We start from the raw sequence: 228,701 nt of genomic DNA, 5'->3' as shown, positions 1-228,701 counted from the left end.
GGCTGTTGGGATTGGCACGCATGACCGGGCTGTTGTACGGGTTGTTCGGCGAGGCGGCCAGTTGCAATGGCTCGTCCGCTGGCGCGGCCTGCAGCGGCAGACTTGCCAGCAAACCTAGTGTCAGGCCGGCCAGGCTCAACAGGGAACTGTTCACGGGTATTCCTCCTGCGCGAATCGACGCGCCCAAGCATTGGATAGCCTAAGGCGCGTCAGGTTCGACAGGAAACCGCGAATTGCCCTACAGGTAATTCATGATGTTTCCACTCAGCGATCGACCTTATGCCGCGCGGCATACACGCAGAGCATTTCCATGGCCAGCGTCGATCCGGCCAGCGCCGTAATATCAGCATGATCGTAGGCAGGCGCCACTTCAACCAGGTCCATGCCCACCAGGTTGATGCCGCGCAGGCCACCGATGATCTCCAGCGCCTGCACCGTGGTCAGCCCGCCGCACACCGGGGTACCGGTTCCGGGCGCATAGGCCGGGTCAAGGCAGTCGATGTCGAATGTCAGGTACACCGGGTGATCCCCCACGCGCTGACGGATGGCTTCGATAATGGCCTGGCAGCCACGCTGGTGCACCTGGCGCGCATCCAGCACGGCAAAGCCCTGGGTATCGTCATTGGTGGTGCGCAGGCCGATCTGCACAGAACGTGACGGATCTACCAGGCCTTCGCGCGCGGCATGCCAGAACATGGTGCCGTGGTCGACCCGCCCTGCTCCTTCCTCGCACGGCCAGGTGTCACTGTGGGCATCGAAGTGGATCAGCGACAGCGGGCCATGTTTAGCGGCATGCGCCTTGAGCAGCGGGTAACTGATGAAATGGTCGCCGCCCAGGGTGAGCATGGCGCAACCGGCCTGCAGAATCTGTTCGGCATGGGCCTGGATGCTGTCCGGGATGGTATGGGGGCTGCCGTAGTCAAAGTTGCAGTCGCCATAGTCGATCACCGCCAGGTGGTCGAACGGATCGAACTCCCACGGCCAGTGCCGGGCCCAGGCCTGCTGCACCGAGGCGGCGCGAATGGCGCGTGGACCAAAGCGCGCCCCGGGGCGGTTGCTGGTAGCGGTATCGAACGGCACACCGCTGACCACCACATCGACTCCGCGCAGGTCACGGGTGTAGCGGCGGCGGGAAAAACTGGTGATGCCGGCAAAGGTGTTCTCGGCAACGGTGCCATACAGGCTGTCGCGGGTCATGGCCTGGTCGTTATCGGGGGCGAGGTCCATCATCGGGCTCCTTGTTCAGGTTGTTATTGGCGGCTACGGAACGTGGTCCACAGGCGGGTGCGCTGGCGCATGTCGGCCAGGGCCATGCTGCGGTCGGCAAACAGCCGGGCGCGGACCTGGTCTGAGGGGTAGATATCGGGGTCACTACGTACCGCCTCGTCTACCAGCGCAGTGGCGGCCTTGTTGGCGTTGGCGAAGAACAACGTGTTGGTCAGCGGGGCAACCGACTCGGGGCGGAGCATGAAGGCTATGAACGCCCGCGCCGCTTGCGGGTGCGGCGCGTCCTTGGGGATCACCAGGTTGTCCTGCCAGATCAGGGTGCCTTCGCGGGGAATCCGGTACACCACCTGATACGCCTTGCCGGCCTGACGGGCCTGCTCGGCGGCCATGGCGGCATCGCCGTTGTAGGTCAGCGCCAGGCACACGCTGCCGTTGGCCAGGTCGCTGATCTGGCGGCCGTTGGCGACATAGCTGACCGACGGCTGCAACTGTTTGAGCAAGGCCTGGGCAGCGGCCAGGTCGTCCTTGTTGCGGCTGTAGGGATCCTTGCCCAGGTAGTTCAGGGCCACGCCGATCACTTCCTGGGGCGAGTCGGACATGGCGATGCCGCAGTCCTTGAGCTTGCTGGCGTACTCGGGTTTGAACAGCAGGTCGAGGCTGTCGAGCGGCGCATCGCCGATACGCTGGCGCACGGCTTGAAGGTTGATTCCCAGGCCGAGTGTGCCCCAGGTATACGGCACCGCGTACTGGTTACCCGGGTCGACCTCGGCCAGCTTGGCCAACAGATCTGCGTCGAGGTTGCTGTAACCCGGCATCGTTTGCGCCTGCACCGGTTGCAGGGCACCGGCCGTCAGGGCTCGCGCCAGCAGGCTGCTGGAAGGCACCACCACGTCGTAGCCGCTACCGCCGGTGAGCAGCTTGGTTTCCAGCACCTCAGTGGTGTCGAAAGTGTCGTAGCGTACGGTGTAGCCGGTTTCCTTCTCGAAGCGCTGCAGGGTTTCCGGGGCTACGTAGTCGGCCCAGCTGTAGAGGTTGAGCACCTTCTCTTCGGCGTGCACCGGCAACGCCAGCAGCAACGGGAGCAACAACAGGGATGTACGCATGACGGGCACCTTATTCAGTGGATGCCCGGAGCATGCCTGCTGGGTTACATTGCAAAAATGACAAGTTAGTTATCCTGACATGCACCAGGAGCAATGTTTGATGCTAGGGCAATTGCACGACCTCGACCTGCACCTGCTGAGGCTGTTCGTCACCGTTGTCGAGGCCGGCGGGTTCAGTGCCGCCCAGGGTGTGCTGGGCCTGAGCCAACCGAGCATCAGCCAGCAAATGGCACGCCTGGAAACACGCCTGGGCTATCGCCTGTGCAGCCGCGGCAAAAGCGGCTTTAACCTGACCGCCAAGGGTGAGGTACTGCTCAAGGCCACGCGGGAGTTATTGGTGCAGATCGACGCCTTCCGCCATCAGGCCAACGGCGTCGCGGGACGCTTGCTGGGCGAGGTACGCGTGGGCATTTCGGAAGCCCAGGACAGCAGTGTGACCCTGCGCCTGGCCCAGGCTATCGAGCGTTTTCGCCAACGTGATGAATCTGTGCGCCTGGAACTGGTCAGCGCGATGCCGGCCGACCTTGAGCGATTGCTGTTGCAGCAACGCCTGGATTTGGCCATCGGCTATTTCTCCGGCAAGCAAACGGCATTCGATTACACGCCGTTGTTTGAAGAAACCCAGCGCCTGTACTGCGCCAGTCACCACCCCTTCGCCAGCGCTACCCTGGTGAGCCGGCAGATGCTGCTGGAGGCCGATCAGGTCGAGCATCCCTACCGTTTTCTGGAGAATCCGGAGCCGCTCAGCGGCGGTCGTGCGTCGGCGGTTTCCGAACAGGTGGAAGGCGCCTTGGCGTTCATTCTGTCCGGCCGCCATATCGGTTACCTGCCCTGCCACTTTGCCGCGCCTTGGGTCGAGCGCGGGCTGTTGCACGCCCTGGACCCGGCGTTGAACTTTCAGGTGCCGTTCGTGCTGGCACGGCACCGCGCCCAGGTGCCCAGCGACGCCCAGCAGGCGTTCAACGCCGACCTGCTAAGCGCCTTCGCCTGACTCAGTAGGCCATCGACCAGGTCAGGGTGTAGGTACGCCCGCGGCCCTGATAGTCATACAGGTAGGCCGGGCCGTAGGTCGGCGAGTAGAACAGCGTCGCGCGCTGGCCCCAGACGGTGCTGTACTGCTTGTCCAGGAGGTTCTGGATACCGGCACTGAAAGTGCCGAAGCCGGTGTCCTGGCTGCCGAGCAGATCGAAGGTGGTGTAGCCGCTGATCTTGTGGTCGGCATCGTCTTTCAGGGTGAAGGCATGGTTGGCCTGCAAGCGCGCACTGCGGCCCTCGTCCTTCCAGCCGACAAACGCGGTCGATTTCGACAGCGAGGCGTAACGCGCATCGCGCTTGATCCAGTCGCCGTCCTTGTCCTCTTCTTCCGAGCGCACCAGGTGCAGGGTGCTGCCAGCTTCCCAGCCGCTTTCGAAGTGACGGGTCAATGCGCCTTCAAAGCCGAAATCGCGGCTCTTCTGGTCTTCGACATTGATGGTCAGGGTGGCCATGTCGGTGGTGATGATCTTGTCCGACCAGATGTAGTACACCGCCGCCTGCGCATCCCAGTCCAGGTCGGCGTAACGCCAGCCCAGTTCCACCTGGCGGCTCTTGATACCCGCCAGCGGATTGTCGTCGACGCTCAGGCCTGGCTTGCCGTAAAACTTGGCCGGGTCCGGCAGATCGAAACCTTCGCCGTAGTTGGTCCAGACCTGGTGACCGTTCTTGAAGTCGTAGATGGCGCCGAGGTTGAACAGGTTGACCTGATAGTCGTTGCTGCCACCGGGCACGCCTTTGAAGTTGCCGACGTCGACATCCATCTGCTGGCGGCGCGCGCCACCGGAAAAGGTCAGGTTGTCCGTTGCGTGCCAGTCCAGCTGGGCGTAGTACGACAGGCCATCGACGCGGTAGCTGGGGTAACGCGGGGCCTTGCTCGCCTCTTCCAGGTCCAGGCCACCGCTTTCGGAGGACGTCAGCGCATCAAAGGTGGTCTGGTCGGCGTTGAAGCGCTCACGGTCAAGGTCCACGCCATAGGTCAGCTTGAGTGTGTCCCACTGCTTGGCGAACAGCGCCTTGAGGCTGGTGACTTCGAAGTTCTGTTGCGAACCGGCAAAGTACACGCCTTTGGCGCCGACCGGCTTGGCGGTGTTGTAGTAAGGAAACGGGTAGAAGTTGTCGTCTTCCTTGCGGTACGACGCCTGCAGATAGAAGTCCTGGCCGAGCACATCGCTGTGGTGGTAGTTGGCGTTGAGCAGCAGGCGCTTGGTCCGCGGCTCGAGGTCGGAGGAGTAACCGCCGCGCAGTTCGGCGTCTTCCAGGTCCGAAGGCTTGTTGTAGTTCAGGTTGGGAAAGTAGATCCCGGTGCTGCCGTGGTTGCCCGAATCATAGTACTGAGCGAGCAGGTCGAGGCTTTGTTCGTCGTTGAAGGTCAGGCCCAGGCTGCCCAGCACGTCGATCGTGCGGTTGTATTGCAGGTCGGTCTGGGTGTTGTCGATGAAGATCTGGTCGCCTGCGCCATCGTAGAAGGCTTCGTTCTGCTCGCCGGAAACGCCCAGGCGCGCGGTGACCCGTTCGTTGCCGCCACTGACCGACTGCGCGATGCGCGTCGACAGGTCGTCACTGTTGTTGAAGCCGCTGCTGGCACCGAGCTGGGTCTCGAAACGGGCCGGGCCGGCCTCACCCTTCTTGGTGACAATGTTGATGATGCCGCCGGTAGCGCCGCCGCCATAAATGGCGCTGGCGCCCGAAAGCACTTCGACGCGCTGGACGTTGAACGGCGAGATGCTGTCGAACTGTCGCGACAGGCCGCGGGAGCTGTTCTGGCTGACGCCATCGATCATCACCAGCACGTTGCGCCCACGCATGTTCTGGCCGTAGTTGGTACGCCCTTCCGGCGCCAGGTCCAGACCGGGCACCAGCTTGCCGATAGCTTCCTTGAGGCTGACACCGCTGTTGATCTGTTCCTGCAATTGCTGCTGGTCGACCACCCAGACGGTGCCAGGGATTTCACTGATCGAGGTGCTGGTGCGCGATGCCACGCTGACTTCAATCGGCTTGAGGCTGACACTGGCCGGGGCGGCCGTCGCCTTGCGCAGGATCACCGTGCGCGCATCGCTGAACTGCCAGCTCATGCCGCTGCCGGCCAGCAGGTTCTGCAAGGCCTCGGCAATGCTGTAGCGGCCATCGAGCGCCGGGCTCTGCCGGCCAGCGACGTCGGCGGTGGTGTACAGCAGGTGCAGGCCGGCCTGGTCGGCAAACGCGGTCAGGGCCTGGTCGAGGTCCTGTGCAGGCAGCGCAAGGGTCACTTCGCGCGCTTGCTGGGCGCTGACTTGCGCCGGGCTCGCGGTGTCTGCCGCCCATGCCCCTACAGGGCCGAGCAGCGCAGCGACGGCGGTCGAGGCCAGCAGTGCGTGTTTGAAACAACCGGTGGAGCGGGCGATGGGCTTGAGCGTAGCCTTCACAATGTTCTTCCAGGCAAAGGTGTAAATGAGAATGGATTGCTGATCAGTCTCACTACGACGATTGGGCGAAGAAGAACTTGCAGTACCAAAATGAAAATAATTTCTTTTCTGTTACGCCGCGGGTGCTGGCAACGCCGCTCAGTACACCACCGCCAGCCACGGCAGGTAGGTCACCTTCAGTGCATAACGCTGTTCCAGCGTGCGCAACAACCCGTGAGGGTCATCCAGGTCGAATACGCCGCTGACCTGCATGGCGGCCAGTTGCGGGTCGGACAAGACAATGCGGCCGTGCTGATAACGCTCAAGCTCCGCCAGCACTTCACGCAACGGCTTGCCGTTGAAGATCAGTTTGCCACGTTGCCAGGCCGTCAACGCCCGCGCATCCGCAGTCACCGGCAATACACGCTCACCAACCCGTGCTTCGCCCTGAGCCACCACTACACGGTTGCTGCTGCCGTCGCGACGGACACTGAACACCGCCCCGCTGCCCTGCAGGGTTTCATTGCCGGCCTCGACCACAAACGGCCGCGAATCGCTGGCCGGCTCGAACAGGGCTTCGCCCGCCTTGAGCATGACGCGGCGCTGGTCATTGCTGAAGTCCACGGACAGCGCGCTGCCACTGTTGAGCAAAACCTGCGAGCCATCGGCGAGGGTAATGCGCTGCTGTTGGCCAACACTGGTGTGGTAGTCAGCGAGCAAAGCCGGGGCTTGCTGCCAACCGCCATAGCCCACCAGCGCCAGCACCAGCGAAGCCGCCATGGCGGTGCCCCAGCGGCGTCGGCGTGGCGCGGCAGTCTTCAATTCGGCAGCCGCCTGGGTATGCCCGAGGTCGCCCCACAAGGCTTGTGCCTCCCGCGCCGCTTCGGCATGCGCCGGGCTCAGCTGGCACCAGCGCTGATAACGGGCGCGGTCGGCCTCGCTGGCGTTGCCAGAATGCAACAGCACTTGCCAGTCGAGGGCATCATCGGACAGATCGCTGATAGGCTGCGCTGCAGGCATGGCGTGGGCATCAATCATGGTTGTGTTTGAGCCAGTCACGGCAGTGGCGCAGTGCCTGGCCGATGTATTTTGCCACCATGCTCTCGGAAACACCCAATTGTTGTGCAATTTGCGCCTGGGTCAGGCCTTCAACCCGGTTGAGCAGCAGCGCCTGACGGGCATTGGGCGGCAGTTGCAGCAACGCTTCGTCCAGTTGCGCCAGGCGTTCACGCGCCAGCAAGGCCGCTTCCGGCGCCGGCGCCGGACACGGCAACTCACGCGCCGCTTCATTATCGTCGAGGTTGCCGGCCATGCGCTGTTCACGGCGCAGGGTATCGATGGCCAGATTGCCCGCCACACGGAAGATGAAACTGCGCGCATGCAGTACCGGCGGGTCCTGCTGATCGATCTTGACCAGCTTGAGGTAGGTTTCCTGCGCCACATCGGCCGCGCGTTGACGGTCGCTCATGCGCCGGGTCAGAAACTGCAGCAGGTCATCGTAATGTTCCTGAAAGCTGGCAAGCAGCCCGGACATGGGAGGCGTCAACATGAAGGAATTCGATGGGCCTTGAGAAAGGGAAACAGGCGTTAATGAGAAACAGTATCGTTCAAAACGCCAGCAGCTTTCAACGTCGCAGTGCATTTGCCACACTGAGGGCCCATTGCCTGCAAGGAACTGCGCTGATGATTCGTGCTTACCGCCACGTGTTACGTACAAGCCTGGTGCTGGCGATGCTGCTGGGCTTGAGTGCCTGCGCGCTGTTTCAGAGCCGCGATCCGCTGAGCATCAGCGTGATCGGCATCGAACCCATGCCTGGCCAGGGCCTGGAAATGCGCATGAAGGTGAAACTGCGGGTGCAAAACCCCAACGAGACGCCGATCGACTACAACGGCATCGCCGTTAACCTGGAGGTCAACGGCCAGCCACTGGCCGCCGGCGTCAGCAACCAGAGCGGCAGCATTGGCCGTTTTTCCGAAGGTGTAGTGGAAGTGCCGATGAGCATCACCGCGTTCTCGATGATGCGCCAGGCGGTGGGCCTGGGTCAGGTGCAGAACCTCGACGGCATGCCCTATGTGCTGCGCGGCAAACTGGCCGGCGGGGTATTTGGCACGGTGCGCTTCAGCGACAATGGCCAGTTGAGCCTGCCGAAACCGGCCAAAATCACCTGGTAAACCCTGCGCGGTTTACTTGGCCGCAGCCATCAGTTTGTTGACTTCACTGCGCACCATGTTGGCGAACTCGGGCGGCGACATGCCGTCCAGTTCCGCGCGTACCCACTCGGCCCACTTGCCTTTGCGCCGGGGCTTTTCGGCAATCAGCCGCGCGGCTTCACCCTTGGCTTTGCCCAGGTTGGTCTGCCAGAGCTCGAACAGTCGCGCTTTCTCGTCCTCGATCTGCGCCCGTTCGGCGAAGCTCTTGTTGGCCAGATTGAAACTCATGGGGGTGTCCTGCCACTTGAAAATAGGCGCTATCTTACACTGTAGCCGCGAAGGGCCGACAATCCGCTGCAACTTTCCGCGCCCACCGGTATCCACTATTGACTGCCCAACCAATGACGAGGAAGTGCCCATGGCCAGGAAATCCAGCGTGCAAACCGAAGTCGAGCAAATCAAGGATCAAGCGTTCAGCGAACTGCAGGTACTGATCGAAGAGTCGGAAAAACTGCTTCGCGACAGCGCGGCGCTGGTAGGCGACGAGGCCGAAACCCTGCGCGACCAGGTCCGGCTCAAGCTCAAGCGCGCCGGTGAGGCAGTCAGCCAGGCACGTAGCAAGGCGCAACCGGTCGTCGACGCCACCCAGGACTATATTGGCGGCCACCCTTGGCAAACCGTGGCGATCTCCGCCGGGTTCGGTCTGGTCGTCGGGCTGTTGCTGGCGCGTCGTCCCTGAGTAAGGCTTTGAGCCTGCGCTGTATTCAGCGCAGGTTCAAAGCCTGTACCACGCCGCAGGCAATCGCCATACCCACCAGCGCCGGCAGGTGCTCGGCCTCCATGCGCTTCATCACCCTGCCCCGGTACAGGTCGACGGTCTTGACGCTGACCTCGAGCTGTTCGGCGATTTCGCGGTTGCTGTAGCCCTGTACCAACGGCACGAACACATCACGTTCGCGCGGCGTCAGACTGTCAATCCGCGCTTGCACAGCGGCACGCGGGCCGCTGCCTGCCAAGGCCTGACGCGAACCGTCGAGGGCAGCCTGCACGGCATCCAGCAGCAGTTGCTCGTTATAGGGCTTTTCGATGAAATCGCAGGCGCCGGCCTTGAATGCCCGCACTACAATCGGCACATCGGCATGCCCGCTGAGGAAGATCACCGGCAGCTCGATGCCGCGTGCGCGCATGGCCTCCTGCACGCTCAACCCGCCCATGCCGGGCATGCGCACATCCAGCAACACGCAGGCCGGCCGCTGCTCGTCGCACGCCTCGAGAAATGCCTGGCCACTGGTGAACGGTATGGCCTGTACGCCGACCGACTCGAGCAGCCACACGGTCGAATCGAGCATGCCCTGGTCGTCATCGACCACATAGACTTTCGGTTGCTGCATTACACGTCCTCTATCCCGGCACCGGCCACTGGCGTCAAGCGGCAGCATAGGGTCAATCCCCCCGCCGCCCCCGGTTGCGCCTGCAAGGTGCCGCCAAAGCCTTCAATGATACTGCGGCTCATGCTCAACCCCAGCCCCAGGCCTTCCGGCTTGCTGGTGGTGAACGGCGTGAAGATGCCATCGAGCCGATCCGCTGCAACCCCCGGGCCCTGATCGCTGACCTGAATCAGCAACAGCCCGGCGTCCAGTTCGGCGCTGAGCACGATACGCGAAGGTTGCCCCTTGTGCTGCTCGCGATTGGCGTCAATGGCATTGCGCAGCAGGTTGAGCAGCACCTGTTCAAGCAACACCCGGTCGGCATACACCGCCGGTAGCGACGGGTTGACGTGCTGCTCGATGCGCACCTGATCCTGTGCCGCTTCCCAGTCACACAGGCGTACCGCTTCGCTGGCCACATCGGCGATGGACAACGCCTGCAGGCGGCGCGGTTCCTTGCGCAGGAACGCCCGCAAGCGCTTGATCACTTCCGCGGCGTGCGTGGCCTGCTCATTGATACGCTGCAGCCCTTGCGACACCCGCCCCGCCGCCTGCGGATCACGGTCCAGGGCCTGCAGGTAACGCTGACTGGCACTGGCATAGTTGACCACTGCCGCCAGCGGCTGGTTGATTTCATGGGCGATGCCCGAGGCCAGTTCACCCAGGGTCACCAGGCGCGCACTGTGCGCCAGTTCGTCCTGATGCCGGCGTTGCTGGGCTTCACGCAGTTCACGCTCGGTCATGTCACGGGCCACCAGTGAATAGTAACGCTCACCACCGGCAGCCCGGTGCGCCAGCAGCACCAGCGACACCGGAAACGCCACACCGCCCTGCCAGGGAGTCAAGCGTGTCTCCACATGCCAGACGCCCGTTTGCTCGGCACACTGCCAGCCGTGTTCCTGCAATTGCTGCTGCAACGCCGGATCGAGCAGGGCCTGCAGCGGCGGCAACGCCTGCACCTGTTGCAAGCCCAACGCGCGGCGCGCCGAGCGGTTGAGGTAACTCAACTGCCCTTCACGGTCAGTGAACAGCACCAGGTCGGTATTGGCCTCTACCACTTCCGCCAGGCGCCGGCGGTTCTCCTGGGCCTCGATGCGGGCGGTGATTTCTCTCGAAACGCTGACAATTTCCACCACGGCCCCGGTGTAGGTCTCACGGATTGCCCGGCTGGCAATCTCGAACCAAAGGTCGCGACCATCGCGGTGACGGACCCGACAGGTCATGGTCTGGTAGCCGTCCTGTTCCAGCGCCTGCGCGGCCTGCAGCAGTGATTGCTGGCGGTCCTGGGGATGAAACAGCGACTGTACGGCCACCCCGCGCAGCTCTTCGGGCCAATAACCCAGCAAGCGGTAGGACGCCGGCGAGGCATCGAGAAAGCAGCCATCCGGACTGTGCCGGGAGATCAGGTCAGTGGTGTTCTCGGTAATCAGGCGATACAGCCGTCGCGCCTGACTGGCGTCACGTTCAGCCGAACGCTCGGCGGTGGCATCGCGGCAGCGTACCAGGACCTGGCCGTTGTCGCCGTCGGGAATGAAGGTCCAGAGCAGGATCTGACCTGCCACTGCAGCCTCGACATCGCTGATTGCCCGCCCCTGGCGCAGGCACGCGCTCACCAGTGCAACGTAGTTACTCGGCAACCAGTAGTCGACCGCACGCTGCGGCCAGGGGCCGAGCATGGCCTGCAGCGCCGGGTTCACGGCCAGCACTGCGGCAGATGCATCCAGAAGCAGGCTGGGCTGGGGGTCGCTGGCGAGCAGAGTGGTCATGGGTGCGTTCACAGAATGCCATCGGGGCACATATAGTACTTCTACCATATTGCTATAGTCTATCTTCCAAGTAACATGGCGATTAGCGTAAATAAACACAAATGCGAAGGCTTGCCCTTCACGACACCTGATCAGAGCTAACAATCAGCCACCGGGGGTTGCAGTACGCCATTTTGGCCGCCCCCTGCACAGGAACATTTCATGTCGATTTTCTCCCAGGGCCTGGCGCCCGCCCCTGTGAATCACCAGGCCCTGAGCCCGCTGAGCTTCATCGAACGTACCGCAGCCGTCTACGGCCAGTACCCGGCGGTGATTCACGGTGCCATCCGGCGCAACTGGCAACAGACTTATGAACGCTCCCGCCGCCTGGCCAGTGCCCTGGCCGGGCGCGGCATCGGCCAGGGCGATACCGTCGCGGTGATGTTGCCGAACATTCCGGCGATGCTCGAAGCGCACTTCGGTGTGCCGATGATCGGTGCGGTGCTCAATGCCCTGAACGTTCGCCTCGACGCCGAGGCCATTGCCTTCATGCTCGAGCACGGTGAGGCCAAAGTGCTGATCACCGACCGCGAGTTCCACAAGGTCATCGCCGGGGCGCTGGCGCTGATGGAGTTCCCGCCGCTGGTAGTCGATGTCGACGATCCCGAATACGGCGAAGGCCAGGCGGTCAGCGACCTCGACTACGAGGCCTTTCTCGCCGAAGGCGATCCGGAGTTTGCCTGGCAATGGCCTGAAGACGAGTGGCAGGCAATCTCGCTGAACTACACCTCCGGCACCACCGGCAACCCCAAGGGCGTGGTCTATCACCACCGCGGCGCCTACCTGAACGCACTGGGCAACCAGATGACCTGGGCCATGGGCAACCACCCGGTGTACCTGTGGACCCTGCCGATGTTCCATTGCAACGGCTGGTGCTACCCCTGGACCGTCACCGCACTGGCCGGCACCCATGTGTTCCTGCGCCGGGTCGACCCGCAAAAAATCCTTACCCTGATCCGTGAGCATCAGGTCAGCCACCTGTGCGGTGCACCGATCGTCCTCAATGCCCTGATCAACATGCCCGAGTCGGCCAAGGCCGCCATCGATCACCCGGTCAACGCCATGGTGGCCGGCGCAGCGCCCCCGGCCAAGGTGATTGGTGCCGTGGAAGAAATGGGCATCAAGGTCACCCACGTTTACGGCCTGACCGAAGTCTACGGCCCGGTGACCGTCTGTGCCTGGCACGCCGAGTGGGACGAGCAACCGCTGGCAGAGCGCGCGCGGATCAAATCGCGCCAGGGCGTGCGCTACCCGACTCTTGAGGGGCTGATGGTCGCCGACCCGCAAACCCTGGAACCGGTGCAACGCGACGGCAACACCCTGGGTGAAATCTTCATGCGCGGCAACACAGTGATGAAGGGCTACCTGAAAAACCCTGAAGCCACCGCCGAAGCCTTCCGTGGCGGCTGGTTCCATACCGGCGACCTGGCGGTATGGCATGCCGATGGCTATGTGGAAATCAAAGACCGCCTGAAGGACATCATCATCTCCGGCGGCGAAAACATCTCCACCATCGAAGTCGAAGACACCCTCTACAAGCACCCTGCCGTGCTCGAAGCGGCGGTGGTCGCCCGTCCGGACGAAAAATGGGGCGAAACCCCCTGCGCCTACATCACCCTCAAGGCCGGCTTTGAACAGACCCGCGACAGTGAAATCATCAGCTTCTGCCGCGAGCACCTGGCCGGTTTCAAGTTGCCGAAGACCGTAGTTTTCAGCGAGTTGCCAAAAACCTCTACCGGCAAGATCCAGAAGTACCTGTTGCGTGACTGGGCCAAGGCGCTCTGACCCCTTTAGACAGCGAGAACTCCATGCCTGAATTCAATGCTCCGCTGCGCGACATGCGCTTTGTCCTTCATGAAGTGTTCCAGGGCCCGGCGCTCTGGGCGCGGCTTCCGGCCCTGGCCGAACGGGTGGACGCCGACACCGCCGATGCCATTCTGGAAGAAGCGGCGAAAATCACCGGTCAGTTGATCGCCCCGCTCAACCGCAGTGGCGATGAACAAGGCGTGGTGTTCGATGCCGGTGAAGTGCGCACCCCCGACGGCTTTGCCGAAGCCTGGCAGACGTACCGTGAAGGCGGCTGGGTCGGCCTTGCCGGCAACCCCGAGCACGGCGGCCTGGGCATGCCGAAAATGCTCGCGGTGCAGTTCGAAGAAATGCTCTATGCCGCCAACTGCAGTTTCAGCCTGTACTCGGCCCTGAGCGCCGGTTGCTGCCTGGCCCTCGACGCCCATGCCAGCGACGACCTCAAAGCCACCTACCTGCCGCCGCTGTACAGCGGCCAGTGGGCCGGCACCATGTGCCTGACCGAACCGCATGCCGGCACCGACCTCGGGATCATCCAGACCAAGGCCGAGCCCCATGCCGATGGCAGTTACCGCATCAGTGGCACAAAGATTTTCATCACCGGTGGCGAGCAGGACCTGACCGACAACATCATCCACCTGGTGCTGGCCAAGCTGCCCGATGCCCCCGCCGGGCCCAAGGGCATCTCGCTGTTCCTGGTGCCCAAGTTCCTGGTCAACGCCGATGGCAGCCTGGGCGCGCGCAACCCGGCGCACTGCGGTTCGCTGGAACACAAAATGGGCATCAAGGCCTCGGCCACCTGCGTGATGAACTTCGACGAGGCCAGCGGTTACCTGATCGGCGAACCGAATCGCGGCCTGGCGGCAATGTTCACCATGATGAACTACGAGCGCCTGTCCATCGGCATCCAGGGAATCGGCTGCGCCGAAGCCTCGTATCAGAACGCTGCGCGCTACGCCCGGGACCGCCTGCAAAGCCGCGCGGCCACTGGCGCGCAAGCCCGTGAGAAGATTGCCGACCCGATCATTGTTCACCCCGATGTACGTCGCATGTTGCTGACCATGCGCGCCCTGACCGAAGGTGGTCGGGCGTTTGCGACCTATGTAGGCCAGCAACTGGACATCGCCAAATACGCCGAGGATCGCGAGGAACAAGCCTCCGCGCAGCGCCAGGTTGCCCTGCTGACCCCGGTGGCGAAAGCGTTCTTTACCGACAATGGCCTGGAAAGCTGCGTGCTCGGCCAGCAAGTGTTCGGCGGTCACGGCTACATTCGCGAATGGGGTCAGGAACAACTGGTGCGCGATGTGCGCATTGCCCAGATCTATGAAGGCACCAACGGCATTCAGGCCCTGGACCTGCTCGGGCGCAAAGTGGTGGCTGACGGTGGCAAGGCCCTGGCCGAGTTCACCGGCGAAATCCGCAGCTTCTGTGCGCACGGTACGCCTTACGCGCAGGCCCTGCTCGACGCCACCGCCGAACTGGAAAACCTCAGCCAGTGGCTGTGCACCCAGGCTGCCGAAGACGCCAATACCATCGGTGCCGCCTCGGTGGAGTACCTACAGGTATTTGGCTATGTGGCTTACGCCTACATGTGGGCACGCATGGACCAGGTCGCCGAACAGCAATTGGCTCACGACCCGGTGTTCTATGGAGCCAAGCGTGCCAGCGCCGCGTTCTTCTTTGCCCGCTTGTTGCCACGTACCCTGTCGCTGCAGGCCAGCATCCGCGCCGGTAGCGGCTCGCTGTTCGGCCTTGACGCCGAGCAGTTCTGAAATACCGTCAGTCGGCGCCGAACGCGCAGTCATGCCCTGCTGAAAACGGGGTATGGCTGCGAATTCAGTGTTTTTACGGCACTTTTCACGGTAAAAAAACTTACAACTGATAGTCATTCGCCATTATCTCGGGTTCTCGCCGCCTACGCTCAAGGGTAGAATGGGCAAAACCGGGAGTCTCGATGAATCACACCAGCCACAGCGCCGAAGAATACGATGCCATCACCGATGCCGCCGCGCATTGGTGCCTGCGTTTGCAGGCTGAGGACTGCACCGCAGATGAGCGTCTGGCCTTCGAGCAATGGCTGGCAGCGGACCCTCTACACGCCCGGGAATACCAGGCCATGCTGGAGATTTGGCACACCGCCGATCACCTGCCCCGTAGCCCGGTCCCCGGCAATGTCATCAACCTGCCCCTCGCCCCGCGCCGCCGCAGTACCTGGCGCCACTATGCCTCGGCCGCCGCCGTTGCCCTGGTGGCCTTGCCCGTGGGTGGCTGGATCGGCTGGGAACAGGGCTGGCTGCCCAACAGCTACCAGCACGTAGAGAGCACCGACGCGATCAGCCGCGTGGTCCTCGGCGACGGCAGCCAGGTCGAATTGAACCTGGGCACCGAACTGCGTTTCACCAACTACAAGGACGAGCGCCGGGTCACCCTGATCAAGGGCGAGGCGTTTTTCAGCGTCTACCACGACAGCCAGCACCCGTTCATCGTCCACGCCGCCCAGGGCCAGACCCGGGTCACCGGCACCCAGTTCAACGTGTGGAAGTATGAAGACCAGGTCAAGGTCACCCTGGTGGAAGGCTCGGTACTGGTGAGCAGCAACAGCAGCACCAGCGTCGAGGGGGGATACCGCCTTGGCCCGGGGATGCAGGCCAGCTACCAGGCCGGCGATTTCGAGCCGCGCCTGAACCAGACCTACGCGCACGACAACAGCCTGGCGTGGCGCAACGGCAAGCTGATCCTCGACAACCTGAGCCTCGCCCAGGCCCTGCCGCAGATCAACCGTTACCTCGAACACCCCTTGGTGCTGGCCGACGAAAGCACCGGCAGCATTCGCATCAGCGGTATTTACGACACCCGCCAGATCAATCGTCTGGTCAGCAACCTGCCCAAAGTGCTACCGGTCTACCTGACCCGCAGCAAGGACGGCAGCATGCTCCTCAACCGTATCTCGCCGCCACCGGCACGGGGCTGAGCCTTTTGCTCAACCCCTCTTTCGCGCGTTCTAAAGCGTCATCGCCGCCAGCCAGCCAAAGGCCAGCAACGGCAAGTTGTAGTGGATGAACGTCGGCACCACAGTGTCCCAGATATGGTGGTGCTGACCATCCACGTTCAGTCCCGAGGTCGGGCCCAGGGTCGAATCCGAAGCGGGTGAGCCCGCATCCCCCAACGCGCCAGCGGTGCCAACGATGCACACGGTGGCCACCGGGTCGAAACCCAGCTGCACGCACAGCGGCACGAAAATCGCGGCAAGGATCGGCACGGTGGAAAACGACGAGCCAATGCCCATGGTCACCAGCAAGCCGACCAGCAGCATCAACAGTGCACCGACGCCCTTGCTGTGACCAATCCAGCTGGCCGAGACCTCGACGAGGTTCTTGACCTCGCCGGTGGCCTTCATCACTTCGGCAAAGCCCGATGCGGCAATCATGATGAAGCCAATCATGGCCATCATCTTCATGCCCTCGGTGAACAGGTCATCGGTTTCCTTCCAGCGCACGATGCCGGAGACCGAGAAAATCAGAAAGCCGGCCATGGCACCGATGATCATCGAGTCCAGCCACAGCTGAATGATAAATGCCGCGGCGACGGCAACACCCGCAACCATCAGCGTCAGCGGGTTGTAGCGCACAGCGACCTGCTCGACCTGCTCGATTTTTTCCAGGTCATAGACGCGCTTTTTCCGGTAGCTGAAAAACACCGCCACCAACAGGCCGAAGAGCATGCCGGCAGCCGGAATGGCCATGGCGTGGGTGACATTGACACCACTGACATCCACCCCGCTACGGCTGACGTTGGCCAGCAGAATCTCGTTGAGGAAAATGTTGCCGAACCCCACCGGCAAGAACATGTACGGCGTGATCAGGCCAAAGGTCATCACACAGGCCACCAGCCGGCGGTCAATGTTCAGCTTGGTCAGCACATAGAGCAGCGGCGGCACCAGCAGCGGAATGAAGGCGATGTGGATCGGCAGTATGTTCTGCGAAGAAATCGCCACCACCAGCAACAGGCCGATCAGCAGCCATTTGACCTTGCCGCCATCGGCATGCCCCTGCCGGTCGACCATGGCCAGGGCGCGGTCCGCCAGGGCGTGGGCCATGCCCGACTTGGCAATGGCCACGGCAAAGGCGCCGAGCAAAGCATACGACAACGCAACCGTCGCGCCACCGCCCAGGCCGCCGTTGAACGCCTTGAGCGTGCCCTCGATACCCAGGCCACCGACCAGCCCGCCGGCCAGTGCACCGACGATCAGGGCGATCACCACATGCACGCGGGACAGACTCAGTATCAGCATGATGCCGACCGCGGCAATTACTGCATTCATTCCTGTGACCTCTAAAAACCAGACAAAAAGCGACCGCATCGGCGACAGACTGCTCGTAAGCAGAGGCCGAACGACAGGTAATTTTTATGGGGGCGCACACTCTGAAGCAGACCCCCTTGCTTGTCAAAGCACGGGGCGAGGCATTCTGCAAAAAAGCCCTCTAAATCAACCGAAATAAATCCTTTGAAATAAGTTTTTTTAGTAAAGAACGTCGTGTTGCCGCCGATATGTTCGACAGCCTCAGACTTTCAGATCAAAGGACTTCGCCATGTCGTTCAGACAACTTTCCATTCAATGGAAGATCACCCTGCTGGCCGGGCTGTGCCTGGCCAGCATCGTCACCCTGCTGGTCGGCCTCTCGTTGTACCGCATGGAGCATAGCTCAGAGCTGGTCAAAGCCAGCAGCACGCAAATGCTCACCGAAGCGGCCCAGCAACGCATCGAGTCACAGGGCGAAGTCCAGGCGTTGAGCATTCGCCGCCAGTTCATGGATGCCTACCAATACGGCGCGGGCTTTTCCCGTCAGGTGCTGTTTTTGCGCGAACAGGCTGAAAAGCGCTTCATCGACGCCTTCGATCTGCGCGAAGACCTGACCCGCCAGGTGTATTCCGCGTTGCAGGCCAACCCCGACCTCCTCGGCCTGTCGCTGGTATTCGAGCCCAATGCGCTGGACAACAAGGACGAACTGTTCGCCAATCAGGAAAAGCTGGGCAGCAACGAAAAAGGCCGCTTCTCGTTGTACTGGTCACAACCGACCCCCGGTCAACTGACCTCCATGAGCCTGCCTGAGCGCGACCTGGCCGACACCAGCGTCGGCCCGAGCGGCGAGCCGGCCAACACCTGGTCGATGTGCCCACGCAGCACGCGCAAGGTGTGCGTGATCGAGCCGTACTTTTACGAGATCAACGGCCAGCAGGTGCTGATGACCAGCATCGCCTTCCCGCTGATGGTCGCCGACAAAGTCGTTGCCACGCTGTCGGTGGACATCAACCTGAACAGCCTGCAGGCCCTGAGCCAACAAGCCAGCCGCAACCTGTACCAGGGCCAGACGCAAGTCAGCATCCTCAGTCCTGCCGGCTTGCTCGCAGGCTACAGCGCGGACGCCAGCAAGCTGGCCAAGCGCTTTGACCAGGTCGACCCAGAAAAAGGCGCTGAACTGATCCGTCTGTTGTCCGAAAGCACAACGCTGCACAGCATCCATCACGAACAGCGCCTGAAAGTGCTGGCTTCGTTTACTCCGATCCCCGGGGGCAAATCCTGGGGTGTGTTGCTTGACGTACCGGAAAGCGCCCTCACCGGCCCGGCCGACGCCTTGAAGCAGGAACTCGACCAGCGCAGCACCAGTGGCACCCTGATCGAACTGGGCCTGGGTGGCCTGGCCGCCATCGTCGGCCTGCTGTTGATCTGGCTGATGGCCCGCACCGTGACCCGGCCGATCCTCAACGTGGCCGCAATGCTCAAGGATATTGCCAGCGGTGAAGGCGACCTCACCCGCCGCCTGCAATACGACAAGCACGATGAGCTCGGTGAACTGGCGGGTTGGTTCAACCGCTTCCTGGACAAACTGCAGCCGACCATTGCCGAAGTCAAACGCTCGGTGCAGGCGGCCCGTGATACCGCTGACCAGTCCTCTGCCATTGCCAGCCAGACCAGCGCCGGCATGGAGCAGCAGTACCGCCAGGTGGACCAGGTGGCAACAGCCTCCCACGAGATGAGCGCAACCGCCCAGGACGTGGCCCGCAGCGCCGCGCAAGCCGCCCAGGCCGCTCGCGACGCCGACCAGGCCACGCGTCAGGGCCTGGCGGTGATCGACCGCACCACCGCCAGCATCGATACACTGGCCGCCGACATGAATACCGCTATGACCCAGGTCGAAGGCCTGGCCGAGAACAGCGAGAAAATCGGTTCGGTACTTGAAGTGATCCGCTCCATCGCCGAACAGACCAACCTGCTGGCGCTCAACGCCGCGATTGAAGCCGCGCGCGCCGGTGAAGCGGGCCGTGGCTTTGCCGTGGTGGCCGATGAAGTACGCAACCTCGCCCGCCGCACCCAGGAGTCGGTGGAAGAAACCCGTCAGGTCATCGAGCATCTGCAGGCCGGTACCCGCGAGGTGGTGGGCGCCATGGACAGCAGCCATCGTCAGGCCCAGGGCAGCGTTGAGCAAGTCGGTCAGGCGGTGACCGCACTGCAGCAGATCGGCGATGCCGTCACCGTGATCAGCGACATGAACCTGCAGATCGCCAGCGCCGCCGAAGAGCAAAGTGCCGTGGCCGAAGAGATCAACAACAACGTCGCCACCATCCGCGACGTGACCGAGTCGCTCTCGGGCCAGGCCAATGAGTCTGCACGGGTCAGCCAGTCGCTCAACAGCCTGGCCAACCAGCAGCAGGGCTTGATGGATCAGTTCCGCGTCTGACCCTTGTGCCAGTGGAGCCGCCCCGGCTCCACTGGCCTCGCCTGACGGTCACTCCGTCAAAGTTCGTCCTTCACCGTATGGAACTTGCCGCCGCCCAGAATGCGATCCAGCAACACCAGCGCGCCATGGACATCGGGCCGCGCGCCCATGGGCAGCACATCCGTGTGAGGCAGCGTAGCGTCTTTGTAGCCGGACTCCATGACCAGAAGATGCATCTGGTTGGCATTGAGATAAACATGGTGGTGCTCGATGGCATAGGACTGGATCAACGCCAGTGCGCCGGTCACCAGCGGCGTTGCGCTTGAGGTACCCCCGTAGTTGTCGGTGTAATCGCGATCGTTGCCGTCCTTGTCCTGCAATGCCCCGTAGCCCAAAGTCGCGACACTGTCGCCCCAACTGTTGAGCATGCGGTAGCGATAGTTGTAGTTCGAATATTGATGAGGTTTGCCATCCCAGGAGTGGCAGGCCCCGATCAGGATGGCATCCGCATCGCCGTGGTCGAGAAAGTACGGCCACTCGGACAGATCAACACCAAAATTTGCGACTGCGCGCTTGTTGGTGTCTGTTTTGTAGCTGCCGTTACACGCGGCATTGACCACGACCGCACCACGTTCTGTCAGCTGGCGCGTTGCGTCCCACCAGAGTTGGTCGTGCAGTGAAGGAAGAAAAGTGGTCATCGCATTGATGTTGGCAGTTTGCCGGTTGATACCAACAATGTCACCGGGCCTCACATACCGCAAAAGATCCTTCGGGGTTTGCGCATTGTGGTGCTTGGTTGCCCTGTTGTTGTACACATACAGCTCACTGGCATGGCAGATGCCCGACATTCCCAGAGAGTTAGCACGGGCCACGAGCAGTCCAACCGACGCAGTGCCGTGGTCTGGGTCAGTGTTGGGGATATGGCTGATGATGTTGAGATCCGGGTTGCCTCGCAAATCTTCATGGTTGGGGTGCAGCCCACCATCGGAAAAGTGAACCCTGACTCCGCTGCCCACCACCTGCTTTTCCCAGACCTTGCGGATGTTCATGCCCTGGTGTCTGGAGCCCGGTTGATCCAGGTAGGTCTGCAGCGCTTCAAAGTCGGGCGTCGGCTGCGCTTCATCATACGCGTGGTTCCCGGCTGCCACGGCAACACCGGTGATAAGCGTCGCCACCACCGCTGCCGCCCCGGCAAGCACAAACGGAGTGTGCTCGGTCTGCGGCGCCGCAAAGTGCAGGGTTTCGAGATAGTCCAGTGGCGCCAGCACCCTGATCAGTTCGACAAACATCTCATTGCTCATGCCTTCGGGCTGCTCGATCACATAAAAGTGGCGAAGCACACTCAGCGCGCTGTCCTGCCGTTCCTGCTCGCTCAATAACGACTGCGGGGCAAGCACCTGTTTCAGGTTCGGCCATTGGCGCACCAGGATCGAGTAGGAGTCAGGTTCAAGGTCAGCCAGAAACTGTTCAACGCCACCGGGTATGAATTTCACCAGCAACGGGGGGAAACGCTCGCCGTTCTCCAGGACCGGAAGCTGCGCATGCATGTCGCCATAGGGGTCATCAATTACAGGTAAACCCGAAGACTCGTCGGTGTCGCCGAGATCAGCCACATCGCGCCTGCGCCGGCCTGCCGAGGCAGGCAGAGGCACTTTGTCGAGAACGCTTCTGCTTGATTCATCCGCTCCAACGACGATGATCAACGGTTTGAGCACCAACTCCCCACTGGCAAAGTGAGGAAGATTTCTCTTGAGGACCTCTTCGTCTGTCAACGTCACCTGAGGGGTGATGTGGTAAGTCCCTGGAACCTGCCCGCTCGCCAGGGTTGCCGGACAACCATGGTGTTCCAGAGCACCGCTCTGGCTTTGCGACAGCACGGTTATGCCATCCACAGGCACCGGCCCCTGCGCCTCGAGCCGCTCCAGCGAGTAGTAAATATGCTTTACCTTGCATAAGTCGTTACCGCTACAGCGGACGTGGAACTGCCCATCGAAGCGGAAGTTCCTGAAGTACGCAAAACTGATATCGAGACTCATCATTACCCTTCCTTGTGCTGGATTGCGTGCGCGCCTGGCGCACGCCCCATCCTTGCAGCGCCCATTCACCTGATGCAGCCCGAAGCACTTCCCGCTACCAGCCTCGGCCGAAACGGCCATACCGTCGTCTACACTTGCCCGAAACCCGGGATTGGCAACCTACGAGGCTAAGATGAAGACCCTTCCAAGGCTGCTGGTCGGCCTGCTGCTCACCGTTGGCCTCGTGGCAACAGGCACCGCCATGGCCGCCGACAAACAAACGCCCATCCACTTCGGTGACATCACCTGGGAAAGCGGCAGCCTGACCACGGAAATCCTGCGCCTGATCGTCGAGAAGGGGTATGGCTATGCCACTGACACCCTCCCCGGCAGCACGGTGAGCATGGAGGTGGCACTGGCGCGCAACGATATCCAGGTGATTGCCGAAGAGTGGGCCGGTCGCAGTCCCGCATGGGTCAAGGCGGAGCAAGCCGGCGAGGTGTTTGCGCTCGGCGACACGGTGAAAAATGCCGATGAAGGTTGGTATGTACCCAAGTTCGTGATCGAAGGCGATGCCAAGCGTGGCATCACGGCCGAGGCGCCGGACTTGCGCACAGTCGATGACCTCAAGCGCTATGCCCAGGTCTTCCGCGACCCCGAGGAGCCGAAAAAAGGCCGCTTTCTCAACAGCCCCAGCGGCTGGACCTCGGAAATCGTCAACAGTCAGAAGCTCAAGGCCTATGGCCTGGATGAGCTGTACGTGAATTTTCGCAGCGGTTCCGGCGCGGCGCTGGATGCCGAAGTCACCTCATCGATTCAGCGCGGCAAACCAGTGCTGTTCTACTACTGGTCGCCCACTCCGCTGATGGGACGTTTTCAGCTGGTACGCCTGGAAGAACCACCCTTCAACGAAGCCGCCTGGAAGACCCTGACCGACGCCAGCAATCCCAAGCCGCAGGGCAGCCGCTCGTTGCCGGCAAAACTGTCAATTGGCGTCTCGGCCGCGTTCAGGCAGCAATACCCCGAACTGGTCGAGATGTTTACCAAGGTCGATCTGCCGATCGAGACCCTCAACCAGACGCTGGCGCACATGAGTGAAAAGCGCCAACCGCCAAAAGATGCCGCGCAGCAGTTCCTCAAGGACCACCCCGACATCTGGAAAGCGTGGTTACCTGCAGCACAGGCCAGCAAGGTCGAAGCGGCCCTGTAGCTTTTCATCACGGTGAATCGACGCCATGATGACAACCCGTCCCCCCCTTGCTGCCGGAGCCCTGCTTGTCGCTCAAAGCCCTGCGTACCCTGGTCACCATCGCCCGGCATGGCACCTTTGCCCGTGCCGCCGATATCCTCAGCCTGACCCCCTCGGCGGTGAGCCTGCATATCCGCAGCCTGGAAGAAGAGCTTAACGTCAGCCTGTTTGACCGCAGCCGGCGCCAGGTCAGCCTGACCGAAGCGGGACATCTGGTCGTCGAGCGCGCCGAGGGCATTCTTGCTGCCTATGACGAAATGGCCGATGCCCTGGTGAGCGGCCCTGGCCTGCATGGGCGACTGAAGATCGGCGCCATCCAGACCGCCTTGGCCGGGCGCCTACCGGCGGCATTGGTACGGATCAAGGCCGAGCATCCGCACCTGCATATCAGTGTACTCTCGGGCATGTCCGCCGAGTTGGCCAGGCGCGTTGAAGACGGTGAACTGGATGCCGCCATCACTACCGAACCGGTAGCGCCCTACCCGGCCAACCTGGACTTTACTCCGCTCTACCAGAGCCGCTTCTGGGCCGTTGCCGGTCCTGCTTTTGCGGGTTTGAGCCTGAGGGAGCTGCTGGCCAGCCAACCGTTTTTGCGCTTTGACAAGCGTGCCTGGGCCGGACGCATGATCGAGCAGGAACTGCGCAAGCAACAGCTTCCTGTCAGCGAGCAGATGGAACTGGACAGCCAGCAAGCGCTCACGCACATGGCTTCGATGGGCCTGGGTGTAGCCATCGTCCCGCTGTCCGACGAAGACCTTGAGGCCCTGCCTGCCGTGACCTTGCTGCCCTTTGGCGAGCCGCAGCGCACCCGCGCCGTCGGCCTGCTCGAACATGTCAGCAGCCGCCGCCGGCACCTGACGGCAGTACTGAAAGCAGTACTGTGCAACCCTTGAGTTTTTCTCAACGGTTAATTGAGTATTAAACGTTTTTTTCTTTCAGTGCCAACCGCTAGCCTGATGTCGACACCTACCCAGGGGCGTCGACACTTACGGAAAATGCCTGATGCTGAATCTGATCCTTGCCACCATTGTGCCGATTGCCTTGTTGATCGCGCTGGGACGCTGGCTGCGCGCCTGCGACTTTCTCGGCGATAACTTCTGGCCGGCGGCCGAACGCCTGAGCTACTTTGTGCTGCTGCCCGCACTGTTCGTCCATAGCCTGGCGACCGCTGACCTCAGCGGCCTGCCGGTGTTCGACATGGTCACGGTGCTACTGATCTCGACCCTGATCGGCGCTGTCTTGCTGGTGCTGTGCAAGGGCATCATCGCCGGCGATGGCGCCAGTTTCACCTCGGTGTTCCAGGGCGGTATACGCTTCAACAACTACATTGGCGCCACCCTGGCAGCCGGCATCTATGGCACCGGCGGCATCGCCCTGGCGGCGGTGGCCAACGCCGCCATCGTGCCCACGGTCAACGTGCTGTGTGTCCTCGCCTTTGCCCGCTACAACGGTGCGCAAAGCTCGGCCCGCGCCGTCGCCAAGGCAATCTGCAGCAATCCGTTGATCGTCGGCTGCGCCCTGGGTATTGCCCTGCGCCTGACCGGGATGGGGTTGCCTGCCGGCATCGAACCGACCATCAAGGCGCTCGGTCAGGCCGCCTTGCCGCTCGGCCTGCTGTGCGTCGGTGCAGCGCTGGCAGGCAGCGCTCGCGGCTTGGGACCACGGCCCTTGCTGGCGGCTTCGTTGTTCAAGTTCGTAGTGCTGCCACTGACGACCTACGGGACCTGTCGCGTGCTGGGGTTGAGCGGCCAGGCGGCAACCGTCGCCATCCTGTTTCAGGCACTGCCGACCGCTTCATCCTCATACGTGATGGCACGGCAAATGGGTGGCAATGCACCGTTGATGGCCAACATCATTGCCTTGCAGACCCTGCTGGCAGCGCTGACGCTGCCAGTGATGCTGAGCCTGACTTTGGCGTGAGCCCGCTACTTGTCCGACTTGATGCTGGTCCAGACGCGGGTGCGCACACGCTCAAGCTTTTGCGGCAGTGGCTGAACTACATACAGTTTGGCCAGGGCGTCCTGTGTCGGCGTCAGGTTCGGGTTTTCGGTAATGGCCGGGTTGATCAGCGCCAGCGAGTCTTTGTTGGCATTGGGGTAACCGAGAAAATCACTGATCGGCGCAATGACTTTCGGCTCCATCAGGTTGTTGAGAAACGCATGGGCTTCGGCGACATTCTTCGCGCTTTTCGGAATGGCAAATGTGTCGAACCAGATCGGCGCCCCTTCTTTGGGCAAGCGCCAGTCGACGACCACACCGTTGCCCGCCTCTTTGGCGCGATTGCCAAACTGGTAGAAGCTGCCGGAGTAACCGATGGCAACGCAAATGTCACCGTTGGCGATGTCGGTCATGTATTTGGCGGAGTTGAAATAGGTGACATAGGGGCGCACCTTCAACATCAGCGCCTTGGCTTTTTCGTAGTCATCCGGATTCTGGCTGTTGGGGTCCAGGCCCAGGTAGTGCAGGGCCAAGGGCAGAATTTCCGAAGGCGAGTCGAGCATGGCTACTCCGCACGACTTGAGCTTCTCCATGTTCTCGGGCTTGAACACCAGGTCCCAGCTGTCCACCGGCGCCTGATCACCCAGCGCCGCCTTGACCTTGGCCGGGTTGAAGCCGATCAGCACCGTGCCGTACATGTAAGGCACGCCATACTGGTTACCCGGATCGTTGCTATCCAGCAGCTTGAGCAGTACCGGGTCCTGGTGACTCCAGTTGGGCAACTTGCTTTTATCCAGTTTCTGGAAAACCCCCGCCTTGATCTGGGTGTCGAGAAACTGGTTCGACGGCACCACCAGGTCGTACCCGGAGTTGCCGGTAAGCAATTTGGCTTCCAGCGACTCGTTGGTGTCGAAGGTGTCCCAGGTCACCTTGATGCCGGTTTGTGCGGCAAAGTCCTTGGGCACGGAAGGCAGGATGTAGTCCGCCCAGTTGTACACCCGCAAGGATCGTGTTTCGGCCTGCACGGTGCCAGACAACAGCGTCAGTGCCCCGACACTGACGGCCAGCATGCGTTTGAGTGTGGTCATTGATTGTTCCCCCGAGTGTGGCGTGAGCTCACTGTTTTTATGGTTTGTACACGGCAGGCGGCCTGAATGAACAACCAAGGCCAAGGAGAAATACGGCTGAGAATAGGCGTCGGCCAATGCAGCTGCATCGCCTGATCGCGTCTGATTTTTGCTGAGCGCTTGTGCGGCTCACAGTGTGTGGCTGGCCAAAAAGAGATCGAAGTGGCCAATTTTTCTCGCAATCAGCGCTTAGCGGCCAACCTTGCGCGGCAGCTCGATGCACACCCGCAACCCGCCCAAGGGGCTTTCCTGCAGCGTCATCTGCCCGCTCCAGGCCTCGACGATATCGCGAACGATGCCCAATCCCAGGCCATGCCCTTCGATCTGCTCATCCAGGCGGGTGCCCCGCTCCAGGACCTGCTCGCGCTCACTGACCGGGATGCCCGGACCGTCGTCGTCAATGAGCAGCCGGTAACGCTCCGGGTGATCCTCGATACTCAACCGCACCTCGCTGTCCGCCCATTTGCAGGCGTTGTCCAGCAAGTTGCCGAGCAGTTCGAGCAGGTCTTCCCGGTCCCAGGGCAACAACAGCCCTGGCGGCACCTGCTGGCTCAAGGTCAGGCCCTCACCATGGATCATGCTCAGGGTGCCGAGCAGCCCGGGTAACTCGGCATCACAATCGAATTGCGCCCCAGGCAAGGCATCACCGGCCAGACGGGCCCGGTTGAGTTCACGGCTCAAGCGTTGCTGAATCTGCTCCAGCTGTTCGCGCAGTTGTACACGCACCTGCGGCTTGTCGTGGAGTTGCTCGCTGGAAGCCAGGCTCAGCAGCACAGCCAGCGGTGTTTTCAAGGCATGGCCCAGATTGCCCAAAGCATTGCGTGATCGGCGCAAGCTGTCTTCGGTATGCGCCAGCAAGTGGTTGATCTGTTCAACCAGCGGTTCCAGCTCGCTGGGCACTTGCGTGTCGAGCTGCGAACGCTTGCCCTGCTGCAGCTGGGCAATCTGCTCGCGGGCGCGCTCCAGTGGTCGCAGCGAACGAGTAACGGTGATGCGCTGGGCCACCAGCACCAGGATCAGCGCCAGCAGGCCAAGGCCCAGGCCGATCTGTTGCATGCGACGAAACTGGTCGCGCACCGGGGTGTAGTCCTGGGCGACACTGATCGCTATCGCTTGGCCGAAACGCCGGTAGTCACTGCGCAGCACCAGCAATTGCTGATTCTCAGGCCCCAATTCCAGATCGGTGTGCAGGCCGCTGGTGGCGGGTGCCGGCAGGTCCAGGTCCCAGAGTGAGCGGGAGCGCCAACTGCCACCGTCAAAATCGATACGGAAATAGTACCCGGAGAACGGCCGCTGATAGGCGGCGGACACCCGACGCTCATCCAGCTCAAGCCCCGATTGCCCGCGCACCATCGCGATCAACAGGTTTTCGCTTTCCTTGCGCAGGCCGGTCTCCAGGTAGCGCTGCAGGCCCACTTCGAACAGCCACAGGCTGAGCTGTGCCAGCGCCAGGCCCACCACCACCAGCACTGCAATCAGGCCGAGGCTCAAACGTGCCTGAATCGATTTCACCCAGCACTCCCGGCATAGCGATACCCCTGGCCACGGTGCGTTTCGATGACGCTCCGGCCCAGTTTGCGGCGCAGGTGATTGACGTGCACTTCCAGCACGTTGGAGTCGCGCTCGGTTTCACCGTCGTAAAGGTGTTCGGCCAGATGGCTCTTGGACAGGATCTGCTGCGGGTGCAGCATGAAGTACCGCAGCAGGCGAAACTCTGCAGCGGTGAGCTGGATGTCGACGCCATCGCGGGTGACGCACTGGCGTCCTTCATCCAGTTGCAGCCCCGCTGCCTCCAGGGTTGGCTGATTGGCCAGGCCGCGGGCACGGCGCAACAGCGACTGCACGCGCAGCATCAGCTCTTCCGGGTGAAAAGGCTTGCTCAGGTAGTCATCGGCACCGGCCTTGAGGCCCTCGATGCGCTCTGCCCAGGAGCTGCGTGCAGTGAGGATCAGCACCGGCGTCGACAGGCCGCTGGCGCGCCACTGCGCGAGTACTTCAAGCCCGGAAAGCCCAGGCAAGCCCAGGTCGAGAATGATCAGGTCATAGGGTTCGCTGCTGCCCTGATAGACCGCGTCACGGCCATCGGCCAGCCAGTCGACCGCATAGCCCTGGCGCTGCAGCCCTTGGGTCAGTTCATCCGCCAGCGGCACGTTATCTTCGACCAGTAACAGGCGCATCAATCATCTTCCTCATCTTTGAGCAACACGCCATTGGATGCGTCCAGTTTGATCTCGCGCACCGTCCCTTGCGGGGTCAACAGCTCGACCTCGTATTCGTAGCGGCCGTGTTTCTCTTCCAGCTCCGCCTCCAGCAACTTCGCCCCGGGATAGCGTCCCAGGGCATCGTTGAGCAGCTTTTCCAGCGGCAGGATGACGCCCTGCTGCCGTAGCTGCAGGGCTTCGTCCTGATCAAGGTCACGGGCCGATGCCAGCGAACAGAGTGCCAACAGCGCAACGAGAACGGTCTGGGCTGTTCGCGTGCAAACGCTCATTACTTGTCCTGTACGTCCTTGAGGATTTCACCGGTCTTGGCGTCCAGGTCCACGTCCCACTCGACGTTCTGGGCATCACGCAGGTCGATTTTGTAAACCAGACGACCGTAGACATCTTCAAGCTCGGACTCTTTGATCGTGGCGCCCGGGTGCTTGGCCAGCGCTTTGGCGTTCAGGTCGTCCAGGGACAGAATGGTCTTGTCCTGAACCATCTTGGTGACTTCGTGCATGGGAATGTCTTTGGCCAGGGCGACATTGGCGCTCAGGGCAAGGGCGGCAGTAACAAACAGGGCAGTCAGTGCTTTCATGGTATGTCTCCGTTGAGATCAATAATGTGTCTACGGGGCCTAGATTAACCAACCGAACTTAACTGAAGCTGAAAACAACTGGCGACATGATAGCGCACCCCCGCCCCACAACCGGACCTCTGTTCTTTATAATTGCCGGCTACAGACAGTGAGGCCCGTATGAGCGCAATCCATATCAAGTACCCGGCCCTGACGCTCAAGGCTGGCCGTCACGCCTTGCAGCGCATCCGCGAACGCGGATTGCAGGCGGCCGATGTCGGTGTGCTGCCGGGCGCTGCAGGCGGCCCCAAGGCTCTCGGCATACAAGGCCTGGACCTGGCATTGTTCGGTCATTGGCTGCCAAGCGCGCCACGTGAACGGGCGTTGATTGGCGCCTCTATCGGTTCCTGGCGCTTTGCCAGTGCCTGCCTGCCCAATCCCGCCGAGGCCTTGCAACGTCTCGGGCTGCTGTACACCGAACAGGACTTTGCCAAGGGTGTCACCCAGGCCGAAGTCAGCCGCAGCTGCCAGCGCATGCTCGATGAGCTGTTGCAGGGCCGCGATGCGCAGATCCTCGAGAGCCCTGATTACCGGCTCAATATCATGGTGGTCAAAAGCCATGGGCTATTGGCACATGACCAGCGCACACGCCTGGGCATGGGCCTGTCATCAGTAATTGCCGACAACCTGATCGGCCGCTCCCGGCTGGCGCGACACTTCGAGCGGATCATCCTTCACGATGCGCGCAGTGCCCCGCCGCTACAGCCCCTGACTGACTTTCCTTCACGCTGCCTGCCGCTGGATGTGGCCAACCTGCGCCATGCCCTACTGGCTTCCGGCTCCATTCCGATGGTCATGGAGGGGGTACGCGACATCCCCGGCGTCGGCCAGGGCACCTACCGTGATGGCGGGCTGCTCGACTACCATCTCGACCTGCCCTACCACGGCGACGACATCGTGCTGTACCCGCACTTCACCGACAAAGTGATCCCCGGCTGGTTCGACAAGGCCTTGCCATGGCGACGCGGTGACGGCGATCGCTTGCGCAACGTGCTGTTGCTGGCGCCCTCCAGCCAGTACCTGGCCAGCCTGCCCTTCGGCAAGCTGCCCGACCGCAGCGACTTCAAGCGCTTCATGGGAGACGCCGGCAGCCGCCAGCGCTACTGGCACAAGGCAATGGCGGAGAGCCAGCGCCTGGGCGACGAGCTGCTTGAGCTGATAGAAACCGGCAGGCTGCACGCGCACCTGCAACCGCTGTAATGACCACAGGGTAAGGTAGTCTGCTTGCAGATGCACCCTGCCCTTGCGATCTGGCTATTACCAATCGTGTGTGTACGTTGCTGTCAGCACGGTGCCCGGCGCTGGCAGGTGGCTGGTATTGTTGCTGTTACGCATCAATTGGCTGTAGAGCGGGTAGTAGCTGCGGTTGAACAGGTTCTGGATACCTACACTTATCTGATCGTCTTCGCTCAATTGGTACTGACTGATCAGGTCTACGGTGGTGTAGCCATCGACCTTGCGCCGACCGAAGCTGGCAACGCCATCGAGACGATAATCATCACCATCGAAATAGGTGGCTTGCACACGGTTGCTCCAGACGTCGCTGGGTTTGAACTGCAGGTAAGCGGTCAACTTGAGTGGCGGGATGCGATACCCGGTCATGTCTTGCCAGTCACCGCCGTCCGGCTGTTCACGGCCCTTCATCCAGGTAAAGGTGCCACCTGCGCCCCAACGCTCATCGTCGGTCAGCCAGTCGGCGCTGCCTTCCACACCATAGATCCGCTCTTTGGTGCGCGTCAGGATCAGGCCGTTATTGAAGCTTTGCACATCCCCCAGTTTGGAGGTGGTGTAGAACACCGCCAGCGACGCCAGTGTCTGCTCACCCAACGCGCCACGCCAGCCCAGCTCGTAGTTGTTGGTTTTCACAGGCTCCAGGTTCGACGCGTCGATATCGAATCCGCGACGGGCGTTACGTAGCTGCACGCCGATATCGGGTAGCTGGAACCCCTGGCTGAAGGCTGCATAGATTTCCTGGCCCGCCACCGGTGAGTAGGTCACGCTGATGTTGGACAACACCGAATCGTAATGAACCTCACCACCCTGGACGGTAGCCGGTTGAGCGGCGCTCGACTCCGACAGCGGGATGAAATCATCGTATTCAGCAGTGGCGTATTCGTAACGCACACCGCCTTCCATCGACCATTGATCGTTGAACTTGTGCTGAAGCTGCGCAAAGCCACCGACACTGCGCGAGGTCAGGTCGGGCATATAGGTCAGCTTGCCGATCTTGTCGAACACCCTGCCACCGCTAGCGTCATAGACCTGCGGATCGAAGATGTCGATGGGCATGTCGCTGCGTTCCTGACTGAAGTCTGCGCCCCACAGCAGCTCCGTATTGCCTTCGTCGCCTAGCGGGGTGCGCAGGGTGATCCGGCTGCCGTACACCTCGCTGTTCTGCATCACTTGGTCGACATTGCGTCCGCGCGTGGCCACCGCCCGTGCGTCAAACGGCGTGAAGCGAGTGAAGTAGTCGCGGTAGTAGAGCTGCGCATTCAGCGTGCCGCCAAGAATGTCGGAGTGCGCGTATTCGAGGTTAAGCAGGGTGTTCTTGATCTGGTTCTGCTCGTCCAGCGACAGGCCTGACAGCGGCCTCGCAGGCACCGAACCGGGCGGGAGCCTTGCCACGGACGGGTCGGAGGTATAGTCGGAATCCTGCTCGGCGTTGTAGTGGCTGGCAGACAGCTGGATACGCTGCACGTCATCGATACGCAAACCGAGTTTGCCGCCAATGTTGTAGGTGTTGGCGTCAAACAGATCGCCCTGGCTGGGTTCTGGCGCGATGCGATGCCCGTTGGCGTCGTAGGACGCGCCAATGTGCCGGGCGCCAAAGTCCAGGGCGTAATCGACCTGCCCTTGGGAACCGGAGAGGTGATGCTGTAACTGGCCACCAAGGCCGTCACTGTCCAGCTCGCTTAGCGGCGAGACGGCGCTGAGGCTGGTTTGCGCGCGCGGCTCACCCCCGGCCGGGCGAGTGGTAATGGAGATGATGCCACCCGTTGCCCCCGCGCCGTAAATGGCGCTGCTACCACGGATCACTTCGATGCGCTCGATCAGCGCCGGGTCGATGTTCGCCAGGTTGCGTGAGGAGTCGCGGTTGGTATTGAGCGGTACACCATCGACCAGCACCAGCATGGTACGTCCACGCAGTGTCTGGCCATAGTCGGTGATGGTGCGGCTGGAGTCGGCCATGCCGGGAATGCTTTTCGCCAGCAAGGTGGCCAGGCCATCGGAGCCCTGGCGCAACTGCTCCAGTTGTTCGCGCTCGATCACGTTGACCTGCCGGGCCTGCGGTACTACATCGCTGTTCAGACGCGACGAACTGATTTCCAGGCTGGCCAGTTCCACCGCTGACGATTCGCTAACGGCAGCGTCGGTGACATTCGCAGGCTCGCCCGGCACTACCAGGTAGGTGTGTTCGTCGCGCTCCTGCGCAGTCAGCCCGCTTTTGCCCAGCAGCCGTTCAAGCGCTTCCTGCAAGGTATAACGGCCACGCAGCGCGGGGGCTGTCTTGCCGGCAGTGATTTCACTGGCGAACAGGATCTGCGCCGAGGATTGGCGCGCGACGGCATTGAGGGACTTCTCCAGCGAGGTAGCTGGAACATCGAAATCGACGGGTGCAGATTGCGCCAATGACCATTGGCTGAGCAGCAGGCTGCCGGTCAGCAAGGACAGGCGCACAGGCGCACGCAGGAAGGGCTGACTCACGTTCTTGTTCTCCACATAGTAAGGTTGCATGGAGATAGCCGTCAGCACAGCCGCGTAACCCTACCTCGGTCGGCAACTATTTTTTTGTGTCGCGCGATTTGATCCGCACCGCACCATCGGGGGCGGTGGCAACGTTTACCGGCAGAATGCCCGGCAACAGCGCCAACAGGCGATCAACATGCCCGCTGTCAAACACACCGGATACCGGCAAACCGGCAATACCCGGATCCTGTAGCGTGATTGGCTGAGGGTAATAGCGCTGGAGCGTGCCGATGACCTCGGCGAGCGGCGTACTTTCAAACACTAACCGGCTGTCCGTCCAGGCGGTGACATCATCGGCGCTGACCCGCGTTACCTCACCCGGGATGCCCTTTTGAACGCGCAGTTGCTGGCCTGGTTCGAGCAGCGCAACGGTGTCGGTGGCATCCCCCCGGACAGCCACCTTGCCTTCGGCCACGGTGACCTGAACATCCTGCTCGTGCCGGTTGACGTTGAAGCGGGTGCCAACCACGCGTACCCCTGCCCGCCCTGCGTCGACCAGGAACGGGCGATACACCATTGGCGAGACCTGGAACAGCGCCTGCCCTCGTTTCAGTTCAACCTGTCGCGTGCGCAGGTGCCAGCTGATGGTCATCTCGCTGTCGCTGTCGAGCAGCACCTCACTGCCATCAGCCAGCTGCAGCGTACGGCGCTGGCCGACCTCGCTGACAAGGTGTTGACTGTGGTAAGCGGGGTCGACCCAGACTGCGCCTGCAGTGATTGCCAACAGCAGCACCCCGAGCGCTTTTGCGGCTGTGCGCTTGGGCTTGGCTGGCGTGCAAGGCGGTAACGGAAAACGCTGCTTGAGGTCCTCGCGAAATCGGGCAATCGCCTCGTCTTCCTGGCTGTAATCCTTGGGCTTGTGCGAATTGCGCGTCATGGCAGTAGCTCCGTACCCAGGTACTCTCGGCAAGCATTCATGCCCAGACGCAGGTGTTTTTCTACGGTTTTGAGCGAAATGCCCAGGCGTTCGGCCACTTCGGCTTGCGGCAATTCATGCAGCTTGTGCATCACGAATACCGCCTGACAGCGGGGAGGCAAATTGGCAATCGCCTCGGTCAGCAGCTGCAAGGTGCGTTCACCGCCGATATGACGCTCCTGACCGGGAGCGCCACTGCCAACTTCAGGCAATGTCGGAACGCCAATAACCCAGGCCTGGCGTCGACGCTCGCTACGGTAGCGAGTGATCGCAATATCGTGGGCGATCTTGCGCAACAAGGCCACGGGTGTGCGCACCCCTTGCTTTTCATCCTGCTCAAGCAACTGCACACACAAGTCGTGTACGACCTCACGCGCAAACACCCGCTCGCCGAAGCGCCGGCGTACGTGATCCACCAGCTCGTCATAATGCCGGACCAATGCTGCCAGGAGTGTGGGTTTGGGGGGCTCGACCTGCACGATGACCTGCGCGTGGGGAGGAACGGATGCCATGGGAATGGCGTGACCGCGCAGTATAAATACGAATACTTTACATTTAAAGCAAATACAACGGCCCGTATAGCGCAGAATCAAAGCGGGCACATTCTTAAAACAGGTTAGAATAGGACCCAACTCGGTCGCGTGGCGGCAAGCGGATATCCCGGTTTGGATGTCCTCGGCGCCACTGGCAACGACCCCTCAGTACATCGAGCAGTACACCAGACACCCGTGGCCTGCTCCAGCCCTTACACCATCAGCTATACAGGCCACACCGTGGAAATTTTCAAAGAGTTCACCTTCGAGTCGGCACACCGGCTGCCGCACGTTCCTGAAGGCCACAAGTGTGGCCGTCTGCACGGCCACTCGTTCAAGGTTGCCCTGCACCTGACCGGCCCGCTGGATCCGCATACCGGCTGGATTCGCGACTTTTCCGAGATCAAGGCGATCTTCAAGCCGCTGTATGAGCAACTGGATCACAACTACCTGAATGACATCCCAGGCCTGGAAAACCCGACCAGCGAAGTGATCGCCAAATGGATCTGGGAGCAGGTCAAGCCGTTGCTACCTGAGCTGTCGAAGGTGCGTATCCATGAGACGTGCACTAGCGGTTGTGAATATTACGGCGACTGATCCTGTACGCGACCGAAGGAAACCACCCTGCGGGGTGGTTTTTTTTGGGTCTGGGTTTTGGTGGTTGAGACAGAAGCTAGCCGGGGACCGCGCAACGGCTTTTCGCGGCGGTCCGGCGCCCCGGTAAACCCGCTCCCAGAGGATCGAGGGAGAGCTGCACCGGTGGCGGGCCGGAAAAGACAAAACCCCTACCTGCGTACGCAGATAGGGGTTTCGGAATTTAATCTTGACGATGACCTACTCTCACATGGGGAAACCCCACACTACCATCGGCGATGCATCGTTTCACTGCTGAGTTCGGGATGGGATCAGGTGGTTCCAATGCTCTATGGTCGTCAAGAAATTCTGTTGCCAGAAGGTCTTGTTAGACACTCCAGCGAATCGGGTATGTGACAATTTGTGGTTTTACGAACTTTCGGTTCATTTCGTCTTCACCACCACAATCTGCAAGGCAGATTGCTTGGGTGTTATATGGTCAAGCCTCACGGGCAATTAGTATTGGTTAGCTCAACGCCTCACAGCGCTTACACACCCAACCTATCAACGTCGTAGTCTTCGACGGCCCTTCAGGGAGCTCAAGGCTCCAGTGAGATCTCATCTTGAGGCAAGTTTCCCGCTTAGATGCTTTCAGCGGTTATCTCTTCCGAACATAGCTACCCGGCAATGCCACTGGCGTGACAACCGGAACACCAGAGGTTCGTCCACTCCGGTCCTCTCGTACTAGGAGCAGCCCCTCTCAAATCTCAAACGTCCACGGCAGATAGGGACCGAACTGTCTCACGACGTTCTAAACCCAGCTCGCGTACCACTTTAAATGGCGAACAGCCATACCCTTGGGACCGGCTTCAGCCCCAGGATGTGATGAGCCGACATCGAGGTGCCAAACACCGCCGTCGATATGAACTCTTGGGCGGTATCAGCCTGTTATCCCCGGAGTACCTTTTATCCGTTGAGCGATGGCCCTTCCATACAGAACCACCGGATCACTAAGACCTACTTTCGTACCTGCTCGACGTGTCTGTCTCGCAGTCAAGCGCGCTTTTGCCTTTATACTCTACGACCGATTTCCGACCGGTCTGAGCGCACCTTCGTACTCCTCCGTTACTCTTTAGGAGGAGACCGCCCCAGTCAAACTACCCACCATACACTGTCCTCGATCCGGATAACGGACCTGAGTTAGAACCTCAAAGTTGCCAGGGTGGTATTTCAAGGATGGCTCCACGCGAACTGGCGTCCACGCTTCAAAGCCTCCCACCTATCCTACACAAGCAAATTCAAAGTCCAGTGCAAAGCTATAGTAAAGGTTCACGGGGTCTTTCCGTCTAGCCGCGGATACACTGCATCTTCACAGCGATTTCAATTTCACTGAGTCTCGGGTGGAGACAGCGCCGCCATCGTTACGCCATTCGTGCAGGTCGGAACTTACCCGACAAGGAATTTCGCTACCTTAGGACCGTTATAGTTACGGCCGCCGTTTACCGGGGCTTCGATCAAGAGCTTCGCGTTAGCTAACCCCATCAATTAACCTTCCGGCACCGGGCAGGCGTCACACCCTATACGTCCACTTTCGTGTTTGCAGAGTGCTGTGTTTTTAATAAACAGTCGCAGCGGCCTGGTATCTTCGACCGGCATGAGCTTACGGAGCAAGTCCTTCACCCTCACCGGCGCACCTTCTCCCGAAGTTACGGTGCCATTTTGCCTAGTTCCTTCACCCGAGTTCTCTCAAGCGCCTTGGTATTCTCTACCCAACCACCTGTGTCGGTTTGGGGTACGGTTCCTAGTTATCTGAAGCTTAGAAGCTTTTCTTGGAAGCATGGCATCAACCACTTCGTCGCCTAAAGGCAACTCGTCATCAGCTCTCGGCCTTAAGATCCCGGATTTACCTAAGATCTCAGCCTACCACCTTAAACTTGGACAACCAACGCCAAGCTGGCCTAGCCTTCTCCGTCCCTCCATCGCAATAACTAGAAGTACAGGAATATTAACCTGTTTTCCATCGACTACGCTTTTCAGCCTCGCCTTAGGGACCGACTAACCCTGCGTCGATTAACGTTGCGCAGGAAACCTTGGTCTTTCGGCGTGGGAGTTTTTCACTCCCATTGTCGTTACTCATGTCAGCATTCGCACTTCTGATACCTCCAGCAAGCTTCTCAACTCACCTTCACAGGCTTACAGAACGCTCCTCTACCGCGTCACCTAAGTGACACCCGTAGCTTCGGTGTATGGTTTGAGCCCCGTTACATCTTCCGCGCAGGCCGACTCGACTAGTGAGCTATTACGCTTTCTTTAAAGGGTGGCTGCTTCTAAGCCAACCTCCTAGCTGTCTAAGCCTTCCCACATCGTTTCCCACTTAACCATAACTTTGGGACCTTAGCTGACGGTCTGGGTTGTTTCCCTTTTCACGACGGACGTTAGCACCCGCCGTGTGTCTCCCATGCTCGGCACTTGTAGGTATTCGGAGTTTGCATCGGTTTGGTAAGTCGGGATGACCCCCTAGCCGAAACAGTGCTCTACCCCCTACAGTGATACATGAGGCGCTACCTAAATAGCTTTCGAGGAGAACCAGCTATCTCCGAGCTTGATTAGCCTTTCACTCCGATCCACAGGTCATCCGCTAACTTTTCAACGGTAGTCGGTTCGGTCCTCCAGTCAGTGTTACCTAACCTTCAACCTGCCCATGGATAGATCGCCCGGTTTCGGGTCTATACCCAGCGACTAATCGCGCTATTAACACTCGCTTTCGCTACGCCTCCCCTATTCGGTTAAGCTCGCCACTGAATATAAGTCGCTGACCCATTATACAAAAGGTACGCAGTCACCTAACAAGTAGGCTCCCACTGCTTGTACGCATACGGTTTCAGGTTCTATTTCACTCCCCTCTCCGGGGTTCTTTTCGCCTTTCCCTCACGGTACTGGTTCACTATCGGTCAGTCAGTAGTATTTAGCCTTGGAGGATGGTCCCCCCATATTCAGACAAAGTTTCTCGTGCTCCGTCCTACTCGATTTCATGACTAAGAGATTTTCGCGTACAGGGCTATCACCCACTATGGCCGCACTTTCCAGAGCGTTCCGCTAATCTCAAAGCCACTTAAGGGCTAGTCCCCGTTCGCTCGCCACTACTAAGGGAATCTCGGTTGATTTCTTTTCCTCAGGGTACTTAGATGTTTCAGTTCCCCTGGTTCGCCTCTTGCACCTATGTATTCAGTACAAGATACTCAGCTTATGCTGAGTGGGTTCCCCCATTCAGAGATCTCCGGATCAAAGTCTGTTTGCCGACTCCCCGAAGCTTATCGCAGGCTACCACGTCTTTCATCGCCTCTGACTGCCAAGGCATCCACCGTATGCGCTTCTTCACTTGACCATATAACCCCAAGCAATCTGGTTATACTGTGAAGACGACATTCGCCGAAAATTCGCAATACTCTTAAAGACTTAAGAGAAACTCACAAATTTTACCTTAGCCTGAACACACACCAGTGAAAGTGTGGCCCAGTCTATCTTTCTATCACATACCCAAATTTTTAAAGAACGATTCTGAAAAAGTTCAGAAATCAATATTCGATGCGAATATTCATTTCTAAGCTTTGACACGGTAAAGATGGTGGTGGAGCCAAGCGGGATCGAACCGCTGACCTCCTGCGTGCAAGGCAGGCGCTCTCCCAGCTGAGCTATGGCCCCAACAAGAAACTGGTGGGTCTGGGCAGATTCGAACTGCCGACCTCACCCTTATCAGGGGTGCGCTCTAACCAACTGAGCTACAGACCCAGTTAAGAGCTGTTACCGATATCGTCTTCTTCAATGAATCAAGCAATTCGTGTGGGAGCTTATGAAACAGCTGATGTCGTCGATTAAGGAGGTGATCCAGCCGCAGGTTCCCCTACGGCTACCTTGTTACGACTTCACCCCAGTCATGAATCACACCGTGGTAACCGTCCCCCCGAAGGTTAGACTAGCTACTTCTGGTGCAACCCACTCCCATGGTGTGACGGGCGGTGTGTACAAGGCCCGGGAACGTATTCACCGCGACATTCTGATTCGCGATTACTAGCGATTCCGACTTCACGCAGTCGAGTTGCAGACTGCGATCCGGACTACGATCGGTTTTGTGAGATTAGCTCCACCTCGCGGCTTGGCAACCCTCTGTACCGACCATTGTAGCACGTGTGTAGCCCAGGCCGTAAGGGCCATGATGACTTGACGTCATCCCCACCTTCCTCCGGTTTGTCACCGGCAGTCTCCTTAGAGTGCCCACCATAACGTGCTGGTAACTAAGGACAAGGGTTGCGCTCGTTACGGGACTTAACCCAACATCTCACGACACGAGCTGACGACAGCCATGCAGCACCTGTGTCAGAGTTCCCGAAGGCACCAATCTATCTCTAGAAAGTTCTCTGCATGTCAAGGCCTGGTAAGGTTCTTCGCGTTGCTTCGAATTAAACCACATGCTCCACCGCTTGTGCGGGCCCCCGTCAATTCATTTGAGTTTTAACCTTGCGGCCGTACTCCCCAGGCGGTCAACTTAATGCGTTAGCTGCGCCACTAAAATCTCAAGGATTCCAACGGCTAGTTGACATCGTTTACGGCGTGGACTACCAGGGTATCTAATCCTGTTTGCTCCCCACGCTTTCGCACCTCAGTGTCAGTATGAGCCCAGGTGGTCGCCTTCGCCACTGGTGTTCCTTCCTATATCTACGCATTTCACCGCTACACAGGAAATTCCACCACCCTCTGCCCTACTCTAGCTTGCCAGTTTTGGATGCAGTTCCCAGGTTGAGCCCGGGGATTTCACATCCAACTTAACAAACCACCTACGCGCGCTTTACGCCCAGTAATTCCGATTAACGCTTGCACCCTCTGTATTACCGCGGCTGCTGGCACAGAGTTAGCCGGTGCTTATTCTGTCGGTAACGTCAAAACACTAACGTATTAGGTTAATGCCCTTCCTCCCAACTTAAAGTGCTTTACAATCCGAAGACCTTCTTCACACACGCGGCATGGCTGGATCAGGCTTTCGCCCATTGTCCAATATTCCCCACTGCTGCCTCCCGTAGGAGTCTGGACCGTGTCTCAGTTCCAGTGTGACTGATCATCCTCTCAGACCAGTTACGGATCGTCGCCTTGGTGAGCCATTACCTCACCAACTAGCTAATCCGACCTAGGCTCATCTGATAGCGCAAGGCCCGAAGGTCCCCTGCTTTCTCCCGTAGGACGTATGCGGTATTAGCGTTCCTTTCGAAACGTTGTCCCCCACTACCAGGCAGATTCCTAGGTATTACTCACCCGTCCGCCGCTGAATCGAAGAGCAAGCTCTTCTCATCCGCTCGACTTGCATGTGTTAGGCCTGCCGCCAGCGTTCAATCTGAGCCATGATCAAACTCTTCAGTTCAATACTGCTTGGGTTTTGAGAAAACCCTAAACTTGGCTCAGCAATCTCAAATGACTAATTCGAAGTCTTTCGACTTCTCGTGCAGTCACTTGTGATGCTGATAATCTTTCTGACTATCAGTCTGAGTCACAAGCACCCACACGAATTGCTTGATTCGATTGTTAAAGAGCGGTGGCTGAAGTCTTTCGCTTCAACCGAGGTGCGCATTCTACGCTTTCCTCAGTGCCTGTCAAGCGTTTATTTTGAGGTTTTTCAGAATTTCTCTTTCAACTTCAACCGCTTAACTCGCTGCGATCTCTCGTCAGCGGGAGGCGAATTCTACAGCGTTTCAATCCGCTGTCAACCACCTTTTTCACCGCTGCCGATCTTTCGATCGAAGCCCCTCCGGCACTACCTGGAACATCTAACTCGTTGAATCTCAAGGAGTTTTCCGTTCCGACTGCGCCGGAAGTGGGGCGAATTATAGAGAGATCTGCAGGGGCGTCAAGAACTAATTCAGAAAACCATGAAAGAAAAGAAATTGCGCACTATATTGCTCAATTTCCAGGTAATCGCGCATCATACCCCGCCTACGCTGAACGTGTGCACCACCTCTATATATAAGGAACACCCGACCGCAATGAACGCCCAACCCCGCAGCCTGGCCGCAACGCTGTTCCCCATTGGCTTGCTGATGATTGCCATGGCCTCCATTCAATCCGGCGCTTCCCTGGCAAAGAGCATGTTCCCCATAGTAGGCGCACAAGGCACAACGACGCTGCGACTGGTATTTGCCAGCGTCATCATGCTGTTGCTGCTACGCCCCTGGCGTGCCCGCCTTACTGCCAGCACGCTACGCACGGTAGTGATCTACGGCATGGCCCTGGGCGGCATGAATTTCCTCTTCTATATGTCGTTACGCACCGTACCGCTGGGTATCGCCGTAGCCCTGGAGTTCACCGGCCCCTTGGCCGTCGCTATCTATGCGTCACGCCGTGCCGTGGACTTTGTCTGGATCGGCCTGGCCATTGTCGGGTTGTTGCTGCTGATCCCAGTAGGTCAGACCAGCAGTGGAATCGATCTAGTCGGCGCAGGCTATGCGCTTGGCGCTGGCGTTTGCTGGGCGCTCTATATTCTTTACGGTCAGAAGGCCGGCGCCGAAAACGGCATTCAAACCGCAGCCCTGGGCGTGATGATCGCCGCGCTCTTCGTTGCACCGATCGGAATCGTGCATGCCGGCAGTGCATTGCTCACACCGTCCCTGATACCGATTGCCCTGGGCGTTGCCATCCTGTCCACCGCCCTGCCCTACAGCCTGGAGATGGTGGCGCTGACCCGTATGCCTGCCCGGACTTTCGGTACATTGATGAGTATCGAGCCGGCCTTTGGCGCACTGTCCGGGCTGCTGTTTCTCGGAGAAGTATTGTCCGCTGCACAATGGCTGGCCATCGCAGCCATTATCACCGCATCAGTGGGCGCTACACTGACCATGCGCAAAGAGAGCCCCGCCTTGGTCGCCGCTGACTGATTTGAGAATTATTTCCATTTAAAGCGAGGATTATCATTGTGCCGGACATCTTCGGTCTTTAAGCTGTAATGCAACGACAACCTTGATGTTATCTAATAGGACGAGACAGGGACGCAAGGGAGCATCAGGACGACGCCACAGCTATCGGACCCGGATGAAAGATCCGGCACGAATGTAAGGACGGGAATGAAACGAATTTTGCTCATCCTGGCCATATTGGCCATTGCTGGATGCGCGGCGACTGCCAAAACCGAAGTCAAGCGCGGCAAGAAAGGCCTGCACATCAGTTGCTCCGGCCTCTCGTCATCCTGGGAAAAGTGCAACGAAAAGGCGACGACTGCCTGCGGCGCCAAAGGCTACAAAGTGATCGCCCGCTCTGGCAACGACGATGAAGAAGCCGGCGACTTCCTGTTCGGCCTCAATCCCGCCGGCTACACCAGCCGTAGCATGATCGTGATCTGCAAGTAACGAACTCCCCACTCAAAGGGCAGCCACCAGGCTGCCCTTTGTGCACAGGCTACCCTCCTCAGATCGAAAGTGCTGCAGTTCGCTCATGCAACCATTGCAATGCCGCCCCGCTGAGCAATGGCGAAAGTCGTTCGCGCACCTGCTGGTGGTAGCCGTTGAGCCAGCCCAGCTCCTGCGCACTCAACAACTCTGGCAACAGGCAACGGGTATCGATCGGACACAGTGTCAGGGTCTCGAACTCCAGGAAGTCGCCAAATTCGCTGCGCCCCGCCTCTCGGTTAAAGACCAGGTTCTCAATACGAACACCCCAATGCCCAGGTCGGTAGGTCCCCGGCTCGATCGACGTGATCATCCCGGCCTGCATCGCCGTCTGAGGCGCAGCCAGCGCCTGATAGGCAATCACTTGCGGACCTTCATGGACATTCATGAAGTAGCCCACGCCATGCCCGGTACCATGACCATAATCGACGTGCCCAGCCCAGATCGGTGCCCGTGCGATGGCATCGAGCATTGGTGAAAGAATGCCGCGCGGGAAGCGGGCCGCCGACAATGCAATCACCCCTTTGAGCACCCGGGTACAGTCCTGCTTCTGCTCCAGGCTAGGGGTTCCCACCGGCACCATGCGCGTGATGTCTGTGGTACCGCCCAAGTACTGACCGCCTGAGTCAATCAGCAACAGACCATTACCTTCGATGCGCGAGTGAGACGCTTCGGTCGCACGATAGTGCGGCATCGCACCATTGGCATTGAACGCCGCGATGGTCGAAAAACTCAGTGACACGAAGCCTGGACGTCGGGCCCGGGCGGCGCTTAGCTGCTCATCGATGGTCAACTCGGTGATTGTTTCCCGGCCTTGCGCCGCCTCCAGCCAGGCAAAAAACTCACACAACGCGGCACCGTCCTGCTCCATCGCGTTGCGGATGTGCAGCAGATCCTCTGTGCTCTTTTTCGACTTGGCCAGCGTCGTGGGGTTAAGCCCTTCAACCCATCGAACGTCGCCCGGCAAACTGTCAATCAACCCCCGGGTTACCCGAGCTGGATCCAGCAGCAGGTTGCTGCCCGCCGGCACCTCGGACAAGCCCCTGTGTATATCCGCATAATCGCGTACAGCAATGCCGTCGGCTTCCAGCACCTGGCGTAACGCTGCATCGAGCTTGCCAGGTGCAACGTAGAGCGTCGCCTGCGACGTGCTGATCAGGGCGAATGCGACAAACACCGGATTGTAGGAAACGTCACTGCCACGCAAGTTGAACAACCAGGCGATATCGTCAAGGGTGGCAATGAAATGCCAATCGGCATTCCGCTCGCGCATGACAGCACGTAGCTGTTCGAGCTTTTCGCTGCGGCTCACGGTCGCTTCGGGAGGCAGGTGCTGATAGACAGGACTCTGTGGCAAGGACGGACGCTCCAGCCACACCTGGCCAAGCAGATCCCTGGTGGTGAGCAATCGTGCATTGCGGGCCTGAAGGCGCTCTTCCAGTTGACGTGCTGAAGCCAGTGCCATTACCTCACCATCAACGGCCACCACGCCTGCCTCTGGTGTCTGCTCGGCCAGCCAGTCCAGCGCACCCGGTTTTCCGGGCTGCAGCTTCATAAGATCGATGCTGCTGCCGGCAAGCTCCTTCTCGGCCTGCTCCCAATAACGGCTATCAACCCACAGGCCGGCGAAATCTGCTGTCACGATCAAGGTGCCGACCGACCCATGGAAGCCGGACAGCCATTCGCGCCCTTGCCAATAGCCAGGCAAGTATTCGGAAAGGTGGGGATCGGCTGAAGGCACCAGCAAGGCGCTAACCCCTTCTTGCTGCATCACCTGACGAACTGCCGCCAGGCGTTCTTTCACCGCTCCCTGCGTTGAAGACTGAGTGTTCATGCTGACTCCTGCTACCACGGCATCCATCGATTAGGCGCAGATAATGGAACAGGTGTCAGCCTCCGGCAACTGCCCAGAACGGCTGCGGCTGCAACGAGGCCTTGATTGCCTGCACGGCCTGATCAACATCCTCTATTCGGGTGTAGCGACCCAGGCTCAGACGAATGCTCTGCCGTGCAGCCTGCGGTGTAAGTCCTAATGCAAGCAGCACATGCGAGGGCTGGCTACTGGAGGAGTTGCACGCCGACGTCGAGGAAAATGCCAGGCGTTCGGCAAGGGCTTCAAGGTCCGGCGCTTCGCCAGTAAAGGTCAGGCTCAGGGTGTGCTCAATGCGTTGTTGGGGGCTGCCGTTGACGACCAGCCCGGGAATATCGCCAAGCAGGTTGAGCAAGTGTTGGCGCAACCGACCTATACGCAGGACTTCGACTTCGAGCAAATCGCCGGCGAGTTCGAAAGCGGTTCCAAGACCGACAATCTGGTGAGTGGCCAGGGTTCCAGAGCGCAGGCCGCCTTCATGGCCACCGCCATGAATCTGCGCACAGAGCAACGGCCTGGCACGCTCACCGACATACAAGGCACCAATGCCCTTGGGACCGTAGACCTTGTGGGCCGAAAACGACATCAGGTCCACAGGCCACTGCTTGAGGTCGATGCGCAGTTTGCCAACGCCTTGAGCAGCATCCACATGCAGCAACGCCCCATGCTTGCGTACCACTTCGCCAATGGCGGCAACATCGTTGACGCTACCCAGCTCATTGTTAACCAGCATCAACGAGACAAGCACGGTGTCATCGCGCAATGCTGCGGCCACCACCTGCGGACTGATGACACCGTGGGCGTCGGGGGCCAGGCGCGTCACCGAGAATCCGGCCTGTTCAAGCTGAAAGGCCGTATCAAGCACCGCCTTGTGTTCAATCTGGCTAGTGATGATGTGTCCACGCTGATGCCTCTGAGCCACCCCCTTCAACGCCAGGTTGTTGGACTCGGTAGCACCCGACGTCCAGACTATCTGCCCGGCCTCGGCCCCCACCAATGCAGCAACCTGGGCGCGCGCCTGCTCGACGGCCGCGCGTGCCTGCTGACCATAGCGGTGCGAAGCCGATGCCGGGTTGCCAAAGTTACCCGAGGCACCCAGGCACTCGACCATCACCTGTATGACGCGCTCGTCGACCGGTGTCGTGGCGGCGTAATCGAAATACAACGGGAGCGTGTTCATTGCTGCAGGCCTCTGGTTGTCCATGCCTATAAGAGAAGACGCTGCCTGCATAAAAGCAGGCACGTAAAGCCCATAGTGCCTCACCGCCAATAGAACTATTAATTATAAATTTCCATATAAATATAACCAAAACAAAATAATGCCCACTCGTTGAACTTCCGGGCGATGCGGCCTTCACAACAATACAGCCCGCCGAGGAAATGCCATGCGCCGCGCCACCGACCATAAACAGGGTGTCGTGCTGCTTGATACGCGCGACCATACCCCTGAGCACGAACACAGTGTGCACCTCAAACTTGCCGAACGCCTGGCACAATTGCTCGGTACACAGGTTGCTGATCCCGCGCGCCCTGCCACGCATCACGACAACTTCTATTTCCTGCCCACAGAAACCCTGATCGACCCGAACCACTACCGGGATATGGGCATTACGTCGGCCCAGGATCTGTTTGGCGGAATGGTGAAAGCGCCTTACATGGCCACCAAGGCCATTTCTCATCCACTGCCGGCCAATGGTCGCTACCCGCTGGGCTGGACCGACGAATTTGCTCGTCGCGCGAGTGATGCGTTACTCAGTGGCTATACCGTATTCAGCCTTGAGGATGCCCACCGCGCAGCGGCACTGTTGTTGCGCGACGGACCGCTGCGGATAAAGCCGGTGCGGGCCACGGCCGGACGAGGACAGACAGTGATCACCTCGACCACCGACGTCGAGCAGGCGCTGGCAGGCCTGGACGAACGGGAACTGGCAGTCTGGGGCCTGACACTTGAAGAAAACCTGACCGAGGTTCAGACCTTCAGTGTTGGCCAGGCCTTGGTCGCCGGCATTCTGTGCAGCTACTACGGCACCCAGCAATTGACCCGCGACCATGCCGGCGAAGAGATCTACGGAGGCTCGGACCTGGTGCTGGTCCGCGGCGACTATGACGCTTTGCTGCAACTGGAGCTCGACGACCCGCTGCGCCTCGCCATTACCCAGGCCAGGACCTACGAGCAGGCGGCACTACAGAGTTTCCCAGGCTTCATCGCGTCACGCCGAAACTATGACGTGGCCCGAGGCCTGAACAGTCGCGACAAGCCACGCAGCGGCGTGCTTGAACAATCCTGGCGAATAGGTGGCGCCAGCAGCGCCGAGATTCTGGCCCTGCAGGCATTCGCCGCCGACCCGGCGCTCAATCGGGTGCGCGCCTCCACCCATGAAGTTTTCGAGGAGCCGGATCTGCCCGCAGATTCGACCATTTTCTATCAGGGGGACGACAGTGAGCTCGGACGAATCTGCAAGTACGCACGCCTGCGCGACTATGACCATCCATAGCGAGTCCATCGAAATTCTGGTCGACGACGAACACATCGCCGCGACCATTGTCAGCCCCGGCGACAAGGTGCCCGGCATTTTATTCGTGCATGGTTGGGGCGGTAGCCAGCAACGCGACCTTGCGCGGGCAAAACAGATCACCGGCCTTGGCTGCGTGTGCATGACCTTCGACCTGCGTGGCCATGAAAAAACCGAGTCCCAGCGTCTGAGTGTGACCCGTGAGCAGAATCTGGCGGACCTGGTGGCAGCCTACGACCGACTGGTCAGCCACCCGGCAGTCGACACCAGTGCCATTGCAGTAATCGGCAGCAGCTATGGCGGCTACCTGGCAACCCTGTTAACCGCCTTGCGGCCGGTAAAGTGGCTGGCCTTGCGGGTGCCAGCGCTGTATTGGGACGATGAGTGGACAACACCGAAACAGGGCCTGGACCGGCAGAAGCTGAGCGATTATCGCCGTCGCCCCCTGGGGCCCGGCGATAATCGCGCGCTAGGGGCCTGTGCCGAGTTTGCCGGTGACGTCCTGCTGGTTGAGTCGGAACAAGACGACTACGTCCCGCATAGCACACTGATGAGTTACCGTTCGGCGTTCGTCAGCGCCCACTCGCTGACCCATCGCACCGTCGATGGTGCGGACCATGCGCTGTCCAGCGACCGCAGCCAGAAAGCCTACAGTTCGATTCTCAGCGCCTGGGTCAGCGAAATGGTTATCGGTGCGCGCCTTGATCGCTATCCTCATCATTCACCCTGGTATTCCTGAACCTACGGCAGTTGGCAATGCAGTCCATCAGTGGCGCTACGTGCCAGGCTGCTCAGGGTTTGAAAGGCAGCGAAATTCACACCTTTGGCCTGGTGTTGACGAATCAGCTGCAAAAAGGGTTCCTGCGCAAAACTGCTGGCCGCCCTTTCCCAGGCATTGCGCGATTGCCACTGCAGATACTGCAGCACGCGACTGCCGTCATCGCTGGCCTGGATACTTGCGCCGATCAGACCGGCGTGCTGCAAGGCCAACTGCTCGCTGCGTTCAGCCAAGGCTTGGGCCAAGGCAAGCTGATGCGCGGGCACGACCTCGAATTCAATCATCTGGGTAAAGCTCAAGCTGCGCTCTGGAACCATCATCGGCATTTTCTCCCTGCCAGTGAACTTGCGATGCAACGGCAGGCAGGGTAAAACCTCTAGTTAACTCAAGGTCAAGCGGATTTTTGCCATGATTACGTCCTGTACCGCCGAGAAGGTCCTGACCGTCGGCCAACTGGCAACCCGCAGCGGAGTGGCGGTGACCGCCCTGCACTTTTATGAAAGCAAGGGACTGATCCACAGCACCCGCAGCAGTGGAAATCAACGGCGCTACCCGCGTGAAACCCTGCGCCGCGTGGCGGTGATCAAAATGGCTCAACGCCTGGGCATCCCCCTGTCAACCATTCATGCTGCATTGCAGACGTTACCCGTGGACCGCGCGCCCAGCGTCAACGACTGGCAACGGCTGTCAGCCCAGTGGCGCGAGGACCTGAACCAGCGCATCGACAGGTTGCTGGCGCTGCGTGACCAGCTTGATGGCTGCATCGGTTGCGGTTGCCTGTCATTGCAGAGCTGTCCGCTACGTAACTGCAATGATGAACTGGGCGAACACGGTCCTGGCCCGCAACTGCTTGAGCCTGGTGGCGAGGCTACGCCCTAGACGCATTTGCATCAGCCGGCACTGGCGACGCGTCGGCGATAGTCGCTGGGGGCAAGCCCGGTGATTTTCAGGAAGACTTTGCGAAAGGCGCCGGGGTCCTGATACCCCACCCCCCAGGCAATCTGATCAATGCTGCGATTGGTAAATTCAAGCATGCGGCAGGCACGACCAACACGTACTTGCTGACAGTACTCAGTGGGTTTGAGGCCAGTGGCGCTTCGAAAACGGCGCAGGAAAGTGCGCGATTCCAACCCGGCACATTCCGACATAGCGGCCAGATCGACATCGCGCGCACCACTGCTTTGCAACCAGTGCTGAACCCTGAGCACGGCTTCGTCACCATGATCCAGGCGCGGACTGAATACACTGCCCGGCTGATTACCGGCGCTGACCCGCTCCACCGCCAAAAAGCGCGCGGTCTCCATCGCCAAGGTATCGCCCAGGTAGCGCTCGACCAGCTTTAGCCCCAGGTCGGTCCAGGCCATCAATCCGGCGGACGTAATGATATCGCCGTCATCGAGCAGCGGCAGATTGGCCTCAACCTTGATCCTGGGAAAGCGCTCGGCCAGTGATTGGGCGAAATTCCAGTGAGTTGTAGCAGGCCGGCCATCCAGCAAACCACTGGCGGCGATGAAAAACACACCGACGCACACAGAAACCAGCAACGCCCCATCACGGTGCCACTGGCGCAGATCCTCGCAATAACGCTCGAGTAACGCCGGGGACGGCGCCTGGGTCAAACTCGGCGGGATGATCATCACCCGCAGCATACGATGATCGTCAGGATGGCTGTCGAACTGCGCGGCCAGTTTGCCATCCACCCCATCGCTCCAGTGACTCACGCGCAGCAGCGGCCGTTCCAGCGCGCCAAGGTCATCACGCAGACGATTGGCAATACTGAACAGATCGGTCAACCCATGCACCGCTGCCATTTGCGCGCCGGGATAGACCAGCAGCCCGATTTCCAGGGTGTCGCGCCCGTGAGTCATTGTCAGTTTTTCCCGCCAATTTGTCGTTCGCGCCAATCCACAAGCGCACGGCTAAAGCCTATAACTTTACCCACACCACAACCACTCTCTCCAAGAGGCACCTGCAATGAGCAAGCACGCCCTGATTGTCATCGATATCCAGAACGACTACTTCCCCGGCGGTAAATGGACACTGGTTGGCGCAGAACGCGCCGCCGATAATGCGGCACGCATCCTTGCCGCAACGCGTGGCAAGGGCGACCTGGTGGTGCATGTGCGCCATGAGTTCGAGTCGAGCGATGCGCCGTTTTTCACCCCGGGTTCGGAGGGCGCGCAGATCCACCCCAAAGTCGCACCGCAGGACAACGAGCCGGTAGTGCTCAAACACAAGGTCAATTCGTTCCTGAACACCAACCTCAAGGCCGTGCTGGATGAGCACAAAGTCGAGGCAGTGACCGTCATCGGTAGCATGAGCCATATGTGCATCGATGGCTTCACTCGCGCTGCCGCTGATTTGGGCTACAGCGTTACGGTGATCCATGACGCCTGTGCCAGCCGCGACCTGGAATTCAACGGGCAAACGGTGCCAGCTGCCCACGTGCATGCTGCCTATATGGCTTCACTGGCATTCGCCTATGCCCAGGTCGTTTCAACCGCAGACTACCTGAAGGGTTGAACGTAACGCAGCGGGCTGGCCTCAACGCCAGCCCAGCTAGATCACCACATTGCGCACGAACCGCGTAGCCACCTCGCCGTCGTTGCGGTAGGCGTGCATGCGGTTGCTGGCAAAGCTGAAGAAGTCACCGGTCTGCAGGCGCTGCTGCTGGTCTTCGATGATCAGTGTCAGGCAACCCTCAAACACATAGACCTGCTCACTCCAGCCATCGGCATCCGCTTCGGACAGATAAGTCTCGCCCGGTTCCAGCCGCCACTCCCACAACTCGACCTCGCGCGTGGCAACGGAACTGGCCAGCAACACGGCTTTACTCCCCGGCTGAACGCCGGTCCAGGCCAATTCGTTGATCCGGCTCGGGTCGCGATTGTCGGGGGCCTGGATCAAGTCGGTGAAGGCAACATCGAGCGCCTCGGCAACACGATCGAGGGTTGTCAGGCTAACGTTCTTCTCACCGGCCTCGATTGCCACCAGCATGCGCCGACTGACACCGGATTTTTCCGCCAGGGCAATCTGGCTCAGATCAGCAGCATGCCGCAGACGGCGAACATTCTGGCTGACATGTTGCAGCACCGACGCGCGTTGATTGAAATCTTTGTGCACTATATTGCTCACTGTCAGGGTTTGCGCAGTATACTGCTCACTCCTCGCAATTGTGCGTTCCCTCTCTTTTGTGTGCAAGACCATGCCTCCAATCACTCCTCCTGAACGCCCTTCCGTCTCCTTCCGGCTGAGCAAGGCTGAACTGGTCCTGGTGTTTATCACCATGCTCTGGGGCGGCACCTTCCTGCTGGTGCACAACGTCATGACCGTCAGCGGCCCGATGTTCTTCGTCGGCCTGCGTTTTGCCGCCGCGACCCTGTTCGTTGGCCTGGTATCGGCACGTGTACTGTCGGGGCTCACCGCCACCGAATTCAAGGCCGGGGTGTTGATTGGTGTCTCGATCATGCTCGGCTACGGCTTGCAGACCTACGGCCTGCAAACCATCAGCAGTAGCCAGTCGGCCTTCATCACCGCGCTGTACGTGCCCTTCGTGCCGTTGTTGCAATGGTTCGTGCTGGGACGCCGCCCGGGCCTTATGCCAAGCCTGGGCATCGGCCTGGCGTTTGTCGGGCTCATGCTGCTGGCCGGCCCCGAGGGGGGCTCACTGCAGTTCAGCGCAGGCGAAATCGCCACCCTGGTCAGCGCCGTGGCAATTGCCGCAGAAATCATCCTGATCAGTCGCTACGCGGGCAAGGTCGATGTACGCCGGGTGACTGTGGTGCAATTGGCAACAGCGTCGCTGCTGTCGTTCATGATGGTGGTGCCAACCCAGGAACCTTTACCTGACTTTTCCTGGCTGCTGTTGCTCAGCGCCCTCGGCCTGGGCGCCATGAGCGCAGCCATTCAAGTGGCGATGAACTGGGCGCAGAAGTCGGTATCACCGACCCGCGCTACGCTGATCTATGCCGGAGAGCCGGTGTGGGCGGGGGTCGTGGGGCGCATAGCCGGCGAGCGTCTACCCGGGATTGCCCTGTTTGGCGGGCTGTTGATCGTTATCGCCGTGGTGGTCAGCGAGCTGAAAATCAAACGCCGCGAACACGTCGCCAAAACCCTGGAGGTTCACGAACAGGGACGAGAAGCCTGAGCCATTGGCCAATATCCGTCTATTCTTTGAAAAAAACTGTTATAAAAAAAATGTTTGATACACCGCGTTTGTAGGATTCTGCCACAGCTTCTTTGTTGGTGATCGACGGTACGCCACGTATGATCCCTTACAAACTCCTGCAGATTAGAAATCTATGTCCTTGATAGTGCTACTGCTTCTGCCGTTCATCGGCAGCTGCCTGGCGGCTGTCTTGCCGCACAACGCACGCAACAGCGAGTCGCTGCTTGCCGGGCTTGTCGCCCTGGCGGGCACCGTTCAGGTCGCTTTGATGTACCCGCAGATCGCCCACGGCGGCGTGATCCGCGAAGAATTCCTCTGGCTGCCAAGCCTGGGCCTGAACCTGGTCCTGCGCATGGACGGTTTTGCCTGGCTTTTCTCGCTGCTGGTCCTGGGCATCGGCACGCTGGTGTCGCTGTACGCACGCTACTACATGTCCCCGCAGGATCCGGTACCACGGTTCTTCGCGTTTTTCCTGGCTTTCATGGGCGCAATGCTCGGCCTGGTGATCTCCGGCAACCTGATCCAGATCGTTTTCTTCTGGGAACTGACCAGCGTTTTCTCCTTCCTGTTGATCGGTTACTGGCACCATCGCGCCGACGCCCGCCGCGGTGCCTACATGGCCCTGATGGTCACTGGCGCGGGGGGCTTGTGTCTTCTGGCGGGGGTGCTGCTGCTCGGCCATGTGGTCGGCAGCTATGACCTCGACAAGGTCCTTGCTGCCGGCGAGCAGATTCGCAACCATGCCCTGTATCCCGTCCTGCTGCCGCTGATCCTCATCGGCGCACTGAGTAAAAGCGCACAATTCCCGTTCCATTTCTGGCTGCCTCACGCCATGGCGGCACCCACCCCAGTCTCGGCCTACCTGCACTCGGCAACCATGGTCAAAGCCGGGGTATTTCTACTGGCGCGTTTGTGGCCGGTGCTCTCCGGCAGCGAAGAGTGGTTCTGGATCGTCGGCGGGGCCGGCGCCTGCACCCTGCTGCTGGGCGCTTTTGCCGCCATGTTTCAGAACGATCTCAAGGGTTTGCTGGCCTATTCGACTATCAGCCACCTGGGCCTGATCACTTTGCTGCTCGGCCTGAACAGCCCGCTGGCAGCGGTTGCCGCAGTATTCCACATCCTCAACCATGCCACCTTCAAAGCCTCGTTGTTCATGGCCGCCGGCATCATTGACCACGAAAGCGGCACACGGGATATCCGGCGACTCAGCGGCCTGTTCCGGTTGATCCCGTTTACTGCAACATTGGCCATGGTGGCCAGTGCCTCCATGGCCGGTGTGCCACTGATGAACGGTTTCCTGTCCAAAGAGATGTTCTTTGCCGAAACCGTGTTCATCAGTTCCAGTGCCTGGATCGAAGCCTCGCTGCCGGTCATTGCCACCCTGGCGGCCACCTTCAGCGTGGCTTACGCGTTGCGCTTTACCGTCGATGTGTTCTTTGGCCCACCCGCCACCGACTTGCCGCATACTCCACACGAACCCCCGCGCTGGATGCGCGCGCCGGTCGAACTGCTGGTGCTGACCTGCCTGGTGGTCGGCATGTTCCCTGCCCAGTCAGTCGGGCCGCTGCTGGCTGCCGCAGCGTTGCCGGTGGTGGGCGGTACGCTGCCGGAGTACAGCCTGGCGGTCTGGCATGGCTGGAATGCCCCACTGATCATGAGCCTCATCGCCATGTGCGGTGGCGTCCTGCTTTATCTGCTGTTGCGTAAGCAGCTCAAGCTGGGGCGCTTCCCATATCCGCCATTGATCGAGCGCTTCAATGGCAAACGTCTGTTCGAACACGGGCAAGTCCTGTTGATGCGTGCAGCCCGCCGCTTCGAGCGGGTGATGACCACCCGCCGCCTGCAAAAGCAGCTGTTCATGCTGGTCCTGGTGGCATTTCTGGCCGGCCTGCTGCCGATGCTGCACAGCGGACTGAGCTGGGGTGACCGGCCAAAGATTCCGGGCTCCGGGGTATTTGTCACACTCTGGTTGATCGCAATTGCCTGTGCCCTGGGCGCCGCCTGGCAAGCCAAGTACCACCGACTGGCAGCGCTGACCATGGTCAGTGTCTGCGGGCTGATGACCTGCATCACCTTTGTCTGGTTCTCTGCGCCGGACCTGGCGCTGACCCAGCTGGCAGTTGAAGTAGTCACTACCGTATTGATCCTGCTTGGCTTGCGTTGGTTGCCGCGACGGATCGAGGGCGTCTCGCCAGTGCCTGGCAGCCAGGAACAGGCACGCCTGCGGCGCCTGCGCGACCTGATTCTCGCCGTGCTGGTAGGCGGCGGTATGGCGCTGCTGTCCTACTCGATGCTGACCCGTCCGACACCTAACGATATTTCTTCCTTCTACCTGAGCCGGGCCTTGCCCGAAGGTGGCGGCAGCAACGTTGTCAACGTCATGCTCGTCGACTTCCGCGGCTTTGACACCCTCGGTGAGGTGACTGTGCTGGTCGCCGTGGCGCTGGCGGTGTTCGCGCTGCTGCGTCGCTTCCGGCCGCCCCGCGAGAGCATGCAGTTGCCTGCCCAGCAGCGCCTGCTGGCACCTGATGTCGTCACTGACCTGGTCAACCCGCGCCAGGCAGCCGACACTGCCCTGGGCTTCATGATGGTCCCGGCAGTGCTGGTGCGCCTCCTGCTGCCGATCGCCCTGGTAGTCTCCATGTACCTGTTCATGCGGGGGCACAATCAGCCGGGCGGCGGCTTTGTTGCCGGCCTGGTGATGTCGGTGGCGTTCATTCTGCAATACATGGTTGCCGGCACACAGTGGGTCGAAGCGCAGATGAGCCTGCGACCACTGCGCTGGATGGGTACCGGTTTGTTGTGTGCCACCCTCACCGGCGGCGGCGCAATGATGCTTGGCTACCCTTTCCTGACCACACACACGGCCCACCTGCACCTGCCGTTGCTGGGCGACATCCATATCGCCAGCGCACTGTTCTTCGATATCGGCATCTTCACCGTCGTGGTCGGCTCGACGCTGTTGATCCTCACTGCCCTGGCTCACCAGTCAGTACGTGGACACCGTCCGGCCAGCCAACCCAAAGCCAACCCGACAGGAGCCGCCTGATGGAAGAAGTCATCGCAATAGCCATTGGTGTGCTCGCGGCCTCCGGTGTCTGGTTGATCCTGCGACCGCGTACATTCCAGGTGGTGATGGGTTTATGCCTGCTGTCCTATGGCGTCAACCTGTTCATCTTCAGCATGGGTAGCCTGTTCATCGGCAAGGAGCCGATCATCAAGGATGGCGTACCACAAGACCTGCTCAACTATACCGACCCGCTGCCTCAGGCCCTGGTGCTGACAGCCATTGTCATCAGTTTTGCCATGACCGCGCTGTTCCTCGTGGTACTGCTGGCATCGCGCGGGTTAACCGGAACCGACCATGTGGATGGCCGGGAGCCCAACGAATGAGCTTCATGAACCAACTGATCGTTGCCCCCATCCTGCTGCCGCTGCTCACGGCGGCACTGATGCTGCTGCTGGGCGAAAAACGCAGGCCGCTCAAGGCTCGCCTGAACCTGCTTTCCAGCCTTCTCGGGCTGGCGATCTCGATTACCTTGCTGGTGTGGGTGCAAGCCCAGGGCCAGGCCAGCTCGATCGGTGTCTACCTGCCGGGTAACTGGCAAGCGCCGTTTGGTATCGCCCTGGTGGTTGATCGACTGTCGGCGCTGATGCTGGTACTCACCGGGATCATCGGCGTCAGCGCGCTGATCTTCGCCATGGCCCGTTGGGATGGAGCCGGGGCGAGCTTCCATGCGCTGTTCCAGATCCAGCTGATGGGCCTGTATGGCGCCTTCCTGACCGCCGACCTGTTCAACCTGTTCGTGTTCTTCGAGGTGTTACTGGCGGCCTCCTACGGCTTGCTGTTGCACGGCTCCGGCCGGGCCCGGGTCAAGGCCGGGCTGCACTACATCGCGATCAACCTGTTTGCCTCGTCGCTGTTTCTTATCGGTGCCGCAATGCTCTATGGCGTAACCGGCACTCTGAACATGGCCGACCTGGCGCTGAAAATTCCGCTGGTGCCGGAAGCCGACCGTGGCCTGCTGCATGCCGGTGCGGCGATCCTGGCCATCGCGTTCCTGGCCAAGGCGGGGATCTGGCCACTGAACTTCTGGCTGGTTCCGGCCTACTCGGCGGCCAGTGCCCCGGTGGCCGCGCTGTTTGCGATCATGACCAAGGTCGGCATCTATACCGTGCTTCGTCTGTGGACCTTGCTGTTCTCCGGTCAGGCCGGTGCCTCCGCGTTCTTTGGTGGCGAATGGCTGGTTTATGGCGGTCTCGCGACCCTCGGTTGTGCAGCCGTGTCGATCCTGGCCGCCCAACGTCTGGAGCGCATGGCCAGCTGGAGCATCCTGGCATCGGCCGGTACGCTCATCGCCGCCATTGGCTTTGGTCAAGCGGCACTGACAGCCGGGGCGTTGTTCTATCTAGTCAGCTCGACCCTGGCGCTGTGCGCCCTGTTCCTGCTGGCCGAGCTGATCGAACGCTCGCGCTCGGCCAACGAACAGCCGCTTGAAGATGACGAATGCCAACCCTCGCCGCTTGAATCACTGCATCCACCCAAGGGTATCAACCTCGATGACGAGCAAAAAGCCGTGATCGGGCAAGTGATCCCCTGGACCATGGCCTTCCTCGGCTTGAGTTTTATCGCCTGCGCGCTGCTGATCATTGGAATGCCTCCGCTGTCGGGCTTCATTGGCAAGATCAGCCTGATTGTCGCACTGTTCAACCCCCAAGGCCTGGGCGTCGCCGCCGAGCAGCCGCTGTCGATTCAGGGCTGGGCCCTGGTGGCGCTGCTGGTACTGTCGGGGATGGCCACGATGATTGCCCTGACCCGTGTCGGCATCCAGCGTTTCTGGACACCCCAGGAACGCCCATCGCCCGCCCTGCGTCGCTATGAATGCATCCCCATCGTGCTCCTGCTCGGGCTGTGCATTGTCCTGAGCGTGCGCGCCGAGCCGCTGCTGCGCTATACCCAAGACACTGCGGCCAGCCTCCAGGACCCCGAGCAGTATGTGAACGCGGTACTCGGCACCCGCCCCATACCTGGCCCTACCAGCCAGACAGCCAGCGCGAAGGTGCAACCATGAAGCGCCTGTTCCCCGCACCGTTACTGTCACTGTCCCTGTGCCTGCTGTGGTTGCTGCTGAACCTCTCGGTCAGCCCCGGCAACCTGTTGCTCGCCGTGCTGCTTGGCGTGCTGGCGCCCTTGCTGATGGCACCACTGCGGCCCGTGACGGTACACATCCGCCACCCCTGGACCGTTGTTCGCCTGATCGTGCGCGTCGGTATCGATGTACTGATTTCCAACCTGCAGGTGGCGCGCAGTGTCTGGACACTCAACCGTCGCCCACCACGCTCCAGGTTCGTGCACATCCCGCTCGAACTGCGGGATGCCCACGGCCTGGCGGCCTTGTCGATGATTACCACGGTCGTGCCTGGCACCATCTGGTCGGAACTGGCACTGGATCGTAGCGTCCTGCTGTTGCACGTGTTCGACCTGGACGATGAAGCACGCTTTATCGAACACTTCAAACAGACCTACGAGCGCCCATTGATGGAGATTTTCGAATGACAGGACTGCTCGCCAACGCGATCCTCGCCAGCCTGTTCATTTTTGCCCTGGCCATGGCCCTGACACTGTTCCGGTTGTTTCGTGGCCCTTCGGCACAGGACCGGGTACTGGCACTGGACTACCTGTACATTCTGGCGATGCTGATGATGCTGGTACTGGGCATCCGCTATGCCAGCGACACCTACTTTGAAGGTGCGCTGCTGATTGCGCTGTTCGGCTTTGTCGGCTCTTTTGCGCTGGCCAAGTTCCTGCTGCGCGGCGAGGTGATCGAATGAACAACCTGAACGAGCTACCGCTGTGGATTGAAGTACTGGTCGCTGCGCTGTTGCTGCTGAGCAGCCTGTTTGCCCTGAGCGGCGCGCTGGGCCTGATCCGGCTCAAGAGTTTTTTCCAACGCATGCACCCGCCTGCCCTGGCGTCGACCTTGGGCACATGGTGCGTTGCTCTGGCCTCAATCCTGTACTTCTCGGCGCTCAAGCACTCACCCGTGCTCCACGCATGGTTGATTCCGATCCTGATGGCGATCACTGTCCCTGTAACCACCTTGCTCCTGGCGCGCGCCGCACTGTTTCGCAAGCGTATGGCTGGCGATGAAGTCCCTGAAGAAATCAGCAGTGGCCGAGACAGGGGCCATTGATCACTGGCCGGTGAGCGCCTGCAACTCACGACGGACCATCGACGCGTACTCCGGCGGGCTCAACTGATACAACTCGGTTGCAACCCAGTTGAACCACGCGCCTTGCAGGCGGGCGCGTTGTGCAAACAAGTCTGCAGCCTGCTCTCGGGCCTGATGTTGGTACTGTGCGTGAAAATCAGCACGGCTCGACGATGGCTGCGACAATTCGCTTACTCACTGGCCTTGAAGGTAGTCAGTTCGCCCTTGCGCCATTTCGCCGCTTTGCCAGTTGCGGCCTTGAGGATCTTGCCCAGGCCTTCCTGCAACTGCTCGTGGGCAGCAAAGATCATCACCACGCCCTGGCCTTCGCGCAGCACAATACCCTCACCTTCCGGCACCGAGACAAAGGCATAATCGCCCAGGCCGTAGACCGTCAGTTTGATTTCACGAAATCGGACTTCCAGCTTGCCACCTTCGCGACTGGGTAATACGGCGGCACGGAAGTGATCGCCCACCTTGAGTTCCAATCGCTGCTTATCGTCGACAACCAAGGCCGTTTCAGTGTCGATTTCGGCCATGTACAGGCCTTCCGCGTTCTGCTCGGTGACATAAACAAAACGCGATTGAAACTGTTTGACCAGTTTGGCTCTAAGGTCGCCCAGCACAAACAGGGCATGTGTATCCAGATTACTGACTGCCAATGAAAAATTCCTCAAACCGATTACACGACGCCACCGCGGGAACAGCATGGCTCCACGAAGGCAACGTCACTTCAATGTCGAAGTCTGAAAGACTAATAGGTAAAAGCATGAAGCGTCTGTGCGGGCGGGCGCCTCAGCGTGCAGGAACTGTCGCTCCTGCACGTCGGCCAAAGCGACACAACAGGCACCCTGCGAATTTCCGTCAATGGAAACGTACTTTCTGACATCAAAACTGTCAGGAAAATGCGATAGATACATCCAGGCCCCTCGGCAGATCGGGGCTTCGGATCTCTTCTACATTTCACAAGGAAGGAATATGCACGAAAACACCGAAATCCGTCGAGAGGGAAGCAACATTTCTTACATCAACGCCCGAAAAGCAACCTTGGGCATAGACAGTTCTCGATACGTCGTGATCCCAGCCGGCATCAACTTTTTTCATATCGCCGAACACGCGACCGGTCAGGTAAAAGGCTTCCGTTGCCGACACAGCGACGCCTGCGAACTGGCCCGCGCGCTGGAGTGCTGAAATCAGCTGCAAACGGCCTGGCGCGCCGCCCCAGGTCGTTGATTGGCGCGCAACTGCTCCTGCCAGGCAACCTGGCACTCGACGGCTTCGGCACGCGTAGCGAATGCTGTGCCCCGCCGCTCACCATTAACCAGCACTACCCAGCACACCCGCTTGCCGATCGCTTGCAGGGAGGCAGGAACACCACTCCCGATCATCACGGCGACATCGACTCGGCTATTCATAATTCCCTCCGGAATTTAGTTAGCAACCTAACGATATCATACGCCCGATTCCGCAGCGGTAAAAGCTATTGCCGGTATAGCTGTGTTGCATCAACGGCAACAAATCCCGGCACGACACACATTGCACGCCGGATAGAAACGCCAAGGCCCCGAGGATTACTCCACGGGGCCTTGGCGGTAGTGCCGGTCAAAGTTGACGCTGGTGCTTGTCAATCTGCTCGTGGCGCTCTTGTGCTTCGATGCAGTACTTGGTGGTCGGGCTGATCAGCAAGCGTTTCAGGCCAATCGGCTCGCCGCTGTCGTCACACCAGCCAAAGCTGTCGTCGTTGATACGGCCGAGCGCCATCTCCAGCTGCGGCAACAGGCGCTGGTCGCGTTCGATAGCGTTAACCAGCCAATGGCGCTCTTCCTCTACCGAGGCGGCGTCAGCCGGGTCCGCAGGGCTGTCCAGGCTCTCGATGGTTATGCGGCTCTGTTCGATGCGCTCCTGGGTCTCGACTTTCATCGACTTCAGCAACTCGGTGAAGAACGCCAGTTGCTCGGCGTTCATGTAGTCATCGGCCGGCATGGCCAGCAACTTTTCCTTGGTCATCGATTTCTCTATGAAAATAACGTGCATTTAAGCGATTGGATTGCCATCACCGACAGTTCGCCGACAGCGGAATTCTTCAAGCACCCTTCGGCACTCTATTTACGAGGGGCGGCAGTCTAAGGCGCCACGTCCTGCTGGGCAACAAAAATGACAGTGCAACGGTCTGAAACGGCCTGGAATCCGCGAATCAACCCCATAGACCCACCTCTCGTCGCGTCACATCGTGCCTGTTTACCGATTACAGGGGCAAAAAACTCATCACATGTAGAAACAATTCTTCCGCCATCAGTATTGAAACCGGGCTGAAACCGCGAAGTGTTTCCCCGCCAACCTGAGCGTACCCTGCTGCAGCCTCAGGGTGCTACCCCGCTATCGCCAACCAGGCCAGCGCCCCCGCTTGAATGAGTGCCACCCCTGCAGAGCTACTCGCCTATGAACTTGCAAGATCGCCTCGCCCTCAATACCGATCTCGGCTGCGCCGTCGCCAGCCACTTCAGCCTCCGACCGACCTTTTATGAGGTCTGTGCGCGCCTCCTCCAGGAGCAATGGCCAGCACGCCATATCGGTAGTCAAAGCCCCTTGGCGCTTTATCTGGTCAGTCTCGACAGCGCGCCGCCTAGGCCCTATGCACGACCACTGTACCAAGTCCTTGCGGAACGCTTTTGCCGAGGCAGCACGCTCAATTTGACGCCCGGAGAAGACTTTCTCACCCTGCAAGAAAGCACAGACCCACAATCAGCCATCGTGATTGACCTGCATGCTGTCGAGTGCCTGATCAATGACTGCGGGCCTATGCTGCTGGATCACTACCAACGCGCCTTGACATCCTTCTGGTGCGAGACGGCCCCCTCGGGACTGACGCCATGGCAATGGTACGCCGACTACCTCAGGCAGCACTTCAAGACGGCCACCGACGCCAGCTACGATACCGGCACCCTGAGCCATGCCGCCGCAGCCATGGCCAGCCTGGTGTACCTCTACCCCACCCCGCAAGAACGCGCTGCCTGGCCCAACACCGGCAACCTCGTCGTCGAGCACCTTGAGCTGGACACCTCGACAAGCGCCTACCTGGATGTTGACCTGGCCAGCGCGCTGTTGCTTGAGCGACGCGACACCGTTACGGGTCTGGTTAATACGCTGATCTACAGCACATCCGGTCAACTGGTGCCGATTGCCTCACGCCAGGCGTTGTTTGACGCGCTGGGCCGGCTTTGGCCAACCCTGACCGCCTCACGGCCGGCGCTGCACCTGATCCCAGACAGCAGTAATAATTTTGAAGCCCAGGCTCGCGGGGTACTACAGCAACAGATGCGCACCGCTGCAGCGCTTGCACACCAGTACCAATCCGAATACAGCGCCCCGCTGATGAGCCTTGAACTGGATCGTCTGTCGTCGATGATCGACCTGTGCAATGCCGCGGAACAGACGTTGCGGACACAACTTGTTGAACAACTGCCCGACTGGTTGCGCAATACCAAAGGGCCCGCGTTACGCCGATACGGCGCAATGCTCCTGGCAGTTGCACAATGCTACGAAGATGCGGACGGTCAGTTCTGGCTAGATGGGATCAGCGATGCCGAAACCTTCAGTTACCGGCACCTGACTCGTCAGATCGCCATCGACCATCCCGGCAACGACCTGGACGTTCGTGATGTAGTGATCATCAACTATCAAGTCCAGGCAGCGGCCATACCTGGCCAGGATTCACTGATCTTCGACGGCACAATTCGCCCCGTACGCTTCTCACTGGCTCAACTGGCCATCGGCAATCTCGGCTTACTGGCACCGGGCAGGATTGAGTTGACCTCTGCGTCAGCGCAGGTGTTACCGACCTGGATGGACGAGCGCTACCTGCGCCAATTGGTCAGTACGCTGGATATTGGCAGCACCTACCCACAGATGCTCAAAGAAAAGTTGCTCGAAGATGCGGCACAACGAGAACAACGCCAACGGCTGCTTGCTGCACAACTGCGCAGCCAGATACCGGCGTTTGCCATGGAGTTGCACCTGCGTGACAACACCGTAGGCGAAGCCGCCGTGGAGGGTATCAGCCAGGTATTCCTGAGCTCGCCTTCACCCACGCCTAGCCCCTGGGTGATGCGCCCTTTAGGCCTGCTCAGCCAGCCGGGTGCCACGTCCGACCTGCTGCACAATGCCTGGCTGTTAGAACCGCATCATCCGGACAAAGGCCCTTGTGTCCTGTACCGCCCCTTGCATCCGCAGCCGTTGCTGGAGTTTCCCGACCGTCTGGCGCTGCTCGTCGCCATTGGCATGCCGGGGGAGTTACAGGACGACCTGCTTCAGCGCCTGCCTGAAACGTCCCGGCGCATTTACGCCCATGGCGGGTTCCAGGAGCCCCATCTGTACCAGGCTGTCGAAGATGATTTTGCCGTGCCATGGGGCACACCCGCGCCCGTCGAATTGGCGATCGAAACGCCTGTGTCCGACATTGGCACAGCCTTGTACCTGGCTTGTGTCGAAGAAACCATCAGGCACTTCGAGGCGCAGTCAACCAGTACCGAGGCAACACGCTGGAAGCGCTGGCAAACACTCGGCTGGTTGCTCTTCAATACGCTGCTGCCCTTGGCCGGCGATACCCTGGCCAAGGCAGCCTGGCTGGTGCAAATGAGCATTGCTCTGGCGACCTTCACCAATGCCGACGCCCAGCGCGACCCTGTGGGCCACCGGACAAGCCTGATCAACCTGCTGGTAAACGTTGCCGTTCTGTTGTTTTCCCACGCCTCTGCGCGCTTGAGCCAAGACCTGCAGAGGGTTGAACCCTTGCCAGCCATGGCGCCTGACCAGCCGCTCCTCCCCCTGTTGCCAACACCCATCAGTGAAAGCCCGCTGGAGTTCGGTTGGAGCCGGCCTGATCACCAGCTTGATACGACTCAGCGAACTGCCTTGAAGAAGCTGCAGGCCGAGATTCCCCTTGCAGAACTGGGTCCCCCTGTACCCAGTGGTCCGATGCAAGGGCTGTACCTGCATAACGATCAACTCTGGGCCAGCCTGGACAACAAGGTGTACAAGGTCGAGATCGATCCGGTTCGCGAGCAACCGCGCATCGTCGGCTCTTCCGACACCGATGAGCCCGGCCCGTGGCTGACGCAGGATGAGGTCGGGCGCTGGCGACTTGACCTGATGCTTCGGCTGCGTGGTGGCATGCCACTGGGCAAGCAGCTGGCGCACGCAGAACAACAAGCTGCGCTTTCGAACCGCGCGTTGAAAATGGAGCTTGACGTCGGCCTCAAGCAGATGAAGGAAGGAAAAACTGAGCGGGACCTTGCACTGGAGCTGGCTTCACGCGTTACCGATGCCAGCCACCTGCGACAGCTGCTGACCAAGACACAAGGCTACGCCCGGTTTTTCAGCGACCTTCTGCAGACGCTGGAGCAAAGCAACAGCATCAATCCGATCAAAGACTACAAGATCGTAAGAGCAACTGCGCTGTACGAGTACGTGCGCTGCGAGCAAACCGGCTATGGCCTGTTGAAAAAGCTCTACCACCCTCTTCGGGCGCAATTGGCCGGGCTGTCCAACCAACATCCTGCATTCGAAGATATATCCACTGCTGATAGCCGCATCATTACCGAGCGCCTGGATGTCATGGGCCCGCTACTCGATCAATTGATCCTCGCGGCGGCAAAGATGACCGAAGCGCGTAGGCAACTGAACCGCCTGGCTAGCCGGCGACAAGCGAAAATTACAGAACTCAATGAATGGGTATTGACCACACGGGAGAAAGCCTCGGAGCACCTTGTCTGGCGGTTCCTGCGGGTGGAAAACAACTTCAATCGCTTAAGCCTGCTTCATCCGCTCAACGACCTGGCAACCTTCTGGCTCGACCGTGCCTGGAAGAATCTCAATCTGGGTATTGCCCAGCGATTACACCTGTCCGACGTGGAGCAACCTGTTGTCGAGCTCAATGTACGTATTCTGCGCAGCATCGCGGAGCAGCTTGATGTCACCTTGCGCCAACTGGACAACATCACCCCGTTATTAAACAACGACGGCGCCTTGCACGTGCTTTCCGAACTGCGTCAGGACGTCGAGCAGGTGGCCAACGGCGTGCGCCAGGACCTCACTGACTTCCCGGATTACCCGTCCTACAGCACGCTCAACCAACTCCGAAGCCGGGCCCCGGGGCTAATTGAAACTACCGACCATGGCCTGCTGCTGGCTGAACCACGGGTGGGCGATGACACGCTGGTAGATATACCCGGCCCGGACAACAAGACACCGGCGCGAACCTACCGGAGGGAACAGGATGACTGGGTCGAAGTACCAAGCGTCCCGGCACCCGGCCCCTCACAAAGCACCTCACGATCGTTGAAACGCGTACTCAAGGACAGCCGTCAGCGCATGGCCAATGCGCGTACAACGCTTCATAGCCTGCAACTATCGACAGCGGCCAGCTACTTGCCGGTCGAGATCGAAGAGTTGCTGACACATCAGCAAACGCTGCTGGAAACCGAACGCCAAGCCATCGAGCAGCACCTGACCAACGACAACCAGACAGATGAGGCACGCCGTAACGACGACGCGGCGCTGATCATGAAGTCACTCGACGAGTTGGCCCAGACGCTCAATACACAAGCCGTGGTGCTGCGGACCCAAGCCGCCTTGCGACAAAATCCGAGAATGGGAGAAGTGCAGTATTTGATTGACCGTGGCCAGGTACAGGTGCGCGTCATAGGCCAGCGGCACCAGTTGCTCAAGGTAAAAGGCCGACCGGATGACTTTCTCGACGAGTACGAAATCAGCCATCAGGACAAAAGCCTGTGGTACGCCCACTTCCACTACCCTGCCATGGACACGGCGCGGGAAAACTTCATCGTCGGGCATCTGAAGACTGCCGCCCAACGTCACGCCGGCGGTGCAAGTGACTCCAGCACCGGCAACGCCGTTGCGGTCTACCGTGCGCCGATCACTTCAGCTTCGGCAGCAAAGTACTTTTTTGGCCTGTAGACCATAGAGGGGTCGCTGCGCGGCCCATCGCAGGCTATTCCAGCTCCTACAGCTGAACTGCACACCGTTTGGGTGTGCGGTTCATTGTGAGGCACGCTGGTCGTGATCAGCGGTCTTTGAACTGGGCTTCGCGCTTGGCAACGAAAGCAGCCATGCCTTCCTTCTGATCTTCAGTGGCGAAAGCGGCGTGGAACACACGGCGCTCGAAGCGCACGCCTTCGCTCAGGGTGACCTCGAAGGCGCGATTGACGCTCTCCTTGACCATCATGCTCACCGGGATCGATTTGCTGGCGATGGTCGCGGCTACCTTCAAGGCTTCTTCGAGCAACTCGGCTTGCGGTACTACCCGTGCCACCAGCCCTGCACGCTCGGCTTCCTCGGCGCCCATCAGGCGACCGCTCAGGCACAGTTCCATCGCCTTGGCCTTGCCGACGGCACGGGTCAGACGCTGGGTACCGCCCATGCCGGGCAATACACCCAGGTTGATTTCCGGCTGGCCGAACTTGGCGTTGTCGGCGGCGAGAATGAAATCGCACATCATCGCCAGCTCACAACCACCGCCCAAGGCAAAGCCGGACACCGCAGCGATGATCGGCTTGCGGCGATTGGCAATACGATCGGCATCGCTGAACAGGTCGTCGACATAGATCTGCGGGTAGCGCAGGTCGGCCATTTCCTTGATGTCGGCACCCGCGGCGAAGGCCTTGGCAGAGCCGGTGAGCACCACGCAGCCAATGTTCGGGTTGGCTTCAAGCTGGTCAAGCGCCTGATTGATCTCACCGACGATCTGCGCGTTCAGCGCGTTCAACGCCTGCGGCCGGTTCAAGGTGATCAAGCCGACCTTGCCGTGGATGTCCAACAGGATGGTTTCGAATGCCATACAGACTGCTCCTTCAAAGATTGCGCGCAATGACCATGCGCTGAATGTCGCTGGTGCCTTCGTAGATCTGGCAAACCCGCACATCGCGGTAGATCCGCTCCAGCGGGAAGTCGCTCAGATAGCCATATCCGCCGAGGGTCTGCAAGGCTTCCGAGCAGACCTTTTCGGCCATTTCCGAGGCAAACAGCTTGGCCATCGAGGCTTCGACCAGCGCGGGACGCCCGGCATCGCGCAGTGCAGCAGCGTGCAGAACCATTTGCCGGGCGACAGCAATACGAGTGGCCATGTCGGCCAGGCGGAAGGCCACAGCCTGGTGTTCGATCAGGGGTTTGCCGAAACTCTGGCGCTCACGCGCGTAGTCACGGGCCACCTCAAACGCCGCACGGGCCATGCCCACCGACTGCGAGGCAATACCAATGCGGCCCCCTTCAAGGTTGGCCAAAGCGATCTTATATCCTTCGCCTTCCTCGCCCAGGCGGTTGGCGAGCGGAACACGCACATCTTCAAAAACGATCTGGCAGGTATCGGACGCATGCTGACCAAGTTTGTCCTCGACCCGTGCAACCTGGTAACCCGGTGAATCGGTCGGAACGATAAACGCGCTGATACCGCGTTTACCGGCAGCAGGATCGGTCACGGCAAAGACGATCACCACCCCGGCGTTCTGCCCGGAAGTGATGAACTGCTTGCAGCCATTGAGCACATAGTGATCGCCATCGCGACGGGCACGGGTTTTCAGGCTACTGGCATCGGAACCGGCCTGAGGCTCGGTAAGAGCAAAGGCACCGAGCATGGCGCCGCTGGCCAGCGGCGTGAGGAACTGCCGTTTCTGCTCATCGTTGCCAAACTTGAGGATCGGCACACAACCCACCGAGTTGTGCACGCTCATGATGGTCGAGCACGCACCATCGCCCGCAGCAATTTCTTCCAGCGCCATGGCGTAGGCGACGTAACCCGTGTCGCTGCCCCCCCACTGCTCGGGCACCAGCATGCCAAACAGGCCCAGACCGGCCATTTCCTCGATGGCTTCCTTGGGAAAACGATGCTCACGGTCCCACTGCTCGGCAAACGGACGCAGGCGCTCTTGAGCGAACTGACGGACCGCCTCACTGATCTGCTGTTGTTCTTCATTGACTAGCATGGTGCACCTCAGTACAGACACTCGACGGCCATGGCGGTTGCTTCACCACCACCGATGCAAATGGCAGCAACGCCACGGCGCAGGCCTTTCTGGCGCAAGGCAGCCAGCAAGGTGACCAGGATGCGCGCTCCCGAAGCGCCAATCGGATGACCCAACGCACAGGCGCCGCCGTGAACGTTGACCTTGTCGTGGGGCAGGTCCAGGTGTTTCATCGCCGCCAGGGTTACCACGGCAAAGGCTTCGTTGATCTCGAACAGATCGACGTCGGCCAGGTTCCAGCCGGTGCGCTTGACCAGTTTGTCGATGGCGCCGATCGGGGCGGTCGGAAACAGCGCCGGGGTGTCGGCAAAAGCTGCATGGCCATGAATCACGGCCAGTGGCTTGAGCCCTTGTTTTTCGGCCTGGGAACGACGCATCAGTACCAGCGCTGCGGCACCATCGGAAATCGAGCTGGAGTTTGCCGCCGTTACCGTGCCGCCGTCGCGGAACGCTGGTTTAAGCTGGGGAATCTTGTCCAGGCGCGCCTTGGGCGGCTGCTCGTCCTCACTGACCAGGCGCTGGGTCTTGCCCTCGGTAACTTCTACGGGAACGATTTCGCTGGCAAAACTGCCGTCCTTGATCGCCTGTTGGGCGCGGGTCAGCGAGGCGATGGCAAAGTCGTCCTGCTGTTGGCGGGTAAAGCCGTTGCTGCCGGCGCAGTCTTCGGCAAAGGTGCCCATCAACCGGCCTTTGTCGTACGCATCTTCAAGACCGTCAAAGAACATATGATCAATGATCTTGCCGTGGCCCATGCGGTAGCCACTACGCGCCTTGTCCAGCAGGTAAGGAGCATTGGACATGCTTTCCATACCACCAGCCACAACCACATCGGCACTGCCGGCCAGCAGCAAGTCGTGGGCCATGATGGCAGCCTGCATGCCCGAACCGCACATCTTGTTGAGGGTGGTACAGGTGGTGCTCTTGTTCAGCCCGGCACCCAATGCGGCCTGACGGGCAGGCGCCTGGCCCAGCCCTGCGGGCAGCACGCAACCAAACAACACCTGCTCGACGCTATCAGGAGCAACGCCGGCACGCTCGACCGCTGCGCGAATGGCAGCAGCGCCCAGCTGTGGCGCGGTGAGGCTTTTCAGGTCGCCCTGCAGGCCGCCCATCGGTGTGCGTACAGCGCTGACAATTACAATCGGGTCATTGGCGAGGGTCATGTTAGGTACTCCTGCAATTACTTGGCGGCCATACGCAAGGCACCGTCGAGACGGATCACCTCGCCGTTGAGCATGCTGTTTTCAATGATGTGGCGGGCCAGCGCGGCATATTCCTGTGGCCGACCCAGGCGCGGCGGGAACGGTACACCGGCCGCCAGCGAGTCACGGACCTCCTGGGTCATGCCAGCCATCATCGGGGTTTCGAAAATGCCGGGGGCGATGGTCATCACGCGGATGCCAAAGCGCGCCAGTTCACGGGCGGCTGGCAGGGTCAGGCTGGCAATTGCCCCTTTTGAGGCGGCATAAGCGGCCTGACCGATCTGGCCATCATAGGCGGCAATCGAGGCGGTATTGATGATGACTCCGCGTTCACCGTCGTCGCTCGCTTCGCCTTCGGCCATGGCCGCAGCAGCCAGGCGCAGCAGGTTGAAGCTGCCGATCAGGTTGACGTTGATTACCCGGCTGAAGCTTTCCAGGCCGTGCGGGCCATTCTTGCCCAGGACTTTCTCGGCACCGACGATGCCAGCGCAGTTGATCAGCCCATGGAGACTGCCGAACGCGGCAATGGCAGCATCTACTGCAGCTTTGGCGGCGGCTTCCTGGCTGATGTCAGCGACCGCGAATCGCGCTTTGGCGCCCAGTTCCTGGGCCTTGGCGGCGACGGCCTCAGCATTGAGGTCGACCAGCATTACCTGGGCACCGGCTTCGATGAGCATGTGTGCGGTGGCCGCCCCCAGCCCCGAGGCGGCGCCGCTGACGATGAAGTTCTTGTTGGCAATCTGCATGATGGTTGTTCCTCAGGCACTGGCAGCTGTGGCCAGCGCAGCTTGTTGTTTGGCAATTTCCTGGTTGCGCAGGATGAAACGCTGCAGCTTGCCGCTCGGCGTCTTGGGCAGCTCGCTGACAAATTCGATTTCGCGTGGATAGGCGTGGGCATACAGGCGCTGGCGCACATGCTGCTTCAGGGCCTCGGCCAGCTCCTCAGTGGGTTGCTGACCATTGGCCAGCACCACAAAAGCCTTGATCAGTTCGGTGCGTTCCGGGTCCGGCTTACCGACTACAGCGGCCTCGATCACCGCCGGATGCTCGATCAACGCACTTTCGACATCGAACGGCCCCACCCGATAACCCGAGGTGGTGATCACATCGTCGCTGCGGCCGACGAAGCTGATGCTGCCATCCGTGTTCAGTTCTACTGTGTCGCCACTCAGGTAGTACTTGCCGACCATGGATTTGGTTGGCACTCCGTGATAGCCGCCGAACCAGCACAGCGGCGACTGTTCGCGATCGACGGCAAGAATTCCGGGCTGCCCGGCAGGCAGTTCCTGATTGTGCTCATCGAGTACCACGATACGGTGCCCGGGAATGGCAAAACCTGCCGACCCCAGATGCACGGGATGCTGCAAACCGTGGTGATTGCACAGCACCATGCCCAGCTCGGTCTGGCCGTAATGATCATGAATGGTCACGCCGAGTTCGTCGGAAAACCAGCGGATAACCTCAGGATTGAGTGGTTCACCGGCACTGCTGACTACTCGCAGGCGTCCTTTGATCGGACTGGAGAACGCATCGCCCGCAGCAATCAGCAGGCGGTAAGCGGTCGGTGAGCCGGCCAGGTTGCTGATCGCGTACTTGTCGATCACCCGGCAGGTACTTTCGACGCTGAACGGCCCATCGTAGAAGGTCGTGGCATGACCCAGCGCCAAAGGACCGGTCACGGCGTAGTACAGGCCATAGGCCCAGCCCGGATCGGCCAGGTTCCAGAAGTTGTCTTCGTCGCGCAGGTCGACGGCATCGCGCATGTAGCCCTGGAACGCGACAATGGCACGCAGCGGCACCAGCAAGGGTTTGGCCGGCCCGGTCGTGCCGGAGGTAAACATCATCAGAAATGGAGCATCGCCATTGAGCAGTACCGGTTCGCACTCATCGCTGGCTGCTTCCAGCGCAGGATGGAAGTCCACATCTGCGCTGCCGCTCTGGGCCCCGACACAAATGATCGCCGGGCAATCGACAACATCGTCGAGCTTGGCACGGTTGCCACGGTCAGTGATCACCACACGCGCGTTGGATTGATGCAAGCGGTGCTCGATGGCTTTGGGGCCAAACGCGGTGAACAGCGGTTGGTAGACAGCGCCCAAGCGCCAGCTGGCCAGCACCGTGACCAACAACTCGGGAATTCGCGGCAAGAGACCAGCGACGCGGTCGCCCGAGCCCACGCCTTGGGCGCGGAGCACATTGGCAAACTGCGCGGCCAGCCGCTGCAACTGTTCGAATGTGTACTGGGCATGGTCGCCATCGCGGCCTTCCCAGTTCAACGCAACCCTGGCGTTGCCGACATGGCGGTCACAGCATTCGACGCAGGCGTTAAGCGCATCGAGGCCACCGTGCAGAGAAGCACTGGCCACCTGGGAATAGTCGAAGCCGCTCGCGGCCACGGAGTAATCACGCATCGTCAGACTCCTGGATTGTTATTGTTGGAGTAACACCATGAATCTGACGATAGTCGCGCCGTAGAGGCCTTGGGACAATGGCCAAAGCTGTCAAACTGGATGACTGGTTTGGCCGCACACCTGAACCGGCGTCAGCTACTTCCCTGAGCAACCCGCTCGGTTGCCAGGGCATCGCGAGTCAAGTCCAGCACCAGTGCCTCCACCGCGGCCTCCCGCTCGCTGGCCAACCGCCTGGCCTGCGCCTGGACACTGGCATCGTCTCCCGTCCCCAGCGCCTCGAGCCGATCCCAGAACGGTTGTTCAGCTTCGGTAAATCGCGCGCCGTATTCGCTGCGCAGATATTCCAGCCAGAAGTCCAGCTGACTGACGTAGGCTATCAGGGCATCAGTGGCCTCCGCTTCACGAACCGCCCGGGCAGCATCAGCAAGTTGCGCATCACTGACACTGGCGATGGCCTGAAACTGCATTGAGCCTGGCTGGCCCGGTAGACCCAGTTCACGTGCCAGACCGCTGCGATACGCCAGGCTGACCTCAACCTCATCAACCCCCCGCCCCGCCGCGATACGCGCGTTGATATCTTCACGAGCAATGTGCTCGACCCGCGCCAAGCGAAACAGACGCCTTGCCAGGTCCACACGCGCAATTTGCGCCTGCCCCCGAGCACTGCGCTGTAGCGCTCGCGCAACGAAAACCCGCACTTCCAGCGCACTGAAACAGGAAGCGACACTGTCGACACAGGTTCGCGGTACCGCCGCCAGGCTGAACAGTTCCTGGCGTAGCGCTGTACTTTCCTGTGCGGCGTCGAGCACCTCCCACACGCGACGGTCCAGGTCTTCCCGGGCTTGACGAAAATCGCTGGTACCAGACAACTCGCCGATCAGTTCAATGAAGTCCTGGCTATCTGGCTCGGCCCGCACGCTGTCCCACACTGCACCACGGCGTTGCTGCTCCTGAGTATCCGGATCCTGGGTCCACACTCGCCTGCCGGTTTCCGGGCCAGGCACGTAGGGACGGGTAACCACGGGATCGGGGGCACGCAGGCGCTCCCTTACCGTAACGGACAGTGAATTGCCCTCTAACATCAACGTTCGCCGCAATCTGCGCGGTGCTTGCAGGATCTCTTCCGGTACAGTGGCGATCTGGTTGTTGCGCAGGTCAGCATGCTCCAGCATTGCGCACCAGATCAGCCCCGATGGCACTGTCTGCAGCTGACAGTTGCGCATGAATAGCTCGCTCAATTGCGAAATACTTTGAAAATGCAGGCCGATCAGGCCAAGTGGATTGTCGTTGAGGTTCAACGTACGCAGTCGTGGCAGCCCTGTCAGCAGACTTGCACCCGGCCCGGTCATGCGAATGCGGTTACTGTGCAATCGCAGCGCTCGCAGCTCATGTAAGTGTTCCAGCCCCGCAGGCAGTGCAGTGAGTTCATTGCTGCCCAGGTTAAGCCATCGAACCCTACGGAAATGCTGCAGAAAACTCGCGGGAAGCTGTTGTAACTGCAGATTGACCAGGACCAGGTCGGTAACATGGTTGAAATCAACCCTGGGAGGCAGCTCCGGCAACTCGTGAATTGCCGCGCCAATCAGACTCAGGCGCATTCCCTGGGATTGACTATGGATATCCAGGAGAGGCTCCCCCTGCAAACGCCAGCACCGCCGTAGCTCCTCGGCAATGGCCCGACGCGCGCGCGCTCTGGAGTGCTGCGCACCACCAAGCTCCCAGGCTTCCAGGGCGACATCCAGCTGCAGGTATTCATGCTCCTGATTCAACAAGATGTCGAATGCCGAGCCATCCCCCTGTAGCAGAATGTTGAGGTAATCTTCCACTTCATTTTCATTGAAGCCGACATAGAGGGCGCGAATCCGCGCACGCAAGGTGTCATGAGCAGCATTGACTCCTTGCCCGCGCCCACTTAGCAAATAGCCCACCCGCCCATCGGCAAGGCGCACTCCCGGGTTGAACCACGGCTTGATCTCACGCCAGCCCATCAGTCGCTCAAGCTGCTGAGCTTTAGTCGGCACCCAACGCTGCAGATCGCGCCGCACGTGTTGAGCACCCTCAGCGCCATCCCACTTCAGACGCTTTACATCAGACGTAGGCAGAACGGTCAGGAGGACCTCGGGCAAGTGTGCGGGCTCAGGTATTTCGAGGTCCAACTCGTAACCTTTTTCGTCGTAGAGCCGGAAACTCCCTTCACGCCACACCAAGGTATGCGCTTTTGGGCTCTGAGGATCCAGCACAGCAAGTCGCCGGCCACTCTCGGAACCATCACGCAACTCAAGATTGATACTGTTCGGCCATTGTGCGCTTTGGCGCAGCAAGTTGAACACCAACTCGACCGAGTCGGGCTGATAACTGTTACGTAGATACAACCCTTCGCGCATCCGTATCAGGCGGGCATGTCGCTGCAGTGATCGCGCCTGTTCCGCCAGCGCCAGCGGGATGCGCTGTTCATCGACCAGCCGCAACCGCTGAGCGTCGTCCGCCTGCTGCAACAGGTGCGCCGCATAAGCGTCCGGTAGCCCTGGGAAATCCCGCTGCAGCAAGGCCTGGCCGTCTTCGGCAGTCACATATTGGCGGGAGAAATGCTCAAACAGGCCTTCGCGCAAACGCTCAGCCTGCGCCAGAACTTCGTCATGTTGCTCCGCCGCACTCAGGCCAGCAGCGTCGATGTGCTCCAGGCACCATGTGTAGTACGCCGACTCGCTTTGATCTGTTGTGACCTGCGCCAGTTCGGTGAAAAATGTATCGATTCGAACATCGACATCGAAGCGCTCCAAGGTGTCGCGCAAGCCCACCGGCAATGGCCGATTCTCCACCAGCAAACCGCGCAACTCATCGTCGTCAACGCCTGCTACCCGCAGGACCTGCTCGACTCTCTGGGCATCGAGGCTGGTGGCTTGCGGCCAGAGCCGGCTCAGCAGTAATGCGCTGCCTTGCCACTCAAGCGGCCGCTCATACCTCAAACGCCAACCGCGCTCACCATTGAAGGTCAACAACGGGGCATAAGCGTCTTGGCGCAGTGGATGCTGCAAGCGCCAACGTCCCTGACCCTGGCGAACCTGATAGAACGTGCTTTCGTGCTGCCACCAAAAACGCTGGCCATCGGTGTAGAGGCCGCTGTCCAGTACCTCCAGATGCTCGGGGACATCCTGCGCCGCAAAAGGGCTCAGGTCCTCAGACCACAGGCGCTTCGCGCCAGCATCGTTGTTGATTGGCACCAGCCCCTCAACAAAATTGCTGCGCGTAAACCCTCGCGCTACAACCCCTGCACCTGTAGCGACAGCGGCCCCGACCGCGACGGTTTCGGCCACACCGAGAAAATGCTCCATGGCTTCATGCCGATGACCACGTGACCAGTCGCGTACGCCTTCAAAGGTTTCCGAAAGAACGTGCACAACCGTCTGCGCCAACAGAAGACCGCCCACCACCGGAACGAAGAAACCCGCGACGTTGAGCAACAGCAGACCAGCATCCTTCATTTGTTCCAGGCGCTTTTCGGATGCCGCGTGATCGGCATCTTCTGTCGGCACCAACATCAGCCTGGCGTCTTCTTTGAGGCGACGTACCTGCTCAGTCGCCAGGCTTACAAAGACATCGGCGGCCGGCGCCTGACCTTTCGGTTCCAGGTCAGGTGACGGGTCCTTGAGGCGCTTGCTCAAGGTGTTGAGCAGTCCGGGCAATTGCTTGAGGCCGATCCTGCGACGCAAGTACGCATCCATCTCCTTTTTACCCAGATCCGTGGCCAAAGCGTCGTTCAACTGCGACCACCCGTTGAAACTGTACAGTGAGCGCCGGGGCGCATCAGGCAAGTACAACAACACACGCTGTACTTGCCCCTGAGCGTCGGTCTGCTCAAATGCCAGCGCTCCGTCAACCGGGCAGTTCAACACGTGGAACAGCAAGGCACGCCAACCCGCGACAGATGCAGAAGGCTGCGAAGCGTCTGCAACCAGCTGCCGCAGCATCTGCACATCAGCCTGAGTGATCTCCTGCTTCACTGCGGCGATCTCGGCCACCAGCGCCAGCCCTTTACGCTTGTCGTGTGCCAGAGTGCTTTGAGCTTTCTCGTCGAAAATCAGGTCAAGATGGGCCTGATAATCCTCGCCTAGATCTTCTTCGCGACAAAACAGCGCAATCACATCAGGCTCGGAATTGACCAGATCCGCCTGGCTGTCCTGCGGGACAGGGTCCTTGTTTGATGTAGCCAGGCCCGATCCCAGATAGAAGCTCGCATCAGGCTCGAAATTCTGCATGAGACGCTGCAAGGCAGGCTGGTGGACAAAGTTAATTGTGTCCGCTGGTAGCCCGCCCCCCACCGGAACACGAAATGAGCGTCGCAACTCTCGCCAGTAGAGGCCATCAAGCGTTTGCGTCACGCCCAGTTCCTGCACAAAGCGTTGAAGCCCGTCAACGGTATAGCTATCCGGAGATATAATCCTCGTACTCAACTGATGAAGGTACGTCTGGCTTGTCGCGTGCGCCTGCCAGCAATCACGTATCGCGTTGACTTGCTCAGGCGAAGCACCGGACAGCCAATCGGGCAGGCGTTCCTTGATGAAATCATCCGTTGCATTGGCAATTTTGGCTGCAACGGCGCCCGGGCTGAGGGTAGGCTGGCTTTGGTTCATGGCGGCTTTCCACATGATGGTCGGAGCCATCAAGCTTCCACCGCCCTGACCTGCTAATGCAGAAGGAAAGTTCTCGTAATCAATGCACAGACTGGCCTTGCAAAATCACCGCTCGATAGTGCCCGGGGTTACACCCGAACCACTTGCGAAATGCCTTGTAGAATGAGCTGCTGTCAGCAAAGCCCAAGCGTTCGGCGATGTCCGCAAACCCCAGTTCGACTTCGGCCAGCCACGTGATCGCCAGCTCCCGCCGCACGCTGTCCTTGATCCCCTGATAGGTTTGCCCCTCCTCGGCCAGACGACGTCGCAGGGTCGAAGCCGAAAGGCACAGATGGCGCGCCAGACGATCGGCGTCGGGCCACTTGGCAGGGTCCATCTGGCGCAGATCGTAGCGGATACGACGCGCCAGGCTGGCCGGATCACGGTACTTGACCAGGATATTTCCAGGTGCCTCGGCGAGAAATCGCTGCAGTTCTTCTTCGCTACGTTTGAGCGGCAGATCAAGGCAATCGGCAGCAATGATCATCCGTGAGCGCGGGCGATTGAACTGCAAGTTCTCCGAGAACATCACCCGGTAATCATCACAAAAAGGCGGCTCGTCGCAACGCAGTTCGATCGCCAGAATCGGAATACGCCGCCCGGCCAGCCAGCAAGCGACGCCGTGTACGATCATCCAGAAGGTGAAGTAGGTAAAAGCGCGGCGCGGCTGTTCGCGCGGCTCGCCAATGACGATTTCGGCGAGGCTTTGCTGACGCACCAGCGTGGGTTGCAGGTCTTCAAGCATCAACGACAGAAAGGTCAGGGCTGTGTCCAGCGCTACCCCCAGCGTCGGCTGGGCCATCGCCGCACGACAAAGGAACGCCAGGCTGCCACTGCGCAAGCCGCGAGGGTCCATGCCAAAAAACTCGTCGTTGCAGCGCCGCGCCAGCAACCGCCACAGCTGAGCATAGGCACTGGCGGGTACGCGTGCACCCAATTGCTCGAGCAGTGCAGGATCGATACCGATACGACTCAGCAACGCCTGAGTCGGTGCGCCTGGTGCACAACTCTGCAGCAGCGCCTCGCGCACCAATTGCATCGAGATGGTGTCTTTGCCCGCCATCAACTGTACTTCGCCTTGCCTGTCTTGTTTACCGGCCATCTTAGGGACACCGGCAGAAAATGCCAGTAGCGCTTCATACGGTCGGCGCCAGGCTCAGAAACGCTTGAATCAGGCGCAGTTCACGGCGACGCTCCAGGCAGCCGATCATGTGCTGGTTGAGCAAGCCTGCACCGGCCATCGGACGCGCCACGACGCGCGGATCATGGCTGACCTCCACCGACGAAACGATACCTATACCGAGATTGGCGGCCACTGCTTCGGTCACTGCCTCTCGGCTGTCCAGCTCCAGCAACACCCTGGGATGAATGCTGGCCTGGCTGCACGCCTGATCAAAGGTGCGACGGGTGATCGAACTGGGCTCGCGCAGCACCATGATTTGCCGGTCCAACGCGTTGATCGACAGTGACTGTGCGTCAGCCGCCCAGGGGTGACTTGCCGGCAACAACGCACAGATCCGCGACTCACCCAGGCTTTGCAGGTAAAGCCCCTTGCGTGGTTCGACCTCGGTCAGTACGGCCACATCGGCATGCTCACTGAGCAGCGCGGCCAGGGTTTCCTGGGCATTGCCCAAACGCAGGTTGACCGTGATGCCCGGGTACCGCGCGCGCAACTGGGCGAGCATTGGCATGACCCGGTGCGGCCCGTCCGCAGCTACTTCCAGGCGCCCGGTGAGCAGCTGCCGGTTGGCCTCGAGCATGGCCTGCGCCTCCTCAGCCAGGCCGAACATGGCGCGGGTGATGGCCGCCAGGCGCGTGCCCTCCTCGGTCAGCTCTACACGCCGCGCCGTCCGGCGTAGCAAGGTGATCTGGTAGTGCTCCTCCAGTGCCTTGATATGGCCGGTAACGGCCGGCTGGCTGATGAACAGCCTTGCGGCGGCGCGGGTGAAACTGCCCTCCCGGGCCACGGCATCAAACGCTCGAAGCTGGAACAAGTTCATATCTATCGGCCTGACTTATAGCTGGCATAACAACAAACAATTTGATTGATGGCGCGCAGAATTGCAACTTAGGTCCCGTAGATTCAGCCCACCGCTTGTGAGGACCACCGGAATGAGTAACGCCCCTATCCTGCTGACCCCCGGCCCCCTGACCACTTCGTCCCGCACGCGCCAAGCGATGATGGTGGACTGGGGGTCCTGGGATCGTGACTTCAACCAGTTGACCGCCAGCCTCTGCGAACAACTGCTGGCCATCGTCAACGGCGCCGACAGCCATCATTGCGTCCCCCTGCAAGGTAGCGGCACATTCGCCGTCGAGGCCGCCATCGGTACCTTGGTACCACGTGACGGCAAAGTCCTGGTGCTGATCAACGGTGCCTACGGCCAGCGCCTGGCCAAGATCTGCAAAGTGCTGGGCCGCGCCTACAGCACCTTTGAAACCGCTGAAGACCAGCCCACCACGGCGGCAGACGTCGATCGCCTGCTGGCCGCTGACACCGCCATCACCCACGTGGCGCTGATTCACTGCGAAACCAGCACCGGCATCCTCAACCCGCTGCCGGAAATCGCCCAGGTCGTGGCGCGCCATGGCAAGCGCTTGATCATTGATGCCATGAGCTCCTTCGGCGCGCTGCCGATCGACGCCAGCGAAGTGCCGTTCGATGCCCTGATCGCGGCCTCCGGCAAGTGCCTGGAAGGCGTGCCCGGCATGGGCTTCGTGTTCGCCAACAAGACCGCATTGGCTGCCGCCGAGGGCAACTCGCCGTCTCTGGCCATGGATCTGCAGGATCAACACGCTTACATGGCCAAGACCGGCCAGTGGCGCTTCACCCCGCCCACCCATGTAGTGGCGGCACTGCATGAGGCATTGCTGCAATACAACGAGGAAGGCGGCCTGCCTGCTCGCCACCAACGCTATGCCGACAACTGCAAGACCCTGCTCGACGGCATGGCTGCGATTGGCCTGCGCAGCTTTCTGCCGGCCGAGATCCAGGCGCCGATCATTGTCACCTTCCACGCACCCAACGACCCGCGCTACCAGTTCAAAGACTTCTATGAGCGGGTCAAGGCCAAAGGTTTCATCCTCTACCCGGGCAAGCTGACCCAGGTCGAGACCTTCCGCGTCGGCTGCATCGGCGTCGTCGGACCGGACGGCATGCAAGCCGCCGTGAACGCTGTGGCCCAGGTGCTGCGGGAAATGGAAGTACTGGATATCTGAATCGCTGACCCTCTTTCAAGGAACTCGCACATGAACTACAGCAACCCGACGCAACTGCAAGCCGCCATCCTTGACTGGGCCGGCACCGTGGTCGACTTTGGCTCCTTCGCGCCGACCCAGATTTTTGTCGAAGCCTTTGCCGAATTCGACGTTGAAGTCTCAATCGAAGAGGCCCGTGGCCCGATGGGCATGGGCAAGTGGGATCACATCCGCACCTTGTGCGACCAGCCGCAGATTGCCGAGCGCTATCGCAAAGTGTTCGGCCGTACACCGACTGACGATGACGTGACCGCCATTTACGAGCGCTTCATGCCCCTGCAGATCGAAAAAATTGCCGTTCACTCGGCATTGATTCCCGGCGCCCTGGACACCTTGACCGGCCTACGCAAGGAGGGGCTGAAGATCGGTTCCTGCTCCGGTTATCCGAAGGTGGTGATGGACAAGGTAGTCGAGCTGGCCGCGCAGAATGGCTATGTCGCCGATCACGTGGTTGCCACCGATGAAACGCCTAATGGTCGTCCATGGCCTGCCCAGGCGCTGGCCAACGTGATTGCCCTGGGTATCGACGACGTGGCGGCCTGCGTCAAAGTTGACGATACCGTCCCCGGCATCCTCGAAGGTCGTCGTGGAGGCATGTGGACCGTGGCACTGGTCTGTTCAGGCAATGCCCTGGGCCTGACTTATGAAGGCTATCGCGCCCTGGCTTCGGATACCCTGGACAGCGAACGCAAGCGTATTCACGCGATGTTCGAGGGCTCCCGCCCGCATTACCTGATCGACACGATCAACGAGCTGCCGGAAGTCATCGCCGATATCAACAAGCGCCTGGCGCGGGGCGAGATGCCGCAAGCGGTGTAGAACCTTGAGGCCCTACCACCGGCAATACCGGTGATAGGGCCTTCTGGCTATTTCTGGTGCCGTGCAACCCACTCGGCATACGTGTCAATGAAGGTCTGCAGGAACGGACGGACCTTTTCGGACAGCTTGCCATTGTCGTCGAACAGCGTTGCAGCGCCACCGATGTAGGCTTCCGGCTGCTGCATGCAGGGCACATCGAGAAACACCAGTGACTGGCGCAAATGGTGGTTGGCCCCAAACCCGCCCACAGCCCCTGGCGACACACTGATCACCGCCCCCGGCTTGCCACTCCAGGCACTCTGCCCATAAGGTCTTGAACCGACATCAATGGCGTTCTTCAACACCCCCGGCACCGAGCGGTTGTATTCCGGCGTGACGAACAGAACCGCATCGCTGTTGCGGATCTGTTCGCGGAAAGTCTTGTAGGAGGCGGGTGGCTCGACATCGATGTCTTCGTTATAAAGAGCCAGATCGCCAATCTCGACTATGTTCAATTTGAGGTTCGAGGGCGCAAGCTCCGCCAGTGCAAGGGCGACTTTGCGATTGAACGAGGCCTTGCGCAAGCTGCCGACGACGACCGCTACCGAATACTCTTGGCTCATGGCAATTTCCTGACAAATAGAACAAAGGAACTTGTAGGTATAGATGATCTACCCGGTACCTGAAGTTTTTTTCCGTTCGAACAAAACTTACCCCCCAAGTCAGTGGTCTATGCCTGACAGAATATTTTTAGAGGTTGCACGGTAAATGACAGCAGTACTGGTCGGACAGTTTCATGCACGGGACGCAGAAGGCCGTATCTACCCCGTTCATGAGTTCCAGGAAGCAACGCTCGAGGCCGACGGTAGTGCCGCATCCCTGCCCATCACAACCTACAAGCTGGCGATCGGCGACAAGGTCAACCACTTGGGTGACGACCGTTTCGAGCTGGCACGCAGCGGCGTCGAAATCATCCGCATTCCTTGATGCAATCGACGGTATAGACCTGCCCGTGCTCGCCGCCTTCATGTTGCAAACCATGCACATCGGCGACAAAGCCGGGAAAGCCGCTGTCGAATGCAGCGGCAAACACCAGATAATCGATGATTGAACGGGTAGCCTCGGTGAAACGCTCCCCCGGCATGATCAATGGAATCCCCGGTGGATAAGGCACCAGCATCACTGCCGCGATGCGCCCCAGCAATCGATCGATCGGCACCGCTTCCACCTCCCCGCGCACCATCCGGTCATAGGCATCGGCAGGCTTCATGACCACCTCGGGCAATACGGTAAACAACCGTTTGAGCTGCTTGGCAGTGGCATTGCTGCGGTAGCAGGCGTGCAGCTGGTCACACAGATCGCGCAGGCCCAAGCCCTGATAACGCTGTGGATCAAGCTGGGCTACACACGGCAGGCTTTCGAGCAGGCTGGTATTGGCGTCGTAGTTGCGCTTGAACTCCAGCAGTTCAGTCAGCAAGGTGTTCCACTTGCCCTTGGTAATGCCCATTGAGAACAACACCAGGAAGGTGTAGAGCCCGGTCTTTTCCACTACCAGGCCGCGCTCCCAGAGGAACTTGCTGACCACCGCTGCCGGTATCCCATGCTCACTCAGCGCGCCGCCGGCGTTCAGGCCAGGCATGACCAGGGTGACTTTGATCGGGTCGAGCAATACATAGTCATCACTCACGTCGCCAAAGCCATGCCAGTCCGCTTGCGGTGCCAACAACCAGTCGCCAGTGCTTACCTCGCGGGCGCCCTCGACCTGCGGCGGCTGCCAGATACTGAACCACCAGTCGTCAGCAGCAATATGCTGGCGCAGATTGGCCATGGCCCGACGAAAGCTCAGGGCTTCATCAAACATCTCTTGCAACAGTGAACGCCCCGCCGGTCCTTCCATCATTGCCGATGACACGTCCAGTGAAGCCAGAATGCTGTACTGCGGCGACGTCGAAATATGCATCATGAAGGCTTCATTGAAGCGGTCGCGATCCAGCTGCCTGGCTCCGCCGTCCTGCACATGAATCATCGAGGCCTGACTGAAGGCCGCCAACAACTTGTGAGTCGAGTGGGTGCTGAACACCAGTGGGCTGTCGGCGCCGACGGATGTACCCATGGCAAAGCGTCCGGCGAAAAAGGGGTGAAATGCGGCATAGGCGTACCAGGCTTCATCGAAGTGCAGCACTTCGACGCTGTTGCCCAGCACGTGCTTGATCATTTCGGCGTTGTAGCACAATCCGTCGTAGGTGGAGTTGGTCACCACCGCCATCTTCACCTTGGCTGCCCGCCCCCGGCTCAATGGGTTGGCCTGAATCTTGGCCTGGATCGCCTGAAGGCTGAATTCGCTCAACGGGATCGGCCCGATAATGCCCAGCTCGTTGCGCTCCGGGCACAGGTACAGGGGGATGGCCCCGGTCATGATGATGGCGTGCACCACCGACTTGTGACAGTTGCGGTCTACCAACACCAGATCATCGCGACCGACCATCGAATGCCAGACGATCTTGTTGGCCGTGGACGTACCATTGATGACGAAGAAGGTGTGATCGGCGCCGAAATTCTTTGCCGCCCTGGCCTCGGCTGCCGCCAGCGGCCCGGTGTGGTCGAGCAGCGAACCCAGTTCCGGTACGGACACCGACAGGTCCGAGCGCAAGGTGTTCTCACCGAAGAACTGATGAAAAGCCAACCCTACCGGGCTTTTGCGGTACGCCACCCCACCGCCATGGCCGGGGGTGTGCCAGGAATAATTGGACTGTGCCGTGTGCTGCACCAGCGCCTTGAAAAACGGTGGCAGCAACCCATCCAGGTAGATGTGCGCTGCTCGCGCCACCTGACGAGCCAGAAATGGCACGGTGTCTTCAAATAGGTAAAGAATGCCGCGAAGCTGGTTCAGCTCACTCATGACGTCAGCCGGCGCATTTTCCAGTGTCACCTGTTCGCCCAGGACAAAAATTGGCAGGTGCGGCGCACGCAAACGGGCCAGTCGAATCAGCTCGACCATATGCTGCAACAAGTGGGTGTTCTCACCGGCGCCTTCTGCGGCAATCAACAAACAGGCCAGCCCATGATGGCTTGAGGCAACCAGGCGGCCTTCGGCGTAATCAATGGCCGGCAAGATGGTGAAGCCGTCCTGGGCCAGTTCCTGGGCGATGCCTCGCACCCGCTCGCCGGCGACCGTATCGGCCTTGATCTCGCGGTGAACGATCAGAACAGGGAACTTGAGGTCCTTGTACATAAGGGGGCGCCTACTGCGAATGACGTGTCAGTCAATTCAGGGTAGAAGCTCGCCAGCCCCCTTGCGCGGTAAACCGCCTCAGCTGCCCGCGGACAACTGCTGCCACAACGCCGGGCCACCGGCCGATTTGGCAATGGCTTCCAAGCGCGCAATATGCGCTTCCAGTTCCTGCTCGGTGGCCTGGATGATGCGCCCGGGTTGACGCCCGGTCAGGCGGCGAATTTCACTACCACGGCTATCGCCGCTGTCTTCCTCGCCATCGGCACCCTGCCCGGCCAGCGACAGGCTGGTCTGGCCACCGGTCATGTTCAGGTAGACATCGGCCAGCAACTCGGAGTCGAGCAAGGCGCCGTGCAGGTCACGACCGGAGTTGTCGACACCATAGCGTTTGCACAACGCATCGAGGCTGTTGCGCTGACCTGGGTGACGGCCCCGCGCCATCATCAAGGTGTCAAGGATGGTGCAGTGCTGCGAGATGTCCGCGCGGTCGTGCTGGCCCAGCAAGGCGAATTCGTTGTTGATGAAACCAACGTCGAACGCCGCGTTATGGATGATCAGCTGCGCGCCCTGGATAAACTCGAAGAACTCTTCAGCAACCTCGGCAAAGCGCGGCTTGTCGACCAGGAAGGCGTCGGTGATGCCGTGAACGCCAATGGCACCCTCATCACTCTCGCGGTCGGGTTGCAGGTAGACGTGGAAGTGCCGCCCGGTCAGGCGTCGTCCCATCAGTTCGACGCAACCGATCTCGATGATGCGGTGGCCGTCGGTGACGGGCATACCCGTGGTTTCGGTGTCGAGGACGACCGACCTGTTGCTCTGAATATCCACGCCGGTGGCCTCCTGTCGCGAACTGCTTGTATGGTGAAAGCCGACCATTCTACCTCAGAGCGCTACCCTGTGGCGGCCTGCGTAAAGGTCAGCGCCCGCGCAGCTCGTCAACGCCACGGTTTGCCAACTGATCGGCGCGCTCGTTGCCTTCGTGGCCGACATGGCCACGCACCCATTTCCAGGTGACCTTGTGGCGATTGACCTGCTCATCGAGCAACTGCCACAGGTCGGCGTTCTTCACCGGCTCCTTGGCGGCCGTCTTCCAGCCGCGCTTTTTCCAGTTCACCATCCATTCGGTGATGCCTTTCATTACATACTGGGAGTCGGTAACCAGTAACACCTCGCACTCGCGCTTGAGCGCCTCAAGGCCCTTGATCGCAGCCATCAGTTCCATGCGGTTGTTGGTGGTGTTGTGCTCACCGCCCCACAGTTCCTTCTCCACACCCTTGCATACCATCAACACACCCCAGCCACCCAGGCCAGGGTTGCCTTTGCAGGCTCCATCGGTGTAGATCTCGACGCTATCGCTCATGCACAACCTTTTCAACACAGTAAAAACCCGCGCCCACAGGGCCCGGGTTCAGGGTTCGGAATGGCGCCGGTTGACCTTGGCCATTGGCAACGGCAGCAGCTTGCCCATCGGCTCGCGACGCTCCAGACGCAGTGGCCGCAGGCCGACCACCATCTTGCGTGCCACCAGCAGATACACGCCACCACCGGCACCTTGCCAACCACCGGCGACCCGCTCCCAACCGGCCAGGCGCTGTTGCCAGGCGGGGGACGCGAGCGGCGGACGATAGCACCCGAAGCGGCGTTTCTCCAGCGCGAAACCCAGCAGGTTGAGCCAGTCGGCCACTCGAGACGGCGAAAAGCAACGGGCCTTGCGCAGGGCATCATGGGCAAACACCCGCCGCACGCCCCAACTGCTCCAGGGATTGATACCGATAATCAGCAAGTGCCCTCCGGGGCGCACGCTGCTGGCGGCTTCACGCAGCAGGCCATGGGGCGACAGGCTGAAGTCCAGGCCATGTTGCAGCACCACGACATCGGCGGCGTGCTCGCTGAGCGGCCAGGCCTGTTCTTCGCAGACGATCTCCACCCCCGGCAGGGGCGCGCCCAGGCGCACGTTGCGCTGCACCTGCGGGGCCTTGGGTGGCGCCTCGGCGCAGGGACCGTAATGCACCAGATAACCGCCAAAGTAGCGGCCCAGCTCTTCTTCGAGCAGTCGCTGCTCTTCATGAAGCATCAACTGCCCCAGGGGGCCAGCGAACCAGTCGCGGGCCAGGCTGATCAGCTCCAGCCACTGCGGATCGGCCTGGGCGAAGGCTTGATCGGTCATTGCAGTCTCCCTAGAAGGTTCTCGACAGTGGACATAACTACTAAGATGCACCCATGTCCAACGTTTGGCGAATCGCACCATGATACAGATCGATGCCCTGCCCGCTTTCACCGATAACTACATCTGGTTGTTACAAGACACTGCCAACCAGCGCTGTGCAGTGGTCGACCCGGGGGACGCGGCACCGGTGCTGGCCTGGCTTGAGCGCCACCCGGGCTGGCAACTGAGTGACATCCTGGTCACCCACCACCATCACGACCATGTCGGCGGCGTCGAGCAGCTCAAAGCAGCCACCGGTGCCCGCGTATACGGCCCTGCGCAGGAGCACATTCCGGGTCGCGACGTCGCCCTGGACGACAACGCCAGCGTGCGCGTTCTGGGCCTGGATTTCCAGATAATTGCCGTGCCAGGACACACCCTGGGACACATTGCCTATTATTGTGACCAGCCGGAAACGCCGCTGCTATTCTGCGGCGACACACTGTTCGCCGCCGGTTGTGGCCGCCTGTTCGAAGGTACCCCGGAACAAATGCACCATTCTCTGGAACGCCTGGCGGCCCTGCCGGCAAAAACGCTGGTGTACTGCACCCACGAATACACCCTGAGCAACCTGCGCTTCGCCAAGGCGGTTGAGCCACAAAACCCGCACATTGCCCAACGCTTCGACGACGTTACCCAATTACGGGCTCACAATCGCATCACGTTGCCATCAACCCTGGCTCTGGAAAAGCTGACCAATCCCTTTTTGCGCACCACCGAAACATCCGTTAAAGAAAAACTAGACGAACGGAACGGCACCATAAACCCCACGCCAAGTACTGTTTTTGCTGGCTTGCGCGCTTGGAAGGACGCGTTCTAAACAGGTTCTGCTAGGACCGTAAAGTTCTCAAAGGTTGACCACCGAGGGGCCGCTTTCTAGAATCGTCCGACATTTTTGCCCGGAACTTTGTCCCCGCCAATGTCGTCGAATAGCCGCAGAACCTTCAATTCCGTCGCCCTGACGCGCCTGGCCCAAGCCAGTGCGCTGGCCCTGGCCGCCACCCTTGTGGGCTGCCAGAGCACCCGTCAGCTCGACGAATCCGAGAGCGTTCGCGCGCACAATTACCAGGCGCGGATGAAGCAAAAGCCGGTGTTCGTTCCGGTCAAGCAAGCCGAGCAGGAACCCCAGGATGTATGGGAGCGCATGCGTCAAGGCTTCGCCCTGCAGGACAACATCGCCGTCAATCCGCGCATCGAACAGCAACGCCTGTGGTTCGCCAGCAACCCGTCCTTTTTGGAAACCGCCGGCGACCGTGGCAGCCTGTACATTCATTACATCGTCGAGCGTCTCGAAGAGCGCGACATGCCGCTGGAACTGGCCCTGCTGCCAGCTATTGAAAGTGCCTACAACCCGATGGCCTATTCGCGGGCCCATGCAGTAGGGCTGTGGCAGTTCATCCCCTCCACCGGTCGCTACTTCAACCTGCGTCAAACCCGTTTCTACGATGGCCGCCGCGACATCACCGCGTCGACCAACGCCGCCCTCGACTACCTGACCCGCCTGCACGACATGTTCAACGGCGACTGGCTGCTAGCACTGGCTGCCTACAACGCCGGTGAGGGTACTGTCAGCCGGGCCATCGAGCGCAACGAGCGTCTCGGTTTGCCAACCGATTACTGGAACTTGCCATTGCCGCAGGAAACCCGTGACTACGTGCCTAAGCTGCTGGCTTTGTCACAGGTGGTGATGACGCCCCAGGCCTACGGCGTGAACCTCAATCCGATCGCCAACGAACCCTATTTTGAAGCAGTCGCCATCAAGGACCGTCTGGACCTGTCGCGGGTCGCCGCCTTGGCGGATATGGACGAAGACGAGCTGTTCCAGCTCAACCCGGCGTTCAAGAAGCGCATGACCGTCGATGGTCCGCAGCAACTGCTGGTCCCAACCGCCAAAGCGCAGTTGCTGACCACCAGCCTGTCGAACATGAAGCCCGAAGAGCTGCTGTCGTTGCAGCCGAAAAAGGCCGTGTTCGACGCCGCACTGGCCGAAGCCACGCCCCGCACCAGCACCACCCGCAGCAGCCGCTATCGGGTCAAGCGCGGCGACAACCTCGCGTCCATTGCCCGCGCCAACAAGGTTAGCGTCAAGGACCTGCAGCGCTGGAACAAGCTGTCTGGCCACGGCCTCAAAGCCGGTCAGACTCTGGTCATGCAGAGCGCTCAGCCTGCCCAGGGCAAGGACCAGAAAAAATCGACCCAGTACAAGGTACGCAAAGGCGACTCGCTGTACCTGGTGGCCAAACGCTTCAACGTCGAGATGCAACACCTCAAGCGCTGGAATCCGCGCAGCGGCCACGCCCTCAAGCCAGGCCAGACCCTTACGGTCTACCTGCCGCATTGATGTAAACCCGGGGGCCGCTCTGCGCCCCATTCGCGGGTGAACCCGCTCCCACAAATCAGGTTTACCCGCGAAGCCTTCTCCTGCATGGCCAAGGCCTTTGGGAGCGCCCTTGCGGGTGCTCTTTTTCCTTGCCCTGCAAGCTGTTACTGTTACCCGATCAAAGCCCAATGCCTCTGGATCGGATGCCGACTTGATACGTCCCCTCCTGCTGTCACTCAGCCTGGCCTTGAGCTTTCCCGCAGTCGCGACAATCAGCGAAAGCCACGGTTACGCGCAGTTCGGCACGCTCAAGTACCCAGCCAAATTCACCCACTTCGACTGGGTCAATCCGCAAGCGCCCAAAGGCGGAACCTTGCGTGCCATGGCATTCGGCACGTTCGACACCCTCAACCCTTACACGTTCAAAGGTTCAAGCCCGGTTACCACCCCCAACTTCCTGCAGTACGGGGTGAACGAACTCAATGAAACCCTGATGGTCGGCACCGGCCAGTACGACCCCTCGGGTGACGAACCTACGTCCGGCTATGGCCTGATCGCCGGCTCTGTGGAGTACAGCGAGGACCGCAGCTGGGTGGTGTTCAACCTGCGTCCGGAAGCACGCTTTCATGACGGCCATCCGATCACTGCCAGCGATGTGGCGTTTTCCTACCGGACGCTGCTCAAGGAAGGCCACCCGATCTACCGCACCAACCTGCAGGAAGTAAAACGCGTCGACATCCTCAATCCACAGCGCATTCGCTTCGTGTTCAAACGCGCCGGCAATGCCCTGTTGATCCTGCGCCTGGGCGAAATGCCCGTTCTGCCAGCGCATTACTGGAAAGATCGCGACTTCAAGGCCACCACCTTCGAGCCGCCGCTGGGCAGCGGCCCGTACCGGATCACCGCCGTGCAGCCGGGGCGACGGCTGGTGTTCGAACGGGTCAAGGACTACTGGGGCAAGGACCTTGCGGTCAACCGGGGCAAGTACAACTTCGATCGGGTCGAGTATGAGTTCTATCGTGACAGCGCCGTGGCCTTCGAGGCCTTCAAAGCCGGCGAGTTCGACATCTATATCGAGCACCAGGCCAAGAACTGGGCCAACGGCTACAACTTTCCGGCAGTACGCCGTGGCGAAGTGATCAAGGCACAGATCCCGCACAAGATACCGACCCAGACTCAAGGCCTGTTCATCAACAGTCGCCGTGCCGCATTCAGCGACCCACGGGTGCGTCAGGCGCTGGGACTGATGCTGGATTTCGAATGGACCAACCGCGCGCTGTTCAGCAGCGCCTACCGCCGCGCCACCAGTTACTACCCCAACAGCGAATTTGCCGCCAGCGGAGTGCCGGTGGGCAAAGAGTGGCTGTTGCTGGCGCCGTTTCGCGATCAGCTACCCGCCGCCTTGTTCACCGAACCCTACAAGGTCAGCCACACCAATGGGCGCGGCACCAGCCGCCAGACCCTGCGCCAGGCCCTTGGCCTGCTGGCCCAGGCCGGCTGGAAACTCAATGGCCAGCGCCTGCTCGACAGCAAAGGCAATCCACTGAAGCTTGAACTGCTGCTGGTCAACCCGAACCTTGAACGCATTCTGCAACCTTATGTCGAAAATCTCGCCAGCATCGGCATCGATGCACGCTTGCGTACCGTAGACCGGGCCCAGTACAAACAGCGCCTGGACCAGTTCGATTTCGACATGATTCTGATGACCCTGAACCAGACCCTCAGCCCGGGCCTTGAGCAATGGTTGTACTTTCACTCGAGCCAGGCCTCGACCAAGGGCAGCAAGAACTATGCTGGCGTCAAAGACCCGGTGGTCGACCACCTGCTCGAGACCCTGCTCGGCGCACAGACTCGCGATGAACAAGTGGCTGCCGCGCGCGCCCTGGACCGGGTATTGCTATGGCAGTACTACATGATTCCCAACTGGTATCTGGACAATCACCGCCTGGCCTACCGTAACCGGTTCGCCTTCGTCACCACGCCGCCCTATACCCTGGGGCTCAACAGCTGGTGGATAAAGCCTTCGGAGAACGCCCAATGACGTCTATGCCCAGCCTGCGCATGAAGGCCTGCGCCCTGCTGCTGGCCTGCTTCAGTGCCCAGGCACTGGCCGCGCCCCAGCATGCCCTGACCCTGTATGACGAAGCGCCGAAATACCCGGCCAACTTCAAGCATTTCGATTACGTCAATCCGGATGCGCCAAAGGGCGGCACCTTCCGCCAGGCAGGCTTTGGCGGCTTTGACAGCCTCAACCCGTTCATCAACAAAGGCGTGTCGGCCGATGACATCTCGCTGATCTACGACACCCTGATGACCCAGAGCCTGGACGAACCGTTCACCGAATATGGCCTGGTGGCCGGCAAGATCGAGAAAGCCCCGGACAACAGCTGGGTGCGTTTCTACCTGCGCCCTGAAGCACGTTTTCATGATGGCCATCCGATCCATGCCGAAGACGTGGTGTTCACCTTCAACACCCTGATCAAAAGCGGCGCACCGCTGTTTCGCGGTTACTACGCCGATGTTGCCGAGGTCATCGCCGAAGACCCGCAGCGGGTGCTGTTCAAGTTCAAACACAGCAACAACCGTGAACTGCCGCTGATCCTCGGCCAGTTGCCGGTGCTGCCCAAGCACTGGTGGGAAGGTCGCGACTTCACCAAGGGCAACCTTGAAATCCCGCTGGGCAGCGGCCCATACAAGGTCGCCGACGTCAAAGCCGGACGCTCGATTCGCTATGAGCGGGTCAAGGACTACTGGGGCAAGGACCTGGCGGTCAACCGCGGCTTCTACAATTTCGATGTCATGACCACCGACTATTACCGCGACAGCGCCGTGGCGCTGGAAGCCTTGAAAGCCGGTCAGTTCGACTACCGCCTGGAGACGGCGGCGAAAAGCTGGGCTACCGCCTACGATGTGCCAGCCGTGCGACAGAAACGCCTGATTCTCGAAGAGTTGCCCAACGGCAACCCCACCGGCATGCAGGGTTTCGTCTATAACCTGCGCCGCCCGCTGTTCCAGGATGTGCGGGTGCGCGAGGCGCTGAGCCTGCTGCTGGATTTCGAGTGGACCAACAAGCAACTGTTCAATGGCGCCTATACCCGCAGCCGCAGTTATTTCGAGAACTCCGAAATGGCGGCAACCGGCCTGCCGGATGCTGCCGAGCTGAAGATCCTCGAACCCTTGCGCGGCAAGATCCCCGAACAAGTCTTTACCCAGCCCTTTGCCAACCCGGTTACCGATGGCAGCGGCATGATCCGCGAACAGCAACGCAAGGCATACAAACTGCTGCAGGAAGCCGGCTGGCGCATCGTCGACGACAAGATGGTCGATGCCCAGGGCAAACCGGTGTCCATCGAGTTTCTTCTCGCCCAGACCGAGTTCGAGCGCGTACTGCTGCCCTTCAAGCGCAACCTGTCCGACCTCGGGATAGATCTGGTGATCCGCCGGGTAGACGTTTCCCAGTACATCAACCGGCTGCGTTCGCGGGACTTCGACATGATCGTCGGTGGCTATCCGCAGTCCAATTCGCCGGGCAACGAGCAACGCGAGTTCTGGCAAAGTGCAGCCGCCGACAACCCCGGCAGCCGCAATTTTATCGGCCTCAAGGATCCGGCCATCGACACCCTGGTCGAAGACTTGATCAATGCCGACTCCCGGCAGAGTCTGATCGAGCATTGCCGTGCCCTGGACCGTGTACTGCAGTGGGGCTACTACCTGATCCCCAACTGGCACATCAAGACCTGGCGGGTCGCCTACTGGAACCACATCGGCCATCCTGAGGTATCGCCCAAGTACGACATCGGCATCAACACCTGGTGGATCAAGCCGAATGTCGAGCCCGCCGTACCAGTGACCACCGCGCCCGCTGCGCAACCGACCGAAGGGGCGCAATAGCATGCTGGCCTACATCTTCCGGCGTTTGCTGCTGATCATTCCAACCCTGCTGGGCATTCTGATCATCAACTTCGTGATCATCCAGGCTGCCCCCGGCGGCCCGGTCGAGCAGATGATCGCCAAGCTTGAAGGCTTCGAAGGCGCCACCAGCCGCATCGCCGGTGGCGGTGCCGAGGTGTCGGTGGCCGGATCCAACTACCGCGGCGCGCAAGGCCTGGACCCGGCGCTGATCAAAGAAATCGAAACGATGTACGGGTTCGACAAGTCGGCACCGGAACGCCTGTGGATCATGATCAAGAACTACGCCCACCTGGATTTCGGCGACAGCTTCTTCCGTGATGCCAAGGTCATCGACCTGATCATCGAAAAAATGCCGGTGTCGATCTCCCTGGGGCTGTGGAGCACGCTGATCATGTACCTGGTGTCGATCCCGCTCGGCATCGCCAAGGCCACCCGTCATGGCAGCCACTTCGATGTCTGGACCAGTTCGGCGATCATCATCGGCTACGCCATCCCGGCCTTCCTGTTCGCCATCCTGCTCATCGTAGTGTTTGCCGGCGGCAGCTACCTGGACTGGTTCCCGCTGCGCGGGCTGACCTCGAACAACTTCGACGAGCTCAGCACCTTGGGCAAGGTCCTCGACTACTTCTGGCACCTGGTGCTGCCGGTGACCGCCCTGGTGATCGGCAACTTCGCGACCATGACCTTGCTGACCAAGAACAGCTTCCTTGACGAGATCAACAAGCAATACGTGGTCACCGCCAAGGCCAAGGGCCTGAGCCCGAACCGCGTGCTCTACGGGCACGTGTTCCGTAACGCCATGCTGCTGGTGATCGCCGGCTTCCCGTCGGCGTTCATCGGCATCTTTTTCACCGGCTCCTTGTTGATTGAAGTGATCTTCTCCCTCGACGGCCTGGGCCTGATGAGTTTTGAAGCGGCAATCAACCGCGATTACCCGGTGGTCTTCGGTACCCTGTTCATCTTCACCCTGCTGGGGCTGGTGGTGAAGCTGATCGGCGACCTGACCTACACCCTGGTCGATCCACGCATCGACTTTGAAAGCCGGGAGCACTGAGATGAACCTGTCCCCTCTCAATCGCCGGCGCTTCGAGCGCTTCAAGGCCAACCGCCGCGGCTGGTGGTCGCTGTGGTTGTTCCTGATCCTGTTCGGCCTGAGCCTGGGTGCCGAGCTGATCGCCAACGACAAGCCATTGGCCGTGCGCTATGACGGCGAATGGTACTTCCCGGCCATCAAGCGCTACCCGGAAACCACCTTTGGCGGTGAATTCCCGCTGGAGGCCAACTACAAGAGCCCGTACATTCGCGAACTGCTGGCCGCCAAGGACAGCTGGGTGCTGTGGGCGCCGATTCCGTTCAGCTACCAGAGCATCAACTACGACCTCAAGGTGCCCGCCCCTGCGCCGCCCTCAGCGCAGAACTGGCTGGGTACCGACGACCAGGGTCGCGACGTGCTCGCCCGGGTGATCTACGGCTTCCGCATCTCGGTGCTGTTCGCCCTGACCCTGACCATCCTCAGCTCGATCATCGGCGTGATCGCCGGTGCCCTGCAGGGGTTCTATGGCGGCTGGGTCGACCTTGCCGGGCAGCGCTTCCTGGAGATCTGGTCAGGCCTGCCGGTGCTGTACCTGTTGATCATCCTGGCCAGCTTCGTCCAGCCCAACTTCTGGTGGCTTCTAGGCATCATGCTGCTGTTTTCCTGGATGAGCCTGGTGGATGTGGTGCGCGCCGAGTTCCTGCGCGGGCGCAACCTTGAATACGTGCGCGCTGCACGTGCGCTGGGCATGCAGGACGGCTCGATCATGTTCCGGCATATCCTGCCCAATGCCATGATCTCGACCATGACCTTCATGCCGTTCATTCTCACCGGCGCCATCGGCACCCTGACCGCCCTGGACTTCCTCGGCTTCGGCCTGCCGCCCGGCGCGCCGTCGCTGGGCGAACTGGTCGCCCAGGGCAAGTCGAACCTGCAGGCACCCTGGCTTGGCATCAGCGCCTTTGCGGTGCTGGCATTGATGCTCAGCCTGCTGGTGTTCATCGGCGAGTCCGCTCGCGACGCCTTCGACCCGAGGAAATAACATGAGCAACGACACCTTGATCGAAGTACGCGACCTGTCTGTCGAGTTCGTGACCGGCGAGCAAACCCAGCGCGTGGTCGAAGGCATCAGCTTCGACATCCGCCGCGGCGAAACCCTGGCCCTGGTGGGCGAAAGCGGCTCGGGCAAGTCGGTAACCGCGCACTCGATCCTGCGCCTGCTGCCCTACCCGCTGGCGCGTCACCCCAGCGGCAGCATTCACTACGAAGGTCGCGACCTGTTGACCCTGGACGAAAAGCAGATGCGCCAGATCCGTGGCAACCGCATCGCGATGATCTTCCAGGAGCCGATGACCTCGCTCAACCCGCTGCACTCCATCGAAAAGCAGATCAACGAAATTCTCCTGCTGCACAAGGGCCTGCGCGGTAAAGAGGCAACGGCGCGCACTCTGGAGCTGCTCGATCTGGTGGGCATCCCCGAGCCGCACAAACGCCTCAAGGCGCTGCCCCATGAGCTCTCAGGCGGCCAGCGCCAGCGCGTGATGATCGCCATGGCCCTGGCCAACGAGCCGGAGTTGCTGATTGCCGACGAACCGACCACCGCCCTCGACGTCACCGTGCAGCTCAAGATCCTCGAGCTGCTGAAATCGCTGCAGGCGCGCCTGGGTATGGCCTTGCTGTTGATCAGCCACGACCTCAACCTGGTCAAGCGCATCGCCCACAGGGTCTGCGTAATGCAGCGCGGCTGCATTGTCGAACAGGCCGACTGCGCCACCTTGTTCAGCAACCCCACCCACCCGTATACCCAGATGCTGCTGGGCGCCGAGCCCAGCGGTGGCCCTGCCGACAACCCACCGGGCAAGCCGATGCTCGAGGTGGAAGACCTGCGCGTGTGGTTCCCGATCAAAAAAGGCCTGTTGCGCCGTACCGTCGACCACGTCAAAGCCGTGGATGGCATCAACTTCAGCCTGCCTCAAGGCCAGACCCTGGGGATCGTCGGAGAGAGCGGTTCCGGAAAATCCACCCTGGGCCTGGCCATCCTGCGCCTGATCGGTAGCCGGGGCGCCATTCGCTTTCAGGGAACAGCGCTGCAGGACCTCAATCAACAACAGGTGCGACCGTTACGGCGGCAGATGCAGGTGGTGTTCCAGGACCCTTTCGGCAGCCTCAGCCCGCGCATGTGCGTCAGCGATATTGTCGGCGAAGGCCTGCGCATTCACCGCATCGGCACCGCGGAGGAGCAGGAACAAGCGATTATCGCCGCGTTGAAGGAGGTAGGCCTGGACCCGCAGGCGCGCCACCGCTACCCCCATGAGTTTTCCGGTGGCCAGCGCCAGCGCATTGCCATTGCCCGGGCCCTGGTACTCAAACCGGCGCTGATCCTCCTCGACGAACCCACCTCGGCTCTGGACCGCACGGTGCAACGCCAGGTGGTCGAACTGCTGCGCTCACTGCAGATCAAATACAACCTGACCTACCTGTTCATCAGCCATGACCTGGCCGTGGTGAAGGCCTTGAGCCATCAATTGATGGTGGTCAAACAAGGCAAAGTGGTTGAACAAGGAGCGGCAGCGGACGTCTTCGCGGCGCCGCAAAGCACTTACACCCAACAGTTGCTGGAGGCGGCATTCCTCGCGCCTGCGCCGCTTTAGTCAAACGACGCACTGCCCCCATCGCCGACCCTGCAGGCGATGGGGGCTGGCGTTATTCCTTTCTGATGCAACCCCGGCTTTCTGCCCACCTATACTGAAACCAACAAGGCACCCAACTCGCCAAGCACTCCGTCACAAGGGGGTATCGCTTGTGAGCCCCCGCAACCTCCTCATTCTCCTGTTTGCACTGCTGCTGACACTGGGCGGCTGCAGTTCCCGACAAAAGGCGCCCGAGCCCCCTCCCATTCAACTGAGCCCCGCCACCTGGGAGCAGATCGACCGGGAAATCATCGACGCGTCACTGGCCACTACCAGTTCGGTCAATGACTATGCACGACGCTCGATGCGCGTCTGGAAAGACCGGGTACAGCAGTTCACCGAGAGCGATTTCATCCCCTGGTTCACCGGCTACTGGACCCAGCAATGGCTGACGATGAAGGTGGCCTGGTACAAGATCAACAGCGGCGAAGGTAAGGAGCCACCGGAAAAGCGCCTGGCGGCCTACCTGCAAGAGCAGTATCACCAGCGCGTGCTCGACCAGGTGGCCAAGGAGATCGACCCTGAAGGTATTCGCGACCGCGCCATGGAGCTGTATGTCCAGTTGCTCGGCCAGCAGTTGCAACAACTGGCCCAGCGCTATCGGGCACCACCCGAGCAGTTCAATCTGCGCCTGACGCGGATTCAGGCCATCAACCTGGGGCCACCCGCAGCGCTCAACGCTTCGCTGCATCAATTGCTCTACAGCAAATCGCTGGCCGAGCAGCCTGCCTACGCGGCTCTGGTCAAGCACATGCACAGCGCCGTGCGGGCTGGCACCCAACGCGCCGATGTCAGCCTGTCTTCGGTGGCGCAGCAGGCCAGCGAAAAACTCAGCGCCACCCTGGCACCCCGAGGGATCGCCAGTGCCGTAGCTTCCGCCGTGGGCCGTGTCGCCGGCGCACTGATTTCAGTGGCCGCCACCGGCTACGGCATCATGTCGCACAACCAGGAACAACCGGCAATGATCGAGCAGTTGCGGGTGATCCTCAATGTGGCGCTCAACCAGGAATGGCGTGAGCTCATGGAGAATCGCAAGACGGGCACCATGGCCGGCGTCTACTACCTGTCCGGCGAAGTCGAGGAAAGCCTGCTTGGCGCCAGGCGCCTGCCCGAGGAATCTGAAACCGGTTCTTTGCGCATTGTCTTGCCGGCGCAGTAACTCCCCTCAGGCGGCAACACCATGGTTATCCACGGCCTGCGCCGACGTCGGCAAGCCAAAGAGGCGATCGAACAGCCAGTTGTACAGGAAGGTGTAGCAAGGGATCAGGATGATGAACGCCAGGTCCACCAGGAACGCCTCGATCAGGCTCATGCCCAGCCACCAGGCAATAAGCGGGATCAGGAAGACCACCAGGGTCAACTGGAAGCCGATGGCATGCGCTACACGCCGGGCAACACTGCGCCCGCGCTTGAGCTGACGACTTTCCCAGCGCTCGAACAGCGTGTTGTAGATGAAATTCCAGGCCATGGCGATGGTCGTGATCATCACCGCCAGCGGGCCGGTGCTGCTTGGCGCCGTGTCCGACAGATACGCCAGCCCCAGGGTCGACAGGCACAGTCCGATCAGTTCATAAGCACTCACATACACCAGTTTGCGTTTCACACCTTGCACTGCGTTACCTCGATTGTTCATGAAGCGCTACCCGTCCGGGCGGCAGAGGCGCGCAAGAATGCGTCAATATTATTGACAGAAAAAGTCGGCTGCTATCAGATTTACTGACAGGAGGCCCACATTGAATTTTTCCAGCGACAACATCGAACTGTTCCTTGCCGTGCTCGATCACGGCTCGTTCTCGGCCGCCGCACGGGCGCTGGGCCGCGTGCCTTCGGCCGTGAGCATGGCCGTCGGCAACCTCGAGGCCGAACTGGGTTATGCCCTGTTTACCCGCACCCACCGCGAAGCGCAGCCCACGCCCCTGGCGCAAGCCCTGGCGCCGCAGGCGCGAATGATTGCCGCACAGCTGGGCCAATTGCAGGTGCATGCCCTGGAGCTGTCCCAGGGGCTGGAAAGCACGCTGACCATCAGCGTGGTCCCGGACATCGATCACGCCCCCCTGCTGAACGCGATCAAGACCATCAGCGCACAGTATCCGCTGCTGGAGGTCGAACTGCTCAGCGCTCCGCAGGAAGAAGCACTGGCGCTGCTGCACAGTGGACGCGCCAGCCTGTGCCTGGCGTTCGCCGGGTTGACGGTCGACCCGCGGCAACGCTTTCAGCAGGTCGGCATGGAGTCGCTTGTGGCGACCATTTCACCGCAGCACCCTGCCCTTGCGCACCGCCCCCGACAGATCGCCTACCTCGAAGACCTGGCTAATGTCCGGCAGATTCTGGTCGCCAGCCAGGACTTGCCGATCAGCGATCCCCGCGCCTTGATCGGCAAGGCGCACTGGCGCACCAACAGCCTGAGCATGGCGCTTGAGATGGTAGAAGCCGGCCTCGGCTGGGGCGACTTCCCCTTGTCACGGGTGGCGCCACTGCTGCAAGCCGGCCGACTGCTGCGCCTGGACTTCAAGAACACCCGCAACGAACTGCAACTGCCGGTGCACGCCTTCTGGCGGCACAACCTGCCACTGCAAAAAGCGGGACAGGCACTGGTGCGGCTGCTCGGCGTCTAGCGCCTGACGGGCGTGGGCCGCATCCCCCGACTTGCCCTGCGACAATCTGCCTTTCAGCTTTTCAAGGCTGCGGCCGATAGCCGTGAGGATAAGCCCGTGCATTGGCCAAAAGCCCCGCGCGGGCTCCTCCTTACTGGCACAAGGTCTCGGAACATGAACCTGAAATTTCGCCACAAGATCCTGCTGTGCGCCTGCGGCGTCGTGGTTCTGGCTTTCGCACTGTTTACCCTCTACAACGATTACCTCCAGCGCAATACCCTGCGGCAAAACATCGAGTCTTCAGTCAAGCAAGCCGGCGCGTTGACCGCCAGTAGCGTGCGCAACTGGATGGACGGCCGCGTGCTGCTCCTGGAGAACCTTGCCCAGGACGTTGCCCACCAGGGCAGCAATGCCGACTTCCCGGGGCTGGTCGACCAGCCTGCATTCACCGACAATTTCCAGTTCACCTATGTCGGCCAGGCCAACGGCGTGTTCACCCAGCGCCCGGATGCAAAAATGCCTGACGGTTACGACCCCCGTCAGCGCCCGTGGTACACCGCTGCCATCGCCGCCAATCAGACCATGCTGACCCCGCCCTACATGGCTGCCGTCGGCGGGCTGGTGGTCACCATTGCCATGCCGGTCAAGAGCAAGACCAGCGGTGAACTGCTGGGCGTGGTCGGTGGCGACCTGAGCCTGGGCACGCTGGTCGACATCATCAATGCCGTCGACTTCGGCGGAATCGGTCACGCCTTCCTGGTGGACGGCAAAGGCCAGGTGATCGTCAGCCCGGACAAAGACAAGGTGATGAAGAACCTCAGGGACATCTACCCGGGCAGCAACCTGAGCGTTGCCGCAGGTACCCATGAGGTCACGCTCAACAACGAAGAGCGGATCATTGCCTTCGCCCCGGTCAGCGGCCTGCCGTCAGCCGACTGGTACATCGGTTTGTCGATCGACAAGGACAAGGCCTACGCCGCCCTCAGTCAGTTCCGCACCTCAGCCATCATCGCCATGCTCATCGCAGTAGCCATGATTGCCGGGTTGCTTGGCGTGTTGATTCCGGTACTGATGCGGCCATTGACTACCATGGGCCGGGCCATGCAGGACATCGCCCAGGGCGAAGGCGACCTGACTCGCCGTCTGGTCGTGGAGAACAAGGACGAGTTCGGTGACTTGGCTGCGGCCTTCAACCAGTTCGTCGAACGCATTCACGCCTCGATTGCAGAAGTGTCTTCGGCCACTCGCCAGGTGCATGACCTGTCCGAGCGCGTGATGAGTGCCTCCAACGCCTCGATCATCGGCTCCGAAGAACAGAGCATGCGCACCAACAGCGTCGCCGCCGCAATCAACGAACTGGGCGCCGCCACCCAGGAAATCGCCCGCAATGCGGCCGATGCCTCGCAGCACGCCAGCGGTGCCAGTGAACAGGCCAATGACGGTCGCCAAGTGGTGGAAGCGACCATTTCGGCCATGACCTCACTGTCGCAAAAAATCAGCGAATCCTGCGAGCAGATCGAAACGCTCAATGCCAGCACCGACGATATCGGACAGATCCTCGATGTGATCAAAGGCATCTCCCAGCAAACCAACCTGCTGGCGCTGAACGCGGCCATCGAAGCTGCCCGCGCCGGGGAAGCCGGCCGCGGCTTTGCCGTGGTTGCCGACGAAGTGCGCAACCTGGCCCATCGCACCCAGGAGTCGGCTGAAGAGATTCACAAGATGATCACCACCCTGCAGGTCGGCTCCCGCGAGGCAGTGCACACCATGAACGCCAGCCAGGTGTCCAGTGAGGAAAGCGTGCTGGTCGCCAACCAGGCCGGTGAACGCCTGAACAGCGTGACCCAGCGCATTGGTGAGATCGACGGCATGAATCAGTCGGTGGCGGCGGCCACCGAGGAACAGACAGCCGTGGTCGAAAGCCTGAACCTGGACATCACCCAGATCAACGTGCTGAACCAGCAAGGGGTATCCAACCTCAACGACACCCTGCGCCATTGCGACGCGCTGGCCCAACAGGCTGGCCGCCTGAAGCAACTGGTCGACAGTTTCAAGATCTGAGCATAACCCTGACGAGGGCCAGCAGTGCCCTCGTCAGGAGCCCGTTGCTATACCACGACGGCGCGCTTGACCCGGCCCATGCGCACCCAGCCGACCAGCACAGCGAGCATCACCACGAAGCCCAGGTAGCCGAACAACGGATAGACCTGGCCAACCAGACTGATAAAGCCGATCAGGCTGCAAATGAACGCCGCCACCCCGGCCACCACTGCCCCCACTCGGAAGTTTCGGGTACCCGGTGGCAACAGCCGCGCCAGAAATGAATAGTGCATGCCCACCGCGGTGTTGACGATCATGCCGAAGATGATCACGCACATGATCACGCCCAATGCCGGCGAGATTTCACTGGCGATCGACAGCATCGGCATTGGCAGATCAGCAATCGAGTCCAGACGCGACAACAACCCGGCACTCATTACCAGCATCAGGCCGCCCAAGCCCAGGCCACCCAGGATGCCGCCCCAGATGGCGGTTTTTTCCAGGCGTGCCGAACCGCCGAGAATCGCCAGCATCGGCGCCCCGGCCACCACGTTGTACGAGACATACAGCACTGCCCCCAGCAGCCAGTGGCTGGCACCTGCCTCTTGCTGACCGGCAACCTGATCCAAAGCGGTAAAACTCAGGTCACGGGTGAACACGGCATACAGCGCGATCACCGTGGCGGCCAGAATCAGGAACGGCGTCACGGCGCCAATCAGGACAATCACTTTGTGCACGTCCAGGCAAACCACCGCCACCACAACCAGCGTCACGAACACGCTACCGGCCAGTGCCGGAATTCCGAACTGTTGTTCAAGCAAGGCGCCGCCACCGGCCAGCATCACCACCGTCACGCCAAACATGAAGAAGGTAATCAGCAGGTCGACGAACAACCCCAGGTAACGCCCACAAATGGCGTACACCACATCCTTGTGGGAAGTTGCCTGCAGGCGGTTGCCCAAGCCCGCCAGGGCCATGCCGAGAAAGGTGAATAGCGCCGCACTGACCAGCGTGCCGACCAGCCCCCAGATGCCGAAATTGACGAAAAACAGCAGTAACTCCCGCCCGGAAGCGAAGCCTGCGCCCACGATCACGCCGATAAAGGCGCCTGCAATTTTCAGCTGATCATTCATTTCGAACCCTCTGGCAGCTATGGCCCTGAACGGGCCTTGTTGTTATTTCCCGGCACCACGCAGCAGTGTTGGCCTCAGTCGTTGCCGATCCAGGCCTGCACTTCGATCTCCACATCCACCCCCAGGGCCAACCCGGCACTGACGGTCGAACGCACGGGGAAGCCATTGGCAAAAAATGTCTTGTAGACCTCGTTGAAGCCGGCGAAATGCGCCATGTCAGACAGCCACACCGTGGCCTTGACCACCTGATCGAAGCCAACCCCGCACTCTGCCAGAGTCTCGCCAATGCGCTCGAGGGTGGCCTGGGTCTGTGCCTGGATATCGCCCTTCACCACTTCGCCTGCGGCGTTCATCGGGATCTGCCCGGAGAGGAACAGGAAGCCGCCGACCTTGACCGCCTTGGAGAACGGATACGGCAAGTGGCTGGGAATACGCTGGATAGTCGAACTCATGGGAATGTCCTCTTGGGATTAACGAAAACGCGCCGGTGACAAGCGTTGCGGCTCGACACCTTCGGCGCTCAGCGAAGCGGGAAGCGCTTGATCCAGCAGCAGCGCACAGGCCAGCTGGGAAACGCCGGCTGCCGACTGGATGCCATAGCCACCCTGGGCGGCCAGCCAGAAAAATGCAGGGTTCTGTGGCTCACGGCCGATGACCAGGTCGCCATCGGCAACGAACGAGCGCAGCCCGGCCCAGGTATGGTTGGGCCGACGGATGCTCAGGTGGGTCATGGCTTCGATGTTGTAGATACCGATCGCTACGTCCAGCTCTTCGGCCATCACATCCTGCGGCTCGACCGGGTCGGCATTGGCGGGTGAGCCCAGCAGTTGCCCGGCATCGGGCTTGAAGTAGAAACTTTCATCAATGCCGATGACGGTCGGCCAGTCGGCAATCGTCTGGCCTGTCGGCGCTTCGAAGGTAAACGCGCTGCGACGGCAGGGCTGCAGGCCAACCGGCGACACGCCGCAGGCAACCGCGACCTGATCGGCCCAGGCGCCCGCCGCGTTGACCAGCTGGCGCGCCTGCACCACCGCGCCATCGCCCAACTGCACTTGCCAGACACCGTCGACAAAGCGTCCTTCAACGAACTCGGCGTTGCAGCGCAGCTCGCCGCCAGCCTGACGAAAACCGCGTAAAAACCCCTGATGCAGGGCATGCACATCAAGGTCCATCGCCCCCGGCTCATGGATAGCACCGGCGAGCACCTCGCCGCGCAGGCTCGGCACCAGCGCCAGTGCGGCCTGTGCGTCGAGCAGACTGACTTCGGTGCCGTTGGCCAGGTTCTGCGCGTAACTGTCCGCCAGCAGTGCCTGCTGCTCCAGGTTGGCGATGTACAGGCAGCCGCGCGGCTCCAGCAAGTGGTGGTCGCAGAATCCGGCCGGCGGCGACTCGTAGAACGCCCGGCTGGCGCGGGTCAGCGCCTGAATCTGCGGCGTCCCGTAGGCTTCCATGAACATTGCCGCCGAACGCCCGGTCGAGTGGTAGCCGGGCTGCGATTCACGCTCCAGCAGCAGCACGCGTTGCTGGCCGGCCAGCCGGTAGCCCAAAGAAGCACCTGCGATACCGGCGCCAATGATCACGCTGTCGAAAATCTGCGTCATAACCTTGCCATTGTCTGATGGAAATCTAAAATTATCACTTATGAGAATTCTAATATATGAGAATTTTAATTTACGCAAGCGGCCACGGTAAGATGCTCGCCCGTAATGCCTGATTGAGATTCTTGATGAGTGACCGCTCCCCTGCTGCCGTCCGCCCTGGCGCGCTCCCCCCGATCGACCGCACCGAAGTCGGAACCCGCCTGCGGACAGTGCGCAAGAGCCAGCAACTGACCCTCAAACAGTTGTCAGAGCGTTCCGGGGTGCCGGTATCGACCTTGTCGAAAATGGAACTGGCCCAGGTCTCGGTCAGCTACGAAAAACTCGCGTCAGCGGCGCGGGCCCTGAATGTCGACATTGCCCAGCTGTTTCGAAGCGCCGAAGTCGGCGACGCCCCCGCTTCAACCACGGTGGTGGTCAACACCCTGCCGTCGGCCCCGGGCTACAGCACCGGGACCTACGACTACCACGTGATTGCCGGCGAGTTTCCCGAACGCCTGATGACCCCGATGTATGCACGGATCATTGCCAGAGAGCGCCAGCAGTTTGACGATTTCATCCGCCACCCCGGTCAGGAATTTGCGCTGGTGCTCAGTGGCCGCGTGCGGATCGTTTTCGAAACCGGAGAAGCCGTCAGTATCGGCCCGCAAGAGACGGCCTACTTCAACAGCAACATTGGTCACATCTACCTGTCAGAGAGCGACGATGGTGAAGATGCCCATGTGATGGTGGTGATGACGGACCGATGAGCCGGCACGGCCTCTTCAGTTATAACCTAATAACGAACTAGTCTATTTCGCTATAAAAAAACCTTTATGCTGGCTGCCATCCGATCACGGGCCCGTTGAGCGTTTAGGTAGATTATGGATGTAGGTTCTTTCGGCTTCACCATTGCAGGCCTTGTCGTTGGTTTTATCGTCGGCATGACCGGCGTAGGCGGCGGTTCCCTCATGACCCCGATCCTGCTCTGGTTCGGCATCAACCCCGCCACAGCGGTCGGTACAGACCTCCTGTATGCCGCCATCACCAAAGCGAGCGGCGTCTGGGTACACGGCAAAAACAAGAACATCGACTGGAAAATCACCGGCTGGCTGACCCTGGGCAGTGTCCCGGCCGCAGCTGCGACCCTGTACTTTCTCAGCACCCTGGACACCGACACCCAGGCGGCCAACGCCGTGATCAAACAGGGCCTGGCTGTTGTACTGATACTCACTGCCCTGGCCATCCTGTTCAAAAGCAAACTGCAGGCCTTTGCCAGCAAGCACGCCGGTGACCGCTATCACCTGAGCGGCCGCGCGCTCAACACACTGACCGTCGTGACCGGTGTGGTCCTTGGCGTGATGGTCTCGCTGACCTCCATCGGCGCTGGTGCACTGGGCACTGTGGCGCTGTTCCTGCTGTACCCCTACCTGGTCACCCGCCGCCTGGTCGGCACCGAGATTGCTCACGCCGTACCGCTGACCCTGGTTGCCGGCCTCGGTCATGCCAGCATGGGCAACATGGACTGGTCGCTGCTGGGTTACCTGCTGCTGGGTTCGTTGCCGGGCATCTACCTGGGCAGCCACCTGACCGGGCGTATTTCCGATAGCGTGCTGCGCCCCTGCCTGGCCGCCATGCTGCTGATGATCGGTTACAAGCTGGCGTTCTGAGGCCAGCAGCCGCCTAACGGTTGAACCGATCCACCAACGCGTACATGTCGTGCGCAGTTTGCTCCAGCTCCCGACCAAGGGTGGCGGAGCTGGCGGCAATATCCACGTTTTGCTCCGACACCTGAGCGATGGTGGTGATCTGACGGCTGATGTCTTCGGCCACATGGGTTTGCTGCTGGGAGGCCGCCGCCATCTGTTCGGTCATCTGGTGAATGCGCTCCACTGCGACACCGATACCGTCGAGAGCGTTTTGCGTGGCAATCACCTGGTCGACGCCCACATGCGCCTCATCGCTGCCCTGACGGGCAATATCCACCGCCTGGTTGGCCGCGCTGTGCAGCGACTGGATGATGCTCTGGATAGTCTCTGTCGATTCCTGGGTCTTGAAGGCCAGCGCCCGCACTTCATCGGCGACCACGGCGAATCCACGGCCCTGCTCACCCGCCCGGGCCGCCTCGATCGCCGCGTTGAGCGCCAGCAGGTTGGTCTGGTCAGCGATCTGGCGAATCATGTTCGAGGCGATCTGGATCGACTGCGTTTCGCCGGCAAAGTGCTCAACCGACTGACTGATCTGACTCACCGTTTGCTGCAACGTCTCGATCACCAGACGCGTCTTGCCCGCTTCCTGCGAGCCAACCTGGGTTAACTGGTTAACACCTTCGGCTTCGCCTGCGGTGTCATGAATATGGGTGGAGACCTCGGCAATCGATGCCGCCATTTGTGTCATGGCCGTGGCAACCATGTCGGACTCATCGCGCTGACGCTGCAAGGATGAAACCGAAGCCTGTGCCAACTGCCCGCTCTGGGCTGCCATCGCCTCGGTCCGGTTGGCATAGTCGCTGGAGCGGCTCAGTGCCGTACGCAACTTGGCCTGCTCGCTGATCAGCGACATCATCAATTGCGCCACTACGCCCTGCTCATCGGTGTACGTGCGGGCGATCAACTCACTGTCGAAACTGTCTGGCGTTGCACTTCGCACCTTGGCGAAGGCGTGCTGCAAGCGCCACTGTGACACGGTCTGCACGGTAGCAAACCCAGCCACCAGCACGCCGATCGCGGGCCAGCGATCCAGGTACATCACCGCCGCCAGGCACGGCAAGCCCACCAGAACCGGCACTAATCCCTGCTCCATCAGGTTACGGCCCAGGCCCTTGAGACTCCACCTGGCTTTGCCTGATCGCATGCGCTCGTACAACGCAGACGCACGTTCAATATCAGCCCGCAGCGGCTTGACCCGAACCGACTCATAACCCACCACTACGGTGCCTTCCAGCACGGGGGTGACATAAGCACTGACCCAATAATGATCGCCATTGCGACAGCGGTTCTTGACGATTCCCATCCAGCTTTTGCCGTCCTTCAGGTAGGACCACATATGGGCAAAGACGGCCTCGGGCATATCCGGATGACGGACGATATTGTGTGGGCTCCCCAGCAGCTCTTCCCGGCTGAAACCACTGATGGCCACCAACTCGTCATTGCAGTAAGTCAGGTTACCGTGCAGATCGGTGGCAGAAATCAGCCGCTGTTCATTCTGGAAAATGACTTCCTGTTGGGTGACCGGCAGATTACTTCTCATGCTCAAGGATCCGTATGTACTTGAATCAATTCAGATTGCGTTCCCCTTATTATATGTGCGGCTATTAGCCAGCTCCCATCAACAGACTGATTGTGACTATTACGTTTAGGAATGGCTGGGTGAATCCGTCGACGCCAGCAATGTTTGATTGGCCAGGGTCAGGCACTCCCTGAACAGACGGGTGGCTGGGTCAAGGTTGCGAATGCCAGAGTAAAAACAGCCGATGCTGCCAAAGTTCATCGGTTTGCCCAGATCAAACGCCTTGAGCTTGCCGCTCTGGGCCAGCTGCTGAGCGGTTTGCAGGGGAAGGAAGCCAATGGTCTGTTGGTCTTGCATCAGTTCGTAGTTGGTAAGGGTCGCGATCGACTCGATTACATTGGTGGGCGGCCCCAGCTCAAGTGCCTCGAACAGGCCATCGACAGTACGGCGCAACAAGCCGCTGCGCGGCGGCAGAATCCAGGGAAACGGATGCAGCTCCGCCAGGCTCACCGGCTGACCGCTGGCATGCAGCACGTGTTCGGCGCCAGCAACAATGCACAGCCCCTCCTCGCACAACACGTCGACCTTCAGCCGTGGCTCGTACTCGTGCCAGCGCCAGTCATCGGGAATGCGCCCGATCACGATGTCCAGCTCGCCCGCCAGCAGGCTGGAGAACAATTGATCCATCTGGCCGACCCTTACCGTCACCAACACTCCGGGCGCGCGAGCCTTGAGCTGGCGCAACGTGTGTGGCAGCAGCAAGGTCGATGCCGAGGTCAACGACCCCACCATGACCTGGCCGGTGGAACCACTGTGGTAAGCGTTGACCTCGTCGGTCAGGCTGCGCAGCTCGGTGAGCATGGCGTGGACCCGACGCAGGACCACACTCCCGAGCTCGGTTGCGTGTACACCGCGGTTGCCACGCACCAGCAGCGCTGCACCGAGAAACGTCTCCATGTCGTGAATGATCTTGGTGACGGCGGGCTGGGTGAGGTTCAATACCTGCGCGGCCCCCATCAGGGAGCCGCTGCGCAGCACCTGGTCGAAGACCACCAATTGATAAAGTTTGAGTTTGCGGGCGACGGAAACGACGGTTGACTTCATGGGCAAGACCTTGCGGCTATCGTGCGTTCACCGTCTGTTGCGACGAACGTTCGATATAGGGGCGACTCCTTATTGTTTTATTGGCGCCCACACCAACGCCATGTAGCGAGAGCAAGAGACGCTACTCATTCCTTTAACAGCAATATAGAAGGCATGAGTGGGGAGAAAATTGATGTACATCATTGATTTATTGGCAGTAGTTACCTGCCTTTCAACCACGCCCCATAACCCCCAGATCATATGAAATAAAAATTCAGAGCAGCGCAGGCTGCCAGCTGACCATTTGGGCGACCGGCCAACGGGCGAATACCTGGCAGTCTTGGTAGACTATGTCACCTTTGTTTTTGCACCGACCAGCGCGGCATCACCTGTACCAACGCCTCCTGTGAAACGCCAAAAACGCCCCGAAATTGGTACAAGACACGTCGTAGACCATGCCCCTAGAATCCGCTGCAACCCCAGTAAACCCGCGCCCTGAGCCGTCCCGCCGCTTCAGCGTGGCGCCGATGATGGATTGGACCGATATTTTTTGAAAGCCTTTACCTGTAAGGCCTACAAGAGAACCAACTTAAGCCTGTACCATTTTTGTACCACCCACCCTATGATCCTCACTCAAACCCAGACTCCCTTTCGTCCTACCCATCGATTTCCAATGCACATCTTAGGCGCCCTCACATAACTCATTGAATTCACTGATTGCATCCCAATACCAGCATCGCTTTGCTATCATCCCGCCGCGTAACCCGCCTTTACATACAACAAGGACTGCTGATGAATTATTATGACGCAACGAGTTTTGCCCTTAGCGCGATGGCCGCTTTGGGTACATTTATGATCGCAATGATCCTAATGCGCATGGGGCGGTCTTACGAACTTGAAAATAGAGCTTTAAGGGTCCAGCGAACCCTTACTGCGATCCAAGTCCCTGAGCACATTACAGATATTCTCTCAACAGTTTTGTGGCATGAGTTTAGGCCAAGCGACGACCTACTTGATGATAACTTCGGGAAAATCTTTGGCGCATTAGACTACTTTGAAAATTTAGCTATTGGTATCCGTGCCGGCGTTTATGATGAGCGACTAGCTTACGAGCGTCTTGGCGAGGCACTTCCAAAATTTTATTTCGCGGTAGTTAAACTTGTTTATGTGTCAAGAAGCGAAGGCACTGCACCAGCTCTATACATCCAACTAGACAGACTTGCGCGGGATTGGCGACGCTCCTCACCCAGCCAGTCGGAGGACGTATAATGCCGACGCCATACGAAATTATCGAGCAGCACTGCACTAAAAACAAAATTAATGCTTGCGCCCGCGACCTAGCATTCAGCGTCTATAGCCAACAATATGAGACCTTAGCACAGGACCCAAATTTAACACCTGCTGCTATTAACACCATACTTCTGTCCAACCCAAGCCTAGCCGCACATGTTAGAGCAGCAGAAGATACACTTTCGAAATATGTCGAAGGCGAACTAAAGAGCTTAAAGAGAGAACTCGGAGCCAAGTCATTCGGCTGGTCAATTCTTTCAGGCGTATTTGGCAATATACTTTATTCACTCCTTCTAATCGTAATATTTATTCTTGCCAAAGACCAAATTGCCACATGGCTATCCAGCATATCAAAGACAACGACTTAACCTTCCACGCCTCAAGACAGACAGGCACCTAATACATACCCCGATTGTGTTGGGGTTTTAGCTCAAGCTCTCTACAGCCTTGTGGCGACGGGGGTACAGCCTGTTTATGCAAGCGCGCATTTCTGCATAAACAGGCGCTGAGTGGCATAAGATGGCGCTGGATTTGCCCCATTTTTGCCCCATCGCGCCGATCTGAGTCGGCACAATCGCAGGGCCTAAACTGAGTGGCATCGGGTCATCAGCGCATCAGGCTGACACGGCTGATGATGGATTAGACCTCGATCTGCAAGGCGTGAACGCTTCTACATGAGTGCGCATATCAATTTTGTACCATCAACGCGGCAGTCTGAAGCCAAAATGGGCGGTGCAGCTAGACGGCTGCCTGTCGCTCTCCAAATACTCGCTTGAAATCACCTTCTATAAAGTGGCTGGGCTTCCAGCCTGCAGCCCATTTTTCTAACAAAAAGGTGTCAGCCGCGCCCAGTGCGACTCCTGCTGCTGTTCCAAACCCTCCGGCACCTAGCAAATCCAAACCGAGACCAACGGCGGTCAACCCTGCCCACTTGGACGTTTTAACAGGAAGCTTTTCGAACTTCGACCCTTTTACGACTTCTTGATAGTACGCGCTTTTCAAGTCTTTATCGTTGGGAACGCCAGCTACCCAATGCCTGAACTTATCTGCTGACTCCAGGAGGACCATTACTTCAGAAAATGCCACTCTCCCGGTATTGACTGCTTCCCGTATTGCATAGGTATTTTCAAGAGTTAGCTCCACAAACTCGCCAACATTTTTAGATCCTGCTGCGCTTCGCTTCAACACACCTTCCAAAGCACTGAGCCCAAGGGCCGCATCAAGAGCACTGTCAAACACCTCTGAGTCGAACGCCGCGCCATAAAACGCAGATGCATATGCTGTTTGCAGGCGGCTAACGATTAACGCTGAATTCAAGGTCGAATGACTCGGCGGCACCCTCAAATGATAGGACTGATTGACCTTTAAAAAATCTATATTGGTATCAACGGTAAACCTGCTCCCCCCAAGCAAATTAATATCAAACTTATAACTTTCGACCTGCGTGTATTCAGGAGCTAGATTTCGTATGAGCATCTCTACAGCTGCTTGCGTGCTGGCACTCCCCGCAAGGGCTTCGATCACTGGCTTTTGCCCAAAGCTCTCATGCTCGAATTTTTTTACCAAACGTCCAAACTTATATCCAGCGAGCTTCGCTTGTGACGAGGTCACTGCCTGTCTGAAAGCTTGTACCGCCCGATCTTCATAAGAAACATTAGCTAAACTGAACCTTACAAGCTCGTGAGTTTCTCCCCTATAATGTTGTTGGGATCTAACCGCCAGCGAATCATGATTGAAATAAAACTCTAATCGACCAGACTCTATCAATCGAATCAGAATCAAAGGAGGAATTTTCCTAACTAAATATTGCACCATTCCCGCATCGCCGAGAACGCGCACTTTACCGTAAAAAATTAGCGCTTCGGCAAGAGCACCAACGTCTATTATTTTTTCATGGCTACCTGAGCTTTTGAATAAAATATTATCAAGCATAACTCTCTCTCGTCAGAAAGGCCGGTATACGGACTCTTCAGGCAGCTACGAACGAAAAGCACACCAGTGAATTGTGCCGCACTGATTCACCCCCTCTCAAGTATAAGGATTTTCACCCGCCCAGATCTTGCCATAGAGTGCTTTAGCCCAAAAAAAGAGGCATTCCAGCAAAACATTGAGGCCTAAATTGACCTGATCCGGCCTGAGATTTGCCCTAAGATCATCAACCGACCGTCGCACCTTTGCCTGATTGTCAGTACAGCTTATACTGTACATGCATACAGTATAAGGCCCCAGCGATGGCACAAAATGTAATCGATCGAAAACCACTTCGACTCAACCTGGATGAGGACCAGGTCAAAGCTGTCGCGTGGTTCATGGAGAACCTGCCACCCACCCTTACCAGCGACCACTGCGCGACTGCTCGTACGTCACTCTCCAAGCTCTGGCTTTCACACTGGAAGCGGAATGCCTGATCTTCTTCCCAGGGCACGAGCCAATGAGAGGAGAGAATTGCCGAGGCGCCACAAAATGCCCCAAGAGCAGGGATGGCTTTAATCTGATCGAATGACCTTCAGCCTGGTGTCATCGCCCCATGGACAAAAAAACACTTTCCAAACCAGAAGCCCTGGCGCACTGGAATGGACTACTGCACAACGAACATCTGAGGCTGAGTAACCCCGAGGCCTATCTGCAGGTGATGAAAATTTTCACTGCAGATCTGGAGGCACTTGGCTTGTTCGAACCATTGGAGCAACACGACCTAAGGGAACTAGCCCAAGCGGCCTATAGCGCGGGACTTGAAGAACAGTTCGCTTATGAGCTGTATTGCCGGGCGTCCACCTACAACGTAGTAGAGGAAGGCAGGCGCCAGCGGATAGGCTACAGGGCAACTACTATGAGGAAGGCCGAACTGCCGCGTTCAGCTCTGATGGCACTGTGATCCAGGACCGGGACCAGCTTCGTATTGTGCTGCGGACTTCCGGCGAGCTTGGCGTGATCAAGGGGCTGCTCCTGGTTGGTCAAAACGGCAGAACGCTCCACCTCATTGAAACGGCACGGATGGTCGACGGAAGAACGCTTCAGGGGGTAGAAGATCCTGATGCATATCGGGTGCTAGTAGATTTGGCACAAGAGGCGTTCGAAGGGAAAGATTGGGCGCGGTACCGAATATTGCGGGACCGGGTGAGATACTCGCCATTCAAGTGCTGTACGGCGTGCTGTGATTCGTTCGCTCTACGCGAAGATTGTGGAGCCTGCCAGGGGCAGGGATTTTTGCCAGACGACTCAAGGGAGCAGGGATGCTTCGAAGACTAATCAGTCTTGAGGCATTCACGGTTGTGGGGTGCAATATTCGGTCCGGGCGGTGCAAACGTGCAGCCTCATGGACCCAGAGGCGCCGATCGCTGCTGGCTGCGCAAGCCAATCCACGACCTCCCCCTGAAGATCCCCACACCCTCGGTATCAGCGTTAGTTTCTGACTTTCAATTCCTAACCTAGGGTTTAACTAGCGTTCAGCGTTAGTTTCTGACTTTCAATTCCTAACCTAGGGTTTAACTAGCGTTCAGCGTTAGTTTCTGACTTTCAATTCCTAACCTAGGGTTTAACCTAGCGTCCGGCGTTAGTTTCTGACTTTCAATTCCTAACCTAGGGTTTAACCTAGCGTTCAGCGTTAGTTTATGACTTTCAATTCCTAACCTAGGGTTTAACCTAGCGTTCAGTGTTAGTTTATGACTTTCAATTCCTAACCTAGGGTTTAACCTAGCGTTCAGCGTTAGTTTATGACTTTCAATTCCTAACTCAGGACTTAACTTATTTTCAAATCCGAATATTGGATTTTAAACTTTTTCCGACTTTTTTTGACATACCATCGCCCGCACAAAAAAAGCCACAACCCTTACGGGACGTGGCCTGCACGGAAGATCAAGCTCATTCAATTGTATCGGCGCGCAAAAAACTAACAACAAAAATATGTTTTACTCATTGACGAATTTACCAGCCAAGCACTAACGTATTAACCAGATTCACCACCACTCAAAACAGCATCGTCAATCCAGACGGAGCCGAACCATTGCGAGAAAAAAACATGCTCAGCACACTCATCTTAATCGCCTACATCGACACCATTAGGCTCGTCCACTGCGCACTTGATTTCTATGCGGCAGGACTACTTTGGTAACTAAAACAGCCCACCCAGCGAGGACGGCGCCCAGTTCATGATAACCAACTCACCGGTTACCTCAGCCTTGCTTTGCCGCTGGTTGGTGTTGCTATAGCGAATGTCTAGGTACTCAAAATGGAACCCCGCGAACGCCCGGCGAATGTCAGGGTGATCGTTGATGCTGACCATCACCTTACCCTTGCAGCGCCGCATGAACTCAGCCATGCGCTCGTAGTTCTCGAAGGGGAAATCGACCCCGTACCCTGCGGTCTGCCAGTACGGTGGGTCCATGTAGTGGAAAGTGTGGGGCCGGTCGTAGCGCTCGGCGCATTCCAACCAGCTGAGGTTTTCAACGTAGGTCCCCGCAAGCCGCTGCCAAGCGGCTGAGAGGTTCTCCTCGATGCGCAGCAGGTTGATGGCCGGACCGGTTGTCGCGGTACCGAAAGTCTGTCCAGTGACCTTGCCGCCGAACGCGTGCTGCTGCAGATAGAAGAACCGGGCAGCGCGCTGGATGTCAGTGAGGGTTTCAGGGCGGGTCATCTTCTGCCATTCGAAAATCTGGCGCGAGCTGAGGGCCCATTTGAACTGGCGCACGAACTCCTCCAGGTGGTTTTGCACCACCCGATAGAGCGTCACCAGGTCACCATTTAGGTCATTGAGCACCTCTACCGGCGCAGGCTGCGGACGCATGAAGAACAGCGCAGCACCACCGGCGAAGACCTCGACGTAGCATTCATGAGGGGGAAAGAGAGGGATCAAGCGGTCGGCCAGGCGGCGTTTGCCACCCATCCAGGGAATTATAGGAGTCGTCATTTGATAGCAAGTCTTTACTGTATGGATAAACAGGTGTTAGGCTCGCCGCGCTTTGTGCACGGAGCAGGAGCCTCGGCTGGACTTGCAGGAAGGGTCTGCGGGTTCGGTGGGCCGATCGGATGTTGACGCATCCACTCGGCCCGCTCCTTTTCAACTCACCGCGCGATTGTTCGCACGTAGGCCTGACAGGCCTTAAGGGCAATCAATCCTTGATCGCCGTAATCGGTGATGCTGACAATTCGTCGAGCATGCGCTGAGTCAATGTTGCCTCGTAGGGCTCCATGAACCATGCCGCTGCTGTCGGTGGTGGTTGGCACCCCACAGCCACTACCCGGGGCGGTGCTGTCGAGTAGGACTGACAGCCGCAGATCAGCAGTAGCAAGGCGGTCACGCAAGCGGGCTTGAGATTGTTGAGCATCGCGCAACTCCTGATAATGGGTTTGATCATTCGCCTGCAGGCGATCCTCCAGCGATCGGCGCTGGATCTGCTCCTGCTCGATCCGATCGATCGCGGCGGTAGCGGCAACCTCTCGTTCCTTCTGATGGTCAGCCGCCTGGTCGGCCAGCGTCCTACCGTAGCTGTTCGCCTGCCATTGCCAGGCGACCCAGCCACCCAGAGCGAGGCCCAGCAGCAATGCCAGCACCGGCGCCTGCCAATTCAGGGCCTTCACTGCAGCACCTCAAGCGCTCGCTTGTAGAGGGCCTCGCGATCTTCCAAGCCGTTAGTGCCACCGTTGATTTTCTTGGTGATAGCGAGAAAGTCGCCGCTGTCGGCCAACTTGTTGAGGCCTGCGCGATGCCAGTACCACCCCGCCGACAGCGAGGCGTACACCGGCTGCTCGAGCAGCTCAGGGGTGGCAAGCAAACGGCTATCGCCGAACAAGGCTTCGCTGCAGGCCTCATAGTTGTCACGCCCGGTCACCTGAATCAGGCCCCGTCCGCGATACTTCTGCCCATCGCCGTCGGCTGCCGGGGTGTTACCCAGACGCTGGGCGTGCTTGCCCGTGTCGTATTTGGCAAGGTAAGCATCGCCACCCAGCTCACGGACGTAACGGAGCTGGCCCGATTCGTGACCGATCTGGGCGATAAAAGCAGCCATGCGCAGGCGGGTAATGATGGCGTACTTGCCCATGCAGGCGTTGAGACCAGGAACAAAAACGCCAGCTTTCGTGCTGGCGTTGGGAAGAATCTGCAGCAGCTGCTGCGCAGTGATAGGCATAGGGGTTCTCCAGTGGTGGCCGCTGGGGCCGTTAGGGATTTAGCTGTACGGTCTTGAGCTGCTGCGGGGTCTTTTTCGACTTGCCTTTCGCCTTGGCCTTGCCTTTTTTGCCGCCGTTGCACTCGACCGTGGTGCTCCAGCCGGACGCGGTAAACACTTGCTCGACGGAGTCCACCAGGTACTCACCATCAAGCCCAACCTTGAAGCCCTGGGCGTTGATCATGCGCTCGGCAAACAGGTCTGTCCGACCAACCATTTCCAGCCGAACACCGGCGGTGCTGCGATTGAACGCGGCCAAACGCGCCTTGGCCGCCTGCTGGGCAGCGGACTTGTTCGGGTAGATATGCCGGTCGGTATGCACTGGCGGCAGGCCATCGGGGGATTCGTCGTTCTGCAGGTCGACCACCTGCAGCGCACCCGACTTCTTGTCCTGATGCTTGGTCTGCACGGACTTGTGGGTGGTCTTATCGCTGAAGCGGAATTGGTAGCGACTGACGTCCCGCCGGGTGATGGTGACAGTCCCGAGGGCTTTGCCACTGGCGCTTTGCCCTCCTTGACGTGGCAGAACCAGCAACTTGCCGTCACCGACCTTGGCAGTGCAGTCGTACTGTTTGGCCAGACGGGTGATGAAGTTGAAATCCGACTCGCTGAACTGATCGACACGCGGCACTTTGGTGGCCACCGGACATTCCGGCTGCCAGCCGTTGCGGGCAGCAAGGTCGCGGACAATCTGCTGCAGCGGCACGCCTTCCCAACTGCCACTACGGGTGGTCTTACCGCTGCCACGCATATCGCTGGCCTTGCCACGCATCACCAGCGTATCAGGCGGCCCTGACAACTCGACCTCATCAACGGTATATCGGCCCAATCGTGTCAGCGACTGACCCGCATAGCCCAGATACACCTCAATCTGTGCACCGCGCCCGGGCAGTGCCACCGCCTGATCACGGTCATCAATACGCAACTCGAACTCATCCGACTCCATGCCAGGCTTATCTGAGGTCCGCAGGCTCAACAGGCGATCATTGATTAGCGTGGTGATGTCCGTGCCATCGGCGACAAGACGAAAAACAGGTTGCATGGTATGCACTCCAGAAATGCGAAACCCCGCACAGGGCGGGGCTTCGTTACTACATAGGCCGCAGGGTCAATTCCACAGCCTTATCAACGCTTCGGTCTGCACCGGCAGATCCGGCAGCACAATCAACACCCCCGCCCGATAAGGCTGCGACTCATCGGCCAGCCCCTGATTGGCATTCAATACCGCCTCGACCGTGCCGTTGAGGTGGCCGTAATAGTGCTGACAGAGGGTGTCGAGCAAATCCCCGTCAGACGTTCTGCAGGTCGTCGCCATAGCTGACAAACTCCAAACTGAAGGCTTGCTTACGCGGAATACCACCAGCCAGCAGGCTGCTTTGTTCCTCATCCAGGCTCAGCAAGCACCAGTTACCCAGCACCTCGCCGTAGCCTGTTGTCAGCCCCAACGGCCGCAGATTGCGGCCAATGCTGCGCAGGGTATCCAGTTGCTTGAGTCCACCCTTGTGCCCGGGAAAGATCGCACCTTTGAGGCTCAGTTTGTCCTCACCCTGGCCGATGGCCTGCTGAGCGATACTGCGGCTTAAGCGCTCTTGCCCCGCCCAACGAAACGCAGTCTGCCGACGCAGCTCATCGAATGCCGCCGTGTCGAGGTTGAAGTAGTACGGCTGGGCGTTTGGCTCAAGCGGCTGAATAATCAGCAGGTGCGGAAAGGGCTTTACCGCCTCGGCCGCCGGGGTCAGCTCCGGGGCAAAAGACCCCGTCGGCAAGATGTTACCCAGGGACGGGCTGATTTTTCCGGCGATTTGGTTGATAGCGGCACCGGCTTTACCGGCCTGCTCCTTCAGGGTACCCAGGCGCTCCTGCACCTGACCGGCCGCACTTACCGCCTGGTTGTATTTGGCCGCAACCTCGCCCGCCATGGACTGCGCCGCGTTGATGGCCCGCATGCTCCGCTGCAGCTTCTCACCCACCAACGGCCCCACGAATGGAAGACTTTCCAACTCAGACGCGGCGCCGGTCATATCACTGATGGCGCCATTGAGCGGGCCCAACATGCCGTCGAGACTGGTTCGCCCAGCCTCACCGGCCTTTACGATGTACTTGAGCCCCGATTGCAGTTGCTCCATATAAGCCATGGCGTCTCCTTAAACGTGCGGTGCATCAGACAGTTGACGGGCAGCCGCCTGGCGGCCGAACTCCTCCAGCTCCCGGCGCAGATACGGCATCAGCTCACTGACCAATCGGGCCGGGTCTTTCACATCCCCATGCACATTGATGGGCATGCTGGGTGTGAAGTTGAAAACCTGTTCAACTGAGGGCATAGCTGGCTTGGCTTGATCGGCGACCTTGGCAGCGACTGGCAACGCCACCGCCGGTGGCGGGACAGCAGCAACCAGGGAGCGGACAACATCACCCATGCCGCTGGACTTGTCCGAGGATTCGCCCTGCACGCCTCTCAGCACCTCCGGCGTGCTGCGCTCAATGACCCTGGCCACCATAGGAGCAGCAACCCCCGATTGCTGGGAAGCGCCTTCCAGGGCACGCATGGCCATACCCAAATCGGTCTGAGATAGCTGCGTTGGCGCCTGGGCGCGCTCTGCGGGCTTGTGGACCGTGTCGAGCGATAACGTCGGTGAGAAGCCCTTTCCAAGGCCGCCCCCAGTACCCTCGAATCCGCCCACCCCTTCGAACAGATCACGGCGTGCGATAGCGGGCAGTTGGGCATGCCGTCGCTCGACTTCCTCAGGGCTCATTGCATCCAGTTCCGCTGCCGTCAGCGGAGCAGGCCGGACCGCCTTCGGTGTCGACACAGCAGTCACGACTGGCGTCACCGCGACGGGAGATGCCTGCAGACTCGTCGGCACCCTCTCGCCTGCGTCGGCAATCTGCACCGACTTTTCCCCTTCACCAAACCAGGACTTACCCAGCAGCCCGCCCATGCTCTGGCCACCCATACCACCGATAATGGCGCCTACAGCACCACCGATGGCCGTACCGATTACCGGCACTACAGAACCAATCGCGGCCCCCGCTGCAGCACCGGCCAGTGAGCCTGCAAGTCCACCAGCAGCGCCGCCGTAACCTTCGGCCTTTTCATCCTGGGTCTTGGCATTCACCAAGGTATCGACGCCCATGATGGTGGCATCAAGAACGCTGCCACCCGGCACGCCACGGGCGAATTTGCTGACCTTGCCCATGGTACCGAGCATTTTGCCGATCATGCCCGGGGCCGGAACGGGTGCAACTACCGGACGCGGCATGGCAGGTTTAGGCCGGGAACTCGACGGGCGCTGCCGATTGCCACCTGCACGCCCTTGCCGTCGACGGCGTGACGAACGGCGACCGCCGGACTGCGATCCAACTGATGCACCAGGACCGCCCAAAGCGTCGGCGTTGACCACAAACACCCGCTGCGGGTCGCTGCTACGACCGCCATCAGGGTCATTGCTCGCCCCCAACAGACCACCCAGGGCTTTCAAGGTGGTATCCACGGGCTTGATGCCCGTTTTACCGCCCCTGCTCGCCACCGGGTCTGCAACACCACCGGCGCCTGTTCCGCCGCGACCGAGCAAAGCACCGCGCCCAATGTTGACCACCCCTCGGGCCACCTTGAAGGCATTGGCCGCCGTCAGCAGCGCCATCAGCGCAGCGCCGACCGCCGTGATGCCCAGCACAACGGACTGCGAACCATCCGACAAGCTGGTAAACCCTTGGGCTACCGTCTTGATGCCCTTGGCCACCAGATCGGTGGCCGGGCGGATCGCATCGCCGATACTGCGCATCGCATCGTTAACTGCCTGCCCGGTCTCAGCCCACATTTGTGCCGACGACTCACGCCGTTCGGCCAGGTTCTTGTCGAGAATGCCCGAGGCATTTTTCGAATCTTGTTTGAGCTGCTCATACAGCCCCCGGTTGGCCGCATAGGCTGTCAGCGCCGCCTTGACCTGCATGTCGGCGAAGATATCGCCGGTACGCAGGGATTGCTCCAGGGCGTCGAGCATCGCCTTGGCTTTCTCGGGATCGGTTTCCTTGCTGATCTTGGCCTGGGCTTCAGCCATCTTCGCTGCTTTGGCCGGGTCGGTGGCCTGGATATACTTCATCGCCAGGGCGAAGCTGGATTCCAGCGTAGACATGCCATTCTGGATGCCGGTGTTAAGCGACGCCTGATAATCAATGCCAGCGTCTTTGTATGCCTTGACCACATCCCCAGAACCGATCTTCTCCATCCAGTTCTTGAGGTTGTTGGCCGCCTCATCCGAGCCGCCAGCGGTCTTCATCTGCACCTGCAGCATGGCACCGAGTGAACTGACCGCGTCCAGGCCGGTGCTGCCGTTCTTCTCCATCCCCGCCAACAGCTGCGGGAACCACTTCGCCATGTCGGCTGCCTCAAAACTGCCCGCCTGCCCCTGCAGGGCGATGGCCTCCAGGGCTTGCTGCATGACCTTGGGATCAGTGATCTTGGCGTTCTGCTGCAGTGCCTGGATCATCCGTGCCGTATCGACACCACTGGCGCCCTGCCCCACGGCGAACTTGGCTGCCACCGGCGCATAGGACAGCGCCTTGTCTAACTCCATACCGGCGCCAACGAGCTGGTTGACCAGGTCGGCCACGTCGTTACGCGCCATGCCTGTATCTTGCGCGGTCTGAATCACCGTGCGGGTCATCTGTGCTTCTTGCGGCTTATTGGCGACATCCGCCTTGATCGCAATGTCACGGATGATTGCCTGGTAGTCAGCGCTGATCTTACCGGCCACGCCCAATGCACCGACACCCACCACAGCCTGGCCAACATTCGACTTGAGACCGGACTTGCCCTGCTCGATCTGCTGATGTCCTTTAATCTGCAGGTCGGCCGCTTTGGCGGTGCGGCCTAGGCGTTGATATTCCTGGCTCAGACGCCCTACCGCGACCCACTGCTTACGCAGGCTGTCGAGATTGCTGTCCAACTTGCGCAACAGCCCAGCGGCCGAGGCCGAGCCGCTGTCGTGCGCCTTCTTCCATTCATCCCGCAGACGAATGGTTTCGCCGATAGTACTTTTCAGCACCTTGGCCCTGTTGCCCTTATCTTCCAGTTTCTTGATATGGCCCTGGACTTCGGTAAAGGCAGAACGCACCGTCGAACTGACAGCGCCGCCGATCACCAACCCCAGTGACAGCTTGTTGCTCGCCATGCTCTACCCCTCATGTGCGGGGCTCAATCCGTGAGCCACCAGACCATGCCGTCAAACGGCATGGCCTCAATCTCTGCAGCGGAAAAATTCAGTTCCCTGGCCAAACGCTTGGCCAGGTACTTCTGCACGCCTGGGTCAAAGTTCGTCGTCCTGCACCAGGCGAAAATAGCCCGCCTGCAGGCGGCTGTAGTCCTTCAGGGTCAGGGCCTCCAGATCATGGGGGCCAACCTCTGCCAGCGATGCGAACAGGTTCAGTTCGCGCTGCTCGTCGTCGCCGCCCGCCGTGGCTTGCGCGGCACGGATGTCGCGCACAGTCGGAGCACGCATAACCACCTTGTCGATCTGCACACCATTGGCCTGGCTGGCCTTGCTGAGCGTGACGGTTACGCCATCGGCGCGGACAGCGAGCCAGCTCGGGGTTTTGATCTCTTTACTCATCACGGAATTCCTTACAGGCCCAGGGCCGAACGTTGGGCGGCGAGTTGATCGACGCCATTGATAACGCGCTTCATGCCAAGCGGATCGATCTCGTAGACCAGGCGGCCGTCGACCTCCAGCTTGTAATAGGTGACGGCGACGTTGTGCTTGATCTCGGCCTTGTCGCCGGGCTTCCAGTCGCCCATGTCGACCTCTTTCAGCGCGCCACGCAGGGTGACCACCACTGGCGTGATGCGGCCCTTCAAGCCCTTGTAGGCGCCACGGAACGTGCCGTTGAACGCAGTACCGTCGGCCAGACCGAAGAACTTCAGCGACTCGCGGCGCACGCCGGTGGTGACAAACCCGGCCTCCTGCTTCTCCATGCCCTGATCGATCTCGATCGGGGCGTCCATGCCACCGGCGCGGTGCTCTTCCATCTTCAGGGTCAATTTGGGCAGGGTCAGGCTGGGCACATCGCCCTGAAAACTGACGCCGTCCACAAACAGGTTCAGGTTGGCCAGGGTTTCGGGAATCATTGCCATGCTTGCGGCTCCTTAGGCGGCTTGGTCGAGGACTTCGGTCAGCCATTGATTGGTGACTTCCACGCGGAAGTTCGGGTTCTCGGCAGGCGGCACATCGGTAAAGCGAATGTTCCAATACACCTTGCCTTGCTCCAGCTGGCTGGCGGTGTTCAGCTCAGGATCAGCAAACACCTCAAAGTTGATGATCGCGCCCTGATTCTTGAGGTCGCGCATGAATGCCTGCAGGCCTTCGGTCACATCGCTGACATAGGTCTTAGTGATTGAACGGTCGACCGCCCACTTGTGGCCGTAGAGGATCGCGTCCATGACGATGTCCATGGTGCGTACGCGGGTGACGAACGCCCATTTCGGATCATTGCTCAGGGTGCGGTTGCCCCACAGGCGGTAACCATCGTCACGAATGATGGTGGTGATATTGGCGTTGTTGAGCAGATTGGCCCGGCAGGTCGCGTCACCGTCCAGGTACTCGATAGAGCGGCCGGTACCGGTGAGGCCGGCGAACTCCTTATTCGACGGCGAGGCCCAAAAGCCATACTCACTGTCGGTCCAGGCGAACAGCCCCGCGACCCAGGCCGACGCTGGGGCATCAACGGTAGCGCTTGCCGTGGTATCCCAGTACTTGACCCCCGGATCGACCAGAAACGCCCGCTTGGCGCCGAAGTTCTCGGCGTACTCCTGGGCGGCCTCGTCGGTGGTGTTCGGCCCGTCGAGAATGGCGATGGCGCGCAACTTGTCGGCCAGGGCCACCAGGGCGGTACCGACCGCTTGCGTCGCGCTGTGCTTGGGCGTCACCAGCAACCGCGGCTGGGCATTGAAGCGGCTTTTGCCATCGAGCAGCGCCTGCAGGCCGGTGCGGGTACCGTCGGCCAGCTCGCCGCCAATAATCGCCGAGGTTTGCTCCGCCGCATCCGCCGTCTTGGCCACGCCACAGGCGACAATCACCGCCTTGGCGCGGGTGTAAATAGCCTGGCAGGCCTTGGTGATCGCCGAGTCGGCACCGAACGCGGCAACCGCCTCGCGCACGCTGGTGATCAGCACCAGGTCATTGGCTTTCGCCGTGGGGGTGCCGTCAGCGCCAGGGCCGGGGGTGAAAGTGTCGACCAGGCCGATGATCGAGGACGACGGCAAGGCAATGGTGCGCGCGCCGGTTTCGACGTTCGTTACGGTAACGCCGTGAAAAAAACCGCTCATAGATTCTCCAGATACGGAAAGGCCCCGCAATGCAGGGCCTAGAGTGGGTAACACAGGAAAGAAAACGCCCCGTCAGTGCGGGGCGTTATTGGGTTTGCTCGGCGATCCAATCCGGCTCTACCGGGCGCAGCAACGAATCGGGGAACGCCTCGGTTTCCGGCCAGTCACGCAGGTGCTGACGGTAAGCCAGCAGTTCGCTGAACTGTTCGGCAGTCAAGGTCGTGGCCTGCTGCATATCCTGTTCGTCCCGATGGCGGGTAGTCAGCCATTCGGTGGAACTGATTTGAGCATCACGCCAGGCCCGTTCCGTCGCGGCCAGCACCTCCAGAGGCGGCTTAGGCTGCTCGATCAATATCGGATTGCCGTCGGCATCGGCCGACAGGTGCAAACCACTGGCCTGGCCGTTTACCAGCTCTAAATGTTGCTCGGCCGTGATTTCAATAACGTCAGTCGGCGTGTCCTGATTGGCAAGCGCGCGCAGGTAAAACCTGCACCTGGACGGCGAAAATAATACGGTCATGGCGCGAGTACCTCAGTAGCCGATAGATAAGTAGAAAAGGCCACCCGGCCCACCCGGCGCGCCATCAGACGTGACAGAGATAGTGTCTCTGGCCCCACCGGCTGCAGCCGCAAAGGCCCTCGCGCCGCCACCGCCAGAACTAATATCGGTAAACATATCCACCAAATGGGAGTTGGGATAAGTGATGGTTCTGGCGAAGCTATAAACCCCGGTTGAATCCGCCACGCTCAAAGTGCCCCACTGAAAAACTAGCCCGCCAAGCCACGAGGGCAACGCTACATAGCCATTCGCAGTAAACAGAGAGGCAAAGCCGAAGCGCAGCTTTTTCGGGGTGACCACCTTGGTATCATCCGTCCCGGCATTGACCTCGGCCTGCGACGCGACGAAAGCGCTGGTAAGTGTTTCGTCCCAGCCATACCAAACCAGATCATGTTTGACGCGCTCAAACACCCGATTGCGAGGCGTAAGGCCGCCAAAAACCTCTTTTGCGCGTTGGGTCGTGCGGTTGCTCACGCCCTCGGTGCTGAGAATCCAGAACCGCAGCGTAGTCGACAGCCCGCCCAGGGCTGGGAACCCCTGCGCCACGCACTCGGCTTCGGTGCCAGTGAAGTGCAGGGTTACCCCCATCGGCGCCGAATTGACGTGAGTGGTCAACAGTACACTGGCCGCGAGGCCAAGCAATGTGCGAGCGGCAGCATCGTCCGCAGCCGCTGCCTGCTTGCGGCCGAAGTCCGTGAAGGGCGCCAACGACAACGCGCCAGCACCACTGAAGTACGGCAGGCGATCAGCCGCACCGGCCAGGCCAGAGAACGCGGTAAGGTTCGCCGCCAGCGGTTGCCGAGCAGCGCCCGCCTCGACAAAGTTCAATTGCGTAACGCCCACGACCACCACGCCATCGGTGATCAACTGCCAGCAGGTATCAGCATTCAGCGCCCCCTGCTCGACCGGGACGGTCATGCCTGAGGTAACCTCAACGTTGGCGTCCGCATCCAGTGTGCGCGACCATCCTGCCGCTGCTGCGGTGTACAGACCGTTGTCCTGCGGTGATGTCTGGTTTTTCACCAGCACCCGGTCACCGGCGACCAAGGCCACACCGTCGATCGTCTGAAGCCCGGAGCGCACGATGTTGGCCGTCGTGGCCACTCGTACACTGTTCTTGCGATCGAGCTTGTTCAGCTCCTCGGTCAGCGTCTCTTGAACATATTGGCGCGTAGCCAACACCACCGCCGGATCGATCTTGAGCTCCACATTGGCCGTGCTGGTAACGATGATGTTCAGGCGCACCACTTGGGTTTTTCCGGTGCCCTGCGTCAGCAATGGTTTAAAGCTCGGCGCGCAATTGGCCACCGCGACCAGGTCACCGGCCGCGTCATATAGCCCAATTTCCCGAATCCACCAGCCGCCCACATCCGGGGGAATTACCTGCTCGGCGATGATGATGTTTGCGTTATCCGGGTCAATTTTGACCTGATTCAGCGGCGCCCGGCGACGCTCGTTAATCAGCTTGGTTTGCGTTCTCGACGGAATCGGCTCGGTCTGATTGGCGTCACCGACGCCCATTTGTGCGAACGTCCAGGGAATGCCCAGAGCATTGGCGTTGGCCTGCTTGGCTTCACCCACCGCCGTGAGAATGGCAAAGAACTGGCTTGTCTGGTCTGTCATGCGTACACGTCCAGGTATTCAATTTGATGTTCACGGCCCACATGGCCATAACTGCCGTTGACCTCGATATCGCGAGAGGACGGCGGATACACGTCGATGCTTTCGCCCTCGGTCAGCCCCATGGCCAGGCGCAGGTAACCGCTGCTGGAGAGCGCGATGGCCAGGCCGGTCAGGTGTCGACTGACTGGCTTGGCGTCGTCAATCAAGCGACTCAGCTCCTGATACATCTCCTCGGTGATACCGGTTTCCAGCACACCTACGGTCAGGGCAAAAGTACCTGGCACGCCCTCAGGGACGGTCTGCCACCACTCCAGTACCTCGATCAGGTAGCCCAGCGGTTCGACCACCCGACGCAAGGCGCCGATGGTGCCCTTGTGCGCATGGACGTAGAACGCCGAGCGGATCACTGAGCGCTTGATTGCCTCTGACCAGGTATCGTCCCAACGGTCCACCGACCACGCCCAGGCCAACTGATGCAACAGGTGCGCAGGGCAAGTGTCCGGGTTGTACAGGGTGCGCAACGGCGTTTCCGTGACTTCGTCAGTCGCCACCTCAATGGCGCGCTCAAGCGGGGTGCTGTTAAGCGGCAGCAGGCTTCGCATATCAGCCCCCCCGCGTCACGGTAACGCCCTCGCACCAGGCCGCTTGGGCCTTGCTCGGGCGAATGTCGGTCCAGTTGTCCAGTTCAACGCGACGCACGCCGTTGATATGCAACTGGGCATCAACGCCAGAACGCGCCACTTCGATGCCCAACCGACGCCGAGGATTGACCCAGGCCAGCAGACGGTTTTTACACTCGGCCAGCATGGCCTCGGTTTCCGGTCCGGTGCCGGTCATGTACACCACGGCATTGATCCGGTAACGCAGTATCTCCGCGCCTTGCACCGTCAAGCGATCCGCCACCGGCCGCACATCGTCGTCACTGAGCTTGGCCCGCACCGTCTCCAGCAGATCGGCCGGGGCCACGCCGTCGCCCTCAAGCCCCAACACCGTCACGGTCACCGTCGCCGGTGACGGACTTTCGGCGGTGGCATCGGCGACCAGGCCGGAGGCGTTGCGCGCATGCAAGATGTAGCTGTTACGCGGCCCCGCCGTGGTCAGTCCCTCATAGACCAGCTGGACACGCTCACGCAGGGCGTCATCTTCCTCCATGACCGCCGGTACCGGCGGTACCGCAGCCAAGTCCTCAGCCTGTACCACCAGGCGCCGCAACTGGACATTGGCAGCCAACTGATCGAGGTCACTACCCTGGGCATAAGCCAATAACAACGCCTTGGACGCGTCATTGACCCGCGCCCGGTTTTGCAGACGCCGATAGGCGCCCAACTCCAACAGCTTGGTGACCGGGTCGCTCTCCATCAGCGCGGTCCAGTTGTCGCCCATGTGCTGACGAAAGGTAGCCAGCTCGCCTTGATAAACCTCCTCAAAATCGAGGTCCTCCAGCACTTGCGGCGCGGGCAGCGCCGACAGCTCGATTGTGCTCATGCCGTCACCTCAAGTAATGCGCTGTCGCCCAGGTACTGGCCGGTCAGCTGCAGGGTGATTTGCCCGCCGACCACGGCCGTGACCCGCACCCGCTCCAGCTTCAGACGCGGCTCCCAACGCCCCAGCGCCCGCGCCACCTCGGCCTGTACAGCACTTTTCCAACCGTCGTTTACCGGCAAGTCGACATAGCGACGCAACCAGCTGCCGTATGCCGGGAGCATCCGGCGGCTGCCGACGGGCGTGGTCAAAATGTCTTCAATGGACTGCCGCAGATGCGCCAGGCCGGAAACAGGCAGGCCCGTATGGCGGTCCATTCCGATCATAAAGTCACTCCTTCAGACTGAAGTCCGGGTGCTGCTCTAAGTAGCTCAAAGCCAATGTGTCGCTGACCTCAACGGATACCTGTTGTTTGACAACGCTTAATGCGCGCCCATCGGGAAGAAACAACGGACGCGAGGCGTAGAGTCGATCACGGTAGGTCACGTAGGCGCCTGAAAGCGCGTTGACAGCAGTCTTCTTGGGGGTTGCCATAAGATCTCCAGGCGAAAAAAAGCCCGCTGAATGCGGGCTTGAAGATTTGTTTCTACTTCGGTAGCAACGTGAGGGTGATATCTATAATCCCTATCGTTTTAAGGTCCTTGATTGCGGAGTCAATGTGGCGGAATACCTTTTGCCCACCGCGTGAAGTCTCCAAACTCAGAGACAGATGGGAAGGTATGCTTCGGGTTGCCTTCAGTTCTACAACCCAGCAGCTTCCTTTCTCATCATTGCATTCGGTCAAATGGGCTCCATCCAGCGCACCAACATGAAACATCGAGAAAGCCTGACCAATATCCACAGTTACCCCCACAAAAGAAAAACAGACAAAACCATTATGACGAAAACACGAAAGTAGCTTTTATGACAAAACAAAACATACTTTTTTGATGTATCGATAATCACTATATCGGCAGAACGTTTTTTGTCAATGCTTGTGGTTCGGTGTATTCCCACCCTTATCGATGACCTTTCCATCTCCGTTGATATCACCCGTTACGTGTAACGGACCATCGACCAGGACATTGCCGACCAGGGCGATACTCGTGGCCTGGGCGGTGATCGAGCTGTCTGTAACCACCAACGAACTGCCTCCCACCCTCACCATTGCGGTGCCGCTGGGTAACTCAATCGTGTAACTGTTGGCCTGCCAGTCATAGACCAGCGAACCGCCATCATCGAAGCGCCACACCTCAACATGGTCTCGGTTGTCCGGCTGGGCACCAGCATTGCCATACAGACCTGGCACAAAGGTGCCCTGTGCTGGCTCACCACTCGGGCTGATCAAGGCGCCCTGCTCCTCCAGGCCCGGCGCTCGCCAGTGCCTGGCTTTGCCAGCGGCCTGACTGTGCCAACGCACCCAGGCGCTAGTCCAACCTGCGCCGTCGGACACACGGACCATGGCAGCCGCCAGGTCGACTGCGACCACCCGACATGGAATGATCAGGGCTGCCAACATGCGGTCATGCGCACTTGAAGCACTCATCCCATTGCCTCCGGTGGCAGGTAGCTGCCTTCGCTGCCCGAGCCCGTGTTAGGACTGAAGCCCCACACCAGGCTGCCAGATGGTTGATTGGGCCAGGGCCACTCCTCTTCGCCGAGGTAAATACCCTGGGTCCACTCGACTACCCATACCGCGTAGCCGTCCAGTTCAGGCCGGGTCCAGTCCTGTGCAGACTGAACAAATTCGGCCTGTTCAACTGGCAGCCCCCAAGACTGCATGCGCAGCAACACCGCCATTTGCGCAGCAGCGAAAGCAGCCTTCTGGAGACAATCCACATCCTCACTGCCAACGATGAACCGCACTTCCAGCCGTGCAATCAGCGCCGTTTCCCCAGTGCCCTGATCAAGGCCTGGGTCGAACCCGGCCAACTCAAGAACTGCCGCTGGCAAATCCACATGCTTGGCCATATGAGGCATAGTGCACACGCAGGCCAAACCGGGGATGGCCTGGGTGATGTGCTCCTCGATGGCCTGATACAACATTTCAAGACTGAACTCAGGCTCAAACATGGGCAGACCCTCGTAGATACTTCTGTAATTCAAAGTTCAGTTCCTGCTGCAGCACCTTCAGCAACTGTTCATCAGCGCGCTTGGTCCAGGACTCGAAGTGTGGTCGCACGTCTTCCAGTGAGATTTTGGCCTTGGCCAATGGGTAGCGACTGCCGTTCTCGGCAATCCAGCCCGAACTGGGACCACCTCTGCCTGACACTTCGCTATCGGGATAGTCGCTGGCCTTGAAGTGCTTGCTGGCGGTACGAATCCAGATGTCCGGTTGTCCGCCGTACACCTGCCCGTAGAACGCGCCCTGATAACGACGCCCCGCCACCGATACGCCTTCCCGGGTTTGCCGAGGCCGACCAGCACGACTGGCCTCGATTGGGCTGATGCCGAACCACAGTTTGCCCTGACCATTGCTGCCGACGGGATACGCCCGTAAGCGCTGCCGTACGGCAGTGACCGCAATACGCTCCTGCTGGCCAACTGCACGGGCAATGTGGGTGCGCAACCAGCGAAGGGTTTTGTTGATGGCTCGCCGCTGGGCAGCAATTGCCGCCTTGGGTACCAGCGCAGCAAAATCAGCGAAGGCCTTCAGGTCGGATTGATCCGTCTGCAGGGTGATTAGGCCAGTACTGGCCGACTGCTTGTGGTAGGTGCCAACACTCATCGAACCTCCCTCAACACCAGGTTGACCCAACCAGTGCCATCCGGCTCCGGTTTAACGATGATGTACTTGCCCCCGCCATCCTCCGGGGGCAAATCAATGATCAGGCTCTGGCCAGAAACAACGCCCGCTGCGTCAGCAATGCGGACCGCAAATACGGGCTCCCGTATGGACGTTTTGATCTGGCCGAACTTGGGCTGCGACCAGGGCACGGAGATAAATCCCGGTACCGGCTTGTCGCGGCCCTCTATCAGCGCCTCATCACCCAGGACCTCCAGCAGCTGCTCGTCCATCGCTGCTACTTGGTCACGGAAGGCCATACTCAGTCACCGTCGTCCTGTTCATCTTTGGCGGGCAGCTTGCCGCGAGGAGCAATTTTGCCCTCGTCGATCAACTCTTCAGCGAGCTCCTTGCTCGGCGGTACGTAAACCTCGCCCTTGCGGACAACTTTGGCGCCGTCCTGGATGCAGCCATCGATCACTACGTATTCGATTTTCGCGGCCATTTCACACCACCTTGGCGTAGAGGAAAGCATTCGGTTCGAGCATGCCCGCCAACGCCGCGCTCTGCAGTTTCAGCCAACGGGCACTCGGATCCTGAGTGACCCAGCTTTTCGGAAAGCGCGCAGCTTCTACCAAGCCACTTTCAATGGCTTCGATGTCCTTGATCGCGCCATACAGCATGGCGTTGCGGGTCGAGGTCGAGCCGAGAATAAGCCCACCTGCAGGCACCAATTGCTGTTCATCGCCCTCATCGTCCAGGAACCACTCGTCATAGACGTACAAGTCGACACCAGGGTCGTTCAAATAGCCCAAGTAGGTTACGCCGTCCGGCAGCATCTCCGGCTTGATCAAGCCCATGTCCACGCGGCGGGTGTTGAGTTGCTTCAGCACGGCTTCATTGCGCTGGAAAGCGTCCTGAGCTTCGCCACTGAGGACCGCAACGTTGCCAGTGCGACCCGAGTCTTTGGCGATCAGGCGCTTCCACTGACGCAGGTTCGCAATGGGGTCGGAGTCTGAGGTGTTCCAACGACCGGCACCCAGTGTGACCTTGTGGGTGTCTTCCATCAGAAAGTCGATGGTGTCATCCACACCATCACCCAAGACGCGAACCCGTCCAGTGCTGAGCGCCTGAGCGCACATCCACTCCTCACGGCGGGTGATCTCGTCGTCCAGGTCGATAAGGTCTCGGCCCAGCTGTTCGCCAGCCCGCTCCAGCGGAGTACGGGAGGAAAACGGGTTGTCACCAGCCGCACGCTTCAGAATTTGCTCGGCACGAGTTTCGCGCTTCGGCTGGATGTATGGCGGCGTGTAGGTTTCAGAGCTGAAGCCGGTACGCAGCGATACGCTACCTGGCAGCGACGGGTGGACAAACGGGGCCATCTTGCGCTGGCCCTTGATGATATCGATGGTGACCGCTTCGGTACCAAAGGTCACCGGATTGGCACCGTTGAAAAAGGTGTTCATCAGGAAGCGGCGCGGCGTAGCCATCTGCTCGACGGCTTCCAGCATGGTCAGGGTGTCAAAAATATCGGTCATGGGGGCTCCGGTCAGCGGATGAAAAGGCAAAGAGGTCGCAGTGCGGCCTTTGCGGCAGCCAGGGTCAGGCCCTCGCCAAAGGTGAGCTGGCTGCCCAGCACTTGGCCGGTCAGGCGGATAGGTGCGCTCTTGGCACCGTCGGTGGTGTCGATGTCCTGATCGAGGATCGCCATGGGGGACTGCGATCCGTCCTCTGCAGCGACCTTGCACAGAAGGTATTCCTTCGAAGCCGTAACCTGACCCAGGACTGCGCCTCGTTTCAGGGTCTGGCCTGTTGCAATCAGACCGGTATCCATCGCGATGGGGAAATCACCCGCCGAGAGCTGGCTAGGCTGATAGTACTTGCGTTCGGGGTTTGCCATGAGAGGCTCCTATTAACGGCGCGAGGCGCCTGCAACGATTGCGCTGACAGCGGCCTTGCGTTCACCTTCCTTGCCGCCAGCGGGTGGGTTAGCGCCAATTACGCCCTGAGCATCGCTCTTGATGGCGGCCAGCGAGATACCGCGATCCTGCGCGGCCTTGAACAGCACCAACGCGGTAGCCTCAACGGAGCTACCGTCGTCGATGGCCGCCCCGATTTCCTTCTCGAAACCTTTGCTGGCCAGGGCATTAATGCCCTTGATACGTTCGCGTTCTTCGGCAGCCGCTTCGGCGCGGATCGCGGTCGTGTCCGGCTGATCGGCCTGAGCAACCTCAATGGTGTTGATGTCGGTACCCGCTGCAATTGCCGCACGCAGGTCTGCCGTGGTCTTGACGGTGGTCATGGTGTGTATCCTTGGTGAGTTGATGGCTGGCTTGGCTAGTTCGGTAATCAGGGATTCCAGCGAGCCGACCCGATGGGCCAGGCCGGACTTGACGGCGTCGGCGCCGACACGCAGACCGCCGTGGTCACCCATCTCGGGGACTTTTTCAGCATCGACGCCGAGGTTGCGGGCAACCTTGGCCACAAAGACATCGCCCAGCGCGTCGATGGTTTCGCCGAGCTTGCTGCGCCCTTCCTCGGTGGCTAGGTCGAGGCGCTTGTTGGGGGCGTTGCGGCTGACGATCTGGTATCGCTTACGACCGCTAGCGGACTCGTTCTCGACGACCGCCTCCACAACAACCCCGATGCTTCCGGCCAGGCTGGCCTCGTCGATGACAATCTCGCTGGCTGCCGAGGCGATCCAGTAGCCCGCGCTCGCTCCCGTACCGCCGATGTACGCGACAATGCGTTTGCGAGACCGGCCGGCAAAAATCATCTCGGCCAACTCATTGATGCCCGACGCCACGCCACCAGGGCTGTCGATGTTGAGCACAATGGCCTTGACCTTGGGGTCATCCAACGCACGCTGGATATCGGTGGCCAGTACCTGCGTGCTGGTCGCACCGCTGATCTCGGTGAACAAATTGGCGTAGCGAAAGATCGGCCCGATGACCGGGACCACCGCCACGCCGTTGCGCAGGCTTACACTGCGGGTTTCTTCGAGCCGCTCGCCGCGCTTGGTCGCCAGTGCCATCGGATCGCCCATGCGATCAGAGATGGCCAACAGGTTATCCAGGGCGTCGGGCAGCATCAGCCAAGGCTGCGAGGCAGCCAGCTCAAGTGCTCGCGGCATGCTTATTCCTCTTCAGATTTGGGGTCAGGCGGACTTTCAAGCCCGCTCTTGGGGAGGGCCTGCAGGTTGTGCTTACGGCGCTGATCGACCTCACGCACGCGCTGACGGAACACCTGCTGCCAGGGCTCGCCAGTCATCGCCGCCGTTTCAAGGGTCTCGTTGCTCACCCCTATTTCGATGCGCTTACCGGCGGCATTAGCCTCCTTCAGCTCATCGATGGCACCACGGGCCGGACCGATCCAGATTGCCTGGCAATACGCCTTGCGTTTGGCTGGGTCCCCGTAACCAGGTAGATCGATCAAGCCCCTGGCAACTGCCTCATCGATGACCAGTTCGCGGCTGGGTTGGCAGAAGTCACAGGCCAGCCACCAGCGGCGCAGGCTGTAGAAACGCCACGCCTGTAGCATCGCGGCCCGGGCAGCGCTGTAACTGCTGCTGTAGTGCAGTAGCAACTCCTCCAGCGGCAGCTCCAGGGCAGCGCCGATCTCTTTCACCACGGCAGTGAAGAACGGATCGAACTGGGCATTCGGTCGACCAGGGTTAGCCACCACCGGCTCTTCACCAACGCCAAGATCAACCACCGCACCCTCACCCAGGGTCAGCTCACCATCGCCAGTGTCGTCACCATCTGGACGTTCTTCAGCCAGGGCACTCATTGGCAAGTTGCCTTGCTGGAAGTCAGAACTTTTCTTGATAAACACCGTGAACATGGCCGAGATCACAGCGGCCATTAGCTCGGCACTGGCGTAGCGCTCCAGCTTCTGCAACGGCTCCAGCACCGGCGCCAGATATGGCATACCGCGCTTCTGGCCGGGCCTCTCTTTGTCCGCCAGGACGTGCAACACGCGCCGCCGACCCGTCTCGGCACCAAACGCTGTCAGGCGCTCCCAGCTCAGTGACTTTCCTGCCAGGTGCTCGCCTGGATAGCCAGTACAGACGTGATACGCCACCGGAGCCCCCAGCGCGTCAAACTCGACGCCGTCGACCAGGTCAACGCGGTCCAAGCCGCCCGCCGGGTTGCTGACCCGATCCGACTCGATCAGCTGCAGGCGCGTACTAAAGATGCAACCTGGACGCTCCTGATCTGGGCTCGCGACCAGCACGTCACCCGCCACCAGCGAAGAGACCAGCACAAGTGCCTGGAGCTGGTAGTGGTTAAGCGTGGCTTCAGCATCACACTCGCGGGGGTCGTCGGCGTACAGCGACCAAAGGCGATCGAGCTCACCGTTCAAGTCGTCCGCCGCTTCTTCGCTGATGCCAAGCGCCGCATGATCGACTTGGGCCCGGCAGACCAGGCCAGTGCCCACAACGTTGGTGCGAAGCCGGGTGATAGCCGCACGGGCAATCAAGTGATTGCGCATGGCGTCGCGGGATCGAGCGACCAGCATGCGCCGCTCGCTCTGGTTGAAGTCGCGCCGTGGACTGCCAAGGCCAGGAAGCCAGCTGGCCATGCTGCGCAGCATGCGAGAAGCCCCGCGCCAGCGGGTTTCAACGCCGCCCCCGCCGCCCTGGGCGACGATCTGCTGGTTGCCAGACGCAGCCTTGGCCGCCCTGATGGCCTCACGCATCAGCATATCGGCAGCGCCCTCCGGTTTACGGAATGGCCACATGGTCAAATCCCCACATACGAAACGCGATTGCGGCCACGGCCCTGAAGTGCAGCCTGCTCAGCAGCTACTTCCTGGGCATACTGTTTCTCCAGAAGGCGCAAGCTGTTGAGCTCAGCCATTTGGACTTCGCGATCCGCTCGGCGCAGACGCTGACCGTTTTTCAGAACGGCCGAGATCGCCGCCCGGACTTCCTGCAGGCGTTGTTGTGCATCTGTCATGGTGAACCTCGATTAGCCGACGCGACTCCGAGTACCACGCCCGCGAGTGACTGCGCGGCGAGGTACCGGCGCTACCGCCTGCTCAGTGTTGAAAAGGGTTGGCTGCAACAGTTGCTGCTCCAGCTGGTCCCACTCTTGATCCCGCAACAGGTGCGTCTTCAGGCTGCGGGCCGCATGCAAGGCGTACACCTCGCAGTCCAGCGCTTCGTTACGGCGCCCAGCCTTTTTCTGCCAGACCATCTTGCTTGGCTGTCGTGGATGCGGCGCCAGCACCTCGTTGGTCACCTGCTCGTAGTAGTCAGCACGGATCTCGCTGTACCAGTGCATGCGACCTGGACCGGAGCCCTTGAGCCGCATGCGGCCATCGATAAGCGTCTTGGCCTTGTGGGTGCCGATGATGAAGACCCGCAGACCATATTTGGCAGCCTTGGTGTTGTCCTGGCTGGTGTCTGCCGACTGGGCGGGCTTGGTGAAAATCTCCCGGTCACGGCTGTCAACGGACGCGCCCTTGATGGCCATGAAGTTGAAGCGCTGCCGGTCCCGCACGTAGGTGTACACCGCATCGCTGGTGTTGCCATCGGAACTGTCGATGCTGACGGCCGACACGGCGATCTGTGCACCGCCCTCGGTGGGAATCGGCTTGGAAACGATCTTGTCCAGCTCAGTCCACACCGGATCGTGGGGGTCAATCGGGTTGCCCTCCAACTCGCCCCAGTACAATCGCCAGGACTCCTCACCTCTACCCCAGCCAACGATGACCACGGCGAGTCGATCACCCTGCACGTCCACACCGACCGTCACCAACAACACGCCCTTGGGTGCTGTCAGCTCGGCATAGGGCTCGGCGCGCTTCTCCAGTTCGTCGGTTTTGGGTGCGTTGCTCTTGTACTCGTAGCTCTCACCCATTGAGCTGTTGGTGAAGGCGATCATTGGGCCGATGTTGCCCTGCGAAGCCGCATGCTCAGCCTGCAGCTTCTTCTCCATCAGCACCTCGAAGCGCGAGCCCCAGAAGGTGGCATACAGCTCGTTGAGAATGTAACCGGCGATACCACGAAACTCGGCGGTAGCTTCCCAGCGGCCGTGCTTCAAGTTGGCATTCTTCTGGTTGTCATCCCAGATCGCGCCGCAATGCGGGCAGCAATAGAACGTCGTCTCTGGGCGACGCTTACCATAGACCTCATGGAAGTAGCCCGGGTCCTCATCGCAGTGCAGGTTGTCGAAGCTCAGAGCATGGGCCTGGCCGCACTCGTGGCACGGCACCATGCCAACGCGCTTGTCCGATAGTTCCAGCTCAGCATCAATGGCCGACAAGCCTTTGATGGTTGGGGTGCCACCAATGATAATTTTGGAGCGGCGGAAGGTTTTCAGGCGCTCCTTGGCCAGCTTGATGCTGTCGCCCTGTCCGCGCAGGTTCAGGTTGCAGTCATCTGGCTCTTCCACCGCCACACGTGGCACGGGCGTGGACTTCACGCTCGCCGGGCTGTTCGAGCCAACCATTTTGAGGAAGCCACCAGGAAATCGCTTGAAGTCCTGTCGCTGCTGCAGCTTGCGGCTACGCAGATCGACCTTCTTGCGAAGCCGTGGCGTCGCCTCAATCATTGGTTCGAGCTTCTCGGCCACGTACTGCTTGGCGGCTTCAGCCTTTGGAAACAGGATCAAAATCGGCGAGGGGTCAAGATCAATCCACTTGCCAATGGCGTTCCCCATCACACCCGACGTCCAGGCCACCTGCGCCGACTTGCGCCCGACAATCTCGCCCACTGCTGGATCATCCAACGCTTCCAGCGGGTTCCCCGGCCAGATGAGATGTGGGGTGACTTCGAAGCGGTATTTACCAGGACGGGCCGCCTCCTCCGGTGCCAGCCAGCGGAACTTGTCCGCCCATTCGATAATGGTCATACGCGGGGGTGGCGCCCATTTACGGCATGCCCGGCGCAGCGCCTTAATCGCCGTCTTCTTCAGAGCCCCCCTGGTCGTCCTGTTCGTCAGGATCCCAAGCTGGCTCAGCATCGTCCTCGTCATACGCGGACAGCCTCCTCAGAATTGTTTCGATGGGATCCCGGATCAGTTGGTCATCTACTTCGATGCCATAGCGAGCCGACAGGGTTGCCGCCAACTCATCAGGATAGGTGTTCAGCAGCTCGACCTTGGCGGCAGTGATCACAGCTTCAAACCGTTCGACCATGTCCGTCGCCACGACGACTTCATCAAGTTCTTTGGCCAGCGCCAGCTCTTCGCGGTCGCCCCGGATCCGGTCCAGGCGATCCCGAGTCGATTCCTTCTTGCCGTTCAAAGCGGCTTGCTGGATAAGCCACTGGAGCACCGCCTGGGTGTCGTACTGGTTTTCGTTGCCGCGCCCTGAGCCGAACTCGATGACGGGCATGCCGTCGTTCTGCCAACGGCTCAGAGTGCGTTCATCACGGCCAACGATTTCGGCCAGCTCAACCTTGCTGACTATCTTGCCCATCGCTAAGTCCTTGAAAAGACGGACATCCCTGCGCCAACCTCAGCTGCAGAGAATCCGCGAGTCTCCGTACCCGTGTAGGGGGCGGGCCAGGGGGAGGACCCAAAAAACCGTCGGTCCCACCCCCACCCCCACCCCACCCGGGTCACTGACCTGCGCCGCCATTCGATGGCGGCACTTCGCAGACGCCCAAGCGCTTGGCTGCCCAGCGTTCGTACAACCCGATCGCCACGTCGGCACCGGCCATCGCGGTCAGACAACCGAACGCGCCTGCCGACCAGATCGACAGGCCAGCGGAGTAGAGCAGCATGATGGTTGAGAGCCCACACACGATGCAGGCACCCGAGCGCAAGACGATCCTGCGCACCAACGCCCAGCCATGGACGCCCGCCTTATCTGCTCGCCACATCTCACCAGACACCCCGCCAACCAGGGCGGCGATAACCACCATCCAGATCGGCATCTCAACCAAAGCTTGCTGCTCGCTGTTCATGTAAGCCTCATGGCATTGCACGTCGCCAGAAACAGAAAACCCCGCCAACTGGCAGGGTTCTCGATGCGCCGACAAATCGGCGGTTGCATAGCTAAGTGCTTGTGGGGGAAGCGCCTAAGCGCACCTTTGATATCGTGGTGCCTTTTTACAGGCCACCGGAAAAACCGAAAAGGGGCAGTTTTCGGTACGTCACCTTGACGCTACTTCGACGCACCCTTGGCGCACTCTCGGCGCATTGTGAACCGACGAACGGTATGGCGCCTGTTGGGCCCCGAGCGCGCAATCAACAACGCCAGCACCTGAAGATGCAGGGCCTTGACCCAATTTCGGTAAGTCCGATCAGCATCTTCTGCCAGGCCAACGACACGCATTTGTTCCCGCACCGGCGCGCCATGGAGGTAACGGAATTCAGCCAGCGTAGACAAGACCGCACCGCGCTTGTCTCGACGCCCTAGCTCAGCAACAGCGGCGTCAACTTCTGCAGCAGAGTGATCCAGACCAGCCCCACCCAGCAAGATCCGCGCTCCCGACACGCCACCCCTCGGCGCTACGCCCTTCCACTCCATGATGCTGCCCATTTGACTGCCCAGCCCGGCCTCTAGGCCTAGCCGGGCGCGCTGCTCGGCCCAATGCCGCATCAGGCCCTCAATCATCACCAGGCGCTCAGCCAGCTCCAAGTCTTCGATGTCCGCAATCATCACCGCATCCCTCCGAAAACCACTACCCGACACACAATCCAACTACCCAACACAAACCCAACACAGGTAAAACCCAATAAATTCAAAGCTTTAAACCTATTTGAGTTGAGTGTGTTGGGTTTGTTGAGTTTTTTAGGGTTCGCATGGGTTTTATTTTGCTCCTGATGGATGCCAATAAAAGTTGCGCGCCTGCGCGTGCGCGATGACAAACCCAACACACCCACCACGGACCACCGCAAAGCCCCTAAATCCGCCGCCCGAACGTGTGTTGCCCCTCGAAAAGCAACCCGACACAAACCCAACACACCCAACACGCTATTGGTCGCACTCATGCTGCTAGCCCCTTCACATGGTCCCAGCCGTCGACATTCCAACCCGCAAGCTTTGCCCTAGCCCGCCACTCAACGACGCACGCGCCCAGCTCGGCCGACTTTGTGGATGGGGGCAGGGAAGGATCGCCATCGGGTGGGAAGAAGAACGCCGCGAATCGCCGGTTGTTGCCATCAGTCCAAGGGATCGCCCGCGTCTTCTCCACCGTCGCGCTGATCATCAATGAGAACTTCGTCTGACTCATTGAGTGCTCCCTGTTGCGCGAACACCACTCAAGAAACATGGCATACACGTCCGTCGACAGGCAGCTTCCCCACAGGCCATGCCCAAGCTCACCGATGCGCCAAAGGTGCAGGAAGGTTTGCCACGCGGTGCGACTGAGGGCCACCAGGCGCTGACGAGCCTCAGTCTTCGGCGGCCGGGTGCGCTGATTGAATTCACCCAACTCAATGCTCAAGAGCCAGCCGTAAAGCGCTGCAACACCGCCGCTCTGAAGCTCACGGCCAATTGCTTTCTGGCGCTCGACCGGCAATGTCTCCAGGGGCCACATCACCAGCATGCGCCGGTCATCTTCACTGATCGGCCAAGGCATGATCTCGTTGCTAAGGAATGCAGCGTTCATGTGGTTGGCTTCTTCCCAGCCATTGATGAACTTCGATTCCATACGTACGGTCTTGCCAGTGATCATGTGCTTGATCTTGCCGACCTGGTTGTAACGCTGATCACGGCTGACAACTTCTTCGAATACTGCCCATAGCTTGCGGCTCTGCCAGGCGTTGAAGCTGCCTTCTAACTGTGACTGTCCTACCGTGGCCGCATACTGGCCATACAACTCACCAAGGACGTCGGAGAACAACAGGCTTTTGCCTGAGCCCTCCATTGTCGAGTGAAACAGCACCGCTGTATCCATCTTGGCGCCCATGTGCTGCAGGGGGAACGCAAGCCACTTCAACAGCCAGTCCAACGCTTCGGAATTGTGGTTGCACAGGAATGAGATCAGCCACCTCAGGTTTTCGCACGCGGCGTCATCCCGTATCGGCTCCAGGGGCAAACCCTCAAACGTATTGATGTAGGTGCTGGGGTCCTTGGACATGGTTGGATCGAACACGATGTGATCCACATCCACCACCCGCCGACTCGGGCTGTTCAGCCAAAGCGAGTAAGCATCGCCGAGGGCCATCTTGACGGCACCCTCGGCGATTCGCCGCTTCTTCTCGCGGTCCCATACATCCTTGGTCCCGTCGATGTAGACGTAACGCTCGATGGGTTCGAGCTTCAATGCCCCGCCCTTTTTGGTGGACATGCGCCGCGCTTGCTCAAACTCCTGCACCTGCTCAGCGGCCACCAACTTCTTCTTGATGTGCTCCATCCACTCCTTTGCCAGAGCCTTACCGACCAGGGCTTCGAATCCGGAGCGCTTCATCAGCCGCGCCTTATCCATATCCCACACCTGAGTGGTGCCCTCGACCAGCGCGAAACGGCGCATCGCGTGCTCAATGTCCAGGGCTTCACCCCCCGCGCCCCCGGTGTCGCAGGAGCCGGCCGGGCTGGCAGCACCCATTCCCGATGGGGTGCGGGGAAGCTGATCCAGATCGCCGCTGACCGCTAGAGGTTGTTCGGCCTGCTCGATCACGGATGGGGTACGGGGAAGCTCACCCAACGGTGGCGGCGATGGTGCTCGGGACTTCGCGTCGATACCGAGGATTTGCGCGGCAGCCTTGGTGGCGGCCTTCTGATCACCGTTGTGCACCAAGATGCAGAACACGTCGAACGCATCGTTCTTGTGGCCGTTGGCCAGTGGGTCAGAGCTATGGTGCGAGTAGAGCTTACCCTCACCGATAGTCACGCCAGGGTCACCACTGCTGCTCTGTGGGCAAAGCCATTTATCGCCCTTGCGCTCGTAGCCATGCGCCTCGATCAATGACGCAATATCGTGGCTGTCATTGAATTGAGAAATCACCTCTGGCAGTGAAGAACCAGAGCGCCCAGAGACAGGACGAACCTTGGCCAGAGCGGACCGCAGAGCCGGTGCCGATTTGGGCTGCCAAGGGCAGACCGCCTCGGCCTTCAACTTGAACTCGTCCCAAGCTTGCCAAATGGCCAGCAACTCAGGAGGTAGTTCTGGCAACCCATCCGCCGATGGAGGGGTTCGCCAAGTGTAAGGCTTCCCAGTACCAGGATGAATGGAGGGAGGCAGCACATCCTGCACCAACCCTGCACGCAGCTCGAACACCGGGATCTTTTTGAAGGGTTCGGCAGCCATACGCAACGCGGCCTCCCTGCTGGTATCCCCTGCGTCCTTGGCGGATTTCACCTGAGCCATGAGCGCCTTGTGAATCGAGCCGTCGGGGTCCGCCTGGCTTGGCCAGTTCAGCGGATGCCAACTCAGCTCAACACCGTCCGGCATGCGAAACATGATCCGGAAGCGAGCAGGGTTGCCCACCGACGTCGGGTAGGTATCCGCAAGTGCGTCCAGGTCCATTCCCAGCAGATCATTGAAGATCAGCCGGGCACATTGCGCATCATCAACATCGAGCGAGCAGACACGACTCGGCCCGAGCACTACGCCAAGGTTGTGATTAGGGCGCTTTTGCCAGAAGGCCTCAGCTTCGGCGGCTTCGGCGAAATATCCACCCGGCTTATTCCAGCCATTACCCTTCGGCCCCTTCTCACCAGGCTCGATGGGAACTAGGGAAAGACCGAAGGTTTCGATGTAGCGCCGCGCCCATGCAGCTGTCGACTGTCCTTTGTGCTCACTCATCGACGCCGCTCCCGCAGCTCCTGGCAACTGACGCACGTTTCGCAACCTGCGACCGACTGCTGGCGAGCCAACGGGATGGGCTCATCGCAATCATCGCAGATCAGCGCGCTTGGCTTGGCAACAACACGCAACTGCCGCCGCAACGACATCTGCAAGAAATACTCGGCTTGCTCATTCGCCCGATCAATCTCATCAGCCATTGGTGCGTTCCTCCATGGCTTGACGAGCACCGGCCATGATGGCCAGAACTTGGCGAATAACATCCATGCCGCGCTGCTCCAGGTTCTGCACTTCATGCAGCTCCCAGATATTGTCCGCAGCACCATCGTGCATGGTGCCGACAAACTCACCCGCCTCATCGAGCAGTTTTCCGACTGCCCTCAAGGCATCGTTGGTGGCCGGTACAGGCTCCGGGCGATACCAGACAACACCAGCTGCCCTGCACAGGGCATCAAGCACCCGCGTGTCCGCCGTCCACTGGAGAACTTCTTCCAGCTCATCCGGCGACAACCAACGGCGCTCTTCATCGTGTTTAAGCTTCTTCTGGAGAGCATCAATGTCGATGCCCATGTCGTAGGCGAGCTTAGTGATTCCGCCCGGGTAGTCTCGACCAGCGCGATAGAGCGCTTGCCGCAGGGAAAGGACCAGGCCAGCGCCTGGCAGTGTATCGATGCGACTCATAACCGTTAATCCTCGGTTAACGGTGTAGCCATTGGAGTGGGCAAGCCCTATCCTACGACTACGACCGATGTGCCTGTTCAATGTGTTGTGCAACACGGCATGTCGTTCTAGCTATCCGGTAAATCTTGTGGTGAGAGGGACCGGATTGCGGGATGTAGCGGCGCTTCGGCGCCGTCATTGCTGAACTGGGGAAGTTCTTGTGGTGAGAAGCCCCAGTTCAGCAGTCTTTACTCTGGCAACTGTCACTGAGCTTGAGCTGTTCCCGATACAGAAGCTCAATAGCCCTTCCCGCTTCGTAGCGGATTGCTGCTCCCTGCGTTGCCCGATAAATAGTTGGCTGAGAAACCCCCACACGCTCTGCAATAGCGCGCTGCGAGAAACCTAACTCGATCAATTTCTGAAGCATTTCTTGTATGGTCATGACGCCACCTATTCGTTAGCGAATAGGCAGATGTTACCCAAACGTATAGGCCAGCGCAATACACTAGCGATACGTAAACAAATCAGAGTCACAAGCCGTGATAGGAAACCGCATAGCAAAACGCATGCATGAGCTGGGCATGTCAGGAGGCGAACTTGCCAGGAAATCGGGAGTGCCGCAGCCAACCATACACAGAATCCTGACCGGGACATCCGCAAGCCCTCGCCAAGAGAATGTTGAAAAGATAGCCAGGGTACTCGGGGTAACAACCGAGTGGCTTTGGAAGGGCGAAGGCAGCCCCACACTGGTTACCAGCCTGCAATCAAATATTGAAGCAGGGCCCAAAGTCCGGGGGTTTGTCCCGCTGATCTCTTGGGTCCAGGCTGGCGCATGGTGCGAAATGCAGGAGCCTTTTGAGCTGGAGAATGTAGAGTCGTGGCTTCCTTGCGCGGTTTCGCACAGTAGCACCACATTCGCTCTACGAGTCCGGGGCCTGTCTATGTTCAACCCACATGAGCGGCGCTCATTCAGAGACGGCGACATCATTTTTGTTGATCCCGCGAAAGATTACGAGAACGGCTCGCTTGTGATTGCAAAGCTTGCAGATAGCAAAGAAGCAACCTTCAAGCAGCTTGTTCTCGAAGGGGATCGTCAATTCCTCAAGCCGCTCAACCCTTCTTGGCCTGACCCGATCATTGAGCTACCGGCAGATGCCTTGATTTGCGGAGTGGTGATATCGAAAGTCGAAATATTCTAATGCATTGAGCTATACGCTCGCATTACGAATAGGTATTGACCCAACCTATACGTTTAAGTATTGTCTGGACCGCACCCTTCTCACCACAGAGGTCCAGGCATGCAAGCCAAACCCCATCATTCGACCTGCAAGGTCTACCTGCACCCAGTCACCTGCAGCCGCCCCGGCAGTGTTGACGCCTTCCAGCGCCGTACCGGCCTGCACATCATTGTTTCGCCCAACGGCCACGCCCAAGCTGTTCAAGGCGGGGGTGCAGCATGAGCGAGTACATCGTTCCCCTCCGCAATGTGATGCTGCTTCAGCATGCCTTGGACAAAGGCGGCGAAACCATCTGCCCGGTTCAGCGTCCCGAATTGACAATCAATGCAGAAGTCTTTGTCGAAACCGACGCTAAAACGCATCGAGTGACGGTGACGTTTGGCCCACAGAAAGGCTCCCTCACCCTCCAGCGAGATGACACGGCCAAGTACCAGCACCTGCGGGACTTCATACAAGACCTCGCCAATGGCCGCACCGATTCAGGGCGCCAGTCCGAGCAAGCCATTGCCTTGCTGGAAGCACTGGAGCACTTGAAAGGAGTCATCGGTGCCGACCGGATCGCCTACATCACCCCCACAACGGACCCCATGAATCCATATGGCGCGGTCGTGACCAACGACCAGGGCGACGTTTGTGCCGCCGCCATCGGCTCCTGCAAAGACCATCTTGCTGAAGCCGTCCGCGCACAGCTCCGGCCCACTCATGAGGGGAGCGGGGAACAGCTATGACCGATACGCTGGCCCAGTTGCGCAAGCAGTTCACTACGCCCTGCCCAACGCTATCCGCCGTCCGCGAGCATTACTTCCCGCACATAAAGACGGACCGTCGACTACGCGAATTGATCAGGGCTGAACGGATCAAGCTCAAGCTCAGCAAGGTGCACAACTCAGCACGAGCCCAACCAGTGATCTACCTGCATGACCTCGCCGACTACCTCGATACCCAATCGAAGCAGTCAGCGTAAATACGGCGGTCCCGGCCTGTTGGGACATCTTGCCCGGCATCAAGCCTTCACCACGGCTTCACGGCTCAATGCCGGGCATCATCAGGAGCACAACACATGCAACAGCAGCACTACATCCTGGCGCTCGCAGCCCTCTGGCTGTTCACCCTGGCGTTCCTCCCCTTCCTGTTTGCAGCAGCCCGGACCCGCGCCTTCAACAGCGGCAGAGCTGCAGGGCTCGAAACCCGCGACGCGATCAACTCTCAGCAAATCGCGTCGGCATGCAACGAACGAGACGAGCTTGCCGTCCAGCTTGAAGCCGAACAGCGCAAGCACCTCACTACCAAGGCAATCCATCAGGCCAGAGTCAAAGAGCTCGAAGACCGGATCATGTCGTACACCGACATGCCTGTGACCAGGGCTGACCATGAGCTGCTAACCAAGACTGCCAACACTCTGAAACTGGCTGGGCGCACCTGGAAGGCAATGCACGTCGACCCACAGACCCAGAACGCCGCCGACCAGCAACGCTATATCGAAGAACTCGCCGCTCGCGCCCATGCCCATTTGCGTATCACCCCTGCCAAGACACCAAGCGAGGGGGAAGCGGTATGACTACCCATCGCCACGACTGGTACCCGTCAGAAGGTTACGACGGCGGCCTGCATCATTGCTGGAAGTGCGATCGCAGCCACCAAGGCCCCCGACCTACAGAGCGTTGGAATGAAGAAAGGAATTCGCTGTGAACACCACAACGACTTATCAACCAGCTACCCGCCCCCTCAAAGGCATGCAAAACATGGCCCGACCAGCCATGTCAGCTATCTGCGATGTGTGCACCAAGCCACGCGTGCGTAAGGGCGGGCACGACAAGTGCTCCAAGATCCGCCAGGCGGCAGGCTTCATCATCAAGCGGGAGACCAAGGCATGAGTGTCGATATTCTGAAACTGAAAACCTTGACCGGGCGCATACGCCCACCAATGGCCTCTCACAGCCTCGACCTGCCCACCATCTGCGATGTCTGCGGCAAGGGCAGATCAACCCGACGACACACCAAGTGCAGCCAGATCCGCCAACAGCGTGAGAGCATTAAATGGGAATCCTACATGGCCAACGTAGCTGCAAAGAAAGTATTGGGGAGGCGCGCATGAACACAGCTTTCGTGTTGATGGCGCAATACAATGGCCGGGCAATTATTCCTCTTGAGCAAGTATGCATCGACTACTTTACGCACCTAACACCAGAGATGTTTCAACGCAAAGTGCTGGCAGGGCAAATTAAGATCCCGATAACTCGACTTGAAGCCAGCCAGAAAAGCGCCAAAGGAATACACATTACCGACCTTGCAGAATACCTGGAGCAGCAAAGGAGCATTGCCTTAAAGGAACATCGAAGCTTGAGCAAATAAACCTTGCTTGGCCAGGACAGTCAACCGACGACGTCCTGGCCCCAACTTGGTCAGCGCTTAACACTTCAGCTATTCCAAACCATAAGAGTTTCTATGATTTTTGGCATTTCCTCGGCCAACTCAGGCCTAAATGACAAATTCTCTTTACTGAAAAACTCACAATACTTTACAGCCCAGTGATGCTTATTAGTAAACTCAGTCGCCTTTGACAGCTTATGCTTGTTTAAATAAGCTTGAATGTAATCATATTCACCAATTTGCGGCAGCCCACGGATCCCATGCACCAACTCAAAAGATTCTTTTGGTATGTAATTCTCAATCTCTTTGCAACGCGTCACCCATACATGCCCACGCCCTACAGAAACAGCCGCAAGAAGATCGGTAACTCTGCTTTTTAGCTTTCCTTTATTAGTACGCCTATCACTATCGCATACAAATATAAAATTCCTATTGATCTTTACAGCGCTGACAGCCTCACCCAGCTCAGCCTCATCAGTTTTTGCATTCACATGAGCCAGAACACTCCCACCATAGTATATATACTGATAATGATGCCCCTCCTTATAAACGCCCCCACCCCATATCTCTATAAGCTTGTTGAGATAAATACGATCCGACGGACCCTCAACCCATATTATCCCGTTTGCTTGAAGTATATCGCTTGCTTTAGCACCTAAGTCGTCAAGAACGGAATACCCATGACTCAAATCATCCAAGAGAACACCAGAAACCTCACCATCATTTTTTTTAACATGAAGGATTTGTGCATCAGGCTCATTGTAAAAATAATCAATAGCCACTTGGGAGTGGGTAGTAAGAAATATATGGCAATTACTAGCCCGAGCATAGTTTAGGAGAAAGGAGAACAGATTACGCTGCAAAGATGGATGTAGATTATTTTCCAACTCCTCGAATGAAAACACATAGGAATCTATATTTTTTCTATCAAAATCTGGACGAACCAACAAATTAAGCAGCGCAAGAAATATGGTCTTTAAACCACTACCAGAGGCCGAGAGCGGCACCAACCCCTTGCCTTCCTCTCCTAAGTAAACCTCCCATTGATTTTCATTCGAGTGAAACTGCACTACGATCTCGGTAAATGCAGCATCAGGAGTGAAAATATCATTTAGAGCTGTAAGCAATTTTACCTGAATCAAATCCCTATTAAGATCCGACCTATTAATATAATTCTGGATTATATTAGTAGCACCAACTCCATTATTCCTCAAATTCAGATCATTACTGTGTGGCTCTTTTACCAGATCTCTATCCGCATCAAGCCGCACATGCTGGTAAGGTTTTTTTGCAGAGGCGACCACGTTAGCCAACCTCGATTTCTCCCCGGCTATCAGTTCCCTACCATGACGTTCAGCGTCAAGCACCTCAACACTTCCGGCATTCTCTTTCCATGAAATCTTCGCATCAACTAAGCTCGCACCATTATCGGTCCAATGGTTTCCATTAAGATCACCCCCACCCATTTGATACGCAAAATGTGACTTCAACTGCTCCTCAGTAAAGCAGCCCATCATCACGACACTTTCACTTATTGGAAAATTTGTTCCACGATCTCTAAAAACATGCTGGACCGCCTCAATTATACTGGATTTACCTATATTGTTTTTCCCAACAATTACGTTCACAAACTTAACAACTTCAAACCCCGCGCCGTTCTTTTTGAAACCCCTATAATCCCTAACCCAAAAACCAATATCTATCGTCACGAGATACTCACCTTCCGTTGCACTTCGACCTACCACCCAAAACTACATTAGCCTCAACCACACTTTTTAACCACCTCCAATTACAATACAAATCCCCCCTCCCCTTGAGGTGCGTGTATCGCCTCAGCGAATTCCAATCCCTGTGACCTGAAACACTCGCCACACGTGGAATATCCCAGTCCATTTCAAACAGGCGGCTAACCCCTTCATGTCGCAGGTCGTGAAAATGTAGGTTTTTGATCGCGAGGAACTGACATGCCCTAGTCCACGCTGCCGAGATAGAGTCGCTGTTGTAGGGGAATATCTCATCACACTCACGAGGCATACTCTGCACAATTGCCCAGGCTTCATCCGGCAAGTGGCACCAGACATCGTTACCGATTTTCTGTCCAGGGTTCTTCATATCTCGCACCTTCACAGCCTGCCGATCTTCATCCAGGTCAACCCAGCGAATTCGTGTAATCTCCTCTTGGCGGCGCGTAGAGAACAGCGCAAAGGCAAGCACCTTTGGCATGTTGATAGAGGATGGTCGACGCTTCAGCATCTCGAAAAAATACTCAAGCAGCTTATCCAGCTCATTGGTTGCCGGACGCCGATCACGCTCGCGGCTTTTCATGTTGTATCCAAGCTTTTTCAACACGGTACGAGCGTCACCCATCGCATGAGGAGCCACCTCATACCCCCAAGCGGGGCGAGCTACTGAAAGTACAGAGCCGAGGTGCGCCAAGTCGTTACCAGCGGTCTGCGGCTTCACCCCGCCACCTGCAGGACTCATGCGCCAAAGAGCGTAATCGACCAGGACCTGGCTGCTGATGGCCGAATCCACGATCTCACCGAGGTAGCTCGCAGCGATCGCAAGCAGTGTCGCCTTTTTGGTTTTACCCATCTCCACTGCCTTGGCGCCCTCAAGCACATAGCGGTCAATCATCTCGCGCACGGTGTGGCCCTTCCTGTTGGCCCGCTCGATCGCACCTGGCTCAGACAACTCGGTCTCCCGTCGCTTCGCCCATGCCTGCGCAGCCTGCTTACGGGCGAACGTCTGGTTCTCTTGGTAAACTAGGACCTTGTCGCGATTGATACGAATCTGGACGGTGTAACTCGTTGTGCCATCGGCCTTTTTGCGTGCTCTGATCGTTGCCATGTGAAATTGGTACACGTCGATTTGAGATTGGTACATTGTACCAAGCACTTGGTAAAAACGCCCAAAAACCCCCGAAAATCGGTACAAAACACGTTGAACGAAATGCCCCTAGAATCCGCCGCAACCCCAGTAAACCCGCGCCCTGAGCCGTCCCGCCGCTTCAGCGTTGCGCCGATGATGGACTGGACAGACCGCCACTGCCGGTACTTCCTGCGCCTGCTTTCGCGCAATGCCCTGCTCTACACCGAAATGGTCACCACCGGCGCGCTACTGCACGGTGATGCCGAGCGTTTCCTGCGTCACGACGAAGCCGAGTATCCCCTGGCCTTGCAGCTGGGCGGCAGCGTGCCGGCAGATCTTGCCGCGTGCGCCAGGCTGGCGCAGGACGCTGGCTACGATGAGGTCAACCTCAACGTCGGCTGCCCGAGCGACCGGGTGCAGAACAACATGATCGGCGCCTGCCTGATGGGCCACCCGGCCCTGGTCGGCGATTGTGTCAAGGCGATGCAGGATGCGGTGCAGATCCCGGTGACAGTCAAACACCGTATCGGCATCAATGGCCGCGACAGTTACGCCGAGCTGTGCGACTTCGTCGGGCAAGTGCGCGACGCCGGTTGCCGCAGCTTTACCGTGCATGCGCGCATTGCAATTCTCGAAGGCCTGTCTCCGAAGGAAAACCGTGAGATTCCACCACTGCGTTACGACGTGGCGGCACAGTTGAAGGCTGACTTCCCGGAGCTGGAGATCATCCTCAATGGCGGCATCAAGACGCTCGCCGAATGCCAGGAGCACCTACAGACCTTTGACGGAGTGATGCTGGGGCGCGAGGCGTACCACAACCCCTATGTGCTGGCCGAAGTCGACCAGCAACTGTTCGGCAGCCAGGCGCCGGTGATCAGCCGCAGCGAAGCACTGGCGCAATTGCGCCCTTACATTGCCGCGCACCTGGCCGCGGGTGGCGCCATGCACCATGTGACCCGGCATATTCTCGGCCTTGGCCAGGGCTTCCCGGGGGCGCGCAAGTTCCGTCAATTGCTCTCGGTGGATATTCACAAGAGCAAGGACCCGCTGGCGCTGCTCGACCAGGCGGGCGCGTTGTTGCAAGGCCGCTAGCTCCGGAACCTGTGCCGGCTTCGCCACTCCAAGGCATATCCTTTACCCCGCCTGCCAGCCAGCCCTTGAGCGGCTGGCAGCGCTCGGGTAATGTCGATCCATTGCACAGGACAGAGCACGCCCATGACCTCCAAGCTGGAACAACTCAAGCAGTTCACCACTGTAGTTGCCGACACTGGTGACATCGATGCCATCAGCCGCCTGAAACCGGTCGACGCCACCACCAACCCTTCCCTGCTGCTCAAAGCCGCCGCAATGCCCGGCTATGCCGATCTGCTGCGCCAATCGGTCGAACACAGCAAGGGCGATGTGGGCCTTGCCTGTGACGCCTTTGCAGTCGCCGTCGGTGCCGGCATTCTCAAGGTCATTCCGGGACGCATCTCCACCGAGGTCGATGCCCGCCTGTCCTTTGACCAACCGGCACTGCTGGCTAAAGCCCGGCAACTGATCGCGCTCTACGAAAAGGCCGGCATCGGCCGCGACCGCGTTCTGATCAAGCTGGCGTCGACCTGGGAAGGCATCCGCGCCGCCGAAGTGCTGGAAAAAGAAGGCATCCAGACCAACCTTACCCTACTGTTCTCCTTCGCCCAGGCCCAAGCCTGCGCCGATGCCGGGGTGTTCCTGATTTCGCCGTTCGTGGGCCGGATCTACGACTGGTACAAAAAGGCTACCGGCAAGGAATATGTCGGCGCCGAAGACCCGGGTGTGCAGTCGGTTACCCGAATCTACGACTACTACAAGACCAACGGCTACAACACTGTGGTGATGGGTGCGAGCTTCCGCAATATCGGCCAGATCGAGCAATTGGCCGGCTGCGACCGTCTGACCATCAGCCCCGAGCTGCTGCAGCAACTGAGTGACGACCAAGGCGAACTGCCGCGCGTGCTGGTGCCGGGCAACAAGGGCGAAGCCCGTCAAGAATTGACCGAGGCGCAATTTCGCTGGGCCTCCAATGAAGATGCCATGGCCACCGAGAAACTCGCCGAAGGCATTCGCCAGTTCGCCCGGGACCAGGAGAAGCTCGAAGCCTTGCTCGCAGCAAAGGCTTGATACAAAACAGCAATTGCCACTGCGGCAGCGAATGCCGAGTATCGCTGCTTTTTACGGCCTGGACGGCCTCATCGCGGGCCAGCCCTGCTCTTGCCAACGCAGGAGCAGGTCTGGCCCGTGGTGCTTGCAGTTGTGCTTTCCGAGATGTTGATGCCTGAGTCCCGCGCTTTACCAATCGTACTGGCCGGCCCTGTGCTGCGCCGCCTGGAACCTGCACGCCTGGTGTTCTGGCTGGTGGGTTCCCAGGCCCTGCAGCCAGCACTCGAACTGAGCACCGCCGGTGTAACGTCGAGTGTTGACTGCCAGATAATCCCGATCGGTCGACATGCCTTTGTGCACTTGATCGACGTGCGCCTCGACACCCCGCTGCCCTGTGATGAACACATCGACTACGACTTGATCCTGACGACTGCTGAAGGTGCGCAGGGCATCGCACAGTGGGCGCCTCACCTGCTCTATAACGGCGCTCAACGGCCCAGTTTTGTCGTGCATTCGCGACTTGAGCAACTGCTCCACGGTTCTTGCCGCAAACCTCATCATCCCGCTGCCGATGGTCTGCTGTGCGCCGATCGTTTGCTCGAGGAGTGTGCCGACCCCAGGTCGCGCCCCGCCGTGCTGATGATGAGCGGCGACCAGGTCTATGCCGATGATGTCGCCGGTCCCATGTTGCGGGCGATCCATGCGCTGATCGAACGACTTGGACTGTTTGACGAAACCCTGCAAGGTGCGGTGGTTGATGACAGCCGTGCGCTCTATCGACACCCGGCCAGCTACTACCACAGGGCCGACCTGCTGCCCGCACTGGAGAGCAATGAAACCCTGCGCGAACGCTTTTTTGGTGGCGCGCGCAAGCCGATTTTCACCAGCAGCAATGCCGACAACCACCTGGTGACCTTTGCCGAGGTCATGGCCATGTACCTGCTGGTCTGGTCACCAGTGCCCTGGACCCTGATCGCCCCGCAGATACCGCCGGGGCTCACGCCGGAACGCCAGGCGCGCTACCTGCAGGAGCAACAGTTGATCGAGGGCTTTGTCGGCGGACTGGGCGGCGTGGCACGGGTATTGGCCCATCTGCCCAGCCTCATGATCTTCGACGATCACGACATTACCGATGACTGGAACCTGTCAGCGCAGTGGGAAGAAACCGCCTATGGTCATCCCTTTTCCAGACGCATCATTGGCAACGCATTACTTGCCTACCTGTTGTGCCAGGGCTGGGGCAATGATCCCGACGCCTGTCGTACGCTGGTGCAAAAATGCCAGGTACTGAGCCAGAGCGCCCTGGCCGACCAGCACCTGGACACCCCGGCGCAAGATGCGCTGATCGATGAAACGCTACGGTTTCAAGGTTGGCAGTTCGTGCTGCCGAGCAACCCGCCACTGCTGGTGCTGGATACCCGGACGCGACGCTGGCGCAGCGAAAGCAACCTGAAAAAACCCTCCGGCCTGCTCGACTGGGAAGCCCTGAGCGAACTGCAACAAGCCCTGCTCGACCATCCCTCGGCCATCATCGTGTCACCGGCGCCGATCTTCGGGGTCAAGCTGATCGAGACCGTACAGCGGGTGTTCAGCTGGCTGGGCTATCCGTTGCTGGTCGATGCCGAGAACTGGATGGCCCATCGCGGTGCCGCGCAAGTGATCTTGAATATTTTCCGCCATTCGCGGACACCTGGGCATTATGTGATTCTGTCCGGCGATGTGCATTATTCCTTCGTCTACGAAGTGCTGATCCGTCACCGCCAGCGCAGCCCGCACCTCTGGCAGATCACCAGCAGCGGCATCAAGAACGAGTTCCCACGGCGCCTGCTGGATACCTTCGACCGCCTCAACCGCTGGCTGTATTCGCCTCGTTCGCCGCTGAACTGGCTGACAAAACGTCGGCAGATGGAAGTGATCCCGCGCATACCGAGCCACAGCAAAGCGGGCGAACGACTGTGGAACGGCGCCGGTCTCGGCCAGGTATTTTTCAATGAACAGGGGCAACCGCAGCGGATTTTCCAGCTCAACGCCGATGGCGGCGCAGCAACGGAGTTTCCACCACGGGTCAAGGATTAGTTAGTGTCGGGATCGACAGGCACCTGATGGCGCCTGGGGGCGTCAGGTGCGCTCGAGGGCGTTGACCAGGTCGTGAAAGGCTTCACGGTTGGAATCGTTCAGGCCCATGAGGATCTTGTGCGCTTCCAGCACCTTGGAACGCACCACATCTTCGTTCTGGTCCTGGGACGGCAGATCGGTCAGGCACTCGGGACATGGAATCGGTCGATCAACAATGTTGAACACCTGATCGAAGCCCATGGACTGCAGCAACCGCGAAATGTCCGGGTTGGTCGTCACCACGGTCGGCAACAGGCCGACTTTTTGCCGCGACAGGATCGAGAGCTTGGCCAGCAAACCCAAGGTGGTACTGTCGATGCTCTCGGTTTCCGTGAGATCGATGACGATCGCCGAAAAATTCAGCGCCGTGAAGATCTTCTCAATAGTCGCATCCAGCGCTGAACACAAAGTCAGACGCACTTCACCGACAAACTTCAGAACGAACGTGCCGCTCTGTTCGGCGAACTGGATTCTACCCGTACTCATTGAAGGTTCCTGCTCAACACCAATAGGGCGATATCATCCGGCATCTCCCCAAGCGTAGCCAATCCGAATCGTTGGCGCAGCCCATCCAGGCTGCCACCCGCGGCCTTGACGATTTCCGGCAAGGCTGCCTCTTTATCTTTGAGTGTATCCCCGGGCAAAAGGTCCAGAATGCCATCAGAGAGTAAGGTCAGGCTGAATTGCGGTGGCAACTCCAGTACATGGTCCTGGTAAGTGGCCTCTTCAAACAGTCCGACCGGCAATCCGCGCCCTTCCAGATAGCGGCTTTGGCCCGGGGTATACAGCACGGGCAACGGCAGATGGCCGCCGATGCTGTAGGTCATCAGGCCGGTGTCTTCATCAATTACACCACCGACCATGGTTACGTGCTTGCCCAGCTTGCAGTTGATCAGGCCGCGGTTGATATGTCCAAGCACTTCTGACGGCTTGAAGTCGCGCAATCTGGAATTGCGCTTGAATTCGAACAACAGCCGGGTGGTCATGAACTTCAGCAGCACGGTGACGAACGCCGAGGAGGCGCCATGACCGGAAACATCGGCCAGGTAGAACGCGATACGTCGCTCGTCGACGCGGAAATAGTCGGCAAAGTCGCCCGACAGGTACAACGATGGAATGATCTGGTGCTCGAATGACAGCTCGTCCGCCACCCACGGGCTTTCCGGCAGCATGTTCATCTGCACCTGGCGCCCGGCGGTCTGGTCTTCCTGCAACAGGTGCAGACTGGCCTCCAGCTCGCGGTTGGCGGTTTCGAGCTTTTCGCGGTAGCGCTGGTTTTCCAGCACCAGGCGTGCCCGGTCCAGCGCGCGGCGTACTGAGTGCTCGAGCACCGCGAGGTCTTCCAGGGGTTTGATCAGGTAGTCGGCTGCGCCCAGGCGCAAGGCTTCGACCGCGTCGTTCATCACCCCGGCACCGGACACCACAATGACCGGCAACTCGGGCGCACGCTCAGTCACCTGGCGAATCAGCTCCAGACCGCCCATTTGCGGCATGCGCAGATCGCAGATGACTAGATCGGGCTGTTTCTGCTCGAAGACCTGAAGGCCCTGCTGGCCATTGCTCGCTTGCAGGACACGGAAACCACTGTCTTCAAGGTAGGCGGCAAGACTCGCACGTACGACGTCGTCGTCATCGATGATCAGCAGCGTTGCACTGGTTTTCTGCATGTGGGCAAACGGCGCCAGAATTAGGTTGGCGTAGGCGGCTCGTCAAGGCTTGAGCACGCTTACTGGATTCGCTTCTAGCCTCTCTACTATGAGTTGTAGGACAAGACGGGTTGTCCGGCAACTGGCAGAGGTGCCCTGTAAGGCGCAGACGGTACTCCCATCCGCCAGGTGTTTCAAGGGTACGCCGATGCTTGCTGCGGGTCTTTATCCGCTTAAATCACTAAGAGTTATTAGGCACCGATTTTCAGTTACCAGAGGGCATATTAAACATCCCACTGAGCATGCGTCGCACGGCCGAGCCTGTAAGCGTTGAACTCAATGCTTACAGGCCGCAGGCGCTATCAGAAATCGACCGTAGCAGACAATTGCAGTGTACGCGGGTACCCGGGAGAGATGGCGCCGTATGAGGCTACGCCCGACCAGTACTCGCGATCGAAGACGTTCTGCACGGTGGCACGAAAGGTCGTCGGCCGACCTTCGATTCTGGTGACGTAGCGCGCCCCGGCGTCGATTCGGGTCCAGGCATCCAGCTCCTGGGTGTTGGCCTGGTTGACATACTGGCTGGCGGTGTAGATCGCACCGCCGGTCAGGGTAAAGCCTTCGAGCCACGGCGTATCCCACTCGGTCCAGATATTGGCCTGCACATCCGGCACGCCCACCGGCTCGTTGCCGCGGTTGGCGCGGGTGGCCGAATCGGTCAGTTCACCGTCAAGCAGGGTGACGCCACCCATTACCCGCGTACCCGTTGCGACCTCGCCGAACATGCTCAGCTCGACACCCCGGTTGCGTTGTTCGGCCTGGACCGAAAACTGGTTACCTGCGCCCAGTTCACCACTGGGCTTTTCAATCTGAAACAGTGCCAGGGTGGTCATGAATGTGCCTTGTTCGAACTTCACCCCGAGCTCATGCTGTTTGGTTTCATACGGCGCAAACGCTTCGCCCGAGTTGGCAGCCGTGGCGGGGGCGATGTCACCCTTGCTCAGGCCTTCAACATAGTTGTAGTAAAGCGAAACGTGTTCCCAAGGCTTGACCACCACACCCACCACCGGGGTAGTCGCACTGTCGTCGTAGCGAGAAGTCACCGCCCCGGTGGCACTGTAATTGCGCGACTCGATTGATTGCCGGCGTACCCCAAGGGTCAGTTGCGCGCGGTCTTCGAGCACGGACAGCGTGTCGGTGATGGCAACGCCGGACAGCTCCGACTCGGAAATGCGCAAGACTTTGGGTGCATTGATGTACTGCTTGGGTACGTCGATCGGGTGGTAGATGTTCGAGCGAATGTCGGTGCCGTTGTTGATGCCTCGGGACAGCTCGTCCTGATACCGCGTCGCCATCACGGTAGTCGTGTGGCTGACCGGCCCGGTCTCGAACAGCGCGCGCAAGCCAATATCGGCGGTGGAGCGGTCGACGTTGAACTTGTAGTAACCGGGAATATTGCTGGTATCACCCGCGTCATTGAGAATGCGCGGCACCTGGTCGGACATGCGTTTGACGTCCGCCTTGCCGCCGCCGGCATGGGCAAATACCGTCACTGCATCATTAAGGTCATATTCACCACCGAGCAACGCCGACTGCTCACTGGTTTCAGACCAGCCCCAATCCTGTGACAGATTGGTCCGGCCATTGGGCGCAGTCGGCACATCGATGCCCGCCGCCACCGTGAAGGGGCGCGACGCGGCATCCCACTGCTCTTTCTGGCTGATGAAGTCGAGGTTCAAACGCAGTCGCTCGCCTTGGTAGTCGAGGGCAATGGCGCCGATGTCCAGTTCGCGTTCCTGGTTATCAATGGCAGTATCACCCTGCTGGACGCTGCCATTGAAACGCACACCAAACTGCTTTTCTTCACCGAAGCGGCGACTGACATCGATATGCCCGCCCGCCTGAGTATCAGCGCTGTAACTGGCGGTAAAGCGGGTCAGGTCTTCAGCCAGGGCGCGCTTGGGGACGATGTTGATCACGCCACCAACGCCACTGTTGGGCGAGATGCCGTACATCAAGGCGCCCGGCCCTTTGAGCACTTCAACTCGCTCGGCGTATTCGGTGAACACACGGTAGTTAGGCGCCACGCCATAGACGCCATCAAACGCCAACTCGCCGAGGTTGCCCTCGCCCACGGGAAATCCGCGAATGAAAAACGAATCGACAATCCCGCCGGTCTGCCCGGTGGAGCGCACTGACGGGTCACGCTCAAGTGCATCGGCAACGGTCACCGTCTGCAAATCGGCGAGGGTTTTCGCGGTATAGCTGGTCACACTGAACGGTGTATCCATCACGTCCTTGTTGCCCAGCATGCCCACTCGCCCGCCACGGGCGACCTGTCCACCGGCAAACGCGTCGGGCAACGCACTGCCCTGCAGGCTGTTGGCGTCGATGGTGGTAGCAGCCAGCGTAAGCCCGTCGCCACTGTCGGCGACACGCCTGGCCAGGGTGTAGCTGCCATCATTGCGCTCAACCAGTTCCAGGCCGCTACCAACCAGCAGTTGCTCCACGCCATCAGGTCCCGAGTACGTGCCCGACAGCCCGGCGCAATGAAGCCCCTCGGTCAATGCCGGTTCAAACGACAACGCAATGCCCGACTGCATGGCAAAACTGGACAGCGCACGCCCCAGGGGCCCTGGCGGAATCTCGTAGTTCTGACTGGCGATGGCATCCAGTTGCCGGGGGGCAGCGGCCCAGGAAGAAGTGCTTGCTGTGACCAGGGCCAAACTCAGCGCAGCAGTGCGAATGGCTATTGCCAACCTGCTTTCACCGCGAGGACGACGTACAACTGACATGAGGGGAGGATCCTTGAGACGGAGATAAAAGTGCTGTTCTCTCCTGTTGCCAGTCCAGATGAAAAAAAGTATCACCCCAAGCGCATTTTATTTTTCAGCGCCCAGGCAACTCAGCGGGCAGACAGCAACACCCAATAGCCGCCCATGTGCGTGTTCAGCGTGACGGGATAGGTCTGCACCAGCATGTTCAAACTGTGTGTGGTATCGCTGAGCGGAAATGCCCCTGAGACAGGCAGATTGGCAATGGCCGGGTCGCAACGCAGAAAACCGCGCCGATAGCGCGCCAGTTCGGCAACGAAATCGGCCAGCCTCATCTTGTCGGCCAACAGCATGCCTCGGACCCAGGCGGTCGCGGTGTTGTCGACCGCGCTGATCGGGCTACAGCTGCGCGCATCGAAAGAGGCCCTCCCACCAGCCTGCACAATCAACGGCACACCTGCGCCGGCATTGACCGGCTCGACCCTGACGGCGCCTTCCAGCACCGCCAGATAAGTGCGTCCGGCCTGCTCACGTACGCAAAAGCGTGTGCCCAAGGCCTGCATCCGCCCTTCACGGGTCGCCACCCTCAACGGGCGCGACGGAACAAGGTGGTCGGCAGCGGTCTGTACGAGAATTTCACCCCGACGCAACTGGATCAGTCGCTGGTCAGCATCGAACCGCACATCGATCGCCGAGTCGGTATTGAGTACAACCTGCGTGCCATCGACCAAGGTCAATTCGCGGCGCTCGCCAACGGCGACACCGTAATCGGCCGTCCAGCCTTGTTGCTCACCCACCTTCCAGCTCGCCCAGAGCGCAGGCCCTACCGCAAGCAACAGTGCCAGCCGGGTGATTGCTGCACGTCGATCCGGGTCGTTCGGGCGATCCAGGGCGGGCATCGACACCGACGCCGGCAAGCTGCCCAGTTTGCTCATCAGCAATTCGGCCCGACGCCAGGCCTGTTCGCGTTCAGGGCTGCTGTTTCGCCAGGTGGCCAGATCTGCTTTCTGCGTATCAGTGACGTCGTCGTCACTCATCGACATCAGCCACTCGGCTGCTTCCTCAAGCGCGTCGGAGCCAATGGTTTGAATGCGCCGGGAGTCTGTCACTTACTCCACCAGCGCAAGGCACTGTACAAATGCCTGTTTCATGTAGCGTTTGACGGTGATCAGCGAGACGCCGAGCTGATCGGCAATGGCCTCGTACTTCATGCCGCCGATCTGTGACAACAAAAAGGCGCGCCTGACCAGCGGTGGCAGGCTGTCGAGCATGGCGTCAATTTCGTGCAGCGTTTCCAGCAGCAGGTAGCGGGTTTCTGGCGACGGCACCTCCGGCGCCGGGAGCGCCGCCAACGCGGCCAGGTAGGCGCGCTCCAGGGCTTTGCGCTGAGACCAGTTGGCCAGGATGCCCCCTGCAACGCAGTTGAGGTAGGCCCGGGGCTCATTGAACACCGTGACGTTCGAGGCGAGAATGCGCGCAAAGGTATCGTGCACCAGATCAGCCGCATCCATGGCGTTGCCCAGGCGTTTGCGCAAGCGTGCGTAGAGCCATCCGTGATGACCGCTGTACAGCGCTTCGACGGTACGTAGCTGGTTTAGAGGGGCAGACACAAGTTCGCTCATGACGGGCGGTATATTTTTGTAAGTGATAACTATTTGCAAGAATAATTTAAATCAGGCCGCGCAAGCAAGTGGCGCTCTCCTGCCTGCCAGCAACGGCTAAATGACAGGCATGAAAAAGGCGACACGAGGGTCGCCTTTTGTAGACAGACGTGACGATTAAAAATCGTCTTCGACCTGACCGTCCTTGACCTTGAACTCGCGGTTCTGCAGGTAGGCGTTGCGAATGAACACGTATTTGTCGCCGCGGATCAGCTTCTCCGCCGACAGCAAGCTGGCCCGCGTATCGACGACATCCACGGCAAGCGCGGTGTTGCGCGTCGGCACGTGATCGATGTAGCGGTAAGGTTCGGTGTAGGTGTCCGGGTACTTGCCGATGGCATCACGTACAGTGCTCGGGCCCAGCAATGGCAGCATCACGTACGGGCCGCTGCTGACCCCCCAGTAACCCAGGGTCTGGCCGAAGTCTTCGTCATTGCGCTGCAGGCCCATCTTGGTACCGACATCGAAGAAGCCGCCAATCCCGAAGGTGGTGTTGACGATCATCCGTGCAATATCGACACCGGCTGCATGGGGCTTGAGCTGCAGGACATTGTTCGCAAGGTTGGTGACATCACCCACGTTGAGAAACATGTTGTGAATGCCATCTTCCAGAAACTGCGGGGTAATCGCCTGGTAGCCCTTGGCCAACGGCTTGAGTGCATAGGTATCAACGGTGTCGTTGAAGGTGAAGATCGGCCGGTTGATGCTTTCCCATGGATCTTCCTCGGTCGCGGCCTGGACTGCGCCCAATGGCGCCAGCATCAGGCCGGCACAGACACAGGCCCGGGCCATCCGATTGATCACGTCTGTACCGTTCCTACGCATAGAGTTACTCCTAGACATTCACTACAGAGGACGCTACGCGTCCTTCACATAAAAGGAAACAAGTATAAAGACTCTGCCACTGATAAACACCATGACACAAACCAGGTAATAAATTTGTGAATGTCTGTGTCGTCGCGCCGTAACCAGAACGTAACAGGCGAAGTGTAGCCTTCAGGCTATTTACAGGGATGTTTCCATGCCAGACGTTCCCGCCATTACCGCCTTGCTGTTCGGCCTGCGCGACTGCCTGGTTGAAACAGGCACCGAATCGAAGCCGCCCTGCCCCGCCCCTGGCGCCTTGCAGACCCTAGACTGGCTCTATCAACAGCAGGTGCCCTGTGCCTGGCTTGATGAACTGCCTGCTGCCGACATCGAACACGTGATAAACCCGTTGCCAACCTGGCTCAGAGCCCACCCGGTGTCGACCCCGTGGCCTGCGCCGGACGCCTGCTGGCACGCGTTGATGGACCTCAACGCCGGCAAGCTCGAAGGCTGCGTACTGGTCAGCGGTGAGCCGAGGCTGCTGCAAGCAGGGTTGAACGCCGGGCTGTGGACCATCGGCCTGGCCGCCGGCAGATCACTGTGCGGCATTGACAGCCAGCAATGGCAAACCCTGAGCCCGCTGGATCAGGAGCGCAAACGCGCCAAGGCGACCTTGCAACTGTTTGCCCTGGGCGTGCATTCGGTGATCGATCACCTCGAAGCGCTAGGCGACTGCCTGGCGGATATCGGCCAACGCCGCCTGAAGGGCGAAAAGCCCTGATACAGGGCCGTTGATCCGCGTCATGCAAAGCAGCGCCTGGTGGATTACTCTAGAAGGCGAGGCATGGACCTTTCGCCCGCTACCGGGGTCCATGACTGTGCCTATTCATAAAGGGAGATCACCCATGCCTGCCCGCGAACTGCAAAAGCAACTCGAGACTCTGCGCGAGCAACTGGAACAAAATCCACCGCTTTCCCTGGAAGAGCGCGAGCATCTTCAAGAACTGATGCAGCAGATCGAGGCCGAGATGAAACTCGAAGCCGTGACCCCGGACAACAACCTGGTCGACGGCGTCAATCTCGCCGTTGAGCGCTTTGAGGTCGACCATCCGGGCCTGACCGCCACCTTGCGCAACATCGTTCAGAGCCTGCAAAGCATGGGCATCTGAACCCCGACAGGATAAAAAAAGCCCCGTCTTCGTACGGGGCTTTTCAGTTACTGGCGCACCAGGCGCAGGTTCGGCAATGTCACGGTTTCGGTGCTGCGATACGGGTTGATATCCAGCCCGCCGCGGCGCACATAACGGGCATAGACGGTCAGGAACTCAGGGTTGAGCAGGCGCTTGAGGTCCAGGTAAATACGCTCCACGCACTGCTCGTGGAAGTCGGCATGCTGACGGAAGCTGATCAGGTAGGTCAGCAGGCTGGCATGGTCCAGCGCCGCGCCGCGATAGTGCACCGTCACACTGCCCCAGTCCGGCTGACCAGTAACCGGGCAGTTGGATTTGAGCAAGTGGCTGTGCAGGGTTTCTTCAACGAGGCGGCTGCTGTCGCAGCGCAGCAACTCCGGCTGCGGCTGTTCGTAGTTACTGATGCTGACATCCAGGTCATCGATGCACACACCCGGCAAGGCCACCACACCCTGCCCTTCGACATCGGCCAGGCTACGAATCTGAACGGCTACCGGTTTGCCGGCCGCAGCAGACAGGTCTTTTTCCAGGCAGGCCTGCAGGGCTGCCGGCGACTCGAACGCAGTCTGGTTCAACGAGTTCAGGTACAGCTTGAACGACTTGGACTCGATGATGTTGGGCGAATCGGCTGGAATCGCGAACTCACCGATAGCCACCACCGGCTTGCCCGTAGGCAACAGCCAGGACAGCTCGAAGCAGTTCCAGAAATCCACCCCTTGCCACGGCAGGGTCTGGGCGCTGACACCCAGTTCGGCCCATTTGGCCGCACGGGGGATGGGGAACAGCAGCGAAGGCGTGTAAGTGGCGATGTATTCGCTGGACTTGCCCAGCGGAGAATGTTCGGCGGCGGGATGCATGGCTCAAACCTGAAGGACGAAATACGCCTAGTTTATCGGGTTTGTGCCATGCGTTGGGTAATCGCCTGTTATTGGTCGATGGTCAGCTTGCCGACCATACCGGCCTGGTAGTGACCCGGTACGTTGCAGGCGAACTCGATCGGGGTGGCCTGGCTGAAGGTCCAGGTCAATTCACCGCGTTGGCCGGGCTCGACCATCACCGTATTGGGATCGTCATGCTTCATACCGGCGCCGTGCTGCATAGCGCCGTGGCCCATGGCAGCGTGGTCCATCTGCCCCTGCATGGCGAGCATTTCCTGTTGGTGCCGGGCATGCATCACCGCGTCACCGAGGCTGAACTCATGCATGACCGCACCCTTGTTGATCAGCACGAAACGTACCGTTTCACCGGCCTTGACCTGCAGGCTACGCGGCGCGTAGTACATGTCGCCCATGACGATTTCTACGCTGCGATCGGCCTGGCTGGCCAGTGCAGGTGCGCCAAAGGCATAGGAATGCGCCGGTGACGCCAGTGCGGGCAGACTGAACAGCGCCAGGACGCTAGCGAAAATAAGGTGTTTCATGTCAGGCCCACTCCAGGGTTGCGACGGATCAGGCTTCACTGTAGAAAACCGGCGCTGGCAGCTACCTGACAAAAAGATTACAACTTTGTCAGCTTGGCCACCCGGCACCTGCAGCACGGTATAACCAACCGGCAACCCATCTCCAAGAGCCAGCCGATGAAACTGTTGATCGTCGAAGACCAGACCAAGACCGGCCAGTACCTGTGCCAGGGACTCAGTGAAGCAGGCTTTGCCACCGAGCTTGCCGCCGACGGTAATACCGGCCAGCACCTGGCCCTGACGGGTGACCATGACCTGCTGATCCTCGATGTGATGCTGCCAGGCCGCGATGGCTGGCAAATTCTCCAGGCGGTGCGCGCCTCGGGTAACGAGGTGCCGGTACTGTTCCTGACCGCCCGCGATGCAGTGGAAGACCGCGTACACGGTCTGGAGCTGGGCGCCGATGACTACCTGGTCAAACCCTTTGCGTTCTCCGAGCTGCTGGCCCGGGTGCGCAGCCTGTTGCGCCGGGGCAGCAGCCCGACCCAGGAAACCAGCCTGGGCCTTGCCGACCTGCGCCTGGACCTGATTCGCCGCCGGGTCGAGCGCAACGGCCAGCGCATTGACCTGACCGCCAAGGAATTTGCCTTGCTTGAACTGCTCCTGCGCCGCCAGGGCGAAGTACTGCCCAAGTCACTGATCGCCTCCCAGGTCTGGGACATGAACTTCGATAGCGACACCAACGTCATCGAAGTGGCAATCCGCCGACTACGGCTGAAAATCGATGACAACCACGAACACAAGCTGATCCATACCGTGCGCGGCATGGGTTATGTCCTTGAAGAGCGGCTGGCCTGATGCGTCGACTGTCCCTGGGCAGCCGCCTGGCCCTGCTGTTTGCCGCCTGCACCGCAGCGGTGTCGCTGATGGCCGGCGTGCTGTTCAGCCGCGCCAGCCAGCATCACTTCGTCGAACTCGACCAGCAACTGCTCGAAAGTCGCCTGTCAGTGCTGCGCCAGCTACTCGACGGCGTGCATGATCCCGCCGGGCTCGCGACGCGCCTGCCCGCCCTGCAAAGCGAACTGAGCCACCAGGCCGACCTCGCGGTGCGCATTCGTGGCAGCAACGGTCAGGTGTGGTTCGACAGTCAGGCCAACCTGCCCGACTCGCCTCAGGTGCCCGGGCTGAGCACCTTGCATAGCACCAGTAGTGCTTACCGAAGCCTGAGCGTGAACCTCGCCAATGGCGACCCGCAGTCAGTGCAACTAACGCTGTTTCTCGACATCACCCACCATCAGCATTTTCTCCAGCGCATGCAACAGCTGATCTGGCTGACGGTCGGCCTCTCGGCCCTGGCCACGGCCCTGCTCGGTGCCTGGGCCGCAAGAAGTGGCCTGCGCCCGTTGCGCCAGATGGGTGAAGTCGCCTCAAAGGTATCGGCGCGCTCATTGACCACCCGCTTGCCCGAAGGGCAGATGCCGGTGGAGCTGGCTGAGCTGGCGCAAACCGTCAACGCCATGCTGGAGCGGCTGGATGACGCCTTCCAGCGCTTGTCGGCATTTTCCGCCGATATCGCGCATGAACTGCGAACACCCCTGTCAAACCTCCTGACCCACACCCAGGTCACCCTCACCCGTCCACGTGAACTGGAGGAGTACCGCGAAGCCTTGCACAGCAACCTTGAAGAGCTGCAGTGGATGGCCCAGCTGGTCAACGACATGCTCTACCTGGCCAAAGCCGACCACGGCCTGCTGATGCCTAGCCGCCAGCACCTGACGCTTGCCGAGGAGGCCGATGCGCTACTGGAGTATTACGCGCCGCTGGCCGAAGAAGCCGGTGTGGCGCTGCACCGGGAAGGCCAAGGACGTCTTGAAGGTGACCGGCACATGCTGCGCCGGGCCCTGTCCAACCTGCTGGACAACGCCTTGCGCTTTACTCCGGCACAGGGAGAAATTCGGGTCAGTATCGAAACGCACGCCGAACTGGTGCGCCTGCAGGTGGCCAACACCGGCGAACCGATCGATCCGGTGTTGCTACCGCGGCTGTTCGACCGCTTTTACCGGGCCGACCCTGCACGCCGCGAAGGCAGCAGCGAGCATGCGGGATTGGGATTGGCGATTACCCGCTCGATCGTCCAGGCCCATGGCGGCACTATCCGCGCGGAATCAGTGGCGGGATGGACGCGCTTTGTGATCGATTTACCGACTGTGTGAGTCCTTCGCCAGCAAGCCGGCTCCTACAGGTAGGAACCGGCTGGCTGGCTATCGAGCGCAACGGGTCACTCGTAACGCAATGCGTACGCCGGCTCGACCTGCGAAGCCCGATACGCCGGGTACAACGTCGCGAGAAAACTCATCACCAGGCCGGCACTGCAGATCAGCGCCACATCGCCCCATTGCAGCTCCGATGGCAAGCTGCTGATGAAATACACATCAGAGGTAAAGATGTGTTGCCCGCTGACACGTTCCAGCCAACCGACGATCTGGCTGACATTAAGCGCCGCAATCACCCCGAGCACCCCGCCGATCAAGGTACCGACGATGCCGATCAGGGTACCTTGAACCATAAAGGTGCCCATGATCTGCGCCGGCGTCGCGCCGATCGTGCGCAGGATGGCGATATCCGCGCCCTTGTCGTTCACCACCATGATCAAGGTGGCGATGATGTTGAACGCCGCTACGGCGATGATCATCAGCAGCAACAGGCCGATCATGGTTTTTTCCATCTTCATGGCACTGAACAGGCTGCCCTGGGTGTGCGACCAGTCATCTGCGCGATACGCGTCGCCCAACTGTGCGGCAATGGCCCTGGACACCTGAGGAGCGGCGTACAGGTCCTTGAGTTTCAGGCGCACGCCCTGAACCTGATTGGGCTGCCAGCGCTGCATCTGGGCGGCGTCGGCCATGTGGATGTAGGCCATCGAACCATCAAGCTCGGCCCCCACCTTGAACACCCCGACCACATTCAGTCGCTGCATGCGCGGCGTGATACCACCCGGTGCACTGCTTACTTCCGGTACGATCAGGGTCAGCTTGTCGCCGACATTCAGACGAAAACGCCGGGCGGTAATTTCGCCAATCACCACGCCGTACTCGCCGGGCTCCAGCCCCTGAAGACTGCCCTGGACAATGTGCTGACCGACGATCGACACCTTGCTTTCCTGGGCCGGATCAATCCCGCTGACCTGGATCGGCTGCATCGAACCTTTGTAGGAAAGCATGCCTTCCATCTCGGTCAACGGCGCAACGCCCATCACCTGCGGATTTTTCAGTGCCGCATCGGCCACGGGTTTCCAGTCATCCAGCGCTTGCACTCCGAGGATGCTGGCATGCGGCACCATGCCAAGGATCCGTGCGCTCATTTCGCGCTGGAAGCCGTTCATCACCGACAACACCACGATCATTGCCAGCACGCCCAACGACAGGCCGATCATCGAGGTCATGGAAATGAACGAGATGAAATGGTTGCGGCGCTTGGCGCGGGTGTAGCGCGCGCCGATGAATATAGACAAGGGTCTGAACATGAACGGAAGCACCCAGGTAAAGAAAAGGAACAGGCTGCCCGGCAATGGCCACGGGCACCCTGTACGGCCAGGTCAGATCGCTACCAGGTGCCCGTCGTCCAGACGCAGCACACGGTCCATCTGCCGCGCCAGGTTAAGGTCATGGGTAACCACCAGGAACGCCGTCTGCGACGAACTGCTCAATTCCTGCATCAGGTCCTGGATGCCCTGGGCCGTGTGATGGTCCAGGTTACCGGTCGGCTCGTCGAGCATTACCAACCCCGGACGGTTGACCAGGGCCCGGGCGATGGCGACACGCTGACGCTCGCCACCGGACAACTCAGCCGGCTTGTGACTCAGACGATGCCCCAGGCCGACACGCTTGAGCAACGCCGCGGCGCGTTCACGGGCCTCTGGAATCGCGGTGCGACCAATCAACAGCGGCATGCACACGTTCTCCAGAGCGGTGAACTCCGGCAACAAGTGGTGGAACTGGTAAACGAAACCCAGCGCACGGTTACGCAACAGGCCACGGGCTCGCTCGCCCAGGGCCGACAGCTCTTCACCGGCCAGCCAGACACTCCCCTCGCTCGGGGTATCGAGGCCGCCGAGCAGATTGAGCAACGTACTCTTGCCCGAACCCGAACTGCCAACGATAGCCACCCGCTCACCGGGATGCAGCTCCAGCTGCAGGCCGGACAACACCTGCACCTTCTCCGGGCCTTCCTCGTAGGACTTGCCCAGGTTGCGGCAACTCAGCACTGCTTTATCACTCATGCCCAACTCACTCATAACGTAGCGCCTCCGCAGGCTGGGTGCGTGCCGCACGCCAGGCCGGATACAGGGTGGCGAGGAAACTCAGGACCAATGCCGCACCGCACACCATCCACACGTCTTCGGCCATGACCTGGGACGGCAGGTAGTCGATGAAGTAGACGTCGGCATTGAGGAACTTGTGTCCGATCAGGGTTTCGAGCCCGGCGATGGCAGCGCTGACATTGAGCGCTGCAAGAATGCCGACCACACCGCCAATCAGCGTACCGACCACACCGATGACGGTGCCCTGGACCATGAAGATGGCCATGATCTGCCCCGGCGTGGCACCCAGGGTGCGCAGGATGGCGATATCGCCCTTCTTGTCATTCACTACCATCACCAGGGTGGAAATGATGTTGAAGGCCGCGACCGCGACGATCAGCAGCAACAGCAAGCCGATCATGGCCTTTTCCATACGAATCGCCTGGTACAGGTTACCGTGCGTGCGGGTCCAGTCGCGGGCATAGAACTCACGCTCACCCAGCTGCTGGGCGATATCCCAGGCGACGCGCGGTGCCTGGAACAAGTCATCGAACTTCAGGCGCAGGCCCTGGACCTGATCGGCTTTCCAGCGGTGCAGGCGCGACAGGTCCGACAGGTTGGTCAGCCCCAGGTAACCGTCGATCTCACCGGCACCGACATGGAAGATGCCGACCACGGTAAAGCGCTTCATCCGCGGGAACATGCCCGCCGGGGTCACCGTCACCTCGGGAGCGACGAAGGTCAGCTTGTCACCGATACCCACACCCAGCTTGGCCGCAGCCTTGTCACCGATCATGATGCCAAAGTCACCCGGCGCCAGGTCATCGAGCTTACCCTCGCGGATGAAGTTGTCGATGATCGACACCTGTCGCTCCTGCGCGGGGTCAATGCCGTTGAGCAGCACCTTCTGCACCTTGCCCTCGTGGGTCAGCAGGCCCTGCATCTGGGTGAACGGCGCTACCGCCACAACCCGGGGGTTCTGCTTTACTTGATTGGCAAGGGCTGGCCAGTCGTTGAGCGGCTGACCGGTTTCGAGCGTGGCATGGGGCACCATGCCCAATACCCGGGTGCGCATCTCATGATCAAAACCGTTCATCACCGACAACACCACGATCATGACCACCACGCCCAGGGCGAGGCCGATCATCGAGGTCAGGGAAATGAACGAGACGAAATGGTTACGGCGCTTGGCACGGGTGTAACGCGTACCGATGAATACGAAGAGAGGTCTGAACATGTCGGGGCTTGTTCGGATGAAAGAGGAACGTCCTTGTGGCGGGGCTTGAATAGCAGCTTTACACTCAGACCACCGCCGCTACCATGGGTTCGCCATGTCGACATTAGATGAAGAAGATCGCCGCGAATACTACCGTATCGAGGATCGGATCGCACTGGAAATTAGCCCGCTGAGCGCCGCCGAAGCCCTTGGCAGTGACTTGTTGCAAGATGATTCACCGCTTTTCAACCTGCTCAGCGAATTGCACCTGAGCGAGTTCGAGTCGCAACACCTGCTGCGCCAGCTCAGCGATAAGGATCGCGTGCTGGCCGCCTTTCTCAAAGCACAGAACAAACGCATCGACCTGCTCAGTGCCGTGGTTGCCCAGACTCTGCTCGGGCAGCTCAGCGCGCCGCAGCCGGTGGTGCTGTCCGAAGGCGGTATCGAGTTCAACCAGGCCCAGCCCATTGCCGCCGGCAGCCGGGTGGCGGTGAAGATGGTGCTGATGCCCCAGGCCCTGGGCCTGCTGCTGCGCGCCAGGGTGACCCATTGCGACCAACAGGCCGATGGCCTCTACGAAATCGGCAGTGAGTTCATCGACATGACCGACGCCCAGCGCCAGCTACTGGCCCGCTACATCTTGCAACGTCAGGCACAACAACGACGCCAGGCGCTGGAACAGCACACCCCGAGCGCTCCTTGAGTCTCACCCTTTCTTGAAGGAACAAACGTGACCCAGATTTACGGCCACCGTGGCGCCAAGGGCGAAGCCCCCGAAAACACCCTGACCAGCTTCCAGCACTGCCTCAAGCAAGGCGTGCGCCGCTGTGAGCTGGACCTGCACCTGTCGGCCGACAACGAGCTGATGGTGATCCACGACCCTACGCTCAAGCGCACCACCGGCCGGCGCGGCAAAGTGGTGGAGCACGAAGCCGCCGCACTGGTGACCTATGATGCACGTAAAGGTGGCCCGGGCTGGCTCACGCCCTGCCCTATTCCACGGCTTGAAGAGCTGTTCGAGAAATGCGATTTCGATCACTGGCAGCTGGAGGTCAAGAGTGCCTCTCGCACCCGCGCCGCCACTACGGTCCTGGCCATTCGCGAGATGGCGCAGCAGTACGGCTTGCTCGACAAGATCACCATCACCTCCAGTTCACGGGAAGTGCTGGGGGCGGCGCTGGAACTGACACCGGATATAGCCCGCGGCCTGGTAGCCGAATACGCCTGGCTCGACCCGCTGAAAGTCGCCCAGAACTATGGCTGCAGTTTATTGGCGTTGAACTGGACACTGTGCACCCCGGAGCGCCTGATCAAGGCTCAGCGCCAGGGGTTACACGTGTCGGTGTGGACAGTCAACGAGCCGGCGCTGATGCGCAGGCTCGCCGACTTCGGCGTAGACAGCCTGATTACAGACTTTCCCGGTTTGGCCAGCGCCACCCTCGAGAATCGCTGAAATCGGTCTCCCCGGCCGGCTCAGGCCACCGGCCGGAGCCGCTCAAAAAAGCCGGTTGAGGCCGTCGTAGGCCGCTACCCGATAGGCTTCGGCCATGGTCGGGTAGTTGAAGGTGGTGTTGACGAAGTACTTCAGCGTATTGCGCTCACCCGGCTGATCCATGATCGCCTGGCCGATGTGAACGATCTCCGAAGCCTGGTAACCGAAGCAGTGCACGCCGAGGATTTCCAGAGTCTCGCGGTGGAACAGAATCTTCAGCATGCCTTGCGGCTCACCGGCGATCTGCGCTCGTGCCATGCCCTTGAAGAACGCCTTGCCGACTTCGTACGGCACCTTGGCCTGGGTCAGCTCCTGCTCGTTCTTGCCGATCGAGCTGATCTCCGGGATGGTGTAGATGCCGGTCGGCACGTCGTTGACGAAGCGCCAGCTGCCATTGTCGACAATACTGCCAGCGGCCGAACGCCCCTGGTCGTGCGCAGCACTGGCCAGGCTCGGCCAACCAATTACGTCACCAGCACCGTAGATGTTCGGAACGTGGGTGCGGTAGTTTTCATCGACTTCGATCTGGCCACGGCTGTTGACCTTGATGCCGATGTTCTCCAGCCCCAGCTTGTCGGTGTTGCCGGTACGGCCGTTGCACCAGAGCAAGGCGTCCGCCTTGATCTTCTTGCCGGACTTCAGGTGCAGGATCACACCGTTGTCCAGGCCTTCGACGCGCTCATACTCTTCGTTGTGACGAACCGTGATGTTGTTGTTGCTGAAGTGGTAGCTCAACGCCTGGGAGATTTCCGAGTCGAGGAAGCTCAACAACTGACCGCGGTTGTCCACCAGCTCCACCAGCACACCCAGACCACTGAAGATCGAGGCGTATTCACAACCGATGACACCGGCACCGTAAACGATGAGCTTGCGTGGGGTGTGGCCCAGGCTCAGGATGGTGTCGCTATCGTAGATACGCGGGTGGTGGAAATCGATATCGGCCGGACGGTACGGGCGCGAACCGGTCGCGATGATGATGTGCTTGGCCACCAGCTTTTCGACCACACCGTTGGCGCATACCACCTCGATCGTCTGTTCGTCGGCGAAGCTACCGGTGCCGAAGAATACGTCGACACGGTTGCGGGCGTAGTAGCCGGTGCGCGAAGCGACCTGCTTGGCGATGACCTTCTCGGCGCTTTTCAGTACATCCGGGAACGAGAACCAGCGTGGCTCACCAATGGCCCGGAACATCGGGTTGGTGTTGAACTGCATGATCTGGCGCACCGAGTGACGCAGGGCCTTGGACGGAATGGTGCCCAGGTGGGTGCAGTTGCCGCCGACCTGGCGACGGCTATCGACCATCGCCACCTTGCGTCCTGCTTTGGCAGCATTCATTGCCGCCCCTTCTCCCGCCGGGCCGGAACCCAGCACCACTACGTCGTAGTTGTAGACAGCCATGCGTACTCCTTTAGAACAGGCCCGGTTGCCACATTGGCAAGCGGGGCTAGATCATGTCGCCAGCGGCGCCATGAAAAAAATTCGGTTGCAGTCTAATCAAGCTTTGAGGCCGCGAACATTAACCCTTGGTCGCGTCGTAGGCTAATTTTCTCTGCACTACATGCCACCCCCCTTCAATGCACCGGCCCGGCAGGAGCGGATTTATCCGCGATAGGCGGTATCACCTGCTCGAACGCCGGCGTGCTACGAGCGACAAAACCGTCGGCAACCCGGGTCACGAACACCGCAGCGACCCGATGCCTGAGTGCAAATTCCCAGCCTTGCTGCAACCCGAGGATCAACAACAAGGTCGAGTACCCATCAGCCATCAAGGTCGAGCGATCAAACACCGTCACCGCCGCCAGGTCGTGTTTCACCGGCCTGCCCAGGCGCGCATCGAAGGTATGCGAGTAGCGCCGGCCATTCTCCTCGAAATAATTGCGATAGTCACCGGAGGTTGAAACGCCGTAGCCCTCCACCGCCACCACTTGCTGGGCAATCTGACGATCATCGCGTGGCCATTCGACGGCTACTTTCCAATGACTGCCATCAGGTTTTCGCCCTATCGCCTTGAGCTCGCCGGTCGCTTCGACCAACAAATCCGCGACTCCCAGGGCTTGCAGGCGCTCAACCAGCAGGTCCACTGCATGGCCTGCGGCGATGCTGTTGAAGTCCAGCTCCACCGCCGCATCCTTGCACAGCTGCTCGCCGACTATGCGCAAATGCCCATGCCCGACACGCTGTCGCACGCCGGCCAGCGCCTGTTCATCGGGCACCTTTTCCAGCCTCGACTGCGGACCGAAGCCCCACAGATCGAGCAAAGGCTCCACGGTCAGGTCAAACGCACCATCGCTCGACTGCGACAGCCGTTCGCCAACGCGCACCAGCTCCAGTACATCGGCAGGCATGGATTGGCAGCTGTTGGCCGGCAAGCGGTTGAAGGTTGCCGTGAGCGAGTCGCCACGGTAGGTGGAATAGCGTTTGTCGACGCCCTCGAGAATCGCCTCCACTTCGCGCCTGACCATTTCTGGCGAAGGCCCCTGAGGCGTACGGACGTACTGCACGGTGTAGCTGCTGCCCATGGTCGGGCCGCTAATGCGCTCCAGCGAATCACCCTGCCCACAGCCTGCCAGGCCCAGCATCAATCCGACCCCTAGCACTTTGAGCATCCAGCCTCCGCAAATAACCGTCCGTAAAAAAAACGGGAACCCAAAGGTTCCCGTTCTTTCAACACGCTGTGAAGCTTAGCGTGGGAAGGCTGGCGGGTTTACACCGGCCATGTCTTCCATTACGCGCACTACCTGGCAGCTGTAACCGAATTCGTTGTCGTACCAGACGTACAGCACAACACGGTTATCGTTGCAGATGGTGGCTTCAGCATCGACCACACCGGCGTGACGCGAGCCAACGAAGTCGGTGGAAACCACTTCCTGGGAGCTCACGTAGTCGATCTGCTTGTGCAGATCCGAGTGCATGGCCATCTGGCGCAGGTACTCGTTGATCTCTTCGCGGTTGGTGGCCTTTTCCAGGTTCAGGTTCAGGATGGCCATCGACACGTTCGGCGTTGGAACACGAATCGCGTTACCGGTCAGCTTGCCCTTGAGCACTGGCAGAGCCTTGGCGGCTGCAGTGGCGGCACCGGTCTCGGTGATAACCATGTTCAGCGGCGCGGCGCGGCCACGACGGCTGCCCTTGTGGAAGTTGTCGATCAGGTTCTGGTCGTTGGTGAACGAGTGAACGGTTTCGACGTGGCCGTTGACGATGCCGTACTTGTCATTGACAGCCTTGAGCACCGGCACGATGGCGTTGGTGGTGCACGAAGCGGCCGAAATGATCTTGTCGTCAGCGTTGATGTCGCCGTGGTTGATGCCGTGCACGATGTTCTTCAGCGCGCCCTTGCCAGGTGCGGTGAGGATCACGCGGGCAGCGCCCGGGCAGGCCAGGTGCTGGCCCAGGCCGTCGGCGTCACGCCATACACCGGTGTTATCGACGATCAGCGCGTTTTCGATGCCGTACTGGGTGTAGTCGACTTCGCTCGGGCTCTTGGCGTAGATAACCTGGATCAGGTTGCCGTTGGCGGTGATGGTGTTGTTTTCTTCGTCGATGGTGATGGTGCCATCGAACGGGCCGTGAACCGAGTCACGACGCAACAGGCTGGCACGCTTGACCAGATCGTTCTCGGCGCCTTTGCGCACGACAATGGCACGCAGACGCAGACCGTCGCCGCCACCGGTTTTTTCGATCAGGATGCGCGCCAGCAGGCGGCCGATACGACCAAAACCGTACAGAACGACGTCGGTACCTTTACGTGCCGATGCATTCTGCTGACCCACCACGTCAGCCATTTCTTCACGCACGAACTGCTCGGCGCTACGGCCGTTGCCTTCTTGCTTGAATTTGTTGGCCAGCTTGCCCAGGTCGACCGAAGCGGCGCCCAGTTTGAGCTCGCTCATGGCCTTGAGCAGCGGGAATGTCTCGTGGACAGAGAGTTCGGTTTCGTCGGTTTGGCGATGACGAGCAAAGCGGTGCGCTTTGAGGATCGAGATCACCGAACGGTTGATCAGGCTGCGGCCATAGATCGAGCTCACCACATTGTTATTGCGGTAGAGCTGACCGATAAGCGGGATCATCGCTTCTGCAAGTGCTTCACGATCAATCCACTCACCAAGACACTGGTCGGGCTTCTGAGTCACGGGAACCTTCCACATGTAGGGACAGAAAAAAGGGGCTACATTATGACGCCCCGCAGCCCATCGGGCAATGAGCGCCTGTCGCCACCCTCTCACTACATGTAATTAGGCTGCGCAAACCTGACAGCACGGGCCTGTGACCGGTACAATTGGCGTCTTTGTCGCAACGCTTGGAGCTCGACCTCCCGTGCCTGTTCTGCGTCTACCGCATCTGCCGGCCACTGCCGGCAAACAAACCTGGGGCAACCTGCCGGGCGCTGCCCTGAGCCTGGCCATTGCCGAAGCCGCCAGCGCCGCCAAGCGCTTCACCTTGTTGCTGACTGCCGACAGCCAGAGTGCTGACCGGTTGGAGCAGGAGCTGCGCTTTTTCGCGCCCGATCTGCCGGTGCTGCCGTTCCCCGATTGGGAAACCCTGCCCTACGACCTGTTCTCGCCGCACCAGGACATCATCTCCCAGCGGATCTCCAGCCTGTACCGGCTACCGGAGCTCGATCACGGCATTCTCGTGGTGCCGATCACCACTGCCCTGCACCGCCTGGCACCAACCCGCTTCCTGCTGGGCAGCAGCCTGGTGCTGGATATCGGCCAGAAACTGGACGTCGAGCAGATGCGCCTGCGCCTTGAGGCCAGCGGTTACCGCTGCGTCGACACTGTCTACGAACACGGCGAGTTCGCCGTGCGCGGCGCACTCATCGACCTGTTCCCCATGGGCAGCAAACTGCCGTACCGGATCGACCTGTTCGACGACGAGATCGAGACCCTGCGCACCTTCGACCCGGAGACCCAGCGCTCGATCGACAAGGTCGATTCCGTGCGCCTGCTGCCGGCCCGCGAGTTTCCGCTGCAAAAAGACGCCGTGACCCAGTTCAAGGCGCGCTTTCGCGAGCGCTTCGACGTCGACTTCCGGCGCAGCCCGATCTTCCAGGACCTGTCCAGCGGCATTACCCCCGCCGGCATCGAGTACTACCTGCCGCTGTTCTTTGAAGACACTTCGACGCTGTTCGACTACCTGCCACACGACACCCAGGTATTTTCCCTGCCCGGTGTCGAGCAGGCCGCCGAGCATTTCTGGAGCGATGTGCGCAACCGCTATGAAGAGCGCCGCATTGATCCGGCACGTCCATTGCTGCCGCCCGCCGAGCTGTTTCTGCCGGTGGAAGACTGCTTCGCACGCCTGAAAAACTGGCCGCGCGTGGTGGTCAGCCAGGATGACGTCGACAGTGGCGCCGGGCGCGAGCGTTTCCCGGCCAAGCCACTGCCGAACCTGGCCATCGAGGCCAAGGCCAACCAGCCGCTGGCGGCACTCTCAGGGTTTCTCGACCAGTTCCCCGGCCGGGTGTTGTTCACCGCCGAATCGGCCGGTCGTCGAGAGGTCCTGCTGGAGCTGCTCGAACGCTTGAAGCTGCGTCCGCAGACCGTCGAGAGCTGGCACGCGTTCGTTGCCAGTAAAGAGCGCCTGGCAATTACCATTGCACCGCTGGACGAAGGCCTGTTGCTGGACGACCCGGCCATCGCCCTGGTCGCCGAAAGCCCGCTCTTCGGGCAGCGCGTGATGCAACGCCGGCGCCGGGACAAACGCAGCGACGGCAACAACGATGCGGTCATCAAGAACCTTACCGAACTGCGCGAAGGCGCACCGGTGGTACACATTGACCACGGCGTGGGGCGCTACCTGGGCCTGGCGACCCTGGAAATCGACAACCAGGCCGCCGAATTCCTCACCCTGGAATACGCCGAGGGCGCCAAGCTCTACGTCCCCGTGGCCAACCTCCACCTGATCGCCCGCTACACCGGTAGCGATGACGCCCTGGCGCCCCTGCACCGGCTCGGCTCCGAAGCCTGGCAGAAAGCCAAGCGCAAGGCCGCCGAACAGGTGCGCGACGTAGCTGCCGAACTGCTCGACATCTATGCCCGCCGCGCCGCGCGCAAGGGCTATGCCTTCGCCGACCCGTCGGTGGACTACGCCACCTTCAGCGCCGGTTTCCCGTTCGAGGAAACGCCAGACCAGCAAAGCGCCATCGAGGCCGTGCGCGAGGACATGCTGGCAGCCAAGCCGATGGACCGCCTGGTGTGCGGCGATGTCGGTTTCGGTAAAACCGAAGTGGCCATGCGTGCAGCATTCATTGCCGTACACGGCGGTCGCCAGGTGGCGATTCTGGTACCGACCACCCTGCTCGCCCAGCAGCACTACAACAGCTTTCGTGACCGCTTCGCCGACTGGCCGGTGACCGTCGAAGTGATGAGCCGCTTCAAATCGCCCAAGGAGGTCGCCGCCGCCGTCGCAGACCTCGCCGAAGGCAAGATCGATATTGTCATCGGCACCCACAAGCTGCTGCAGGACGACGTCAAGATCAAGGACCTGGGCCTGGTCATCATCGACGAAGAGCACCGCTTCGGTGTTCGCCAGAAAGAGCAACTCAAGGCCCTGCGCAGCGAGGTGGACATCCTCACCCTGACCGCGACACCGATCCCGCGCACCCTGAACATGGCCGTTGCCGGCATGCGCGACCTGTCGATCATCGCCACCCCGCCGGCCCGCCGGCTGTCGGTGCGCACCTTCGTCATGGAGCAGAACAAGAGCACGGTCAAGGAAGCGCTGCTGCGCGAGTTGCTGCGTGGCGGCCAGGTCTATTACCTGCACAACGATGTTAAGAGCATCGAGAAATGCGCCGCCGACCTTGCCGAGCTAGTGCCCGAGGCACGCATTGGCATCGGCCACGGGCAAATGCGCGAACGTGAACTCGAACAGGTGATGAGCGACTTCTACCACAAGCGCTTCAACGTGCTGATCGCCTCGACCATCATCGAGACCGGCATCGACGTGCCCAGTGCCAACACCATCATCATCGAGCGCGCCGACAAGTTCGGCCTGGCCCAACTGCACCAGTTGCGCGGCCGGGTTGGACGCAGCCACCACCAGGCGTATGCCTACCTGCTCACGCCACCTCGCCAACAGATCACTCCGGACGCCGAAAAGCGCCTGGAGGCCATCGCCAATACCCAGGACCTGGGCGCCGGCTTCGTCCTGGCCACCAACGACCTGGAAATCCGTGGCGCCGGCGAACTGCTGGGGGAAGGCCAGAGCGGGCAGATCCAGGCCGTGGGTTTCACCCTGTACATGGAAATGCTCGAACGCGCGGTGAAAGCCATTCGCAAGGGCACCCAGCCGAACCTCGACCAGCCGCTGGGCGGTGGCCCGGAGATCAACCTGCGCTTGCCGGCACTGATTCCCGAAGATTACTTGCCGGACGTGCATGCGCGGCTGATCCTGTACAAACGCATCGCCTCGGCCGTGGACGAAGACGGGCTCAAGGACCTGCAAGTCGAGATGATCGACCGCTTCGGCCTGCTGCCCGAACCGACCAAGAACCTGGTACGCCTGACCTTGCTCAAGCTGCAGGCAGAGAAACTCGGCATCAAGAAAGTCGACGCGGGCCCCAACGGCGGCAAGATCGAATTTGAAGCCGAGACCCCGGTCGACCCACTGGTACTGATCAAGCTGATCCAGGGCCAGCCCAAACGCTACAAGTTCGAAGGCGCCACCCAGTTCAAGTTCATGGTGCCGATGGAGCGCCCGGAAGAACGCTTCAACAACCTCGAGGCGCTGTTCGAGCGCCTGACCCCACAATCTGCGTGAAGGAAGATCCATGCGTGCCATTCGCTGCCTGACCCTGCTACTGGCGTTGTTCACCCCGGCAGCTTTTGCTGAAGGCATCTATCAGGTCGAAATGATTCTGGTCCGGCAGAATGCCGTACCGGCGATCACCAGCCAGTTCGCGCCCGAAGACTGGCGCAATGGCGCACAGACGCCTGCCGAAGGCGACATGCGTCAACCGGCAATGACCGAGGAAGCGGCCAAGCTGACTGCCGACAGCCAGTACACCGTGCTGCTGCACAAAGCCTGGAAGCAGGACGCCGGCACCGTCGCCATCAGCGACGGCAAGGAACAGTTCGGGCACTTTCCAATCGAGGGCAACCTGAACCTGAACGAAGAGCGTTTCATCAGCGTTGAAGCCAACGTCTGGGTCAACCAGTTCGACAGTAACGGTGCCGTGACCCAGAGCGAGCAGCTCAAGCAAACCAACAGCACGGTAAAAAATGGAGAACTGACCTTCCTTGACGGCGGCCACCTGGCCCTGCTGCTCAAGGTCAGCAAGCCCTGAAAATGCCCGAGCAATTGATTGACAACCTCCAGCCACAACCGCGGTTGTGGCTGGGCAGCATCGAATTCAGCGCCTTCGAACCGCGCAATGGCCGCATGCAGCGTCACATTCAGCACCGCGCCGCACTGGCCTTCGGTTATGCCGGCGAATACGTCTGCGGCACCCGCAACAGTGCCATCATCAAGCACGACGCCGAGCATACGCTGCGCATCCAGCGCCAACCCGCCGCCGAGCGCAACCTGCGCGACACACTCCTGCAACTGGGCTTCAAAGTGGCCACGCGTCAGAGCAAGGCCCTGCCGGAAAGCGCTGGCGACCCGTTCGAACTGCCCAATGACAGCGCCTGGCTACGCTTTGTGCTGAGTGAGCTGCCGACCTTGCGTGAACGGGGCTGGCAGATCGAATTCGCCGATGACTTCACCTTCGACCTTACGCCGGTTGACGACTGGTACGCCAATGTCCAGGAAGCCCCGGAGCGTGACTGGTTCGACCTTGAACTGGGCATTGTCGTCGACGGCGAGCGCCTGAGTCTGCTACCCATCCTGCTCAACCTGTTGCGCACGCACCCGGAACTGCTCAATGCCACACAGCTGGCCAGACGCCGCGACGACGAACAACTGCTGGTAACCATTCCGGGCCACACCGGTGGGCGCCGGCCATTGCAGGTCGCCCTGCCCTACGGACGCCTCAAACCAGTGCTGGCCACCCTCGGCGACTTTTACCAGCGCGAGCCAGGCGAAACCAGCCTGCGCCTGGCCACGCCCGATGCCACACGCCTCAATGCCCTGGAAGACATTCCGCTGAACTGGCAAGGCGGCGAGCGGGTGCGCAACCTTGCCGAGCGCCTACGCGACATCCGCCTGCAACCCACCCAGCCCCCCGAAGGCCTCAACGCCACCTTGCGCACCTACCAACTCGAGGGGCTGAGCTGGATGCAGGCCCTGCGCGAACTGGACGTAGGCGGCATCCTCGCCGACGACATGGGCCTGGGCAAAACCCTGCAGACGCTGGCTCACCTGCTCACGGAAAAGAACGCCGGACGCCTGGACCGCCCCGCCATGGTGGTGATGCCCACCAGCCTGATCCCCAACTGGCAGGACGAAGCGGCGCGCTTCGCCCCCAGCCTGCGGGTATTGGCCCTGCAAGGTGTTGGCCGGCGCAAGCACTTCGGCAGCCTTCATGACTACGACCTGCTGCTGACCACCTATGCCTTGCTGCCCAAGGACCTGGCGCATTTCGAAGGGCTGATGCTGCATGTACTGATTCTCGACGAAGCGCAATACATCAAGAGCCCCAGCAGCAAGGCCGCCCAGGCAGCGCGTCAGCTCCAAGCGCAGCAACGTTTGTGCCTGAGCGGTACACCACTGGAAAACCACCTGGGCGAGCTGTGGTCGCTGTTTCATTTCCTGCTGCCTGGCTGGCTGGGAGACGCCAAGGCATTCAACCGCGATTACCGCGTGCCCATCGAGCGCCAGGGCAACGAAGAACGCCTCCAGCACCTCAATGCCCGGATCAAACCGTTCCTGCTACGGCGCACCAAAGAACAGGTTGCCACCGAACTGCCAGCCAAGACCGAGATGGTGCACTGGGTAGAACTCAGCGATGCCCAGCGCGACGTCTACGAGACCATGCGCCTGGCCATGGACCAGAAGGTCCGTGCCGAAATCACCCGCAAAGGCGTGGCCCGCAGCCAGATCATCATTCTTGAGGCGTTGCTGAAACTGCGTCAGGTCTGCTGCGATTTACGCCTGGTCAACAGCCAGGCCTCCATCGCACGCGGCGCCCACTCGGGCAAACTCACCAGCCTGATGGAGATGCTCGAGGAACTGATGGCCGAAGGGCGTCGGGTGCTGTTGTTCTCGCAGTTCACCAGCATGTTGCGCCTGATCGAAGCGGAACTGCAGCAGCGCGGCATCGCCTATGCACTGTTGACCGGAGAAACCCGTGACCGGCGGGCACCGGTGCAGGACTTTCAGAAGGGTCTCCTGCAGATCTTCCTGATCAGCCTCAAGGCCGGTGGCGTGGGCCTCAACCTGACGGCCGCCGATACGGTGATTCATTACGACCCGTGGTGGAACCCGGCCGCCGAAAACCAGGCCACCGACCGTGCGTACCGCATCGGCCAGGAAAAACCGGTGTTCGTCTACAAGCTTATTACCCGCGGCACGGTCGAAGAAAAAATCCAGCAACTGCAGCAGGAAAAATCAGCCCTCGCGGCCGGCGTGCTGGATGGCCGGCAGGCCGGCGACTGGCGCCTTGCGGCCGAGGATATCGACGCGCTGTTTGCGCCACTGCCCGGCAAGCGCAAGGCGTCGAAAGCGAACTGAGTTCGTTGCCGGCGCAGACTGCAACATTTTGCGACCGCAACGCGCTCGATCGCGGATAAATCCGCTCTTACAGGTGAGCGCGCAGCGCTCACCTGGGTTTATCAATCGACCAACTGGGCTTCCTTGAGCGCCCCCAGCGCCTCCAGCCAGCGCGGCTGCTGCCGGTAATCGGTGCGCGCAAAGCCCCGCCCGCGCATCTGCGCAATGCGCGGCGATGGCTTGACCTTCAGCCGTTGCGCCGCCGCAAGGGCCAGTTCTGCCGCAGCACGGTCATTGCACACCAGCCCCATATCGCAGCCCGCACTCAACGCCGCCTCGATGCGACTGGCAGCATCACCGACCACATGGGCGCCTGCCATCGACAGGTCATCGCTGAAGATCACCCCGTCAAAGCCAAGCTCGCCGCGCAGGATGTCCTGCAACCAGCGCCGCGAGAAGCCCGCCGGCTGGTTGTCGACTTGCGGGTAGATCACGTGTGCCGGCATCACCGCTGCCAGCTGACCACTGAGGCGGGTGAACGGCACCAGGTCAGCCGCACGGAGCTGCTCCAGGCTGCGCTCATCGGTCGGAATGGCAACGTGAGAATCGGCCTCGGCCCAGCCATGCCCCGGGAAGTGCTTGCCGCATGCAGCCATGCCCGCAGCGTTCATGCCACGTATAAAGGCACCCGCCAGCGCGGTGGCACGCAACGGGTCACCTTCAAAGGCACGGCTACCGACTACCGCGCTGCGCTGATGATCGAGATCCAGCACTGGCGCAAAGCTCAGGTCCAGCCCCACCGACAGCACCTCGGTGGCCATCAGCCAACCGCACTGCTCGGCCAGGTATTCGGCGTTGTCATTGTCGGCAATCGCGCGCATGGCGGGCAAGCGCACAAAGCCTTGACGCAAACGCTGAACGCGCCCGCCCTCCTGGTCCACCGCAAGAATCAGATCAGGCCGGATGGCGCGGATCGACGCGGTCAGTTCACGCACCTGACGTGGACTGTCGATATTGCGGGCAAAAATGATCAGGCCGGCCACTTCGGGCTGGCGCAAAAGCTGGCGGTCTTCGGCGGTCAGCCAGGTACCGGCGATATCCACCATCAGGGAGCCTTGCAGGCTGGCACTCATACTTGATCCTTCAGTTCAGGGGCGCGCGCGCCCATTCGGGGCACGCGGCTTGTTCAATCCGCACCGGACAATGCAGGGGTACCTGATCGAACAGGTCCAGCAGATCGGCATTGCGCAGGCGCACACAGCCATGGGACAACGGCACGCCCATAGGTTCGCAATCAGGCGTGCCATGCAGATAAATGTAACGACGAAAGGTGTCGACCGGCCCCATGCGGTTGTACCCCGGCTCGCATCCGCTGAGCCAAAGGATACGCGTGAGGATCCAGTCACGCTCCGGGAATTGCGCATGCAACGCCGGCGCCCAGATTTCCCCCGTCCAGCGCCGCCCTCGCAGTACCGCACCCTGGGGTAAACCGGCACCGATTTTGGCTCGCACCTGATGCAGGCCTCGCGGCGTGCAGCCTGAGCCATTGACCTCGCCAGCACCCTTGATGGCCGTGGACACCGGCAGGCGCACGCGCAGCTGCCCCTGGGCGAACCCATAGAGACACTGATCAGCGAGGGAAATATGCAGGAAATCGAGACTGGGCATAGGGCGCTAGCTTAGCCGATGCGGCCCGCTGCGCCCAGCCATTGCATCAGGCCTTGGCAGTGACCGGCGTACTGGACGACTTGCTGCGGGGGCGCAGCTGGGCAGCGGCCATGGCCTCGTCAGTCACGCCCGTGTCGGCACGCATACCCGCTGCGAGGAACGGCACCATCAGGCGCATGACCTGCTCGATCGATGTGTTGACGCCGAAGTCAGTCTCGGCGATGGCGCGCAGGGCCTTGATACCGGACATGCTGAATGCCGCGGCACCCAGCATGAAATGCACGCGCCAGAACAGCTCGATCGGCGGAATGCGCGGTGCGGCCTCGTTGACCAGCAACATATAGCGGCGGAACACCTTGCCGTACATGTCTTCGAGGTAACGCCGCAGGTGACCCTGACTCTGGCTGAAGGCCAGGCCCAAAAGGCGCATGAAAATCGACAGGTCGTTGCCGCTGCGTGGCTGTACCACCAGCGCCTGCTCGACCAGCATCTCCAGCAGCTCTTCGAGGGTGGGCTTGTGCTCGGGACGGGCCTGGCGACGCTCCAGCTCACGCTCGAGACTGGTGCAGAAAGGGCCGAGAAAACGCGAGAAGACCGCCTGGATCAGGGCCTTCTTCGAGCCGAAATGGTAGTTCACCGCCGCCAGGTTGACGCCGGCCTTGCTGGTGATCAGCCGTAACGAGGTTTCGGCAAAACCTTTTTCCGCGAACAACTGCTCGGCAGCATCGAGAATGCGTTCAACGGTTTCCGACTGGGCCATGACTACTCCGCCTGACAAACACTTGTTTGAAACATACGTTTCAAAGCACTGTTTTGTCAAGTCCACACAGACGCTTTGCGGCCACTCGGTCACGTATTAAATCACAGCTGCAAGCCGCAAGCTGCAAGCCGTTCACGCGCCTGAGCGGCTTTTTCTTCAAGCGTGCCGCTTGCAGCTCACCGCTTACTGTATATAATTACAGTCACTGTATAAAAAGACAGAGCGATCGACATGCTAAAACTGACGCCACGCCAAGCTGAGATTCTGGCTTTTATCAAACGCTGCCTGGAAGACAACGGCTTCCCACCGACCCGCGCGGAAATCGCTCAGGAGTTGGGCTTCAAGTCGCCCAACGCTGCCGAAGAGCACCTCAAGGCGCTGGCCCGCAAAGGGGCAATCGAGATGACGCCTGGCGCCTCGCGCGGCATCCGCATTCCCGGCTTTGAGGCCGCCAAAGCTGAAGACAACGGCTTACCGATCATTGGCCGTGTCGCTGCAGGCGCACCGATTCTCGCCCAGCAACACATCGAAGAGTCCTGCAACATCAACCCGGCATTCTTTCACCCCCGGGCCGATTACCTGCTGCGTGTTCACGGCATGAGCATGCGTGACGTCGGCATTGTCGATGGCGACCTGCTGGCAGTACACACCTGCCGTGAAGCCCGCAACGGTCAGATCGTGGTCGCCCGCCTGGGTGACGAAGTCACGGTCAAGCGCTTCAAGCGCGAAGGCAGCAAGGTCTGGCTGATTGCAGAAAACCCCGAGTTCGCCCCTATCGAAGTCAACCTGAAAGAGCAGGAACTGGTGATCGAGGGCTTGAGTGTCGGCGTCATTCGCCGGTAAAGGAGGCGTTATGCAGTTCCCCCCAGCGTCACAGCACGTACCGTTACAAGCACAATTGCCCTTGTTCGAAGCATTCCTGGCCCAGCCAGTTCTGCCCGGACTGAAAGCCAGCAAGCCTGCGCCTCACCCTGGCGCGGCGCAGGTTTTCAGCGAGCTGTCCTTGCGCGGCGCACTGGGGAGCTGCCAGAGCCTGCTGGCACCCGTGCTGCGCGATCTAAGCGAATTGAGCGAAGAGCAGGACGAGCGCTGGCTGACCCTGATCGCGCCGCCTGCCAGCCTGACCCAGGCATGGCTACGGGAGGCGGGCCTGAACCGCGAGCGTATTCTGTTGCTGCGCCCACGTGACAATCAAAGCGCATTGCAATTGGCCTGCGAGGCGCTGCGCCTGGGCCGGAGCCACACCGTGGTCAGCTGGCTGAACACCGTCAGTAGCAGCGCCCGACAACAGTTGAGCAATGCTGCACGTGCGGGAGACGCACAAAGCCTGAACATCCGCCTTGGTTGATGCTCAAGAAAGTGATTAATTGGTTTGGCCTGGCTTCCTCAGGGCGAGGAAGCCACGTTGGGCGATCAATGCAGGACGCGTGGACCGTCGTCTCGATCGATTTCACCTTCAACCAGCTTGCCCGCCATCTGCACGCCAACACTGAGCATGGCCTTGGCCACTTCTACGTGCTGACCTTGCAGAAACGCCTTGGCGTCCTCGGAGAAATCCAGGGTTACCAGGGAGCCTTCGTCCTCGGCGCGGCGCAACTCGATCCGGCCATCAGGCAACTCGACAATTTCTAGAAAGGACGTTGGCATAAAGACTGTTCTCCACGAAAGGCGAGCATTGTACCAGCGAGCGACTTAATCAGCACTCACTCAAGCCCTCGCGAAAGCGAACAGTCAGCGCCTTGAGGTTCTGACGCCAGCCCTCCAGCTCTTCCCGCGAAAGTGCCACAACCTCCGGTTCATCAAGGCTTACCGCCTGAATCAGCGGTTGGGTGACATCAGTTTTTGCGATTTTTTTCGCGACCGGCGGTCGGAACAAATCGGCATAAGCACTCAACAGTTGCGCCAGCCAGGTTTCGCGCTGCTCAGCCAGCTCAACCAGTTCCGCCATTTCAGGAATGGCCACCGCCTCCAGCACTTCACGGGTCAGCAACAGCTCTGCACGTGGCGCACCCGCCTGCGGCAAGCGGTAAAAACCGGCAATCTCGTGACACAAGCCCAATAGCGCACCGTACAGGTGAAACAACGCCGACTCGCGCTCTGCCTGGATCAGCGCCTGGGCGTTCATCGCCCGGCTTTCCTGCGCCTTGCCCATGGCTTCAAGGGCCAGGCCGGCGAAGTAAATCTTCTGGTTGGTGCGGGTGTAGAGTTCCTGGGCCATCTAGGTGCCCTCCGAAAGGCTGCAAGGCGGTGTGTCAATTTACACTACTGCAGCCCTGAAAAGCATCGCGGGGCACGCCCGCCCTTTCAGGTTGGCCCTGAGAAGGTGGAGGTGCCCCGCGACTGGATCAAGCCTGAGTGATCAGCGCTTGTCTTCAACCTTCCAGGCATTGCCGTCGTAGAACGCACGCCAGCCTGTCGGCTTGCCCTCGACCTCGGTCTGCACGTACTGCTCCTTGGTCTTGCGGCTGTAGCGGATCACCGCCGGGCGACCATCGGGGTCTTTCTTCGGTGCTTCGCAAAGGAAGTGGTACTTCGGATCGATTTCGTCCTTGTGCGGAATGATCTCGATCACCAACGGTGCTCGGGTTTCACGGTTTTTCGGGAACTGGCTGGCAGCCAGGAACAGCCCCGAAGCACCATCACGCAGCACGTAGGTGTCGTTGACCTTTTCGCACTTGAGCTCGGGCATCTTCACCGCATCCATCTTCGGCGGCGCCGCTTCACCGCTCTTGAGCAGTTTACGGGTGTTCTTGCACTCGGCATTGGTGCAGCCGAAGAACTTGCCGAAACGGCCGGTTTTCAGCTGCATTTCGCTGCCGCACTTGTCGCACTCCAGGCTCGGCCCTTCGTAGCCCTTGATGCGGTAGTTGCCTTCTTCGATTTCGTAGCCGGTGCAATCCGGGTTGTTACCGCAGATGTGCAGCTTGCGCTTCTCGTCGAGCAGGTAAGCGTCCATCGCCGTGGCGCAGATCGGGCAGCGGTGCTTGTTGAGCAACACGCGCGATTCCGATTCACCCTCGTCGTCAGCAGCGATTTCATCGCCCGGCACCAGGTTCACGGTCGCCTTGCAACGTTCTTTTGGTGGCAGGCTGTAGCCGGAGCAACCGAGGAACACACCGGTGGAGGCGGTTCGAATCATCATCGGCCGGCCGCAATCCTTGCACGGGATGTTGGTCAGGGTTGGCTGATTGGCACGCATGCCCTTCTCGCCATCCTCAGCCAGTTTCAGCTTGGTGCTGAAATCGCCGTAGAACTCGTCCAGAACGTTTTTCCAGTCGCGCTCACCTTGCGCCACGTCATCGAGGTTCTCCTCCATGCCGGCGGTAAAGCCGTAGTCCATCAGGTTGGAGAAGCTCTCGGACAGACGCTCAGTGACGATGTCGCCCATCTTCTCGGAATAGAAGCGGCGGTTGTGCAGGGTCACATAGCCGCGATCCTGAATGGTAGAAATGATCGCCGCGTAGGTGGAAGGACGGCCAATGCCGCGCTTTTCCATTTCCTTGACCAGGCTGGCTTCGGAGTAACGCGCAGGCGGCTTGGTGAAGTGCTGGCTCGGATCGAGCTGGATCAGCTTGAGCACTTCGCCCTGGTTCATCTCGGGCAGTACGTCGTCATCACCTGGCTTGCTCTGCTGTGGCAGCACGCGGGTGTAACCGTCGAATTTGAGGATACGACCCTTGGCACGCAGCTCGAAGTCGCCAGCGGTGACGCTGACGGTGGTCGACAGGTATTGCGCAGGCGGCATCTGGCACGCCAGGAACTGGCGCCAGATCAGCTCGTACAGACGCTCGGCATCACGCTCCATGCCGCTGAGCTTGGTCGGGTGCGTATTGACGTCCGACGGACGAATCGCTTCGTGCGCCTCCTGGGCACCCTCTTTGCTGCCGTAGACGATTGGCGCTTCAGGCAGGTACTTCTTGCCGAATTCGCTTTCGATGTAGCTACGGGCCATTTCCACCGCATCGACCGACAGGTTGGTCGAGTCGGTACGCATATAGGTGATATAGCCAGCTTCATACAGACGCTGAGCCATCATCATGGTCTTCTTCACCCCGAAGCCCAGGCGATTGCTCGCCGCCTGCTGCAAGGTGGAGGTAATGAACGGCGCCGAAGGCTTGCTGCTGGTCGGACGGTCTTCACGCTTGGCAACGGTGTAGCTGGAGGACTTGAGCTTCTCCAGTGCCGCCATGGCCTGGGCTTCGTTCAGTGGTTTGAACGCCTCGCCCTTCTCCCGCGCCACTTCGAAACGCACTTTCGCGTCCTTGGCTGTGCCAAGGTCGGCATGCACTTCCCAGTACTCCTCGGGAATGAACGCACGGATCTCGCGCTCACGCTCGACCACCAGCTTCACCGCTACCGATTGAACGCGACCTGCCGACAGGCCACGGGCGATCTTGGCCCACAGCAGCGGCGAGACCATGTAACCCACCACGCGATCGAGGAAGCGACGGGCCTGCTGGGCGTTGACCCGGTCGATGTCCAGTTCGCCCGGCTGGGAGAATGCTTCCTGGATGGCTTTCTTGGTGATTTCGTTGAACACCACGCGCTTGTAGCGGCTGTCATCCCCACCGATGGCTTCGCGCAGGTGCCAGGCAATGGCTTCCCCCTCGCGATCCAAGTCGGTTGCGAGATAGATGGTGTCGGCATCTTTGGCCAGACGACGCAGCTCTTCGATGACCTTTTCCTTGCCTGGAAGGATCTCGTACTTGGCTTTCCAGCCGTGGTCCGGATCAACCCCCATGCGTGCTACCAGCTGCTTGCGGGCCTTTTCTTTCGGCGACAGGGCCGGTGCTTCACCTGCGGCGGCCTTGCCACGCTTGGCGGCAGGCTCCTTGCTGGCGCTGGCCGAACCGCTGGTGGGCAGGTCTCGGATATGGCCGATACTCGACTTCACCACGTACTGGCTGCCCAGGTACTTGTTGATGGTCTTGGCCTTAGCCGGGGATTCCACAATGACCAGCGATTTGCCCATGGATCGGAAAATTCCTGAATACTGAAAATAAAAACACGGCAGGTACCTGACGCGGCACCGCTATATATAGTGGCAACAGAGTGAGGTCAAGCTTGACGCAATAGCTGCTCAGGCGCCGGAGGAGGAAACTGCTCGGCCTCAGGCGTGATCAAAGCAAAGCGCGGTACGCACTTCCCGTCAACCTCAACCGTCTCGGTAAACATCGTCAGCGGACGCAACCAGCAGCTGAAATCGCCATAAAGCGTCTGGTAAACCACCATCCACTCCTCGGTTTCAGAATGGCGCGCAGTGCCGAACACACGATACTCAGGCCCCTTGTAATGCCGGTATACGCCTGGTTGTATCTGCATGTTGCTCACCCTCTTGAAAAAAAAATCCGCAAAAACAAAAACCGGGGCACCAGGCCCCGGTTTCCATCCGCAAAACGCTTAAACGCGTTCGAAGACGGTGGTGATACCTTGACCCAGGCCGACGCACATGGTCGAGACGCCGAAGGTCCCGCCATTCTGCTTCATGACGTTGAGCAGCGTGCCGGAAATCCGTGCACCAGAGCAACCGAAAGGATGCCCCAGGGCGATGGCGCCGCCGTGCAGGTTAACCTTCTCATTCATCTTGTCGAGCACTTTCAGATCTTTGAGCACCGGCAGGGCCTGTGCGGCAAAGGCTTCGTTGAGCTCGAAGAAGTCGATATCGGCGATGGTCAGGCCTGCGCGCTTGAGCGCTTTCTGGGTCGCCGGTACCGGACCGTAACCCATGATTGCCGGGTCGACACCGGCCACGGCCATGGAACGGATCACCGCCAATGGCTGGATACCCAGGTCCTGGGCACGCTGAGCCGACATCACGATCATGCACGAAGCGCCATCAGTGATCTGCGACGACGTACCGGCAGTCACGGTACCACCTTTAGGGTTGAAAGCAGGCTTCAACGCCGCCAGGCTTTCCAGGGTGGTGTCCGGACGGATGGTTTCATCGTAGTCGAAGACCTTGAGGAAGCCATTTTCGTCGTAGCCCTGCATCGGGATGATTTCATCCTTGAACTTGCCTTCGACCGTTGCCTTGTGGGCCAACTGGTGCGAACGCAGGCCGAACAGGTCTTGCTGCTCACGGCTGATGCCGTGCATCTTGCCCAGCATCTCGGCGGTCAGACCCATCATGCCCGACGCCTTGGCAGCGTACAGCGACATGTGCGGGTTCGGATCAACACCGTGCATCATGCTGACGTGGCCCATGTGCTCGACACCACCGACGACGAAGACGTCGCCGTTGCCGGTCATGATCGCCTGGGCAGCAGTGTGCAGCGCGCTCATCGACGAGCCACACAGACGGCTGACGGTCTGGCCGGCAGCAGTATGCGGGATCTGGGTCATCAGCGACGCCATGCGGGCAATGTTCCAGCCCTGCTCCAGGGTCTGGTTTACGCAGCCCCAGATCACGTCTTCGACTTCGTTAGGGTCGACTTTGGTGTTGCGCTCCAGCACCTTGCTGATCAGGTGCGCGGACATGTCTTCGGCGCGGGTATTGCGGTGCATGCCACCCTTGGAGCGGCCCATCGGCGTGCGACCGAAGTCGACAATCACCACGTCTCTTGGATTCAGGCTCATATATTCTCTCGCTCTCTATCGTTGGGCGCTTAACCGAAGAAGCTCTGGCCGTTTTTGGCCATTTCACGCAGCTTCGCGGTGGGGTGATACAGCGGACCCAGATCGGCGTACTTGTCTGCCAGGGCAACGAATTCTGCTACGCCGATCGAATCGATGTAGCGCAGTGCGCCACCACGGAACGGAGGGAAACCGATGCCGTAGACCAGACCCATGTCGGCTTCGGCAGCGGTCTCGACGATACCGTCTTCCAGGCAACGGACAGTTTCCAGGCACAGCGGGACCATCATCCAGTTGATGATGTCTTCGTCGGTGACTTCGCGCTGCTCGTAAATGACCGGCTTGAGTACTTCAAGCACCGCCGCGTCAGCGACCTTCTTCGGCTTGCCGCGCTTGTCGGTCTCGTAGGCGTAGAAACCCTTGCCATTTTTCTGGCCCAGGCGATTGGCTTCGTAAAGCGCATCGACAGCCGAACGCGTGTCGTCTTTCATGCGATCAGGGAAGCCTTCGGCCATCACGTCACGGCCGTGGTGGCCGGTGTCGATACCGACAACGTCCATCAGGTATGCCGGGCCCATCGGCCAGCCGAACTTTTCCATGACCTTGTCGATGCGCACGAAGTCGACACCAGCGCTGACCAGCTTGGCGAAACCGCCGAAGTACGGGAACAGTACACGGTTGACCAGGAAGCCCGGGCAGTCGTTGACCACGATCGGGTTCTTGCCCATTTTCTTGGCGTAGGCAACGGTGGTGGCAACTGCCACATCGCTGGACTTCTCGCCGCGGATGACTTCGACCAGCGGCATCATGTGCACCGGGTTGAAGAAGTGCATGCCGACGAAGTTTTCCGGACGCTTGAGCGCCTTGGCCAGCAGGTTGATGGAGATGGTCGAGGTGTTGGAGGCCAGAATGGCGTCTTCCTTCACCTGGCCTTCCACTTCAGCCAGCACAGCTTGCTTGACCTTCGGGTTCTCGACCACGGCTTCGACGACGATGTCGACATTGGCGAAGTCGCCATAGGACAGGGTCGGGCGAATCGCATTCAGCGCTTCAGCCATTTTCGCCGGGGTCAGGCGGCCTTTCTCAACGCGCTTGCCGAGCAGCTTGGAGGCTTCGTTCAAGCCCAGCTGAATAGCGCCTTCGTTGATGTCCTTCATCAGGATCGGCGTGCCCTTGACCGCCGACTGGTAGGCGATACCGCCCCCCATGATGCCGGCGCCGAGTACGGCGGCCTGCTTCACGTCACGAGCGATTTCGTCGTGGGCCTTGGCTTTGCGCTTGAGTTCCTGGTCATTGAGGAACAGACCGATCAGGCTCTCGGCAACCGAGGTCTTGGCCAGTTTGACGAAGCCAGCGGCTTCGACTTCCAGCGCCTTGTCACGACCGAAGTTGGCGGCTTTCTGGATGCTCTTGATCGCTTCGACCGGCGCCGGGTAGTTCGGGCCCGCTTGACCGGCGACGAAACCTTTGGCGGTTTCGAACGACATCATCTGCTCGATGGCGTTGAGCTTGAGTTTTTCAAGTTTTGGCTGACGCTTGGCCTTGTGGTCGAACTCGCCGCTAATGGCGCGCTTGATCAGGTCGAGGGCCGCAGCCTGCAGCAGCTCGGGGGCAACTACAGCGTCGACAGCACCTACTTTCAGGGCGTCTTCAGCACGGTTTTCCTTGCCGGCGGCAATCCACTCGATGGCGTTGTCGGCACCGATGATGCGCGGCAGGCGCACGGTGCCGCCAAAGCCCGGGTAGATACCCAGCTTGACTTCCGGCAGACCGATCTTGGCGCTGCTGGCCATGACGCGGTAGTCGGCAGCCAGGCACATTTCCAGACCGCCACCCAGGGCGATGCCATTGATCGCGGCCACAGTCGGCACGGCCAGGTCTTCAAAATCGCTGAAAATGCGGTTGGCTTCCAGGTTGCCGGCGACCAGTTCGGCCTCGGGCAGCTTGAAGTTATCGACAAACTCGGTGATATCCGCGCCGACGATGAAGACGTCCTTGCCACTGCTGACAATCACGCCCTTGATCGATGCATCGGCCTTGATGGTGTCTACGGCCTGACGCAATTCGCTCAGGGTAAGACGGTTGAACTTGTTGACGGACTCACCCTTGAGGTCGAACTTCAGTTCGACGATGCCGCTTTCAAGAGCCTTAACCGTGATGGCTTTACCTTCGTAAATCATCAACTGATCTCCACGATATGGAAGCTGAACTGTACACGCCGATCGCTGGTAAAAGGCCCGGCCGGCTGTTTGCCGTGTTTCCGAACCCTTGCGCCAGGCACACCCGTCAGCGCGATAGTCGGGATTCTGTAAGAGCGATCTGACATACAAACGCTCAATTCATACGCCCGTTTGATTTGGGTATGCACACATTCAACGAAAAGATCGCCGTTGTCAAATACCCGAAAGCAGCGTGAAAACGCGACTTTCCGGTCATTTTTCGCCAACTGCCAGCAAACACTCGGTACGGTGATCGTGGCGTATTCATGGCAAGCATGATCCTCAACCGCCGATTCGGGTAAACGCAGAATCAACACAATCGAGGCTGCACAGGGGAGATGACAAGAAATACAGCGGGTAGCGCAGGGCGCGCTACACTGGGGAAGGAATCAACCACTACTCCGGCCTGCCTGGCCCGTCTGCCCGATGCGTGAATCGGGCTTTTTATTGAGCGCGATCAGGCCAGGGCCTTGAGCACCTCGGCAATATCCTGCAATACAGCTTTTTCACCGCGCTCACCCCAGAACAGGGCAACCATTTGCGGACCGGCTTCGATTTTATAAACGCTCTCGGGCAGACGCGCGAACTGCGCCGCCAGCAGCGGATCTGCACAAGGTTCACGCCATTGGTTGAGCCAGGTGCCCGGGGTGGTCTGCCAGTAACTCCAGTAGTCTGCCCTGCCCTTTCGCCGGGGCTGCAGGTACTGCGCACAGGGGCTTGGCGGCTCCTTGGGCAGCCAGTGCGGCCATTCCTGAGGCGCCAGTTGCATGCTCAAACCCATGCGCCGGGCTTCCATGCGCAACGCCATGCGCCCACTCTGATTACGTGAAGGACGCAACCAGGCCAGGGGGCTGAGAATCAGCGCAAGGATTGACACCACTACCCAGACCGTCATATCTGTTGTTCCCATAAAGCGTTGCAATTGAGCTGGTTAGCCGGGGGTTCGAAGCGATCAGCCTGAAACCGACCATACTTTAACTATCGCGACTGTCAGGAGAGCTTCTCATGCCCTACGAACACATACTGGTTGCCGTCGACCTGACCGAAGAATGCGACCCGGTCATCAAACGCGCCATGACACTGGCCGCGCCCACCAATGCAAAGGTCTCCCTGGTGCATATCGTCGAACCGATGGCGATGGCGTTTGGTGGTGATGTGCCCATGGACCTGTCGCAGCTGCAACAGCAACAGTTCGACCAGGCCAAGGAGCGCATGGATCGCCTGTTCAACAAGTACCCGGAAATCAAGCGCGGCGATTCACACCTGACTTACGGCCAACCCCGCCAGGAAATCCACCAGCTAGCCAAAGAGCAGCAGTGCGACCTGATCGTGGTCGGCAGTCATGGCCGCCACGGCCTGGCCCTGCTACTGGGCTCCACCGCCAATGACGTGCTGCACGGCGCTCCCTGCGATGTGCTCGCCGTACGCCTGCTGAAAAAAGAGTAAGCCGGGTCGCCCGGCGCTCACTGCGCCGGGCGCTTTCACTCAGCTATCCAGTTCAGCCCAGCGCTCCACCAGCACATCCAGCTCGGCCTGCATCTGCTCAAGGCGTGCCAGCACGGCGGAAGTCTGGTCAATCGGCCGCTGGTAGAACGCAGGATCAGAAATCTCCTCCTGCACAGCAGCCATCTTCTGCTCCAACTCATCAATCTGGCCTGGCAAGGCTTCCAGCTCTCTCTGCAGCTTGTAGCTGAGCTTTTTCTTCGGTGCCTCGGCAGCCGGTTCGGCTACCGGCGTCGCCACCACCGCCTCGACCACTGCCGTGTTCAGCTCCGACTTGCCCGATTTGCTCTCGGTAACGCCGAGCAACTTCGGCGAACCGCCCTGACGGATCCAGTCCTGGTAGCCGCCGACGTACTCGCGGACCTTGCCCTCGCCTTCAAACACCAGAGTGCTGGTAACCACATTGTCGAGGAATGCCCGGTCGTGGCTGACCATCAGCACGGTGCCTTTGAACGCCGACAACACTTCTTCAAGCAGCTCGAGGGTTTCCACGTCCAGGTCGTTGGTGGGTTCGTCGAGGACCAGCAGGTTGGCTGGCTTGCTGAACAGCTTGGCCAGCAGCAAGCGCGCACGCTCACCACCGGACAAGGCCTTGACCGGGGTACGGGCACGTTGCGGACTGAACAGGAAGTCACCCAGGTAGCTCAGGACGTGACGGTTCTGACCGTCGATCTCGATAAAGTCGCGACCTTCGGACAGGTTGTCGATAACGGTCTTTTCCAGGTCCAACTGGTGGCGCAACTGGTCGAAATAGGCCACTTCCAGACGCGTACCGGATTCGACCTTGCCGCCGGTAGGCTCAAGATCACCGAGCATCAGCTTGAGCAGGGTGGTTTTGCCGGTACCGTTGGCGCCGAGCAGACCGATGCGGTCTTCGCGCTGCAGGACCATCGAGAAGTCCTTGACCAACTGCGGGCCACCGGGATGACTGAAGCTGACATTTTCCAACACCATGACCTGCTTGCCGGACTTCTCCGCCACGTCGAGCATGATATTGGCCTTGCCCTGGCGTTCACGGCGCTCGCTGCGTTCAACGCGCAAGGCCTTGAGGGCACGCACACGGCCTTCGTTACGGGTGCGTCGGGCCTTGATGCCCTGACGAATCCATACTTCTTCCTGGGCCAGCTTCTTGTCAAACAGCGCATTGGCGGTTTCTTCAGCTGCCAGCGCGGCTTCCTTGTGTACCAGGAAGCTGGCGTAGTCGCCGTTCCAGTCGATCAGGCCGCCACGGTCGAGCTCGAGGATGCGGGTGGCGAGGTTCTGCAGGAAGGAACGGTCGTGCGTAATGAACAGCACGGCACCGCCAAAACCGCTGAGGGCCTCTTCAAGCCAGGCAATCGCACCAATGTCCAGGTGGTTGGTTGGTTCGTCGAGCAGCAGCAGGTCAGGCTCGGACACCAACGCCTGGGCCAGCAGCACACGGCGACGCCAGCCACCCGAGAGTTCGGCAAGCGTCTTGTCGGCCGGCAGCTGCAGGCGGCTCAGGGTGCTGTCGACCAGTTGCTGCAGGCGCCAGCCATCACGCGCTTCCAGGTCGTGCTGGACGTGCATGAGCTTTTCCAGGTCGGCATCGGTGTGGATGTTCTGGCTCAGGTGGTGGTATTCAGCGAGCAACGCGCCTACGCCATCCAGGCCTTCGGCCACGACGTCGAACACGGTGCGCCCGTCGGCCACCGGCAGCTCTTGCGGCAGCTCGCCAATCTTGAGCCCCGGGGCACGCCAGACGTCGCCGTCATCGGGCTTCTGATCGCCCTTGACCAGGCGCAGCATGCTCGACTTGCCCGTACCGTTGCGACCGATAATGCACACCCGCTCACCACGGGCGATCTGCCACGACACCTTGTCCAACAACGGCATGGCGCCGAACGCAAGGGACACATCGCTTAATTTGAGCAGGGTCATGATCTTCTCCAAAAACCGGGCGCGCATTCTACCTGACTTGGGCCGGCTTCACATTAAGCAGGCACTCCTGCAGACAGATCCGACGACAGGCTGTCTGATTACAACTGGATACAAGCACAATGCTTTCATCCGCCTGCGGCAAACGGCTAAGCTAAAGCAATGCAATTCAAACAGTGCTGGCCTCGCCGTCACTTTTTATGGTCAAACTGCCCGGAAGTCTCATGCGCAGCCGCCTGTTCAACCTAGTTTCCTGCCTGCTTCTCTCGGCCTCTGCTGCCAGCGTCGCCCAGGCCACCGATATCACCGTGCAACGCCAGTATTACGACGAGGCCAAGCGCGCCCTGGCCAAAGGCGACAAGGGCCCGTACCTGCGCTACGCGCAGGCGCTGAGCGACTACCCGCTGACCCCCTACCTGGCATACGACGAGCTGACGGCGCGCCTGAAAACCGCCAGCAATGCCGAGATCGAGAAATTCCTGGCCGCCCATGGCGACCTGCCCCAAGCCAACTGGATGAAGCTGCGCTGGCTGCGCTGGCTGGCCGAACGAGGCGAATGGGATACCTTCAACCGCTATTATGATCCGAAGCTCAATTTCACTGAACTCGACTGCCTTAACGGCCAGCGCCAACTGATTCAGGGCCAGCGCGCCGAAGGCTATGCCTCGGCGGAAAAACTCTGGCTGGTGGGCAAGTCGCAGCCCGCCGCCTGCGACGCGCTGTTCGGCCGCTGGGCCGCGGAAGGCCAGCTCACCGAGCAGAAACGCTGGGAACGCACCAAGCTGGCAGCACAGGCGCGCAACTATGCCCTGGCCAACAGCCTGACCAAAGACCTCACCACCCTCGCCCCCCAGGGGCGCTTGCTGGTGGATGTGGCGCAAAAGCCGGAACTGCTCAACCAGCCAAGCCGTTTCACCCCGGTCAACGAAGCCATGTCCGACGTTGTCAGCCTGGGCTTGCGCCGCCTGGCCCGCCAGGACCCGGAACGGGCCATGGGCCTGCTCGACGACTATGCCAACCGCATGCATTTTTCTCGTGACGAGAAAGTGGCCATCGCCCGGGAAATCGGCCTGACCCTGGCCCGCCGCTACGATCCGCGGGCGCTGGACCTGATGACCCGCTACGACCCTGAACTGCGGGACAACACCGTCACCGAGTGGCGCCTGCGCCTGTTACTGCGTCTGGGGCGCTGGGAAGATGCCTATGAGCTGACCAAGCGCCTGCCGCAGGACCTGGCCAGCAGCAACCGCTGGCGTTACTGGCAGGCGCGCAGCCTGGAGCTGGCGCAACCGAAGAACCCGCAGATTCCGCTGCTGTACAAAACCGTTGCCCGTGAGCGCGACTTCTATGGCTTCCTTGCAGCCGACCGGGCAAAAACACCGTATCAGTTGAACAACAAACCCCTGGTACTGAGCCAGGCATTGATGAACAAGGTACGCAACACGCCCGGCATTCGCCGCGCCCTGGAATTCCATGCCCGCGGCCAGATCGTCGATGGTCGACGCGAGTGGTACCACGTCAGCCGTCACTTCAGCCGGGACGAAATGGTTGCCCAGGCCAAACTGGCCTATGACATGCGCTGGTATTTCCCTGCCATCCGCACCATCAGCCAGGCGCAGTACTGGGACGACCTGGATATTCGCTTCCCGATGGCTCACCGCGACACCTTGGTACGCGAAGCCAGGGTACGCGGCCTGCATTCAAGCTGGGTGTTTGCCATCACCCGACAGGAAAGCGCGTTCATGGAAGATGCCCGCTCCAGCGTGGGCGCCAGCGGCCTGATGCAACTGATGCCGGCCACCGCCAAGGAAACCGCACGCAAGTTCAGCATTCCGCTTGCGTCACCTGCCCAGGTGTTCAATCCCGACAAGAACATCCAGCTTGGCGCCGCCTATCTGAGTCAGGTGCACAGCCAGTTCAACGGCAACCGGGTGCTGGCATCCGCCGCCTATAACGCAGGCCCGGGCCGTGTGCGCCAATGGCTGCGTGGCGCCGATCACTTGAGCTTTGATGTATGGGTGGAATCGATCCCGTTCGATGAGACGCGCCAGTATGTGCAGAATGTACTGTCGTACTCGGTGATCTACGGGCAGAAACTCAACTCGCCACAGCCGCTGGTGGACTGGCATGAGCGGTATTTCGACGACCAATAACGATCTCTGCCGGTCAGCCTGGCAGATTCGCGGGTGAACCCGCTCCCACAGGCAGGGTGCAATGCCGAGGCTTGCACCCTGCCTGTGGGATGTTCACACGATGACTATTCCAGCACGGTTACCGGCATCCCCACCTCAAGCACCCCACTGCCATCAGCCACCAGGTTTTGCCCGAACAGGACATCCCCTTCTTTTTGGCGATAGGTCTTGAGGGTGGTCAGCGGTTCGCGATCCGGGCTGCGTTCGCCGGTCTGCGGATCGATGGTGGTGAGGATGCAGCGCTCACACGGCTTGAGCACGCGAAACTCCATCTCGCCGATACGGATACGCTTCCAGCCATCTTCGGCAAAGGCTTCGGCACCCTCCACCACCAGATTGGGACGAAAGCGCTGCATCTCCAGAGGCCGCCCGACCTTTTGCACCAGGTCGTCGAGCGAACCCTGACCAATCAGCAGCAAAGGGAAACCGTCGGCAAAAGCTACACGGTCACTGGCCAGGCCATAGCCACCCGGCAGGAAACGGGCGCGCTCCTCAGGCACATAGACCAGCCGCACGTCCTTGCCGATGAACTCGCTGAGCCACTGTGCAGCAGCATCACCGGCATCCGGAACACGAAAGGTATCGCGCCAGATCGTGACACCGCGCAGCTCGCTGTCGGCCTGCGGCACAGCGACTGTCAGCGCCGCTCGCCCGGACGCTTCCAGGGTCAGGTCGCCATCCGCACCCTGCAACGCCGTCAACTGGCTCATCTGCGGATACGCACGCTGAGTCAGGAAACGGCCGTTGTCGCGCTCCACCAGCATCCACCGGCGATCACCGCTCAACCCCAATGCATCCAGCGAGGAGGATTGCAGCGCCTGGCCACGCGCCGATTTGAGCGGGTATCGGTACAGCGCACTCAATTGCATTTCTGACCTGCCTTTTACCGGTTCAAAGCCCTAGCTTATAACGACTCAGACGGTCGCTTCATCCAGCATCAAGCGTTGGCGTACAACATCGACCAGTTTGTCGGGCTGAAACTTCGACAGAAAATTGTCACAGCCAACCTTTTTCACCATCGACTCGTTGAAGCTGCCCGACAACGAGGTGTGCAACACCACGTACAACGAGCGCAGGCGTGGGTCATTGCGGATTTCGGTGGTCAGCCGGTAACCATCCATTTCCGGCATTTCGGCGTCAGTGAACACCATCAACAGTTTTTCGCACACATCTTCCCCGGCGTCGGCCCAGCTCTTGAGCATCCGCAAGGCCTTGAGGCCATCACTGGCCACATGCATCTTCACCCCCAACTGCGAGAGGGTATCGCGCAGTTGGGCCAGAGCCACTGTGGAGTCATCCACCAACAGCACCTCGCGACCACGCGCACGCGCCAACACCGGATTCTCAAGCTTGTCGCGCGATACCTTGGCGCTGTAAGGGACGATCTCGGCCAGCACTTTCTCAACGTCGATGATTTCCACCAGTTGCTCATCGACTTTGCTGATGGCCGTCAGGTAATGCTGACGACCGGCGCTGCTCGGCGGCGGCAGGATTGCCTCCCAGTTCATGTTGACGATGCGATCGACGCCACCCACCAGGAACGCCTGCACCGAACGGTTGTACTCGGTGACGATGATGGTGCTGCCAGGCCCCGGCACAAGCGGTCGCATGCCGATGGCCTGCGACAGGTCAATGACTGGCAGCGTCTGCCCACGCAGGTTGACCACGCCGCATACAAAGGCGTGGCGCTGCGGCATCAAGGTCAGCTTGGGCATCTGCAGCACTTCCTGGACCTTGAACACGTTGATCGCAAACAACTGTCGGCCGGCCAGACGAAACATAAGGATTTCCAGGCGGTTCTCACCCACCAGCTGCGTTCTTTGGTCTACCGTGTCGAGAATGCCAGCCATTAAAGAACCCCCAGGGTTGTTCCAAGAAATGAATCAATTGGTTTTGTATCGGCCAGATCAGTCTCAGCTTGACCCCTTGAAGAAATTGCTGAAACGGCCATTGATGTCACTTTACCATCATGCTTTACTGCACTCACCCCACCCCTGTCGCAAACGCCCGCAATGGGTCGCAAACGATCAGCCATCAGGGAATCCCCTAGGGGCAATCAGGTGAGACCTGATGTTCGCAATATCCATTAGCCATTAATGTGACGCCATTCTCATTGCATGAACGGAGTCAGGCTTTTGTCAGCGATCGCCTCATTGTGGCCAGCCCCCGTTCCAGACCGTTGCGCTGGAGCCAAATGATGGTTAACGAATCTCTGAACAGCAGCGTCCTGCAGGACTTCCTGCTGGATGCCCAGGTCTTGCTGACTCAGGCTGAAGAATGCCTGCAGCACCTGACCCTGATCGACAACGATCCGGATGCCTGCCATTGCCTGAACGACACCCTGGCAACCCTGGTCAACCGCGCTCGCCTGCTGGGGCTGGTGGAGGTGGCCAGTTACAGTCAGCAGTTGCAGCAGTTGCTGGAAGCAACCCATCACGCAGCACAACTGCCGGGCAGCGCATTGCCTGCCCTGGAAGAGTGCCTGACCCTGCTGGCCTGGCAACTTGAACTGATTGATCCACGCACGGGCCGCCTGAGCCTGGACACCGACGAGCAAGTTGCACTGCTCGACAACCTGGCCGCCGCCCTGCACCCGGTATCAAGCGGTGCCGCTTGCACCTCCAGCATAAATCCTTGTGAACATCCGCTACACACGCTGCACACGACAACCGGACATTCAACTATGTGCAACTAAGGCATAATGGACAAAGTACCTTCACAGCACTGCCACACGAATGTATGCCACGCATTAACCCGATACTTTTCCCGCTTACCGATTATTTCTACACGGGGATTGTAACTGTAGGTTTAATGCATCTTGTGAAAGTTATCCCACCCCAAAAAAATGATGGCAATTTGCTAGACCCTGCATCTGATGGAACTCGCGTACCAGCCAGCAAAACCTGATGTTTCAGTCAGTTATCAGAGTTCGCGACCATTCCTATCTGAAGTGATACCATGCCCTCCGATGAACGCTTGTCGCCCCCTGGCCAATCAAGGATTTGATAATTTACGCGCTGGACGCAGGCACTCATCACCTCACCTGGCGCCGACATTTAAATGATATTGAAGGCAATACGACAACGCCTCTAGTTTGACCTTTTCAAGGCTTTCTACAGCGATATTTAAGCGGCTTCATTTTTATGCTCCCAAGCCTCAATACATTCACCCTCTGGCGACCCGGAGCCGCTCTGCTGCGCGGGCTGACCGCATTGCTGTGCCTGGCCTCGATCGTGGTCAATGCACTGCTCTTTTTCTACGCCCTGCCCATGCCGTTGAGCGCGCTGGCCCTGCACCTGGTCGCGATGCTGAGCATTGGCTGGCACTTGCGCCACTGGGCGCGCTCGATTGCCATGCGCCCCGCAGAACTTGCCGATCGTCTGCTCAAGGTCCAGGAAAGTGAGCGTCAACGCCTGAGCCGGGAACTGCACGACGATATCGGCCAGTTACTGACTGCGGCCAAACTCCAGGCCGACTGGCTGCAACGCCGCGTGCCCGCTGAACTGCAGCCACACTGCAACACATTGCGCAGCACTCTGGACGACACTCTGACCAATGTTCGTGACGTCTCTGCCATACTGAACCCACGTCAGCTGGCCAGCCTGGGACTGGAGGCGAGCTTGCGCGCACACTTGTTGCGCACCCTGGAAAACACCGACGTGCACTGGAGCCTTGAATGCCGCCAGCGCCTGGGCGGCATCCCGGAAGAGATGGCCATTGCGGCGTTTCGAATCACTCAAGAAGCGGTCACCAACATGCTTCGACATGCCAATGCGCACAACCTCGTCGTCTGCATTCAGCGTCAGCCCGAAGGCCTGGCCTTGTCCATCAACGACGACGGCCAGGGTTTCAGCCCTGCGAGCAACCCCGCAGACGAAGGGCAGCGCGGCATGGCCGGGATGCTTGAACGCGCCATGCTGCTGGACGGAAGATTGTCAGTCGTCAGCCAGCCGGGTAAAGGCACCTGTATCAGCGCCCTGTTTCCCTGGCCCCCACGCACCCTTGAACGCGCCAAGACAAGTAATACCCCATGACCTGTACATTGCTGCTAGTGGATGACCACTCACTGATTCGCGCCGGCGTTCGTGCCCTGGTGTCTGATATTCCCGGGTACACCGTTATTGGCGAAGGCAATGACGGCAGCCAGGTAACCGAACTGGTGCAACAGCTGGATCCGGACATCGTCCTGCTGGACATTTCCATGCGCTCCACCAACGGCCTGGACGCATTGAGCCAGCTGCGCGCCAATGGTTGCCGCAGCAAAGTACTGATCCTGTCGATGCATACCGACCCGGAACTGATCATGCAGGCCCTGGAAAGCGGCGCCCACGGCTACTTGCTCAAGGACACCACCGCCACCGAGCTGGAACAGGCCCTGGCGGCGCTACGCTGCAACGAACGCTACCTGAGCCCGGCAATCGCGCATACCGTCATCAATCAGGCCCTGCTGCGGGTTCAGACCAGCAAGCCGCAAGCCTCGGACAACCATAACCTGACAGGCCGTCAGCTGGAAATCCTGCGCCTGATCGTACGCGGCAAGTCTACCCGCGAAATTGCCCACGGCCTGGGCCTGAGCATCAAGACCGTGGAAACACACCGCTCACAGATCATGAAACGCCTGCAGATCTACGACGTTGCCGGCCTGGTCCTGTTCGCCGTGCGCGAACAGATCATCAGTCTGGATGACTGAGTAACGGCGAGTCTGCCGGCAGGTGCACACGCAAGGCGCTGGCCAAGGCCTCGAAACGCAAGCTGTCACTTTGCAGCGGCTCGCCATCGAGGTTGAGGTCCAGGCCTTGTGAACTCTTGATTTCGACCCAGGGCAAGCGCGCCCGTACAAACATGTTTTCAAGCCCAAGGCCGTCACTGAGCAGGCTGCGCAAGGTCCCTACCACTTCCTGAGGGGCTGGCAGGATGCTGATATCCAGCAAACCGTCATCAACCCGTGCCTGCGGGCATAACACATGTCCGCCACCGGCCTGACGTCCGTTGCCGATACCCAATGCCAGCAAGTCGCCCTGCCAAAGGAAATCCGGCCCTTGAAGCACCACCGAGGCGGCGCTCAACTCACTGAAGCGCGACAGGCCGGTAAACAGGTAGGCCGCCGCACCCAGCACTTTTTTCAGGTCTTCGGAGGTGTTGGCTGTTACCTGACTACCGAACCCCCCGGTGGCCATGTTGAGAAACACCTGATCACCTACTTGCCCCAGGTCAATGGCATGCGCAGGCGCTTCAAGCAATGCCAGTGCCTGCTCGACATCCAGGGGAATACCCGCCGACCGGGCAAAATCATTGGCGGTTCCCAATGGCAAAAGCACGAGGCTTGCCGAGGAACCGACACGCACCATGGCTTCGGCGACATCGCGCAAGGTCCCGTCACCACCCCCTGCCACCACATGCCCGTAACCGCCCGACAACGCCTCGCGAACCAGGCGTTCAGCGTCGCCCGCCTCCCAGGTCAGACGAACATCCAGAGGCCAGCCACGCTCACGCATGCCACTCACAGCTGCCCGTACCTGCTCGTTCATCGCCTGTTTGCCATGCAGAATCAAAAGTGCCTTGCGCTGCGTCATGCTGTCTCCCCCATGAAACCTGAGCATCTGGACCGCAGAATGGCCAACATTGCTGCACATCCATTGATCGCTCCGACAGAAAATTTGCCACTCGATCACCTGAATGGCATTGAAAGCGTACGCGTCCGGGTGCATCATTCGACAAATATTTGGCCTTCACGGAAGAAGCTAATGGTAAAAGTCATTTTATTGACTCATTACACAAGCAGCTGTCAGGTCCCCGCTCCCTTTAACGCACTGTAGTTTCAGTGCCCTGACTCAAGGCTGAGAAATGAGCATTCTGATCCCCTGCATTATCGCCGGTGGCGCTGGCACCCGCCTGTGGCCGGTTTCTCGCGAAACCATGCCCAAACCGTTCATGCGCTTGCCCGATGGCCAGAGCCTGCTGCAAAAGACCTTTTCCCGAGCCAGTGCACTGCCCGGGGTTGAACATGTACTGACGGTAACCAACCGGGAAGTGTATTTCCGCACCCAGGATGAATATCGCCAGCTCAATCACGCCGGCACCACTCTGGACTTCATCCTTGAGCCCTTCGGTCGTAACACGGCACCCGCCATTGCCGCTGCGGCACTGCGCTGTGCCAGTCTGCATGGCGAAGACGCACTGTTACTGGTATTGCCCGCCGACCACCTGATTACCGATATACCCGCCTTCGAACGGGCAGTCGAAGAAGCAAGCGCGCTGGCCCGACAAGGCTGGCTGACCACCTTCGGCCTGGTACCCGGCCAAGCCGAAACCGGTTTCGGCTACATCGAGAAAGGTCAGGCGTTAGGCGCTCAAGGCTACAAGGTCGAACGTTTTGTCGAAAAACCTGATGCAGTGACCGCCCAGCGGTACCTCGACGGCGGCCAACACCTGTGGAATGCCGGCATGTTTTGCATGCGGGTGGATGCCATCCTGGCTGAGCTGGATCGTTACGCGCCCGATTTGCTCGCCAGCGTTTCCCTCTGCCTGCAACAAAGCGCATGCAAACAAGGCGAAGGTGAACAACTGGTGGAACTCGATCCGCAGACGTTCGAACGCGTTGCGGATATCTCCATCGACTATGCGCTGATGGAGAAATCCGCCCAGGTAGCCGTGCTGCCAACGGATATTGGCTGGAGTGACATTGGCTGCTGGCGAGCGGTTCGCGAACTCAAGGAGGCCGATCACAATGGCAACCAGTGCATCGGCGAGACCGTATTGCACGACGTCTCCAATTGCTATATCGACTCGCCTCGCCGCCTGGTCGGCGCCGTGGGCCTGGACAATCTGATCATCATCGACACTCCGGACGCCCTGCTGATCGCTGATGCCTCGCGCAGCCAGGAAGTCAAAATCATTGCTCAACAGCTTAAACAGCAAGACCATGACGCCCATCGCCTGCACCGTACGGTCAGTCGTCCATGGGGCACCTACACCGTGCTTGAGGAGGGCCCACGCTTCAAGATCAAGCGCATCGTGGTCCGCCCGCAAGGGTCACTGTCGTTGCAAATGCACCATCACCGCAGCGAACACTGGATCGTGGTCAGCGGCATGGCGTGTGTGATTAACGGTGAGAACGAATTTTTGCTCCACTCCAACGAGTCGACATTCATTGAACCGGGGCGCCTCCATCGCCTGACCAACCCCGGCGTGATCGATCTGGTCATGATCGAAGTACAAAGTGGCGAATATATGGGCGAAGACGACATCGTGCGCTTTACTGATATCTATGGACGCGCCCCGGAGCCAGCCAACCCCTGACACACCCGGCGCGTCCATTCCTGTCTGCATGCCGTAACCCGCCTGGCGACTGAGGAAAAGGGTAATGCGCGTACTTTGGACACTGCCTTACCTGCCCTGGCCCACCACCAGTGGCGGTAAAACCCGGCAATATCACCTGCTGCGCAGCCTCGCGCAGCGGGGCCACCAGATCACGTTGCTGGTGCAGTCGAAAATTCCGCCCAGCGAGGCGGCACGCGAGGCGCTTGAGCCCCTGCTTGAGCGCCTGATCGTGCTACCCAGGCGACCATTACACAGCCCGCTCAATCTGCTTGCCGCGGTATACGCCGGGTACCCCATGCGCGCCAGTGTCAACGGCCTCGCTCCGCGCCTGCGCCACTGCTTCGAGCAATTGCTTGAGGAGCGCTGGGATGTCATCCAGATTGAACACAGCTACAGTTTTCAGCCTTTCGAAAAGGCCTTGCAAGCACGCCGCCTGCCCTTCCTGCTGAGTGAGCACACCATCGAGTCGGTCTCCGGCGCCGCCTGCCATGATCGCCTGCCACTTTGGCTACAACCGTTCAATGCCTTCGACCGCTGGCGTTACCGGCGCTGGGAAAGCCGAGTGCTTAGCCAGGCCCATGAAGTGGTAGCCGTCAGCCCGACCGACGCCGAACACATCAGTCGCCTGACCGGCTATCCCGCGGCGCTGGTGATCAATGGCGTGGATTGCGCGCACTATCAGAACATCCATCCGGCGCTACACAGTCAGCGCTTGCTGTTTGTCGGCAACTTCGAATACAGCGCCAGCCTTGAGGCCATCGAGTGGGCGCTTGAAGACATTCTTCCGCAAGTGTGGCTGAGCAACCCGGCCGTGCGCCTGGCTATAGTAGGTCATGCATTGCCAGACAGCTGGAAGTCGCGCTGGAACGACCCACGCATTGAATGGGTGGGTTATTTACCGGACTTGCGCGAGCTGCAACGCCATTCGGCGATGTTCTTCGCCCCGCTGCGCTACGGCGGTGGCTCGAAGATCAAGATCCTCGAAGCCATGGCCGCCGGGCTACCCGTGGTGACCACTGCCAAAGGCGTATCCGGCCTTCAGGTCACCCACGGCGAGCACTACCTGGGCAGCGACGATGCCGATCAGTTGGCCCTGCAGATCACCCAACTGCTCAACCAGCCCTGGCGTATGCGTCAGTTATCAGAATCCGCCCGCCGCTTCGTCACCGATCATCACGACTGGAGCATCGCAGCCGCCCAGCTGGAAAGTGTGCATGCACGCCTGAGCCAGCGCGCGCCGGTGCTGACTGATCTGGACGAAAAAGGCGTGCTCAGCCGCTCAGCCGAGTAACTCATTCAACGGAATGAATTGCACAGTGTCGCCCCTGGCAGGCGTGGTGCCCTCACGGACCTCCACCAGGCCCTCGGCCCAGGCAGCACTGCGCAATACCCCGGAGCTCTGGTTTTTGTAAATCAGCGCTTGCCCCTGATCCAGCCGCGCCCTGAGGTATTCCCGACGATTACCTGCTTTGGGCCAGTCGAAACCGGCAGGCACGGCAAACTGCAGCGGGGTTACCTGTTGCACGCCCTGACGACGCAGCAGGTAGGGCCGGGTCAATAAGCCGAACGTCACCAGTGTCGAAGCCGGGTTGCCGGGCAGGCCGATTACCGGCACACCTTGATAGTGGCCAAAGGTCAATGGCTTGCCAGGCTTGATCGCCAGTTTCCAGAGCGCCAGCTCACCCGCTTCGCGCAACGCCAGGCCGAGATAGTCGGCTTCCCCCACCGAAACACCACCGGTGGAGAGAATCAGATCGACCTGACTCAACCCCGCCAGGCAATCACGGGTCTTTTGCAGGTCATCGGCAAGAATGCCGGCATCAACAACCTCACACCCCAGACGCTGCAACCAGCTCACCAGCAAACGCCGGTTGCTGTTGTAGATCTGCCCCGGCCCCAGCGCCAGGCCGGGCTCTACCAGTTCGTCGCCGGTGGACAGCACGGCCACCTTGACCCGCTGCACCACGGTTAGCGTGGCGCAGCCCAAGGTCGCGGCCAGCCCCAACTCGATCGGCCCCAGCCGCGTACCCGCCGCCAGCACCTCTTCACCTGCGCGGGTTTCCTGCCCTTGCGGGCGAATGTTCTGACCGATGTGCAGCGGCTCGGCAAAGCGCACGCGCTGATCCTCCAGCACCTGGGCGTTTTCCTGCATCTCGACACAGTCGGCACCAGGCGGAAGCGGCGCCCCGGTAAAAATCCGCGCACAGGTACCGGCCTGCAATGGCTGCGGCGCATGTCCGGCAAAAATACGCTGGCTGACAGGCAGCGCCTCGCCCTGCCAGTCAGCCAGGCACAACGCATAGCCGTCCATGGCGCTGTTCGGCCACGGTGGCAAATCCAGGCTGGCGATCAACGCCTCGGCCAGAACCCTCCCGTCTGCCTGCGCCAAAGCCACCTGCTCGGTTTCGGTAATGGGTGCAGCCTCGGCCAGCGCCAGCAAACGCGCCAGCGCCTCTTCGACCGGCATCAACGGATTGACCACAGGCACCTCAGCCACGACTGACACAGGGCTCGGCCTGCTTCAGGTGGGTGACGAAATTGCACGGGCGGTGACGGGCGTCGAGCTGCTCGGCGAGGATGCCGTCCCAGCCGGTACGCACGGCGTTGGTCGAACCCGGCAGACAGCAGACCAGGGTGCCATTGGCCAACCCCGCCAAGGCGCGGGACTGTACCGTGGAGGTACCGATATCCGCCAGCGAGATGTGGCGAAACAGCTCACCGAAACCGTCGACTTGCTTGTCCAGCAAACAGGCTACCGCTTCCGGCGTGCTGTCGCGTCCGGTAAACCCTGTGCCGCCGGTGATCAGCACCACCTGCACCTGCTCATCGGCAATCCAGGTCGCCACCTGGGCGCGAATTTTGTACAGGTCATCCTTGAGCAGCACGCGTGCTGCCAGGCCATGGCCGGCCTCGGTCAGGCGATCGACGAACACCTGTCCTGAGGTATCGGTTTCCAGGGTGCGTGTATCGCTGACGGTCAGCACCGCGATGTTAAGCGGCACGAACGGTACATCTGCCTTGGCTTTCATGGGCCTTGTTCCCTTGATGAAGAGTATCGCGACGTTATATCACAGCCCTGCCCGGCAAGTGCCCGCCGCCCTGACTGATTGTTGCCGATCCACGATGGCAAGCAACCGCTATGCTCAAATCTGCAAGGAACTTGTGGTGGCACCCTGCGTCAGAACAACAGTACGCACCATCCTTTACTGGAGACACATAATGAATCAACGGACTATCGCTGCTTTCTTGCTGGCCTTGGGGCTGGGCACTTTGGCTGGCTGCGCCTCGCCAACAGTCATCACCCTGAACGACGGTCGCGAGATCCAGGCAGTCGACACACCGCAATACGACGATGAGTCTGGTTTCTACGAATTCGAACAACTGGATGGCAAGCGAACGCGCATCAACAAAGACCAGGTGCGCACCGTCAAGGATCTGTGACACCCCCGAGCGGGGCTTGTCGAGGAGAAAATTTTGAGTAATATTTTCTCTATCGGAGTGTAGCGCAGCCAGGTAGCGCGTCTCGTTCGGGACGAGAAGGCCGCAGGTTCGAATCCTGTCTCTCCGACCAGATCAGGCAACAAAAAACCCGCTTCTGCGGGTTTTTTGTTGCCTGTAAAAAAGCCTGTGCGTGCCTACACCCTGAAACACCTCGCGCTGATCCCACGCTTTTGCACCCCGGGTGCAACGATCTGCACTGGCCAGCATTGCGCAAGTGAAGCCGCCCCAGCAGAATGCGCGCCTTTCGAACTTAGAGGTTGAAACACATGCGTAAGACTCTTGCCACCCTGACTCTGGGCTTGCTGTGCGCGCAAGGTGCCATGGCTGGCGACGGCCAAACTGCGCTGGGCGGTGGCCTGGGTGGTGTACTGGGCAACGTGGTTGGTCAGCAGCTGGGTGGCAGCACCGGCGCTGCGATCGGTGCGGGCGTCGGCGGTGCCGCGGGCAGCGCCATGGGCGCCAGGAACGGCAACAAGACCAAAGCCGCCATCGGCGGTGGGCTGGGCTCGGCCGGCGGCTCGCTGATCGGCAACAAGCTCGGCGGCAGCACCGGTTCGGCCATCGGTGCCGGCCTGGGTGGCGCTGCAGGTGGCGCATTGGGCAATAACATTGCCAACAAGAAGCGTCACTGATTTCAAGCCTTGAACGAAACAGCCCCCTGAACAGGGGGCTGTTTGTTACTACCGCTTCAAACCTTACAGCGCAGGCTCAGCCTGTACTGCAGCAGCCTCTTCAGGCAGCACCGGAACGTACAGCAGTTGCAGACGCGCGCTGCTCCACTCACGGGTCTTGTTGGTCAGCTCAAGGTTGTTGTTGAGCTTCTGGCCATAAGTCGGAACGATTTCCTTCAACTTGGCCTGCCACTCAGGGCTCTTGATGCGATCCTTGTAGGTCTTCTCCAGCACGCTGAGCATGATCGGCGCGGCAGTCGAAGCACCTGGCGACGCACCCAGCAGTGCGGCAATGGTGCCGTCCTGGGCAGCAACCACTTCAGTACCGAACTGCAGGACGCCACCGTGTACAGGATCTTTCTTGATCACCTGAACCCGCTGACCGGCTTGCAGCAGCTTCCAGTCTTCGTTCTTGGCGTTCGGGTAGTATTCGCGCAGGGCTTCCATGCGGTCATCGAAGCTGAGCATCAACTGACCCATCAGGTAAGTGCTCAGGTCGATGTTGTCGATACCCGCATGGGTCATCGGCATGATGTTGTGGCTGGTCAGTGCCGCGAACATGTCCAGCAGCGAACCGTTCTTGAGGAACTTGGTGGAGAAGGTGGCAAACGGGCCGAACAGCAGTACTTCCTTGCCATCGATCACACGGGTATCGAGGTGCGGAACCGACATCGGCGGCGCACCGACCGAAGCCTTGCCGTACAGCTTGGCCTTGTGGCGGGCAACGATTTCCTGGTTATCGGTCATCAGGAACTGGCCACCCACCGGGAAACCGGCATAGCCGTCAGCTTCCGGGATACCCGACTTCTGCAGCAGCTTCAGGGCGCCACCACCGGCACCGATGAAGACGAACTTGGCCTTGACGCTGGTCTCGACACCTTTGTTGGCCAGGTCGGCAACAACCACAGTCCAGGTGTTGTCGGCGTTACGCACGATGTCGCGCACTTCGTGCTGTACATGCAGCTTGACGTTGTCGTGCTTGGTCAGCGAAGCGATCAACTGGCGGGTGATCTCGCCGAAGTTGACGTCGGTACCGATCGGCATGCGGGTCGCGGCGATCTTCTGGTCGGCAGCACGGCCTTCCATCACGATCGGCACCCACTTCTGGATCTGGGCGTGGTCTTCGGAATACTCCATGCCACGGAACAGCGAGCTGTGCTGCAGGGCTTCATGGCGCTTCTTGAGGAACTCGACGTTCTTGTCGCCCCAGACGAAACTCATGTGCGGCACGTTATTGATGAACGACTTCGGGTTGCTCAGCACATTCTGCTCGACCTGGTAGGCCCAGAACTGTTTGGAGATTTCGAACTGCTCGTTGACCCCGACCGCCTTGCTGATGTCGATCTTGCCGTCGGCACCTTCGCTGGTGTAGTTCAGCTCACAGAACGCGGAGTGGCCGGTACCGGCGTTGTTCCAGGCGTTGGAGCTTTCTTCGGCAACCTTGTCCAGGCGCTCGTAGATATCGATCGACCAGGTAGGCTCCAGCTCATTGAGGTAGGTACCCAGACTTGCACTCATGATGCCGCCGCCGATCAGCAGCACGTCTACGGTTTTCTCTGGCTCGCTGGGTTTGGAGCAGCCAATGACACTCAGGCACAGGAGTGTCAGCAGGATTTTTTTCATAGTTCAATCCAATTGAAGTGAAGTAATTGGCAATGACCGCTTATCCCGTTGTGCACGCCCGTGTTCTTGTTGTTGCTCGCGCAGACCAAAGCTTAGCGGGGCTCGGCACTCAGGCAAGTGGCCTGGGCGCACGGGCAATGGTTGGCGGCTGGGGTTATTCGATGGATCGGGAACGGTCTTCACCCCCGACGCTGGACATTGAAGCCTGCCGTCAGGGGTTTGCTTGGCCTAGGCCTGCCCGCCTTTAAGCACAAAACAGGCCAACTTCCTCAAGACTAACGGCTAATAGCTAGGACGAGTCGTCGCACCCCATCTTTAGCGGTTTTTCATGGCGACAATCCGCCACATATTCCGCCTTCTATGCTGCATGTGGCGGATTTCCCCCGCGCCATCAGGCACTCAGGCGCGCCGTGACTTCACCCAGTTGCCCCGACAGGCCATGCAGGCGATGCCCGGCCTGCTCGGTTTGCTCTACAGCCTGCTGGTTGGCCGTGGCTATCCGGGTAATTTCCACCAGGTTGCGGGAAATGTCTTCAGCCACGCTGGTCTGCTCCTCGGCGGCCGTTGCGATCTGGCGGTTCATGTCGCGAATCGCCTCCACGGCCTGGGTGATCCGTTGCAGCATCTGCCCGGCACGTTGAACTTGCTCTGCGCCTTCTTCACTGCGCTGCTGGCCATTTTCAATGGCTTTGACCGCCTCCAGCGCACCCGACTGGACGGCACAGATGATCTGATTGATCTCGGCAATCGATGCTCCGGTACGCTGCGCCAGGTTGCGCACTTCATCTGCAACCACGGCAAAGCCGCGACCGGCCTCCCCGGCCCGTGCCGCCTCGATCGCGGCATTGAGTGCCAGCAGGTTGGTCTGCTCGGCAATGGCGCGAATCACTTCCAGCACTTTGCCGATCCTGCCACTGTCGGCTTCCAGGTGGCGAATCACGGCAGCGGTACCCGCAATTTCCTGATTGACCGCGGCAATGGTGTCGATCGTTGACTGCATCACCTGCTCGCCGGCCTGAGCACTATGGTCAGCCTCATCCGCGGCACGCGCCGCTTCGGCCGCATGGCGGGCAACCTCCTGCGCGGTGGCCGACATTTCATGCATGGCCGTTGCCACCTGATCGGTACGCTGAAACTGGTCATCGGTACCGCGTGCCATGCTGCCGGCGATCGTGCGCAAATTACCACTGGCCGACTCCAGCTCACCGGCGTTGCCTTGCAGCCGGGTGAATGTCTCGGCAAGAAAATCGCGCAAGGTATTGGCCGCCACAGCCAGGCGCCCGAGCTCGTCCTGACGGCCAGTGGCAACGCGCGCAGCAAAGCGCCCCTGGCTCAACTGCGCAACATATTCGATCAGCCCGCGAATCGGCTCGATCAGGTTGCGGTTAACCAGCCAGAGGCTGATCAACCCTACCAGTACGGCCGAACCGAACATCACCAGCATTCCCAACCAGACCGTGCGTTCGGCCGATTGACTGATGGCCTGTGCCTGCACCTGGGCATCGCTACGCAACTGGTTGACCAGTTCGCTCATCTGCTCGCTGGCAGCACGGTCCACGCCCTTGACCGCCTGATCACCTGCCGCTGGGTCTGCCCCTGCGGCAAGGTATGCCTGACGCCCCCGTTCATAGGCCTGCCCGAGCTGGCGATGGCTTTCCTTGAGTTGCTGCGCGCGGGCCTTGAGCGGCGGGTCGCTGCGTTCGATCAACTGATCAAGAATGTCCTGCACCTGCTGTTCACGCGCCAGAAACTGCTGCCAGTACTTGTCCAGCTCTGCCGGTTGCTTGCCGCGCAGCAGCACATTCTTCCACTCCTGTACCTGAACCTTGAATTGCAGGTTGGCTTCGTCAATCAACTGCGACGCCTGCAACGGCCCATCGATCAGTTGGCCGTAACCACGCACACTGGAGGACAGGAGTTGAAAGCAGACCAGTGCAATCATCAGTATCGCCAGCAGGCTACCGCCGAACAACGCGAGGATTTGCACGCTCAAGGATTTACGCAACATCGGAAGGAGTCCTGGAACAAGGATTAAGGAACGCCGCACGCGGGCATCGACCAGCCAAAGACATCCTTGTCCCCATTCACTGGCCGTTAAGGCAGGCCAAAAAAAAGCTGCCATCATTCGATAGCAGCCAAGTTCGAGCATTACGCAACAGCTGAGTCAGATACTCTCAAGGGATTGCTACAGAAATGTGACAGGCAATGGAACGCTGTCACAAATCCGTAACGGCATTGAACTGCAACGCCGCCAGGCGGGCATACAGCGGGCTCTCCTCCACAAGTTGCCGATGCGTACCGATGGCAACCAAACGTCCCTGATCGACCACCGCAATGCGGTCGGCATGCTGCACCGTGGCCAGCCGGTGAGCGATCACCAAGGTCGTGCGCCCGCTCATCAAGGTCGGTAGCGCTTGCTGGATCAAGTGTTCGCTCTGGGCATCAAGGGCGCTTGTGGCTTCGTCCAGCAGCAGGATCGGCGCATCGACCAACAAGGCCCGGGCAATTGCCAGACGTTGGCGCTGACCACCGGACAACCCCAACCCGGCATCGCCAAGGTGGGTTTGATAGCCCTGTGGCAACTGCATGATGAACGCATGGGCATGGGCACTGCGGGCCGCCGCCTCCACCTGTGCCTGGGTGGCGTCCGCACGCCCGTAACGGATGTTTTCTTCGACGGTGCCGTAGAACAACGCCGGGTTCTGTGCCACCAGGGCGAAGTGGCGGCGCAAGTCCTGGGGATCCAGACGGCTCACGTCCTGACCATCAAGCAGAATGCGCCCCTGCTGTGGGTCGTAAAAACGCAGCAGCAGGTCGAACAGAGTGGATTTGCCGGCACCCGAAGGCCCGACCAGCGCCAGGGTTTCTCCGGGCGCCACTGTCAGGCTCAAACCGTCGATGGCCGCAGACTCTGGCCGCGACGGATAGGCGAATCGCACGGACTGCAGCTCCAGCCGGCCACTCACCCGTGGTGGGGTACGCAAAAGCCCCTGTTGCGGTGCTGAAATTTCGCTGCGCGCCGCCAGCAACTCGGCAATCCGCTCCGCCGCCCCTGCGGCACGCTGCAGCTCACCGATCACCTCACTGAGGGTACCGAAGGCACTACCCACAATCAGGCTATAGAAGACAAAGGCGGCCAGCTCTCCGGCGGAAATCCGCCCGGCGATCACATCCATGCCTCCGACCCACAGCATGACCCCCACCGCACCGAGCACCAGCACGATCACCAGCGTTATCAGCCAGGCGCGCTGCATGATGCGCTTGCGCGCCACATTGAAGGCCGCCTCCACCGTGAGCCCGAAGCGCTGCTGATCGCGAGGCTGGTGATTGTAAGCCTGCACCGTCTTGATCTGCCCGAGGGTCTCGGACACATAGCTGCCAACATCGGCCACCCGGTCCTGGCTCTGGCGTGACAGGCTGCGCACCCGCCGACCGAAAATCAGGATCGGTGCAAGCACCAGCGGCAAGGCCAACACCACGATACTGGTGAGTTTTGGGTTAGTGACAAACAACAGCACGATGCCGCCAAGTACCATCAAGGCATTGCGCAGGAACAGCGACAAGGACGAGCCAATCACCGACTGCAGCAAGGTCGTGTCGGCAGTCAGGCGCGACTGGATCTCCGAGCTGCGATTGCTTTCGAAAAAACCCGGGTGCAGGTAAATCAGGTGATCGAAAACCTGCTGGCGAATATCAGCCACACAGCGTTCACCGATCCATGACACCAGGTAGAAACGGCTAAAGGTACCGATGGCCAATGCCAGTACCAGCAACAAGAACAAGCCGATCGTCTGATTGAGCAAATGCGCCGACCGGGTCATGAAGCCCTGATCCACCAGCAGTCGAATACCCTGCCCCATGGACAATGTGATGCCAGCGGTGACAACCAGCGCCAGCAAGGCCAGTACCACCTGCTTGCGGTAAGGACGAATGAAGCGCCAGCCCAGGCGCATGGCCTGACGCTGGCGTGTGGAAAACCGGTTGAACATGGAAGTGCCGCGCGTCAGTGGTTTGTTGCAGCCTACACCGGACCACTCGTCCTGCGCCAAGGAACTCACGGCGATGTACCGCCGTCGGTATCCTCAACAGACCAAATGAGCCAATAAGGTCCAAACAACGGGTGGCTAGACCTTTTCGGTCTAACGCACCACTGGAGGTTTAGCCGGCTTTCTGGTGGACTGGAAGTGTCCCACCGTGATTACTAAAAAAGCTGTCACAGGCCGGTCACAAGGCGATTTTAGTCTGAGCTTGAAACCTGACGAGGAGACAGGAATGAGCCTACAACAGAGCACCACCCAGCCAAAAACCGCACCCAACCCACAGGCGCCGGTAGGCGGTTCGATCATCGACCAGAACGGTCAGGAGATCACCATCACCGAGGAAATGATCCAGCAAGCCTGCGAAAAGCTGGAGCAAAGCCGCAAAGAACCCGCCAAGAAAGACTGACCCACCCGAATCCTTCAACCCGGCCCAGTCGCCGGGTTTTTATCGTCTGTTTTCAGACCAGCACGCCGCCCAGGGCTCGCACCAACTGCACCAGCTGCGGTGCTTCGCCATTCAGCCGCACCGCCAGGCCTTCGATTTCGCGACGAGGGGGGTAGTGTTTGCGCAGGGTATCGAAGGCAGCCTTCTGCTCAAGCGGATCACTGCTCAAGCTACGACGAAAGTCAGCGTCATCGCGGCGTGGGTCGTACACCGCCCGGCACAGGGTGGCCAGGGCCCAGGCCGGGTCGGTTTCGGCCTGCAGGCTGACTTCGGCAAGCCAGGGCGGCGGCAGCAGATCTGTGAGGTGCACCGACGCTAGCTCACCGCGCCAGGCACAGAACGCCTGGTAGATCTGTGCAGTACCCCGCTGCTTGCCGTCCAGGCTGTAACCGGCAATGTGCGGGGTGGCCAGCACACACAGGTCGGCCAGTTCCAGATCAACCTGCGGCTCGCCCTCCCAGACATCCAGCACGGCCAGTACATCTTCGCGTTCAAGCAGACATTCACGTAATGCGTTGTTGTCGATCACCGGCCCGCGACTGGCATTGATCAGCCAGGTGCCAGGGCGCAGCGCAGCAAGCTGTTCATGGCCCAGCAAGTGCCAGGTCGGCGCATCGCCGTCCCGGGTCAGCGGGGTGTGAAGACTGATCACATCGCACTCGGCAAGCACTGTCTGCAGGCTCACATAATCACCGCCCTCGCGCTGCTGGCGAGGCGGGTCGCACACCAGCACCTTCCAGCCAAGGCCGCGCAACACCTCGACCAGACGCCCACCGACTTCACCGGCACCCACCACGCCATAGGTGCGCCCAGTCAGATCGGCACCATCCAGCTCGGCAAGGGTAAGCAAGCTGCCCAGCACATAATCAACCACCCCACGGGCATTGCAGCCGGGGGCACTGGACCAGTGGATACCGGCCTGGGCGAAATACTCCAGGGCCAGGTGATCGGTACCGATGGTGCAGGTACCGACGAAACGCACCCGGCTGCCTTCGAGCAACGCCTGATCGACGCGGGTCACGGAGCGCACCAGCAAGACATCGGCATCTTTTACACAGGCCGCATCAATGGCACGACCGGGATAGCGGCGGATCTCGCCGAAGCCTGCAAAGAAGGCATCGAGCAGCGGAATATTCTCGTCGGCAACAATCAGCATGGCGCTCTCCTAGTCGGGGTCCGCAGTGTAGGCCCTTGCCGGGGCCATAGCCAGCTGGACGGGAAAGCACCGGGTATATTTCCTGACCGATGCGTCAAAGCGTAGACTACCCGGCTTTGTGCACCTTTTTTGTGGACGCCCGCCTTGTGACACCGATGCCCCCCGCCCCCTCCGCTACTCCTCCCTTGTCACGCGCTGCCCGCGTGCGCACCGAACTGCGCAGCCTGTTGCTGCTGGCTACCCCGATCATCATCGCGCAACTGGCAACCACGGCCATGGGCTTCGTCGATGCCGTGATGGCCGGACGGGTCAGCCCCCGCGACCTGGCGGCGGTGGCACTGGGCAACTCGATCTGGATTCCGGTATTCCTGCTGATGACCGGTATCCTGCTGGCGACCACGCCCAAGGTGGCCCAGCGCTTTGGCGCCGGTCAGCACGCGGAAATCGGCCCACTGGTGCGTCAGGCGTTGTGGCTGGCCGTCGCTGTCAGCGTGATTGCCAGTGCGCTGCTGGTAAGCGCCGAGCCGGTGCTGCAGGTCATGAACGTCGACCCGCAACTGGTGGAGCCGAGCATGGGCTACCTGCAGGGTATCGCCTTCGGCTTCCCGGGCATCGCCCTGTACTACGTGTTGCGTTGCTACAGCGATGGCCTCGGGCGGACCCGCCCAAGCATGGTGATTGGCCTGCTCGGGCTGCTGCTGAACATTCCGCTGAACTATGTGCTGATCTACGGTCACTTTGGCCTGCCGGCGCTGGGCGGTGTCGGTTGCGGCTGGGCCAGCGGCATTGTCATGTGGTTCATGGCCCTGAGCATGGCGGCCTGGAGCCGCTGGGCGCCGGCCTACCAGAGCAGCCGGGTGCTGGTGCGTTTTGAGCGCCCGCAATGGGCGGTGATCAAGCGGCTGACCGGCGTGGGCTTGCCGATCGGTATCGCAGTATTTGCCGAGTCGAGCATCTTCGCCGTGATTGCCCTGTTGATCGGCAGCCTCGGCCCCACCGTCGTAGCCGGCCACCAGATTGCCCTGAACATCAGCTCGCTGCTGTTCATGATTCCGTATTCACTGGGGATGGCGGTAACCGTGCGGGTGGGCCAGGCCATTGGTGCCGGTGAGCCACGTCAGGCACGTTTTGCAGCCCTGGTTGGCCTGGGTGCGGCCCTGGTGTTTGCCTGTTTCTCGGCAAGCTTGATCCTGCTGATGCGCGAGCCGATCGCTTCAATCTATACGCCAGACACTGCTGTGATCCAGATTGCCGCCATGCTCATTGTGTACGCCGCGCTGTATCAGTTCTCTGATGCCATTCAGGTGATCGCGGCAGGCGCCCTGCGCGGGTATCAGGACACCCGGGTGACGATGATCCTGACCCTGTTCGCTTATTGGGGTATCGGCCTGCCAGTGGGCTACCTGCTGGGGTTGACTGACTACTTTGGCCCCGCCAGCGGCCCCAGTGGCTTGTGGGAAGGCCTGATTGCCGGGCTGACGTGCGCCGCGTTGATGCTGTCGGTTCGCCTGGCGCGCAGCAGCGCCAAGCACATTCGCCGGGCAGATCGGGCCTAGTCGAGTTTTTTGCGGATCCAGTACAGGTAGGTGCCAGCATCTTCCTGTTGCTGGACCAGTTCGTGACCGAGAAATACACAAAACTTGGGGATATCGCGACGGGTCGAGGGGTCGGTAGCGATCACCTTGAGCAGGCCGCCGGCGGCCAGGTCGCGAACGTGCTGGTGCAGCATCATCACCGGCTCAGGGCAGTTCAGGCCGGTGGCGTCAAGGATGGCGTCTGGGGTGAAATCGGTCATGTATAACTCCGGAAACTATTAAGCATTGTGGCGCCCTCACCTTCGCGGGTAAACCCGCCCCAGTCCTGTGGGAGCGGATTTATCCACGAAGCAATCAACGCGGCTTCAGGTCCAGGCGCCGCAGGTGGCAGGTCACCTCTTCGCGGTCGTGGTACAACTGCTTGCAGCCAATCGACACTTTGACCTTGCGCGCCTTGAAGCCTTCTTCAATACGGTCGAGCAGACGCCGTACCTCGGCGTAACGCTGTTTCATCGGCAACTTGAGGTTGACCACTGCTTCGCGGCACAAGCCCTCGCCCAGCCAGGTTTCCAGCAAAGCGGCACTGCGCGCTGGCTTTTCGACGATGTCGCAGACCATCCAGTCCACCGTTTGCTTCGGCTTGTAGGTAAAGCCATCGGCCATCAGATGCTGAACCAGCCCGGTGTCCATCAGGCTCTCGGCCATCGGACCATTGTCGATGGCGGTCACCAGCATGCCGCGCTTGACCAGCTGGTAGGTCCAGCCGCCCGGCGCCGCCCCCAGGTCAACGCCGGTCATGTCATCGGACAGGCGTGCGTCCCACTGATCGCGCGGGATGAAGTGATGCCAGGCTTCTTCCAGCTTGAGGGTCGAGCGGCTCGGCGCTTCACGGGGGAACTTCAGGCGCGGGATCCCCATCGGCCACATCGCCGAATTATCGGCATCCGCCAGCCCCACGAACACACGCCGACCACTGACGAAAGTCAGCAACAAACGCGGCCCGCCCGCCCCTTCAACCAGGCGACCGGCTTTGCTCAAGGCCTTGCGCAACGGCACTTCGAACTTGCGGCAGAAGGTTGAAAGCTCTTTGCCGTCATTGGTGTCCATCACCTCCAGCCACACGCTGGCAACCACCGGGTAATCGCTCAAGTGCTCGAGCAGCACGCTGATACGGTCGGTTTCCGGCAGCTCGATGAAGCTGCCGCGTGCCCACTGCCGGGGGAAAATCAGTTGCGCAAAGCGCAGTTCGCGCATCAGCCGCTCCGCACCCTCGGCATCATTGCAGATGAATTCGGCACAGGCACTTTGCGGTTTGCCCTTGGCGTAGCCTGGCACGTTCAGCCGCGCGGCATGCTCGGCAAGTTCGGCACAGACTTCACCCTCGAAACCGGGCCGGCAATGCATAAACAGGGTATTCATCTTCACTCCAGGACGGTTGGCGACCAATCACGCCAACCCTGACCGGGCGCAATGCACAGCGCCGGTAAATCGGCGAATGATAAAGCAAGTTCGGAACCTGCGACATGCCCCGCCGGTCCAGTACTTGGTCAGGCGTGTGAAACACGACTAACCTGACCGCTCAGCCAGGTCCGTGCCGTGCGGACCTTCACAGAGGCGGTGAATCGGCGACAGCAGGGAAGATTGCCGAGCACCGGCGCAGAAGGAGTTGGTAATGCCCTCGCTCGATAGCCTGAAAACACGCAAAACACTGACGGTCGCCGACCGTCCTTATGATTACTTCAGCCTGACCGAAGCCGCCAGGCACCTCGGTGACCTGCAGCGCCTGCCCATGTCGCTGAAGGTGCTGCTGGAAAACCTGCTGCGCTGGGAGGACGGCAAGACCGTGACCGGCGACGATCTGGTGGCCCTGGCTGACTGGCTCAAAACGCGCAGCTCCACCCGCGAAATCCAGTACCGCCCGGCGCGGGTGCTGATGCAGGATTTCACCGGGGTACCGGCGGTGGTCGACCTGGCCGCCATGCGTGCGGCCATGGCCAAGGCCGGCGGTGACCCGCAGCGGATCAACCCGCTGTCGCCGGTGGACCTGGTCATTGACCACTCCGTCATGGTCGACCGCTACGCCAGCCAGCAAGCCTTTGCCCAGAACGTCGACATCGAGATGCAGCGCAATGGCGAGCGCTATGCGTTCCTGCGCTGGGGCCAGAATGCCTTCGACAATTTCAGCGTGGTGCCGCCCGGCACCGGCATCTGCCATCAGGTCAACCTGGAATACCTGGGCCGCACGGTCTGGACGCGCGAGGAGGACGGCCGCACCTATGCTTTCCCGGACACGCTGGTCGGCACCGACTCGCACACCACCATGATCAATGGCCTTGGCGTACTCGGCTGGGGCGTGGGCGGCATCGAAGCGGAAGCGGCAATGCTCGGCCAGCCCGTGTCGATGCTGATTCCCGAAGTCATCGGCTTCAAACTGACCGGTAAGCTGCGCGAAGGCATCACCGCTACGGACCTGGTGCTGACCGTCACGCAGATGCTGCGCAAAAAAGGTGTGGTGGGTAAGTTCGTCGAATTTTACGGCGATGGCCTGGCCGACCTGCCACTGGCCGACCGCGCTACCATCGCCAACATGGCTCCGGAATATGGCGCCACGTGCGGCTTTTTCCCGGTGGACCAGATCACGCTCGATTACTTGCGCCTTTCCGGTCGCCCAGAAGAAACGGTCATGCTGGTCGAAGCCTATTGCAAGGCGCAGGGATTATGGCGTCTGCCTGGCCAGGAGCCGGTGTTCACCGACACCCTGGCGCTGGACATGCACGAGGTCGAGGCCAGCCTTGCAGGCCCCAAACGCCCTCAGGACCGGGTGGCGTTATCTCAGGTCAGCCAGGCCTTCGACAGTTTTCTTGGCCTGCAACTGCGGGTCCCGGCCAAAGACGTAGGTCGCCTCGAAAGCGAAGGTGGGGGTGGTGTCGCCGTGGGCAATGCCGATCAGGCCGGCGAAGTCAGTTATGAACACAATGGCCAGCGCCACCTGCTGCGCGATGGCGCCGTGGTGATCGCCGCCATTACCTCCTGCACCAACACTTCCAACCCCAGCGTGATGATGGCCGCGGGCCTGGTGGCGAAAAAAGCCGTCGAAAAAGGTCTGACGCGCAAACCCTGGGTGAAAAGTTCACTGGCCCCCGGTTCCAAGGTGGTCACCGATTACTACAAGGCCGCAGGCCTGACGCCCTACCTGGATCAACTGGGCTTCGACCTGGTCGGCTATGGCTGCACGACCTGCATTGGCAACTCCGGGCCGCTGGACGAAGCCATCGAGAAAGCCATTACCAGCGCCGACCTGACGGTCGCCTCCGTGCTTTCGGGCAACCGCAACTTCGAGGGTCGCGTACATCCGCTGGTAAAAACCAACTGGCTGGCGTCACCGCCACTGGTGGTGGCCTATGCCCTGGCTGGCAGCGTACGCCTGGACCTGGCAAGTGATTCACTGGGCACCGGCAAAGACGGCAAGCCGGTGTACCTGCGCGATATCTGGCCAAGCCAGCAGGAAATCGCTGCGGCCGTGGCCAGTGTCGATACCGCCATGTTCCACAAGGAATATGCCGAAGTGTTCGCCGGTGACGCCCAATGGCAGGCCATCGAAGTACCACAGGCCGCGACTTATGTATGGCAGGACGACTCCACCTATATCCAGCATCCGCCCTTTTTCGACGACATCACCGGGCCGCTGCCCGTGGTGGAAGACATTCACGGTGCCCGGGTACTGGCCTTGCTGGGGGACTCGGTCACCACCGACCACATCTCCCCTGCCGGCAATATCAAGGCCGACAGCCCGGCCGGGCGCTACCTGCGGGAAAAAGGTGTGGAGCCCCGCGACTTCAACTCGTACGGCTCGCGCCGGGGCAACCATGAAGTGATGATGCGCGGCACCTTTGCCAACATCCGTATTCGCAACGAAATGCTTGGCGGTGAAGAAGGTGGCAACACCCTGTATGTGCCCACGGGCGAAAAACTGGCGATCTATGACGCCGCCATGCGCTATCAGGCCGACGGCACCCCGCTGGTAGTCATTGCAGGCCAGGAATACGGCACCGGCTCCAGCCGCGACTGGGCAGCCAAGGGCACCAACCTGCTGGGGGTCAAGGCGGTACTGGCGGAGAGCTTCGAACGTATTCACCGCTCCAACCTGGTGGGCATGGGCGTACTGCCGCTGCAGTTCATCGACGGTCACACCCGCAAGACCCTGGCACTCGATGGCAGCGAGCGCATCGACATCCTCGGATTGAGCGACACCACCGTGCAGCCACACATGACGCTCACGCTGAAGATCACCCGCACAGACGGCAACCACCAACAGATCGACGTCCTGTGCCGTATCGATACGCTCAACGAAGTGGAGTACTTCAAGTCAGGCGGCATCCTGCACTATGTGCTGCGGCAACTGATCGCAGCTTAAAGTAATGGCCCGGCCCTTGTGGCCGGGCCATTCTTTATCGACTGAAACCCATCGGTCACTGACTGACTTTTGTGTCAAAAACATGAAACAATGCAGCCATATTGCTGAACTTTGCGCAAATTTCGTAGCACGGGCAATTGCCTGACTCCATGCCCCAGGTCAACAACTACAAATATTCATTCAACAAACCCCTCACGCTGCCGATACCCCTCGAAAGCCTTGCGGATTGAACAGCTTATGCGTAACAACCAGCCGATTACCCAGCGCGAACGGACTTTCCCTGCTCAACAACGCTTGATCTCGACCACCGATACCAAAGGTGTCATTACCTATTGCAACGACGCCTTCGTCGAGATCAGTGGCTTCTCCCGCGAGGAGCTGATGCGTGCACCGCACAACCTGGTGCGCCATCCGGACGTACCGGCGGCCGTGTTTGCCCATATGTGGTCCACCCTCAAGCAAGGCTTGCCATGGATGGGCATCGTCAAGAACCGCTGCAAAAGCGGCGACCATTACTGGGTAAACGCCTACGTCACGCCAGTGTTCGAGAACAACCAGGTAGTCGGCTTCGAGTCGGTGCGGGTCAAACCCACGGCCGAACAGATCCGTCGCGCCGAGGCGCTTTACCAGCGCATCAATGACGGCAAGTCGGCCGTCCCGCGTCGCGACCAATGGCTGCCGGTGGTGCAGGACTGGCTGCCGTTCATTCTGGTCAGCCAGGTGGGCTTCCTGATCGGTAGCTGGCTGGGTCACTCCTGGGGCTTCGCCCTGGCAGCAGGCCTGTCGGTGCCATTGGGTCTGCTGGGCCTGAGCTGGCAACAGCGTGGTCTCAAGCGCCTGTTGCGCCTGGCCGAACAGTCTACCTCCGACCCATTGATTGCGCAGATGTACACCGACAGCCGCGGCGTTCAGGCCCGCCTGGAGATGGCCATGCTCAGCCAGGACGCGCGCATGAAAACCTGCCTGACCCGCTTGCAGGACACCGCCGAGCACCTCAACGAGCAAGCACGGCAATCCGATGCCCTGGCTCACAACAGCTCGACCGGCCTGGAGCGTCAGCGCGTCGAGACCGAGCAGGTCGCCGCCGCCGTCAATCAGATGGCTGCCACGACGCAAGAAGTGGCCAACCACGTCCAGCGCACTGCCGATGCCACCCAGGAAGCCAACCGCCTGACCGGGCGTGGCCGCGACATCGCCGGCGAAACCCGCGAAGCCATTCAGCGCCTGTCTGCGGCTGTGGGTGAAACCGGCTTGACCGTCACCCAACTGGCCCGCGACAGTGATGAGATCGGTGGCGTGGTCGATGTGATCAAAGGCATTGCCGACCAAACCAACCTGCTGGCGCTCAACGCCGCGATTGAAGCTGCACGCGCGGGTGAAATGGGCCGTGGCTTTGCCGTGGTGGCCGACGAAGTCCGCCAACTGGCCCAGCGCACCAGCGAATCGACCGGCCAGATCCATGGCCTGATCGCCAAGCTGCAGCAAACCGCCAGCAACGCCGTGCAAACCATGGAAGCGGGCCACCGCCAGGCTGAAGAAGGCGTAGCGCGTGTCATGGAAGCGGACCAGGCCCTGGTCGGCATCAGCGAGGCCGTGGCCAACATCACCGACATGGCCACCCAGATCGCTGCCGCCACTGAAGAACAAACAGCCGTGGCCGATGAAATCAGCCGCAACATCAGCACCATTGCCGACCTGGCTGACCAGACGTCTGAGCAGGCCCAGCATTCGGCGCTGCTCAGCGAAGAGCTGACCCGCACCGCGACCACTCAATACTCGCTGGTCGAGCGCTTCAACCGCTAAACGCAGGCGGCGCACCCGGCATCAGGTGCGCCGCTCCCCGCCTCACCAGTCGAGCGTCAAGCGACTTTCGAAACAGCGCTCTTCGCCACTCAACGGGTCGTTGAAGCGCAAACGCTGGGCCAATAACTTCAGTGGCTTGCCGTAGTCATCCTGGTTTTCTACCACCCGCGGATAAAACGGATCGTTGCAGATACTCGCCCCCATCGCGGCCATGTGCACACGCAACTGGTGAGTTTTTCCGGTGATCGGCGATAGCCCATAACGCCACAGCTCGCCGTTCTTCTCCAGCACCTGAGCATGGGTTTCGCTGTTGCTCTGCCCTTCAACCTCCTGCATGCGAAAGAACGGCTCGCCACTGGCCATGCGGCTCTTGTGCACCCGCGGAAACTCCAGACCAGGCAAGGCAGGGGCAATGGCCTGGTAGTGCTTGTCGATCTGGCGGTTGGGAAACAGTGACTGGTAGGCCGAGCGGCTCTGCGGGTTGGCGGAAAACATCACCAGCCCTGCCGTGTGACGGTCGATGCGATGCAGCGGTACCAGGTTCGGGTTGTCCAGGCGGTGTATCAAGCGACGCAACAAGGTGTGTTCGACGTATTCGCCCGTGGGGGTGACCGGCAAAAAGTGCGGTTTGTCCGCTATTACCAGGTGCTCGTCCACGTGCAGGATCTGCTCCTGGAACGGGATCGGCTTTTCGTTGGGCACTTCACGAAAATAGTGAATGCGCAGGCCCTGTTTATAGGGCAACGTCGCGCTGATCGGTGCGCCCTGGGCATCCAGCACCCTCCCCCGTGCAATCCGGTCAAGCCACTGCTCGCGACCAATCGCCTTGAAATGCTCACTCAGGCAGTCGAGCACGGTTGCCCAGTTACCGGGCGGCAGGCACACCGTGCTGGCCTGGTGCTGGGCGGGATCAAACGGGACGGCGGCCATAAGAGTGCTCTTGACGAATGGGCCGCCCATTATCCCGCATGCCTGGCGCCTCAGCCAGCCTGGATTGCCGCCGCCTCGGTGAACTCCTTGAGCCAGCGCAACACGTCAACGGCCTCCCAGCGAGCCGGGTCGTACAGTGCATAAAGCAACCCCTGATAGCCCACTACATCCAGCGGCCGATGGTAGCCGGCGCGCTGAAACAACGCTTCGATTTCGGCAAAACAGGTATTGAAGTGCAGCTTGTTGAACGGTGTCTTGCCCTCCAGCACCAGGCCATCGAGGCGCAACTCAAGCACCGCCTCACTCACCAGATCGGTGGACATGCGATTGACGGTGTATTTCAGTTGTTCGACGTTGACCATGACTGGAACCCTCGAGGCAGACACCACCTCTGTACTGTATTTATATACAGCATATTCAGACTTGTCTGGCACGTCAATCCGCGCCAACTGTCAGACCAGGCCAGACATGTACCCCGTGCCTTTGCGAACAGTCAGAATTTGTCGGCGCATCGGGCTGTTTGCCAGGGCCACGTGAACCCACTGGTCGTACTCAAGAATCAATTGATCGAACATCAGGTGACTGTCGGCAATGGCATGCGCCAGCTGTCTTGGCGTGAGCTTCGGGACGATGAAATCGGCGGCCAGGCCGGTGCAGTGCGCACTGTTGGAGGCGCCGCCAATCGCCCGGTTCAACGCCGATGAACGGTAGCCGCTGCTGATCAGCACACGGCCACCTGCCACGCTGCGCACCTGCTCCAGGAAGGCACAAAGACGAAGCAGGTTGGCAAGGGCGCGAGCGCTCGGGGTGTTGTCAATACCCAGACGAGGTGCCGTGACGGATATCGTCATTTCCTGCAGGGTGAAGTGGTCGGTCAGCTTCATGGTGGGCACTCCTTGGCCTGTTGACAGGCCAGGGATTGTCAACAATCAACGGATGCCCCGCACGACGGGAAGCCTTACCGCCATTGCGTACAACTCAACGCAGAAAAGCCACCACTTGATCAGCATCAAACGGCCAGTTCAGCTCGGCGCCGGTATCACAGCGACGCAGCACCGGGATTTTCAGCGCGTAGCGCTCGACCCAGGTCTCTTGCTCGGCAATATCAACCAGCTCGACCAGCAGACCGTGCTCGACAAACGGCATCAACAACGCTTCAGCCACTTCACACAGATGACACCCCAGGGTGCCGAACAGTTGGCATTCAGGAGGCATTTACAATTACCGACAGGAGGACGAAAGGAAGATTATTCTAGGTCTGCCACCGGAGGCAGTCGAGTACACGTACTGGATATTCTGCGTCATCTCGGCTACTGATTCAGATCAGCACCCCGGCGACCGCTATCGCGCACAGTGCCTGGTTTTTCACCACTTTCCTACATGGAGTGTTTTGTGTTCGCCAACCTGCTGATCATCCTGGCCTCGTCGCTGGTCGTCATAGCCATTTTCCGGCGCCTGAAGCTGCCACCGGTACTGGGCTACCTTTGTGTCGGCCTGTTCGTCGGCCCGACAGCACTCAACTGGGTCAATGAAAGCGAAGACCTGCCCGACCTGGCCGAGATGGGCGTGGTGTTCCTGCTGTTCTCCCTGGGTCTTGAATTTTCGCTGTCGAAGATGCTTGCCTTGCGCAGCGTGGTATTCGGGCTGGGCAGCCTGCAAGTGATCTGTTCGGCAATACTGCTGGCCGGGCTGCTGGCGCTGCTGGGCATGCCCGCCAACGCGGCATTGCTGCTGGGCGCCGGCCTGGCCTTATCGTCTACCGCCATCGTCAGCAAAGAACTGACCAGCCTTGGCGAGATTTTCAGCAGCCATGGCCAAAACGCGATTGGCGTACTGCTATTCCAGGACGTAGTGGCGGTGTTGCTGCTGACCCTGGTGCCGGTGTTTGCCGGTGACGGCGGCCAGGCCTGGTACTGGGCATTGCCGCTGACGCTGGGTAAAACCGTGATCCTCTTCGTCGGCCTGCTACTGGCCAGTCGCTGGCTGCTGCCGCGCCTGTTCCACGAAGTGGCAAGTTCCCATTCCGCAGAGCTGTTCGTGTTGCTGGCGCTGGTGATTGTCCTGCTGACCGCCTGGCTGACCCACCTGCTCGGCCTGTCGCCAGCGCTGGGCGCGTTCCTGGCCGGCATGCTGCTGGGCGAGAGCAACTACCGGCATCAGATTGAAGCCGACATCCGCCCCTTCCGCGACATCCTCCTGGGACTGTTTTTCGTCAGTATCGGCATGCTGATCGACCTGCACCTGTTTGCCAGCCACGGGCTGGAAATTCTCGCCCTGACCCTCGGATTGCTGGTGATCAAAGGCTGTGTGGTCGCCGCACTGGTGCGCGTGCGTGGCAGTGACGCCGAGACGGCCTGGCGCAGTGGCCTGGCCCTGGCGCAGGGTGGCGAGTTCTGTTTCGCGCTGATGGCACAGATGCAACAAACCCACCTGTTGCCCGAAGCCATTGGCAATCTGTTGCTGGCGGCCACGTTCTGCTCGATGGTAGTCACCCCGCTGCTGCTGCGCGCCGCCCCGCGCATCGCCGCCCACTTGCACCGCAAACCCAACCAGGAAGTACAGCTGGAAGCCATCGAGGCACAAAGCGCCGCACTGAACAGCCACGTGCTGATCTGCGGCTATGGCCGGGTCGGTCAGTCGATCGGGCGTTTTCTGCGCCGTGAAAACATCCCGTTCATCGCCCTTGATGACGACCCTGTCCGGGTTCAGGAAGCTGCAGCCGGCGAAAATTGCGTGCACTACGGTGACTCGCGCCGCGGCGAACTGCTCAGCGCCATCGGCCTGGAGCGTGCACGCCTGCTGGTGATTGCCGTAGACCAGACCGACATCGCTACGAGCGTGCTCAAAGCGGCACGCGAACGTAATGCCCAGATACAGATCCTGGTGCGCACGCGCGATGACAGTCAGCGTGAAGCCCTGCTAGCCGCGGGCGCAACTGCCGTGGTACCGGAGTTGCTGGAATCGAGCCTGATGCTCGCGTCCCACGCACTGGTCATGCTTGGGCTGCCGATGGATCATGTCCAGGCCCGCGTCGACGAAGTGCGCCAGACGCGCTATCGCATGCTCCAGGCGTTCTACCACGGCGCCCAGACCAGCCCGATGGACAGCGAAGGCCAGCCCAAGGCAATGATGCATGCGGTCAACCTCAGCGCTGACGCCTATGCCTGCGGGCGACCGCTGAGCGAACTCGACCTGGAGCAGCTAGGCGTTGAGGTGCAAGCGGTGCAGCGCGAGGGTAAAGAGCTGAGCGTGAGCGCCGACACCTGCCTGCATGCCGGCGACGCTGTGCTATTCAGCGGCCCACTGTCAGCACTTTCAGCCTGTGAGGCACGCCTGGTTGGCGGGCGATAGTCAGTCCTGGCTGGTGGCGCCGATCTTGTGGATCGACAGGTCGGCGCCGTAATACTCCTGCTCTTGACTCAGCCGCAGACCGAGCAGCAGCTTGATCAGCCCATACACGGCAAAACCGCCCAGTAATGCAACCAACACCCCGGCCAGGCTGCCGATCAACTGGCTGATCAGACTGACCCCGCCCAAGCCGCCCAGCGCGGTCTGACCAAAAATCCCGCAGGCAATACCGCCCCATACACCGCACAGTCCGTGTAGCGGCCAGACGCCCAGGACATCATCGATTTTCCAGGTGTTCTGCGCAGCGGTGAAACAGGTCACAAACAAAGCACCGGCAATGCCCCCCGTGACCAGCGCACCCACCGGGTGCATCAGGTCCGAGCCTGCACACACTGCCACCAGCCCGGCCAGCGGGCCATTGTGCAGAAAGCCCGGGTCATTGCGACCGATCAACAACGCGGCCACCGTACCACCGACCATGGCCATCAACGAATTGATCGCGACCAGACCGCTGACCGCTTGCAGGGTTTGCGCACTCATGACGTTGAAGCCAAACCAGCCGACGATCAGAATCCACGAACCCAACGCCAGAAACGGGATGTTCGAGGGTGCAAATGCCACCAGCTTGCCGTCCCGGTAGCGACCGTTGCGCGGCCCCAGCAACAGTACCGCCGCCAGCGCCAGCCAGCCGCCCATGGCGTGCACCACAACGGAGCCGGCGAAATCGTGAAAGCTGGCGCCAAACTGGGTCTGCAGCCAGAGCTGGACACCAAAATTGCCATTCCAGACAACGCCTTCAAAAAACGGGTATACGAAGGCCACAATCAGCACCGTGGCGCACAGCTGCGGAGCAAATCGTGCCCGCTCGGCGATACCGCCGGAGATGATCGCAGGAATGGCCGCCGCAAAGGTCAGCAGGAAAAAGAACTTCACCAGGCTGTAACCGTGATCGCTGCTGAGCACCGCAGCAGGCTGCAGAAAACTCACGCCATAAGAAACCCAGTAACCCACAAAGAAGTACGCCAGTGTTGATACGGCGAAGTCACTGAGAATCTTCGACAGCGCATTGACCTGGTTCTTGTGGCGCACCGTACCCACCTCCAGGAAGGCGAATCCGGCGTGCATGGCCAAGACCATGACCGCGCCGAGCAGAATAAAAAGCGTGTTGGCGCCGTGGACCAGGTTGTCCACCGCACTTTGCAGGTTTTCCATATATCGGCAGGCCTTTAAAATAAGCACCAAGACAGCGCGCAGCCACTCCTTATTGCACCAGCCTGGATCGTTTGATCGCCACCTCCCTGGCCGATCCCGCTGATCGCTGGAGTTTTTCCTTGGGTTTGTCGTGGATTGGGTTAAGGTTTACAGGCCTGGCTGCACATGCACCAACAAAACCGGCGCCGGCACAGGACCTGGATGCATCCTGCTCCAGCAAAACCTGTACCAGCGCATTTTGTACTGAACCTTCGCCAGCGCCTGCGACTCGAATTAGCCATACACCATCAAGGAGAGCCCCATGCCCAGCAAATCAGCAAAGACTGCTCAAGACATACTGATGGCCGACTTCCAGGCCTTGGTGCGTGATACCGAAAAACTGCTGGAACATACCGCTACCCTGGCGGGCGATCAGGCCGACGAGTTACGCAGCGAGATACATGACAGCCTGATTCGGGCCCGGGAAACCTTGCAACAGACTCAGGATTCGTTGCGTGAACGTGGCCAGGAAGCCCTGAGCGCCACGGAAGACTATGTTCAAAGCAACCCCTGGCAATCGATCGGTATCGCTGCCGGCGTGGGCTTTTTGATCGGCCTGCTGGCCAGTCGTCGCTGAGGGTACCCATGGAAAGCGAATCGTCCGCTACCAGCTCGGCATCGAGCAAGCGCCTGGGCGCAGCCGTACTCGGCCTGCTGCATGGCCATGTAGAACTGTTTGGCATCGAGTTGCAGGAACAGAAAGCGCGCACCTTGCGCCTGTTGCTGTTTGCAGGCCTGGGCCTGGTGTTTGCGCTGCTGTTGCTGGTCGCCCTCTCGGCCCTGGTGCTGGTGCTGCTCTGGGACAGTTATCGCCTGGCCGGGGTGATCGGCCTGTGCGTGTTCTACGGTGTGGCGGCGCTGTATTGCAGCCTGCGTCTGAAAGCAGCGGTGTTCGATGAGTCATCGCCATTCAGCTCGACCCTTGAAGAACTTGCCAAAGACCGGGAGCGCCTGTTGCCATGAGCCTGCCTGAGCTACCCAACACCCGTAATCGACGCGAACTGCGCAAGGCGCTGGTACGCCTGCGCCTGGAGATGCACCGCCAGGAAATCCGTCATGAGTCCGCACAACTGCTCGCCCCCCTGTCCCGCCTGCGCGCCATGGGTGACAGTTTGCACGGCGGCCTGGGCATCAAGCATGCGCCGTTATGGGGCATCGGCGCCGTGGTGGTACTGGGTTTCTTGACCGGCAAAGGCACCAAAAACGGCAACCTGAGCAGAATGATCCGCCTGAGCAGCAGCCTGCTGCCCTTGCTCAAACTGGCCTTGCAGGGTGCGACCAACAAACGCTGAGTCACAGACCTGCGCGTCACTGCGCGCGGGCGCTCAACGTCAGGCTTGCAGCCATGGCGCCGACACGGGAAGCTACGCGTATGCCCCGTATAGGAGAACCGGCCTTGGATTGGCACACCCTGCTCACCCGCGAACGTCTTGGTAAAGTCCTGCATAGCCCCGAAGAATTGGGCCGCAGCCCGTTTCACAAGGACCATGACCGGATCATCTTCTCCGGCGCCTTCCGCCGCCTTGGCCGCAAGACCCAGGTACATCCCGTGTCCAGCAACGACCACATCCACACCCGCCTGACCCACTCGCTGGAGGTCAGCTGCGTGGGCCGTTCGCTGGGCATGCGCGTTGGTGAGATATTGCGTGACCAGCTGCCTCAATGGTGCGAGCCAAGCGATCTCGGGATGGTCGTGCAGTCGGCGTGCCTTGCCCACGACATCGGTAACCCACCCTTCGGCCATTCCGGCGAGGATGCCATCCGCCATTGGTTCCAGCAGGCTGCCGGACGCGGCTGGCTCGACGCCATGACCGATACCGAGCGGGCCGACTTTCTCAACTTCGAAGGCAATGCCCAGGGGTTCAGGGTACTGACCCAACTGGAGTATCACCAGTTCGACGGTGGCACGCGCCTGACCTACGCCACCCTGGGTACTTACCTGAAATACCCCTGGACGGCGCGTCATGCCGATGCACTGGGTTACAAGAAGCACAAGTTCGGCTGCTATCAGAGCGAACTCCCCCTGCTTGAACAGATCGCCCACAAACTGGGCTTGCCGCAGCTTGAAGAACAACGCTGGGCCCGTCATCCCCTGGTGTACCTGATGGAGGCTGCCGATGACATCTGCTACGCCTTGATCGATCTGGAAGACGGCCTGGAAATGGAATTGCTCGACTACCCTGAAGTGGAGTCGCTGCTGCTCAACCTGGTTGGCGACGACCTGCCGGAAACCTATCGCCAGCTGGGCCCTGATGACTCACGACGGCGCAAACTGGCCATCCTGCGTGGCAAAGCCATCGAGCACCTCACCAATGCCGCCGCCCGCGCCTTTGTCGAGCAGCACGACGCCTTGCTGGCAGGGCAGCTGCAGGGCGACCTGGTCGAACATATGCACGGCCCGGCCAAACGTTGCGTATTGCAGGCCAAAGACATGGCGCGCAAGAAGATCTTCCAGGACAAGCGCAAGACACTGCATGAAATCGGTGCCTACACCACCCTCGAAGTGCTGCTCAACTCCTTCTGCGGTGCAGCGCTTGAGCAACACGGTGGACGCGCGCCATCGTTCAAAA

At 60.1% G+C, this 228,701-nt stretch carries 211 protein-coding genes, 3 tRNA genes, 3 rRNA genes and 6 pseudogenes (2 of these 223 only partly in view); 89 read left to right on the top strand and 134 right to left on the bottom strand.

The window, feature by feature from the left end; translation table 11 throughout:
• From DM813_RS26375 to DM813_RS26365, 3 genes are all read right to left on the bottom strand, one after another.
• Positions 1–154: the start of a hypothetical protein gene (locus tag DM813_RS26375; RefSeq protein WP_128326321.1), read on the bottom strand. Its footprint begins 176 nt before the window's first position; 154 of the gene's 330 nt are visible here — the first part of the coding sequence; its start codon is at positions 152–154; its stop codon lies off the left edge, out of view.
• 110 nt (positions 155–264) lie between these two features.
• The gene (gene speB, locus DM813_RS26370) at positions 265–1,227 is read right to left on the bottom strand and encodes an agmatinase (protein ID WP_128326320.1); all 963 of its coding nucleotides are present in this window, start codon (positions 1,225–1,227) and stop codon (positions 265–267) included.
• Positions 1,228–1,250: 23 nt separating this feature from the next.
• The gene (locus tag DM813_RS26365; protein ID WP_128326319.1) at positions 1,251–2,330 is read right to left on the bottom strand and encodes a polyamine ABC transporter substrate-binding protein; all 1,080 of its coding nucleotides are present in this window, start codon (positions 2,328–2,330) and stop codon (positions 1,251–1,253) included.
• Positions 2,331–2,430: 100 nt separating this feature from the next.
• Between DM813_RS26365 and DM813_RS26360 the strand changes: the two genes are divergently transcribed.
• Positions 2,431–3,321, top strand: a complete 891-nt coding sequence (locus DM813_RS26360) for a LysR family transcriptional regulator (RefSeq protein WP_128326318.1) — start codon at positions 2,431–2,433, stop codon at positions 3,319–3,321.
• 1 nt (position 3,322) lies between these two features.
• Here the strand turns inward: DM813_RS26360 and DM813_RS26355 are convergent, their stop codons facing one another.
• The 3 genes and pseudogenes from DM813_RS26355 to DM813_RS26345 form a co-directional block, all read right to left on the bottom strand.
• Positions 3,323–5,767 carry a TonB-dependent siderophore receptor gene (locus tag DM813_RS26355; RefSeq protein ID WP_128326317.1) on the bottom strand — a complete coding sequence of 815 codons (2,445 nt, stop codon included), beginning with the start codon at positions 5,765–5,767 and terminating at the stop codon, positions 3,323–3,325.
• Between the two features lie 138 nt (positions 5,768–5,905).
• Entirely contained in the window at positions 5,906–6,784 is an 879-nt protein-coding gene (locus tag DM813_RS26350) for a FecR family protein (protein WP_241653246.1), read from the bottom strand.
• Between the two features lie 4 nt (positions 6,785–6,788).
• A pseudogene (locus DM813_RS26345) lies at positions 6,789–7,295 on the bottom strand (RNA polymerase sigma factor); the annotation flags it as partial.
• A gap of 134 nt (positions 7,296–7,429) precedes the next feature.
• Between DM813_RS26345 and DM813_RS26340 the strand changes: the two are divergent.
• The gene (locus DM813_RS26340; RefSeq protein ID WP_128326315.1) at positions 7,430–7,918 is read left to right on the top strand and encodes an LEA type 2 family protein; all 489 of its coding nucleotides are present in this window, start codon (positions 7,430–7,432) and stop codon (positions 7,916–7,918) included.
• 12 nt (positions 7,919–7,930) lie between these two features.
• On the opposite strand, the gene DM813_RS26335 is transcribed toward DM813_RS26340, so the two are convergent.
• Entirely contained in the window at positions 7,931–8,185 is a 255-nt protein-coding gene (locus DM813_RS26335; RefSeq protein ID WP_128326314.1) for a hypothetical protein, read from the bottom strand.
• A 130-nt stretch (positions 8,186–8,315) separates the two neighbouring features.
• Between DM813_RS26335 and DM813_RS26330 the strand changes: the two genes are divergently transcribed.
• A complete protein-coding gene (locus tag DM813_RS26330; RefSeq protein WP_128326313.1) occupies positions 8,316–8,636 on the top strand; it encodes a DUF883 family protein in 321 nt (106 codons plus the stop codon).
• Positions 8,637–8,661: 25 nt separating this feature from the next.
• On the opposite strand, the gene DM813_RS26325 is transcribed toward DM813_RS26330, so the two are convergent.
• Together DM813_RS26325 and DM813_RS26320 are read right to left on the bottom strand one after the other, a co-directional pair.
• Positions 8,662–9,288 (bottom strand): response regulator transcription factor, encoded by a 627-nt coding sequence (locus DM813_RS26325; RefSeq protein WP_128326312.1) that lies wholly within the window; start codon positions 9,286–9,288, stop codon positions 8,662–8,664.
• Positions 9,288–11,138, bottom strand: coding sequence for a PAS domain-containing sensor histidine kinase (locus DM813_RS26320; protein WP_128326311.1), 1,851 nt, complete (start codon positions 11,136–11,138; stop codon positions 9,288–9,290). The genes DM813_RS26325 and DM813_RS26320 overlap by 1 nt, the downstream gene beginning before the upstream one ends.
• 153 nt (positions 11,139–11,291) lie before the next feature.
• Here DM813_RS26320 and DM813_RS26315 point away from each other — a divergent pair, with 153 nt between their 5' ends.
• From DM813_RS26315 to DM813_RS26305, 3 genes are all read left to right on the top strand, one after another.
• Positions 11,292–12,914, top strand: a complete 1,623-nt coding sequence (locus DM813_RS26315; protein ID WP_128326310.1) for an acyl-CoA synthetase — start codon at positions 11,292–11,294, stop codon at positions 12,912–12,914.
• A 23-nt stretch (positions 12,915–12,937) separates the two neighbouring features.
• On the top strand, positions 12,938–14,707 hold the full coding sequence (locus DM813_RS26310) for an acyl-CoA dehydrogenase C-terminal domain-containing protein (protein WP_128326309.1): 1,770 nt from the start codon (positions 12,938–12,940) through the stop codon (positions 14,705–14,707).
• Positions 14,708–14,889: 182 nt separating this feature from the next.
• Complete coding sequence (locus tag DM813_RS26305) at positions 14,890–15,906, top strand: FecR family protein (protein ID WP_128326308.1); 1,017 nt, start codon at positions 14,890–14,892, stop codon at positions 15,904–15,906.
• Between the two features lie 30 nt (positions 15,907–15,936).
• Here the strand turns inward: DM813_RS26305 and DM813_RS26300 are convergent, their stop codons facing one another.
• Positions 15,937–17,256, bottom strand: a complete 1,320-nt coding sequence (locus DM813_RS26300; RefSeq protein ID WP_128326307.1) for a Na+/H+ antiporter family protein — start codon at positions 17,254–17,256, stop codon at positions 15,937–15,939.
• A 268-nt stretch (positions 17,257–17,524) separates the two neighbouring features.
• Between DM813_RS26300 and DM813_RS29140 the strand changes: the two are divergent.
• Together DM813_RS29140 and DM813_RS29135 are read left to right on the top strand one after the other, a co-directional pair.
• Positions 17,525–18,814, top strand: a pseudogene (locus DM813_RS29140) (HAMP domain-containing protein); the annotation flags it as partial.
• Between the two features lie 102 nt (positions 18,815–18,916).
• Positions 18,917–19,672, top strand: coding sequence for a methyl-accepting chemotaxis protein (locus DM813_RS29135; protein WP_420066476.1), 756 nt, complete (start codon positions 18,917–18,919; stop codon positions 19,670–19,672).
• A 56-nt stretch (positions 19,673–19,728) separates the two neighbouring features.
• On the opposite strand, the gene DM813_RS26290 is transcribed toward DM813_RS29135, so the two are convergent.
• Positions 19,729–21,687: a S8 family serine peptidase gene (locus DM813_RS26290; protein WP_128326305.1), complete on the bottom strand. Its 1,959-nt coding sequence runs from the start codon at positions 21,685–21,687 to the stop codon at positions 19,729–19,731.
• 172 nt (positions 21,688–21,859) lie between these two features.
• Between DM813_RS26290 and DM813_RS26285 the strand changes: the two genes are divergently transcribed.
• The 3 genes from DM813_RS26285 to DM813_RS26275 all read left to right on the top strand — a co-directional run bounded on the left by DM813_RS26285 (position 21,860) and on the right by DM813_RS26275 (position 24,835).
• Positions 21,860–22,876 (top strand): ABC transporter substrate-binding protein, encoded by a 1,017-nt coding sequence (locus DM813_RS26285; protein WP_128326304.1) that lies wholly within the window; start codon positions 21,860–21,862, stop codon positions 22,874–22,876.
• A 65-nt stretch (positions 22,877–22,941) separates the two neighbouring features.
• The gene (locus tag DM813_RS26280) at positions 22,942–23,808 is read left to right on the top strand and encodes a LysR family transcriptional regulator (protein WP_128326303.1); all 867 of its coding nucleotides are present in this window, start codon (positions 22,942–22,944) and stop codon (positions 23,806–23,808) included.
• 109 nt (positions 23,809–23,917) lie between these two features.
• Entirely contained in the window at positions 23,918–24,835 is a 918-nt protein-coding gene (locus DM813_RS26275) for an AEC family transporter (protein ID WP_128326302.1), read from the top strand.
• 5 nt (positions 24,836–24,840) lie between these two features.
• Here the strand turns inward: DM813_RS26275 and DM813_RS26270 are convergent, their stop codons facing one another.
• The 5 genes from DM813_RS26270 to DM813_RS26250 all read right to left on the bottom strand — a co-directional run bounded on the left by DM813_RS26270 (position 24,841) and on the right by DM813_RS26250 (position 28,779).
• The gene (locus DM813_RS26270) at positions 24,841–25,941 is read right to left on the bottom strand and encodes a polyamine ABC transporter substrate-binding protein (protein ID WP_128326301.1); all 1,101 of its coding nucleotides are present in this window, start codon (positions 25,939–25,941) and stop codon (positions 24,841–24,843) included.
• Between the two features lie 228 nt (positions 25,942–26,169).
• Positions 26,170–27,492: an ATP-binding protein gene (locus DM813_RS26265; RefSeq protein ID WP_128326300.1), complete on the bottom strand. Its 1,323-nt coding sequence runs from the start codon at positions 27,490–27,492 to the stop codon at positions 26,170–26,172.
• On the bottom strand, positions 27,489–28,157 hold the full coding sequence (locus DM813_RS26260) for a response regulator transcription factor (protein WP_128326299.1): 669 nt from the start codon (positions 28,155–28,157) through the stop codon (positions 27,489–27,491). Before DM813_RS26260 ends, DM813_RS26265 begins: the two co-directional genes overlap by 4 nt.
• Positions 28,157–28,471: a PepSY domain-containing protein gene (locus tag DM813_RS26255; protein WP_128326298.1), complete on the bottom strand. Its 315-nt coding sequence runs from the start codon at positions 28,469–28,471 to the stop codon at positions 28,157–28,159. The genes DM813_RS26260 and DM813_RS26255 overlap by 1 nt, the downstream gene beginning before the upstream one ends.
• Positions 28,471–28,779 (bottom strand): PepSY domain-containing protein, encoded by a 309-nt coding sequence (locus tag DM813_RS26250; RefSeq protein ID WP_128326297.1) that lies wholly within the window; start codon positions 28,777–28,779, stop codon positions 28,471–28,473. Before DM813_RS26250 ends, DM813_RS26255 begins: the two co-directional genes overlap by 1 nt.
• 159 nt (positions 28,780–28,938) lie before the next feature.
• On the opposite strand from DM813_RS26250, the gene DM813_RS26245 reads away from it, so the two are divergent.
• Positions 28,939–30,018: a patatin-like phospholipase family protein gene (locus DM813_RS26245; protein WP_128326296.1), complete on the top strand. Its 1,080-nt coding sequence runs from the start codon at positions 28,939–28,941 to the stop codon at positions 30,016–30,018.
• A 57-nt stretch (positions 30,019–30,075) separates the two neighbouring features.
• On the opposite strand, the gene DM813_RS26240 is transcribed toward DM813_RS26245, so the two are convergent.
• Genes DM813_RS26240 through DM813_RS26230 form a run of 3 tightly spaced genes read right to left on the bottom strand, consistent with a single transcriptional unit; the run spans position 30,076 to position 33,993 of the window.
• Positions 30,076–32,553, bottom strand: coding sequence for a TonB-dependent siderophore receptor (locus DM813_RS26240; RefSeq protein WP_128326295.1), 2,478 nt, complete (start codon positions 32,551–32,553; stop codon positions 30,076–30,078).
• A gap of 46 nt (positions 32,554–32,599) precedes the next feature.
• Positions 32,600–33,442 (bottom strand): FecR family protein, encoded by an 843-nt coding sequence (locus DM813_RS26235; RefSeq protein ID WP_128326294.1) that lies wholly within the window; start codon positions 33,440–33,442, stop codon positions 32,600–32,602.
• Positions 33,439–33,993 (bottom strand): RNA polymerase sigma factor, encoded by a 555-nt coding sequence (locus DM813_RS26230; RefSeq protein WP_431312011.1) that lies wholly within the window; start codon positions 33,991–33,993, stop codon positions 33,439–33,441. Before DM813_RS26230 ends, DM813_RS26235 begins: the two co-directional genes overlap by 4 nt.
• Before the next feature lie 76 nt (positions 33,994–34,069).
• On the opposite strand from DM813_RS26230, the gene DM813_RS28835 reads away from it, so the two are divergent.
• Both DM813_RS28835 and queD read left to right on the top strand, forming a co-directional pair.
• Positions 34,070–34,369 (top strand): AlpA family phage regulatory protein, encoded by a 300-nt coding sequence (locus DM813_RS28835; RefSeq protein WP_128326441.1) that lies wholly within the window; start codon positions 34,070–34,072, stop codon positions 34,367–34,369.
• Complete coding sequence (gene queD / locus DM813_RS26220; protein ID WP_082071411.1) at positions 34,255–34,611, top strand: 6-carboxytetrahydropterin synthase QueD; 357 nt, start codon at positions 34,255–34,257, stop codon at positions 34,609–34,611. Before DM813_RS28835 ends, queD begins: the two co-directional genes overlap by 115 nt.
• A gap of 224 nt (positions 34,612–34,835) precedes the next feature.
• Here the strand turns inward: queD and rrf are convergent.
• From rrf to DM813_RS26195, 5 genes are all read right to left on the bottom strand, one after another.
• A 5S ribosomal RNA gene (gene rrf, locus DM813_RS26215) occupies positions 34,836–34,951 on the bottom strand.
• Positions 34,952–35,082: 131 nt separating this feature from the next.
• Positions 35,083–37,972 (bottom strand): 23S ribosomal RNA (locus DM813_RS26210).
• Positions 37,973–38,213: 241 nt separating this feature from the next.
• A tRNA-Ala gene (locus tag DM813_RS26205) sits at positions 38,214–38,289 on the bottom strand.
• Between the two features lie 10 nt (positions 38,290–38,299).
• Positions 38,300–38,376, bottom strand: a tRNA-Ile gene (locus DM813_RS26200).
• 84 nt (positions 38,377–38,460) lie between these two features.
• Positions 38,461–39,997, bottom strand: a 16S ribosomal RNA gene (locus DM813_RS26195).
• The 16S, 23S and 5S rRNA genes sit together here with 2 tRNA genes alongside, the layout of an rRNA operon.
• A gap of 619 nt (positions 39,998–40,616) precedes the next feature.
• Between DM813_RS26195 and rhtA the strand changes: the two genes are divergently transcribed.
• Entirely contained in the window at positions 40,617–41,504 is an 888-nt protein-coding gene (rhtA, locus tag DM813_RS26185; RefSeq protein WP_128326293.1) for a threonine/homoserine exporter RhtA, read from the top strand.
• 186 nt (positions 41,505–41,690) lie between these two features.
• Entirely contained in the window at positions 41,691–41,972 is a 282-nt protein-coding gene (locus tag DM813_RS26180) for a hypothetical protein (protein WP_128326292.1), read from the top strand.
• 58 nt (positions 41,973–42,030) lie between these two features.
• Here DM813_RS26180 and DM813_RS26175 read toward each other — a convergent pair whose 3' ends face one another.
• Positions 42,031–43,845 carry an aminopeptidase P family protein gene (locus DM813_RS26175; protein WP_128326440.1) on the bottom strand — a complete coding sequence of 605 codons (1,815 nt, stop codon included), beginning with the start codon at positions 43,843–43,845 and terminating at the stop codon, positions 42,031–42,033.
• Between the two features lie 55 nt (positions 43,846–43,900).
• Complete coding sequence (locus DM813_RS26170; RefSeq protein ID WP_128326291.1) at positions 43,901–45,061, bottom strand: cysteine desulfurase family protein; 1,161 nt, start codon at positions 45,059–45,061, stop codon at positions 43,901–43,903.
• A gap of 205 nt (positions 45,062–45,266) precedes the next feature.
• Between DM813_RS26170 and DM813_RS26165 the strand changes: the two genes are divergently transcribed.
• Together DM813_RS26165 and DM813_RS26160 are read left to right on the top strand one after the other, a co-directional pair.
• Positions 45,267–46,376: a DUF3182 family protein gene (locus tag DM813_RS26165; RefSeq protein WP_128326290.1), complete on the top strand. Its 1,110-nt coding sequence runs from the start codon at positions 45,267–45,269 to the stop codon at positions 46,374–46,376.
• Positions 46,363–47,133: an alpha/beta hydrolase family protein gene (locus tag DM813_RS26160; RefSeq protein ID WP_128326289.1), complete on the top strand. Its 771-nt coding sequence runs from the start codon at positions 46,363–46,365 to the stop codon at positions 47,131–47,133. Before DM813_RS26165 ends, DM813_RS26160 begins: the two co-directional genes overlap by 14 nt.
• A gap of 2 nt (positions 47,134–47,135) precedes the next feature.
• Here the strand turns inward: DM813_RS26160 and DM813_RS26155 are convergent, their stop codons facing one another.
• A complete protein-coding gene (locus tag DM813_RS26155) occupies positions 47,136–47,492 on the bottom strand; it encodes an antibiotic biosynthesis monooxygenase (protein ID WP_128326288.1) in 357 nt (118 codons plus the stop codon).
• Between the two features lie 88 nt (positions 47,493–47,580).
• Between DM813_RS26155 and soxR the strand changes: the two genes are divergently transcribed.
• Complete coding sequence (gene soxR, locus DM813_RS26150; protein ID WP_128326287.1) at positions 47,581–48,051, top strand: redox-sensitive transcriptional activator SoxR; 471 nt, start codon at positions 47,581–47,583, stop codon at positions 48,049–48,051.
• Between the two features lie 11 nt (positions 48,052–48,062).
• Here the strand turns inward: soxR and DM813_RS26145 are convergent, their stop codons facing one another.
• The gene (locus tag DM813_RS26145; protein WP_128326286.1) at positions 48,063–49,040 is read right to left on the bottom strand and encodes a GlxA family transcriptional regulator; all 978 of its coding nucleotides are present in this window, start codon (positions 49,038–49,040) and stop codon (positions 48,063–48,065) included.
• A 106-nt stretch (positions 49,041–49,146) separates the two neighbouring features.
• Here DM813_RS26145 and DM813_RS26140 point away from each other — a divergent pair, with 106 nt between their 5' ends.
• A complete protein-coding gene (locus DM813_RS26140) occupies positions 49,147–49,695 on the top strand; it encodes a cysteine hydrolase family protein (RefSeq protein ID WP_128326285.1) in 549 nt (182 codons plus the stop codon).
• Between the two features lie 36 nt (positions 49,696–49,731).
• Here DM813_RS26140 and DM813_RS26135 read toward each other — a convergent pair whose 3' ends face one another.
• A complete protein-coding gene (locus tag DM813_RS26135; protein ID WP_128326284.1) occupies positions 49,732–50,295 on the bottom strand; it encodes a helix-turn-helix domain-containing protein in 564 nt (187 codons plus the stop codon).
• Positions 50,296–50,377: 82 nt separating this feature from the next.
• On the opposite strand from DM813_RS26135, the gene DM813_RS26130 reads away from it, so the two are divergent.
• The 7 genes from DM813_RS26130 (at position 50,378) to DM813_RS26100 (ending at position 57,534) form a co-directional block, all read left to right on the top strand.
• Complete coding sequence (locus DM813_RS26130) at positions 50,378–51,319, top strand: DMT family transporter (protein ID WP_128326283.1); 942 nt, start codon at positions 50,378–50,380, stop codon at positions 51,317–51,319.
• A 154-nt stretch (positions 51,320–51,473) separates the two neighbouring features.
• Complete coding sequence (locus tag DM813_RS26125) at positions 51,474–54,389, top strand: monovalent cation/H+ antiporter subunit A (protein ID WP_128326282.1); 2,916 nt, start codon at positions 51,474–51,476, stop codon at positions 54,387–54,389.
• Positions 54,389–54,733 (top strand): Na+/H+ antiporter subunit C, encoded by a 345-nt coding sequence (locus DM813_RS26120; protein ID WP_010224297.1) that lies wholly within the window; start codon positions 54,389–54,391, stop codon positions 54,731–54,733. The genes DM813_RS26125 and DM813_RS26120 overlap by 1 nt, the downstream gene beginning before the upstream one ends.
• Positions 54,730–56,412 (top strand): monovalent cation/H+ antiporter subunit D, encoded by a 1,683-nt coding sequence (locus DM813_RS26115; protein WP_128326281.1) that lies wholly within the window; start codon positions 54,730–54,732, stop codon positions 56,410–56,412. The genes DM813_RS26120 and DM813_RS26115 overlap by 4 nt, the downstream gene beginning before the upstream one ends.
• Complete coding sequence (locus DM813_RS26110) at positions 56,409–56,897, top strand: Na+/H+ antiporter subunit E (protein WP_128326280.1); 489 nt, start codon at positions 56,409–56,411, stop codon at positions 56,895–56,897. The genes DM813_RS26115 and DM813_RS26110 overlap by 4 nt, the downstream gene beginning before the upstream one ends.
• Positions 56,894–57,172, top strand: a complete 279-nt coding sequence (locus tag DM813_RS26105) for a K+/H+ antiporter subunit F (protein WP_038612978.1) — start codon at positions 56,894–56,896, stop codon at positions 57,170–57,172. The genes DM813_RS26110 and DM813_RS26105 overlap by 4 nt, the downstream gene beginning before the upstream one ends.
• Complete coding sequence (locus DM813_RS26100) at positions 57,169–57,534, top strand: Na+/H+ antiporter subunit G (RefSeq protein WP_128326279.1); 366 nt, start codon at positions 57,169–57,171, stop codon at positions 57,532–57,534. Before DM813_RS26105 ends, DM813_RS26100 begins: the two co-directional genes overlap by 4 nt.
• On the opposite strand, the gene DM813_RS26095 is transcribed toward DM813_RS26100, so the two are convergent.
• Both DM813_RS26095 and DM813_RS26090 read right to left on the bottom strand, forming a co-directional pair.
• The gene (locus DM813_RS26095; RefSeq protein WP_128326278.1) at positions 57,535–57,738 is read right to left on the bottom strand and encodes a hypothetical protein; all 204 of its coding nucleotides are present in this window, start codon (positions 57,736–57,738) and stop codon (positions 57,535–57,537) included. It lies immediately after the preceding gene.
• A 5-nt stretch (positions 57,739–57,743) separates the two neighbouring features.
• Positions 57,744–58,214, bottom strand: coding sequence for a hypothetical protein (locus tag DM813_RS26090; protein WP_128326277.1), 471 nt, complete (start codon positions 58,212–58,214; stop codon positions 57,744–57,746).
• A gap of 316 nt (positions 58,215–58,530) precedes the next feature.
• On the opposite strand from DM813_RS26090, the gene DM813_RS26085 reads away from it, so the two are divergent.
• A complete protein-coding gene (locus tag DM813_RS26085) occupies positions 58,531–58,743 on the top strand; it encodes a hypothetical protein (RefSeq protein WP_128326276.1) in 213 nt (70 codons plus the stop codon).
• A gap of 2 nt (positions 58,744–58,745) precedes the next feature.
• Here DM813_RS26085 and DM813_RS26080 read toward each other — a convergent pair whose 3' ends face one another.
• Positions 58,746–58,967 (bottom strand): hypothetical protein, encoded by a 222-nt coding sequence (locus DM813_RS26080; RefSeq protein ID WP_128326275.1) that lies wholly within the window; start codon positions 58,965–58,967, stop codon positions 58,746–58,748.
• 187 nt (positions 58,968–59,154) lie between these two features.
• Complete coding sequence (locus DM813_RS26075; RefSeq protein ID WP_128326274.1) at positions 59,155–59,559, bottom strand: TraR/DksA family transcriptional regulator; 405 nt, start codon at positions 59,557–59,559, stop codon at positions 59,155–59,157.
• 744 nt (positions 59,560–60,303) lie between these two features.
• Between DM813_RS26075 and DM813_RS26070 the strand changes: the two genes are divergently transcribed.
• The gene (locus DM813_RS26070; protein WP_128326273.1) at positions 60,304–64,527 is read left to right on the top strand and encodes a dermonecrotic toxin domain-containing protein; all 4,224 of its coding nucleotides are present in this window, start codon (positions 60,304–60,306) and stop codon (positions 64,525–64,527) included.
• Between the two features lie 106 nt (positions 64,528–64,633).
• Here the strand turns inward: DM813_RS26070 and DM813_RS26065 are convergent, their stop codons facing one another.
• From DM813_RS26065 to DM813_RS26030, 8 genes are all read right to left on the bottom strand, one after another.
• Entirely contained in the window at positions 64,634–65,407 is a 774-nt protein-coding gene (locus DM813_RS26065; RefSeq protein ID WP_128326272.1) for an enoyl-CoA hydratase, read from the bottom strand.
• A gap of 13 nt (positions 65,408–65,420) precedes the next feature.
• On the bottom strand, positions 65,421–66,548 hold the full coding sequence (locus DM813_RS26060; RefSeq protein WP_128326271.1) for an acyl-CoA dehydrogenase: 1,128 nt from the start codon (positions 66,546–66,548) through the stop codon (positions 65,421–65,423).
• 8 nt (positions 66,549–66,556) lie between these two features.
• Complete coding sequence (locus tag DM813_RS26055; protein ID WP_128326270.1) at positions 66,557–67,750, bottom strand: acetyl-CoA C-acyltransferase; 1,194 nt, start codon at positions 67,748–67,750, stop codon at positions 66,557–66,559.
• 17 nt (positions 67,751–67,767) lie between these two features.
• Positions 67,768–68,535 carry an SDR family NAD(P)-dependent oxidoreductase gene (locus DM813_RS26050; RefSeq protein ID WP_128326269.1) on the bottom strand — a complete coding sequence of 256 codons (768 nt, stop codon included), beginning with the start codon at positions 68,533–68,535 and terminating at the stop codon, positions 67,768–67,770.
• A gap of 12 nt (positions 68,536–68,547) precedes the next feature.
• Positions 68,548–70,200 carry an AMP-binding protein gene (locus DM813_RS26045; protein WP_128326268.1) on the bottom strand — a complete coding sequence of 551 codons (1,653 nt, stop codon included), beginning with the start codon at positions 70,198–70,200 and terminating at the stop codon, positions 68,548–68,550.
• Between the two features lie 131 nt (positions 70,201–70,331).
• Positions 70,332–74,861 carry an NEL-type E3 ubiquitin ligase domain-containing protein gene (locus tag DM813_RS26040; RefSeq protein WP_128326267.1) on the bottom strand — a complete coding sequence of 1,510 codons (4,530 nt, stop codon included), beginning with the start codon at positions 74,859–74,861 and terminating at the stop codon, positions 70,332–70,334.
• A gap of 49 nt (positions 74,862–74,910) precedes the next feature.
• Positions 74,911–75,933, bottom strand: coding sequence for an AraC family transcriptional regulator (locus tag DM813_RS26035; RefSeq protein ID WP_128326439.1), 1,023 nt, complete (start codon positions 75,931–75,933; stop codon positions 74,911–74,913).
• A 73-nt stretch (positions 75,934–76,006) separates the two neighbouring features.
• Positions 76,007–76,870 carry a LysR substrate-binding domain-containing protein gene (locus tag DM813_RS26030; RefSeq protein WP_128326266.1) on the bottom strand — a complete coding sequence of 288 codons (864 nt, stop codon included), beginning with the start codon at positions 76,868–76,870 and terminating at the stop codon, positions 76,007–76,009.
• 112 nt (positions 76,871–76,982) lie between these two features.
• On the opposite strand from DM813_RS26030, the gene DM813_RS26025 reads away from it, so the two are divergent.
• On the top strand, positions 76,983–78,089 hold the full coding sequence (locus tag DM813_RS26025; RefSeq protein ID WP_128326265.1) for a 2-aminoethylphosphonate--pyruvate transaminase: 1,107 nt from the start codon (positions 76,983–76,985) through the stop codon (positions 78,087–78,089).
• A gap of 30 nt (positions 78,090–78,119) precedes the next feature.
• Positions 78,120–78,947 carry a phosphonoacetaldehyde hydrolase gene (phnX, locus tag DM813_RS26020; protein ID WP_128326264.1) on the top strand — a complete coding sequence of 276 codons (828 nt, stop codon included), beginning with the start codon at positions 78,120–78,122 and terminating at the stop codon, positions 78,945–78,947.
• Between the two features lie 47 nt (positions 78,948–78,994).
• Here the strand turns inward: phnX and DM813_RS26015 are convergent, their stop codons facing one another.
• Entirely contained in the window at positions 78,995–79,549 is a 555-nt protein-coding gene (locus tag DM813_RS26015) for an NADPH-dependent FMN reductase (protein ID WP_128326263.1), read from the bottom strand.
• A 145-nt stretch (positions 79,550–79,694) separates the two neighbouring features.
• Between DM813_RS26015 and DM813_RS26010 the strand changes: the two genes are divergently transcribed.
• Positions 79,695–79,913 (top strand): hypothetical protein, encoded by a 219-nt coding sequence (locus DM813_RS26010; protein ID WP_128326262.1) that lies wholly within the window; start codon positions 79,695–79,697, stop codon positions 79,911–79,913.
• On the opposite strand, the gene DM813_RS26005 is transcribed toward DM813_RS26010, so the two are convergent.
• The 4 genes from DM813_RS26005 to DM813_RS25990 all read right to left on the bottom strand — a co-directional run bounded on the left by DM813_RS26005 (position 79,897) and on the right by DM813_RS25990 (position 84,325).
• Positions 79,897–82,158 (bottom strand): Orn/Lys/Arg decarboxylase N-terminal domain-containing protein, encoded by a 2,262-nt coding sequence (locus tag DM813_RS26005; protein WP_128326261.1) that lies wholly within the window; start codon positions 82,156–82,158, stop codon positions 79,897–79,899. The two genes, DM813_RS26010 and DM813_RS26005, sit on opposite strands and share 17 nt — an antisense overlap.
• A gap of 78 nt (positions 82,159–82,236) precedes the next feature.
• Positions 82,237–83,034 (bottom strand): DNA polymerase III subunit epsilon, encoded by a 798-nt coding sequence (gene dnaQ, locus DM813_RS26000; RefSeq protein ID WP_128326260.1) that lies wholly within the window; start codon positions 83,032–83,034, stop codon positions 82,237–82,239.
• A gap of 40 nt (positions 83,035–83,074) precedes the next feature.
• The gene (rnhA, locus tag DM813_RS25995; RefSeq protein WP_128326259.1) at positions 83,075–83,518 is read right to left on the bottom strand and encodes a ribonuclease HI; all 444 of its coding nucleotides are present in this window, start codon (positions 83,516–83,518) and stop codon (positions 83,075–83,077) included.
• A 48-nt stretch (positions 83,519–83,566) separates the two neighbouring features.
• Positions 83,567–84,325 (bottom strand): methyltransferase domain-containing protein, encoded by a 759-nt coding sequence (locus DM813_RS25990; protein WP_128326258.1) that lies wholly within the window; start codon positions 84,323–84,325, stop codon positions 83,567–83,569.
• 79 nt (positions 84,326–84,404) lie between these two features.
• Between DM813_RS25990 and gloB the strand changes: the two genes are divergently transcribed.
• The 8 genes from gloB to DM813_RS25950 all read left to right on the top strand — a co-directional run bounded on the left by gloB (position 84,405) and on the right by DM813_RS25950 (position 95,478).
• Positions 84,405–85,184 carry a hydroxyacylglutathione hydrolase gene (gene gloB, locus DM813_RS25985; RefSeq protein ID WP_128326257.1) on the top strand — a complete coding sequence of 260 codons (780 nt, stop codon included), beginning with the start codon at positions 84,405–84,407 and terminating at the stop codon, positions 85,182–85,184.
• 99 nt (positions 85,185–85,283) lie between these two features.
• Positions 85,284–86,705, top strand: a complete 1,422-nt coding sequence (locus tag DM813_RS25980) for a transglycosylase SLT domain-containing protein (protein ID WP_128326256.1) — start codon at positions 85,284–85,286, stop codon at positions 86,703–86,705.
• A 190-nt stretch (positions 86,706–86,895) separates the two neighbouring features.
• Entirely contained in the window at positions 86,896–88,725 is a 1,830-nt protein-coding gene (locus DM813_RS25975; protein ID WP_128326255.1) for an extracellular solute-binding protein, read from the top strand.
• Positions 88,726–88,730: 5 nt separating this feature from the next.
• Positions 88,731–90,575: an extracellular solute-binding protein gene (locus DM813_RS25970; RefSeq protein ID WP_431312016.1), complete on the top strand. Its 1,845-nt coding sequence runs from the start codon at positions 88,731–88,733 to the stop codon at positions 90,573–90,575.
• A 1-nt stretch (position 90,576) separates the two neighbouring features.
• Positions 90,577–91,650, top strand: coding sequence for a microcin C ABC transporter permease YejB (locus DM813_RS25965; RefSeq protein WP_128326253.1), 1,074 nt, complete (start codon positions 90,577–90,579; stop codon positions 91,648–91,650).
• A gap of 1 nt (position 91,651) precedes the next feature.
• A complete protein-coding gene (locus DM813_RS25960) occupies positions 91,652–92,671 on the top strand; it encodes an ABC transporter permease (protein WP_128326252.1) in 1,020 nt (339 codons plus the stop codon).
• Between the two features lies 1 nt (position 92,672).
• Positions 92,673–94,280 carry an ABC transporter ATP-binding protein gene (locus DM813_RS25955; protein WP_128326251.1) on the top strand — a complete coding sequence of 536 codons (1,608 nt, stop codon included), beginning with the start codon at positions 92,673–92,675 and terminating at the stop codon, positions 94,278–94,280.
• A gap of 151 nt (positions 94,281–94,431) precedes the next feature.
• Entirely contained in the window at positions 94,432–95,478 is a 1,047-nt protein-coding gene (locus tag DM813_RS25950; RefSeq protein ID WP_206617431.1) for a hypothetical protein, read from the top strand.
• A 6-nt stretch (positions 95,479–95,484) separates the two neighbouring features.
• Here DM813_RS25950 and DM813_RS25945 read toward each other — a convergent pair whose 3' ends face one another.
• Positions 95,485–95,931 carry a PACE efflux transporter gene (locus DM813_RS25945; protein ID WP_128326438.1) on the bottom strand — a complete coding sequence of 149 codons (447 nt, stop codon included), beginning with the start codon at positions 95,929–95,931 and terminating at the stop codon, positions 95,485–95,487.
• A gap of 121 nt (positions 95,932–96,052) precedes the next feature.
• Between DM813_RS25945 and DM813_RS25940 the strand changes: the two genes are divergently transcribed.
• The 3 genes and pseudogenes from DM813_RS25940 (at position 96,053) to DM813_RS29125 (ending at position 98,974) form a co-directional block, all read left to right on the top strand.
• Complete coding sequence (locus DM813_RS25940; protein WP_128326250.1) at positions 96,053–96,934, top strand: LysR family transcriptional regulator; 882 nt, start codon at positions 96,053–96,055, stop codon at positions 96,932–96,934.
• A gap of 153 nt (positions 96,935–97,087) precedes the next feature.
• A pseudogene (locus DM813_RS29130) lies at positions 97,088–98,119 on the top strand (HAMP domain-containing protein); the annotation flags it as partial.
• 69 nt (positions 98,120–98,188) lie between these two features.
• Complete coding sequence (locus DM813_RS29125; RefSeq protein WP_431312015.1) at positions 98,189–98,974, top strand: methyl-accepting chemotaxis protein; 786 nt, start codon at positions 98,189–98,191, stop codon at positions 98,972–98,974.
• Positions 98,975–99,021: 47 nt separating this feature from the next.
• On the opposite strand, the gene DM813_RS25930 is transcribed toward DM813_RS29125, so the two are convergent.
• The 3 genes from DM813_RS25930 to DM813_RS25920 all read right to left on the bottom strand — a co-directional run bounded on the left by DM813_RS25930 (position 99,022) and on the right by DM813_RS25920 (position 101,687).
• Positions 99,022–100,086, bottom strand: coding sequence for a YkvI family membrane protein (locus tag DM813_RS25930; protein WP_128326248.1), 1,065 nt, complete (start codon positions 100,084–100,086; stop codon positions 99,022–99,024).
• 74 nt (positions 100,087–100,160) lie between these two features.
• Positions 100,161–100,538 (bottom strand): RidA family protein, encoded by a 378-nt coding sequence (locus tag DM813_RS25925; protein ID WP_128326247.1) that lies wholly within the window; start codon positions 100,536–100,538, stop codon positions 100,161–100,163.
• Positions 100,539–100,556: 18 nt separating this feature from the next.
• Positions 100,557–101,687 carry an NAD(P)/FAD-dependent oxidoreductase gene (locus DM813_RS25920; RefSeq protein WP_128326246.1) on the bottom strand — a complete coding sequence of 377 codons (1,131 nt, stop codon included), beginning with the start codon at positions 101,685–101,687 and terminating at the stop codon, positions 100,557–100,559.
• A 125-nt stretch (positions 101,688–101,812) separates the two neighbouring features.
• Here DM813_RS25920 and DM813_RS25915 point away from each other — a divergent pair, with 125 nt between their 5' ends.
• Together DM813_RS25915 and DM813_RS25910 are read left to right on the top strand one after the other, a co-directional pair.
• Entirely contained in the window at positions 101,813–102,433 is a 621-nt protein-coding gene (locus tag DM813_RS25915) for a helix-turn-helix domain-containing protein (RefSeq protein WP_128326245.1), read from the top strand.
• Positions 102,434–102,547: 114 nt separating this feature from the next.
• On the top strand, positions 102,548–103,333 hold the full coding sequence (locus DM813_RS25910; protein ID WP_128326244.1) for a sulfite exporter TauE/SafE family protein: 786 nt from the start codon (positions 102,548–102,550) through the stop codon (positions 103,331–103,333).
• Positions 103,334–103,346: 13 nt separating this feature from the next.
• On the opposite strand, the pseudogene DM813_RS29120 reads toward DM813_RS25910, so the two are convergent.
• From DM813_RS29120 to DM813_RS25900, 3 genes and pseudogenes are all read right to left on the bottom strand, one after another.
• Positions 103,347–104,294: pseudogene (locus tag DM813_RS29120) on the bottom strand (methyl-accepting chemotaxis protein); the annotation flags it as partial.
• A gap of 354 nt (positions 104,295–104,648) precedes the next feature.
• Positions 104,649–104,912, bottom strand: a pseudogene (locus DM813_RS29115) (PAS domain-containing protein); the annotation flags it as partial.
• 105 nt (positions 104,913–105,017) lie between these two features.
• Positions 105,018–105,995 carry a LysR family transcriptional regulator gene (locus tag DM813_RS25900; protein WP_128326242.1) on the bottom strand — a complete coding sequence of 326 codons (978 nt, stop codon included), beginning with the start codon at positions 105,993–105,995 and terminating at the stop codon, positions 105,018–105,020.
• Between the two features lie 771 nt (positions 105,996–106,766).
• Here DM813_RS25900 and DM813_RS25895 point away from each other — a divergent pair.
• Both DM813_RS25895 and DM813_RS25890 read left to right on the top strand, forming a co-directional pair.
• Positions 106,767–107,243: a DUF4760 domain-containing protein gene (locus DM813_RS25895; RefSeq protein ID WP_128326241.1), complete on the top strand. Its 477-nt coding sequence runs from the start codon at positions 106,767–106,769 to the stop codon at positions 107,241–107,243.
• A complete protein-coding gene (locus DM813_RS25890; RefSeq protein WP_128326240.1) occupies positions 107,243–107,632 on the top strand; it encodes a hypothetical protein in 390 nt (129 codons plus the stop codon). Before DM813_RS25895 ends, DM813_RS25890 begins: the two co-directional genes overlap by 1 nt.
• Positions 107,633–108,002: 370 nt before the next feature.
• On the opposite strand, the gene DM813_RS25885 is transcribed toward DM813_RS25890, so the two are convergent.
• On the bottom strand, positions 108,003–109,196 hold the full coding sequence (locus DM813_RS25885; protein WP_128326239.1) for a hypothetical protein: 1,194 nt from the start codon (positions 109,194–109,196) through the stop codon (positions 108,003–108,005).
• A 595-nt stretch (positions 109,197–109,791) separates the two neighbouring features.
• On the opposite strand from DM813_RS25885, the gene DM813_RS25880 reads away from it, so the two are divergent.
• A complete protein-coding gene (locus tag DM813_RS25880; protein ID WP_128326238.1) occupies positions 109,792–110,139 on the top strand; it encodes a hypothetical protein in 348 nt (115 codons plus the stop codon).
• 1,236 nt (positions 110,140–111,375) lie between these two features.
• Here DM813_RS25880 and DM813_RS25875 read toward each other — a convergent pair.
• The 35 genes from DM813_RS25875 to DM813_RS25705 form a co-directional block, all read right to left on the bottom strand.
• Complete coding sequence (locus DM813_RS25875; protein ID WP_128326237.1) at positions 111,376–112,170, bottom strand: DNA adenine methylase; 795 nt, start codon at positions 112,168–112,170, stop codon at positions 111,376–111,378.
• Between the two features lie 155 nt (positions 112,171–112,325).
• On the bottom strand, positions 112,326–112,841 hold the full coding sequence (locus tag DM813_RS25870) for a lysis system i-spanin subunit Rz (RefSeq protein ID WP_128326236.1): 516 nt from the start codon (positions 112,839–112,841) through the stop codon (positions 112,326–112,328).
• Entirely contained in the window at positions 112,838–113,389 is a 552-nt protein-coding gene (locus tag DM813_RS25865; protein ID WP_128326235.1) for a glycoside hydrolase family 19 protein, read from the bottom strand. Before DM813_RS25865 ends, DM813_RS25870 begins: the two co-directional genes overlap by 4 nt.
• Before the next feature lie 31 nt (positions 113,390–113,420).
• Positions 113,421–114,470, bottom strand: a complete 1,050-nt coding sequence (locus DM813_RS25860; RefSeq protein WP_128326234.1) for a phage late control D family protein — start codon at positions 114,468–114,470, stop codon at positions 113,421–113,423.
• A gap of 66 nt (positions 114,471–114,536) precedes the next feature.
• Complete coding sequence (locus DM813_RS25855; protein WP_128326233.1) at positions 114,537–114,743, bottom strand: tail protein X; 207 nt, start codon at positions 114,741–114,743, stop codon at positions 114,537–114,539.
• Positions 114,718–115,563 carry a phage tail protein gene (locus tag DM813_RS25850; RefSeq protein WP_164897297.1) on the bottom strand — a complete coding sequence of 282 codons (846 nt, stop codon included), beginning with the start codon at positions 115,561–115,563 and terminating at the stop codon, positions 114,718–114,720. The genes DM813_RS25855 and DM813_RS25850 overlap by 26 nt, the downstream gene beginning before the upstream one ends.
• 9 nt (positions 115,564–115,572) lie before the next feature.
• Positions 115,573–118,599: a phage tail tape measure protein gene (locus tag DM813_RS25845; RefSeq protein ID WP_128326232.1), complete on the bottom strand. Its 3,027-nt coding sequence runs from the start codon at positions 118,597–118,599 to the stop codon at positions 115,573–115,575.
• 135 nt (positions 118,600–118,734) lie between these two features.
• Positions 118,735–119,037 (bottom strand): phage tail assembly protein, encoded by a 303-nt coding sequence (locus tag DM813_RS25840; RefSeq protein WP_128326231.1) that lies wholly within the window; start codon positions 119,035–119,037, stop codon positions 118,735–118,737.
• 11 nt (positions 119,038–119,048) lie between these two features.
• Positions 119,049–119,558 (bottom strand): phage major tail tube protein, encoded by a 510-nt coding sequence (locus DM813_RS25835; protein ID WP_128326230.1) that lies wholly within the window; start codon positions 119,556–119,558, stop codon positions 119,049–119,051.
• Between the two features lie 12 nt (positions 119,559–119,570).
• Positions 119,571–120,749, bottom strand: coding sequence for a phage tail sheath subtilisin-like domain-containing protein (locus DM813_RS25830; RefSeq protein WP_128326229.1), 1,179 nt, complete (start codon positions 120,747–120,749; stop codon positions 119,571–119,573).
• Positions 120,750–120,834: 85 nt separating this feature from the next.
• Positions 120,835–121,269 (bottom strand): phage tail assembly chaperone, encoded by a 435-nt coding sequence (locus DM813_RS25825; RefSeq protein ID WP_128326228.1) that lies wholly within the window; start codon positions 121,267–121,269, stop codon positions 120,835–120,837.
• A gap of 12 nt (positions 121,270–121,281) precedes the next feature.
• Entirely contained in the window at positions 121,282–122,931 is a 1,650-nt protein-coding gene (locus DM813_RS28725; RefSeq protein WP_241653245.1) for a phage tail protein, read from the bottom strand.
• Positions 122,928–123,533 carry a phage tail protein I gene (locus DM813_RS25815; protein WP_128326227.1) on the bottom strand — a complete coding sequence of 202 codons (606 nt, stop codon included), beginning with the start codon at positions 123,531–123,533 and terminating at the stop codon, positions 122,928–122,930. The genes DM813_RS28725 and DM813_RS25815 overlap by 4 nt, the downstream gene beginning before the upstream one ends.
• Before the next feature lies 1 nt (position 123,534).
• Positions 123,535–124,416, bottom strand: a complete 882-nt coding sequence (locus DM813_RS25810) for a baseplate assembly protein (RefSeq protein ID WP_128326226.1) — start codon at positions 124,414–124,416, stop codon at positions 123,535–123,537.
• A complete protein-coding gene (locus DM813_RS25805) occupies positions 124,413–124,739 on the bottom strand; it encodes a GPW/gp25 family protein (protein WP_128326225.1) in 327 nt (108 codons plus the stop codon). Before DM813_RS25805 ends, DM813_RS25810 begins: the two co-directional genes overlap by 4 nt.
• 4 nt (positions 124,740–124,743) lie before the next feature.
• Positions 124,744–124,947 carry a hypothetical protein gene (locus tag DM813_RS25800; protein ID WP_128326224.1) on the bottom strand — a complete coding sequence of 68 codons (204 nt, stop codon included), beginning with the start codon at positions 124,945–124,947 and terminating at the stop codon, positions 124,744–124,746.
• A 433-nt stretch (positions 124,948–125,380) separates the two neighbouring features.
• Positions 125,381–125,938, bottom strand: coding sequence for a phage baseplate assembly protein V (locus DM813_RS25795; RefSeq protein ID WP_128326223.1), 558 nt, complete (start codon positions 125,936–125,938; stop codon positions 125,381–125,383).
• Entirely contained in the window at positions 125,935–126,465 is a 531-nt protein-coding gene (locus tag DM813_RS25790; RefSeq protein WP_128326222.1) for a hypothetical protein, read from the bottom strand. Before DM813_RS25790 ends, DM813_RS25795 begins: the two co-directional genes overlap by 4 nt.
• Positions 126,458–127,120, bottom strand: coding sequence for a hypothetical protein (locus DM813_RS25785; RefSeq protein WP_128326221.1), 663 nt, complete (start codon positions 127,118–127,120; stop codon positions 126,458–126,460). The genes DM813_RS25790 and DM813_RS25785 overlap by 8 nt, the downstream gene beginning before the upstream one ends.
• Complete coding sequence (locus DM813_RS25780) at positions 127,117–127,437, bottom strand: head-tail joining protein (protein WP_128326220.1); 321 nt, start codon at positions 127,435–127,437, stop codon at positions 127,117–127,119. The genes DM813_RS25785 and DM813_RS25780 overlap by 4 nt, the downstream gene beginning before the upstream one ends.
• Positions 127,438–127,439: 2 nt before the next feature.
• Positions 127,440–127,622: a hypothetical protein gene (locus DM813_RS25775; RefSeq protein ID WP_128326219.1), complete on the bottom strand. Its 183-nt coding sequence runs from the start codon at positions 127,620–127,622 to the stop codon at positions 127,440–127,442.
• A gap of 1 nt (position 127,623) precedes the next feature.
• A complete protein-coding gene (locus DM813_RS25770) occupies positions 127,624–128,655 on the bottom strand; it encodes a major capsid protein (protein WP_128326218.1) in 1,032 nt (343 codons plus the stop codon).
• Positions 128,656–128,666: 11 nt separating this feature from the next.
• Positions 128,667–129,017 carry a head decoration protein gene (locus tag DM813_RS25765; protein ID WP_128326217.1) on the bottom strand — a complete coding sequence of 117 codons (351 nt, stop codon included), beginning with the start codon at positions 129,015–129,017 and terminating at the stop codon, positions 128,667–128,669.
• 12 nt (positions 129,018–129,029) lie between these two features.
• On the bottom strand, positions 129,030–130,250 hold the full coding sequence (locus tag DM813_RS25760) for a S49 family peptidase (RefSeq protein ID WP_128326216.1): 1,221 nt from the start codon (positions 130,248–130,250) through the stop codon (positions 129,030–129,032).
• A 2-nt stretch (positions 130,251–130,252) separates the two neighbouring features.
• Entirely contained in the window at positions 130,253–131,860 is a 1,608-nt protein-coding gene (locus DM813_RS25755; RefSeq protein WP_128326215.1) for a phage portal protein, read from the bottom strand.
• A 2-nt stretch (positions 131,861–131,862) separates the two neighbouring features.
• Positions 131,863–132,078 (bottom strand): hypothetical protein, encoded by a 216-nt coding sequence (locus DM813_RS25750; protein ID WP_128326214.1) that lies wholly within the window; start codon positions 132,076–132,078, stop codon positions 131,863–131,865.
• 12 nt (positions 132,079–132,090) lie between these two features.
• Positions 132,091–134,088: a phage terminase large subunit family protein gene (locus DM813_RS25745; RefSeq protein ID WP_347233034.1), complete on the bottom strand. Its 1,998-nt coding sequence runs from the start codon at positions 134,086–134,088 to the stop codon at positions 132,091–132,093.
• Positions 134,021–134,545: a terminase small subunit gene (locus tag DM813_RS25740; protein WP_128326213.1), complete on the bottom strand. Its 525-nt coding sequence runs from the start codon at positions 134,543–134,545 to the stop codon at positions 134,021–134,023. The genes DM813_RS25745 and DM813_RS25740 overlap by 68 nt, the downstream gene beginning before the upstream one ends.
• Positions 134,546–134,687: 142 nt before the next feature.
• Entirely contained in the window at positions 134,688–135,035 is a 348-nt protein-coding gene (locus DM813_RS25735) for a phage holin family protein (RefSeq protein WP_128326212.1), read from the bottom strand.
• A 200-nt stretch (positions 135,036–135,235) separates the two neighbouring features.
• Complete coding sequence (locus tag DM813_RS25730; protein WP_128326211.1) at positions 135,236–135,733, bottom strand: hypothetical protein; 498 nt, start codon at positions 135,731–135,733, stop codon at positions 135,236–135,238.
• Complete coding sequence (locus DM813_RS25725; RefSeq protein ID WP_128326210.1) at positions 135,733–136,065, bottom strand: hypothetical protein; 333 nt, start codon at positions 136,063–136,065, stop codon at positions 135,733–135,735. Before DM813_RS25725 ends, DM813_RS25730 begins: the two co-directional genes overlap by 1 nt.
• On the bottom strand, positions 136,062–138,824 hold the full coding sequence (locus tag DM813_RS25720; protein WP_128326209.1) for a bifunctional DNA primase/polymerase: 2,763 nt from the start codon (positions 138,822–138,824) through the stop codon (positions 136,062–136,064). The genes DM813_RS25725 and DM813_RS25720 overlap by 4 nt, the downstream gene beginning before the upstream one ends.
• Positions 138,821–139,024 (bottom strand): TraR/DksA C4-type zinc finger protein, encoded by a 204-nt coding sequence (locus tag DM813_RS25715; protein WP_128326208.1) that lies wholly within the window; start codon positions 139,022–139,024, stop codon positions 138,821–138,823. Before DM813_RS25715 ends, DM813_RS25720 begins: the two co-directional genes overlap by 4 nt.
• Positions 139,017–139,505: a phage regulatory CII family protein gene (locus DM813_RS25710; protein ID WP_128326207.1), complete on the bottom strand. Its 489-nt coding sequence runs from the start codon at positions 139,503–139,505 to the stop codon at positions 139,017–139,019. The genes DM813_RS25715 and DM813_RS25710 overlap by 8 nt, the downstream gene beginning before the upstream one ends.
• Positions 139,506–139,722: 217 nt before the next feature.
• Positions 139,723–139,926, bottom strand: a complete 204-nt coding sequence (locus tag DM813_RS25705; RefSeq protein ID WP_128326206.1) for a helix-turn-helix domain-containing protein — start codon at positions 139,924–139,926, stop codon at positions 139,723–139,725.
• Between the two features lie 97 nt (positions 139,927–140,023).
• Here DM813_RS25705 and DM813_RS25700 point away from each other — a divergent pair, with 97 nt between their 5' ends.
• The 8 genes from DM813_RS25700 to DM813_RS25670 all read left to right on the top strand — a co-directional run bounded on the left by DM813_RS25700 (position 140,024) and on the right by DM813_RS25670 (position 143,074).
• Entirely contained in the window at positions 140,024–140,683 is a 660-nt protein-coding gene (locus tag DM813_RS25700) for a LexA family protein (protein ID WP_128326205.1), read from the top strand.
• Between the two features lie 99 nt (positions 140,684–140,782).
• Positions 140,783–140,944, top strand: coding sequence for a hypothetical protein (locus DM813_RS28520; RefSeq protein WP_164897296.1), 162 nt, complete (start codon positions 140,783–140,785; stop codon positions 140,942–140,944).
• Positions 140,941–141,450: a hypothetical protein gene (locus DM813_RS25695; protein WP_128326204.1), complete on the top strand. Its 510-nt coding sequence runs from the start codon at positions 140,941–140,943 to the stop codon at positions 141,448–141,450. Before DM813_RS28520 ends, DM813_RS25695 begins: the two co-directional genes overlap by 4 nt.
• Positions 141,447–141,686 carry a pyocin activator PrtN family protein gene (locus DM813_RS25690; protein WP_128326203.1) on the top strand — a complete coding sequence of 80 codons (240 nt, stop codon included), beginning with the start codon at positions 141,447–141,449 and terminating at the stop codon, positions 141,684–141,686. The genes DM813_RS25695 and DM813_RS25690 overlap by 4 nt, the downstream gene beginning before the upstream one ends.
• A 96-nt stretch (positions 141,687–141,782) precedes the next feature.
• On the top strand, positions 141,783–142,280 hold the full coding sequence (locus DM813_RS25685; RefSeq protein ID WP_241653243.1) for a hypothetical protein: 498 nt from the start codon (positions 141,783–141,785) through the stop codon (positions 142,278–142,280).
• Positions 142,281–142,407: 127 nt separating this feature from the next.
• Positions 142,408–142,596 (top strand): hypothetical protein, encoded by a 189-nt coding sequence (locus tag DM813_RS25680; RefSeq protein WP_128326202.1) that lies wholly within the window; start codon positions 142,408–142,410, stop codon positions 142,594–142,596.
• Positions 142,593–142,817, top strand: a complete 225-nt coding sequence (locus DM813_RS25675; RefSeq protein ID WP_128326201.1) for a hypothetical protein — start codon at positions 142,593–142,595, stop codon at positions 142,815–142,817. Before DM813_RS25680 ends, DM813_RS25675 begins: the two co-directional genes overlap by 4 nt.
• Positions 142,814–143,074, top strand: coding sequence for a pyocin activator PrtN family protein (locus DM813_RS25670; RefSeq protein WP_128326200.1), 261 nt, complete (start codon positions 142,814–142,816; stop codon positions 143,072–143,074). The genes DM813_RS25675 and DM813_RS25670 overlap by 4 nt, the downstream gene beginning before the upstream one ends.
• 65 nt (positions 143,075–143,139) lie before the next feature.
• Here DM813_RS25670 and DM813_RS25665 read toward each other — a convergent pair whose 3' ends face one another.
• Together DM813_RS25665 and DM813_RS25660 are read right to left on the bottom strand one after the other, a co-directional pair.
• A complete protein-coding gene (locus DM813_RS25665) occupies positions 143,140–144,801 on the bottom strand; it encodes an ATP-dependent nuclease (protein ID WP_164897295.1) in 1,662 nt (553 codons plus the stop codon).
• Between the two features lie 7 nt (positions 144,802–144,808).
• On the bottom strand, positions 144,809–145,978 hold the full coding sequence (locus DM813_RS25660; protein WP_128326198.1) for a tyrosine-type recombinase/integrase: 1,170 nt from the start codon (positions 145,976–145,978) through the stop codon (positions 144,809–144,811).
• Positions 145,979–146,044: 66 nt separating this feature from the next.
• Between DM813_RS25660 and dusA the strand changes: the two genes are divergently transcribed.
• From dusA to DM813_RS25645, 3 genes are all read left to right on the top strand, one after another.
• Positions 146,045–147,055: a tRNA dihydrouridine(20/20a) synthase DusA gene (dusA, locus tag DM813_RS25655; RefSeq protein WP_128326197.1), complete on the top strand. Its 1,011-nt coding sequence runs from the start codon at positions 146,045–146,047 to the stop codon at positions 147,053–147,055.
• 123 nt (positions 147,056–147,178) lie between these two features.
• On the top strand, positions 147,179–148,105 hold the full coding sequence (gene tal, locus DM813_RS25650; protein ID WP_128326196.1) for a transaldolase: 927 nt from the start codon (positions 147,179–147,181) through the stop codon (positions 148,103–148,105).
• A 150-nt stretch (positions 148,106–148,255) separates the two neighbouring features.
• A complete protein-coding gene (locus DM813_RS25645) occupies positions 148,256–150,160 on the top strand; it encodes an alkaline phosphatase D family protein (protein ID WP_128326195.1) in 1,905 nt (634 codons plus the stop codon).
• A 42-nt stretch (positions 150,161–150,202) separates the two neighbouring features.
• Here DM813_RS25645 and rssC read toward each other — a convergent pair whose 3' ends face one another.
• From rssC to DM813_RS25615, 6 genes are all read right to left on the bottom strand, one after another.
• On the bottom strand, positions 150,203–150,685 hold the full coding sequence (gene rssC, locus DM813_RS25640) for an anti-sigma factor antagonist RssC (RefSeq protein ID WP_013971741.1): 483 nt from the start codon (positions 150,683–150,685) through the stop codon (positions 150,203–150,205).
• The gene (gene rssB, locus DM813_RS25635; RefSeq protein ID WP_128326194.1) at positions 150,682–151,866 is read right to left on the bottom strand and encodes a two-component system response regulator RssB; all 1,185 of its coding nucleotides are present in this window, start codon (positions 151,864–151,866) and stop codon (positions 150,682–150,684) included. The genes rssC and rssB overlap by 4 nt, the downstream gene beginning before the upstream one ends.
• Positions 151,867–152,207: 341 nt before the next feature.
• Positions 152,208–154,640, bottom strand: a complete 2,433-nt coding sequence (locus DM813_RS25630) for a TonB-dependent receptor (protein WP_128326193.1) — start codon at positions 154,638–154,640, stop codon at positions 152,208–152,210.
• 110 nt (positions 154,641–154,750) lie between these two features.
• Positions 154,751–155,728 (bottom strand): FecR domain-containing protein, encoded by a 978-nt coding sequence (locus DM813_RS25625; protein WP_277750119.1) that lies wholly within the window; start codon positions 155,726–155,728, stop codon positions 154,751–154,753.
• Positions 155,729–156,241 (bottom strand): sigma-70 family RNA polymerase sigma factor, encoded by a 513-nt coding sequence (locus DM813_RS25620; protein ID WP_128326192.1) that lies wholly within the window; start codon positions 156,239–156,241, stop codon positions 155,729–155,731.
• Positions 156,242–156,397: 156 nt separating this feature from the next.
• Positions 156,398–157,105 carry an MlaA family lipoprotein gene (locus DM813_RS25615; protein ID WP_128326191.1) on the bottom strand — a complete coding sequence of 236 codons (708 nt, stop codon included), beginning with the start codon at positions 157,103–157,105 and terminating at the stop codon, positions 156,398–156,400.
• 196 nt (positions 157,106–157,301) lie between these two features.
• On the opposite strand from DM813_RS25615, the gene DM813_RS25610 reads away from it, so the two are divergent.
• Together DM813_RS25610 and DM813_RS25605 are read left to right on the top strand one after the other, a co-directional pair.
• Positions 157,302–157,868, top strand: coding sequence for a phosphonoacetaldehyde phosphonohydrolase-related protein (locus DM813_RS25610; RefSeq protein ID WP_128326190.1), 567 nt, complete (start codon positions 157,302–157,304; stop codon positions 157,866–157,868).
• Between the two features lie 124 nt (positions 157,869–157,992).
• Complete coding sequence (locus DM813_RS25605) at positions 157,993–158,256, top strand: DUF4404 family protein (RefSeq protein ID WP_128326189.1); 264 nt, start codon at positions 157,993–157,995, stop codon at positions 158,254–158,256.
• Positions 158,257–158,303: 47 nt separating this feature from the next.
• Here the strand turns inward: DM813_RS25605 and queF are convergent, their stop codons facing one another.
• A complete protein-coding gene (gene queF, locus DM813_RS25600; RefSeq protein WP_128326188.1) occupies positions 158,304–159,134 on the bottom strand; it encodes an NADPH-dependent 7-cyano-7-deazaguanine reductase QueF in 831 nt (276 codons plus the stop codon).
• 68 nt (positions 159,135–159,202) lie between these two features.
• Positions 159,203–159,697, bottom strand: a complete 495-nt coding sequence (locus DM813_RS25595; RefSeq protein ID WP_128326187.1) for a cupredoxin domain-containing protein — start codon at positions 159,695–159,697, stop codon at positions 159,203–159,205.
• Positions 159,698–159,853: 156 nt separating this feature from the next.
• Between DM813_RS25595 and DM813_RS25590 the strand changes: the two genes are divergently transcribed.
• Positions 159,854–160,534 (top strand): heavy metal response regulator transcription factor, encoded by a 681-nt coding sequence (locus DM813_RS25590; protein WP_128326186.1) that lies wholly within the window; start codon positions 159,854–159,856, stop codon positions 160,532–160,534.
• On the top strand, positions 160,531–161,889 hold the full coding sequence (locus DM813_RS25585) for a heavy metal sensor histidine kinase (protein ID WP_128326185.1): 1,359 nt from the start codon (positions 160,531–160,533) through the stop codon (positions 161,887–161,889). Before DM813_RS25590 ends, DM813_RS25585 begins: the two co-directional genes overlap by 4 nt.
• 65 nt (positions 161,890–161,954) lie before the next feature.
• Here DM813_RS25585 and DM813_RS25580 read toward each other — a convergent pair whose 3' ends face one another.
• The 3 genes from DM813_RS25580 to DM813_RS25570 form a co-directional block, all read right to left on the bottom strand.
• The gene (locus DM813_RS25580; protein ID WP_128326184.1) at positions 161,955–163,199 is read right to left on the bottom strand and encodes a lipoprotein-releasing ABC transporter permease subunit; all 1,245 of its coding nucleotides are present in this window, start codon (positions 163,197–163,199) and stop codon (positions 161,955–161,957) included.
• 72 nt (positions 163,200–163,271) lie between these two features.
• Complete coding sequence (gene lolD, locus DM813_RS25575) at positions 163,272–163,955, bottom strand: lipoprotein-releasing ABC transporter ATP-binding protein LolD (protein WP_206617430.1); 684 nt, start codon at positions 163,953–163,955, stop codon at positions 163,272–163,274.
• Between the two features lie 7 nt (positions 163,956–163,962).
• On the bottom strand, positions 163,963–165,213 hold the full coding sequence (locus DM813_RS25570; RefSeq protein WP_128326182.1) for a lipoprotein-releasing ABC transporter permease subunit: 1,251 nt from the start codon (positions 165,211–165,213) through the stop codon (positions 163,963–163,965).
• Positions 165,214–165,307: 94 nt separating this feature from the next.
• Between DM813_RS25570 and DM813_RS25565 the strand changes: the two genes are divergently transcribed.
• Positions 165,308–165,895: a PilZ domain-containing protein gene (locus DM813_RS25565; protein ID WP_128326181.1), complete on the top strand. Its 588-nt coding sequence runs from the start codon at positions 165,308–165,310 to the stop codon at positions 165,893–165,895.
• Between the two features lie 27 nt (positions 165,896–165,922).
• Positions 165,923–166,645: a glycerophosphodiester phosphodiesterase gene (locus tag DM813_RS25560; protein ID WP_128326180.1), complete on the top strand. Its 723-nt coding sequence runs from the start codon at positions 165,923–165,925 to the stop codon at positions 166,643–166,645.
• Positions 166,646–166,687: 42 nt separating this feature from the next.
• Here the strand turns inward: DM813_RS25560 and sthA are convergent, their stop codons facing one another.
• The 3 genes from sthA to DM813_RS25545 all read right to left on the bottom strand — a co-directional run bounded on the left by sthA (position 166,688) and on the right by DM813_RS25545 (position 170,829).
• Positions 166,688–168,082 carry a Si-specific NAD(P)(+) transhydrogenase gene (gene sthA, locus DM813_RS25555; protein ID WP_038608908.1) on the bottom strand — a complete coding sequence of 465 codons (1,395 nt, stop codon included), beginning with the start codon at positions 168,080–168,082 and terminating at the stop codon, positions 166,688–166,690.
• 173 nt (positions 168,083–168,255) lie between these two features.
• Positions 168,256–169,290 carry an FAD:protein FMN transferase gene (locus tag DM813_RS25550; protein ID WP_128326179.1) on the bottom strand — a complete coding sequence of 345 codons (1,035 nt, stop codon included), beginning with the start codon at positions 169,288–169,290 and terminating at the stop codon, positions 168,256–168,258.
• 75 nt (positions 169,291–169,365) lie between these two features.
• A complete protein-coding gene (locus tag DM813_RS25545; RefSeq protein WP_128326178.1) occupies positions 169,366–170,829 on the bottom strand; it encodes a glyceraldehyde-3-phosphate dehydrogenase in 1,464 nt (487 codons plus the stop codon).
• A gap of 169 nt (positions 170,830–170,998) precedes the next feature.
• Between DM813_RS25545 and mfd the strand changes: the two genes are divergently transcribed.
• From mfd to DM813_RS25530, 3 genes are read left to right on the top strand one after another with little or no spacing between them, the layout of a single operon-like run.
• Positions 170,999–174,448, top strand: a complete 3,450-nt coding sequence (gene mfd / locus DM813_RS25540; protein WP_128326177.1) for a transcription-repair coupling factor — start codon at positions 170,999–171,001, stop codon at positions 174,446–174,448.
• 10 nt (positions 174,449–174,458) lie between these two features.
• Positions 174,459–174,974, top strand: a complete 516-nt coding sequence (locus tag DM813_RS25535; protein ID WP_128326176.1) for a CsiV family protein — start codon at positions 174,459–174,461, stop codon at positions 174,972–174,974.
• A 2-nt stretch (positions 174,975–174,976) separates the two neighbouring features.
• A complete protein-coding gene (locus tag DM813_RS25530; protein ID WP_128326175.1) occupies positions 174,977–177,301 on the top strand; it encodes a DEAD/DEAH box helicase in 2,325 nt (774 codons plus the stop codon).
• Positions 177,302–177,402: 101 nt separating this feature from the next.
• On the opposite strand, the gene nagZ is transcribed toward DM813_RS25530, so the two are convergent.
• From nagZ to DM813_RS25515, 3 genes are read right to left on the bottom strand one after another with little or no spacing between them, the layout of a single operon-like run.
• Positions 177,403–178,401, bottom strand: coding sequence for a beta-N-acetylhexosaminidase (gene nagZ, locus DM813_RS25525; RefSeq protein WP_206617437.1), 999 nt, complete (start codon positions 178,399–178,401; stop codon positions 177,403–177,405).
• Between the two features lie 22 nt (positions 178,402–178,423).
• On the bottom strand, positions 178,424–178,948 hold the full coding sequence (locus tag DM813_RS25520) for a L,D-transpeptidase (RefSeq protein ID WP_128326173.1): 525 nt from the start codon (positions 178,946–178,948) through the stop codon (positions 178,424–178,426).
• A 46-nt stretch (positions 178,949–178,994) separates the two neighbouring features.
• Positions 178,995–179,708 (bottom strand): TetR/AcrR family transcriptional regulator, encoded by a 714-nt coding sequence (locus DM813_RS25515; protein WP_128326172.1) that lies wholly within the window; start codon positions 179,706–179,708, stop codon positions 178,995–178,997.
• Positions 179,709–179,939: 231 nt separating this feature from the next.
• Between DM813_RS25515 and lexA the strand changes: the two genes are divergently transcribed.
• The gene (gene lexA, locus DM813_RS25510) at positions 179,940–180,551 is read left to right on the top strand and encodes a transcriptional repressor LexA (RefSeq protein WP_128326171.1); all 612 of its coding nucleotides are present in this window, start codon (positions 179,940–179,942) and stop codon (positions 180,549–180,551) included.
• Between the two features lie 10 nt (positions 180,552–180,561).
• Positions 180,562–181,056, top strand: coding sequence for an SOS-induced cell division inhibitor SulA (gene sulA, locus DM813_RS25505; RefSeq protein WP_128326170.1), 495 nt, complete (start codon positions 180,562–180,564; stop codon positions 181,054–181,056).
• A gap of 65 nt (positions 181,057–181,121) precedes the next feature.
• Here sulA and DM813_RS25500 read toward each other — a convergent pair whose 3' ends face one another.
• The 7 genes from DM813_RS25500 to DM813_RS25465 form a co-directional block, all read right to left on the bottom strand.
• Positions 181,122–181,355 carry a hypothetical protein gene (locus DM813_RS25500; RefSeq protein ID WP_128326169.1) on the bottom strand — a complete coding sequence of 78 codons (234 nt, stop codon included), beginning with the start codon at positions 181,353–181,355 and terminating at the stop codon, positions 181,122–181,124.
• A 49-nt stretch (positions 181,356–181,404) separates the two neighbouring features.
• Complete coding sequence (locus tag DM813_RS25495; protein ID WP_128326168.1) at positions 181,405–181,926, bottom strand: DUF6586 family protein; 522 nt, start codon at positions 181,924–181,926, stop codon at positions 181,405–181,407.
• 141 nt (positions 181,927–182,067) lie between these two features.
• Entirely contained in the window at positions 182,068–184,680 is a 2,613-nt protein-coding gene (gene topA / locus DM813_RS25490) for a type I DNA topoisomerase (protein ID WP_128326167.1), read from the bottom strand.
• A gap of 86 nt (positions 184,681–184,766) precedes the next feature.
• Positions 184,767–185,030 carry a DUF1653 domain-containing protein gene (locus tag DM813_RS25485; RefSeq protein WP_128326166.1) on the bottom strand — a complete coding sequence of 88 codons (264 nt, stop codon included), beginning with the start codon at positions 185,028–185,030 and terminating at the stop codon, positions 184,767–184,769.
• A gap of 78 nt (positions 185,031–185,108) precedes the next feature.
• Positions 185,109–186,284 carry an acetyl-CoA C-acyltransferase FadA gene (gene fadA / locus DM813_RS25480; protein ID WP_128326165.1) on the bottom strand — a complete coding sequence of 392 codons (1,176 nt, stop codon included), beginning with the start codon at positions 186,282–186,284 and terminating at the stop codon, positions 185,109–185,111.
• 29 nt (positions 186,285–186,313) lie between these two features.
• The gene (fadB, locus tag DM813_RS25475; RefSeq protein ID WP_128326164.1) at positions 186,314–188,461 is read right to left on the bottom strand and encodes a fatty acid oxidation complex subunit alpha FadB; all 2,148 of its coding nucleotides are present in this window, start codon (positions 188,459–188,461) and stop codon (positions 186,314–186,316) included.
• Between the two features lie 496 nt (positions 188,462–188,957).
• Positions 188,958–189,395, bottom strand: coding sequence for a hypothetical protein (locus tag DM813_RS25465; protein ID WP_128326162.1), 438 nt, complete (start codon positions 189,393–189,395; stop codon positions 188,958–188,960).
• 110 nt (positions 189,396–189,505) lie between these two features.
• Between DM813_RS25465 and DM813_RS25460 the strand changes: the two genes are divergently transcribed.
• Entirely contained in the window at positions 189,506–189,946 is a 441-nt protein-coding gene (locus DM813_RS25460) for a universal stress protein (protein WP_128326161.1), read from the top strand.
• A 39-nt stretch (positions 189,947–189,985) separates the two neighbouring features.
• On the opposite strand, the gene DM813_RS25455 is transcribed toward DM813_RS25460, so the two are convergent.
• Positions 189,986–191,905, bottom strand: coding sequence for an ATP-binding cassette domain-containing protein (locus DM813_RS25455; protein WP_128326160.1), 1,920 nt, complete (start codon positions 191,903–191,905; stop codon positions 189,986–189,988).
• A 221-nt stretch (positions 191,906–192,126) separates the two neighbouring features.
• On the opposite strand from DM813_RS25455, the gene DM813_RS25450 reads away from it, so the two are divergent.
• Positions 192,127–194,055, top strand: coding sequence for a transglycosylase SLT domain-containing protein (locus tag DM813_RS25450; protein ID WP_128326159.1), 1,929 nt, complete (start codon positions 192,127–192,129; stop codon positions 194,053–194,055).
• A gap of 104 nt (positions 194,056–194,159) precedes the next feature.
• Here the strand turns inward: DM813_RS25450 and DM813_RS25445 are convergent, their stop codons facing one another.
• The 3 genes from DM813_RS25445 to DM813_RS25435 are packed head-to-tail and all read right to left on the bottom strand — an operon-like array spanning position 194,160 to position 196,129.
• Positions 194,160–194,963 carry an MOSC domain-containing protein gene (locus DM813_RS25445; RefSeq protein ID WP_128326158.1) on the bottom strand — a complete coding sequence of 268 codons (804 nt, stop codon included), beginning with the start codon at positions 194,961–194,963 and terminating at the stop codon, positions 194,160–194,162.
• 45 nt (positions 194,964–195,008) lie between these two features.
• A complete protein-coding gene (locus DM813_RS25440; RefSeq protein ID WP_128326157.1) occupies positions 195,009–195,944 on the bottom strand; it encodes a chemotaxis protein CheV in 936 nt (311 codons plus the stop codon).
• Complete coding sequence (locus DM813_RS25435) at positions 195,944–196,129, bottom strand: hypothetical protein (RefSeq protein ID WP_128326156.1); 186 nt, start codon at positions 196,127–196,129, stop codon at positions 195,944–195,946. The genes DM813_RS25440 and DM813_RS25435 overlap by 1 nt, the downstream gene beginning before the upstream one ends.
• A gap of 162 nt (positions 196,130–196,291) precedes the next feature.
• Here DM813_RS25435 and DM813_RS25430 point away from each other — a divergent pair, with 162 nt between their 5' ends.
• The 3 genes from DM813_RS25430 to DM813_RS25420 all read left to right on the top strand — a co-directional run bounded on the left by DM813_RS25430 (position 196,292) and on the right by DM813_RS25420 (position 198,784).
• Positions 196,292–196,789, top strand: coding sequence for a histidine kinase (locus DM813_RS25430; RefSeq protein WP_128326155.1), 498 nt, complete (start codon positions 196,292–196,294; stop codon positions 196,787–196,789).
• 448 nt (positions 196,790–197,237) lie between these two features.
• On the top strand, positions 197,238–198,128 hold the full coding sequence (locus DM813_RS25425; protein ID WP_128326154.1) for a sensor histidine kinase: 891 nt from the start codon (positions 197,238–197,240) through the stop codon (positions 198,126–198,128).
• The gene (locus DM813_RS25420) at positions 198,125–198,784 is read left to right on the top strand and encodes a response regulator (RefSeq protein ID WP_128326153.1); all 660 of its coding nucleotides are present in this window, start codon (positions 198,125–198,127) and stop codon (positions 198,782–198,784) included. The genes DM813_RS25425 and DM813_RS25420 overlap by 4 nt, the downstream gene beginning before the upstream one ends.
• Here DM813_RS25420 and yegS read toward each other — a convergent pair.
• Positions 198,768–199,667 carry a lipid kinase YegS gene (yegS, locus tag DM813_RS25415; protein WP_128326152.1) on the bottom strand — a complete coding sequence of 300 codons (900 nt, stop codon included), beginning with the start codon at positions 199,665–199,667 and terminating at the stop codon, positions 198,768–198,770. The two genes, DM813_RS25420 and yegS, sit on opposite strands and share 17 nt — an antisense overlap.
• Before the next feature lie 271 nt (positions 199,668–199,938).
• Here yegS and DM813_RS25410 point away from each other — a divergent pair, with 271 nt between their 5' ends.
• Entirely contained in the window at positions 199,939–201,393 is a 1,455-nt protein-coding gene (locus DM813_RS25410) for a mannose-1-phosphate guanylyltransferase/mannose-6-phosphate isomerase (RefSeq protein WP_128326151.1), read from the top strand.
• Between the two features lie 64 nt (positions 201,394–201,457).
• Positions 201,458–202,705, top strand: coding sequence for a glycosyltransferase family 4 protein (locus DM813_RS25405; protein ID WP_128326150.1), 1,248 nt, complete (start codon positions 201,458–201,460; stop codon positions 202,703–202,705).
• On the opposite strand, the gene DM813_RS25400 is transcribed toward DM813_RS25405, so the two are convergent.
• Complete coding sequence (locus DM813_RS25400) at positions 202,694–203,920, bottom strand: molybdopterin molybdotransferase MoeA (protein ID WP_431312010.1); 1,227 nt, start codon at positions 203,918–203,920, stop codon at positions 202,694–202,696. The genes DM813_RS25405 and DM813_RS25400 overlap by 12 nt on opposite strands.
• The gene (moaB, locus tag DM813_RS25395) at positions 203,904–204,443 is read right to left on the bottom strand and encodes a molybdenum cofactor biosynthesis protein B (RefSeq protein ID WP_128326149.1); all 540 of its coding nucleotides are present in this window, start codon (positions 204,441–204,443) and stop codon (positions 203,904–203,906) included. Before moaB ends, DM813_RS25400 begins: the two co-directional genes overlap by 17 nt.
• 190 nt (positions 204,444–204,633) lie before the next feature.
• Here moaB and DM813_RS25390 point away from each other — a divergent pair, with 190 nt between their 5' ends.
• The 3 genes from DM813_RS25390 to DM813_RS25380 all read left to right on the top strand — a co-directional run bounded on the left by DM813_RS25390 (position 204,634) and on the right by DM813_RS25380 (position 205,547).
• On the top strand, positions 204,634–204,855 hold the full coding sequence (locus tag DM813_RS25390) for a YgdI/YgdR family lipoprotein (protein ID WP_128326148.1): 222 nt from the start codon (positions 204,634–204,636) through the stop codon (positions 204,853–204,855).
• 53 nt (positions 204,856–204,908) lie between these two features.
• A tRNA-Pro gene (locus DM813_RS25385) sits at positions 204,909–204,985 on the top strand.
• A gap of 196 nt (positions 204,986–205,181) precedes the next feature.
• On the top strand, positions 205,182–205,547 hold the full coding sequence (locus DM813_RS25380; protein ID WP_128326147.1) for a glycine zipper domain-containing protein: 366 nt from the start codon (positions 205,182–205,184) through the stop codon (positions 205,545–205,547).
• A gap of 63 nt (positions 205,548–205,610) precedes the next feature.
• On the opposite strand, the gene mqo is transcribed toward DM813_RS25380, so the two are convergent.
• From mqo to DM813_RS25365, 4 genes and pseudogenes are all read right to left on the bottom strand, one after another.
• Positions 205,611–207,209 (bottom strand): malate dehydrogenase (quinone), encoded by a 1,599-nt coding sequence (gene mqo / locus DM813_RS25375; protein ID WP_128326146.1) that lies wholly within the window; start codon positions 207,207–207,209, stop codon positions 205,611–205,613.
• A 391-nt stretch (positions 207,210–207,600) separates the two neighbouring features.
• On the bottom strand, positions 207,601–208,314 hold the full coding sequence (locus DM813_RS29110; protein WP_431312014.1) for a methyl-accepting chemotaxis protein: 714 nt from the start codon (positions 208,312–208,314) through the stop codon (positions 207,601–207,603).
• Between the two features lie 171 nt (positions 208,315–208,485).
• Positions 208,486–208,644: pseudogene (locus DM813_RS29105) on the bottom strand (HAMP domain-containing protein); the annotation flags it as partial.
• Positions 208,645–209,425: 781 nt separating this feature from the next.
• The gene (locus DM813_RS25365) at positions 209,426–211,198 is read right to left on the bottom strand and encodes an ABC transporter transmembrane domain-containing protein (protein ID WP_128326432.1); all 1,773 of its coding nucleotides are present in this window, start codon (positions 211,196–211,198) and stop codon (positions 209,426–209,428) included.
• Between the two features lie 283 nt (positions 211,199–211,481).
• On the opposite strand from DM813_RS25365, the gene DM813_RS28515 reads away from it, so the two are divergent.
• Positions 211,482–211,655 (top strand): PA1571 family protein, encoded by a 174-nt coding sequence (locus DM813_RS28515; RefSeq protein WP_164897294.1) that lies wholly within the window; start codon positions 211,482–211,484, stop codon positions 211,653–211,655.
• 52 nt (positions 211,656–211,707) lie between these two features.
• Here DM813_RS28515 and pdxB read toward each other — a convergent pair whose 3' ends face one another.
• Complete coding sequence (pdxB, locus tag DM813_RS25360; RefSeq protein ID WP_128326144.1) at positions 211,708–212,850, bottom strand: 4-phosphoerythronate dehydrogenase PdxB; 1,143 nt, start codon at positions 212,848–212,850, stop codon at positions 211,708–211,710.
• 155 nt (positions 212,851–213,005) lie between these two features.
• Here pdxB and DM813_RS25355 point away from each other — a divergent pair, with 155 nt between their 5' ends.
• Positions 213,006–214,406 (top strand): MATE family efflux transporter, encoded by a 1,401-nt coding sequence (locus DM813_RS25355; RefSeq protein WP_128326143.1) that lies wholly within the window; start codon positions 213,006–213,008, stop codon positions 214,404–214,406.
• Here the strand turns inward: DM813_RS25355 and tusA are convergent.
• Positions 214,403–214,645: a sulfurtransferase TusA gene (gene tusA / locus DM813_RS25350; protein ID WP_038608848.1), complete on the bottom strand. Its 243-nt coding sequence runs from the start codon at positions 214,643–214,645 to the stop codon at positions 214,403–214,405. The genes DM813_RS25355 and tusA overlap by 4 nt on opposite strands.
• Before the next feature lie 94 nt (positions 214,646–214,739).
• Positions 214,740–215,804 carry a 23S rRNA (cytidine(2498)-2'-O)-methyltransferase RlmM gene (rlmM, locus tag DM813_RS25345; protein WP_128326142.1) on the bottom strand — a complete coding sequence of 355 codons (1,065 nt, stop codon included), beginning with the start codon at positions 215,802–215,804 and terminating at the stop codon, positions 214,740–214,742.
• Between the two features lie 253 nt (positions 215,805–216,057).
• Here rlmM and acnA point away from each other — a divergent pair, with 253 nt between their 5' ends.
• Complete coding sequence (acnA, locus tag DM813_RS25340; RefSeq protein ID WP_128326141.1) at positions 216,058–218,799, top strand: aconitate hydratase AcnA; 2,742 nt, start codon at positions 216,058–216,060, stop codon at positions 218,797–218,799.
• Between the two features lie 237 nt (positions 218,800–219,036).
• Positions 219,037–220,602, top strand: a complete 1,566-nt coding sequence (locus DM813_RS25335) for a methyl-accepting chemotaxis protein (RefSeq protein ID WP_128326140.1) — start codon at positions 219,037–219,039, stop codon at positions 220,600–220,602.
• Positions 220,603–220,644: 42 nt separating this feature from the next.
• Here the strand turns inward: DM813_RS25335 and DM813_RS25330 are convergent, their stop codons facing one another.
• From DM813_RS25330 to DM813_RS25315, 4 genes are all read right to left on the bottom strand, one after another.
• Positions 220,645–221,532, bottom strand: coding sequence for a pseudouridine synthase (locus DM813_RS25330; RefSeq protein ID WP_128326139.1), 888 nt, complete (start codon positions 221,530–221,532; stop codon positions 220,645–220,647).
• A 50-nt stretch (positions 221,533–221,582) separates the two neighbouring features.
• On the bottom strand, positions 221,583–221,894 hold the full coding sequence (locus tag DM813_RS25325) for a transcriptional regulator (RefSeq protein WP_128326138.1): 312 nt from the start codon (positions 221,892–221,894) through the stop codon (positions 221,583–221,585).
• 90 nt (positions 221,895–221,984) lie between these two features.
• Positions 221,985–222,416 (bottom strand): D-Ala-D-Ala carboxypeptidase family metallohydrolase, encoded by a 432-nt coding sequence (locus DM813_RS25320; RefSeq protein WP_128326137.1) that lies wholly within the window; start codon positions 222,414–222,416, stop codon positions 221,985–221,987.
• A 94-nt stretch (positions 222,417–222,510) separates the two neighbouring features.
• Entirely contained in the window at positions 222,511–222,747 is a 237-nt protein-coding gene (locus tag DM813_RS25315) for a glutaredoxin family protein (RefSeq protein ID WP_128326136.1), read from the bottom strand.
• Between the two features lie 177 nt (positions 222,748–222,924).
• Here DM813_RS25315 and DM813_RS25310 point away from each other — a divergent pair, with 177 nt between their 5' ends.
• Complete coding sequence (locus DM813_RS25310) at positions 222,925–224,883, top strand: monovalent cation:proton antiporter family protein (protein ID WP_128326135.1); 1,959 nt, start codon at positions 222,925–222,927, stop codon at positions 224,881–224,883.
• Here the strand turns inward: DM813_RS25310 and DM813_RS25305 are convergent, their stop codons facing one another.
• On the bottom strand, positions 224,884–226,092 hold the full coding sequence (locus DM813_RS25305) for an ammonium transporter (RefSeq protein ID WP_128326134.1): 1,209 nt from the start codon (positions 226,090–226,092) through the stop codon (positions 224,884–224,886). It abuts the gene before it with no gap.
• A gap of 301 nt (positions 226,093–226,393) precedes the next feature.
• Here DM813_RS25305 and DM813_RS25300 point away from each other — a divergent pair, with 301 nt between their 5' ends.
• The 4 genes from DM813_RS25300 to DM813_RS25285 all read left to right on the top strand — a co-directional run.
• Positions 226,394–226,708: a DUF883 family protein gene (locus DM813_RS25300; protein ID WP_128326133.1), complete on the top strand. Its 315-nt coding sequence runs from the start codon at positions 226,394–226,396 to the stop codon at positions 226,706–226,708.
• 8 nt (positions 226,709–226,716) lie between these two features.
• Complete coding sequence (locus DM813_RS25295; RefSeq protein WP_128326132.1) at positions 226,717–227,094, top strand: phage holin family protein; 378 nt, start codon at positions 226,717–226,719, stop codon at positions 227,092–227,094.
• Positions 227,091–227,423: a hypothetical protein gene (locus tag DM813_RS25290; protein WP_128326131.1), complete on the top strand. Its 333-nt coding sequence runs from the start codon at positions 227,091–227,093 to the stop codon at positions 227,421–227,423. Before DM813_RS25295 ends, DM813_RS25290 begins: the two co-directional genes overlap by 4 nt.
• A gap of 104 nt (positions 227,424–227,527) precedes the next feature.
• Positions 227,528–228,701, top strand: the 5' portion of a protein-coding gene (locus tag DM813_RS25285) for a deoxyguanosinetriphosphate triphosphohydrolase (RefSeq protein ID WP_128326130.1). The gene runs 158 nt beyond the window's last position; only the first 1,174 of its 1,332 coding nucleotides appear in the window; the start codon lies at positions 227,528–227,530; its stop codon lies beyond the right edge, outside the window.

This window comes from Pseudomonas alkylphenolica (assembly GCF_004025535.1).
Classification (GTDB): domain Bacteria; phylum Pseudomonadota; class Gammaproteobacteria; order Pseudomonadales; family Pseudomonadaceae; genus Aquipseudomonas; species Aquipseudomonas alkylphenolica_A.
The sequence above is the reverse complement of the archived record's forward strand: the minus strand, read 5'-3'. Positions and strand labels throughout refer to the sequence as shown.

What these genes read in the sequence shown, in the direction of transcription:
- DM813_RS25715 (WP_128326208.1), bottom strand. Translation starts at nt 139,024, where the DNA reads ATGGCTGATGAGATTGATCGGGCGAATGAGCAAGCCGAGTATTTCTTG.
- mqo (WP_128326146.1), bottom strand. Translation starts at nt 207,209, where the DNA reads ATGAAAAAAATCCTGCTGACACTCCTGTGCCTGAGTGTCATTGGCTGC.
- DM813_RS26300 (WP_128326307.1), bottom strand. Translation starts at nt 17,256, where the DNA reads ATGAATGCAGTAATTGCCGCGGTCGGCATCATGCTGATACTGAGTCTG.
- DM813_RS26270 (WP_128326301.1), bottom strand. Translation starts at nt 25,941, where the DNA reads ATGACCACACTCAAACGCATGCTGGCCGTCAGTGTCGGGGCACTGACG.
- DM813_RS25455 (WP_128326160.1), bottom strand. Translation starts at nt 191,905, where the DNA reads ATGACCCTGCTCAAATTAAGCGATGTGTCCCTTGCGTTCGGCGCCATG.
- DM813_RS25580 (WP_128326184.1), bottom strand. Translation starts at nt 163,199, where the DNA reads ATGTTCAGACCCTTGTCTATATTCATCGGCGCGCGCTACACCCGCGCC.
- phnX (WP_128326264.1), top strand. Translation starts at nt 78,120, where the DNA reads ATGAACTACAGCAACCCGACGCAACTGCAAGCCGCCATCCTTGACTGG.
- DM813_RS25965 (WP_128326253.1), top strand. Translation starts at nt 90,577, where the DNA reads ATGCTGGCCTACATCTTCCGGCGTTTGCTGCTGATCATTCCAACCCTG.
- DM813_RS25545 (WP_128326178.1), bottom strand. Translation starts at nt 170,829, where the DNA reads ATGTGGAAGGTTCCCGTGACTCAGAAGCCCGACCAGTGTCTTGGTGAG.
- acnA (WP_128326141.1), top strand. Translation starts at nt 216,058, where the DNA reads ATGCCCTCGCTCGATAGCCTGAAAACACGCAAAACACTGACGGTCGCC.
- DM813_RS26315 (WP_128326310.1), top strand. Translation starts at nt 11,292, where the DNA reads ATGTCGATTTTCTCCCAGGGCCTGGCGCCCGCCCCTGTGAATCACCAG.
- DM813_RS28515 (WP_164897294.1), top strand. Translation starts at nt 211,482, where the DNA reads ATGAGCCTACAACAGAGCACCACCCAGCCAAAAACCGCACCCAACCCA.
- dusA (WP_128326197.1), top strand. Translation starts at nt 146,045, where the DNA reads ATGCCCCTAGAATCCGCCGCAACCCCAGTAAACCCGCGCCCTGAGCCG.
- DM813_RS26035 (WP_128326439.1), bottom strand. Translation starts at nt 75,933, where the DNA reads ATGGCGGGCAAAGACACCATCTCGATGCAATTGGTGCGCGAGGCGCTG.
- DM813_RS25755 (WP_128326215.1), bottom strand. Translation starts at nt 131,860, where the DNA reads ATGTGGCCATTCCGTAAACCGGAGGGCGCTGCCGATATGCTGATGCGT.
- DM813_RS25590 (WP_128326186.1), top strand. Translation starts at nt 159,854, where the DNA reads ATGAAACTGTTGATCGTCGAAGACCAGACCAAGACCGGCCAGTACCTG.
- DM813_RS29110 (WP_431312014.1), bottom strand. Translation starts at nt 208,314, where the DNA reads ATGCATGAAATGTCGGCCACCGCGCAGGAGGTTGCCCGCCATGCGGCC.
- yegS (WP_128326152.1), bottom strand. Translation starts at nt 199,667, where the DNA reads ATGACGCAGCGCAAGGCACTTTTGATTCTGCATGGCAAACAGGCGATG.
- DM813_RS25445 (WP_128326158.1), bottom strand. Translation starts at nt 194,963, where the DNA reads ATGCAATTGAGTGCGCTGTACCGATACCCGCTCAAATCGGCGCGTGGC.
- DM813_RS25430 (WP_128326155.1), top strand. Translation starts at nt 196,292, where the DNA reads ATGGTTAACGAATCTCTGAACAGCAGCGTCCTGCAGGACTTCCTGCTG.
- DM813_RS25355 (WP_128326143.1), top strand. Translation starts at nt 213,006, where the DNA reads ATGCCCCCCGCCCCCTCCGCTACTCCTCCCTTGTCACGCGCTGCCCGC.
- DM813_RS26245 (WP_128326296.1), top strand. Translation starts at nt 28,939, where the DNA reads ATGAGCGCAATCCATATCAAGTACCCGGCCCTGACGCTCAAGGCTGGC.
- DM813_RS25740 (WP_128326213.1), bottom strand. Translation starts at nt 134,545, where the DNA reads ATGGGCAAGATAGTCAGCAAGGTTGAGCTGGCCGAAATCGTTGGCCGT.
- DM813_RS25610 (WP_128326190.1), top strand. Translation starts at nt 157,302, where the DNA reads ATGCCAGACGTTCCCGCCATTACCGCCTTGCTGTTCGGCCTGCGCGAC.
- DM813_RS26180 (WP_128326292.1), top strand. Translation starts at nt 41,691, where the DNA reads ATGAAACGAATTTTGCTCATCCTGGCCATATTGGCCATTGCTGGATGC.
- DM813_RS25530 (WP_128326175.1), top strand. Translation starts at nt 174,977, where the DNA reads ATGCCCGAGCAATTGATTGACAACCTCCAGCCACAACCGCGGTTGTGG.
- queF (WP_128326188.1), bottom strand. Translation starts at nt 159,134, where the DNA reads ATGCATCCCGCCGCCGAACATTCTCCGCTGGGCAAGTCCAGCGAATAC.
- DM813_RS26065 (WP_128326272.1), bottom strand. Translation starts at nt 65,407, where the DNA reads ATGGCATTCGAAACCATCCTGTTGGACATCCACGGCAAGGTCGGCTTG.
- DM813_RS26365 (WP_128326319.1), bottom strand. Translation starts at nt 2,330, where the DNA reads ATGCGTACATCCCTGTTGTTGCTCCCGTTGCTGCTGGCGTTGCCGGTG.
- DM813_RS25425 (WP_128326154.1), top strand. Translation starts at nt 197,238, where the DNA reads ATGCTCCCAAGCCTCAATACATTCACCCTCTGGCGACCCGGAGCCGCT.
- DM813_RS26140 (WP_128326285.1), top strand. Translation starts at nt 49,147, where the DNA reads ATGAGCAAGCACGCCCTGATTGTCATCGATATCCAGAACGACTACTTC.
- DM813_RS25485 (WP_128326166.1), bottom strand. Translation starts at nt 185,030, where the DNA reads ATGCAGATACAACCAGGCGTATACCGGCATTACAAGGGGCCTGAGTAT.
- DM813_RS25305 (WP_128326134.1), bottom strand. Translation starts at nt 226,092, where the DNA reads ATGGAAAACCTGCAAAGTGCGGTGGACAACCTGGTCCACGGCGCCAAC.
- DM813_RS25860 (WP_128326234.1), bottom strand. Translation starts at nt 114,470, where the DNA reads ATGCAACCTGTTTTTCGTCTTGTCGCCGATGGCACGGACATCACCACG.
- DM813_RS25325 (WP_128326138.1), bottom strand. Translation starts at nt 221,894, where the DNA reads ATGGTCAACGTCGAACAACTGAAATACACCGTCAATCGCATGTCCACC.
- DM813_RS25915 (WP_128326245.1), top strand. Translation starts at nt 101,813, where the DNA reads ATGAGTGACCGCTCCCCTGCTGCCGTCCGCCCTGGCGCGCTCCCCCCG.
- DM813_RS26275 (WP_128326302.1), top strand. Translation starts at nt 23,918, where the DNA reads ATGCTGAATCTGATCCTTGCCACCATTGTGCCGATTGCCTTGTTGATC.
- DM813_RS25570 (WP_128326182.1), bottom strand. Translation starts at nt 165,213, where the DNA reads ATGTTCAGACCTCTCTTCGTATTCATCGGTACGCGTTACACCCGTGCC.
- DM813_RS25795 (WP_128326223.1), bottom strand. Translation starts at nt 125,938, where the DNA reads ATGAGTGCTTCAAGTGCGCATGACCGCATGTTGGCAGCCCTGATCATT.
- DM813_RS25750 (WP_128326214.1), bottom strand. Translation starts at nt 132,078, where the DNA reads ATGACAGATGCACAACAACGCCTGCAGGAAGTCCGGGCGGCGATCTCG.
- DM813_RS26160 (WP_128326289.1), top strand. Translation starts at nt 46,363, where the DNA reads ATGACCATCCATAGCGAGTCCATCGAAATTCTGGTCGACGACGAACAC.
- DM813_RS25815 (WP_128326227.1), bottom strand. Translation starts at nt 123,533, where the DNA reads ATGCGAAGCCTGCTGCCGCTTAACAGCACCCCGCTTGAGCGCGCCATT.
- fadB (WP_128326164.1), bottom strand. Translation starts at nt 188,461, where the DNA reads ATGATTTACGAAGGTAAAGCCATCACGGTTAAGGCTCTTGAAAGCGGC.
- DM813_RS25765 (WP_128326217.1), bottom strand. Translation starts at nt 129,017, where the DNA reads ATGGCAAACCCCGAACGCAAGTACTATCAGCCTAGCCAGCTCTCGGCG.
- DM813_RS25885 (WP_128326239.1), bottom strand. Translation starts at nt 109,196, where the DNA reads ATGCTTGATAATATTTTATTCAAAAGCTCAGGTAGCCATGAAAAAATA.
- DM813_RS26350 (WP_241653246.1), bottom strand. Translation starts at nt 6,784, where the DNA reads ATGATTGATGCCCACGCCATGCCTGCAGCGCAGCCTATCAGCGATCTG.
- speB (WP_128326320.1), bottom strand. Translation starts at nt 1,227, where the DNA reads ATGGACCTCGCCCCCGATAACGACCAGGCCATGACCCGCGACAGCCTG.
- DM813_RS25990 (WP_128326258.1), bottom strand. Translation starts at nt 84,325, where the DNA reads ATGACCGATCAAGCCTTCGCCCAGGCCGATCCGCAGTGGCTGGAGCTG.
- DM813_RS25955 (WP_128326251.1), top strand. Translation starts at nt 92,673, where the DNA reads ATGAGCAACGACACCTTGATCGAAGTACGCGACCTGTCTGTCGAGTTC.
- DM813_RS25825 (WP_128326228.1), bottom strand. Translation starts at nt 121,269, where the DNA reads ATGACCGTATTATTTTCGCCGTCCAGGTGCAGGTTTTACCTGCGCGCG.
- DM813_RS25730 (WP_128326211.1), bottom strand. Translation starts at nt 135,733, where the DNA reads ATGATTGCGGACATCGAAGACTTGGAGCTGGCTGAGCGCCTGGTGATG.
- DM813_RS25895 (WP_128326241.1), top strand. Translation starts at nt 106,767, where the DNA reads ATGAATTATTATGACGCAACGAGTTTTGCCCTTAGCGCGATGGCCGCT.
- DM813_RS25290 (WP_128326131.1), top strand. Translation starts at nt 227,091, where the DNA reads ATGAGCCTGCCTGAGCTACCCAACACCCGTAATCGACGCGAACTGCGC.
- DM813_RS25890 (WP_128326240.1), top strand. Translation starts at nt 107,243, where the DNA reads ATGCCGACGCCATACGAAATTATCGAGCAGCACTGCACTAAAAACAAA.
- DM813_RS25330 (WP_128326139.1), bottom strand. Translation starts at nt 221,532, where the DNA reads ATGGCCGCCGTCCCGTTTGATCCCGCCCAGCACCAGGCCAGCACGGTG.
- DM813_RS25315 (WP_128326136.1), bottom strand. Translation starts at nt 222,747, where the DNA reads ATGCCTCCTGAATGCCAACTGTTCGGCACCCTGGGGTGTCATCTGTGT.
- DM813_RS25495 (WP_128326168.1), bottom strand. Translation starts at nt 181,926, where the DNA reads ATGGCCCAGGAACTCTACACCCGCACCAACCAGAAGATTTACTTCGCC.
- DM813_RS25615 (WP_128326191.1), bottom strand. Translation starts at nt 157,105, where the DNA reads ATGCGTAGGAACGGTACAGACGTGATCAATCGGATGGCCCGGGCCTGT.
- DM813_RS25845 (WP_128326232.1), bottom strand. Translation starts at nt 118,599, where the DNA reads ATGGCGAGCAACAAGCTGTCACTGGGGTTGGTGATCGGCGGCGCTGTC.
- DM813_RS25405 (WP_128326150.1), top strand. Translation starts at nt 201,458, where the DNA reads ATGCGCGTACTTTGGACACTGCCTTACCTGCCCTGGCCCACCACCAGT.
- rlmM (WP_128326142.1), bottom strand. Translation starts at nt 215,804, where the DNA reads ATGAATACCCTGTTTATGCATTGCCGGCCCGGTTTCGAGGGTGAAGTC.
- DM813_RS26125 (WP_128326282.1), top strand. Translation starts at nt 51,474, where the DNA reads ATGTCCTTGATAGTGCTACTGCTTCTGCCGTTCATCGGCAGCTGCCTG.
- DM813_RS26145 (WP_128326286.1), bottom strand. Translation starts at nt 49,040, where the DNA reads ATGACTCACGGGCGCGACACCCTGGAAATCGGGCTGCTGGTCTATCCC.
- DM813_RS25760 (WP_128326216.1), bottom strand. Translation starts at nt 130,250, where the DNA reads ATGCCGCGAGCACTTGAGCTGGCTGCCTCGCAGCCTTGGCTGATGCTG.
- DM813_RS25690 (WP_128326203.1), top strand. Translation starts at nt 141,447, where the DNA reads ATGACCGATACGCTGGCCCAGTTGCGCAAGCAGTTCACTACGCCCTGC.
- DM813_RS25810 (WP_128326226.1), bottom strand. Translation starts at nt 124,416, where the DNA reads ATGAGCACAATCGAGCTGTCGGCGCTGCCCGCGCCGCAAGTGCTGGAG.
- DM813_RS25920 (WP_128326246.1), bottom strand. Translation starts at nt 101,687, where the DNA reads ATGACGCAGATTTTCGACAGCGTGATCATTGGCGCCGGTATCGCAGGT.
- DM813_RS26305 (WP_128326308.1), top strand. Translation starts at nt 14,890, where the DNA reads ATGAATCACACCAGCCACAGCGCCGAAGAATACGATGCCATCACCGAT.
- lolD (WP_206617430.1), bottom strand. Translation starts at nt 163,955, where the DNA reads ATGAGTGATAAAGCAGTGCTGAGTTGCCGCAACCTGGGCAAGTCCTAC.
- DM813_RS26240 (WP_128326295.1), bottom strand. Translation starts at nt 32,553, where the DNA reads ATGCAACCTTACTATGTGGAGAACAAGAACGTGAGTCAGCCCTTCCTG.
- DM813_RS26325 (WP_128326312.1), bottom strand. Translation starts at nt 9,288, where the DNA reads ATGCAGCAACCGAAAGTCTATGTGGTCGATGACGACCAGGGCATGCTC.
- dnaQ (WP_128326260.1), bottom strand. Translation starts at nt 83,034, where the DNA reads ATGGTCGGCTTTCACCATACAAGCAGTTCGCGACAGGAGGCCACCGGC.
- DM813_RS25720 (WP_128326209.1), bottom strand. Translation starts at nt 138,824, where the DNA reads ATGAGTGAGCACAAAGGACAGTCGACAGCTGCATGGGCGCGGCGCTAC.
- DM813_RS25745 (WP_347233034.1), bottom strand. Translation starts at nt 134,088, where the DNA reads ATGCTGAGCCAGCTTGGGATCCTGACGAACAGGACGACCAGGGGGGCT.
- DM813_RS25440 (WP_128326157.1), bottom strand. Translation starts at nt 195,944, where the DNA reads ATGGCTGGCATTCTCGACACGGTAGACCAAAGAACGCAGCTGGTGGGT.
- DM813_RS25960 (WP_128326252.1), top strand. Translation starts at nt 91,652, where the DNA reads ATGAACCTGTCCCCTCTCAATCGCCGGCGCTTCGAGCGCTTCAAGGCC.
- DM813_RS26100 (WP_128326279.1), top strand. Translation starts at nt 57,169, where the DNA reads ATGAACAACCTGAACGAGCTACCGCTGTGGATTGAAGTACTGGTCGCT.
- DM813_RS26340 (WP_128326315.1), top strand. Translation starts at nt 7,430, where the DNA reads ATGATTCGTGCTTACCGCCACGTGTTACGTACAAGCCTGGTGCTGGCG.
- DM813_RS26050 (WP_128326269.1), bottom strand. Translation starts at nt 68,535, where the DNA reads ATGCAGATTGCCAACAAGAACTTCATCGTCAGCGGCGCCGCCTCGGGG.
- DM813_RS25875 (WP_128326237.1), bottom strand. Translation starts at nt 112,170, where the DNA reads ATGACGACTCCTATAATTCCCTGGATGGGTGGCAAACGCCGCCTGGCC.
- DM813_RS25790 (WP_128326222.1), bottom strand. Translation starts at nt 126,465, where the DNA reads ATGTTTGAGCCTGAGTTCAGTCTTGAAATGTTGTATCAGGCCATCGAG.
- soxR (WP_128326287.1), top strand. Translation starts at nt 47,581, where the DNA reads ATGATTACGTCCTGTACCGCCGAGAAGGTCCTGACCGTCGGCCAACTG.
- DM813_RS25685 (WP_241653243.1), top strand. Translation starts at nt 141,783, where the DNA reads ATGCAACAGCAGCACTACATCCTGGCGCTCGCAGCCCTCTGGCTGTTC.
- moaB (WP_128326149.1), bottom strand. Translation starts at nt 204,443, where the DNA reads ATGAAAGCCAAGGCAGATGTACCGTTCGTGCCGCTTAACATCGCGGTG.
- DM813_RS25675 (WP_128326201.1), top strand. Translation starts at nt 142,593, where the DNA reads ATGAGTGTCGATATTCTGAAACTGAAAACCTTGACCGGGCGCATACGC.
- DM813_RS25390 (WP_128326148.1), top strand. Translation starts at nt 204,634, where the DNA reads ATGAATCAACGGACTATCGCTGCTTTCTTGCTGGCCTTGGGGCTGGGC.
- fadA (WP_128326165.1), bottom strand. Translation starts at nt 186,284, where the DNA reads ATGAGCCTGAATCCAAGAGACGTGGTGATTGTCGACTTCGGTCGCACG.
- DM813_RS25735 (WP_128326212.1), bottom strand. Translation starts at nt 135,035, where the DNA reads ATGAACAGCGAGCAGCAAGCTTTGGTTGAGATGCCGATCTGGATGGTG.
- DM813_RS26155 (WP_128326288.1), bottom strand. Translation starts at nt 47,492, where the DNA reads ATGATGGTTCCAGAGCGCAGCTTGAGCTTTACCCAGATGATTGAATTC.
- DM813_RS26085 (WP_128326276.1), top strand. Translation starts at nt 58,531, where the DNA reads ATGCACGAAAACACCGAAATCCGTCGAGAGGGAAGCAACATTTCTTAC.
- DM813_RS25925 (WP_128326247.1), bottom strand. Translation starts at nt 100,538, where the DNA reads ATGAGTTCGACTATCCAGCGTATTCCCAGCCACTTGCCGTATCCGTTC.
- gloB (WP_128326257.1), top strand. Translation starts at nt 84,405, where the DNA reads ATGATACAGATCGATGCCCTGCCCGCTTTCACCGATAACTACATCTGG.
- DM813_RS25435 (WP_128326156.1), bottom strand. Translation starts at nt 196,129, where the DNA reads ATGGCTGATCGTTTGCGACCCATTGCGGGCGTTTGCGACAGGGGTGGG.
- DM813_RS26015 (WP_128326263.1), bottom strand. Translation starts at nt 79,549, where the DNA reads ATGAGCCAAGAGTATTCGGTAGCGGTCGTCGTCGGCAGCTTGCGCAAG.
- DM813_RS25300 (WP_128326133.1), top strand. Translation starts at nt 226,394, where the DNA reads ATGCCCAGCAAATCAGCAAAGACTGCTCAAGACATACTGATGGCCGAC.
- DM813_RS25660 (WP_128326198.1), bottom strand. Translation starts at nt 145,978, where the DNA reads ATGTACCAATCTCAAATCGACGTGTACCAATTTCACATGGCAACGATC.
- DM813_RS26025 (WP_128326265.1), top strand. Translation starts at nt 76,983, where the DNA reads ATGAGTAACGCCCCTATCCTGCTGACCCCCGGCCCCCTGACCACTTCG.
- DM813_RS25410 (WP_128326151.1), top strand. Translation starts at nt 199,939, where the DNA reads ATGAGCATTCTGATCCCCTGCATTATCGCCGGTGGCGCTGGCACCCGC.
- DM813_RS25320 (WP_128326137.1), bottom strand. Translation starts at nt 222,416, where the DNA reads ATGAAGCTGACCGACCACTTCACCCTGCAGGAAATGACGATATCCGTC.
- DM813_RS25535 (WP_128326176.1), top strand. Translation starts at nt 174,459, where the DNA reads ATGCGTGCCATTCGCTGCCTGACCCTGCTACTGGCGTTGTTCACCCCG.
- DM813_RS25910 (WP_128326244.1), top strand. Translation starts at nt 102,548, where the DNA reads ATGGATGTAGGTTCTTTCGGCTTCACCATTGCAGGCCTTGTCGTTGGT.
- DM813_RS26260 (WP_128326299.1), bottom strand. Translation starts at nt 28,157, where the DNA reads ATGCGCCTGTTACTGGTCGAAGATAACGTGCCGCTGGCGGATGAACTG.
- DM813_RS26320 (WP_128326311.1), bottom strand. Translation starts at nt 11,138, where the DNA reads ATGGTAGAAGTACTATATGTGCCCCGATGGCATTCTGTGAACGCACCC.
- DM813_RS25380 (WP_128326147.1), top strand. Translation starts at nt 205,182, where the DNA reads ATGCGTAAGACTCTTGCCACCCTGACTCTGGGCTTGCTGTGCGCGCAA.
- DM813_RS26040 (WP_128326267.1), bottom strand. Translation starts at nt 74,861, where the DNA reads ATGGCTCCGACCATCATGTGGAAAGCCGCCATGAACCAAAGCCAGCCT.
- DM813_RS25835 (WP_128326230.1), bottom strand. Translation starts at nt 119,558, where the DNA reads ATGGCAATGATTCCCGAAACCCTGGCCAACCTGAACCTGTTTGTGGAC.
- pdxB (WP_128326144.1), bottom strand. Translation starts at nt 212,850, where the DNA reads ATGCTGATTGTTGCCGACGAGAATATTCCGCTGCTCGATGCCTTCTTT.
- DM813_RS26360 (WP_128326318.1), top strand. Translation starts at nt 2,431, where the DNA reads ATGCTAGGGCAATTGCACGACCTCGACCTGCACCTGCTGAGGCTGTTC.
- DM813_RS26080 (WP_128326275.1), bottom strand. Translation starts at nt 58,967, where the DNA reads ATGAATAGCCGAGTCGATGTCGCCGTGATGATCGGGAGTGGTGTTCCT.
- DM813_RS25605 (WP_128326189.1), top strand. Translation starts at nt 157,993, where the DNA reads ATGCCTGCCCGCGAACTGCAAAAGCAACTCGAGACTCTGCGCGAGCAA.
- rssB (WP_128326194.1), bottom strand. Translation starts at nt 151,866, where the DNA reads ATGCAGAAAACCAGTGCAACGCTGCTGATCATCGATGACGACGACGTC.
- DM813_RS26330 (WP_128326313.1), top strand. Translation starts at nt 8,316, where the DNA reads ATGGCCAGGAAATCCAGCGTGCAAACCGAAGTCGAGCAAATCAAGGAT.
- DM813_RS25775 (WP_128326219.1), bottom strand. Translation starts at nt 127,622, where the DNA reads ATGGCCGCGAAAATCGAATACGTAGTGATCGATGGCTGCATCCAGGAC.
- DM813_RS26130 (WP_128326283.1), top strand. Translation starts at nt 50,378, where the DNA reads ATGCCTCCAATCACTCCTCCTGAACGCCCTTCCGTCTCCTTCCGGCTG.
- DM813_RS25855 (WP_128326233.1), bottom strand. Translation starts at nt 114,743, where the DNA reads ATGGCGACGACCTGCAGAACGTCTGACGGGGATTTGCTCGACACCCTC.
- DM813_RS26235 (WP_128326294.1), bottom strand. Translation starts at nt 33,442, where the DNA reads ATGACGCGCAATTCGCACAAGCCCAAGGATTACAGCCAGGAAGACGAG.
- DM813_RS25830 (WP_128326229.1), bottom strand. Translation starts at nt 120,749, where the DNA reads ATGAGCGGTTTTTTTCACGGCGTTACCGTAACGAACGTCGAAACCGGC.
- DM813_RS25295 (WP_128326132.1), top strand. Translation starts at nt 226,717, where the DNA reads ATGGAAAGCGAATCGTCCGCTACCAGCTCGGCATCGAGCAAGCGCCTG.
- DM813_RS25930 (WP_128326248.1), bottom strand. Translation starts at nt 100,086, where the DNA reads ATGAATGATCAGCTGAAAATTGCAGGCGCCTTTATCGGCGTGATCGTG.
- DM813_RS25515 (WP_128326172.1), bottom strand. Translation starts at nt 179,708, where the DNA reads ATGGCCCAGTCGGAAACCGTTGAACGCATTCTCGATGCTGCCGAGCAG.
- sulA (WP_128326170.1), top strand. Translation starts at nt 180,562, where the DNA reads ATGCAGTTCCCCCCAGCGTCACAGCACGTACCGTTACAAGCACAATTG.
- DM813_RS26310 (WP_128326309.1), top strand. Translation starts at nt 12,938, where the DNA reads ATGCCTGAATTCAATGCTCCGCTGCGCGACATGCGCTTTGTCCTTCAT.
- DM813_RS25970 (WP_431312016.1), top strand. Translation starts at nt 88,731, where the DNA reads ATGCCCAGCCTGCGCATGAAGGCCTGCGCCCTGCTGCTGGCCTGCTTC.
- DM813_RS29135 (WP_420066476.1), top strand. Translation starts at nt 18,917, where the DNA reads ATGGAGCAGCAGTACCGCCAGGTGGACCAGGTGGCAACAGCCTCCCAC.
- topA (WP_128326167.1), bottom strand. Translation starts at nt 184,680, where the DNA reads ATGGGCAAATCGCTGGTCATTGTGGAATCCCCGGCTAAGGCCAAGACC.
- DM813_RS25780 (WP_128326220.1), bottom strand. Translation starts at nt 127,437, where the DNA reads ATGGCCTTCCGTGACCAAGTAGCAGCGATGGACGAGCAGCTGCTGGAG.
- DM813_RS25705 (WP_128326206.1), bottom strand. Translation starts at nt 139,926, where the DNA reads ATGACCATACAAGAAATGCTTCAGAAATTGATCGAGTTAGGTTTCTCG.
- DM813_RS26335 (WP_128326314.1), bottom strand. Translation starts at nt 8,185, where the DNA reads ATGAGTTTCAATCTGGCCAACAAGAGCTTCGCCGAACGGGCGCAGATC.
- DM813_RS28520 (WP_164897296.1), top strand. Translation starts at nt 140,783, where the DNA reads ATGCAAGCCAAACCCCATCATTCGACCTGCAAGGTCTACCTGCACCCA.
- DM813_RS25450 (WP_128326159.1), top strand. Translation starts at nt 192,127, where the DNA reads ATGCGCAGCCGCCTGTTCAACCTAGTTTCCTGCCTGCTTCTCTCGGCC.
- DM813_RS25520 (WP_128326173.1), bottom strand. Translation starts at nt 178,948, where the DNA reads ATGCCCAGTCTCGATTTCCTGCATATTTCCCTCGCTGATCAGTGTCTC.
- DM813_RS26120 (WP_010224297.1), top strand. Translation starts at nt 54,389, where the DNA reads ATGGAAGAAGTCATCGCAATAGCCATTGGTGTGCTCGCGGCCTCCGGT.
- DM813_RS25500 (WP_128326169.1), bottom strand. Translation starts at nt 181,355, where the DNA reads ATGCCAACGTCCTTTCTAGAAATTGTCGAGTTGCCTGATGGCCGGATC.
- DM813_RS25840 (WP_128326231.1), bottom strand. Translation starts at nt 119,037, where the DNA reads ATGAGTAAAGAGATCAAAACCCCGAGCTGGCTCGCTGTCCGCGCCGAT.
- DM813_RS25670 (WP_128326200.1), top strand. Translation starts at nt 142,814, where the DNA reads ATGAACACAGCTTTCGTGTTGATGGCGCAATACAATGGCCGGGCAATT.
- DM813_RS25865 (WP_128326235.1), bottom strand. Translation starts at nt 113,389, where the DNA reads ATGCCTATCACTGCGCAGCAGCTGCTGCAGATTCTTCCCAACGCCAGC.
- DM813_RS25620 (WP_128326192.1), bottom strand. Translation starts at nt 156,241, where the DNA reads ATGAGCGAACTTGTGTCTGCCCCTCTAAACCAGCTACGTACCGTCGAA.
- DM813_RS26030 (WP_128326266.1), bottom strand. Translation starts at nt 76,870, where the DNA reads ATGAACTTGTTCCAGCTTCGAGCGTTTGATGCCGTGGCCCGGGAGGGC.
- DM813_RS25420 (WP_128326153.1), top strand. Translation starts at nt 198,125, where the DNA reads ATGACCTGTACATTGCTGCTAGTGGATGACCACTCACTGATTCGCGCC.
- DM813_RS26010 (WP_128326262.1), top strand. Translation starts at nt 79,695, where the DNA reads ATGACAGCAGTACTGGTCGGACAGTTTCATGCACGGGACGCAGAAGGC.
- rnhA (WP_128326259.1), bottom strand. Translation starts at nt 83,518, where the DNA reads ATGAGCGATAGCGTCGAGATCTACACCGATGGAGCCTGCAAAGGCAAC.
- sthA (WP_038608908.1), bottom strand. Translation starts at nt 168,082, where the DNA reads ATGGCTGTCTACAACTACGACGTAGTGGTGCTGGGTTCCGGCCCGGCG.
- DM813_RS26175 (WP_128326440.1), bottom strand. Translation starts at nt 43,845, where the DNA reads ATGAACACTCAGTCTTCAACGCAGGGAGCGGTGAAAGAACGCCTGGCG.
- DM813_RS26055 (WP_128326270.1), bottom strand. Translation starts at nt 67,750, where the DNA reads ATGACCCTCGCCAATGACCCGATTGTAATTGTCAGCGCTGTACGCACA.
- DM813_RS25465 (WP_128326162.1), bottom strand. Translation starts at nt 189,395, where the DNA reads ATGACGGTCTGGGTAGTGGTGTCAATCCTTGCGCTGATTCTCAGCCCC.
- DM813_RS25770 (WP_128326218.1), bottom strand. Translation starts at nt 128,655, where the DNA reads ATGACCGATATTTTTGACACCCTGACCATGCTGGAAGCCGTCGAGCAG.
- DM813_RS28725 (WP_241653245.1), bottom strand. Translation starts at nt 122,931, where the DNA reads ATGACAGACCAGACAAGCCAGTTCTTTGCCATTCTCACGGCGGTGGGT.
- DM813_RS26250 (WP_128326297.1), bottom strand. Translation starts at nt 28,779, where the DNA reads ATGAAAGCACTGACTGCCCTGTTTGTTACTGCCGCCCTTGCCCTGAGC.
- DM813_RS25630 (WP_128326193.1), bottom strand. Translation starts at nt 154,640, where the DNA reads ATGTCAGTTGTACGTCGTCCTCGCGGTGAAAGCAGGTTGGCAATAGCC.
- DM813_RS25710 (WP_128326207.1), bottom strand. Translation starts at nt 139,505, where the DNA reads ATGAGTCGCATCGATACACTGCCAGGCGCTGGCCTGGTCCTTTCCCTG.
- DM813_RS25805 (WP_128326225.1), bottom strand. Translation starts at nt 124,739, where the DNA reads ATGATCGGAATGGACCGCCATACGGGCCTGCCTGTTTCCGGCCTGGCG.
- DM813_RS25850 (WP_164897297.1), bottom strand. Translation starts at nt 115,563, where the DNA reads ATGGCTTATATGGAGCAACTGCAATCGGGGCTCAAGTACATCGTAAAG.
- DM813_RS26075 (WP_128326274.1), bottom strand. Translation starts at nt 59,559, where the DNA reads ATGACCAAGGAAAAGTTGCTGGCCATGCCGGCCGATGACTACATGAAC.
- DM813_RS25980 (WP_128326256.1), top strand. Translation starts at nt 85,284, where the DNA reads ATGTCGTCGAATAGCCGCAGAACCTTCAATTCCGTCGCCCTGACGCGC.
- DM813_RS25800 (WP_128326224.1), bottom strand. Translation starts at nt 124,947, where the DNA reads ATGGCAACCCCCAAGAAGACTGCTGTCAACGCGCTTTCAGGCGCCTAC.
- DM813_RS26105 (WP_038612978.1), top strand. Translation starts at nt 56,894, where the DNA reads ATGACAGGACTGCTCGCCAACGCGATCCTCGCCAGCCTGTTCATTTTT.
- DM813_RS25695 (WP_128326204.1), top strand. Translation starts at nt 140,941, where the DNA reads ATGAGCGAGTACATCGTTCCCCTCCGCAATGTGATGCTGCTTCAGCAT.
- tal (WP_128326196.1), top strand. Translation starts at nt 147,179, where the DNA reads ATGACCTCCAAGCTGGAACAACTCAAGCAGTTCACCACTGTAGTTGCC.
- rssC (WP_013971741.1), bottom strand. Translation starts at nt 150,685, where the DNA reads ATGAGTACGGGTAGAATCCAGTTCGCCGAACAGAGCGGCACGTTCGTT.
- DM813_RS25645 (WP_128326195.1), top strand. Translation starts at nt 148,256, where the DNA reads ATGCCTGAGTCCCGCGCTTTACCAATCGTACTGGCCGGCCCTGTGCTG.
- DM813_RS25785 (WP_128326221.1), bottom strand. Translation starts at nt 127,120, where the DNA reads ATGAGTGTTGGCACCTACCACAAGCAGTCGGCCAGTACTGGCCTAATC.
- DM813_RS26115 (WP_128326281.1), top strand. Translation starts at nt 54,730, where the DNA reads ATGAGCTTCATGAACCAACTGATCGTTGCCCCCATCCTGCTGCCGCTG.
- rhtA (WP_128326293.1), top strand. Translation starts at nt 40,617, where the DNA reads ATGAACGCCCAACCCCGCAGCCTGGCCGCAACGCTGTTCCCCATTGGC.
- DM813_RS29125 (WP_431312015.1), top strand. Translation starts at nt 98,189, where the DNA reads ATGAGTGCCTCCAACGCCTCGATCATCGGCTCCGAAGAACAGAGCATG.
- DM813_RS26285 (WP_128326304.1), top strand. Translation starts at nt 21,860, where the DNA reads ATGAAGACCCTTCCAAGGCTGCTGGTCGGCCTGCTGCTCACCGTTGGC.
- tusA (WP_038608848.1), bottom strand. Translation starts at nt 214,645, where the DNA reads ATGACCGATTTCACCCCAGACGCCATCCTTGACGCCACCGGCCTGAAC.
- DM813_RS26060 (WP_128326271.1), bottom strand. Translation starts at nt 66,548, where the DNA reads ATGCTAGTCAATGAAGAACAACAGCAGATCAGTGAGGCGGTCCGTCAG.
- DM813_RS25365 (WP_128326432.1), bottom strand. Translation starts at nt 211,198, where the DNA reads ATGTTCAACCGGTTTTCCACACGCCAGCGTCAGGCCATGCGCCTGGGC.
- DM813_RS26005 (WP_128326261.1), bottom strand. Translation starts at nt 82,158, where the DNA reads ATGTACAAGGACCTCAAGTTCCCTGTTCTGATCGTTCACCGCGAGATC.
- DM813_RS26230 (WP_431312011.1), bottom strand. Translation starts at nt 33,993, where the DNA reads ATGGCATCCGTTCCTCCCCACGCGCAGGTCATCGTGCAGGTCGAGCCC.
- DM813_RS26255 (WP_128326298.1), bottom strand. Translation starts at nt 28,471, where the DNA reads ATGAGCGTTTGCACGCGAACAGCCCAGACCGTTCTCGTTGCGCTGTTG.
- DM813_RS25460 (WP_128326161.1), top strand. Translation starts at nt 189,506, where the DNA reads ATGCCCTACGAACACATACTGGTTGCCGTCGACCTGACCGAAGAATGC.
- DM813_RS26110 (WP_128326280.1), top strand. Translation starts at nt 56,409, where the DNA reads ATGAAGCGCCTGTTCCCCGCACCGTTACTGTCACTGTCCCTGTGCCTG.
- DM813_RS26165 (WP_128326290.1), top strand. Translation starts at nt 45,267, where the DNA reads ATGCGCCGCGCCACCGACCATAAACAGGGTGTCGTGCTGCTTGATACG.
- DM813_RS25880 (WP_128326238.1), top strand. Translation starts at nt 109,792, where the DNA reads ATGGACAAAAAAACACTTTCCAAACCAGAAGCCCTGGCGCACTGGAAT.
- lexA (WP_128326171.1), top strand. Translation starts at nt 179,940, where the DNA reads ATGCTAAAACTGACGCCACGCCAAGCTGAGATTCTGGCTTTTATCAAA.
- DM813_RS25595 (WP_128326187.1), bottom strand. Translation starts at nt 159,697, where the DNA reads ATGAAACACCTTATTTTCGCTAGCGTCCTGGCGCTGTTCAGTCTGCCC.
- DM813_RS26290 (WP_128326305.1), bottom strand. Translation starts at nt 21,687, where the DNA reads ATGAGTCTCGATATCAGTTTTGCGTACTTCAGGAACTTCCGCTTCGAT.
- DM813_RS26045 (WP_128326268.1), bottom strand. Translation starts at nt 70,200, where the DNA reads ATGCGTGATTACTCCGTGGCCGCGAGCGGCTTCGACTATTCCCAGGTG.
- DM813_RS25725 (WP_128326210.1), bottom strand. Translation starts at nt 136,065, where the DNA reads ATGAGTGCGACCAATAGCGTGTTGGGTGTGTTGGGTTTGTGTCGGGTT.
- DM813_RS25565 (WP_128326181.1), top strand. Translation starts at nt 165,308, where the DNA reads ATGTCGACATTAGATGAAGAAGATCGCCGCGAATACTACCGTATCGAG.
- DM813_RS25335 (WP_128326140.1), top strand. Translation starts at nt 219,037, where the DNA reads ATGCGTAACAACCAGCCGATTACCCAGCGCGAACGGACTTTCCCTGCT.
- DM813_RS25900 (WP_128326242.1), bottom strand. Translation starts at nt 105,995, where the DNA reads ATGAAGTCAACCGTCGTTTCCGTCGCCCGCAAACTCAAACTTTATCAA.
- DM813_RS26170 (WP_128326291.1), bottom strand. Translation starts at nt 45,061, where the DNA reads ATGAACACGCTCCCGTTGTATTTCGATTACGCCGCCACGACACCGGTC.
- DM813_RS25550 (WP_128326179.1), bottom strand. Translation starts at nt 169,290, where the DNA reads ATGCTCAAAGTGCTAGGGGTCGGATTGATGCTGGGCCTGGCAGGCTGT.